At 69.1% G+C, this 194,020-nt stretch carries 175 protein-coding genes, 2 tRNA genes, 3 pseudogenes and 1 riboswitch (1 of these 181 only partly in view); of the genes and pseudogenes, 128 read left to right on the forward strand and 52 right to left on the reverse strand.

The features are described 5' to 3' along the window. Together clpS and AC37TH_RS18985 are read right to left on the reverse strand one after the other, a co-directional pair. On the reverse strand, nt 1–15 hold the 5' end (the start) of the coding sequence (gene clpS / locus AC37TH_RS18980) for an ATP-dependent Clp protease adapter ClpS (protein WP_490765894.1). The gene continues 276 nt to the left of window position 1, outside the view; 15 of the gene's 291 nt are visible here — the first part of the coding sequence; the start codon lies at nt 13–15; its stop codon lies beyond the left edge, outside the window. A 37-nt stretch (nt 16–52) separates the two neighbouring features. After that, nucleotides 53–1,870 carry a glycoside hydrolase family 15 protein gene (locus AC37TH_RS18985; RefSeq protein ID WP_490765895.1) on the reverse strand — a complete coding sequence of 606 codons (1,818 nt, stop codon included), beginning with the start codon at nt 1,868–1,870 and terminating at the stop codon, nt 53–55. 30 nt (nt 1,871–1,900) lie between these two features. Between AC37TH_RS18985 and AC37TH_RS18990 the strand changes: the two genes are divergently transcribed. Continuing rightward, nucleotides 1,901–3,277, forward strand: a complete 1,377-nt coding sequence (locus AC37TH_RS18990) for a glucose-6-phosphate dehydrogenase (RefSeq protein ID WP_490765896.1) — start codon at nt 1,901–1,903, stop codon at nt 3,275–3,277. A gap of 106 nt (nt 3,278–3,383) precedes the next feature. Here the strand turns inward: AC37TH_RS18990 and AC37TH_RS18995 are convergent, their stop codons facing one another. Both AC37TH_RS18995 and AC37TH_RS19000 read right to left on the reverse strand, forming a co-directional pair. Continuing rightward, complete coding sequence (locus AC37TH_RS18995) at nt 3,384–3,809, reverse strand: hypothetical protein (protein WP_490765897.1); 426 nt, start codon at nt 3,807–3,809, stop codon at nt 3,384–3,386. 139 nt (nt 3,810–3,948) lie between these two features. Next, the gene (locus AC37TH_RS19000) at nt 3,949–4,146 is read right to left on the reverse strand and encodes a hypothetical protein (RefSeq protein ID WP_490765898.1); all 198 of its coding nucleotides are present in this window, start codon (nt 4,144–4,146) and stop codon (nt 3,949–3,951) included. A 128-nt stretch (nt 4,147–4,274) separates the two neighbouring features. Between AC37TH_RS19000 and AC37TH_RS19005 the strand changes: the two genes are divergently transcribed. Next, nucleotides 4,275–5,429: an SLC13 family permease gene (locus AC37TH_RS19005; RefSeq protein WP_490765899.1), complete on the forward strand. Its 1,155-nt coding sequence runs from the start codon at nt 4,275–4,277 to the stop codon at nt 5,427–5,429. Nucleotides 5,430–5,441: 12 nt separating this feature from the next. Here AC37TH_RS19005 and AC37TH_RS19010 read toward each other — a convergent pair whose 3' ends face one another. Beyond that, nucleotides 5,442–7,334: a YhgE/Pip family protein gene (locus AC37TH_RS19010; RefSeq protein ID WP_490765900.1), complete on the reverse strand. Its 1,893-nt coding sequence runs from the start codon at nt 7,332–7,334 to the stop codon at nt 5,442–5,444. Further along, nucleotides 7,331–10,243: an MMPL family transporter gene (locus AC37TH_RS19015; RefSeq protein WP_490765901.1), complete on the reverse strand. Its 2,913-nt coding sequence runs from the start codon at nt 10,241–10,243 to the stop codon at nt 7,331–7,333. The genes AC37TH_RS19010 and AC37TH_RS19015 overlap by 4 nt, the downstream gene beginning before the upstream one ends. Nucleotides 10,244–10,362: 119 nt before the next feature. On the opposite strand from AC37TH_RS19015, the gene AC37TH_RS19020 reads away from it, so the two are divergent. Together AC37TH_RS19020 and AC37TH_RS19025 are read left to right on the forward strand one after the other, a co-directional pair. Continuing rightward, complete coding sequence (locus AC37TH_RS19020) at nt 10,363–11,022, forward strand: TetR/AcrR family transcriptional regulator (RefSeq protein WP_490765902.1); 660 nt, start codon at nt 10,363–10,365, stop codon at nt 11,020–11,022. 85 nt (nt 11,023–11,107) lie between these two features. After that, entirely contained in the window at nt 11,108–11,992 is an 885-nt protein-coding gene (locus AC37TH_RS19025; RefSeq protein WP_490765903.1) for an SGNH/GDSL hydrolase family protein, read from the forward strand. On the opposite strand, the gene AC37TH_RS19030 is transcribed toward AC37TH_RS19025, so the two are convergent. Beyond that, a complete protein-coding gene (locus tag AC37TH_RS19030) occupies nt 11,967–12,782 on the reverse strand; it encodes a sugar phosphate isomerase/epimerase family protein (RefSeq protein WP_490765904.1) in 816 nt (271 codons plus the stop codon). The two genes, AC37TH_RS19025 and AC37TH_RS19030, sit on opposite strands and share 26 nt — an antisense overlap. Nucleotides 12,783–12,980: 198 nt before the next feature. Between AC37TH_RS19030 and otsA the strand changes: the two genes are divergently transcribed. Both otsA and otsB read left to right on the forward strand, forming a co-directional pair. Further along, nucleotides 12,981–14,459, forward strand: a complete 1,479-nt coding sequence (gene otsA / locus AC37TH_RS19035) for an alpha,alpha-trehalose-phosphate synthase (UDP-forming) (protein ID WP_490765905.1) — start codon at nt 12,981–12,983, stop codon at nt 14,457–14,459. Between the two features lie 79 nt (nt 14,460–14,538). Continuing rightward, nucleotides 14,539–15,363 (forward strand): trehalose-phosphatase, encoded by an 825-nt coding sequence (gene otsB / locus AC37TH_RS19040; protein WP_490765906.1) that lies wholly within the window; start codon nt 14,539–14,541, stop codon nt 15,361–15,363. A gap of 17 nt (nt 15,364–15,380) precedes the next feature. Here the strand turns inward: otsB and AC37TH_RS19045 are convergent, their stop codons facing one another. The 4 genes from AC37TH_RS19045 to AC37TH_RS19060 all read right to left on the reverse strand — a co-directional run bounded on the left by AC37TH_RS19045 (nt 15,381) and on the right by AC37TH_RS19060 (nt 18,625). Continuing rightward, complete coding sequence (locus AC37TH_RS19045) at nt 15,381–15,653, reverse strand: hypothetical protein (protein ID WP_490765907.1); 273 nt, start codon at nt 15,651–15,653, stop codon at nt 15,381–15,383. 272 nt (nt 15,654–15,925) lie between these two features. After that, entirely contained in the window at nt 15,926–16,483 is a 558-nt protein-coding gene (locus AC37TH_RS19050; RefSeq protein WP_490765908.1) for a hypothetical protein, read from the reverse strand. After that, nucleotides 16,480–18,354 (reverse strand): alpha/beta hydrolase, encoded by a 1,875-nt coding sequence (locus tag AC37TH_RS19055; RefSeq protein ID WP_490765909.1) that lies wholly within the window; start codon nt 18,352–18,354, stop codon nt 16,480–16,482. Before AC37TH_RS19055 ends, AC37TH_RS19050 begins: the two co-directional genes overlap by 4 nt. 16 nt (nt 18,355–18,370) lie before the next feature. Further along, nucleotides 18,371–18,625 carry a hypothetical protein gene (locus AC37TH_RS19060; RefSeq protein ID WP_490765910.1) on the reverse strand — a complete coding sequence of 85 codons (255 nt, stop codon included), beginning with the start codon at nt 18,623–18,625 and terminating at the stop codon, nt 18,371–18,373. Nucleotides 18,626–18,781: 156 nt separating this feature from the next. On the opposite strand from AC37TH_RS19060, the gene ilvD reads away from it, so the two are divergent. The 5 genes from ilvD to AC37TH_RS19085 all read left to right on the forward strand — a co-directional run bounded on the left by ilvD (nt 18,782) and on the right by AC37TH_RS19085 (nt 24,780). Then, nucleotides 18,782–20,476, forward strand: coding sequence for a dihydroxy-acid dehydratase (ilvD, locus tag AC37TH_RS19065; protein WP_490765911.1), 1,695 nt, complete (start codon nt 18,782–18,784; stop codon nt 20,474–20,476). A gap of 49 nt (nt 20,477–20,525) precedes the next feature. After that, nucleotides 20,526–22,334 carry an acetolactate synthase large subunit gene (locus tag AC37TH_RS19070; RefSeq protein WP_490765912.1) on the forward strand — a complete coding sequence of 603 codons (1,809 nt, stop codon included), beginning with the start codon at nt 20,526–20,528 and terminating at the stop codon, nt 22,332–22,334. 3 nt (nt 22,335–22,337) lie between these two features. Beyond that, on the forward strand, nt 22,338–22,847 hold the full coding sequence (gene ilvN / locus AC37TH_RS19075) for an acetolactate synthase small subunit (protein WP_490765913.1): 510 nt from the start codon (nt 22,338–22,340) through the stop codon (nt 22,845–22,847). 40 nt (nt 22,848–22,887) lie between these two features. Then, nucleotides 22,888–23,916 (forward strand): ketol-acid reductoisomerase, encoded by a 1,029-nt coding sequence (gene ilvC / locus AC37TH_RS19080; RefSeq protein ID WP_490765914.1) that lies wholly within the window; start codon nt 22,888–22,890, stop codon nt 23,914–23,916. Between the two features lie 135 nt (nt 23,917–24,051). Continuing rightward, on the forward strand, nt 24,052–24,780 hold the full coding sequence (locus tag AC37TH_RS19085; RefSeq protein ID WP_490765915.1) for a copper homeostasis protein CutC: 729 nt from the start codon (nt 24,052–24,054) through the stop codon (nt 24,778–24,780). A 20-nt stretch (nt 24,781–24,800) separates the two neighbouring features. Here AC37TH_RS19085 and AC37TH_RS19090 read toward each other — a convergent pair whose 3' ends face one another. Beyond that, a complete protein-coding gene (locus tag AC37TH_RS19090) occupies nt 24,801–25,262 on the reverse strand; it encodes an anthrone oxygenase family protein (RefSeq protein WP_490765916.1) in 462 nt (153 codons plus the stop codon). A 61-nt stretch (nt 25,263–25,323) separates the two neighbouring features. On the opposite strand from AC37TH_RS19090, the gene AC37TH_RS19095 reads away from it, so the two are divergent. After that, nucleotides 25,324–26,031: a TetR family transcriptional regulator gene (locus AC37TH_RS19095; protein WP_490765917.1), complete on the forward strand. Its 708-nt coding sequence runs from the start codon at nt 25,324–25,326 to the stop codon at nt 26,029–26,031. Here the strand turns inward: AC37TH_RS19095 and AC37TH_RS19100 are convergent. Next, entirely contained in the window at nt 26,000–26,389 is a 390-nt protein-coding gene (locus tag AC37TH_RS19100; protein WP_490765918.1) for a DoxX family protein, read from the reverse strand. The two genes, AC37TH_RS19095 and AC37TH_RS19100, sit on opposite strands and share 32 nt — an antisense overlap. A gap of 260 nt (nt 26,390–26,649) precedes the next feature. On the opposite strand from AC37TH_RS19100, the gene serA reads away from it, so the two are divergent. The 3 genes from serA to AC37TH_RS19115 all read left to right on the forward strand — a co-directional run bounded on the left by serA (nt 26,650) and on the right by AC37TH_RS19115 (nt 30,047). Further along, complete coding sequence (serA, locus tag AC37TH_RS19105) at nt 26,650–28,242, forward strand: phosphoglycerate dehydrogenase (RefSeq protein WP_490765919.1); 1,593 nt, start codon at nt 26,650–26,652, stop codon at nt 28,240–28,242. A 136-nt stretch (nt 28,243–28,378) separates the two neighbouring features. After that, the gene (locus tag AC37TH_RS19110; protein ID WP_490765920.1) at nt 28,379–28,744 is read left to right on the forward strand and encodes a YciI family protein; all 366 of its coding nucleotides are present in this window, start codon (nt 28,379–28,381) and stop codon (nt 28,742–28,744) included. Between the two features lie 34 nt (nt 28,745–28,778). Then, a complete protein-coding gene (locus AC37TH_RS19115) occupies nt 28,779–30,047 on the forward strand; it encodes an RNA polymerase sigma factor (RefSeq protein WP_490765921.1) in 1,269 nt (422 codons plus the stop codon). Between the two features lie 74 nt (nt 30,048–30,121). Here the strand turns inward: AC37TH_RS19115 and AC37TH_RS19120 are convergent, their stop codons facing one another. After that, a complete protein-coding gene (locus tag AC37TH_RS19120; RefSeq protein ID WP_490765922.1) occupies nt 30,122–30,673 on the reverse strand; it encodes a TetR/AcrR family transcriptional regulator in 552 nt (183 codons plus the stop codon). 59 nt (nt 30,674–30,732) lie between these two features. Between AC37TH_RS19120 and AC37TH_RS19125 the strand changes: the two genes are divergently transcribed. The 3 genes from AC37TH_RS19125 to AC37TH_RS19135 all read left to right on the forward strand — a co-directional run bounded on the left by AC37TH_RS19125 (nt 30,733) and on the right by AC37TH_RS19135 (nt 34,640). Further along, nucleotides 30,733–32,265 carry an MFS transporter gene (locus AC37TH_RS19125; RefSeq protein ID WP_490765923.1) on the forward strand — a complete coding sequence of 511 codons (1,533 nt, stop codon included), beginning with the start codon at nt 30,733–30,735 and terminating at the stop codon, nt 32,263–32,265. 138 nt (nt 32,266–32,403) lie between these two features. After that, nucleotides 32,404–33,471: a 3-isopropylmalate dehydrogenase gene (locus AC37TH_RS19130; RefSeq protein ID WP_490765924.1), complete on the forward strand. Its 1,068-nt coding sequence runs from the start codon at nt 32,404–32,406 to the stop codon at nt 33,469–33,471. A 38-nt stretch (nt 33,472–33,509) separates the two neighbouring features. After that, on the forward strand, nt 33,510–34,640 hold the full coding sequence (locus tag AC37TH_RS19135) for a branched-chain amino acid aminotransferase (protein WP_490765925.1): 1,131 nt from the start codon (nt 33,510–33,512) through the stop codon (nt 34,638–34,640). A gap of 102 nt (nt 34,641–34,742) precedes the next feature. Here AC37TH_RS19135 and AC37TH_RS19140 read toward each other — a convergent pair whose 3' ends face one another. Further along, complete coding sequence (locus AC37TH_RS19140; protein ID WP_490765926.1) at nt 34,743–35,843, reverse strand: aminotransferase class V-fold PLP-dependent enzyme; 1,101 nt, start codon at nt 35,841–35,843, stop codon at nt 34,743–34,745. Between the two features lie 74 nt (nt 35,844–35,917). On the opposite strand from AC37TH_RS19140, the gene AC37TH_RS19145 reads away from it, so the two are divergent. The 6 genes from AC37TH_RS19145 to AC37TH_RS19170 all read left to right on the forward strand — a co-directional run bounded on the left by AC37TH_RS19145 (nt 35,918) and on the right by AC37TH_RS19170 (nt 41,161). Beyond that, nucleotides 35,918–36,868, forward strand: coding sequence for a LysR family transcriptional regulator (locus AC37TH_RS19145; RefSeq protein ID WP_490766096.1), 951 nt, complete (start codon nt 35,918–35,920; stop codon nt 36,866–36,868). Further along, entirely contained in the window at nt 36,865–37,755 is an 891-nt protein-coding gene (locus tag AC37TH_RS19150) for a ketopantoate reductase family protein (RefSeq protein ID WP_490765927.1), read from the forward strand. Before AC37TH_RS19145 ends, AC37TH_RS19150 begins: the two co-directional genes overlap by 4 nt. A 19-nt stretch (nt 37,756–37,774) precedes the next feature. Continuing rightward, nucleotides 37,775–38,542, forward strand: coding sequence for a fumarylacetoacetate hydrolase family protein (locus tag AC37TH_RS19155; protein WP_490765928.1), 768 nt, complete (start codon nt 37,775–37,777; stop codon nt 38,540–38,542). A 12-nt stretch (nt 38,543–38,554) separates the two neighbouring features. Beyond that, entirely contained in the window at nt 38,555–40,072 is a 1,518-nt protein-coding gene (gene gltX / locus AC37TH_RS19160; protein ID WP_490765929.1) for a glutamate--tRNA ligase, read from the forward strand. Between the two features lie 9 nt (nt 40,073–40,081). After that, nucleotides 40,082–41,032, forward strand: coding sequence for an NAD(P)/FAD-dependent oxidoreductase (locus AC37TH_RS19165; RefSeq protein WP_490765930.1), 951 nt, complete (start codon nt 40,082–40,084; stop codon nt 41,030–41,032). Nucleotides 41,033–41,089: 57 nt separating this feature from the next. Next, nucleotides 41,090–41,161: transfer RNA gene (locus AC37TH_RS19170), tRNA-Gln, on the forward strand. 152 nt (nt 41,162–41,313) lie between these two features. Here the strand turns inward: AC37TH_RS19170 and AC37TH_RS19175 are convergent. From AC37TH_RS19175 to AC37TH_RS19190, 4 genes are all read right to left on the reverse strand, one after another. Next, entirely contained in the window at nt 41,314–42,240 is a 927-nt protein-coding gene (locus tag AC37TH_RS19175; RefSeq protein WP_490765931.1) for a Ppx/GppA family phosphatase, read from the reverse strand. 17 nt (nt 42,241–42,257) lie between these two features. Continuing rightward, nucleotides 42,258–42,455, reverse strand: coding sequence for a hypothetical protein (locus AC37TH_RS19180; protein WP_490765932.1), 198 nt, complete (start codon nt 42,453–42,455; stop codon nt 42,258–42,260). Nucleotides 42,456–42,480: 25 nt separating this feature from the next. Beyond that, entirely contained in the window at nt 42,481–43,005 is a 525-nt protein-coding gene (locus AC37TH_RS19185) for a hypothetical protein (protein ID WP_490765933.1), read from the reverse strand. 104 nt (nt 43,006–43,109) lie between these two features. Next, entirely contained in the window at nt 43,110–44,780 is a 1,671-nt protein-coding gene (locus AC37TH_RS19190; protein WP_490765934.1) for an HAD family acid phosphatase, read from the reverse strand. 124 nt (nt 44,781–44,904) lie between these two features. Here AC37TH_RS19190 and AC37TH_RS19195 point away from each other — a divergent pair, with 124 nt between their 5' ends. The 3 genes from AC37TH_RS19195 (at nt 44,905) to sufU (ending at nt 47,081) form a co-directional block, all read left to right on the forward strand. After that, entirely contained in the window at nt 44,905–45,231 is a 327-nt protein-coding gene (locus AC37TH_RS19195) for a hypothetical protein (RefSeq protein WP_490765935.1), read from the forward strand. 105 nt (nt 45,232–45,336) lie between these two features. After that, entirely contained in the window at nt 45,337–46,614 is a 1,278-nt protein-coding gene (locus AC37TH_RS19200) for a SufS family cysteine desulfurase (protein ID WP_490765936.1), read from the forward strand. Further along, nucleotides 46,611–47,081 (forward strand): Fe-S cluster assembly sulfur transfer protein SufU, encoded by a 471-nt coding sequence (sufU, locus tag AC37TH_RS19205; RefSeq protein ID WP_490765937.1) that lies wholly within the window; start codon nt 46,611–46,613, stop codon nt 47,079–47,081. The genes AC37TH_RS19200 and sufU overlap by 4 nt, the downstream gene beginning before the upstream one ends. A 25-nt stretch (nt 47,082–47,106) precedes the next feature. Here sufU and AC37TH_RS19210 read toward each other — a convergent pair whose 3' ends face one another. From AC37TH_RS19210 to AC37TH_RS19230, 5 genes are all read right to left on the reverse strand, one after another. After that, complete coding sequence (locus AC37TH_RS19210; RefSeq protein WP_490765938.1) at nt 47,107–47,439, reverse strand: hypothetical protein; 333 nt, start codon at nt 47,437–47,439, stop codon at nt 47,107–47,109. 58 nt (nt 47,440–47,497) lie between these two features. Next, nucleotides 47,498–48,271: an amino acid ABC transporter ATP-binding protein gene (locus AC37TH_RS19215; protein WP_490765939.1), complete on the reverse strand. Its 774-nt coding sequence runs from the start codon at nt 48,269–48,271 to the stop codon at nt 47,498–47,500. Then, nucleotides 48,268–49,155: an amino acid ABC transporter permease gene (locus AC37TH_RS19220; RefSeq protein ID WP_490765940.1), complete on the reverse strand. Its 888-nt coding sequence runs from the start codon at nt 49,153–49,155 to the stop codon at nt 48,268–48,270. Before AC37TH_RS19220 ends, AC37TH_RS19215 begins: the two co-directional genes overlap by 4 nt. Before the next feature lie 41 nt (nt 49,156–49,196). Further along, a complete protein-coding gene (locus tag AC37TH_RS19225) occupies nt 49,197–50,039 on the reverse strand; it encodes an ABC transporter substrate-binding protein (protein ID WP_490765941.1) in 843 nt (280 codons plus the stop codon). Between the two features lie 127 nt (nt 50,040–50,166). After that, complete coding sequence (locus AC37TH_RS19230) at nt 50,167–50,682, reverse strand: MarR family winged helix-turn-helix transcriptional regulator (RefSeq protein ID WP_490765942.1); 516 nt, start codon at nt 50,680–50,682, stop codon at nt 50,167–50,169. 99 nt (nt 50,683–50,781) lie between these two features. On the opposite strand from AC37TH_RS19230, the gene AC37TH_RS19235 reads away from it, so the two are divergent. Continuing rightward, nucleotides 50,782–51,759: an EamA family transporter gene (locus AC37TH_RS19235; protein WP_490765943.1), complete on the forward strand. Its 978-nt coding sequence runs from the start codon at nt 50,782–50,784 to the stop codon at nt 51,757–51,759. On the opposite strand, the gene AC37TH_RS19240 is transcribed toward AC37TH_RS19235, so the two are convergent. Next, nucleotides 51,669–52,637, reverse strand: coding sequence for a Dyp-type peroxidase (locus AC37TH_RS19240; protein ID WP_490765944.1), 969 nt, complete (start codon nt 52,635–52,637; stop codon nt 51,669–51,671). The genes AC37TH_RS19235 and AC37TH_RS19240 overlap by 91 nt on opposite strands. Before the next feature lie 454 nt (nt 52,638–53,091). Here AC37TH_RS19240 and AC37TH_RS19245 point away from each other — a divergent pair, with 454 nt between their 5' ends. Genes AC37TH_RS19245 through AC37TH_RS19255 form a run of 3 tightly spaced genes read left to right on the forward strand, consistent with a single transcriptional unit; the run spans nt 53,092 to nt 57,045 of the window. After that, nucleotides 53,092–54,414, forward strand: coding sequence for a quaternary amine ABC transporter ATP-binding protein (locus AC37TH_RS19245; protein WP_490765945.1), 1,323 nt, complete (start codon nt 53,092–53,094; stop codon nt 54,412–54,414). After that, entirely contained in the window at nt 54,414–56,120 is a 1,707-nt protein-coding gene (locus tag AC37TH_RS19250; RefSeq protein ID WP_490765946.1) for an ABC transporter permease/substrate binding protein, read from the forward strand. Before AC37TH_RS19245 ends, AC37TH_RS19250 begins: the two co-directional genes overlap by 1 nt. 22 nt (nt 56,121–56,142) lie before the next feature. Next, nucleotides 56,143–57,045: an alanyl-tRNA editing protein gene (locus AC37TH_RS19255; protein WP_490765947.1), complete on the forward strand. Its 903-nt coding sequence runs from the start codon at nt 56,143–56,145 to the stop codon at nt 57,043–57,045. Here AC37TH_RS19255 and AC37TH_RS19260 read toward each other — a convergent pair. Both AC37TH_RS19260 and AC37TH_RS19265 read right to left on the reverse strand, forming a co-directional pair. Beyond that, nucleotides 57,034–57,828 (reverse strand): nuclease-related domain-containing protein, encoded by a 795-nt coding sequence (locus tag AC37TH_RS19260; RefSeq protein ID WP_490765948.1) that lies wholly within the window; start codon nt 57,826–57,828, stop codon nt 57,034–57,036. The two genes, AC37TH_RS19255 and AC37TH_RS19260, sit on opposite strands and share 12 nt — an antisense overlap. Before the next feature lie 65 nt (nt 57,829–57,893). Continuing rightward, entirely contained in the window at nt 57,894–58,070 is a 177-nt protein-coding gene (locus AC37TH_RS19265; protein WP_490765949.1) for a hypothetical protein, read from the reverse strand. 63 nt (nt 58,071–58,133) lie between these two features. Between AC37TH_RS19265 and AC37TH_RS19270 the strand changes: the two genes are divergently transcribed. After that, a complete protein-coding gene (locus AC37TH_RS19270) occupies nt 58,134–58,397 on the forward strand; it encodes a hypothetical protein (protein WP_490765950.1) in 264 nt (87 codons plus the stop codon). Between the two features lie 27 nt (nt 58,398–58,424). Here AC37TH_RS19270 and AC37TH_RS19275 read toward each other — a convergent pair whose 3' ends face one another. Further along, nucleotides 58,425–59,804, reverse strand: a complete 1,380-nt coding sequence (locus tag AC37TH_RS19275) for a cryptochrome/photolyase family protein (RefSeq protein WP_490765951.1) — start codon at nt 59,802–59,804, stop codon at nt 58,425–58,427. Nucleotides 59,805–59,812: 8 nt separating this feature from the next. Then, nucleotides 59,813–60,450: pseudogene (locus AC37TH_RS19280) on the reverse strand (MBL fold metallo-hydrolase). Between the two features lie 77 nt (nt 60,451–60,527). Here AC37TH_RS19280 and AC37TH_RS19285 point away from each other — a divergent pair. The 20 genes and pseudogenes from AC37TH_RS19285 to AC37TH_RS19380 all read left to right on the forward strand — a co-directional run bounded on the left by AC37TH_RS19285 (nt 60,528) and on the right by AC37TH_RS19380 (nt 88,606). Continuing rightward, nucleotides 60,528–62,642 (forward strand): copper-translocating P-type ATPase, encoded by a 2,115-nt coding sequence (locus AC37TH_RS19285; RefSeq protein WP_490766097.1) that lies wholly within the window; start codon nt 60,528–60,530, stop codon nt 62,640–62,642. A 164-nt stretch (nt 62,643–62,806) separates the two neighbouring features. Then, nucleotides 62,807–63,709, forward strand: coding sequence for a diacylglycerol/lipid kinase family protein (locus tag AC37TH_RS19290; RefSeq protein ID WP_490765952.1), 903 nt, complete (start codon nt 62,807–62,809; stop codon nt 63,707–63,709). An 87-nt stretch (nt 63,710–63,796) separates the two neighbouring features. Next, nucleotides 63,797–63,869: transfer RNA gene (locus AC37TH_RS19295), tRNA-Glu, on the forward strand. A 285-nt stretch (nt 63,870–64,154) separates the two neighbouring features. Beyond that, nucleotides 64,155–65,531 (forward strand): alpha/beta hydrolase, encoded by a 1,377-nt coding sequence (locus tag AC37TH_RS19300; RefSeq protein ID WP_490765953.1) that lies wholly within the window; start codon nt 64,155–64,157, stop codon nt 65,529–65,531. Between the two features lie 347 nt (nt 65,532–65,878). After that, nucleotides 65,879–66,985, forward strand: a complete 1,107-nt coding sequence (locus AC37TH_RS19305) for a TerC/Alx family metal homeostasis membrane protein (RefSeq protein WP_490765954.1) — start codon at nt 65,879–65,881, stop codon at nt 66,983–66,985. Further along, nucleotides 66,982–67,794, forward strand: coding sequence for a PP2C family protein-serine/threonine phosphatase (locus AC37TH_RS19310; protein ID WP_490765955.1), 813 nt, complete (start codon nt 66,982–66,984; stop codon nt 67,792–67,794). The genes AC37TH_RS19305 and AC37TH_RS19310 overlap by 4 nt, the downstream gene beginning before the upstream one ends. Nucleotides 67,795–67,805: 11 nt before the next feature. After that, nucleotides 67,806–69,041 (forward strand): FHA domain-containing protein, encoded by a 1,236-nt coding sequence (locus AC37TH_RS19315; protein ID WP_490765956.1) that lies wholly within the window; start codon nt 67,806–67,808, stop codon nt 69,039–69,041. Then, nucleotides 69,038–70,687: a serine/threonine-protein kinase gene (locus tag AC37TH_RS19320; protein ID WP_490765957.1), complete on the forward strand. Its 1,650-nt coding sequence runs from the start codon at nt 69,038–69,040 to the stop codon at nt 70,685–70,687. The genes AC37TH_RS19315 and AC37TH_RS19320 overlap by 4 nt, the downstream gene beginning before the upstream one ends. Beyond that, nucleotides 70,684–71,436 (forward strand): FHA domain-containing protein, encoded by a 753-nt coding sequence (locus tag AC37TH_RS19325; protein WP_490765958.1) that lies wholly within the window; start codon nt 70,684–70,686, stop codon nt 71,434–71,436. The genes AC37TH_RS19320 and AC37TH_RS19325 overlap by 4 nt, the downstream gene beginning before the upstream one ends. Before the next feature lie 93 nt (nt 71,437–71,529). Beyond that, complete coding sequence (locus AC37TH_RS19330) at nt 71,530–76,809, forward strand: Ig-like domain-containing protein (RefSeq protein ID WP_490765959.1); 5,280 nt, start codon at nt 71,530–71,532, stop codon at nt 76,807–76,809. A 49-nt stretch (nt 76,810–76,858) separates the two neighbouring features. Continuing rightward, the gene (locus tag AC37TH_RS19335; protein ID WP_490765960.1) at nt 76,859–77,827 is read left to right on the forward strand and encodes an AAA family ATPase; all 969 of its coding nucleotides are present in this window, start codon (nt 76,859–76,861) and stop codon (nt 77,825–77,827) included. Between the two features lie 4 nt (nt 77,828–77,831). After that, complete coding sequence (locus AC37TH_RS19340; RefSeq protein ID WP_490765961.1) at nt 77,832–79,160, forward strand: DUF58 domain-containing protein; 1,329 nt, start codon at nt 77,832–77,834, stop codon at nt 79,158–79,160. Next, a complete protein-coding gene (locus AC37TH_RS19345) occupies nt 79,157–81,550 on the forward strand; it encodes a transglutaminaseTgpA domain-containing protein (RefSeq protein WP_490765962.1) in 2,394 nt (797 codons plus the stop codon). Before AC37TH_RS19340 ends, AC37TH_RS19345 begins: the two co-directional genes overlap by 4 nt. A gap of 24 nt (nt 81,551–81,574) precedes the next feature. Beyond that, nucleotides 81,575–82,084, forward strand: coding sequence for an FHA domain-containing protein (locus AC37TH_RS19350; RefSeq protein ID WP_490765963.1), 510 nt, complete (start codon nt 81,575–81,577; stop codon nt 82,082–82,084). 154 nt (nt 82,085–82,238) lie between these two features. Further along, nucleotides 82,239–83,729, forward strand: coding sequence for a 3-isopropylmalate dehydratase large subunit (gene leuC / locus AC37TH_RS19355; protein WP_490765964.1), 1,491 nt, complete (start codon nt 82,239–82,241; stop codon nt 83,727–83,729). Continuing rightward, entirely contained in the window at nt 83,729–84,328 is a 600-nt protein-coding gene (gene leuD / locus AC37TH_RS19360) for a 3-isopropylmalate dehydratase small subunit (protein WP_490765965.1), read from the forward strand. The genes leuC and leuD overlap by 1 nt, the downstream gene beginning before the upstream one ends. After that, nucleotides 84,325–85,695 (forward strand): UDP-N-acetylglucosamine 1-carboxyvinyltransferase, encoded by a 1,371-nt coding sequence (gene murA, locus AC37TH_RS19365; protein ID WP_055892977.1) that lies wholly within the window; start codon nt 84,325–84,327, stop codon nt 85,693–85,695. The genes leuD and murA overlap by 4 nt, the downstream gene beginning before the upstream one ends. Nucleotides 85,696–85,795: 100 nt before the next feature. Further along, nucleotides 85,796–86,471: pseudogene (locus tag AC37TH_RS19370) on the forward strand (lysophospholipid acyltransferase family protein). Next, entirely contained in the window at nt 86,461–87,603 is a 1,143-nt protein-coding gene (locus AC37TH_RS19375) for an NAD(P)H-dependent glycerol-3-phosphate dehydrogenase (protein ID WP_490765966.1), read from the forward strand. Before AC37TH_RS19370 ends, AC37TH_RS19375 begins: the two are co-directional and overlap by 11 nt. Beyond that, complete coding sequence (locus tag AC37TH_RS19380) at nt 87,506–88,606, forward strand: D-alanine--D-alanine ligase family protein (protein ID WP_490765967.1); 1,101 nt, start codon at nt 87,506–87,508, stop codon at nt 88,604–88,606. The genes AC37TH_RS19375 and AC37TH_RS19380 overlap by 98 nt, the downstream gene beginning before the upstream one ends. Before the next feature lie 22 nt (nt 88,607–88,628). Here the strand turns inward: AC37TH_RS19380 and AC37TH_RS19385 are convergent, their stop codons facing one another. Next, nucleotides 88,629–89,153 (reverse strand): DUF3515 family protein, encoded by a 525-nt coding sequence (locus AC37TH_RS19385; RefSeq protein WP_490765968.1) that lies wholly within the window; start codon nt 89,151–89,153, stop codon nt 88,629–88,631. A 24-nt stretch (nt 89,154–89,177) separates the two neighbouring features. Between AC37TH_RS19385 and AC37TH_RS19390 the strand changes: the two genes are divergently transcribed. Further along, nucleotides 89,178–90,179, forward strand: coding sequence for a thiamine-phosphate kinase (locus AC37TH_RS19390; RefSeq protein WP_490765969.1), 1,002 nt, complete (start codon nt 89,178–89,180; stop codon nt 90,177–90,179). 43 nt (nt 90,180–90,222) lie between these two features. On the opposite strand, the gene rsmD is transcribed toward AC37TH_RS19390, so the two are convergent. Next, nucleotides 90,223–90,789: a 16S rRNA (guanine(966)-N(2))-methyltransferase RsmD gene (rsmD, locus tag AC37TH_RS19395; protein ID WP_490765970.1), complete on the reverse strand. Its 567-nt coding sequence runs from the start codon at nt 90,787–90,789 to the stop codon at nt 90,223–90,225. A gap of 66 nt (nt 90,790–90,855) precedes the next feature. Here rsmD and AC37TH_RS19400 point away from each other — a divergent pair, with 66 nt between their 5' ends. The 10 genes from AC37TH_RS19400 to mutM all read left to right on the forward strand — a co-directional run bounded on the left by AC37TH_RS19400 (nt 90,856) and on the right by mutM (nt 101,470). Beyond that, nucleotides 90,856–91,596, forward strand: coding sequence for a hypothetical protein (locus tag AC37TH_RS19400; protein ID WP_490765971.1), 741 nt, complete (start codon nt 90,856–90,858; stop codon nt 91,594–91,596). Then, nucleotides 91,593–93,806, forward strand: a complete 2,214-nt coding sequence (locus AC37TH_RS19405) for an ATP-dependent DNA helicase RecG (protein WP_490765972.1) — start codon at nt 91,593–91,595, stop codon at nt 93,804–93,806. The genes AC37TH_RS19400 and AC37TH_RS19405 overlap by 4 nt, the downstream gene beginning before the upstream one ends. Before the next feature lie 86 nt (nt 93,807–93,892). Beyond that, a complete protein-coding gene (coaD, locus tag AC37TH_RS19410; protein WP_490765973.1) occupies nt 93,893–94,375 on the forward strand; it encodes a pantetheine-phosphate adenylyltransferase in 483 nt (160 codons plus the stop codon). Continuing rightward, on the forward strand, nt 94,372–95,481 hold the full coding sequence (locus AC37TH_RS19415) for an AAA family ATPase (RefSeq protein ID WP_490765974.1): 1,110 nt from the start codon (nt 94,372–94,374) through the stop codon (nt 95,479–95,481). The genes coaD and AC37TH_RS19415 overlap by 4 nt, the downstream gene beginning before the upstream one ends. Before the next feature lie 3 nt (nt 95,482–95,484). Beyond that, nucleotides 95,485–96,798 (forward strand): DUF58 domain-containing protein, encoded by a 1,314-nt coding sequence (locus AC37TH_RS19420; protein ID WP_490765975.1) that lies wholly within the window; start codon nt 95,485–95,487, stop codon nt 96,796–96,798. Beyond that, nucleotides 96,791–99,058: a transglutaminase TgpA family protein gene (locus AC37TH_RS19425; protein WP_490765976.1), complete on the forward strand. Its 2,268-nt coding sequence runs from the start codon at nt 96,791–96,793 to the stop codon at nt 99,056–99,058. Before AC37TH_RS19420 ends, AC37TH_RS19425 begins: the two co-directional genes overlap by 8 nt. An 11-nt stretch (nt 99,059–99,069) precedes the next feature. Continuing rightward, entirely contained in the window at nt 99,070–99,630 is a 561-nt protein-coding gene (locus AC37TH_RS19430; protein WP_490765977.1) for a YceD family protein, read from the forward strand. Between the two features lie 2 nt (nt 99,631–99,632). Next, nucleotides 99,633–99,836, forward strand: coding sequence for a 50S ribosomal protein L32 (rpmF, locus tag AC37TH_RS19435; RefSeq protein WP_055893012.1), 204 nt, complete (start codon nt 99,633–99,635; stop codon nt 99,834–99,836). Between the two features lie 28 nt (nt 99,837–99,864). Continuing rightward, nucleotides 99,865–100,578: a ribonuclease III gene (gene rnc / locus AC37TH_RS19440; protein ID WP_490765978.1), complete on the forward strand. Its 714-nt coding sequence runs from the start codon at nt 99,865–99,867 to the stop codon at nt 100,576–100,578. Further along, nucleotides 100,556–101,470 (forward strand): bifunctional DNA-formamidopyrimidine glycosylase/DNA-(apurinic or apyrimidinic site) lyase, encoded by a 915-nt coding sequence (gene mutM / locus AC37TH_RS19445; RefSeq protein WP_490765979.1) that lies wholly within the window; start codon nt 100,556–100,558, stop codon nt 101,468–101,470. The genes rnc and mutM overlap by 23 nt, the downstream gene beginning before the upstream one ends. 67 nt (nt 101,471–101,537) lie before the next feature. On the opposite strand, the gene AC37TH_RS19450 is transcribed toward mutM, so the two are convergent. Beyond that, a complete protein-coding gene (locus AC37TH_RS19450; protein WP_490765980.1) occupies nt 101,538–102,647 on the reverse strand; it encodes a GNAT family N-acetyltransferase in 1,110 nt (369 codons plus the stop codon). A gap of 207 nt (nt 102,648–102,854) precedes the next feature. Between AC37TH_RS19450 and AC37TH_RS19455 the strand changes: the two genes are divergently transcribed. From AC37TH_RS19455 to smc, 6 genes are all read left to right on the forward strand, one after another. Next, nucleotides 102,855–104,075, forward strand: a complete 1,221-nt coding sequence (locus tag AC37TH_RS19455; RefSeq protein WP_490765981.1) for a branched-chain amino acid ABC transporter substrate-binding protein — start codon at nt 102,855–102,857, stop codon at nt 104,073–104,075. Between the two features lie 123 nt (nt 104,076–104,198). Next, nucleotides 104,199–105,206 (forward strand): branched-chain amino acid ABC transporter permease, encoded by a 1,008-nt coding sequence (locus AC37TH_RS19460; protein ID WP_490765982.1) that lies wholly within the window; start codon nt 104,199–104,201, stop codon nt 105,204–105,206. Further along, the gene (locus tag AC37TH_RS19465; protein WP_490765983.1) at nt 105,203–106,435 is read left to right on the forward strand and encodes a branched-chain amino acid ABC transporter permease; all 1,233 of its coding nucleotides are present in this window, start codon (nt 105,203–105,205) and stop codon (nt 106,433–106,435) included. Before AC37TH_RS19460 ends, AC37TH_RS19465 begins: the two co-directional genes overlap by 4 nt. Then, nucleotides 106,432–107,358, forward strand: coding sequence for an ABC transporter ATP-binding protein (locus tag AC37TH_RS19470; protein WP_490765984.1), 927 nt, complete (start codon nt 106,432–106,434; stop codon nt 107,356–107,358). The genes AC37TH_RS19465 and AC37TH_RS19470 overlap by 4 nt, the downstream gene beginning before the upstream one ends. After that, entirely contained in the window at nt 107,345–108,058 is a 714-nt protein-coding gene (locus tag AC37TH_RS19475; RefSeq protein ID WP_490765986.1) for an ABC transporter ATP-binding protein, read from the forward strand. Before AC37TH_RS19470 ends, AC37TH_RS19475 begins: the two co-directional genes overlap by 14 nt. Nucleotides 108,059–108,215: 157 nt before the next feature. Continuing rightward, the gene (smc, locus tag AC37TH_RS19480; protein WP_490765987.1) at nt 108,216–111,812 is read left to right on the forward strand and encodes a chromosome segregation protein SMC; all 3,597 of its coding nucleotides are present in this window, start codon (nt 108,216–108,218) and stop codon (nt 111,810–111,812) included. A gap of 31 nt (nt 111,813–111,843) precedes the next feature. Here the strand turns inward: smc and AC37TH_RS19485 are convergent, their stop codons facing one another. Continuing rightward, nucleotides 111,844–112,659, reverse strand: coding sequence for a CHAD domain-containing protein (locus AC37TH_RS19485; RefSeq protein WP_490765989.1), 816 nt, complete (start codon nt 112,657–112,659; stop codon nt 111,844–111,846). A gap of 30 nt (nt 112,660–112,689) precedes the next feature. Between AC37TH_RS19485 and ftsY the strand changes: the two genes are divergently transcribed. Genes ftsY through ffh form a run of 3 tightly spaced genes read left to right on the forward strand, consistent with a single transcriptional unit; the run spans nt 112,690 to nt 115,675 of the window. Then, nucleotides 112,690–113,565 carry a signal recognition particle-docking protein FtsY gene (gene ftsY / locus AC37TH_RS19490; protein ID WP_490765990.1) on the forward strand — a complete coding sequence of 292 codons (876 nt, stop codon included), beginning with the start codon at nt 112,690–112,692 and terminating at the stop codon, nt 113,563–113,565. A gap of 10 nt (nt 113,566–113,575) precedes the next feature. Then, nucleotides 113,576–114,076 carry a DUF2004 domain-containing protein gene (locus AC37TH_RS19495; RefSeq protein WP_490765992.1) on the forward strand — a complete coding sequence of 167 codons (501 nt, stop codon included), beginning with the start codon at nt 113,576–113,578 and terminating at the stop codon, nt 114,074–114,076. Between the two features lie 33 nt (nt 114,077–114,109). Then, nucleotides 114,110–115,675, forward strand: a complete 1,566-nt coding sequence (ffh, locus tag AC37TH_RS19500) for a signal recognition particle protein (protein ID WP_490765993.1) — start codon at nt 114,110–114,112, stop codon at nt 115,673–115,675. Here the strand turns inward: ffh and AC37TH_RS19505 are convergent. The 3 genes from AC37TH_RS19505 to AC37TH_RS19515 all read right to left on the reverse strand — a co-directional run bounded on the left by AC37TH_RS19505 (nt 115,672) and on the right by AC37TH_RS19515 (nt 118,420). After that, nucleotides 115,672–116,370 carry an SGNH/GDSL hydrolase family protein gene (locus AC37TH_RS19505; protein ID WP_490765995.1) on the reverse strand — a complete coding sequence of 233 codons (699 nt, stop codon included), beginning with the start codon at nt 116,368–116,370 and terminating at the stop codon, nt 115,672–115,674. The genes ffh and AC37TH_RS19505 overlap by 4 nt on opposite strands. Nucleotides 116,371–116,462: 92 nt before the next feature. Then, nucleotides 116,463–117,197: an SGNH/GDSL hydrolase family protein gene (locus tag AC37TH_RS19510; protein WP_490765996.1), complete on the reverse strand. Its 735-nt coding sequence runs from the start codon at nt 117,195–117,197 to the stop codon at nt 116,463–116,465. 83 nt (nt 117,198–117,280) lie between these two features. Continuing rightward, nucleotides 117,281–118,420 (reverse strand): glutamate--cysteine ligase, encoded by a 1,140-nt coding sequence (locus tag AC37TH_RS19515; protein WP_490766098.1) that lies wholly within the window; start codon nt 118,418–118,420, stop codon nt 117,281–117,283. A 182-nt stretch (nt 118,421–118,602) separates the two neighbouring features. Here AC37TH_RS19515 and rpsP point away from each other — a divergent pair, with 182 nt between their 5' ends. The 3 genes from rpsP to rimM are packed head-to-tail and all read left to right on the forward strand — an operon-like array spanning nt 118,603 to nt 119,999. Then, nucleotides 118,603–119,082 carry a 30S ribosomal protein S16 gene (rpsP, locus tag AC37TH_RS19520; RefSeq protein WP_490765997.1) on the forward strand — a complete coding sequence of 160 codons (480 nt, stop codon included), beginning with the start codon at nt 118,603–118,605 and terminating at the stop codon, nt 119,080–119,082. Between the two features lie 4 nt (nt 119,083–119,086). Further along, nucleotides 119,087–119,317: an RNA-binding protein gene (locus tag AC37TH_RS19525; RefSeq protein ID WP_055893072.1), complete on the forward strand. Its 231-nt coding sequence runs from the start codon at nt 119,087–119,089 to the stop codon at nt 119,315–119,317. A 1-nt stretch (nt 119,318) separates the two neighbouring features. Further along, nucleotides 119,319–119,999, forward strand: coding sequence for a ribosome maturation factor RimM (gene rimM, locus AC37TH_RS19530; protein ID WP_490766099.1), 681 nt, complete (start codon nt 119,319–119,321; stop codon nt 119,997–119,999). A 61-nt stretch (nt 120,000–120,060) separates the two neighbouring features. Here the strand turns inward: rimM and AC37TH_RS19535 are convergent, their stop codons facing one another. Beyond that, complete coding sequence (locus AC37TH_RS19535; RefSeq protein ID WP_490765998.1) at nt 120,061–120,723, reverse strand: GntR family transcriptional regulator; 663 nt, start codon at nt 120,721–120,723, stop codon at nt 120,061–120,063. An 88-nt stretch (nt 120,724–120,811) separates the two neighbouring features. Here AC37TH_RS19535 and AC37TH_RS19540 point away from each other — a divergent pair, with 88 nt between their 5' ends. Next, nucleotides 120,812–121,978: an MFS transporter gene (locus AC37TH_RS19540; RefSeq protein ID WP_490766100.1), complete on the forward strand. Its 1,167-nt coding sequence runs from the start codon at nt 120,812–120,814 to the stop codon at nt 121,976–121,978. Nucleotides 121,979–122,019: 41 nt separating this feature from the next. Then, nucleotides 122,020–122,709 (forward strand): tRNA (guanosine(37)-N1)-methyltransferase TrmD, encoded by a 690-nt coding sequence (gene trmD, locus AC37TH_RS19545; protein WP_490765999.1) that lies wholly within the window; start codon nt 122,020–122,022, stop codon nt 122,707–122,709. Between the two features lie 98 nt (nt 122,710–122,807). On the opposite strand, the gene map is transcribed toward trmD, so the two are convergent. Beyond that, on the reverse strand, nt 122,808–123,575 hold the full coding sequence (gene map / locus AC37TH_RS19550; RefSeq protein WP_490766000.1) for a type I methionyl aminopeptidase: 768 nt from the start codon (nt 123,573–123,575) through the stop codon (nt 122,808–122,810). A 105-nt stretch (nt 123,576–123,680) separates the two neighbouring features. Between map and AC37TH_RS19555 the strand changes: the two genes are divergently transcribed. The 10 genes from AC37TH_RS19555 to AC37TH_RS19600 all read left to right on the forward strand — a co-directional run bounded on the left by AC37TH_RS19555 (nt 123,681) and on the right by AC37TH_RS19600 (nt 131,379). Continuing rightward, nucleotides 123,681–124,175 carry a hypothetical protein gene (locus AC37TH_RS19555; RefSeq protein ID WP_490766002.1) on the forward strand — a complete coding sequence of 165 codons (495 nt, stop codon included), beginning with the start codon at nt 123,681–123,683 and terminating at the stop codon, nt 124,173–124,175. A 196-nt stretch (nt 124,176–124,371) separates the two neighbouring features. Beyond that, nucleotides 124,372–124,719: a 50S ribosomal protein L19 gene (gene rplS / locus AC37TH_RS19560; RefSeq protein WP_490766004.1), complete on the forward strand. Its 348-nt coding sequence runs from the start codon at nt 124,372–124,374 to the stop codon at nt 124,717–124,719. A 102-nt stretch (nt 124,720–124,821) separates the two neighbouring features. After that, on the forward strand, nt 124,822–125,580 hold the full coding sequence (gene lepB / locus AC37TH_RS19565) for a signal peptidase I (protein ID WP_490766006.1): 759 nt from the start codon (nt 124,822–124,824) through the stop codon (nt 125,578–125,580). A gap of 8 nt (nt 125,581–125,588) precedes the next feature. Next, nucleotides 125,589–125,972, forward strand: coding sequence for a ribonuclease H family protein (locus AC37TH_RS19570; RefSeq protein WP_490766007.1), 384 nt, complete (start codon nt 125,589–125,591; stop codon nt 125,970–125,972). Nucleotides 125,973–126,001: 29 nt separating this feature from the next. Continuing rightward, nucleotides 126,002–126,241, forward strand: coding sequence for a ribonuclease H family protein (locus AC37TH_RS19575; RefSeq protein ID WP_490766008.1), 240 nt, complete (start codon nt 126,002–126,004; stop codon nt 126,239–126,241). Between the two features lie 29 nt (nt 126,242–126,270). Continuing rightward, on the forward strand, nt 126,271–126,594 hold the full coding sequence (locus tag AC37TH_RS19580; RefSeq protein ID WP_055893100.1) for a DUF2469 domain-containing protein: 324 nt from the start codon (nt 126,271–126,273) through the stop codon (nt 126,592–126,594). 98 nt (nt 126,595–126,692) lie between these two features. Then, nucleotides 126,693–127,046 (forward strand): YraN family protein, encoded by a 354-nt coding sequence (locus tag AC37TH_RS19585; RefSeq protein WP_490766009.1) that lies wholly within the window; start codon nt 126,693–126,695, stop codon nt 127,044–127,046. Beyond that, nucleotides 127,046–128,707, forward strand: coding sequence for a YifB family Mg chelatase-like AAA ATPase (locus AC37TH_RS19590; protein WP_490766010.1), 1,662 nt, complete (start codon nt 127,046–127,048; stop codon nt 128,705–128,707). The genes AC37TH_RS19585 and AC37TH_RS19590 overlap by 1 nt, the downstream gene beginning before the upstream one ends. Nucleotides 128,708–128,885: 178 nt before the next feature. Continuing rightward, nucleotides 128,886–130,247: a DNA-processing protein DprA gene (dprA, locus tag AC37TH_RS19595; protein ID WP_490766011.1), complete on the forward strand. Its 1,362-nt coding sequence runs from the start codon at nt 128,886–128,888 to the stop codon at nt 130,245–130,247. A 226-nt stretch (nt 130,248–130,473) separates the two neighbouring features. Continuing rightward, a complete protein-coding gene (locus AC37TH_RS19600; RefSeq protein ID WP_490766013.1) occupies nt 130,474–131,379 on the forward strand; it encodes a tyrosine recombinase XerC in 906 nt (301 codons plus the stop codon). A 23-nt stretch (nt 131,380–131,402) separates the two neighbouring features. Here the strand turns inward: AC37TH_RS19600 and AC37TH_RS19605 are convergent, their stop codons facing one another. Further along, a complete protein-coding gene (locus tag AC37TH_RS19605) occupies nt 131,403–131,996 on the reverse strand; it encodes a murein hydrolase activator EnvC family protein (protein WP_490766014.1) in 594 nt (197 codons plus the stop codon). A 329-nt stretch (nt 131,997–132,325) separates the two neighbouring features. On the opposite strand from AC37TH_RS19605, the gene AC37TH_RS19610 reads away from it, so the two are divergent. The 11 genes from AC37TH_RS19610 (at nt 132,326) to AC37TH_RS19660 (ending at nt 142,625) form a co-directional block, all read left to right on the forward strand. Further along, nucleotides 132,326–133,759 (forward strand): sugar porter family MFS transporter, encoded by a 1,434-nt coding sequence (locus AC37TH_RS19610; RefSeq protein ID WP_490766101.1) that lies wholly within the window; start codon nt 132,326–132,328, stop codon nt 133,757–133,759. Between the two features lie 299 nt (nt 133,760–134,058). Next, nucleotides 134,059–135,024, forward strand: a complete 966-nt coding sequence (gene rpsB, locus AC37TH_RS19615; RefSeq protein WP_490766015.1) for a 30S ribosomal protein S2 — start codon at nt 134,059–134,061, stop codon at nt 135,022–135,024. A 49-nt stretch (nt 135,025–135,073) separates the two neighbouring features. Next, nucleotides 135,074–135,901: a translation elongation factor Ts gene (gene tsf, locus AC37TH_RS19620; RefSeq protein ID WP_490766016.1), complete on the forward strand. Its 828-nt coding sequence runs from the start codon at nt 135,074–135,076 to the stop codon at nt 135,899–135,901. A gap of 116 nt (nt 135,902–136,017) precedes the next feature. Continuing rightward, entirely contained in the window at nt 136,018–136,731 is a 714-nt protein-coding gene (gene pyrH / locus AC37TH_RS19625; RefSeq protein WP_490766017.1) for a UMP kinase, read from the forward strand. 60 nt (nt 136,732–136,791) lie between these two features. Beyond that, on the forward strand, nt 136,792–137,346 hold the full coding sequence (gene frr / locus AC37TH_RS19630; protein ID WP_490766018.1) for a ribosome recycling factor: 555 nt from the start codon (nt 136,792–136,794) through the stop codon (nt 137,344–137,346). Nucleotides 137,347–137,352: 6 nt separating this feature from the next. Beyond that, nucleotides 137,353–138,348: a phosphatidate cytidylyltransferase gene (locus tag AC37TH_RS19635; RefSeq protein WP_490766020.1), complete on the forward strand. Its 996-nt coding sequence runs from the start codon at nt 137,353–137,355 to the stop codon at nt 138,346–138,348. A gap of 12 nt (nt 138,349–138,360) precedes the next feature. Continuing rightward, nucleotides 138,361–138,909, forward strand: coding sequence for a DivIVA domain-containing protein (locus tag AC37TH_RS19640; RefSeq protein ID WP_490766021.1), 549 nt, complete (start codon nt 138,361–138,363; stop codon nt 138,907–138,909). A 54-nt stretch (nt 138,910–138,963) separates the two neighbouring features. Further along, nucleotides 138,964–139,680 (forward strand): aggregation-promoting factor C-terminal-like domain-containing protein, encoded by a 717-nt coding sequence (locus tag AC37TH_RS19645; protein ID WP_490766022.1) that lies wholly within the window; start codon nt 138,964–138,966, stop codon nt 139,678–139,680. A gap of 85 nt (nt 139,681–139,765) precedes the next feature. Next, entirely contained in the window at nt 139,766–141,514 is a 1,749-nt protein-coding gene (locus AC37TH_RS19650; protein ID WP_490766023.1) for a cation:proton antiporter, read from the forward strand. A gap of 53 nt (nt 141,515–141,567) precedes the next feature. Continuing rightward, nucleotides 141,568–141,876: an Rv1322 family protein gene (locus tag AC37TH_RS19655; protein ID WP_490766024.1), complete on the forward strand. Its 309-nt coding sequence runs from the start codon at nt 141,568–141,570 to the stop codon at nt 141,874–141,876. A gap of 17 nt (nt 141,877–141,893) precedes the next feature. After that, nucleotides 141,894–142,625 (forward strand): alpha/beta hydrolase, encoded by a 732-nt coding sequence (locus AC37TH_RS19660; protein ID WP_490766025.1) that lies wholly within the window; start codon nt 141,894–141,896, stop codon nt 142,623–142,625. A 7-nt stretch (nt 142,626–142,632) separates the two neighbouring features. Here the strand turns inward: AC37TH_RS19660 and AC37TH_RS19665 are convergent, their stop codons facing one another. Both AC37TH_RS19665 and AC37TH_RS19670 read right to left on the reverse strand, forming a co-directional pair. Next, on the reverse strand, nt 142,633–143,670 hold the full coding sequence (locus AC37TH_RS19665; RefSeq protein WP_490766026.1) for an AI-2E family transporter: 1,038 nt from the start codon (nt 143,668–143,670) through the stop codon (nt 142,633–142,635). 20 nt (nt 143,671–143,690) lie between these two features. Further along, nucleotides 143,691–146,591: a DivIVA domain-containing protein gene (locus tag AC37TH_RS19670; RefSeq protein WP_490766027.1), complete on the reverse strand. Its 2,901-nt coding sequence runs from the start codon at nt 146,589–146,591 to the stop codon at nt 143,691–143,693. A gap of 186 nt (nt 146,592–146,777) precedes the next feature. On the opposite strand from AC37TH_RS19670, the gene AC37TH_RS19675 reads away from it, so the two are divergent. The 3 genes from AC37TH_RS19675 to AC37TH_RS19685 all read left to right on the forward strand — a co-directional run bounded on the left by AC37TH_RS19675 (nt 146,778) and on the right by AC37TH_RS19685 (nt 150,515). Then, entirely contained in the window at nt 146,778–148,670 is a 1,893-nt protein-coding gene (locus AC37TH_RS19675) for a DUF8094 domain-containing protein (RefSeq protein WP_490766028.1), read from the forward strand. Beyond that, on the forward strand, nt 148,667–149,665 hold the full coding sequence (locus AC37TH_RS19680; protein ID WP_490766029.1) for a tetratricopeptide repeat protein: 999 nt from the start codon (nt 148,667–148,669) through the stop codon (nt 149,663–149,665). Before AC37TH_RS19675 ends, AC37TH_RS19680 begins: the two co-directional genes overlap by 4 nt. 67 nt (nt 149,666–149,732) lie before the next feature. Continuing rightward, a complete protein-coding gene (locus AC37TH_RS19685) occupies nt 149,733–150,515 on the forward strand; it encodes an SDR family oxidoreductase (protein WP_490766030.1) in 783 nt (260 codons plus the stop codon). Here the strand turns inward: AC37TH_RS19685 and glgB are convergent. Then, nucleotides 150,496–152,707 (reverse strand): annotated as a pseudogene (glgB, locus tag AC37TH_RS19690) (1,4-alpha-glucan branching protein GlgB). The gene AC37TH_RS19685 and the pseudogene glgB sit on opposite strands and share 20 nt — an antisense overlap. Continuing rightward, nucleotides 152,707–154,785 (reverse strand): alpha-1,4-glucan--maltose-1-phosphate maltosyltransferase, encoded by a 2,079-nt coding sequence (locus AC37TH_RS19695; protein WP_490766031.1) that lies wholly within the window; start codon nt 154,783–154,785, stop codon nt 152,707–152,709. The pseudogene glgB and the gene AC37TH_RS19695 overlap by 1 nt, the downstream one beginning before the upstream one ends. Nucleotides 154,786–154,841: 56 nt before the next feature. On the opposite strand from AC37TH_RS19695, the gene glgP reads away from it, so the two are divergent. Beyond that, nucleotides 154,842–157,415 carry an alpha-glucan family phosphorylase gene (gene glgP, locus AC37TH_RS19700; RefSeq protein ID WP_490766032.1) on the forward strand — a complete coding sequence of 858 codons (2,574 nt, stop codon included), beginning with the start codon at nt 154,842–154,844 and terminating at the stop codon, nt 157,413–157,415. Nucleotides 157,416–157,431: 16 nt separating this feature from the next. On the opposite strand, the gene ybaK is transcribed toward glgP, so the two are convergent. Both ybaK and glgX read right to left on the reverse strand, forming a co-directional pair. Continuing rightward, nucleotides 157,432–157,926 carry a Cys-tRNA(Pro) deacylase gene (ybaK, locus tag AC37TH_RS19705; RefSeq protein ID WP_490766033.1) on the reverse strand — a complete coding sequence of 165 codons (495 nt, stop codon included), beginning with the start codon at nt 157,924–157,926 and terminating at the stop codon, nt 157,432–157,434. 16 nt (nt 157,927–157,942) lie between these two features. Then, nucleotides 157,943–160,051, reverse strand: coding sequence for a glycogen debranching protein GlgX (gene glgX, locus AC37TH_RS19710; RefSeq protein WP_490766034.1), 2,109 nt, complete (start codon nt 160,049–160,051; stop codon nt 157,943–157,945). Between the two features lie 55 nt (nt 160,052–160,106). Between glgX and AC37TH_RS19715 the strand changes: the two genes are divergently transcribed. The 12 genes from AC37TH_RS19715 (at nt 160,107) to AC37TH_RS19770 (ending at nt 175,597) form a co-directional block, all read left to right on the forward strand. Then, on the forward strand, nt 160,107–161,300 hold the full coding sequence (locus tag AC37TH_RS19715) for a cysteine desulfurase family protein (protein WP_490766035.1): 1,194 nt from the start codon (nt 160,107–160,109) through the stop codon (nt 161,298–161,300). A gap of 173 nt (nt 161,301–161,473) precedes the next feature. Further along, nucleotides 161,474–162,595, forward strand: coding sequence for a tRNA 2-thiouridine(34) synthase MnmA (gene mnmA / locus AC37TH_RS19720; protein WP_490766037.1), 1,122 nt, complete (start codon nt 161,474–161,476; stop codon nt 162,593–162,595). Between the two features lie 51 nt (nt 162,596–162,646). Beyond that, nucleotides 162,647–164,983, forward strand: a complete 2,337-nt coding sequence (ligA, locus tag AC37TH_RS19725) for an NAD-dependent DNA ligase LigA (protein WP_490766038.1) — start codon at nt 162,647–162,649, stop codon at nt 164,981–164,983. A 257-nt stretch (nt 164,984–165,240) separates the two neighbouring features. Continuing rightward, a complete protein-coding gene (locus AC37TH_RS19730; RefSeq protein ID WP_490766039.1) occupies nt 165,241–166,452 on the forward strand; it encodes an alpha/beta hydrolase in 1,212 nt (403 codons plus the stop codon). A gap of 39 nt (nt 166,453–166,491) precedes the next feature. Next, nucleotides 166,492–168,267 (forward strand): alkaline phosphatase family protein, encoded by a 1,776-nt coding sequence (locus AC37TH_RS19735; RefSeq protein WP_490766040.1) that lies wholly within the window; start codon nt 166,492–166,494, stop codon nt 168,265–168,267. 37 nt (nt 168,268–168,304) lie between these two features. Then, nucleotides 168,305–168,601 carry an Asp-tRNA(Asn)/Glu-tRNA(Gln) amidotransferase subunit GatC gene (gatC, locus tag AC37TH_RS19740; protein WP_460631677.1) on the forward strand — a complete coding sequence of 99 codons (297 nt, stop codon included), beginning with the start codon at nt 168,305–168,307 and terminating at the stop codon, nt 168,599–168,601. Nucleotides 168,602–168,610: 9 nt separating this feature from the next. Further along, nucleotides 168,611–170,158: an Asp-tRNA(Asn)/Glu-tRNA(Gln) amidotransferase subunit GatA gene (gatA, locus tag AC37TH_RS19745; RefSeq protein ID WP_490766041.1), complete on the forward strand. Its 1,548-nt coding sequence runs from the start codon at nt 168,611–168,613 to the stop codon at nt 170,156–170,158. Then, the gene (gatB, locus tag AC37TH_RS19750; RefSeq protein ID WP_490766042.1) at nt 170,158–171,663 is read left to right on the forward strand and encodes an Asp-tRNA(Asn)/Glu-tRNA(Gln) amidotransferase subunit GatB; all 1,506 of its coding nucleotides are present in this window, start codon (nt 170,158–170,160) and stop codon (nt 171,661–171,663) included. The genes gatA and gatB overlap by 1 nt, the downstream gene beginning before the upstream one ends. Before the next feature lie 122 nt (nt 171,664–171,785). Beyond that, a complete protein-coding gene (locus AC37TH_RS19755; protein WP_490766043.1) occupies nt 171,786–172,334 on the forward strand; it encodes a YbaK/EbsC family protein in 549 nt (182 codons plus the stop codon). Further along, nucleotides 172,331–173,236: an oxygenase MpaB family protein gene (locus tag AC37TH_RS19760; protein WP_490766044.1), complete on the forward strand. Its 906-nt coding sequence runs from the start codon at nt 172,331–172,333 to the stop codon at nt 173,234–173,236. The genes AC37TH_RS19755 and AC37TH_RS19760 overlap by 4 nt, the downstream gene beginning before the upstream one ends. 120 nt (nt 173,237–173,356) lie before the next feature. Continuing rightward, complete coding sequence (locus AC37TH_RS19765; protein ID WP_490766045.1) at nt 173,357–175,105, forward strand: APC family permease; 1,749 nt, start codon at nt 173,357–173,359, stop codon at nt 175,103–175,105. Beyond that, nucleotides 175,106–175,597 (forward strand): PaaI family thioesterase, encoded by a 492-nt coding sequence (locus AC37TH_RS19770; RefSeq protein WP_490766046.1) that lies wholly within the window; start codon nt 175,106–175,108, stop codon nt 175,595–175,597. A 16-nt stretch (nt 175,598–175,613) separates the two neighbouring features. Here AC37TH_RS19770 and AC37TH_RS19775 read toward each other — a convergent pair whose 3' ends face one another. Both AC37TH_RS19775 and AC37TH_RS19780 read right to left on the reverse strand, forming a co-directional pair. Beyond that, a complete protein-coding gene (locus tag AC37TH_RS19775) occupies nt 175,614–177,389 on the reverse strand; it encodes a long-chain-fatty-acid--CoA ligase (protein WP_490766048.1) in 1,776 nt (591 codons plus the stop codon). Between the two features lie 10 nt (nt 177,390–177,399). Then, a complete protein-coding gene (locus AC37TH_RS19780) occupies nt 177,400–178,065 on the reverse strand; it encodes an SDR family oxidoreductase (RefSeq protein WP_490766049.1) in 666 nt (221 codons plus the stop codon). Nucleotides 178,066–178,151: 86 nt separating this feature from the next. On the opposite strand from AC37TH_RS19780, the gene AC37TH_RS19785 reads away from it, so the two are divergent. The 7 genes from AC37TH_RS19785 (at nt 178,152) to AC37TH_RS19815 (ending at nt 183,392) form a co-directional block, all read left to right on the forward strand. After that, on the forward strand, nt 178,152–178,457 hold the full coding sequence (locus AC37TH_RS19785) for a DUF6412 domain-containing protein (protein WP_490766050.1): 306 nt from the start codon (nt 178,152–178,154) through the stop codon (nt 178,455–178,457). A gap of 121 nt (nt 178,458–178,578) precedes the next feature. Next, the gene (locus AC37TH_RS19790) at nt 178,579–179,373 is read left to right on the forward strand and encodes a YidC/Oxa1 family membrane protein insertase (protein ID WP_490766051.1); all 795 of its coding nucleotides are present in this window, start codon (nt 178,579–178,581) and stop codon (nt 179,371–179,373) included. 28 nt (nt 179,374–179,401) lie between these two features. Continuing rightward, entirely contained in the window at nt 179,402–179,695 is a 294-nt protein-coding gene (locus AC37TH_RS19795; RefSeq protein ID WP_490766052.1) for a hypothetical protein, read from the forward strand. Between the two features lie 2 nt (nt 179,696–179,697). Then, nucleotides 179,698–180,234 (forward strand): DUF1697 domain-containing protein, encoded by a 537-nt coding sequence (locus tag AC37TH_RS19800; RefSeq protein ID WP_490766053.1) that lies wholly within the window; start codon nt 179,698–179,700, stop codon nt 180,232–180,234. 73 nt (nt 180,235–180,307) lie between these two features. Beyond that, nucleotides 180,308–180,940 (forward strand): TetR/AcrR family transcriptional regulator, encoded by a 633-nt coding sequence (locus tag AC37TH_RS19805; protein ID WP_490766054.1) that lies wholly within the window; start codon nt 180,308–180,310, stop codon nt 180,938–180,940. Next, the gene (locus AC37TH_RS19810) at nt 180,937–182,622 is read left to right on the forward strand and encodes an MDR family MFS transporter (protein ID WP_490766056.1); all 1,686 of its coding nucleotides are present in this window, start codon (nt 180,937–180,939) and stop codon (nt 182,620–182,622) included. The genes AC37TH_RS19805 and AC37TH_RS19810 overlap by 4 nt, the downstream gene beginning before the upstream one ends. Nucleotides 182,623–182,744: 122 nt before the next feature. Continuing rightward, the gene (locus AC37TH_RS19815; RefSeq protein ID WP_490766057.1) at nt 182,745–183,392 is read left to right on the forward strand and encodes a hypothetical protein; all 648 of its coding nucleotides are present in this window, start codon (nt 182,745–182,747) and stop codon (nt 183,390–183,392) included. 87 nt (nt 183,393–183,479) lie between these two features. Here the strand turns inward: AC37TH_RS19815 and AC37TH_RS19820 are convergent, their stop codons facing one another. Then, entirely contained in the window at nt 183,480–184,484 is a 1,005-nt protein-coding gene (locus AC37TH_RS19820) for an aldo/keto reductase family protein (protein ID WP_490766058.1), read from the reverse strand. A gap of 65 nt (nt 184,485–184,549) precedes the next feature. Here AC37TH_RS19820 and dinB point away from each other — a divergent pair, with 65 nt between their 5' ends. After that, complete coding sequence (gene dinB, locus AC37TH_RS19825; protein WP_490766059.1) at nt 184,550–185,818, forward strand: DNA polymerase IV; 1,269 nt, start codon at nt 184,550–184,552, stop codon at nt 185,816–185,818. A gap of 51 nt (nt 185,819–185,869) precedes the next feature. Here dinB and AC37TH_RS19830 read toward each other — a convergent pair whose 3' ends face one another. Next, nucleotides 185,870–186,781, reverse strand: coding sequence for an endonuclease/exonuclease/phosphatase family protein (locus AC37TH_RS19830; protein WP_490766102.1), 912 nt, complete (start codon nt 186,779–186,781; stop codon nt 185,870–185,872). Between the two features lie 110 nt (nt 186,782–186,891). Between AC37TH_RS19830 and AC37TH_RS19835 the strand changes: the two genes are divergently transcribed. The 6 genes from AC37TH_RS19835 (at nt 186,892) to AC37TH_RS19860 (ending at nt 191,299) form a co-directional block, all read left to right on the forward strand. Next, complete coding sequence (locus AC37TH_RS19835; RefSeq protein WP_490766060.1) at nt 186,892–187,227, forward strand: spore germination protein GerW family protein; 336 nt, start codon at nt 186,892–186,894, stop codon at nt 187,225–187,227. A 25-nt stretch (nt 187,228–187,252) separates the two neighbouring features. After that, nucleotides 187,253–187,353: riboswitch (TPP riboswitch) on the forward strand. Between the two features lie 36 nt (nt 187,354–187,389). Beyond that, a complete protein-coding gene (locus tag AC37TH_RS19840) occupies nt 187,390–188,016 on the forward strand; it encodes an ECF transporter S component (RefSeq protein ID WP_490766061.1) in 627 nt (208 codons plus the stop codon). A 143-nt stretch (nt 188,017–188,159) separates the two neighbouring features. Further along, nucleotides 188,160–189,566, forward strand: coding sequence for an ABC transporter ATP-binding protein (locus tag AC37TH_RS19845; RefSeq protein WP_490766062.1), 1,407 nt, complete (start codon nt 188,160–188,162; stop codon nt 189,564–189,566). Continuing rightward, the gene (locus AC37TH_RS19850) at nt 189,563–190,342 is read left to right on the forward strand and encodes an energy-coupling factor transporter transmembrane component T family protein (RefSeq protein ID WP_490766063.1); all 780 of its coding nucleotides are present in this window, start codon (nt 189,563–189,565) and stop codon (nt 190,340–190,342) included. Before AC37TH_RS19845 ends, AC37TH_RS19850 begins: the two co-directional genes overlap by 4 nt. Next, nucleotides 190,326–191,039, forward strand: a complete 714-nt coding sequence (locus AC37TH_RS19855) for a nucleoside/nucleotide kinase family protein (protein WP_490766064.1) — start codon at nt 190,326–190,328, stop codon at nt 191,037–191,039. Before AC37TH_RS19850 ends, AC37TH_RS19855 begins: the two co-directional genes overlap by 17 nt. Then, entirely contained in the window at nt 191,036–191,299 is a 264-nt protein-coding gene (locus AC37TH_RS19860) for a hypothetical protein (protein ID WP_490766065.1), read from the forward strand. Before AC37TH_RS19855 ends, AC37TH_RS19860 begins: the two co-directional genes overlap by 4 nt. Nucleotides 191,300–191,417: 118 nt before the next feature. On the opposite strand, the gene AC37TH_RS19865 is transcribed toward AC37TH_RS19860, so the two are convergent. From AC37TH_RS19865 to AC37TH_RS19875, 3 genes are read right to left on the reverse strand one after another with little or no spacing between them, the layout of a single operon-like run. After that, complete coding sequence (locus tag AC37TH_RS19865; RefSeq protein WP_490766103.1) at nt 191,418–191,771, reverse strand: metallopeptidase family protein; 354 nt, start codon at nt 191,769–191,771, stop codon at nt 191,418–191,420. Nucleotides 191,772–191,773: 2 nt separating this feature from the next. Beyond that, complete coding sequence (locus tag AC37TH_RS19870; protein WP_490766066.1) at nt 191,774–192,832, reverse strand: uroporphyrinogen decarboxylase/cobalamine-independent methonine synthase family protein; 1,059 nt, start codon at nt 192,830–192,832, stop codon at nt 191,774–191,776. A gap of 45 nt (nt 192,833–192,877) precedes the next feature. After that, nucleotides 192,878–193,630 carry an aggregation-promoting factor C-terminal-like domain-containing protein gene (locus tag AC37TH_RS19875; RefSeq protein WP_490766067.1) on the reverse strand — a complete coding sequence of 251 codons (753 nt, stop codon included), beginning with the start codon at nt 193,628–193,630 and terminating at the stop codon, nt 192,878–192,880. Between the last annotated feature and the right edge of the window lie 390 nt (nt 193,631–194,020).

Genomic DNA, 194,020 nt, shown 5'->3' on the forward strand with positions numbered 1-194,020 from the left:
CGACGCGTCCGTCATGACGCATCCTGTCGCAGGGGGAGCACGGTCACCGAGTCTACCGCCGTCCGCGCCCGCCGTTCCTGGTCGGGCCGTGACCGGCGCCGACGGCGTCGGAGATGGCGTCCGCCGCGCGCACCAGCGTCAGGTGCGTGAGCGCCTGGGGAGTGTTGCCCGCCTGGGACGCGCCGTCGACGTCGTACTCCTCCGACAGCATCCCGACGTCGTTGGCGAGCGCGACCAGCCGGTCCATCAGTGCGGTGGCGTCGTCGATGCGGCCGGACCGCGCATACTGCTCGACCAGCCAGAACGAGCAGGCGAGGAACGGATGTTCGCCAGGCGGCAGCCCGTCCACCCCCTCCTCGGTGCGGTAGCGCAGCAGGAGTCCGTCGCGCATCAGGTCGGTCTCGAGGGCGCGAACGGTGCCGAGCATCCGGGGGTCGTTCCAGTCGCAGTATCCGACCTGGGCGAGCTGCAACAGCGAGGCGTCGACGCCCGGTGCGCCGTAGCACTGCACGTAGGTCCCGCGCTCTGCGTCGTAGCCGTGCGCCTCGATGTCCGCGCGCACCTCGTCGCGGCGCTGCCGCCAGCGCTCCACCGGCCCCTGCAGCCCGTGGTCGTCGACGGCGCGGATCGCGCAGTCGAACGCCGCCCAGACCAGTCCGCGCGAGTGGGTGAAGAACCGGGGCACCCCGCGGATCTCCCAGATCCCGTGATCCGGTTCGTGCCAGTGCTGCTCCAGATAGCCCATCAGCGCCCGCTGCAACGCCCACGACAGCCGCGTCTCCGCGACGCCGTTGCGCCGGCCGTGGTCGAGGGCGAGCATCACCTCGCCGATCACGTCGGCCTGGAACTGCGTGGACGCGTCGTTGCCGATCCGCACGGGGGATGCGCCCTGGTAGCCGGGCAGGCTGGTGATCTCGCGCTCGGCGAGGTCGCGCTCCCCGGACAGCCCGTACATGATCTGCACGTCGCCAGGGTCGCCGGCGACCGCGCGCAACAGCCAGTCGCGCCAGTGGTCGACCGAGTCGTCGTAGCCGTGCGCGAGGAGCGCCGAGATGGTGAGCGACGCATCCCGCAGCCAGACGTAGCGGTAGTCCCAGTTGCGTTCGCCGCCGAAGTTCTCCGGAAGGGACGTGGTCGCCGCGGCGACGATCCCGCCGGTCTGGAGGTGCGTGAGCGCCCGCAGGAGCAGGAGCGAGCGCACCACTTCGTCCCGATACGGTCCGTCGTGCTCGCAGCCCTCCGCCCAGTTCGACCACCAGTCGCGGGTCCTTGCCAGGGCGTCTTCGACATTCGGCGCCGACGGCGGCTCCCGGTGCGACGGGAACCAGGTGAGGCTGAGGTCGATGGTCTCACCGGCCGTGACCGTGAACTCGCCGGAGTGCGAGTGGTCCGTCGCTCGCAGGGCGGAGCCGCGGACGACGATGGCGTCCGGGCCGGCCACGGCGATCAACGACGGTGGATGCTCCGACTCGTCCTTACGCACCCACGGCATCGCGGTGGCGTACCCGAACCGGATGCGCAGATCCTGTCGCATCCGCACGGTGCCGCGCACACCGCGCACCCGGCGCACGAGGTCGGCGCGGCCGTCGCCCATCGGCATCGCGTCTGTCACCTCGATCTCGCCGTCCTCCGTGGTCCAGGTGGTGACGAGGATCATCGTGTCGCCGTCGTAGCGGCGCTCGGAGTGTGCGACGGGGTCGGCGGGCGCGAGCAGCCAGCGGCCGTGGTCCTCGGTCCCGAGCAGGGAGCCGAAGGTGGACTGCGAGTCGTAGCGCGGCAGGCACAGCCAGTCGATGCTGCCGTCCCGTCCGACGAGGGCCCCGGTGTAGCAATCACTGATCAGGGCATAATCCTCGATGGGGAGCGACATGTTCTCAAGTATGGCCGTACTGTGATGGACATGACGCAGCAGGTGACCACTCTCGTGATTCTCGGAGCGAGCGGCGATCTTTCGTCCAGGCTCCTCCTTCCCGCACTCGGCCAGTTGCTGACGGATCACCCTGAGCGGTCGGTGAAACTGGTGGGCTCCGGCGTCGAAGACTGGACGACCGCCCACTGGCGCTCCGTGGTCCGCGCGGCCTTCAAGACGATGAAGTGCTCCGGCCCCGCGGTGGAGGCACTCCTCGCCGGCACCACCTACCTCCCCGCCGACGTGACCGACCCGCACGACCTGCAGCGCATCCTGGATGCGGCCGACGGCGTGCCGGCGCTCTACTTCGCGCTGCCGCCCGCCATCGCGGCCTCCGCCTGCGCAGCGCTCGAAAAGCTGACGCTCCCGGCCGGCACGACACTCGCTCTGGAGAAGCCGTTCGGCACCGACCGCCGCAGCGCCATCGCCCTCAACAAGCAGCTGGCGAAGCTCGTCCCCGAGGACCAGATCCACCGGGTCGACCACTTCCTCGGCCGGTCGACCGTGTTCAACCTGGTGGGCCTGCGGTTCGCGAACCGCATCTTCGAGCCGCTGTGGAACGGCCAGCACATCGACCGCGTCGATGTGATCTACGACGAGACGCTCGGGCTGGAAGGCAGGGCGCGCTACTACGACAAGGCCGGGGCACTGGTCGACATGATCCAGAGCCATCTGCTGCAGGTGCTCGCCGTTCTCGCGATGGAGCCGCCGTCGACCATGGGGGCGCAGGACATCCGGGAGGCGAAGGGCGCCGTGCTCCGGGCGACGCGCGTCTGGGGCGACAGCCCGCTGGAATCGAGCCGCCGAGCCAGATACACCGCGGGGACGGTCGACGGGGAGAAGGTCCCGTCGTACGCGAAGGAGCCGGGCGTCGATCCGGACCGCCAGACCGAGACGCTCGCCGAGGTCACCTTCCAGATCGACACGTGGCGCTGGGCTGGTGTCCCGTTCACGCTGCGCTCGGGCAAGGCGCTGGGGGAGCGGCGGCGCGAGATCGTGGTCACGTTCAAGCCGGCCCCGCACATCCCGACCGGATTGAAGGGTGTGAAGGAGCCGACGCAGCTGCGCATCATGCTCGCGCCGGACGAGATGTCACTCGACCTGAACGTCAACGGCCCAGGCGACCCGACCGAGATCGAGCGGGCCTCGCTGTCTGTCGACTTCGGTCCGGGCCAGCTGCTGGCATACGGCGAAGTCCTGGAGGGCATCCTCGACGGAGACCCGTCGCTCTCGGTGCGCGGCGACACCGCCGTCGAGTGCTGGCGCATCGTCGCCCCCGTCATCACCGAATGGTCCAAGAACGAGGTCCCCCTCACCTCCTACCGCGCAGGCTCCCGCGGTCCAGCCGCCTGGCACCCCCTGGGCTGACCCTGCGCCTCGTCCCGGCTTCCACGCAGTCGAGCCCAGCCTTTCTCCTGCTATTCGGCGCGAACAGCGGGAGAAAGCCTGGGCTCGATGGAGGCGTTGGTGGGGCTTAGGCGGCGGAACGCTCGGTAAGAGCGGGGATCTCGCCGGTGACGGGCTTGCGCAGGTCGGTCCAGACGGTGATCGGGGCCGGCTCCCAGCCGAAGGCGGCGGGCTCAGCGGTGTCGTCGACGGGCTCGGAGGTCACGGACGTCTCGGCGACGACCGGAGCGGTCGTGTCCTTCACCTCGGCGACGGGCGCATCGGCGGCGAGGTGCTGCGGTTCGGCCGTCGCGATGATCTCACCGGCGGCGACGCGCTGACGGGCGTCGATCAGGGTGGTGGTGATGTCGAGGCTCACGGACTGAGCGAGGACCGAGTGGAAGATGCTGTCCGTGTCGTCGGCGGAGCGGCGGGACACGGTCCATTCACCGTTCTCACCGATCAACTCGGCCACTTTGCCGTGGACGAGTTCGAGGATCTGAGCGTCCGTCAATTGTGGAACCGGGGCCGCCGGAACCGCGGCGGCGTGCCGCCTACGACCAAACATGGTCCAACCCCTTCCAGGTTGTTCTCACTGTTGAATACCAGTGTCCTGGAAGAAAACTCAGATTCGGCGCGGACACGCCGTGCGATCAGCGGGATTTCTCGCTGATCTCGGCTTCTTTCGATTCTTCGAGCACGGTGCCGATCGCGATCACGAGCGACAGGGCCGCACTGATCCAGAGCAGCGGGACGCGCCAGTCCCTCGCGCCCGACCTGGTGGTCTGGATGGTGGTCCAGAGTCCGAGCACCGCACTGATGACCGCCCCGTTGAAGATGAACTTGCGCATCCGCATCCTTTCGCTCCCGGCTTACGCTACCGGGTGCGTTCCGTAGCGTACGCTCGCAGGGCCGCGCGGAGAAGAACCGCGCCGAGAAGAACCGGACCGAGAACACGGCGGCGAAGGAGGGAGAACGGATGCGCACCGCGATCGTCGGCGCCGTCCTGCTCCTGCTCGGGATCGTCGCCGTCGCGACCGGCCTGCTCCCGCTCTCCGATGCCGCACAGCTCTGGGACAGGGTATGGCCCATCCTGTTGTTCGTGGTGGCCGTGACCGTCGTGACCGAGCTGGCGGCGGAGGCGGGGCTGTTCACCGCCGTTGCCCAGCAGACGGCGCGCTGGGGGCGTGGGCGCGCGTGGCTGCTCTGGCTGCTGGTCGCGGCCGTCGCAGCGGTCAGCACGATCTTCCTGTCGCTCGACACCACCGCCGTGCTGCTGACGCCGGTCGTCGTCGTGCTCGCGCGGCACGCCGGTCTCGACCCGCTGCCGTTCGCACTGACGACGGTGTGGCTGGCGAACACGGGGTCGCTGCTGCTGCCGGTCTCCAACCTGACCAACCTGCTGGCGCAGCACGCGATGGGCGACCCGAGCCCGCTGGAGTTCGCCGCGCTGACCGCGGCTCCCGCGCTCGTCGCCATCGTGGTCCCTGTCGTCGCGATCTTCCTGATCTACCGGCGCCGGCTGCTGGTGCGCTACGAGACGGGCGACCTCGACCGCATCGACGACCCCGTGCTGTTCTGGTGGAGCGCCGCGGTGATCGTGGCACTCGTCCCGTTGCTGGTGTCCGGGATCCCGGTGTGGCTGCCCGCGTCGGGGACGGCGGTGGTGCTCGGCGTCGTGTTCCTGGTGCGTCGCCGGGGCGTGCTCCGGTTCGGGCTGATCCCGTGGCAGCTGGTCGTGCTGGCGTCCGGGCTGTTCCTGTTCATCGAGGCGCTGCACGTGGTCGGGCTCGGCCAGCTGCTCGCGGTCGTCTCCGGAACGGGGGAGTCCCCGCTCGCCCTGCTGCGCCTGTCGCTGACCGGGATGGTCGGGGCGAACGCGATCGACAACCTCCCTGCCTACCTCGCACTCGAACCGGCGGCGGACACGCCCGTGCGGCTGGTGGCGCTGCTGATCGGCGTGAACGCCGGACCGCTGATCACCCCGTGGGCGTCGCTCGCGACTCTGCTCTGGCACCAGCGCCTCACCGCGTTCGACGTGCAGATCCGCTGGAGCCGCTATCTGCTCCTCGGTCTGATCGTGGCCCCGGTCACGGTCGTCCTCGCCACCCTCGCGCTCGCCGCCACCGTGTAGGGGCGGGCCGGCCTACTCCGCAGGGAGGAGTTGCGCGACGCGGACGACGCGTCGCCGCGCGACCGCGATCAGCGTGAGAGCGAAGCCGAACGCCGCCCACAGGAGCAGGCCGCCGAGGCCGCGCCAGACCCCATCCGACGACTCCACGACGCCGCGGAACGCGGTGATCGCCGCCGAGGTCGGGAACCACTCCGTCAGGCTGGTGAACAGTCCTGGCACCGTCGACACGATCCCGGAGGCGAGGGTCACCACCACGACGAGCATCGACACGAACCTGCCGATGCCGCCGAGCAGAGCGACGAGTCCGTGGTTGACGGCGGCGAAGGCGACGCCGACGGCCATCGCGACCCCGGCGAACCCGAACCAGTGCCCGAGGTCGAGCGACAGTGCGAACTGCATGATCCCCGCCACGAAGACGCCCTGGACGGCGCCGATCGCCGCGGCGGGAAGAAACCCGTCGAGCGCGATCCTGCCGGAGGCGCGCGTGGTCAGGATCGCCCGGCGCGAGACCGCCTGCAGCACGAGGAACGTCGCCAGTGCGCCGAGCCACAGGGCGACCGCCCCGAACAACGGGATGCTCGACTGGCCGAATCCGCTCGTGTCCGTGCTCTTCTGGGTGACCGGCTCCGCGGCGACCGTCGCGAGGTTGGACCGCTCGTCGCTGGAGTAGCTCGGCAGTTTCGAGACGGCCTGGTCGAGTCCGGAGGAGAGCGACGCCGCACCGGCGCTGGACTGGTCGGCCCCCGTCGCGAGCCCGGTCACGCCGGTCGCAAGCTGCTGGGCGCCGCTCGCGAGCGTGGACGCGCCCGACGCCGACTGCGACGCCCCGGAGGCGAGCTGCCCGGCCGCCGACGCGCTCTGCCCGATGCCCGCGGTGAGGGCCGGCATCCCCGCGGCGAGCTGCTGCGTGCCGGACGCGACGGAGCCCGCCGCGTCGACGAGGCTTGGGTTGCCGCCCTGGCCGGTGGTCATCCCCGCGATGGTCTGGTCGATGCCGACGCAGATCGGGTCGGCCGCGCCGTGCATCGCCGCGCATCCCGCTGACAGTTTCTGCAGTCCGGCGACGGTCGCGTTCACCCCCGTGGAGACACCGGCGGTCCCGGTGGCGAGCTGCTGCGTCTGCGCGGGAAGCGCCGCCGTCTGCTGCTGCAGCGTGCTCAACCCGCCGGCGAGCGATGACACGCCGCCGGCGAGCTGGCCGACACCGCTCGACAGGGAGGAGGCGCCGGACGCCAACTGGGTGGAGGCGTCACCCAGCTGGTGCGCACCGGACGCGAGCTGCGACACACCGCCGGAGAGCGCGGTCGCGCCGCTGGCCGCCTTCGCGATCTGGTCGTGCACCGTGTTGAAGCCGACGTACACATTCTCCAGATACGTGGAGGTGAGCTGCTTGTTGAGCACGGAGGTGGCCGTGGTGGTGACGGCCTGGCTGATCGCCGGATCCACCAGCTTCGACTTCGCACTGGTCTGCACGTCGATGGTCGCCTGCTCGGCGTCCGCCGCGGAGCCGGACGGCGAGGTCGCCGCCTTGGAGAAGTCCTTCGGGATGGTGACGACGGAGACGTACGTTCCGTCCGCGAGGCCGGCGTCCGCATCCTTCTGGTCGGTGAGCACCCAGTCGTAGTTGTCGCTCTTGCCATTGAGGAGACCGGCGGAGAGCTGGCGGCCGAGCGGGACGGTCTGGTCGTTGATCTTCACCGGCTGGTCGAGGTTGACGACGGCAGCCTGCACGCGGTCGAGGTGCTCCGTCGGGTTCCATAACGCCCAGACGAGCAGCCCGCCGATGGCCAGCGGAACGAGCAGGAGTCCGGTGATGGTGAGCCAGGTGACGCGCCGGTCGGACCGCATCCGTTCCAAGGAGAACAGTGAGCGCGGGCGGCGGAGGGGAGAGGTCGGTGTGGTCATCGGACGTTCGCCTTCTCGGTGCTGTCTGCGGTGGTGCTGTCTGCGGTGCTGCCGCCTGCGGTGGTGTTGACTGCGGTGTGCGCCGCCGCGTGCTGGCGTGCGGTGTGCTCGCCGTCGCGGTCGAGCGGGTCGGTCACGACGATCGAGGTCGGTTCGACGCTGTCCGGCAGCACGTCGTCCAGGCCCTCGGGGTCGACGCAGCTCACGATGAGCGCGAACGGCCGCTCGTCGATGTGCGCACGGCCGACCGCATCCGACAGCTCATACCGGATGCGCCTCCGCTCGATCGGATCGGTGACCGCGTCGACGGCGTCTATGGCGAGCACCTGCGGATGCCCGGCGAGCGCGCGCCGCACATCCTCGACCGGCGTCTCCGACGTGCCGAGCCGGACGACGGCGGTGCGGGTGCGCACACCGGCCGCGCGGGTCGGCAGCACGAGGCCTGCGACTTTGATCGTTCCCGCATCCGGCTTGGTGCGACCGGTGACGGCCATCAGCAGCGCGAGCGACGCGGTGCGGTCATCGCCGTGCACGACCAGCACCTCGCCGTCGGTCAGGCGGAACGAGACGTCGGAGAACAGGCGCCGCTTGCCCGCACTGATCGCCAGGCCGTCCGCCGCCGCGATGTACCGGCCGCCCGGCTCCGGCCAGTCGGCCAGGTCGAGTTCCTTCTGCAGGCCGTCGCCCTCGACGTCGAACGACGGCAGGATGCGGTCGAGCCAGCGCGGCATCCACCACGCCTTCTCCCCGAGTAGCTGGAGCACGGCAGGCACCAAGGTCATCCGCACGATGAACGCGTCGACGAAGACGCCGACCGCCAGCCCGAGCGCGATCGGTTTGATCGATGTGTCGCCCTGCGGGACGAACGCGGCGAACACCGAGATCATGATGATCGCGGCGGCCGTCACCACCTTCGCCGAGCCGACGAAACCGCTCTCGACCGCGCGCCTGGCGTGGCCGCCGTGCACGTAGTCCTCTCTGATCCTGCTGACCAGGAACACCTCGTAGTCCATCGCGAGCCCGAACAGCACGCCCATCAGGATGATCGGCATGAAGCTGATCACCGGCCCCGTCTTGGCGACGTTGAGCGCGTCGGAGAACCAGCCCCACTCGAACACCACGGTCACGGCCCCGAAGGCGGCTCCGACCGAGAGCAGGTAGCCGAGCGCCGCCTTGATCGGCACGGCGATCGACCGGAACACCATCGTGAGCAGCACGAGCGAGAGCCCGACCACCAGGATGCCGAACGGGAGCAGCGCGCCGCCGAGCCGGTCGGAGACGTCGATCTGCGCCGCGGTGTTGCCCGTGACCTTGAGGTCGACGCCGTAGGTGTCGAGGAAGTGCTGGTGCTTGGCCCGGATGTCGGAGACGAGCTGCGCCGTCTTCTCGGAGTCTGGCCCTGTCGTCGGAATCACCTGGACGATGCCGGTGTCCGCCGACTGGTTGGGGGTCGCGAGCGGCACGGCGGCGACGCCGGGCATGGCGGCGAGTTCGTCGCCGATCTTCGTCATCAGACCGACCGGATCCTTGCTCTGGATGATCGATCCTGTGACGATCAGTGGCCCGTTGTATCCGGGGCCGAAGTGCTCGGAGATGAGGTCGTATGCGATGCGGGCCGGGTCGTCCTCGGCGTGCGATCCGGCGTCGGGGAGCGCGAGGCGCAGCTGCGCGGCCGGGATGGCGGCGATGCCGAGCACCGTGACCACGGCGACGATGGTGACGATCGGCCACCGCGTGACGGAGCGGACCCAGCCGCGGAAGAACCCGGGAGGCACGTCGGCCTTCGCGGCGTGCGCGAGGGTCGGGGCCGCGGCGGGCGTTGGAGCGGCGGCAGGCGTTGCGGCGGCGGCAGGCGACGCGGCGGCGGAACGCTTCGCCGCGCGCCTGCCCGGCGTGATCCTGGCTCCGGCGAACCCGAGCAGCGCCGGGGTGAGCGACAGCGAGATCAGCACGGCGATGGCCACGGCCGCGGACGCTGCGATGCCCATCGTCGTGAGGAACGGGATGTTCGCCACCGACAGCCCGACGAGCGCGATGATGACCGTGATCCCGGCGAACAGCACGGCAGAACCCGCCGTCGCGACCGAGCGCGCGGCGGACTCCTCCGGATCGACGCCCGCCTTCAACTGGCTCTGATGCCTAGAGATGATGAACAGCGAGTAGTCGATGCCGACGGCGAGCCCGAGCATGAGGGCGAGCAGCGGCGTCGTCGACGAGATCGGCCCGAACAGCGTGGCGATGAAGATGAGCGCCATCGACAGCCCGACCCCGAGCAGCGCGGTGAGCAGCGGCATGCCCGCCGCGATGAACGATCCGAACGTCAGGATGAGCACGATCAGCGCGATGCCGACGCCGAGGAGTTCCGTGACGCTCAGCGCCGGAAGGCTCTGCGAGAACAGCTGCCCGCCCACGGCGACCTGGGACCCGGCCGGCAGGTCTTTCTGGAGCGTTGTGCCCGCATCCTGCAGTGCAGTCTTGGTCTCGGCGGGCACCGTGGTGATCTGGCCGGCGAGCTGCACCGTCACGATGGCGGCGGACGCGTCGTCGGAGATGGAGCCTTTCACCTGGTCGCCGTACGGGTCGATCACGCCGGAGACGCCGTCGAGTTTCTTGAGGTCGCCGACCGTGCTCTCGACGGACTGCTTCACCGCTGGATCGGTGACCTTCTGGCCGTCCGGCGCGACGACGACGACCTGCGCAGAGGTGCCGCTCACCTGCGGGAAGGTGCGGCTCAGTGTGTCGAGCGCTTCCTGCGACTCGGTGCCTGGGATGCTGAAGGAGTTGTCGGTGCCCTGGTTGAACAGCACGGCGCCACCGCCGAGGGCGACGAGGAGGACGATCCAGATGGCGACGACGAGTTTGCGGGCGCGGAACGCCCAGCGGCCGATCGAATACAGAACCGAGGACACACGTTCTCCTAGATGATCGGGTAAGGCTCAGGCACGGGTTTCGATACACCGTCGTATCCGATACCCGAATGTATCGGATACACTCGTGTATCTGGAACTCGATTCAGGAAGGTTTCAGCTTGGAAACGACAGCTCTCAGAGACGAGGCGCCGGCCGAGTCCGCGCGCCGCCAGAAGACGCGCTCGCGTCTGCTCGACGCAGCGTTCGACATCTTCGCCGAGCACGGCGTCCACGCCGCGAGTGTCGAGATGATCACGGAGGCCGCCGGGTTCACCCGCGGAGCCTTCTACTCCAACTTCTCCACCAAAGAGGAGTTGTTCTTCGCGCTGATGGAGCGCGAGAAGACCATGCGCATCGAACAGCTGAACGCCGGTGTCGCCCAGTACCTCGCTCCCAAAGTCGAGGACGGCGCGACCCTCGGAGACGACGTCGTCATCGAGATCGTCACGAAGGTGCTCGAACTCCAGTCCGACGACCGCCGCTGGTGGCTCGTCCAGTCCGAATTCCTCCTCCTGGCGATGCGCGACCAGACGATCGCGGCCGACTTCCTGCGCTATCAGGACGGCTTCTTCGCCGAGCTCACCGAGATCGTCGTCGACGCGCTGGACACGGCGCACCGCCGCTTCACCATCGACCCGGAGGAAGCGGTGAGGGTGATCGCGGAGCTGTGCGCGAACGCCGAGGCCCGCGCGCTGCTCACCGGCGACGAACGCAAGTTCTCCGAACGGCTCTCCGCGAGCGTCCCCGCCGTGCTGCTGGCGCTGACCGAACGGGTGTGACGCACGGCGGGGGCGGAGCAAGCGCCGAGCCGCTGCACACCCGGCGTCGAGCGGGCATCAAGGATGCACCGCTAACGTTGATCGGATGCGACGCAGAGCCATCGTCATCCCGATCATCGCGGTCGTCGCTGTCGGCGCGCTCGCCGGCGGTGCGGCGCTCGCCTGGTCGGCCTCCTCGGACCACCGCGGAACCACCGACGCCGTCGCCCCGGCGCGGTCCACCCCGACGCCGACTCCAACTGTCGACCCGTTCCCGAAGGAGCCGCTGACCGCGCAGACGCGCTACGTCGCACTCGGCGACTCGTTCGCCGCGGGGATGGGCGCGGGAGGCGAGACGGGCAAGTGCGTCAGCAGCCCGAAGAGCTATCCCGACATCTTCGCCGAGGCCTCCGGCGTCGACCTGATCGCCAACGCGTCCTGCAGCGGCGCCACCACCTCCGACCTGCTGAAGCGGCAGCTCATCGCCCTCGACGACCGCACCGACCTGGTCACGCTCAGCATCGGAGGCAACGACCTCGGCGTCGCCGACATCGCTTCGGACTGCGCGGCGGGCAAGGCCATCCCGTGCCGCAACGAACTGTCCAGCGCCCTGTCGCTGCTCAACGTGCTGCCCGACCGGCTGTCCGCGGTGTACTCCGCCGTCGCGCAGGCGGCGCCGAACGCCCGCATCGTGGTCACCGGCTATGCGCTGCTGTACGACGCGACCGACCCGAACGCGCCCGACTTCGGTCTGGCGGCGGCCATCAACGCAGCGACCGTCGGCCTCAACGAGGTGATCCGCACGGCGGTCGACGCGCAGCGGGCCAAAGGCGTGCCGATGAAGTACGTCGGCGTCGACTTCGACGGGCACGGCATCGGCACCACGGCTCCCTGGATCAACACGAAAGGGTTCGCCGCGTTCCACCCGACGGCTGCCGGCTACCGCGAGTACGCGCGCGAACTGGTCAGGACGCTGGGGACGGCGCGGTAGCCGACCCGGTGTGCTCGCGGGCGAACGCGACGGTCTCCTGGAGCATCGCCAGCCGTTCGTCGTCGGTGCGCGCCTTGCGGGTGTTGACCTCGGCGACGATGCTTCCCGTCCAGCGCCGGGCGGCGAGCAGCTGGAGCACCTCGGCGACGGGCTCACCGCCGTGCCCGGGCAGCAGGTGCTCGTCGAACACCCGGTTCTCGTCGAGCGGGCCGGAGCCGTCGCAGAGGTGGACGTGGCGGAGCCGGTCGCCCAGCTCTGTGGCCAGCCCGAGGGAGTCGACGCCGCTGAGCGCGGCGTGCGAGAAGTCGAGGGTGACGGCATCGCAGTCCATCGGCGCCGGGTTCCAGCCGGGGGAGTATGCCGCGAGCGCGCGGCCGGCGAGCTTCCACGGGAACATGTTCTCGACGGCGATCTGCACGCCGCTCGACTCCGCCGTCTGCCGGACGATGGAGAGGAAGTCCTCCGCATAGCCCGCCTGCCAGCGGAACGGTGGATGCACGACAACGGTGTCCGCGCCGACCGCTGCGGCTAGTTCCGCCGACCTCTCCAGCTTCACCCGCGGGTCGCGGCCCCAGACGAAGTGCGTCAGCAGCAGCACCGGGGCGTGGATGGACAGGATCGGCATGCTGTAGCGCTCGGAGAGGGCGAGCAGCGCATCCGTGGTCTGGGTGGTCTCGTCGCGGGTGACCATCACCTCCACGCCGTCGTAGCCGGCCTCCGCAGCCAGGCGGAAACCGTGCTCGATCGTCAGCGGGTAGACGCACGACGTGCTCATGCCGATTCGCATCACGGGCGCCACTGTACTCACGAGGCCTGAACGCAGCATGACCGCCCGGAGAACGACCCACGGACCGGGCTAGAACACGCTGGTACCCTGGCATATAGTGCGCAATGACCGCGACATCGACGGATTGGACACACCATCTCCCCTCACCAAGCACCTTCCACGAGCACCGGATCCAGCACGGACGGCGACACGTACGACCTCGTGATCGTCTCCAACAGGCTCCCCGTCGACCGGGTCACCGACGACGATGGAACCGCGAGCTGGCGGCCGTCTCCTGGAGGGCTTGTCGCAGCGCTGGAGCCCGTTATGCGCGCGGAGGAAGGGGTCTGGATCGGCTGGGCCGGCGTCGCGGACGAGGATGTCGAGCCGTTCGAGGCCGACGGGATCAACATCCACCCGGTGCGGCTCAGCGAGCAGGACCTGCAGGAGTACTACGAGGGCTTCTCCAACGACACCCTGTGGCCGCTCTACCACGACGTGATCGCGCAGCCGAGCTTCCACCGCGAGTGGTGGGACACCTACGTGAAGGTCAACCAGCGGTTCGCGGATGCGGCCGCCGCCTCATCGGCGAGGGGCGCCGTGGTCTGGGTGCACGACTACCAGCTGCAGCTCGTCCCCGCGATGCTCCGGGCGCAGCGGCCGGACCTTGTGATCGGCTTCTTCAACCACATCCCGTTCCCTCCCTATGGCATCTACTCCCAGCTGCCGTGGCGCCGCCAGATCATCGACGGCCTGCTCGGCGCCGACGTGATCGGATTCCAGCGGGTCGCGGACGCGGGCAACTTCTCCCGCGCGGTCCGTCGCTTGAAGGGCTACGAGACGCGCGGCCCCATCATCGAGGTGCCGATCGACTCCGACGATCCGGATGCCGGGTCCCACCGCCACGTGACCACCAACAAGCACGGCGGCCTGGCGCGCACGGTCCTCGCCAGGCAGTTCCCGATCTCCATCGACGCCGACCGCTACCAGGAGATGGCCAGGCGCCCGGAGATCCAGGAGCGCGCCAGGCAGATCAGGGAAGAGCTCGGCAACCCGGAGAAGATCCTGCTCGGCGTCGACAGGCTCGACTACACGAAAGGCATCGGGCACCGCCTCAAGGCGTTCGGCGAGCTCCTCGCCGAGGGCACGCTCGACTCCGAGCACGTCACCCTCGTGCAGGTCGCCAGCCCGAGCCGCGAGCGCGTCGAGACGTACATGCAGCTCCGCGACGAGATCGAGCTGACGGTCGGCCGCATCAACGGCGACTACTCGACCCTCGGCCACACCGCCATCGCCTACCTGCACCACGGCTACCCGCGCGAGGAGATGGTCGCCCTCTACCTCGCCGCCGACGTGATGCTCGTCACCGCCCTCCGCGACGGGATGAACCTGGTCGCCAAGGAGTACGTCGCCACCAGGGTCGACGACGACGGCGTCCTCGTGCTCAGCGAGTTCGCCGGGGCCTCTGACGAACTGCGCCAGGCGCTCCTGATCAACCCGCACGACATCGAGGGGCTGAAGGAGACCATCCAGCAGGCCGTCGCCATGCCGCGTCGGGAGCGGACCAGGCGGATGCGCGCCCTGCGCAAGCGCGTCCTCACCAACGACGTGGCCAAGTGGTCCGCATCGTTCCTGGACGCACTGACCAGCAGCGCGCACGGCGACCACCCGCTGCAGAACCCGCCGGTCAACCGGCGCTGAGCCGCCCCGCGCCGATCCCGCGTGCGCCGTCCGGCGCCTCCTGCACCAGCACCACACCGGCACGACCAGAGAAAGCAGCATGACAGAGACAGCCCCAGCAACACCGTCCGCCTCCGCCGTCGCCCTCGTCGACGCCCTCCGCGCCTTCTCCTCGACCGAGCGGATGCTCCTCGCGCTCGACTTCGACGGCACCCTCGCGCCGTTCGTCGACCGGCCGAAGGCGGCCAGGATGCTCCCGCAGGCCAAGGAGGCGCTCGACCGTCTGGAGGCCATGCCGAACACCTGGGTGGCCTACATCTCGGGGCGCCCCCTGTCGAGCCTGGAGATCGTGACCGAAGCCGATCCGGATGCACTCCTCATCGGTTCACACGGCGTCGAGATCCGGTTCGGCCGCGACGGCGTCTCGCTCGACCTCAGCGTGCAGGAGCAGGAGACGCTGCAGAAGCTCGGTGAAGCGCTCGGTGCGCTCGTGGAGTCGACGGAGGGGACGCGCCTGGAGACGAAGCCGGTCGGGTACGGCGTGCACTACCGGCTGCTCGACGAGTCGGAGGGTCCGAAGGTGGTCGAGGCCGCGTACGCGGCGGCCGCCTCGGTCAGCGATGACCTCACCATCCGCGACGGCAAGGACATCATCGAGTTCTCCGTGCGCGGTGCGAACAAGGGCGACGGGATCGAGCGCCTGCGGGAGTACACGAAGGCCACGGCCGTGCTGTTCGCCGGTGACGACGTGACGGACGAGGACGGCTTCCACGTGCTCCGCCCGGGAGCCGGCGACGTCGGCATCAAGGTGGGCGAGGGCGACACAGCCGCGCAGTTCCGCCTCGCCGACGAGAAGGCCGTCGCGACGATGCTGGGCCTGCTGGCTGACGCGCGCCAGGCGTATGGGGAGACTCCGCAAAGCTGACACGGGGACCGCCGGGTTCATCGGTCTATTGCGGTGCACTCGCTTTGGACAGAGATTCCGAGCACTTCGGTGCTCGCGAAGAAGGAGAGCCCTGCGTTGTTGGCGAAGTCCACGATGATGGAGTGCCCGTGGGTGATGTCCTGTTCGGGTGGTCCGATTTGGCGAATGGTGTAGCCGAGGCTTTCCCAATGGGCGCGCACTTTCGCGACATGGGCGAACGGGTCGAGTTCGGTGCTGGGCGGTGGGTCCTGCCTGAGGTCGATGGAGTATTGTTCGGCGGTGCCGGTCATGTCGCAGGGGTCCGGGTGACTCCACGGGGACAGGTTGGTGGGGTCGAAGACGCCAGGAGGGGATCCCAGGTCGAGCCATGCGCCTCCGACGAGTTGCACGAGCTCGCTGGTTTGCTTCACGGTTGCGTGGAGCAGTTCGGCGTGGGGTTTGGTCGACAGTCCTTCGGGTGGGGACAGGGGGTCGCCGCTCGGACCTCCCACTGGGACGCAGCCGGTCATCGCGGTGAGGACGGCGGCTGTGGCCACAATGAACCGGACAACTCGATGTGGTGTCATTTGGGTACTGCGGTGCACTCGCTTCGAACGGAGATCGCGAGCACCTCGGTGCTCGCGAAGAAGGAGAGCCCTCCGTTGTTGGGGAGGTCGACGATGATGGAGTGCCCGTGGGTGGTGTCTTGTTCGGGTGGTCCGATTTGTCGGATGGTGTAGTCGAGGCTTTTCCAGTGGGCGCGCACTTTCGCGACATGGGCGAACGGGTCGAGTTCTGTGCCGGGGGGTGGGTCCTGCCAGAGGTCGATGGAGTATTGCTCGGCGGTGCCGGTCATGTCGCAAGGGTCAGGGTGGCGCCACGGGGACAGGTTGGTGGGGTCGAAGACGCCCGGTGGGGATCCGGCGTCGAGCCATTCGCCTCCGACGAGTTGCACGAGCTCGCTGGTCTGCTTCACGGTTTCATCGAGCAGTTCGGCGTGGGGTTTGGTAGACAGGCCGTCGGGTGGGGAGAGGGCGTCGTCGTTGGGGTTGGTCAAGTTTCCTCCTGGATAGGCGCAGCCGGTCAGCAGCAGCGCGATTGTAAGGGTGACGGTGGCGCTGATTCCGGTGCGGTGTTTCATCGCTTTTTCCCTGTTTCGTGGTCGGTGGTGCCGCCGTTGATCTTGCCGTCGAGGCCGAGGGATGATGCGGCAGTGTTGTGGAGTGCTTCGGTGTCTGGGTTGAGGTAGCCGTGTCCTTTGCTGGCGTGTTGGGAGTACCAGGGGCCGTTGTCGGTTCCGTATCCGATGGTGTCGTGTCCGTCGGTGGCGCGGAGGTCGTGTGCTGGGTCGCCTTCGGAGGAGAACTCCCGGGCGCCAAAGGCGCTGTCTCTGGGGTCGCTTCGCCCGGAACCGATCCGGCCCGCTCCTGCGACGTTGTCGCGTGATGCTTCGCTGGCGTAGACGTGGTTGCCGCCCCCGTCGACGTGCAGATCGTCGACGCTATGGATGCTCCCTTCCACTCCGGCCGAGGCCAGCAGCACGACCGATTGCACGTTGTGGGCGACGTCGCTGACGGCGTTGGTGACCACGGTGGTGCCGTAGGAGTGTCTGACGACGGCGGTGTGGGGTTCTTTGTTGCCGCCCAGGATGGTGTCTGCCGCCCACTGTCCGTCCAGTTCGTGGGAGAGGCGGGCGGCACCGTCCCGCGCCCGGTCTCCGTGGAGGACCGAGCCCAGATCGGGGGAGTCGTAGCCGATCCACGCCACCACCATGTGACTAATTCCGCGCTCCAAGGACTTCTGCTTCTTGTAGATGTTGAGTGCTGCGCCAGTCCACCCGGTGAGGCGGTCGGGTTCGCCGAGTGCGCTGTCCATACCGGGGACCGCCCAGGTGACCTTCCCGGACTTCTCTGCGCTGGTCTCGCCGATCGCGATAGCCGCGAGTGGTGGCTCGTGACGGATGTTGTACGACAACAAGCCGCGTGGTGGTGTCAGCTCCTTCGCGAGCTTCTCGAAGTCCAGCAACGGGCCGGAGAATTCGTTCACTCGGAGGGCTTTGAGGATGTCCTGCATCACGATCGCCTGCGGCGAGTCCGCCGCGATTGTTCCGTCGTAGAGGTCGCGTTGGAGCTGGATCATGTTGGCGTGGATGCGGGTGTCGGCGTCGAGGCCGGGGAGGTTGCCGATGATCGACGGCACGGCCTGGCACCACTGTTCCCGCTCCTCGGGGCTGAGCTGCTTCCACCAGGCCGCGACCTTCTCCGGAGGAGGCGGGGAATCCCACAGCGTTTGCGCCAGGTCTGGACGCGCGGCGAGCAGTTTCCGGACCTGGTCAGGGCCTTGGGAGGTGAACAGGTCCATCGCACCGGCGGGGTGCGTGACCGCCGTCAGCATGATGGTGACCTCGGCGAAGTCCTCCAGTTCAGGCCGGGTCGCAGCGGGGAGCGCGCCGTCCAGGGTGGCGTCCAGCTGGCGCACGAAGACCTGTTCTGCGGCGTCGTACTGGTCCTTGGCTCTTCGGGCCTGAGCGCGGGCATCGTCCAGACGCAGTTGCGCGTCGTTGAGCCGGAAGCGCGCGTCGATCAGTTCGATGTCCGCTGTCGGGAGGGTGGTGTGGTCGGCCATCGACAGTCCGACGGCGGCCTCCGCCAGCGCGAGGTCCGCTTGCGCTTCCTCGGCGGCCCGCAACGCGCGGTCGGCGGCTTCCTGGGTCTCCCAGAGGGCGCCCGCCCAGGAGCGCGCGGCATCAGCGCCGTCGCGGTGCCGGGCGGCAGCGACCCGGAAGCCGTCCGTCACGGTCAGCAGCCGCTCGGCGAAGACCTCCGCCGCCACCCCCGACCACTGCGGTGCCACAAGCGAGACGTGCACCCGGCCCACCGCCTCCGACTGGTGCCACAGCCGCTCTGCGGTCGCCCGCAACTCGACAGCGAGCGACTCGACGACCTCGACTGTGCCCGGCGTCGGATCCTCCTCGAAACCGACGGGAGACCAGTCCCACGCGCTAGATCGCACGAACGGCTCCGTCGAACTACTTCGCGCTGTCGGCGTCACGCCTCTCGTACGCGTCCGCCGACGAGCGAAGGATGTGCTCGAAGGCGTCCAGGCTGCTCGCCAGCGCCGAACGGCCCTGCTGCCAGTAGTCCCCGAATCGCTCCAACGCGCCCGTCGACTGCCACGAACCCAGGTCGTGCGCGTCGATGACCGCATCGTGGCGGTCGTCCTTCACCTCGGCCATCGTCCGCGCGCTCGCCCGCAAGTGGTCGGTGTCGACCGCGACTGTCATCCCCATACTTCCCCCAAAATCACTTTGATAAGAAATATAACATCGAACACGAGAGCATAAAATATAGAACGTGCCACAAGTCTCGCCGGGAGGTGGGTCGCGCGCCCCCAGCTTCATATGACCGGACCGGCATCGAAACGGTCCTAGAGTTGATCCATGCCAGACATCGATTGGAAACCGCGTTCGCGCGTCGTCACCGACGGAATCGAAGCAACCACGAGCCGCGGGATGCTTCGGGCTGTCGGAATGGGCGACGCCGACTGGGAGAAGCCGCAGATCGGAATCGCGAGCTCCTGGAACGAGATCACCCCGTGCAACCTGTCGCTCGACCGCCTCGCGCAGGGCGCCAAAGAGGGCGTCCACTCCGGCGGGGGATACCCGCTGCAGTTCGGCACGATCTCGGTTTCCGACGGCATCTCGATGGGCCACGAGGGGATGCACTTCTCTCTCGTCTCCCGTGAGGTCATCGCCGACTCCGTCGAGACCGTCATGATGGCCGAGCGCCTCGACGGCACGGTGCTGCTCGCGGGCTGCGACAAGTCGCTGCCGGGCATGCTGATGGCGGCCGCCCGCCTCGACCTCTCCGCCGTCTTCCTCTACGCGGGCTCCATCGCCCCCGGCTGGGTCAAGCTCTCCGACGGCACGGAGAAGGACGTCACGATCATCGATTCCTTCGAGGCCGTCGGCGCCTGCAAGGCGGGCAAGATGAGCGAAGAAGACCTCAAGCGCATCGAGTGCGCCATCGCTCCCGGTGAGGGCGCCTGTGGCGGCATGTACACCGCCAACACCATGGCCTCCGTCGCCGAGGCGCTCGGCATGAGCCTCCCGGGCTCGGCCGCTCCGCCCTCGGCCGACCGCCGCCGCGACTACTTCGCCCACCGCTCCGGCGAGGCCGTCGTCAACCTGCTCAAGCTCGGCATCACCGCGCGCGACATCCTCACCAAGAAGGCGTTCGAGAACGCCATCGCGGTGGCGATGGCGTTCGGCGGCTCGACCAATGTCGTGCTCCACCTCCTGGCCATCGCCCGCGAGGCCGACGTCGATCTCACGATCGACGACTTCAACCGCATCGGAGACAAGGTCCCGCACATCGGAGACCTCAAGCCGTTCGGCAAGTACGTCATGAACGACGTCGACCGCCACGGCGGCGTGCCCGTCGTCATGAAGGCGCTGCTCGACGCCGGGCTCCTGCACGGCGACTGCCTCACCGTCACCGGCAAGACCGTCGCGGAGAACCTCGCGGAGATCAACCCGCCCGCTCCGGACGGCGAGGTCATGCGCTCGCTCGACAACCCCATCCACGCCACCGGCGGCATCACGATCCTCAAGGGATCGCTCGCTCCGGAGGGCGCCGTCGTCAAGACCGCCGGCTTCGACGCCGAGATTTTCGAGGGTCCTGCCCGCGTCTTCGAGCGCGAGCGCGGGGCGATGGATGCGCTGACCGAGGGCAAGATCAACGCCGGCGACGTCGTCATCATCCGCTACGAGGGCCCCAAGGGCGGACCGGGCATGCGCGAGATGCTCGCCATCACCGCAGCCATCAAGGGCGCGGGGCTCGGCAAGGATGTACTACTATTAACAGACGGACGATTCTCAGGCGGCACAACCGGCCTCTGCATCGGCCACATAGCACCCGAAGCGGTGGACGCAGGTCCTATCGCCTTCGTGCGCGATGGTGATCTGATACGGGTCGATATCGCGGCTCGCTCCCTCGACCTACTTGTCGACGAGTCAGAGCTGACCGCCCGCCGTGAAGGCTGGGCGCCTCTTCCCCCGCGCTATACCCGTGGCGTTCTCGCGAAGTACTCCAAGCTCGTGCACTCCGCCGCGGAGGGCGCGGTCACGGGGTAGCTCCGCTTCCTCGCATCATCCGTTTCGTACGTAAGGGACTCGCCCACACATGTCCTCGGAACCCAGTTCTCCTAGCACCGTGTTGCCATCCGCGACGCCTGGTAAGGCATCGCCCGAATCGCTGACGGGCTCGCAGTCCGTCGTCCGCACCCTGGAACTCCTCGGCGTCACCGACGTCTTCGGGCTCCCAGGGGGCGCCATCCTCCCCATCTACGACGCGATCATGGACTCGTCCAAGATCCGTCACATCCTGGTCAGGCACGAGCAGGGCGCCGGTCACGCGGCCGAAGGCTACGCGTCGGCCGCCAACAAGGTCGGCGTGGCCATGGCCACCTCCGGCCCTGGCGCGACCAACCTGGTCACGGCCATCATGGATGCCCACATGGACTCGGTCCCCGTGGTGTTCATCACCGGCCAGGTCTTCTCCACCCTGATGGGGACGGACGCCTTCCAGGAGGCCGACATCGTGGGGATCACGATGCCGATCACCAAGCACTCCTTCCTGGTGAAGAACGCGGAGGACATCCCGTCCACCATCGCCGCGGCCTACCACATCGCGGGAACGGGCCGTCCTGGCCCGGTGCTCGTCGACATCACGAAGGACGCCCAGCAGAACTCGGTGCCGTTCGTGTGGCCGCCCAAGGTCGACCTGCCTGGTTACCGGCCGATCACCAAGGCGCACGGCAAGCAGATCCTCGCGGCGGCCCAGCTGCTCGCCGAGGCCAAGAAGCCGATCCTGTACGTGGGCGGCGGCGTGATCCGCTCCCGCGCATCCCAGGAACTGCTCGAGCTCGCCGAGGTCACCGGAGCACCCGTCACCACCACGCTCATGGCGCGCGGCGCGTTCCCCGACTCGCACAAGCAGCACCTCGGCATGCCCGGGATGCACGGCACCGTTCCGGCGGTGCTGGCGTTGCAGGAGTCGGACCTCATCGTGTCGCTCGGTGCGCGGTTCGATGACCGTGTCACCGGTAACACCTCGCTGTTCGCTCCGAACGCGAAAGTCGTCCACGTCGATGTCGACCCGGCTGAGATCTCCAAGATCCGGATCGCCGACGTGCCCATCGTCGGCGATGCCAAGGATGTCATCGTCGATCTGACCGCCGCGTTCACGGACGCGATCAAGGATCACGAGCCGGACACTGTCGAGTGGTGGACGTACCTGAACGGGCTCCGCGAAGAGTTCCCGCTCGGGTTCGCCCCCACGACGGACGGCCTGCTCGTCCCGCAGCACGTCATCCAGCGGATCGGCGAACTGACCGGACCGGAGGGCGTCTACGTCGCCGGTGTCGGCCAGCACCAGATGTGGGCGGCGCAGTTCATCAAGTACGAGCGGCCCAACTCGTGGCTCAACTCGGGTGGCGCCGGCACGATGGGATACTCGGTGCCAGCAGCCATGGGCGCCAAGGTCTCTCAGCCCGACCGCGTGGTGTGGTCCATCGACGGCGACGGCTGCTTCCAGATGACCAATCAGGAACTCGCCACCTGCACGATCAACAAGATCCCGATCAAGGTCGCGATCATCAACAACTCGTCGCTCGGCATGGTGCGGCAATGGCAGACCCTGTTCTACGACGGCCGGTACTCCAACACCGACCTGAACACCGGTCACGACACCGTCCGCGTCCCCGACTTCGTGAAGCTGGCCGAGGCGTACGGCGCCCTCGGCATCCGCGTCACGAAAGAAGAAGAGGTGGATGCGGCGATCAAGCTCGCGCTGGAGACCAACGACCGCCCCGTGGTCATCGACTTCGTCGTGAGCGCGGACGCGATGGTCTGGCCGATGGTTCCCCAGGGAGTCAGCAACAGCTACGTCCAGTACGCCCGCGACCACAGCCCCGCCTTCGGAGAGGAGTAACCCATGAGCACGCACGTTCTGAGCCTCCTCGTCGAGGACAAGCCTGGTCTGCTGACCCGCGTCGCCGGTCTGTTCGCCCGCCGCGGCTTCAACATCGAATCCCTGGCGGTGGGTGCGAGCGAGGTCGACGGCCTCTCCCGCATCACGGTCGTCGTCGATGTCGAAGAGCTTCCGCTCGAGCAGGTCACCAAGCAGCTCAACAAGCTGATCAACGTCATCAAGATCGTGGAGCTCGACCCTGCGCAGTCCGTGCAGCGCGAGCACCTGCTGATCAAGGTGCGCGTCGACAACACCACCCGCTCGCAGGTGCTCGAGGCCGTCAACCTCTTCCGCGCCCGCGTCGTGGATGTCGCGACGGACGCACTGGTCATCGAGGTCACAGGTGACAGCGGCAAGACCCAGGCGCTCCTCAAGGTGCTCGAACCGTACGGGATCAAAGAGATGGCGCAGTCGGGCCTCCTCGCGATCGGCCGTGGCTCGAAATCCATCACCGAGCGCGTCTTCAAGAACTAACCGTTTACTGCAGCACCACACGAACAAGGAGAATCCACCAGTGGCTGAGATCTACTACGACAACGACGCTGACCTGTCGATCATCCAGGGCAAGAAGGTTGCCGTCATCGGCTACGGCTCGCAGGGTCACGCGCACGCGCAGAACCTCCGCGACTCGGGCGTCGAGGTCGTCATCGGCCTCAAGGAAGGCTCGAAGTCCAAGCCGAAGGCCGAAGAGGCCGGCTTCCAGGTCCTGAGCGCCGCCGAGGCGGCCAAGTGGGCCGACGTCATCGTCGTCCTCGCTCCGGACCAGGTGCAGCGTCACCTCTACGCCGACGACATCCAGCCGAACCTCGAAGAGGGCAACGCGCTCGTCTTCGGCCACGGCTTCAACATCCGCTTCGGCTACATCGAGGCCCCGGAGGGCGTCGACGTCATCATGGTCGCCCCCAAGGGCCCTGGCCACACCGTGCGCCGCGAGTACGAGGCCGGCCGTGGCGTCCCCGTGATCGTGGCCGTCGAGAAGGACGCCACCGGCAACGCGTGGCCGCTCGTCCTCAGCTACGCCAAGGGCATCGGCGGTCTTCGCGCCGGTGGCATCAAGACCACCTTCACCGAAGAGACCGAGACCGACCTGTTCGGTGAGCAGGCCGTGCTCTGCGGCGGTGTCTCGCAGCTCGTCCAGTACGGCTTCGAGACGCTGACCGAGGCCGGCTACCAGCCGCAGGTCGCCTACTTCGAGGTGCTGCACGAGCTCAAGCTCATCGTCGACCTGATGTGGGAGGGCGGAATCGCCAAGCAGCGCTGGAGCGTCTCCGACACCGCTGAGTACGGCGACTACGTCTCTGGCCCGCGCGTCATCGACCCGCACGTCAAGGAGAACATGCAGGCCGTTCTCGCCGACATCCAGTCCGGTGCGTTCGCCGAGCGTTTCATCGCCGACCAGGATGCGGGTGCTCCGGAGTTCCTTGCGCTGCGCGCCAAGGGCGAGCAGCACCCGATCGAGGCCACCGGCCGCGAGCTGCGCAAGCTGTTCGCCTGGAACGCCTCGAACGACGACGACTACGTGGACGGCGAGGTCGCCCGCTGATCGCTTCCTGAGCGATCGGCAGGCGTGCACGCCTGGCTAGTCTGAAGAGGTGCCGTCTCCGCCCAGGGCGGGGGTCGGCACCTCTTCGCTTTTCTGTTCCTGTTGTGACCCAGCTGTGATCCATCGGAGGTTCCCGTGTCCCGTCGTCTCGCCGTCGAGATCGCCGTGCAGGACAGGGCGGGCGTTCGCGTCGCCCTCGACGGCGGCGCCGACCGCATCGAACTGTGCTCAGCGCTCGGGGTCGGTGGCCTCACCCCGTCTGCCGGGCTGATCGACGCCGCCGTGGCCGAGGCGGGCCGCGCGAGCGCGGATGCGTTCGTGCACGTCCTCATCCGGCCTCGCGCCGGCGGGTTCGTCTACGACAGCGACGAGGTGGACCTCGCGGTGGCCGACATCCGTTTCGCCAGGCAGGCCGGCGCATCCGGTGTCGTCGTCGGCGCGCTGGACGCCGTCGGAGCCGTCGACACGGACGCGGTCGCGCGCTTCGTCGAGGCGGCCGGCGACCTCGACGTGACCTTCCACCGGGCGATCGACATCGTGCCGGACCCGCTCGGTGCGCTCGATGCGCTGGCGGCGCTGGGGGTCCGCCGTATCTTGACCTCGGGTGGAGCATCGCGGAGCGTCGACGGCGTCGGGATGCTCACCGCCCTCAGCGCGGCTTCGGCCGGGCGGGTGCAGATCATGGCGGGCGGGGGAGTGGGCGTCGCCGACATCGCGGCCATCGCGGTGACAGGGGTGGATGCGGTGCACCTGTCGGCGCGCACGACCGTCACCGGATCGCCGTCCGGGCCGGGCGGCGGGGACGCGTCGTACGACGTCACCGACGCCGCGGTGGTGCGGGAGGCCATCGCCGCCGCGTCCTGAGCGCGCTGAGGCCGCGCGCGTCAGCGCGGGTACGTCAGAGCGGCCGTCGCGAGCATGGCGAGCGCCACGACGCCCGGGATCACCCGCAGCAGGTGGAACGACACCCAGCGGTCGCGACGTTCGCGCCAGTCGGATGGGAGGGTGTCGACGGTCCAGGATTCGATGGTCTTGACGATCGGCACCTCGACCGCCATCGTCACCACCAGCGTGATCGCGAGCAGCACGAACGCGACGACGCTCAGGATGAGGGTGACCGGGTGGCCGAACGCGGCGACCACAGCAACGGCCGCCACCGAGAGCAGCGTGAGCGGCATCAGCACCGTCATCACCGGTGCGAGGTTCGCGCTCAGCCGGGCCACGAGCGGGAGGAGCACGGCGGGCTCGAACGACGCGATGGTGCGGGTGAGCGCGATCCACGGTCCCCAGTACACGCCGACGACCAACCCGGCGAGCACGATGCTGACGACCAGGAGAGTGGACACGCGAACCCCTTTCAAAAAGTTACAGTGACAGTATAAATAGAGTTGCTGTAAAATCAACGGCGTGAGTGAGCAGGCGGTGGTCTGGGACCAGGACGAGGCGGGGGAGCAGCTGGGCCTCCGCGAGCAGAAGAAGCGCAGGATGCGCCGCCTGCTGTCCGACACGGCCACCGAGCTGTTCGTCGAGCGCGGGTTCGCCGCCGTCCAGGTCGCCGAGATCGCGCGCGTCTGCGGCGTCTCCGAGAAGACGGTGTTCAACTACTTCCCGAGCAAGGAGGCGCTGCTGCTCGACCGCGGCGACGCCACCAGCGCCGGTCTGCGGCGCGCCCTGGCCGACCAGGGCACCTCACCGGCCGCGGCCGTCGCGACGATGCTCGACGACGAGCTCGGCAACCTGACCGACTGGATCGCCGCCCGACCGGATGCGCGCGAGGCGTACCGCAGGACCGCCAGGTTCGGCGCCCTCATCGCCGAGACCCCGTCGCTGCGGGCCCACCAGCACGAGCAGCAGGATGCGCTCGTCGCGCTGGCCGCCGAGCTGCTCGCCGCCCGTTACAGCTTCGACGCCGACGACCCGGAGCCGCGGATCGTGGCCACCGCGCTCGTCGGGCTGGCCGACATCCAGGGCGTCGCCCTGCGCAGGGAGCTCGCGGCCAGCACTCCGGTCACGCTCCTGCGCGCCGCAGTCCGGGCGGACGTGACCCGCGCATCCATGGTGGTCGCTGCGATGGAGGCCGGTCTCAGAGCGCGCAGAACACGCACAGCGCGATGAGCAGCAGCTGAAGCAGCAGGCGCGGGAGGAGCGGGGTCCCGAAGACGCCGAACCGGTCGGGGTGCCGCGCGGCGTACGCGTTCGCGGGGAACACAGCGACCAGGAACACCGCGAGACAGATCGCGGCGGCCACGCGGGTCGCCGGCAGCAGCAGGCCGATTCCGCCCGCCAGCTCGCACACGCCGGTGACGGCGACCAGGACGCGCGCGCCCGCATCGCCGCCCCACCGCATCCGGGGCGGGATCATGTGCGCCATGCCTCGCGCCGGTCCTGGCACGAAGTGCAGGACACCCATTCCCACGAAGACGCACGCGAGCGCGATTCGCACCACCAGTTGAACGACCTCGAACGCACTCACGCCCCCAGTCTGCCGTGCCGCGCCCGCAGGCACGGCGCACGAGTCGTGCCAAACGTGCGGTTTCGGGCGCTCGAACCGCACTTTTCGCACGAGTCGTGCGTGCCGCCGGGGCGCGGAGCGCGGGTGCGTTGAGAGGGTGCGCAGCCCGGCGTAACGCGGCGAAAAGCACCCGTTCCCAGCCGGTAGAGTTGATGCGATCCGCGCCCCAATGGCCTGTGGCGCTTACTCCCAAGTCTGCTCCGACACTAAGGAACTGCCACGTGACAAAGCCGGTCGTGCTGATCGCCGAAGAACTTTCGCCCGCCACCGTCGACGCCCTCGGGCCGGACTTCGACGTCCGCGATGTCGATGGCACCGACCGTGCCGCACTGCTCTCCGCCGTGGCCGATGCGGACGCCATCCTGGTGCGGTCCGCGACGAAGGTCGACGCCGAGGTCATCGCGGCGGCGCCCAAGCTGCGCGTCGTCGCCCGCGCGGGCGTCGGGCTCGACAACGTGGACATCAAGTCGGCCACCAACGCCGGCGTCATGGTCGTGAACGCCCCGACCTCCAACATCATCTCGGCCGCCGAACTCACCGTCGGCCACATCCTGAGCCTCGCCCGCCACATCCCGGCCGCGCACAACGCGCTCGCTCAGGGACAGTGGAAGCGCTCGAAGTACACCGGCACCGAGGTGTACGAGAAGACGGTCGGCATCATCGGCCTCGGCCGCATCGGCGCCCTCATCACCGCCCGCCTGCAGGCGTTCGGCACCAAGGTGATCGCGTTCGACCCCTACGTCACGTCCGCACGCGCCCAGCAGCTCGGCGTCCAGCTGGTCACACTCGACGAACTGCTCGCCGAGGCGGACTTCATCACCATCCACATGCCGAAGACGCCGGAGACCACCGGCATGATCAGCGACGACCAGCTCGCGCTGATGAAGCCGACCGCGTTCATCGTCAACGTCGCCCGCGGCGGCCTGATCGACGAGGACGCGCTCTACCGTGCCCTGTCGACCAAGAGCATCGCCGGCGCGGGCCTCGACGTGTTCGTCACTGAGCCGCCCACCGAGTCGCCGCTGCTGGCGCTCGAGAACGTGGTCGTCACCCCGCACCTCGGCGCCTCCACAGACGAAGCGCAGGAGAAGGCGGGCGTCTCAGTCGCCAAGTCGGTGCGGCTCGCGCTGTCCGGCGAGCTGGTCCCGGATGCGGTCAACGTCGCCGGCGGCGTGATCGACCCGTACGTGCGCCCCGGCATCCCGCTCGTCGAGAAGCTCGGCCAGGTGTTCTCCGGCCTCGCGCACAGCCCGCTCACCAGCGTGGACGTCGAGGTGCGCGGCGAACTGGTCGACTACGACGTCAGCGTGCTGAAGCTCGCGGCGCTCAAGGGCATCTTCACCAACGTCGTGAGCGAGACCGTCTCGTACGTGAACGCTCCGCTGCTCGCCGACCAGCGCGGCATCGAGGTGCGCCTCATCACCGACTCGGTCAGCGAGGAGTACCGCAACCTGATCACCCTGCGCGGCGCGCTCAGCGACGGCTCGCAGGTGTCGGTGTCCGGCACGCTCACCGGTACGAAGCAGATCGAGAAGGTCGTCGAGATCAACGGCTACGACGTCGAGGTCCCGATCGCCGAACACCTCATCGTCATGGTCTACGACGACCGTCCAGGCATCGTCGCCGTCTACGGCCAGGAGTTCGGCGAGGCCGAGATCAACATCGCCGGGATGCAGATCGCCCGGACCTCCGCCGGGGGCAAGGCGCTCAGTGTGCTCACGGTCGACTCGCGCATCCCGGACGGGTTGCTGGAGAAGGTCAAGGTCGCGATCGACGCCGACCTGATGCAGGAGATCGACATCACCGAGTCCTGACCGGACGCGGACCGCTCCGCACGCTTCACGACAGCCCGCAGAATCTTTTTCTGCGGGCTGTCGATTTTCGTTGTTGACTGACGTCGTAGTGGTGTTCACATCCACTGCGCGCGAGCGCGATATCCAAGGAGACATCATGTCGGAGGAATACGTTCTGCTCATCAAGGAACCCAACTGGGACCCCACGGCGATGACCGAGGAGGAGTGGGCGGCCGGGATGGCCGGACACCGGGCCTTCCAGGATGCGGTCGCCGCCGCCGGCGAGAAGATCACCGGGATGAACGCGCTGCAGCCGGCGACCGCCGCCACCAAGATCACCCCGCGCGATGGAGGAACGCCGCTGATCACTGACGGCCCGTTCGGCGAGACCCGCGAGGTCGTGACCGGGTTCTACGGCTTCACCGCCTCCAGCCCGGACCAGGCGAAAGAACTCGCCGCGCTGGTGCCGACCGGCGGCTGGATCGAGCTGTACCCGGTGCTGGTGCTCGACACGGTCAACTGATTGTGCCGGTGGTCACGGCTTGCTTGAATGGGCTGTGACCACCGCCATCGAGAGCGCGTTCCGCACGGACGCCCCGCGCATCCTGGGTGCTGTCGCCCGGACGGCCGGCGACCTGCTGATCGCGGAGGACGCGGTGCAGGAGGCGTTCGCGCGTGCCGTCGCGGAGGCGGCGGCCGGGCGGGAGCCCGCGAACCCCGCCGCGTGGATCACGACGGTCGCCAAGCGCATCGCCGTCGACATGCTGCGCAGGCAGAACACGGCAGCGCGGGCCGTGCCGATGCTGGCTGCTGAGGCGGCGCGCGCTGCCGACCGCGCTGCCGACAGTCAGGCGGAGGCCGACATGCACGCGGACGAGGTGTTCACCGGGGACGAGCGACTGGAGCTCATCCTGCTGGTGTGCCACCCGGAGGTGGCGGAGGAGACGCGCGTCGCCCTCGCGCTGCGCTTCGTCTGCGACGTGCAGACGGCGCAGATCGCGGAGGTCTTCCTGGTGCAGGAGGCCACGATGGCCGCGAGGCTCACCAGGGCGAAGAAGCGCATCCACGATTCCCGGCTGCGCTTCACCGCGGGAGACGACGCCGACCTGACCGCCCGGCTACCGGACGCGCTCACCACCGTCTACCTGTTATACACGATCGGTCACGCCCGCGCCGACGGACGACTGCGCACCGACGCCATCGAGCTCGCCAGGGATGCGCTGCGCCTCCGCCAGCAGGACGACGAGGCGGCCGGGCTGCTCGCCCTGCTGCTGCTCACCGAGGCCAGGCAGACGACCAGACTCTCGGACGCCGACGAGTTCGTCACGCTCGCCGAGGCCGACCGGTCGCAGTGGGACGCCGCGATGCTGGCAGAGGGGGAGCGGCTCGCGACGGCTGCGCTGACCGCCGACGCCCCGGGTGGTCCAGGCCGATTCGCGCTGCAGGCGGGGATCGCGGGGCTGCACGGGATCGCACCGACCTGGGAGGCGACGGACTGGCCGGCCATCGCGCGGCTCTACGACGGCCTGGTGCTGCGCTGGCCGTCGGCGGCGGCACAGCTCGGCCGTGCCGTGGCGCGCGGGTACAGCGCCGACGTCGGGCCGGAGGCGGCGCTGGCGGAGCTGGATGCGCATCCGGAGCTGTTCGACGGGGTGGTGGCGGCGCAGGCGCTCGCGGTCCGCGCGGATCTGTTGCGGCTGGAGGGGGATGGTCGCGCAGCGGAGGCGTACCGGCGTGCGGCGGAGGCAGCCCAGGATGCGCGGGTGCGGCGGTTCCTGCACCGGCGGCTCGCTGAGGTGGCCGAGGAGGGCGGGCTCGGAGCATAGGGCGAGCCCGGCGGATCGGCTCGCGGCGTCATCGCGCCACCGCGGCGTCACCGCGGCGCCACGGCGGCCCCGCGCTACTCGGTGGGGGAGTCGGCCAGCCGCTGCACCAGCTCGACCACCCTGTCGAGGTCGGTCTCGCTGCGGATCACGGCGTTCGTGGCGGGGAGCAGGGCGGTGTTGTAGTACATCCCGTCGCCGATCAGCATGATGACGCGGGCGACCAGGGGGTCGGCGACGGCGGACTCCAGGATGTCGAGCCACGCCCGCTGCATCGCGGAGAGCGCATCCCTGGCCCTGCTGTCGGCGCTCTGGGCGAGGCGGGCGACGGCGACGATGGAGCGTTCGAGGTCGTTGTCGGTGGGGATGGACGTGCGGATGAAGTAGGCGACGGGGCCGTCCGGGGCGGTGCGCATCCGGTCGAGGTCGGCGTCGACGTTGGCACGGAGGCGAGAGAGGACGCCGTCGACCATCGCGTCTTTGGAGGCGAAGTGGTAGAGGAGTCCGCCTTTGGAGACGCCGGCGCGGGCGGCGACGGCGTCGAGCGTCGCTGCGCGTTCGCTCTGCTCGCCGAGCAGCTCCTCGAAGGCGTCGAGGATGCGGTCGCGGGCGGAGGGGGTGTCGGCCATGACGCCATGGTAGCCGGTTTGACTTGATTACTGTACCGTCCAGACGGTACAGTAGAGGTATGTCTACTCCGAGCACCACACTGTCCACGCCAGCCGTCGCCCCGCGCGCCGGTGCGCGTGAATGGGTCGCGCTCGCGGTCCTCATGCTGCCGGTGCTGCTCGTCTCGATCGACAACACCGTGCTCAGCTTCGCGCTGCCCTCCATCTCGAAGGCGCTCGAACCGAGCGGCACGGGGATGCTCTGGATCATCGACGCATACCCGCTGGTGCTCGCCGGCCTCCTGGTCTCGATGGGCAGCCTCGGCGACCGCATCGGCCGCCGCAAACTGCTGCTGATCGGTGCGACCGGCTTCGCGCTCGTCTCCGTCGGGGCGGCGTTCGCGCCGACCACGGAACTCCTCATCGCCGCGCGCGCCAGCCTCGGCTTCTTCGGCGCGATGCTGATGCCGTCCACCCTGTCACTGCTGCGCAGCGTCTTCGTCGACCGCGAGCAGCGCCGGCTGGCCATCGCGGTCTGGGCGTCCGGTTTCGCGGCGGGCTCCGCCCTCGGGCCGATCGTCGGCGGCGTGCTGATCGAGCACTTCTGGTGGGGCTCCGTGTTCCTCCTCGCCGTGCCGGTGCTCATCCCGCTGCTGATCCTCACACCGCTGCTGGTGCGCGAGTCCCGCGACCCCAACCCCGGGCCGATCGACGTGCCGAGCATCTTCCTGTCTCTGCTGACGATGGCTCCCATCGTCTACGGCATCAAGACGCTCGCCTCCGACGGATTCTCGGTGAGCGGCGTGCTCGCGATCCTGGTGGGTGTCGTCTCCGGCTGGCTGTTCGTTCGGCGGCAGCTGCGCCGGCCCATCCCGATGCTCGACATGCGGCTGTTCCGTCGCGCGTCGTTCAGCGGTGCGGTGCTGATCAACCTGCTGAGCGTGGTGTCGCTCGTCGGCTACCTGTTCTTCGTGTCGCAGCACCTGCAGCTCGTGCTCGGGCTGAGCCCGATCGACGCTGGGCTGGTGCTCATCCCCGGCCTTGCGACGATGATCGTCGCCGGGCTGGTGATCGTGCCGATCGCACGGAGGGTGCGGCCGGCGATCGTCGTGCCGATCGCGCTGCTGATCTCGGCCGGCGGGTATCTCGTGGTCGCGTTGACCGGAGGGGATGCGCAGTCCGGTGTCCTGATCCTGTCGTTCGTGATGCTGGGGCTGGGCATCGGCGCCGCGGAGACGGTGTCGAACGAGCTGATCCTGTCGAGCGCCCCCGCCGAGAAGGCGGGTGCTGCGTCGGCGGTGTCGGAGACCGCGTACGAGCTGGGCGCTGTGCTCGGCACGGCGACGCTCGGCACCATCCTGACGGCGTCGTACCGCTCTGCCGTGGTGCTGCCGGACGGCCTGACCTCCGCGCAGGCGCATGCCGCCGGCGAGACGCTCGGCGGCGCGACCACGGTCGCGAGCCAGCTGCCGACCGGGCTCGGCGAGCAACTGCTCGCGTCGGCGCGCGCGGCGTTCGACTCCGGCGTCGCGCTCACCGCGGGCATCGGCGTCGGCCTGATGGTCGCCGCCGCGATCCTCGCCGTGATCTCGCTCCGCCGCGTCCGCCACTGACGCGCCGCGCCGCGCGCCGCCCCTCCGTGCGTCGAGTGGTCCCGAATTGCCGTAGGCGCCGGATGCACGCGGCGATTCGGGACCACTCGATGGCCGGTAATGTGGGGGAGTCCGCCCGCAACGAATCGCTGGAGTGCCATGTCCGAGTCCGTCCCGTCCGCTGTCAAACTCGCCGTCATCCCCGGTGACGGAATCGGGCCGGAGGTCGTCGCGGAGGCGGTCAAGGTTCTGGACGCCGTCACGGCGTCGAGCGACCTGACGTTCACGAAGACGCCGTTCTCGCTCGGAGCGCAGCGCTACCTCGACACCGGCGACGTCCTCACCGACGCCGACCTGGAGGCGATCAAGGCGCACGACGCGATCCTGCTCGGCGCGGTCGGCGGCGTGCCGGGCGACCCCCGCCTGGCCGGGGCGAACATCGAGCGCGGCCTGCTGCTGAAGCTCCGCTTCACGCTCGACCACTACGTCAACCTGCGCCCGACCACCCTTTTCCCCGGCATCGCGAGCCCGCTGGCGAACCCGGGCGACGTCGACTTCGTCGTCGTCCGCGAGGGCACGGAGGGGCCGTACGTCGGCAACGGCGGCTCGCTGCGCACCGGCACGCCGCAGGAGATCGCGACAGAAGTGTCGATCAACACCGCCTACGGCGTCGAGCGCGTCGTCCGCTACGCCTTCGAGCAGGCGGAGCTGCGCCGCAAGAAGCTGACGCTCGTGCACAAGACGAACGTGCTCACCTTCGCAGGCTCCCTGTGGAAGCGGATTGTGGACGCGGTCGCCGCCGAGCATCCGGAGGTTGCCGTCGACTACCTGCACGTGGATGCGGCGACCATCTTCCTCGTCACGAATCCTGCTAGATTCGATGTGATCGTCACAGACAACCTCTTCGGCGACATCCTCACCGATCTCGCGGCCGCAATCAGCGGCGGCATCGGACTGGCGGCCTCGGGCAACATCAACCCTGCAGGCGAATTCCCCAGCATGTTCGAACCGGTTCACGGATCGGCACCGGACATCGCAGGCCAGCAGAAGGCCGACCCCACCGCTGCGATCCTCTCCGTGGCACTCCTGCTCCGACACCTCGGACGGCTGGAGCTCGCGGAGCGTGTCGAGCAGGCGGTGACAGCCGACCTCGCAGGCCGCGGCACGGCATCCCGCACCACCGCCGAAATCGGCGACGCGATCGCCGCCGCCGTGGCGCAGAATTAGTTCATCCGCTTCGAACGAGCGCAGCGCAAAGGATTCTCATGACATCTCCGACCAGCATCACCCTCACCGACGGACCGACCCCGAGCGGACTCGCGTTCGCCGTCACGCGGAACGAGGAGGCGCGCAGCGCCGCCGAACGTGAGGAGATCCTGTCCGACCCTGGCTTCGGCAAGTTCTTCACCGACCACATGGTCGACCTGTGCTGGTCGACCAAGGGCGGCTGGCACCGTCCGCGGGTCTCGCCGTACGGTCCCATCCAGCTGGAGCCCTCCGCCGCCGTCCTGCACTACGCGCAGGAGATCTTCGAGGGTCTGAAGGCGTACCGGCACGCGGACGGCTCGATCTGGACCTTCCGCCCGGAGGCGAACGCGGCCAGGATGCAGCGTTCGGCCTACCGTCTCGCCCTGCCGGAACTGCCGGTCGAGTACTTCCTCGAGTCGCTGAAGCAGCTGGTCGCCGTGGACGGCGACTGGGTGCCGAACCAGCCGGAGACGAGCCTCTACTTCCGGCCGTTCATGTTCGCGAAGGAGGCGTTCCTCGGTGTCCGCGCCGCGAACAAGGTGGCGTACTACCTGATCGCCAGCCCCGCGGGCGCGTACTTCACCGGCGGTGTCAACCCGGTGTCGATCTGGTTGTCCGACCACTGGTCCCGCGCGGGCAAGGGCGGGACGGGCGCTGCGAAGACCGGCGGCAACTACGCCTCCAGCCTGCTGCCCCAGGCCGAGGCGGCCGAGCACGGCTGCGCCCAGGTGCTCTTCCTCGACTCGGTCGAAGGGAAGTACATCGAGGAGCTCGGCGGGATGAACGTGGTGCTGGTCTACAAGGACGGCACGCTGGTCACCCCCGAGTCCGACAGCATCCTGGAGGGCATCACCCTCGAGTCGGTGCTGCAGCTGGCACGCGACCGCGGACACAAGGTGGAGCAGCGCAAGGTGACGATCGACGAGTGGCGCGTCGGCGTGGAGTCCGGCGATATCGTCGAGGTGTTCGCGTGCGGCACGGCCGCCGTGATCACCCCGATCGGCGAACTCAAGTCCGACACGTTCACGGTCGGCGACATCACTGCCCCTCCCGGCGAGCTGACGATGTCGCTGCGCCAGGAGCTCACCGACATCCAGTACGGGCGGGTGCGCGACCGCCACAACTGGATGGTGCGCCTGGACGGATGAGCTCCGCGCGTCCCTTGGTCTTCGGCCCCGATTCTGCTCGACAGGATCGGGACCGATATGGAGGCCCGGCGGCGATCTCGGCGAAGACCCAGAAGTTCCGCGTCAGCGGCGGCCAGCTGGTCGTTGCGTAGCGAGCGCATCGCACACCCGGGAGACGTCGTCGCGGGTGTTCCAGACGTGGAAAGCCACTCTGGCACGCCCTGCGCGTCCGGATGCGCGCATCCCTGCCGCTGTGATGGCGGCGAGGTCGGAACCGTCCGCATCCGGCCAGGTGACGATCGACTGGCCGGATGCGGGGAGGCCGAGTCCCGCGCACAGCGCGTCGCCGAGCGCCGCCGTGTGGGCGTGCACCGCGCCGATGTCGAGGTCGGCGAAGAACGAGAGCGCGGCGGCCGTTCCCGGCCACACCGGCCACGCCGGGGAGACGTCGAAGCGCCGGGCGTCTCCGGCCAACAGCATCGACGGGCCGTAGCAGGACGCCCAGGGGTCGTCCCCGGCGAACCAGCCGGCCTGGGCGGGGTGGAGTTCGTCGAGCATCCGGTCGCCGACGGTGAGGAAGGCCGAGCCGCGCGGCGCGCACAGCCACTTGTATGCGTGACACGCGGTGACGTCGAAGCGTGCGGCGTCGACGGGCAGCCAGCCGGCCGCCTGGGTGAGGTCGGCGAAGGTGCGGGCGCCGTGCCGGGCTGCGGCGTCGAGGACGGCGTCGGTGTCGGCGACCGCGCCGGTCGCGGACTGCACCAGGGAGAATGCGACCAGCCAGGTGCGGGAGCCGATGGCCTCGGCGAGACGGTCGAGCTGCGCGTGCACGACGGTGACGCCGCGATGCGCTTGGGCGAGGAACGGGAAGACCATCGAGCTGAAGTCGCCGTCGACGCAGACGACCTCAGCGCCGTCAGGAACGGACGCCGCGACGAGGGCGGCGAGCACCGAGACCTGCGAACCGATCGCCACCTGCGCCGCGGGAACCCCGACGATCCTGCCGAACGCCGCACGCGCCGCCTCGACGGACTCGCCGTAAGCGGCGGGCGTCGCCTCGCCGCGCTCCCAGGCGTCCAGTTCGGCACGGGAAGCGCGCAGCGTCGCGAGCAGCGGGAGCCCCTGCGTGCATGCGGCCAGGTAGCCGTCGCCGCCGGCGAACTGCGCCCGCGCGGCGGCGAGCGGCAGTGGGCGGGCGACGGGTGCTGGTGCAAGTGCGGACATGAGTCCAGGCTGACGTGTCCGCATTCATTCGAGAAGAGCAGGTGTTGAATCGCATCCATCACCTGTGGTTATGTATCCGTGTGTCCCTCGACGATCTCGACTCCCACAGCCTGCGCGTGGTCCGCGCCATCGCCGACCACGGCTCGATCACCCGCGCGGCCGACGCGCTCGGCTACAGCCAGCCAGCGATCAGCCAGCACCTCAAACGTCTCGAAGCCCGGCTCGGGATGCCGGTGGTCACCCGCGCGGGCCGCGGTGTGCGGCTGACGGAGGCCGGCCGCGTGCTCGCCAGGCACGCGACCACGGTGACCACGGCACTGGATGCGGCGGCCGGCGAGCTCGCCGACCTGCACGGGCTGCGCTCCGGCCGGGTGCGGCTCGCCGCGTTCCCGTCCGCGTCGTCGACCATCGTGCCCCGGCTGCTGCGCACGATGGGGGCCGCGCATCCCGGGGTGCGGATCACGTACACCGAGGCGGAGCCGCCGGAGGCCGTCGCCGCCGTGCGTGCCCAGACCGCCGATCTCGCGATCACGTTCAGCTATCCGGGCGACCGCGTCGACCCGCACCGGGAGAGCGCACGCGGCCTCGCCGTCGTCCCGGTGTGGCGCGACGAGATGCTGCTTGTGCTGCCCGCCGGGCACCCGCTGGCCGAGCAGGAGGAGATCGACCTCGCCGACCTCGCAGCCGAGTCCTGGATCGCCGGCTGCCCGCGTTGCCGTGGCCACCTGCTCGAACTGACGGACGCGCGCGACTTCGTGCCGCGGATCGCCTACGAGACCGACAACTACGTCGCGGTGGTGAGCATGGTGGCGGAGGGGGTCGGTGTGGCGCTCATCCCATCCCTCGCGGTCGGCTCGGCAGGCCGCACCGACGGCGTCGTGGTGCGCCCGACGATCAACCACGACCACCGCACCGTCAACCTCGTCGGTGCGGCGGGGGCGGATGCGGTCCCCGCCATCGCGAGCACAGCGACCGCTCTGCTGGCCATCGACGGCGCCGCGTGGTCGCTAGCATCGGTGTCATGAGCACCGAGCAGCGCCCCGTCATCGCCGTCGTCGGACCGGGAGCGGTCGGCGGACTCATCGCCTGGCTGCTGCACCGGGCCGGCCACGACGTGGTCGCGGTGGGGCGCGAGGCCACCGTCGCAGCAATCGCGGCGAACGGGATCGAACTGCGCGGGGAGGCCGCCGCCGAGAAGTTCGGCACCGGCGTCGAGCGAGTGCCCGCGAACGTCGACGTTCCGGAGGGCGCGAGCGTGATCGTCGCCACCAAGGCATACGGACTCGACGACGTGCTGCCCGGCATCGTCGCAGCACGGCCGGTCGAGGTGCTGTCGCTGCTGAACGGCGTCGAGCACATGGCAACGATCCGGGATGCGCTGCCCGACGTCCCCGTCGCGGGAGCGTCCGTCGCGGTGTCGGCGCTCCGTGCCTCCACGTCGGTGATCGACCTGCGGAGCCCGTGGGTGCGCATCGAAGCGCCGGAGCAGGCGGTGGGGTTCGCGTCCGTGACCGCGCTGGACGGCGCAGGACCGGCGGTCCGGGTGCGCGGGACGGAGGGCGAGGTGCTGTGGGGCAAGTTCCGGATGCTCGCGTCGATCGCGCTGCTCACCTCGTATTGGCGGCAGCCGGTCGGCGCCGCCCTCAGTGAAGATCCGGAACTGACCGAGGAGCTGTTGTCCGAGGTCGTCGCGTGCTCGACCGCCTCCGGTGTTCCGGCTTCCCTCTTGCAGCTGATGGAGATCCTGCAGGGGGTTCCCGGCGGGATGCGCACCTCGCTGCAGGAGGATCTCGCGGCGGGTACCCCCAGCGAACTCGACGCCATCGGGGGCGCCCTGCTGCGGATCGGCGCGGCGCACGGCATCCCGACCCCGGCCGTCGAGCGGATCGTGAGCGCGCTGAGCGTGGCGTGACCGCAGTAGGCTCGGGAGCGTGAAAATCGCACGCTTCAGCCATGAGGGCACCATCGACTACGGAATCGTCGACGAGGACGCCCTCGTCGTCCTGGCCGGCGACCCGATGTTCGCCGGGTTCGACACCACCGGGGAGCGCGTGCCGCTCAGCAAGGTCGGCGCGCTGCTCGCGCCGGTCATCCCGCGCTCGAAGGTCGTCGCCGTCGGCAAGAACTACCGCGACCACGCCGCCGAGATGGGCGGGGACGCCCCGGAGGAGCCGCTGCTGTTCCTCAAGCCGAACACCGCCGTGATCGGGCTGGGCGACGCCATCGTGCTGCCGCAGCAGTCGAAGCAGGTCGACTTCGAGGGCGAGCTCGCCGTCGTGATCGGCAAGATCGCGCGCAACGTGTCCGCGGCGGACGCGCACGAGTACATCTTCGGATACACCGTCGCCAACGACGTCACCGCCCGCGACCTGCAGAAGAGCGACGGCCAGTGGACGCGCGCCAAGGGCTTCGACACCTTCTGCCCGCTCGGCCCGGTGATCGAGACCGAGCTGAAGCCGGACGCCTACCTGCGCACGCGGGTGAACGGCGAGCTCAAGCAGGACGCGACCATCGCCGACATGGTGCACGACATCCCGTCGATCGTCGAGTACGCGTCGAGCGTGTTCACTCTGCTGCCCGGCGACGTGATTCTCACCGGGACCCCGGCCGGGATCGGCCCGATCGTCGCGGGCGACACCGTCGAGGTCGAGATCGAGGGCGTCGGTTCGCTCGTGAATCCGGTGCGTGCCGCCAAGTAGGATTGGGGGAGTATGTCTGACTCCAACTCGCACCCGTTCTCCACGGCCACCGGCGCCGACGTCCGCGTCCGCTTCTGCCCGTCGCCCACCGGCACGCCGCACGTCGGCCTGATCCGCACCGCCCTGTTCAACTGGGCGTATGCGCGGCACACGGGAGGCAAGCTCGTCTTCCGCATCGAAGACACCGACGCCGCCCGCGACAGCGAGGAGAGCTTCGACCAGATCATCGAGGGGCTCACCTGGCTCAAGCTCGACTGGGACGAGGGAGTGAACGTCGGAGGGCCGCACGCGCCGTACCGGCAGTCGGAGCGCTACGACATCTACCGCGACGTGATCGAGACACTCAAGGCGTCCGGCCACATCTACGAGAGCTTCGCCACCGGCGAGGAGATCGAGGCGCGCAACGTCTCGCTCGGCCGCGACCCGAAGCTCGGCTACGACAACTTCGAGCGCGACCTCACCGACGAGCAGAAAGACGCATACCGCGCGGAGGGCCGTCAGCCCGCGCTGCGCCTGCGCGTGCCGGACACCGACCTCAGCTTCGACGACCTGGTGCGCGGCGAGATCACGTTCCCGGCCGGATCGTTCAGCGACTTCGTGGTCGTGCGCCCCAACGGGCACCCGCTCTATCCGTTCGTGAACCCGGTGGACGACGCGCTGATGGGCGTCACCCACGTGCTCCGCGGTGAGGACCTGCTGTCGTCGACCCCGCGCCAGATCGCGCTCTACCACGCGCTGATCGACGCCGGGATCACCACGTTCGTGCCGCGCTTCGGCCACCTGCCGTATGTGATGGGGGAGGGCAACAAGAAGCTCTCCAAGCGCGACCCTGAGTCGAACCTGTTCCACCACCGCGACCGCGGGTTCATCCCGGAGGGGCTCGTCAACTACCTGGCGCTTCTCGGCTGGTCGCTCACCCACGACCGCGACGTCTTCTCGATCGACGAGATGGTCGCCGCGTTCGACGTGGTGAACGTCAACCCCAACCCGGCCAGGTTCGACCTGAAGAAGGCCGAGTCGATCAACGGCGACCACATCCGGTTGCTGGAGGTCTCCGACTTCGCCGAGCGGACCGTCCCGTATCTGGAGGCCGCCGGCATCCTGAGTGCGCCGCTCAGCGACGCCCAGCGCGCCATCCTGGCCGAGGCCGCGCCGCTCGTGCAGGAGCGCGTGCAGCTGCTCGGCGAGACACCGGGGATGCTCGGCTTCCTGTTCACCGACACTGCGTCGCTCACGATCGAGGACGACGCGCGCGCCTCGCTGCCCGCGAACGCCGGAGAGGTGCTCGCCGCCTCCCTGGGTGCGCTCGAACTGGTGCCGGTCGCCGAGTGGACGCACGAGAACATCGAGTCCGCACTCCGGGATGCGCTGATCGAGGCGCTCGGGCTGAAGCCCCGCGTCGCGTTCGGCCCGCTGCGCGTCGCGGTCTCCGGCCGCCGCATCTCGCCTCCGCTGTTCGAGTCGATGGAGATCCTCGGCAAGGCCGAGTCCATCGCCAGGCTCGACAAGCTCTCCGCGTCACTCGGCTAGGCGTCCGGCGTGCCCCGCGAGTCCCACGAGGTCGTCGTCATCGGCGGAGGCCCTGCCGGGTTGTCCACCGCCCTCAACCTGGTGCGTGCGCGCCGGGACGTGCTGGTGGTCGACAGCAACCGGCCACGGCACGCGGCCACGCTGGTCGCGCGCGGCTACCTGACTCGCGACGGCATCGCCCCGCTCGAACTGCGCCGCATCGGCCGCGAAGAGGTCGAGGCGTACGACGACGGCGAGGTGGCGTTCGCGCTGGCGAAGAGCGTCGAGGTCTCGGACGCCGGGTTCCGCGTGCGCGCTACCGGCGTGCGCGGCGCTGCCGACATCGACGTGGTCGCGCAGACCGTCGTGCTCGCCACCGGGCTGCAGGAGACGCTTCCGGCCGTCCCGAACATCCGGGCGTACTACGGAACACAGCTGCACAGCTGCGTCGAGTGCGACGGCTACGAGAAGCGGGATGCGCCGCTCGCCCTGATCGGCGAGACGAACGACCTCGCCGAACGCGCGCTGCTGCTCACCCAGTGGACGGACGACCTGATCGTCTTCACGAACGGCATCGGCGTTGTGGGCGACGACGACGAACGCGCGCTCGCCCGGCTCGGCGTGCGCGTCGAGCGTCGCGCGATCGACGACGTGGTGGGGGAGCGCGGCACGATGACCGGCGTTCGTCTCGTCGACGGCACGGTCATCGACCGCTCCGGCGGCTTCGTCCGCCCGCTGTGGACGCCGTCGCTCGCGTTCGCCGCCGGGCTGGACCTCGAGACGGACGACGACGGCTACCTCCGCACAGACGCGCACGGACGCGCCTCCGTGCCCGGCGTGTACGCCGTCGGGGAGACGACGCCTCCCGGCCCGCAGCAGCTCATCGTCGCCGCCGGTTCCGGCGCGGTCGCGGCCGCCGCGATCAACCGGGATCTCATCGGACTGACGATCGACGCCACGCCCGGGACGCCCGTTTTGTAATTGGGGCTCGGCGTAGGATAAAGTTGTCTCTTGTGCCCGGGCTTCGGTTCAGGACAGTGGGGTATGGTGTAATTGGCAACACGGCGGTTTCTGGTACCGTTGTTCTTGGTTCGAGTCCAGGTACCCCAGCAGTAGAGATCGAAGAGAAAAAGCCCGGTTATCCGGGCTTTTTTGTTGCCCCGGCACGGGTGCCGGAGTCGGGCGCCCGCGAGATACCAGTAACTGTCGCGAAACGCCCGGGATGCGGTGCAGTTACTGGTATCTCGGTGGTTGCGGGCCGGTCAGCCGAGGTGGTCGAGGTAGCGCAGGATGATGCCCTCGCGCAGCGCCCACGGGCACACCTCGAGCTCCTCCACCCCGAACGCGCGCATGGTCTCGCGGAGGACGACGCCACCCGCCACGATCTGGAACGTGCGGTCGGCCGTGATGCCCGGCAGTGCAGTGCGCGCGTCGGCGGGAAGCTGCGCGAGGCGCGGCACCCAGTCGGAGAGCTCCGACCGCTTCAGCAGGCTGCGCTCCGTGCCGCCAGGACCCGCGGCGGTCGAACCGGCGAGCCTGGCGAGGGAGCGGATGGTCTTGGAGGTGCCGACCACGTGGCCGCCGGACGGGCGGTCGCCGAAACGCGCGACCGCATCCTGCAGGACGGAGCGGGCGTGCATCCGGAGGGCGTCGACCTGGCTGTCGGTGGGCGGGTCGTCGTGCAGGAAGCCGATGGTGCTGCGGCCCGCGCCGAGCGGCACGGAGACGGCCAGGTCGGGGTACTCGTCGCCGCCCGCCGCGATCTCCAGCGAGCCGCCGCCGATGTCGAACAGCAGGATGCCGCCGGCAGACCAGCCGGACCAGCGGCGCACCGCCAGGAAGGTCAGCTTGGCCTCGTCTTCACCCGACAGCACCTGCAGGTCCACGCCGGTCTCCGCCAGGATGCGCGCGAGCAGGGCCGGACCGTTGCTGGCCTCGCGGATCGCGGAGGTGGCGAACGGGAGTAACTCCTCGATGCCCTCCTGCTCGGCCACGCGCATCGCCGACGCGATGGCGTCGAGGATCGCCTGGCAGCCCTCATCGCTGATCGCACCGTCCTCGGTGATGTAGCGCATCAGGCGCAGCACCGACTTGTGCGTGGCGGCCGGGATGGGGCGCGCTCCGGGGTGTGCATCGACGACGAGAAGGTGGATGGTGTTCGAACCGACGTCGAGTACTCCGAGGCGCATAGTCGAACAGTACTGGCTCAGCGACCCTGCCTATGACGCACCCAGAACCCGATCAGGATGCCGCCGCCGACCGCGATCAGGACGCCGACACCGCGCACGATCCACTGCGTCTGGCCGGTCGCCGCGTCGATGAGCAGGGGCACCCCGAGCCCGACCGCCACGAGCACGATCCCGCCCACCAAGTACCACGGAGACCCGTTCGTGCGCTCGACCATCCTTCGAGAATACCGGGGGCGGCCCTCAGCGAGTGCGCGGCCGGTCGCTCTCGTCGTAGCTCGCGGCGAGGCCGGGCGGGGCGGTGGGGTGCTTCGGTGCTGGGCCCTCTAGGCGGCGCAGCCGTCGCCCGGAGGTGACGTAGAAGATGGCGAGCGTGGCGCACATGAGTACGGACATGTTCGCGGAGAAGACATCGAGCGGCGTCACCGGTGGCCTGCCGGGTGCGCGCGGAAAGAGTAGGCCCAGAGCACCGAACGTCATGAGGCCGGACATGACGATGAAGAGGATGCCCAGCCGACGGCTCAGCTTTGCACCGGCGGTCATCCGCCACCATGGCCGGGGCGGATCGCGCAGCTCATTTGAGCCTCGAAACAGTCTGGCACCCACCAGGAACAGCGAGACGGCCAGGACCGTCGCGATGATCTCCGAGGTCACCGACTGTCCGTCGACGGAAGCGATGACGCGGTTGATTGCGACGGTGACGAGCCACCCTGCCACCACGTATGTCAGCTTGCCCTGCCACGTCGTGATCCTGAACGGCTTCCGCATCCGCGCCTCCCTGCTGTCGTCAGCGTAGCGGGCGGCGCACGGCTCGTGCGAAAAGTGCGGTCACGCGAGGCGCGACCGCACTTTTCGCACGAGCCGAGGCGCGGCTACGGCAGGTAGTACGTCGGGTTGGGGAGCTTCACGGCGCGGTCGGCGGAGCCGCCGATCAGGTCGCTGTACTGGTCGCCGTAGTTGGCGACGATGTCGTACTTGCCGCCCGCCGCCGATTCGACGTGCGCCCTGGTCTGCGACTTGTACTCGATGGTTGTGCACTTGGCGGTGGCGCAGGTGATGTACGACGGCTGCTGGGAGGCTCCGACGCCGGTCCACTTGGTGTAGTAGTTCGGTGCGGTGAAGCCGGTGTACCCGACTTTCGCGAGGTTGCCGAGGGTGGCGGCCTTCTGGTCGTCGTTGCGTCCGGTGAGGCCGATCAGCGTGCATCCGGATTTTTGGGCGACGGCGGCGAGGGTGGTCATCGACGGGGTGGCGGGGAAGCGCTGGTCCTGCACCCAGACGTTCTGCTCGGCCGGGTTGAAGGTGAAGTGCATGTCTGCCACTTCCATGTCGTACGTCCACAGCGTGGTGTCGTCGGCGTCGAGCACGATGGCCGGGTTCTTGTGCAGCTTCTTCTCTACGAAGCAGGTCGCGGCCAGCTGGGGGAGCTGGCGCAGGACCAGGCTGCGCAGCTCCCGGATGTACGGGGAGTCCGTCTTGTTCGCGATGCCAGTGCCGGGGTCGCCGTAGTACGTGGCGATCGTCGACTTCACCGAGTCGATGTTCGGGATGCCCTCGCCGCCCTGCGTCGCGCCGCTGGAGCCGTCCGGCGCCATCGTGAAGTGCGTGCGCGGCGTCAGCGCCGGCTCGTTCACGCCGGGCAGGTCCGGGGACGGGAGGTAGTAGGTGGGGTTCGGCAGCTTGAGCGCCCGCTGGGCGTACCCGCCCTGCAGGTCGGACCACTGGTCGCCGACGTTGAGGTCGATCGTGTACCCGAGATCCTGGATGTGCTTCCTGGTGAGCGCCTTGTACTCGACGGTGGTGCACTTGGCGGTGGCGCAGGTGATGTACGACGGCTGCTGGGAGGCGCCGACGCCCGTCCACTTGGTGTAGAAGTTCGCCGCGGTGAACGGGGTGTAGCCGACTTTGGAGAGGTTGCCGAGGGTGGCGGCCTTCTGGTCGTCGTTGCGGCCGGTGAGCCCGAACACGGTGAAGCCGATGGAGGCGGCCGTGTTGACGAACGCGACCATCGCCGGAGTGGCGGGGAAGCGCTGATCCTGCACCCAGACGTTCTGCTCGGCCGGGTTGAAGGTGAAGTGCATGTCCGCCACCTCCATGTCGTACGTCCACAGCGTGGTGTCGTCGGCGTCGAAGACAATCGCGGGCTTCTCGCCCTTGGCTTTCGCCGCGGCGTATTCGGCCTGCAGCTTCGCCGTCTCCCCGGCGACGATGGCGGACAGCTCGCTGATGTACGGCGACGCCGTCTTGTTCGCGATGCCGGTGCCGGGGTCGCCGTAGTAGGTGGCGATGGTCTTCTTCACCGAGTCGATGTTTGGAATTCCTTCGCCGCCTTGCGTTGCGCCGCTCGACCCGTCCGCCGCCATCGTGAATGAGGTGCGCGGCGCGAGCTGCTGGTGCTGGCTGCCGTGTCCCGGCCCAGGATCCCAGGCCGACGCGGCCGACGCGTCGACGACTCCCAAGCCGACGACGAGCGCGAGAACGCCGGCGGCGCCCGCCGCCAGGCGGCCGTGCCGGGAACGTGTGGAGGACGAGCGGAGCACCATTGCAACACCAATCGGTCGGAGGGGTTCCACCCCCGAACGGGGGCCTGCGAGCACAGTATCCGGATGCGGTGCGACGCGCCAGGCCCCACTCGATTCTGAGGAGGGGGTGCGCTAGGGTCGCGACATGACCGACGCATCACCGAACGTGGCCTTCGACCTGCTCGCCACGCGCCTCCTGGAGGACCCGGACGACGCCGTGGTCGCCACCGAGAAGGGACTGCACGTTCACGGACGGCTGTTCGCCTTACTCGACGGCGATGCGCTCGTGGTCGACCTGCCTGCCGCCAGGGCGCTCGATCTTGTGGGCAGAGGTGTCGCCACTGCCGCCTCCGGAGGGGTAGTGGATGCGCGGGGCGCGTGGGTCGGCATCGCCGACCTCGCCGACTGGCCGGAGCTCGCTGCTGAGGCCCACCAGTTCGTCGGAGAGCCGCCGGTCGGCCGCGAATCCTGACGCGCGCGATCGCGGAGACCCGTGTGACGACGAGTGTCGTCACGCGTCCGGGAATGCCGTAACCCTCGCCTGCCTTGCAGTCAGAGGAAGTAAGGTTTTCATCGCATGCACACCGACACCATCGACATCACCCGCGTCCGCGCGGATTTCCCGATCCTCGCCCGCGAGGTGAACGGTCACCCGTTCGTCTACCTCGATTCGGGCGCCACTTCGCAGAAGCCTCGCCAGGTCCTGGACGCCGAACGCTCGTTCGTCGAGCAGTACACCTCGGCGGTGCACCGCGGGGCGCACACCGTGGCCGGCGAGGCCACCGAGCTGTTCGAGGACGCCCGCGCGCGCGTCGCCCGGTTCGTGGGCGTCGACGCGGACGAACTGGTCTGGACCTCCAACGCGACCGAGGGCATCAACCTGCTCGCGTACAGCATCTCGAATGCGTCGCTCGGGCGTGGAGGAGACGCGGCCGCACGGTTCCGGATCGGCGAGGGCGACGAGATCGTCGTCACCGAGTCGGAGCACCACGCCAACCTCGTGCCCTGGCAGGAGCTCGCGGCGCGCACCGGCGCGACCCTCCGGGTGATCGGACTGCACGACGACGGTCAGCTCCGGCTCGACGAGGCGGCGCGCGTCATCACGCCGCGCACCAAGATCGTCGCGTTCACGCACGTCTCCAACGTGCTCGGCGCGATCAACCCGGTCGAGACGCTCGTCGCGCTCGCGCACGAGGCGGGGGCGCTCACCGTCCTCGACGCCTGCCAGTCCGCGCCGCACCTCGCGCTCGACCTGCACGCCCTCGACGTGGACTTCGCCGTGTTCTCCGGCCACAAGATGCTCGGGCCGACCGGCGTCGGCGCCCTCTACGGCCGGCGCGCGCTGCTGAACGCGCTCCCGCCATTCCTCACCGGCGGCTCGATGATCACCACGGTCACCCTCGACGGCGCCGAATACCTCCCGGCCCCTCAGCGGTTCGAGGCCGGGACGCAGCGCGTCTCGCAGGCCGTCGCCCTCGCCGCGGCCGTCGACTACCTCGACGGCGTCGGGATGCGCGCGATCGAAGCCCACGAGGAGCAGCTGGGGGCGCGCATCCTGGACGGGCTGGCGGAGATCCCCGGCGTCCGGGTGCTGGGGCCGGGACGCGGGGTGCCCCGCGTCGGCCTGGCGAGCTTCGTCGTCGACGGCATCCACTCGCACGACGTGGGCCAGTTCCTCGACGACCGCGGCATCGCCGTGCGCGTCGGCCACCACTGCGCGCAGCCTGTCCACCGCCGCTTCGGCGCCACGGCGAGCACGCGCATCAGCACCTACCTGTACAACACAGCGGACGAGGTGGATGCGGCCGTCGCCGCCGTCGCCGACGCCCGCTCCTTCTTCGGAGTCGACCGATGAGCTCGTCCGATCTTCAGAACCTCTACCAGCAGGTCATCCTCGACCATGCCAAGCAGAAGCACGGCTACGGTCTGCGCCCGGAGGCGGTGGGCAGCTCGCACCAGCTGAACCCGACGTGCGGCGACGAGGTCACGCTGAACGTGCATCCATCGGCCGACGGCGGCGTCGCCTCGATCAGCTGGGAGGGGCACGGCTGCTCGATCTCGACGGCGTCGGCGTCGCTGCTCAGCGACATCGTGCACGATGTGTCGCGCGACGAGGTCACCGAGGCGGTCGCCGCGTTCCGCGAACTGATGCAGTCGAAGGGAACCATCGACGGCGACGAGGAGCTGCTCGGCGACGCGGTGGCGCTGGCCGGGGTGTCGAAGTACGTGACGCGCATCAAGTGCGCGATGCTGCCGTGGGTGGCCCTGGAGGACGCCCTGGCGACCTCAGGCGCCGCCGAGGCGTCCGCGCCCTCGGCGTAAGGGAATGGCGGCCTAGGGGAGTGGACTAGGGGACGGGCGCCAGGTCGACCTCCTCGGCGATCGCCCCGAGTGCCGACGGCAGCGTCGGGAACGTCGTCCCGAAAATCAGCCCGGATGGGCCGCTCGCCGTCCACGTCTCGTGCCCCTTCTCGACGCGTCCGACCAGGTACCTGCGGTGCCCGTCGAGCACCTGACGCTGCGCGATGGCGAGCGTCAGCGGGAACGCGTAGACGTCGCCGTCCGGGCTGACGACCAGCTCCCAGCGGGCCTTGCCCGGGTTGAATCTGCTTGTGAAGATGCGCGACATGATCACCCTGTTGTATCCGGGGCTGCGCCTCCGGAGCGACGAAGATGACACCCTGTTTCGTTTGTTGCACGAGCCGCGTAACACGGGAGCCGCCGACTTGACGTGACGCTTATGCGACCCATCCGGAGAAGCGTGCGAGGAAGGCGCGGGTGCGCGGTTCCTGCGGCGCCCCGAACAGCTGCGCCGGCGCCCCCTGTTCGGCGATCACACCGGCGTCGAGGAACACCACACGATCGGCGACGTCGCGCGCGAAGGCCATCTCGTGCGTGGCCATCACGATGGTGGTGCCCGACGATTTCAGGTCGCGGACGAGTTCGAGCACCTCGCCGACGAGTTCCGGGTCGAGGGCGCTGGTGACCTCGTCGAGCAACAGAAGCTCCGGATCGGTGGCGATGGCGCGCACGATCGCCGCGCGCTGCTGCTGGCCGCCGGAGAGCCGGTCGGGGAACTCCTTCGCCTTGTCGCCGAGGCCGATCGCGCCGAGCAGCTCCAGCGCTTTCGCCTCCGCTGCCTTGCGCGGGATGCGGTGCACCCGGCGGCCGGCGAGGGTCACATTGTCGAGCACGGATAGGTGCGGGAACAGGTTGTAGTGCTGGAAGACGACGCCGATGCGGCCGCGGACCGCGTCCATCCTGGTGCGGGGGTCGCTGATGTCGTCGTCGCCGAGGAAGATCTGGCCGTCGTCGATGCGTTCCAGCAGGTTGATCGTGCGCAGCAGCGTCGACTTGCCCGACCCGCTCGCGCCGATCAGGGCGACGACTTCATGTCGCTGCACGTCGAGGTCGATGCCGCGCAGCACCTCGGTCTCGCCGAAGCGCTTCCTGACCCCGGAGAGGCGGAGCACCGGCTGCGCAACGTCCCGCGCGGTGCTCTCCCCGCTCATACGACGCTCCCGATCTGCTCGCGCTTGCGCACTCTGGCCGAGTACCAGTCGGTGAGCCGGATCATCGGCAGCGCAAGGACGACGAACAGGAGCCCGGCGAGCACGTACGGGGTGAAGTTGTACGCGGCGGCGGTCTCGATCTGGGCGGCGCGGACCGCATCCACTGCTCCCAGGATGGAGATCAGGCCGACGTCTTTCTGCATCGCGACGAAGTCGTTCATCAGGGCCGGCGTGACCTTGCGGACGGCCTGGGGGAGGATCACCAGCCGCAGGGTCTGGTAGTGGCTGAGACCGAGTCCACGGGCGGCCAGACGCTGCGACGGGTGCACGGCCTCGATACCGGCGCGGAACACCTCCGAGACATAGGCCGAATACACCAGCACCAGGGCGATCGTCCCCCAGAACTCGGGCGGCATCCGCGGGAAGACGCCCAGCCCTGGGAGCCCGAAGCCGACCAGGTACAGCACGATGATCAGGGGCATCCCGCGGAACAGGTCCGTGTATCCGGCGGCCAGCGCGCGGAGCGGGAAGAAGATCGGGCCGCGGAGCGTGCGCGTCGTCGCGATCAAGATGCTCACGATCAGCACGCCGACCGCCGACACGATCAGCACCCGGATGTTCAGCAACAGTCCGTCGAACACCCGCGGCCAGGCCTTCACGGCCACGGCGGGGTCGAAGAAGGTCTGCTGCACCGACGCCCAGCCCGGCGTGTTGATGACGAAGATCCAGGCGAGCACGGCAACGACGATGGTGCTGGCCAGGCTGATCAGCACGGAGCGCGTCGTCTGGCGACGGCGGAAGGTGCGTCGTCCGAGTTCGACGGCGCTGGGTTGTGCTGCGCCGCCGGAGGGCGGAGCGGCGCCCGGCTGCTGGGTGGTGCTCACCAGTGAACGCTAGCGGCTCGACAGTGGTTTCGGCGACGGTGCTACTTGAGCACCGGTGCGTTGCCGTCGGTGGCGAGCCAGGTCTCGGCGAGCTTGTCGAGCGTCCCGTCCTTTCGGAGAGCGTCGACGGCGGCCGTGACCTTGGGGGTCAGCGCGCTGCCCTTGGCGAGGACGAGGCCGAACTGGTCGCCGGACTGACCGGAGGTCTTCGGCAGCTGGCCGACGATCTTCCCGTCTTTCAGTTCGGCGTCGCGCAGGTAGAAGGCAGTGGGAAGGTCGACCACGATCGCGTCCACCTGCTTGTTCTCCAGTGCGAGCTTGGCGTCGTCGTTCGAGTTGAACGCCTGCACGCCGCCGGTCGGTGCGATCTCCTTCTCGGCCGCCGTGAACGAGGTCGTCGCGCTCTGCGCGCCGATGGCCAGCTTCTTGAGGTCGGCCAGCGAGGTGGCCTTCGCTGCGGGCGACGAGCCGGTGGTGACGACGACCTGGGTGGTCTCGTAGTAGGGGGAGGAGAAATCGACGGCCTTCTTGCGCTCGTCGGTGATCGAGAACTGCTGCAGGTTGAAGTCGAAGGTCTTCGGCCCAGGCGCGATGGCCTGGTCGAAGGTGGTGCGCACCCAGACCACGTCGCTCTTCGCGAAGCCGAGCTTGTCGGCGACGGCGTACGCGACGGCGGACTCGAAGCCCTTGCCGGACTCCGGCTTGTCGTCGGCCACCCAAGGAGAGTACGCGGGCTCTGCGGTGCCGATGGTGAGTTTGCCGGGGGTGAGGTAGGCGTCCGCCGTGCTGCTGGGCGAGGATCCGGAGCCGGACGCGCATCCGGTGAGGGCGATGGCCGTCGCGGCGACGATGGCGGCGACAGAGAGGATACGGCGGCGGGACATGCGGACTCCGGGGCTGTTAAAGTGCTGCGGCTGTGGGGTTTTCAGCATGGCGCATCGGTTGATGGACCGCCAGCGTGCGGTCACACTGTTACGGACCGGCGGGCGGCGGTGTGGTCCGGCGGTGTGGTCACTCGAAGCGCGCGAGCCACCGGGTGAGCGCACCCTCCAGGGCGGCCGCGTCGCGCGCATCCAGCTGGTCGAGCAGGCGGCGCTCGTTGGCCATGTGGTCGGTGAAGGCGGCGTCGATGGTGGTTCTGCCGAGGTCGGTGAGGGCGACGACTCTGCTGCGGCCGTCGTGCGTGCCCGTGCGTCTGGTGACGAGCCCGGCTGCTTCGAGGCGGTCGATGCGCTTGGTCATGCCGCCTGTGGTGACCATGGTGTGCGCGGCGAGGTCGCCCGGTGTGCGCTCGAACGGCGCCCCGGCGCGGCGCAGGGCGGCGAGCACGTCGAAGTCACCTTCTGTGAGGCCGTGCTTCGCGTAGACGGCGGTGAGCTCGGCGGTGAGGTGCGCCGCGATCCTGTGCAGGCGGCCGATCACGGCCTGCGGCGACACATCGAGGTCTGGGCGCTCGCGCGCCCACTCCTGCTGGATGCGCGCGATGCGGTCGGGGGCCGGGGTGGCGGCGTGCTCGTGGGTGCTCACGGAGGCAGCCTAGCTTCCGGGGAAGAAAAATAGCTTCCGGGGAAGAAAAATAGCTTCCGGGGAAGAAAAATAGCTTCCCGGTAAGCTAAAATGGCTTCCATGGAAGCTAAATGGGTCTGGATCGCGATCACCGCCATCGCGCCAATTGCGTGGGGGTCCACGTACGTCGTCACTGGGGCGGTGCTGCCGCCGGGCGAACCGCTCTGGGGAGCCGTCATCCGGGCCCTCCCGGCCGGAATCCTGCTGCTGCTCGTCCGCCGCCGCCTCCCGCGCGGATCCTGGTGGTGGCGCTCCGCGGTGCTCGGCGTGCTCAACATGGGCGGGTTCTTCGCACTCGTCTACGCGGCCGCCCAGCTCCTGCCGGCCGGGATCGCCTCAACGGTCATGGCGACGTCTCCGCTGGCGATGATGGGGTTCGGCTGGCTGTTCCTCGGCCAACGACCCAGGATGCTCGCCGTGGCGGGTGCGCTCGTCGGCGTGGGAGGGGTGTGCGTGATGCTGCTCGGCGGGGCGGCGGGCGTGCATCCACTGGGCGTCGTGGCGTCGCTGGCCGCGATGCTGCTGTCGTCGGTCGGGTATGTGCTGGCCACGCGGTGGAGCGACGGGATCGACGTGTTCTCGTCCACCTCATGGCAGCTGCTCGCCGGGGGAGTGCTCGTCATCCCGTTCGCGCTGCTGGTGGAGGGCCCGCCTCCCGCGCTCGACGGGGCTGCGGTGGCCGGGTTCGCATACATCTCCGTGGTGGCGACGGCGCTGGCGTTCCTGGTCTGGTTCACCGGGCTGAGGAAACTGGGGGCGGCGACGGTCGGGCTCATCGGGCTGCTGAACCCGGTGGCGGGGGTGCTGCTGGGTGCCGCGGTGGCGGGGGAGACGCTGACCGGACGGCAGTGGGTGGGGCTCGCGGTGGTGCTCGCGGGCATCCTGGTCGGACAGCTGGCCAGGGCGCGCGGCGCCGCGCGCAGCACTGCGCACAGCCCCGCGGCGGATCAGTCGCCGAGCGCGTCGAGGATCGCGCGCGACGGCGCGAAGAACGTCGTGCCGGTCGCGGCGGTGGAGAAGTCGAGGATGCGGTCGTAGCTGCCCTCCGGGTCCCCGACGAACATGCGCTGCAGCATCCGCTCGATCACCCAGAGCGCCCGGGAGTATCCGATGAAGTACGTGCCGAACTCGCCGTGACCGGCCCGGCCGAACGGCATGTTGTCGCGCAGGATGTCGTGCTCCACACCGGACTCGTCGGTGATGGTGGTGAGGGTCTTGTGCGACTTCTGGCCGTACTCGGCATCGTCCAGCTCCACGTTGTCGGCCTTGGTCCTGCCGATCACACCCTCCTGGGCCTGCGTCGGCAGGGAGCCCCACCGGCCGAGGTCGTGCAGATACTTCTGCACCACCACGTAGCTGCCGCCTGCGAACTCCGGGTCCTCTGAGCCCACCAGGGTGGCGGCGGCCATCTCGTCGCCGGTCGGGTTGGCCGTGCCGTCGACGAAACCGAGCAGGTCGCGTGCGTCGAAGTAGCGGAAGCCGGTCACCTCGTCGACCAGCTCCACGGCGTCTCCGAGCGCCGACAGTAGCAGGCGCTCGAACTCGAAGGTGAAGTCGCCGCGCTCCGCCCTGATATGGAACAGCAGGTCGCCCGGCGTCGAGACGGCGGTGTGCACCGGGCCGCGGATCTCCGGGAACGGGTGCAGTTCGCGGGGGAGGCCGCGGCCGGTGAGCCTCGTCCAGACCGCCGCGCCGATGGCGACGTTGCAGGAGAGGTGCGCGTTCAGGTCGCGGAAGCCGACCGTTTTCACGAGCCCGGAGAGGTCGGAGAGCACGTCCTTGACGATGGCGAACGCTTCGTCGTTGTCCGCGATCGAGACCACGAGGAAGATCGCGGAGCGGGAGAGTGGGGCATCCACGCTCTGGGCGTCGATCGGGACGCGCTGCCAGGCGTGATCGCCGCTGTCGGAACTCATGCAGAGAGTCTGCCGCACATCCCCAGCAGCGGGAAGAGGCGGTCGGAGGCTGGGTACTCAGGTAACAGAAAGGTAACGATGCCAGTGCCCGACGGATGCCTGTGCTGGCGCGGATGTCGTCGCATTCCCCGAACGGCATGCATTGCGAAATACGGAATCTCGATTGGCTTTAGCCTTGTACAGGTTGATAGCGTCGACGTGCCTCGTCCGCCCATCCTGGCCGATGCGGGGCCGCAATAACCCAGCCCGCGCTCCGGGCGGTCGGGCCGACGTGTACACCGGTCCTGCGCTTTGGAACGTACGGTCGGGCGGTGTGGGCGTGCCCCGATGGCACGTCGGCAGCCCGCGATTCGCGTGTCATTCCGACCCGCTTGAGTCGCCAGCTGTTCACGCTGCCCACCCGGGCGCAACCACCGGCACGCAGAGGCAGTACGTCGCGTGCCACGGAGAACAAGTGAGCGAATCTGCTGCCGTCGAAGCGCGGAATCTGTACAAGGTGTTCGGACGCAAACCCGGCGAGGTCGTGCGCCGGCTGAAAGGCGGGGCGACCCGCGACGACGTTTCGGCTGCCGGGACCGCAGCGGTGATCGACACGAGCTTCTCGGTGAAGACAGGGGAGATCTTCGTGGTGATGGGGCTGTCCGGCTCCGGCAAGTCCACCCTCATCCGCCTGCTGAACGGGCTGCTCGAGCCGACAGCCGGTGAAGTGGACGTGATGGGGACGACGATCACCGGTCTCGCGCCCGCGAAGCTCCGGGATGTGCGTCAGAAGCACATCTCGATGGTGTTCCAGCACTTCGCCCTCCTCCCGCACCGCACGGTGCTCGACAACCTCGCATACGGCCTCGAAGTGCAGGGCGTCCCCGTCGCCGAGCGCCGGGCCAAGGCGGAGACCGTCCTCGACCTGGTCGGACTCTCCGGCTGGGGCGACAAGCTGCCAGGCGAACTCTCCGGCGGAATGCAGCAGCGCGTCGGCCTCGGCAGGGCGCTCGCGGCCGACACCGACGTGCTCCTGATGGATGAGGCGTTCTCCGCGCTCGACCCGCTCATCCGGCGCGAGATGCAGGAACAGCTGATCGAACTGCAGGCTCAGCTCGGCAAGACCATCGTGTTCATCACGCACGATCTCAACGAGGCCATGTTCCTCGGCGACAGGATCGCCGTGATGCGCGACGGCCGCGTCGTGCAGATCGGGACGCCGGAGGAGATCCTCACCGACCCGGCGAACGACTACGTCGAGAGCTTCGTGCAGGACGTCGACCGCGCCCGCGTGCTCACCGCCGCGAGCGTGATGGAGCCCGTCCGTGCGCTCGTCACGGTCTCGGCGGGACCACGCGCCGCCGTGCGCACGATGCGCGACCTGCAGACCTCTGCCGCGTTCGTCGTCGGCCAGGGCCGCCGTCTGCTCGGCGCCGTGCGCGACAGGGACGTGATGCGTCAGGTCCGCGACGGGCAGTCCGACCTGTCGGCCGTGATCGACGACGGCATCGCGTCCGTCTCGCGCGACGAGGTGCTGAGCGACCTCGTCGAGCTGTCGGTCGGCAGCGACCTGCCCCTCGCGGTGGTCGACGACAATCACCGGCTCCTCGGCGTCATCCCGCGGGTGACCCTCCTCGCCGCGCTCGGCAACGTCACGAGCGAGACCACCGAGATCCCGATCGTCGTCGAACCGCCGGCGACCATCTCGGTGGATGTGGTGAACCAGACGCTGCTCGACACGGCCCAGGGGGCAGCCGCCCGAGAAGGCGGAGCCTCCGAGCTCGAGGAGGTGCGCTGATGGATCTGCGACTTCCTCTCGGCGACTGGGCGTCCAGCGTCGTCGACTTCGTCACCCAGGTCTTCGGCCCGGTCTTCGACGTCATCCGCACCGTGTTCACCGGGCTGTACGACGGCATGGACTGGGTGCTGCAGACGCCGCCGTTCTGGGGCATCATCCTGATCTTCGCGGTGCTGGCCGTCTGGCTCCGGGGCTGGGTGTTCGGCGCAGGCACCGTGGTCGGTCTGCTCGTCATCGCGAGCATCGACCAGTGGTCGAACGCGATGGACACCCTGGCGCTCGTGATCGTCGCCGCGGCCATCGCGGTGGCGCTGAGCGTGCCGCTCGGCATCCTGGCTGCACGCTCGAAGACGGCGTCGGCGATCATCCGGCCCGTGCTCGACTTCATGCAGACCATGCCGGCGTTCGTGTACCTGATCCCGGCGCTCATCCTGTTCCGCGTGGGCGTGGTGCCCGGCATCGTCGCGACGATCATCTTCGCGATGGCGCCCGGCGTCCGACTCACCGAACTCGGCATCCGCGGGGTCGACAGCGAGATCGTCGAGGCAGGCCGCGCGTTCGGTTCGTCGCCCCGGCGCATCCTGCGTCAGATCCAGCTGCCGCTCGCCATGCCCTCGATCCTCGCCGGGGTGAACCAGGTGATCATGCTGTCGCTCTCGATGGTCGTCATCGCGGGCATGGTCGGCGCCGGCGGTCTCGGCCGTGACATCGTCCAGGCGCTGAGCAGGGTGGATGTGGGACTCGGCTTCGAGGCCGGGCTCTCCGTGGTGATCATCGCGATCATCCTGGACAGGCTCACCGCCTCGGTCGGCGCTGCACGCACACGGATGCCGAAGCGTGCGCTCGCGGTGCTCGGCGCCGCGGCGCTCGTGGTGGTCGGCGGCACCAGCATCGCTGCGGTCTCGCAGGCCGACGCGAACAAGGGCGAGATCAAGGTCGCCGTCTTCAACGGCTGGCCGGAAGGCGAAGCGGCGTCGTACCTCTGGAAGCACGTGCTGGAGGAGAAGGGCTACAGCGTGAAGTTCGAGTACGCTGACGCCGGACCGGCCTTCGCGGGCCTCAGCACGGGCGACTACGACGTGGCGTTCGACGGCTGGCTGCCGACAACGCACGAGGCGTACATGAAGAAGTACGGCGACTCGCTGGTCGACCTCGGCGCCTGGAACAACGAGGCGAAGCTGACCATCGCAGTCAATAAGGACGCCCCGATCGACTCGCTCGACGAGCTCGCTGCGCACGCGGGCGAGTTCGGCAACCGCCTGGTCGGCATCGAGCCGGGCGCCGGTCTCACCGAGGCGACGCAGAACAAGGTCATCCCGGAGTACGGCCTCGGCAAGCTCGACTTCATGACGTCGTCCACCCCGGCCATGCTGGCCGAGCTGACGAGCGCGATGAAGAGCAAGGACAACATCGCCGTCACCCTGTGGCGTCCGCACTGGGCATACGACCAGTTCGACCTGAAAGACCTCAAGGACCCGAAGAACACGCTCGGAACGGCGGAGTCCATCCACTCGATCGGCAGCACAGGCTTCGGCAAGAAGTTCCCGGAGGTCGCCGGTTGGGTCAAGGGCTTCAAGCTGGACTCGAAGCTGCTGTACTCGCTCGAGAACGAGATGTTCAACGGCAAGAAGACCGACGACTACGACCCGATCGTCACGAAGTGGATGGCGAAGCACCAGCAGTACGTCGACACGCTCACGAAGTGACCGCGTCTCGTACGCTGGGGGGATGAGCTTCCCTCTCGCACACCCGTTCGCCACCGACGGGGCGGACACCATCGTGACCTATCCGGACGGCGACGTCACCTCGACCGGCACCGTGCTCATCGCACAGCCGGTCGAGGGTGGACGCACGGCGATCGTCCTCGACAGGACGGCGTTCCACGCCGTCGACCCGGTGTGGCCGGACCAGCCGGCCGACGAGGGGACGCTGTCGGCGGACGGGGCCGTGCATCCGGTGGTCGGTGCGGTGGTCGGGGCGGTCGACGGGGAGAACCTGTTCGTCGGCGACGCCCCGGTGCGCACGGGCACGGAGGGCTGGGCGTTCGTCGTCTGCCACCTCGTGGAGGACGCCGCCGGGCTCGTGCCTGGCACGCCGGTCACGGTGACGGTGGACCCGACAGTGCGCCGGGCGCTGTCGGCCGGGCACACCGGCTGCCACCTTGCCGCGCTCGCGCTCAACGCGGCGCTCGCCGGGCTGTGGAGCAAGGAGGTGGCGGTCGACGGGCGCGGCAACCCGAATTTCGACCAGCTCGCGATCACCGAGTCGCGCATCCTGCCGGACGGGTCGCTCGACACATACCGCATCGGCAAGAGCCTTCGGAAGAAGGGCTTCCAGGCCGCCGAGTTGGCCGGAGCGCTCTCCGGCGTCGAGGCGGCGGCGAACGCGCTGCTGGCTGGCTGGCTGGCCAGCGGGGCCGCGGTGTCGATCGGGCGGGACGGCGACGGGCTCGGGGAGCGCCGCACCTGGCGCTGTCGGCTGCCGGACGGCACGGTCGAGATCCCCTGCGGCGGGACGCACCTGCGGTCGCTGTCCGAGCTCGACTCGGTGACGGTGGCGTTCGAGCTGGACGAGGCGGACGGCGCCGTCGAGCTCAGGATGCGCACGACGGCGACGCTGTCAGTTCGCTAGGACGCCGCCCGGCAGGAGTGGCAGCGCCACCGCGAGCGCGCCGAGGGCGACCGCGAGCAGCCAGCCGAGACGCACGGCGCGTGCTGTGCGGTCTTCGCGGGCGATCGCGTCGAACCGCTCGACGGTGTCCGGACTCGCAGACGCGGCGCCGGTAGGCGATGCGCGCCAGGTGGTCGGGTCGTCGACAACGTGCACGATCGCCTCCACGGTCGGCCTGTCGATGGCGGCCGGACGCCGCGTGAGCCAGCGGTTCAGACCCTCGGCGCCGAGCACGGCGACCCGGGCCGGCTGCTGGCGCACGGTCAGCTTCTTGGCGCCGATCACCGCGACAACCGCATTCACCGGGGCGACGATTCCCGCCGTTGCGAGCACCTTCCGGATGCGCGACGCCTCGAACTCGGAGTTGCGCAGATACGGCTGCTTCGAGCCGTTCACCAGCACGGCGCGCTCGCCCACCCAGATCTCCGCGCCCTGATGGCTCTTGGTGTTGACGACGAACACGCCACCTGGGCCGACCACGAGATGGTCGATGTCCGCCTCCCCGGAACCGACCGGCAGAGCGTGGAACGACGTCCAGCCGTCCGGGAGCTTGTCGAGCAGTGCGCCCACCTCGCGCTCCCCGAGCGCTCCGGCGAACCACGGCCGCGCGTCGGCGCTGAGCGGCCGCTTGCCGAAGGCGCGGGCGACGGCGGAGCGGGGAGGGACGTCGCTGTGCAACCGCACGACCTGCTCCATCACCGCATATCCGGCGACCCTGTCGCGCATCCGTTCGCTGTTGTCCACCGCGCAACCGTACCGAGCGGATGCGGGCCGGGACAGGCCCCCAACCAGGGCGCGGGGCGGGCGGCCTACCCCTTGGTGAGGGGCAGTTCGTCGTCGCCGGGCAGGCGTTCCTCCAGGGAGTCGTTGTGCTCCGCCACGGCGTCGAGGCGTTCGTCGTCGTCGGCCCCGAGGTCGGCGACGGCGTCGGTGAGCGCGTCGGCGTCGCGCGGCGGGTGCGGCTTGGGTCTGTTCTGATCGCTCATGAGGCGCACACTACTCTCCTGCCGGTCGCCGTCCCGTCGGATGCCAGGACTACACTCCAGCCCATGAGCCGAATCGAGACCGGAATCGTGTCGTACACACTGTCCGGCGACTACTACGCCACCGTCGGAGCCGACTTCGACACCGAGGCGGTGGACGACGCGATCCTCGCCGAACTGAACAGGATGCTGCCGTCCGGCATCGTCGTGGAGCGCAGCGGCAAGGTCTTCGCCGAGGAGAACCTGGCCGACGAGGCGCGCGCCATCGACTGGAGCGCGCTGCTCAAGCGCATCGACGTCGACCAGATCCTCGCAGAGCACGGCCGCTGACGCGCCCCGCCCTCCACTGGATGCACGCTAGCGGCGCTTGACGGCGTCGTAGGCGGCGAGGGCCGCCCTGCGCGTCTCGGCGAGGTCGACGATCGGGTCCGCATACGCGTCCGTCTGCCACTCGGGCACCCAGCGGCGCACGTAGTCGCCGTGCGGGTCGAACTTCGTGCGCTGCAGTTCGGGGTTGAAGACGCGGAAATACGGGGCGGCGTCGGCCCCGCTTCCGGCGACCCATTGCCAGTTGAACGGGTTGCTGGCCGGGTCGGCGTCGACCAGCGTGTCCCAGAACCACTGCTCGCCGAGCCGCCAATCGATCAGCAGGTTCTTGATCAGGAACGACGCCACGACCATCCGCACCCTGTTGTGCATCGTCCCGGTCTGCCAGAGTTCTCGCATCCCGGCATCGACCAGCGGAATGCCGGTGCGGCCCTGTTGCCACGCCGCGAGCGCGCTTTCGTCGAGCGGCGGCCACGGCATCGCGTCGAACTCGCTGCGGATGTTCTCGGTCGCCAGATCGGGGCGCTGGAAGAGCGTGTGGTTGGCGAACTCGCGCCAGCCGACCTCCGACAGGAACGTCGCCGCACCCTCAGCGGTGGTCCGGTTCCTGGCGGCGGCGGTGGCGTGCCAGACCTGGTACGGGCTCAGCTCGCCCCAGCGCAGGCGGGGGGAGAGGCGAGAGGTGGCGTCGATGCCCGGGGTGTCCCTGTCGGCCTTGTACGCCGCGACGTCGTCGGCGAGGAAACGGTGGAGGGCGTCGTGCGCCGCATCCTCTCCCGGATCCCAGGCGTCACGCAGTCCGCCCGCCCAGTCCGGATGCGCGGGGAGCAGCCCGAGGTCGGTGACAGCGAGGCCGTCGGGCGCGCGAGCCGGCGCGGTGATGCCGGGCGGCGCATCCAGGGGTTTGCGTGGTTCGGGGGAGGAGAGGCAGGCGCGCCAGAACGGCGTGTACACCGAGAACGGGGTGCCGGAGCCGGTGCGGATCGTCCACGGCTCGAACAGCAAGTTCGCCCCGAAGCTGGACGCCTCCCTGCCGTCGGCTCTCGCCGCGGTCTTGATCGCCACGTCGATCGTGCGCTCCGCCCCGCCGTACCGCCTGTTCCAGAACACGGCCGCGGCATCCGTCTCGCGCAGCAGGTCGCCGATCACGCGCTCGGCGGGGCCGCGACGGATGGTTAACGAGCCGCCCAGCGCTTCCAGCCGGGCAGACAGTGCGGTGAGACTGTGGTGCAGCCACCACCGGGAGGCGCCGCCCAGCGCGCGGACGCCAGCCGACTCCTCGTCGTGCACGTAGACGCAGACGACGGGCAGCCCGCTGCCGGCCGCCGCCGTGAGCGCCGGGTTGTCCGCGACGCGCAGGTCGTCACGGAACCAGACGACGGCGGGGCGAACCGCGGGCTGCCCGCTCATCCCGCCGCTCAGATGTCGAGCGTGTCGTTGGGCTCCAGCGGGAAGAACTCGCCGCCGTTCTGCTCCGTCGCCCACTGGATGCGCCCGTTGGACATGTCCTTGCCTCCGCGCGACAGCACCATCTCGTGCGTGGGGAAGCTGCGCTTCGGCTTCACGGCGAGGACGAAGTCGATGGTCTCGCCGATCTTCAGCCACGGGGCGCCGGCCGGGGTGGCGAGCACGTCGACGTCCACACCCTCCGGGACGGTGAACGAGTCGCCCGGGTAGTAGAGCTCGTCGTTGATGAGCACGCCCAGGTTGTCGACCACCGGGATGCTCTCGTGGATGACCGCGTGACGGCCGCCGAAGAAGCGGAGGGTGAACGGCCCGGCCTCCACGGTGTCTCCAGCGTGGACGACGGTGACCGCGAAATCGTTCGCGGCGGCGGCGACGCCCTCCGGAGCGTAGATCGGAACATCCGGGTTGAGGTCGAGGACGCGGTTCAGCTGCTCAGGGGTCCAGTGGTCGGCGTGCTCATGGGTGATGACGACGGCGACGGTGTTGGCGGTGTCGGTGAGGGGGGAGGTCATGCTTCCGGGTCGACGAACAGCTTCTTTCCCGATTCTTCGAGGAGCAGGGCGGCGTGTTCGAACTTCGTCAGTCTCATGGCTCCAGGAAATACCCAAAAGACGGTCGGTGCAACTTGAGGAATATACCCCCTGGGGGTACCGTTGTGCTGTGGAGATGAACGAGACGACGAAAAATCAGACGCACCAGCCCCACGACCACGGCGCGGATGCGCACGCCGGGCATGACGGACACGCCGGGCAGGACGCGCACGGGGCTCACGACCACGGTGCTCACGACCACAGTGCCCACGCCGGGCACGACCCGGCGATCTTCCGCCGCAAGTTCTGGCTCACGCTGGTCCTGACCATCCCGACCCTCGTGTTCTCGCACGGCTTGCAGGAGATCCTCGGCCTCGGCGGACCCCGATTCCCCGGCAGCCAGTACATTCCGGCGGTGTTCGGCATCGCCATCTTCTTCTACGGCGGCCTGGTGTTCCTCCGCGGGGCGGTCGACGAGTTGCGGAACCGGCAGCCGGGGATGATGACGCTCATCTCGCTCGCGATCGTCGTCGCGTTCGGGTATAGCCTCGCTGTCACGTTCGGTCTGCCCGGCATGGACTTCTGGTGGGAGCTTGCCACCCTCATCCTGATCATGCTGCTGGGGCACTGGATCGAGATGTCCGCCGTCATGGGCGCTCAGGATGCGCTGGGTCAGCTCGCCAAACTGCTCCCGGACGAAGCGGAGCTGGTCGGCGGCGCAACGCAGGGAGACGCGTCCGCCTCCGCCAGTGAGCTGGTGCCCGTCACCGAACTCGCGGTCGGCGACCTCGTGCGGGTCAGGCCCGGCGCTGCCGTCCCTGTCGACGGCGAGATCGTCGACGGACGATCCGACCTGGACAAGTCGCTGCTCACCGGCGAGTCGAAGCCGGTCACTCGCGGGCAGGGCGAGCAGGTCGTCGCCGGCTCCATCTCCGGCAGCGGATCCCTCGTCGTCCGGGTGACGAAGACCGGAGGGGACACCGCGCTCGCCGGCATCATGCGACTCGTCTCGGACGCGCAGGCCAGCAAGTCCGGCACGCAGATCCTCGCCGACCGTGCGGCAGCGCTCCTCTTCTACGTCGCGCTCGCCGCGGCCGCCCTCACGCTCGTGGCCTGGGCGATCCTGCGTCCCGGTGACCCGTCGTTCGTGCTCGAACGCGTTGTGACCGTGCTCATCATCGCCTGTCCGCACGCCCTCGGTCTCGCCATCCCGCTGGTCGCCCAGATCTCGACGGCCATCGGAGCGAAGAACGGACTGCTGATCCGCGACAGGCACGCGATGGAGGACGCCAGATTGATCGACATCGTCCTGTTCGACAAGACCGGAACGCTCACCGAGGGACGCCAAGGCGTCTCGGCCGTTCAGGTCACCGACGACGACGTGGATGCGCTGCTCGCGCTCGCTGCGTCCGTCGAGTCCCCAGCGGAGCACCCCATCGCCAGGGCCATCGTCGCGGAAGCCGCGGACAGGGGGCTCGCGCTCTCGCACTTCGACGGCTTCGAGGCGCTCGGCGGACGCGGGGCGACCGCGACGGTTGATGGCGTCGCGGTCACAGTCGGAGCGCCGCGGCTGCTCACCGAGCGTGGGCTGGCGCCGTCCGCGCCGGTCGCCGCCGCCGCTCGCGCCGCCGAGGCGGATGGGCAGACCGTCGTGTACGTGCTGCGCGGCGACACGGTCGCCGGGATGATCGCGCTCGCCGACGTTGTGCGGCCGGAGTCGGAGGAAGCGGTGCGCATCCTGCATTCGCGTGGAGTCCGGGTGGCGATGCTGACGGGCGACTCGCGGGCGGTCGGCGAGGCCGTCGCGGCGCGTCTCGGCATCGACGAGGTGTTCGCGGAGGTGCTGCCCGGCGACAAGGCAGGAACCGTCCAGAAGCTGCAGCAGGGCGGGGCGAAGGTCGCGATGGTCGGCGACGGCGTGAACGACGCCCCTGCGCTCGCGCAGGCCGACGTCGGGATCGCGATCGGAGCAGGCACCGATGTGGCCATCGAGTCCGCTGGCATCGTGCTCGCCTCCAGCGACCCGCGCGGCGTCGCGAAGGTGATCGCGCTGTCCAAGGCGACATACCGCAAGATGCTGCAGAACCTGGCGTGGGCAGCCGGATACAACGTGGTCGCGCTGCCGCTCGCAGCGGGCGTGGCCATCGGCATCGGCATCGTGGTCTCCCCGGCCTTCGGCGCCGTCCTGATGTCGGTGTCGACGATCGTGGTCGCGCTGAACGCGCAGCTCCTGCGTCGCGTGCGCCTCTAGCGCGCGGTGGCCGCGCATCCCCGCAGCCCGCATCTCGCTGATCGAGTGGTCCCGAATTGCCGTGCCGACATCCGGCGCACGGCAATTCGGGACCACTCGATGGGGCGCTGGCTGCGGCGGAGGTGGCGCGGGGCGCCGGGCGGGTTCGGCCATAATCGTGCACTATGGCTGTTTTCCCCCGTACCGTCGTCGTCGCGGTCAATCCCATGGCGTCGTTCGGTAAGAGAAGGGACGTCGGCCCGCGCGTGATCCAGCGGCTCCGCCTGGCCGGGCACACGGTCGTCGCGCTGGAGGAGGCGAACGGCGAGCTGCTGCGCCGAGAGGCGGGGCGCGCGCTCGAATCCGGTCCGGACGCGCTCATCGTGGTCGGCGGGGACGGCATGGTGAACCTCGGCGTCAACCTCGTCGCGCAGACGGACATCGCGCTCGGCATCGTTCCGAGCGGAACCGGAAACGACCTGGCGGACGGCCTGGGCATCCCGACCGCGGACACCGACGCGGCCATCGCGCGCGTCCTCGCAGCCCTGCAGGCCGAGCCGAGGCGGATCGACGCCGGCATCGTCCGGCACGGCGAACTGAGCACCTGGTTCGGCGGTGTGCTCTCCGCCGGCTTCGACGCGACCGTCAACGAGCGCGCCAACCTGATGACCAGGCCACGCGGCCGCAGTCGGTACGTCATCGCGCTGCTCCGCGAACTCGCGACGCTCCGCCCCATTCCGTACACGGTCGTCGCCGACGGCGTTCCCATCCAGCGGGATGCGCTGCTCATCGCCGTCGCCAACAACCGGTCCATCGGGGGAGGGATGCGCGTCGTCCCGCACGCGAGCCTCGACGACGGAATGCTCGACCTCTTCATCGTCAAAGACATGCCGCGCAGGCGCTTCCTGCGGATGTTCCCGAAAGTATTCTCCGGAACGCATACGGGCCTGGCCGAGGTGTCGTTCGAGCCGGTCCGCACCGTGACGATCGACGCGCCGGGCGTCGTGGCGTACGCCGACGGCGAGCGCATCGGCCCGCTGCCCGTGGAGGTCTCGGTCGTCCCGGGGGCGCTTCTTGTGCTCGCGTGAGCCTGCGGCCTCCCGCCACGCCCGGGATGCACTTCCCGTTTTGGAACACCGGCGAAGGGTGTGGCATACTCATTGAGTTGCAAAAACGGCCCCATCGTTTAGCGGCCTAGGACGTCGCCCTCTCACGGCGGTAACGCGGGTTCAAATCCCGCTGGGGTCACAATCGCCCGGATGTCAGTGTTTCACTGACATCCGGGCTTTTTTGCGTCGTCTTCTCGAACGACTCGTGCCAAAGGTGCGGTCATGGCGTCGCGGACCGCACTATTCGCACGAGGCGTCAGTTCCGGACCCCGTTGTCGGGTGCGTGCGTCGTGCCCGGACAAGTGCGTATGGCTGACCGAGGGCGTGTGGCCGATCGAGGGCGCATGGCCGACCGAGGGCGTACGGCCGACCGAGGGCGTATGGTCGGTGGCGACTGTCATCGGGCGTGGTGCGGAGACCGTTAATGCGCACGGATGTTGATTCGCGGCGCACGGTCGCGAGACGTGTTCTCACGATCGTGGCGTGCGTCCTGGTCGCGGCGGGGGCGCTGGTGGTCGCCCCGGTCGGCGCACCGCAGTCGAGTGCGCGCTTTCTGCAGGTGCTGGAGCGACTGAACGATCAGGAGTCGTCCGCATTTCTCGATGCCCATCCCGGGCGGGGCCTCGACCTGCTCAACGCGCTTCCGGAACAGGCCGCACGGGAGTGGCCGCTGATTCCCGCTGCGGGCAGGCGCGAACTGGAGCGGTCCCTCCCCGCGCTCGTCGGGAACCTCGACGGGATCCCGTATGCGGTCAGGGACGCAGCCAATCGCCGCACGCTGGCGCGCGAACTGCGTTCGGCCGAACACGCCGCTCGCACGCGGAAGAACGACCAGGCGGCGCAGACACGACTGACCGCGTACGCCGCGATTCGCGCTGCTCTCTTCGCGAAGGCCTCGCCCCCACGACAGCTGATCGAGTTGGTGCCGGGGGCGCAGCCGACGGCGGCGATCTCGATCGGTGCACTCGACACCGCGCAGATGGTCACCTGGACGGTGCCGGGGATGGGCACGTACACGACCGACATGCAGTTGTGGACGTTGGCCGCTCAGAACATGTGGCAAGCGCAATACGCCGCCGCCGCGCCATCCGGGCATGCCGTGGTCGCGTGGATCGGATACGCCACGCCTCCGGTCGGGTTGGATGCGGCGCTCGGAGATTACGCCGCCAACGGCGCCCCGAAACTTACGGACGCGATCCGCGGGCTGACAGCGCTCCGCCACGACGACCCGCCGATCGTGAATGTGGTCGCGCACTCCTACGGCACCACCATGGCCGCGGACGCGCTGGCCGACACGAATCTGGGAATCGCGGCGTTCGTCATGCTCGGTTCCGCGGGGGTAGAAGACCGCATCGCGTCCGCCGCCGACCTGCACGCGCACGACGTGTATGCGGGCGAAGCGGTCGCCGACACGGAGGCCGTTCTCGGGAGGACGAGCCGCACCGATCCGAGGTCTCCCGCATTCGGTGCGCAGCTCCTGCCCGTCGACGGCGATCCGGATGCTCACCTGCTGCCGGTCACGCAACACGCCCCCATCCTGCACTCCGCCTACAACGACGACATCACCTCCGGCGCGTGGAAGGGCGTCCCGGCGGCGACCCGTGCTGCGGCCTTGCGCGCACACCTGAGCCAGCACGGCTACCTCGATGTGGGAACGCAATCGCTCCGGGAGGTGGGCGTCGCCACCGCGACCGCGCAACCGCCCGCCGTCGAACCTCGCAGAAGTCCGGCGGCCGACGGTCCCCTCGGTTCCGGAATCGTGACCCTGCGCCTGCAGCCCCCGGGCGTTCCTGGCGACTGAGCGCTGCGCTCGTCGCTCGACTCGTGCGAAACGTGCGCTCAGCAGAGCGCGCACCGCACCTTTTGCACGAGGCGCGGCTCGCGCCGTCCACGGCCTCGTGCGAAACGTGCGGTCCACTAGACGCGCACCGCACTTTTCGCACGACTGGTGCCGGACGACCGAGCCGTCGGCGCGCATCCGGTAGACTGCTGGGAGCGAAGGGGAGTATCCCGGACGACCCACGACGGGTCGGCGCTGTGGACGTCATCACGGTTCGAGTCTTCGAGCCCGGGCACAGCGGCACCTGAATTCTGGGTGCAGGAGAGACTTTCGGCCCGTTTCTGGTGCCCTTCGAAAGGTTTTCCCCCGTGGAGCTTGCTCTTCCCGCCTGGTTCGAAATCGGATCAATGGTCGTCCTGCTGCTGATCCTGGCGTTCGACCTGCTGATCGTGTTCAAACGACCGCACATCCCCAGCCCCAAGGAGTCGACGCTGTGGGTGACCTTCTACGTGGCGCTCGCATTGCTGTTCGCGCTGGCGATGCTCCTGATCGGGGACGCTGAGCACGCTGGCCAGTTCCTGGCGGGCTGGCTGACCGAGTACAGCCTCAGCATCGACAACCTGTTCGTCTTCGTGATCATCATGGCGAGGTTCGCCGTGCCGAGGAAGTACCAGCAGGAAGTGCTGATGGTGGGCATCATCATCGCCCTGGTGCTTCGCGGCGTCTTCATCATCCTCGGCGCATCGCTGATCGCGACGTTCAGCTGGATCTTCTACATCTTCGGCGCGTTCCTGCTCTGGACGGCCATCCACCAGGCGCTCAGCAAGCACGACGACACCGAGGGCGCGGAGGACGGCTGGTTCGTGCGCTTCACCCGCAAGCGCTTGAAGGTCTCCGACCAGTACGAGGGCAACAAGCTGCGCACCACCGTGAACGGCACCAGGATGTTCACCCCGCTGATCATCGTGTTCCTCGCGCTCGGCACCACCGACCTGCTGTTCGCGCTCGACTCCATCCCGGCGATCTTCGGCATCACCCAGAGCCCGTTCATCGTGTTCGCCGCCAATGTGTTCGCCTTGATGGGGCTGCGGCAGCTCTACTTCCTGCTCGGGCACCTGCTCGACAAGCTCGAATACCTCAAGTACGGGATCGCATTCATCCTGGCGTTCATCGGCGTCAAACTGGTGTTCCACGCGATGCACGAGAACGAGCTTCCGTTCATCAACGGCGGTCAGCACATCGAGTGGGCGCCCGATATCAGCACCATGATGTCCCTCGGCGTGATCGTCGGAGCCATGGCAGTCGCTACGATTGCAAGTCTGGTGAAGCTGAAACTCAGTGGAACCACCGTCGCCGATGCCATCCACGGCGACGACCAAGACGACGCGGACGACACAGTCGACGCGGCCGGGACCATCGAGACCGGACGCGCGAAGGCCGAGACCGCGAAGACGCAGGAGGAAACCGGTACATGACGTCAATCGTCGGCGTGAGCGTTCGCAGCGATGTCGGAGCTGTGCGGCACGTCAACGAGGACAGCATGATCGCGGTCGACCCCGTCTACGCGGTCGCCGACGGAATGGGCGGACACGCCCGCGGAGACGCGGCCAGCCAGACGGCGGTCGAGTCGCTCGCGCGCACCCTCCCGGCCGGCACCAGGCCGACACCGGATGAGGTGATCGCGGCGATCGACGAGGCCAACGCCGCCGTGCGCGCGCTGTCCGGCGCCGACGAGTCCGGCGTCGCCGTCGCAGGCACGACGCTCACCGGCGTCGTGCGCGTGCGCGTGCCGGAACTCGCCACCGAGCAGTGGATGATCGTCAACATCGGCGACTCCCGGGTCTACCTCTGGGACGGCAGGGCGCTCAGCCGCCTGAGCGTCGACCACTCGGCCGTGCAGGAGCTCGTGGATGCCGGGCTGATCACCGAGGCGCAGGCGGCCGTGCATCCGGAGCGCAACGTGATCACGCGCGCCCTGGGGGCGGAGGACTTCGTGGACACCGACTCCCTGCTGCTGCCGGAGACGGACAGGCAGACGTTCCTGATCTGCTCCGACGGGCTCACCAAGGAACTCGACGACGTGACCATCGCGCGCATCCTCGCCGATGGGGGAGCGGACATCGCCGACCGGCTGGTGGATGCGGCCATCGCGGCGGGCGGCCGCGACAACGTCACCGTGGTCGTGGTTGAATCGACGGCGGGGGATGCGGAACCGGCTTCCGACATCACGGAGGACAGGCCGGAGGAGAACCGCTCTCTCGAAGACACGCAGCCGAGAGGGTAGGTTTCACCGACGTGTTCGACGTTCAGCAGACGACAACCGGGGAGTGGGCGGTGGTCGCGGCGGGAACGCGCGCGCTCCTCGTCGAGGCGCAGGACAAGACGGCGCTCCGCCGGCTGGCGCAGGCGGTGGCCTCCGGGTTCGCCGAGACGCTGGAGACCCTGGCCGCGGACGGGTTCGCGCGAACTCCGTCGTTCGGTCTGGTCGAGGGCGGAGCCGGGCGCGCGATGATCGCGGTCCGCGGACCCGTCACCGCGACCGTGCAGACGGCGACAGGGGAGCGCGGCATCGACGCGGACGGGGTCTCCACCTGGCTGGAGCAGCAGGTGACGGAGGCGACGGCTGTCGCGCTCGCCGTGACCGGGGTGGAGGCGGTGCGTCCGGCGCTGCCGCTCGCCGACGGGATCGTGTGGGCCGCCGCCGTGCGCTGGTCAGGCGGCACGGGCGCTCAGGCGTCTCCGGCGGCGCCGGTCGTCGCTGCCGCACCGAAACGCGCGCCGATCACGGAGCCGGTGGAGGCTGTCGCAGAGGCGACGATCGCCGAGCCAGCAGTCGCCGAGCCAGCAGTCGCCGAGCCAGCAGTCGCCGAGCCAGCAGTCGCCGAGGCGACCATTGCCGGGCCTGCCGAGGCGACCATCGCCGAGCCCGCTGAGGCGACCGGCTACGACCATCTGTTCGGCGCGACCATGATCCGCAGCGTCGAGGACGCGGCCGTGCGCCCGGCCGACGAGCCGGAGCCCGCCCGCATCGACCTCCCGCGCTTCATCACCGACTCCGCGCCTGCCCGGCCGAGCGCCGAGGCGGGCGACCACGACGGCCTCACGATCATGTCCGGCAGCCTCGACGGCCTGCTCGGCCGCGACGCCGCGCACCAGGAGCAGCCGCACGCCCAGGAGGCGGCGCCGTCCCCGCGGTTCTTCGTGGATCTCGCCGACGGCCGGCGCGAATACCTGGACCCGCCGATCGTCGTCGGGCGCGCCCCTGTCGCCTCCACCACGTCGCGCGGCCCTGTGCCGCGGCCGGTGACCGTCGACAGCGCGGAGCGCGACATCTCCCGGTCGCACACGATCGTCGCCGTGGAGGGCGACACGGTCGTCGTCACCGACCTGCACTCGCGCAACGGCACCATGATCGTGCTTCCGGGCAAGCAGCCGCAGAAGCTCCGCAGCGGGGAGCCGACGGCGGTCATCTCGGGCACGGTCGTCGACATGGGCAGCGGCGTGACGCTCACCGTCGGGGACGACGCATGAGGCGCCTCGCCTCCCAGCCGCCCGTCCTGCCGGGCTTCCAGTTCATCCGGCTGCTCGGCTCCGGCGGGTTCTCCGACGTGTTCCTCTACGAGCAGGCACTGCCGAAGCGCAGCGTCGCGGTGAAGGTGCTGCTGACCGACAGTGTCGACGACGCCGCTCGCGCCCGGTTCGTGGCGGAGGCGAACGTGATGGCGCAGCTGTCCGCGCATCCGTACATCGTCACGATCTATCACGCGGACGTCTCGGCCGACGACCGGCCGTACCTGGTCATGGAGTACTGCTCAGGGCCGTCCCTCGGCGACCGGTTCAAGCGGGAGCGGTTCACGGTCGAGGACGCCCTGCGCACCGGGGTGCGGCTGTCGAGCGCCGTGGCGACGGCCCACAGCGTGGGCATCCTGCACAGGGACATCAAACCGGCCAACGTGCTCACCACCGACTTCGGCTGGCCGGCGCTCACCGACTTCGGCATCGCGTCCGCGCTGGAGGAACTGCCGGTGCACACCGCGTCGCTCGGTTCGCTGCGCGGCGGGGAGGCGGATACCGGCACCAGCGGCAGCCGCTCCGTCGGGCTCAGCGTGCCGTGGTCGCCCGCCGAGATGTTCGACGACGACCCGGAACCGGATGTGCGCAGCGACGTGTTCTCGCTGGCCGCGACCATCCACACGATTCTGGCGGGGCGCACGCCATTCGAGGTGCCTGGCAGGGCCAACGGCACGCTCGACCTGATCGGCCGGATCGAGCGCGGGATGATCACCCCGATCGACAGGGACGACCTGCCGCCGTCGCTGGTGGCCGTGCTGCGGAAGGGCATGGCGACCAAGCGCGATGATCGCTTCGCGACGGCGGTCGACTTCGCCCGCGCGCTGCAGCGCGTCGAACTGGAACTCGGCTTCGCGCCGACGAGCATCGACGTCCCGAACCTGCGAGTGCCGAATCTGCGGATGGGCGGCGAGAGCCCGCTGTCGTCCGGCGACGACGAGACGCGCGCCCGGTCGGTGCAGTCCGTGGATGCGCAGGGGCTGCTGGAGGTGCCGACCGAGGTGATCGCAGGGCCGACGGTCGTGCGCGCGGTGCAGGCCGTGCATCCGAAGCCGCAGCAGCAAGCGGCTGTCGTCGAGAACACGATGCTGCGTCCGCGGGCCGAATCGAAGGAACCGGACGCCGATGTCGAGCAGGAGCAGGAGCAGGAGCAGGAGCAGGAGCAGGGCGGGGAGCAGCGCCCAAGCTCCGCCCGCCCGCGCCGCTGGCTGGTGCCGGTGATCGCCGCGGCCGCCGTGCTCGTCGTGGCCGGCGGCGTGCTCGCCGCCGTCCTTGCGCCGTCGCTCGCGCCGTCGGCGTCGTCGACGCAGCGCCCCGGCAGTGCAGAGGACGGCACGATCGCCGTCACCGTCGTGCCGCCGCCCACCCTGGTCTCCGCCACGCGCGACACCACAGGAACGAGCGCGACGATCGTCTGGAAGACGGCGAAGCCCGAGAAGGGCGACCAGTATCAGTGGGTCAGGGAGGGCACGACCGATCCGCCCACCGTGACGGCCGCTCCGAAGGCGCACCTGACCGGGTTGACCGCGGGCGTCCCCGTCTGCATCGACGTGACAACGGTGCGCTCCGGCCGCACCTCCGAACCGTTGAAGGCGTGCGCGAAATGAAGCCCCTGACCATCGAATACTGCGGCGAGCTGTACACGGTCGCGGACGGCAGCGAGTTCGGCATCGGCCGCGAGGCCGACCTCAGCATCGACGACAACCCGTACCTGCACCGCCGGTTCCTCGCCATCACCAGCGACTTCGGGATGTGGTGGCTCTCCAACGTCGGAACCCTCCTGACCGCCACCGTCAGCGACTCCACCGGCACGGTGCAGGCGTGGCTCGCACCGGGCGCCAAGCTGCCGATCGTGTTCCAGACCATGCACGTCATGTTCAGCGCGGGCGCGACGACGTACGATTTCACGATCAGCAGCGAGGACGACTTCTTCAACACGGCGGTGACCGTGAACGACTCCGGCGGTTCGACGACGATCCTGCCGGTGACCCTCACCACAACGCAGCGGCAGCTGATCGTCGCGCTCTCCGAGGGCGTGCTCACCCAGGCGGTGCCAGGGCGCGGCACCATCCCCACCTCGGCGGAGGCGGCTGCCAGGCTCGGCTGGAGCATGACGACGTTCAACCGCAAGCTCGACAACGTCTGCGACAAACTCGACAAGCTCGGCGTCGCAGGGCTCCGCGGCGGCAAGGGCAAGCTCGCGACCAACCGCCGGGCGCGGCTGGTCGAGTACGCCGTCACGACCCGGCTGGTCGGGCTCGACGACCTGCCGATGCTCGATGACCCGGCCGCCGCGGCTGCTCCCGCCGCTCCCGTTTCCGCGGCGGACATCGACCAGGACGACCAGCCCGCGTGACGCCCGATGGATGGGTAGACCTCCCCATCCACACCCGTCCGGGGGCCGTGTTAGCGTAGTGGTCGTTCTCGTACCCCGGGGGGATTCAGAGTAGTGGCATCGCTGAGCGCATGGATCCGCAAGCGCAAGACGCTCGCATCCGTGACCGCTCTCGCCGTGGTCGCCGGGGTGCCGCTGACCATCGCCGTGCTGCACAAGGGCTTTCCCGTCAACGCCGTCGACCTCGACACGCGGGATGTCTGGGTCACCAACGGCGAGAAGCTGATGGGCGGCCGCCTCAATCACCAGATCAACGAGCTGGATGCGGCGGTCACCGGCGCGAGCTCCGACCTGGACGTGCTCCAGGACGGTTCAGCGTACTTCCTCACCGACGCCCCGCACGGCACCGTCGACAAGATCGACCCGGCGTTCGTTTCGCTCGGCGGGCGCATCCAGGTGCCGGAGAAGTCGCAGCTCGCCTACGGAGCGAACACGCTGTCCATCCTGTCGCCGGCCGGGCAGCTGTGGGTGCTCGACGCGAGCGGACGCCTCGACTTCGACAAGGCGAAGACCGTGCCGACGGCGAAGGTCGGCCAGGATGCGCGGCTCACCGTCACCAAGTCGGGGAAGACGTTCGTCGTGGCCCCGAAGGGCAAGAAGCTGTACACCGTCGATCATCCGGGGGCGCAGCCGTCCACGGCCTCGTTCGCGGTGCCTGGCCGGTTCCAGCTCTCCGCCGTCGGCGACGAACCCGTCGTGCTCGACACCCAGGGCAACCGGCTGGTCGCCGGGAACGGCACGACCGTCGACCTTCCGGCGAAGGGCCTGCAATTGCAGCAGCCGGGCGCCGCCGCCTCCACCGCGCTGGTGGCGACCGCGTCCAGCCTGCTCAGCGTCCCGCTCGGCGGAGGAGCGGTGGTCGCGCATCCGGCCGGGGCGACAGCGGACGGCGGAGCGGCCGCCGTGTCAGCCCCCGTGCGTCTCGGCGACTGCTCGTACGGTGCATGGTCCGGTTCCGGGCGCTACCTCTACTCCTGCGACGGGAAGAAGGACATCGGCGTCGACATCGACCAGCCGGTGAAGGGCGACGACCTCGAGTTCCGCGTCAACCACGGTGTGATCGCGCTCAACAATCTGCGTGACGGCAACGCCTGGGTGGTCTCGTCGAACATGCGCCTCGTGCAGAACTGGGCGCAGCTGAAGCCCAACGAGACCACCGTGCAGGGCGACACCGGCGAGGAGAAGCCCGTCCTGCAGTCGTTCTCGGACACGCTGGCGCAGCGCACGAAGGTGAACAGGCCGCCGACCGCGGTCAACGATGCGTTCGGCGTCCGTCCTGGCCGGTCGACCGTGCTGCCCGTCCTCGCCAACGACACGGACCCGGACGGCGACGTGCTCACCATCTCCGATGTCACGCCCATCCCCGCCTCACAGGGCACGGTCGAGTTGGTCGAGGGAGGCCGCGCCATCCAGTTCACCCCGGCGGATGGGTTGAGCGGCACTATCTCGTTCCGGTATGCGGTCGACGACGGCCGGGGTGGGACGTCCACCGCCCAGGTGGATGCGACGCTGCACCAGCCGGCGCAGAACGCGGCCCCGGCCTCCACCCGCGCGAGCACCGCGCAGACCGAGGTGGGCCAGTCGGTGCACTACGACGTGCTGAACGACTGGCTGGACCCGGATGGCGACGACCTCTCGCTGGTGTCTGCGGCCGCCACCACCGAGGACGATGTGCAGTTCAAGCCGAACGGCGAGGTGACCTTCACCAGCAAGACCGGCCAGACCGGCTCCAAGGAGGTCAAGGTCACCGTCTCCGACGGCAAGAAGTCCACGACGGGCAGCCTGCTGGTCACCGTGAAGGCCGCCGGGACGCTCGACCCCGTCGCCGTTCCCGATTTCGGTGCAGGGTTCACAGGCAAGCCGGTGGTGGTGCATCCCCTGGACAACGACCAGTCGCCGTCCGGGCAGCCGCTCAGCCTGGTCGGGGCGTCGATCGACGGTCAGGCGACGGCGGACGTGACGACCGACGCGGCGCGCGGCACCGTCACCGTGCTCAGCAACGCGCCAGGCGAGTACTACGTCACGTACACGCTCGGCGCTGGCCCCAAGTCGACCACCGGCCTCCTCCGCGTGGATGTGGCCTCGGACGGCGGCTCGGACGCCCCGCCGATCGCCGTGACCGACACCGCGTATGTGCGGCCGGGGGAGCCGACCTCGGTGAGCGTGCTCGACAACGATGTGTCGCCGTCCGGCCGCGTGCTCGTCGTGCGCTCCGTCACCGCAGCGGCGGGCGCAAGCGACCTCAACGTGGAGGTGCTCGACAACGCCGTGGTCAAGGTGACGGCCCCGACCGTGCTCGCCGAGCAGGTGCAGCTCGTTTACACGGTCTCCGACGGCATCCACGAGGCGAAGGCGGGGATCACGGTCGTGCCGGTTCCCCCGCTCGTCACGCATCAGCCGCCGATCGCCGTCGACGACACCGCGACCGTGCGCGCCGGCGACATCGTGACCGTGCCGGTGATGGACAACGACTACTCGCCGGACAACGCGCCGTTCTCGCTCGATCCCGCCCTGCGCGACGACGCGGCGGCAGGCAAGGGGGCCACCGCCTTCGTCAGCGGGAAGACCGTGCGATACCAGGCTCCGTCGGCGCCCGGACAGTACAGCGTCGTCTACGGCATCACCGACAAGCTCGGGCAAAAAGCGCAGGCGACCGTGAGCTTCGTCGTGACCGCGCCGGACAAGGGCGGTGACAAGGCCCCGCGCCCGCAGCCGCTCACCATCCGGGCGTTCGCGGGATCCACGGTGCCTGTCGACGTTCCGCTCGACGGGATCGACCCGGACGGCGACTCTGTCACCCTTGCGGGGCTCGGCAGCCAGCCGACCCTCGGGCGCATCTCCGACAGCTCCAGCACGTCGTTCACCTACGAGGCGTATCCGGACTCCGCGGGGACGGACACCTTCACATACAAGGTGAAAGACACCTACGGCAAGACGGCCACCGGCACGGTCAGTATCGGCGTCATCCCGCGCCCGACCGCCGTGCAGCCGCCGATCGCCGGAAACGATCCTGTGCAGGTCAAGCCGGGGAGGACCGTCTCCGTCCCCGTGCTCGACAATGACTCCGACCCCAACGGCTTCACCATCGCCGTGCAGAAGAAGCTGCTCCAGGTGGATGAGGGCCTGAAGGCCTCTGTGCACGGCAAGGTGGTCCTCGTCACGGCGCCGAAGACCGAGGGCGCGTACATCGTGCGATACCAGATCAGCAACGGCCAGGGCGGCGTGGCCAGCGCGTTCATCCAGGTGACCGTCACGCCGAACGCCAAGGAGCAGTACCCCTCGGCCATCGACCACCTGATCGAGCCGGACGCCGTCGCCAATAAGGACAGCGTCAAAGTGGATGCGCTGGCCGGCGCGACCAACCCGTCCGGCCTGGTCGAAGACCTCACAGTGGCGGTCACCGGCCCGAACGCGGGGGCGGCCCAGGTGGGCTCCGGCGGCAGCATCACCGTCCATCCGGGGGCCAAGCGGCTCGCCATCGCCTACCAGGTGACCGATCCGGTCACAGGCCTCACCGGGGACGCGTTCATCGTCGTGCCGCCGAAGGGCGACGCGACGGCGCCCCCGACCATCGCCAAGTCGCTCCCGCAGCAGATCGTGGAGATGGGCGGCAGCAAGACCTGGAAGCTGTCCGACATCCTCGACGTACCCTCCGGCCGCCCGGTGAAGCTGACCGGCGCGAGCGGCGTCAGCGCGACCAACAGCACGGGCGCGTCGTCGTACGGCGACGCGCAGACGTTGCGGTTCACCGCGGCGAAGGGCTACCGCGGCCCGGCCGCCATCACGTTCTCGGTGAACGACGGCCGCGACGCCGGGCAGACCGGCGACCGCATCACGACGCTCGTGCTGCCGATCACGGTCGGCAGCCCCGACCAGTCGGATGTGGCGCCCACGTTCACCTCGCCGAGCGAGAAGATCGAGCCGGGGGAGGCTCCGCTCACGGTCGATTTGCGGGCGTCGAGCTTCCACCCCAACCCGGACATCCTCGCCAAGCTCACGTACTCGAACCCGCAGTGGGCGAACAAGCAGGTCCAGGTCGGGCTGGCCGGTTCGTCGCTGACGCTGTCCGCTCCGCTCGGCGTGCAGCCAGGGCAGTCGACGACGGTGACTGTGACGATCAGCTCGGGAACGCACACCATCACCGGCACGGTGAACGTGCAGGTCGTGAGCTCCAACAGGCCGGTCGCGAGCCAGAAGAACCCGCCGCAGACGCAGGAGCTTCAGCGCGGGAAGTCGGTCACCCTGACCGGGGCGGCGAGCGACGCGGCCTGGGTGAATCCGTTCCCCGGGCATCCATTGACCATCACCGACGCGAAGGCCGACAGTGCGCCAGCGGGCGTGACGGTGACGTACACCGGCTCCTCGATCACGGTCAGCGCCGCCTCCGGTGCTGCCATCGGCGCCGTCAACGTGGTCTACCACGTGCAGGATGCGACCAAGGATCCGAAGCGCACCGCCTCCGCGGTCGGCCAGTATCGCGTGACCGTTCACGACGTGCCGGAGAAGCCGGCGGCGCCCGCGAACGCGAAGGCGTCGGACGGCAGCGCCACCGTGGACATCGCGGCTCCCGCGAACAACGGCAAGCCGATCGACCAGTACGAGGTGCGCGGCGGGCCGAAGGTGGTGACGACGACGTCGATCGGCCAGGTGACCATCGGCGGTCTCACGAACGGCACCGCGTACACGTTCACCGTGCGCGCCCACAACGCGGACGGCTGGAGCGAGTTGTCGTCGCCGAGCGCGTCCGTCACCCCGTACGGCACGCCGCAGGCGGTCGGCGGCGCGACGATCAGCGCGGACCAGTACGCGCAGAGCACGCTCCGGCTCAGCTGGAACGCGCTCTCCGATCCGGCGGGCACCGGAGGCGGGTCGGTGACCTACCAGTGGAGGTTGAACGGCGGAGGCTGGAACAGCACGTCCGGCACGACCGCGACCGTCGGGAACCAGGGCGTCGGGAACTACTCCTTCCAGGTCCGCGCGGTCAACGACCACAGCGGCAAGACCGGCGGCGCGGACACCTCGAACACCGTCACCGTGTCCAAGAAGCCCGACCCCCAGCCGTCGATCGACCTCGCGCAGGGCGACCTCGAGCCGGGATACGCCCACAGCTTCACCTACGACGTGACGCTGAACCACTTCGGCGCCAACAAGCAGTACACGATGAACTTCTACTGCGATGGCAGCAAGCTCACCAGTGAGGGGATCACCACCGACGGCAACGGCTACGCGCACTACCGAGGCGCACCGAATCGCCTGCACGCGTACTGCGGGTTCACGGGTGCATACGTGACCGCCGGCGGCGTGCAGAGCAGCGTGCAGGACTGGTCGCCGTGATCGCCGGCCTCATGACCGTTACGACCAGCAGAGAAATGGATGGAACACCGTGGCAGTAACCCAGGAACAGGCCGACTGGTTCGCAGGAGCCTTCTCGCAACTGGTCGGGAACGTCGACAAGGCGATCCTCGGCAAGGAGCACAGCATCCGGCTGGTCATCACGGCCATGCTCTCCGGCGGTCACGTGCTGCTGGAGGACGTGCCTGGCACGGGCAAGACGGTGCTGGCGAAGGCGCTCGCCAACACCATCGAGGGCACGCAGTCGCGCATCCAGTTCACCCCCGACCTGCTGCCGTCGGACGTGACAGGCGTGACCATCTACGACCAGAGCAACGGCCGGTTCGAGTTCCACCCTGGCCCGATCTTCGCCTCGGTCGTGCTCGCCGACGAGATCAACCGCGCCAGCCCGAAGACCCAGTCCGCGCTGCTCGAGGTGATGGAGGAGGGCGTCGTCACGGTCGACGGCGTCGGCCATCCTGTCGGGTCGCCGTTCGTGGTGATCGCCACGCAGAACCCGGTCGAGCAGGCGGGGACGTACTCGCTGCCGGAGGCGCAGCTCGACCGCTTCCTGATCAAGACCTCGCTCGGCTACCCCGACCACGAGACCACGGTGAGCCTGTTGCTCGATGCCTCCAACCGGTCGAGGGCGGCCGGGGTCAGGCCGATCATCGCCTCCGACTCGGTGACGGCGCTCTCCCAGCTCGCCTCCGATGTGCACACCGACGCCGCCGTGATGGGCTACCTCAGCGAGATCGTCTCCGCGACCCGCGCGGACAAAGACGCGGCCCTCGGCGTGAGCATCCGCGGCGCCCTGTCGCTGGCGCGCGCCGCGAAGACCTGGGCCATAGCCGCCGGACGCACTTTCGTCACGCCGGACGACATCCGGGAGCTCGCCATTCCTGTGCTCGCGCACCGCGTGATCGTCGACCCGGAGTCCGAATTCGCAGGGGTGACAGCCGAGGACATCGTCGCGAGGGCCGTCGCGGAGGCGACGCCGCCGGCATACCGCGCCGCGTGAGACCATGACCACCGCTTCCGACACCCCAGCCTCCGGCACCGGCCGTCGCCGCAGCGCGCGCCCGTTGTCGCAGACCCGCATCGCGCTCCGGCAACTGCTGGAGGCTCTGCGCGGGATGCTCGGAGCGCTCCTGCAGCGCATCCACCCGGCCTGGCGTGCTGTCACCGGATGGCTCTCACCGGTGCTCGGGGTGGTGAGCACGTTCGGCTGGATCGTGCTCGGGGGAGCGGTGGCGTCGTTCGCCGTGCTCGGCGTGTTCGGCTGGGCGGAGTTCGGCTATCTGGGAGCGACGCTGTGCGCGGCCTTCCTGATCGCCGTCGGCTTCGTGTTCGGCCGCTCCACCTACGACGTCGCCATCGAGCTGAATCCGCGCAGGGTGGTCGCGGGCACCCGCGCGCTCGGGCGGATGGCGGTGCGGAACTCGGGGAGCAAGCCCGTGCTGCCGACCAGGATGGAGCTGCCCGTCGGCAGCGGCGTCGCCGAGTTCATGGTGCCGAGGCTCGCCGCTGGTGAGGAGAGCGAGGAGCTGTTCGCCGTTCCCACCGCCCGCCGGGCACTGATCCTGGCCGGACCTGCCATCTCCGTGCGCGGCGACCAGCTCGGACTGCTGCGCCGAACGACCGCGTGGACGGAACAGGTGGAGCTGTTCGTGCATCCGAAGACCACTCGGCTGGCGGCCACCGCCCGCGGACTGGTCCGCGACCTGGAAGGCCAGACCACCAAGGTCATCACCGACAGCGACCTGGCGTTCCACGCGTTGCGCACCTACGAGCCGGGCGACGACATCCGCAACGTGCACTGGCGCACCTCGGCGCGTACCGGCCAGCTGATGGTGCGGCAATACCAGGAGACGCGCCGCTCGCAGCTGCTGCTCGCGTTCGACGCCGAGCGGTCGCACTTCGCCGACGACGACGAGTTCGAGCTCGGCGTCTCCGTGCTCGCCTCCATCGGCTGCCACGTGATCCGCGAGGAGACGGAGCTCGACGCGGTCTGGCAGCGGAAGACGATGCGCGTCGAGACGCCCACGGCGATGCTCGACGACTCCTGCCGCATCCAGCCTGTCGACGGGATGCACGCGAGCCTGCGTGACTTCGTCCGACGGTCGACGCTGCGCCTGGCCTCGCCGAGCCTCGTTGTGATGGTGGTCGGCTCGCAGCTCGACGCGGCCGAGATCCGCGCGGCGGCCAGCTTGTACGGCACGGACACCGAGACCATCGGCGTGCGCGTCGACGTGAACGGCGAGCCGCGGCTGAGCCGCCTCGGCGGGATGATGCTCGCGACCGTCTCGACGCTGGGGGAGCTCCCCGCCCTGTTGAAGAGGGCCGCACGATGAGCGGGGCCACGACCGAGCGCCCGCGGCGCCCGGCCGAGCAGCCGCCGCGGCGCACCGCGCAGACCGCGCGGGGCGCATCCGGAGCGTTCGACAGGCTCTCGACGACGACCTGGATCGACGTCGCGGTGATCGTCGTGCTCACCGTCATCGCCGTTCTCGGTTTCGAGCCGGCTTTCTGGCGCTTCTCGTTCCTGGCCGCTGGGATCGGCGGCGTGCTCGTCGGCACGGCCGCCGCGGTGCTCTGCCGCCTCGCCAGGCTGTCCGTGCCGCTCACGGTCGCTGTCGCGATCGCCGCGTACTTCGTCTTCGGCACGCCGCTGGCGATGCCTGGCTCGGCCACCCTGGTCGTGCTGCCGTCGCTCGACAGCCTCGCCGGGCTGGTGATCGGCGCGGTGTTCGGCTGGAGCGACGCCGTCACCCTGCAGGCGCCCTTGGAAGCGCCGCCGTACGTCGCCGTCGTGCCGTACGTCGCCGGCTGGCTGGTGACGCTCGTCTCCGTCTCGCTCGCCGTGCGCTGGCTTCCGCGCGCCGGAGGGCGGGGCGCCGGACGGCCCGCCGTGCTGCTCGCCGGGCCGCTCGTGCTGTTCGTCGCCGGCATCCTGATGGGCACGGCGGATGCGTATTTCGCCGCGGTCCGCGGCGTCGTCTTCGCCGCCGTCGCGCTGCTCTGGCTCGCCTGGCGCCGCACCCGCAGCGCTGCGGTCGAGGTGGTCGCAGATCCCGGGCTTGTACGGCGAAGGATCGTCGGCGTCGGCTCTGTGGTGCTCGGCGCCGTGGTCGTCGGCGCGCTGGCGGGTTCTGTGCTCACCCCGCCGCCCGCCTCCCGGTTCGTGCTGCGGCAGGAGGTCACCCCGCCGTTCGACCCGCTCGACTACCCGAGCCCGCTCGCCGGGTTCCGCCACTACACCAAAGACTTGCAGAAGACCGACCTCTTCACTGTCGACGGACTCAGCAGCGGCCAAGTGATCCGGCTCGCGACGATGGACAGCTATGACGGCGTCGTCTGGACGCTGACCGACCCGAAGGACACGAGTGACGCCTCGGGCAGCTTCGAGCTGCTCGGGAGCACGATCCCCGCTCCACCGCTGTTCACAGCGGGAGGGACGAGCAGGGCGAGCATCGACATCCAGCAGTACTCGGACGTCTGGCTGCCGACCATCGGGTACACGACGACCCTCGGGTTCGACGCGCACACGGGCACGGATCCTGCGACCACCGTGCGCGTCAACACCGCAACGGGCACGACGGCGGTGACGAGCGGCGTCTCGGACGGCCTCCGCTATTCGGTATCGGCGACCGCCCAGAAGGTCCCGAGCGACAAGGCGCTCGCGAAGGTGGCGCCCGCCAGACTCGAATTGCCGCCGGTCAGCAACGTGCCGGACATCGTCTCGGCGAAGGCGGAGGAGTACGCGGGGTCGGCCACCACGGCCATCCAGAAGCTGCGCAACCTGGAGCGGTCGCTCAAGACGTTCGGCTACCTGAGCCACGGGCGCGCCTCCGATCCCGTGCCGTCGCGGGCCGGCGAGGGTGCAGACAGGATGACCGACCTGTTCGCCAAGGCGCCGATGGTCGGCGACCAGGAGCAGTACGCGAGCGCGTTCGCTCTGATGGCCAGACGCCTCGGCTACCCGACCAGGGTCGTGATGGGCTTCGCCCCGAAGGTCGTCGACGGCCGGCCGACGACAGTGACCGGCAACGACGTCACGGCGTGGGACGAGGTCGCGTTCGACGGCGTCGGCTGGGTGCCGTTCTTCCCGACACCGACCAAGACGGACGCGCCGAAGAATCAGACCACCAAGCCCAAGCTCGAACCGCAGCCGCAGGTGCGTCAGCCCCCGCCGGCCGACCCGAAGGCGCAAGACCTGCTCACGCCGGTCAAGACCAAGGACAACGAGCGCAAGAAGGCGCAGAACGGCTTCGCGATCCCGGCCTGGGCGTGGGTGGTCGGCGGCATCGTGGTCATCCCGCTGGTGCTGTATTTCGTGCCGCTGCTCGTCATCGCAGCGCTGAAGCGGCGCAGACGCCGCCGCAGGCTCACCACAGGGCCGCCCGACCGGCGAGCGGCGGGGGCGTGGGACGAGCTCGCGGACGGCTACGACGAACTCGGGCTGGCCGTTCCCGTCAACGCCACCCGGCTGCAGGCGGCGGCGGCGCTGGAGTCGCAGAGCGCCGCGCAGAACCTGCGGGTGCCGGACGGCGGCCTCGGGACACTCGCGCGCGACGTGGACGCCGCCGTGTTCGACGGCTCCGACGTCAGCGCCGACAGAGTGGATGCGGTCTGGCGCGCCTCCGACGCGGCCGTCGCCGACGCGCGCTCGTCGGCGGGCGGGCTGCGCGGGAGGCTGGCCGCGTTCCGCTACCGCCGCCGCAGGAAGCGGGCGGGCGGGTAGCCTGCCTGCCCGTATAGTGGCTGCGTGGAATCGCCCGACTTCATCGTGCCGCCGCCGCACCTCATCCCTCCGCGTCACGACACGGGGACCGAGACGGCGAAGGTCCCGTCGCGCGAGCGCTCGCTTCCGGTGTTCGCGCCTCCGGCCGGGCCGTCGATCGCGTCGCCGTCGTCGCAGGCCGCCGCGCCTGTGCAGGCTCCCGTCCCGCAGTGGCGTCTCCTGCTGCCGGGAGGACGCACCGTCCCGGTGGCCGGAACGGTGCTCGTCGGACGGAACCCCGTCACCTTCGGAGAATGGATGGACGCGGAGCTGATCGCCGTCGACGATCCGGCGTCGAGCGTGTCGAAGACCCACGCCGCCTTCCAGACGGACGGCGACACCCTCTCCGTGACGGACGCGCACTCGACCAACGGCGTCGTGGTCGTGGCGGGCGGAGCGCCGGAGCGCGAGCTCACGCCGGGGGAGCCGTCTCCGGTCTCCAGCGGCGACGTGGTGCACCTCGGACGCTTCGCCGTGCGGGTCGAGCTGAGCTGACAGGTTCACCCCCGAACCGGTGATAACCTGACAACGTGTTTCACGGTCTGCTCCTCCTTAGCTGCCGCGACGAGTCCTAGATCCTTCAGGCCTCCCTCGTCGCGGAGTTCGTCGTCGGCTGATCCGGAAGCAAGCTAAGGAGTTCTTGAGCATCATGAGTACCGATTCCGAACGTGGGCTGACCCTCGCAGAGAAGGTCTGGCGCGACCACCTGGTCGTCAAGGGCGAAGACGGTTCGCCCGACCTCATCTACATCGACCTGCACCTCGTGCACGAGGTCACCAGCCCGCAGGCCTTCGACGGGCTGCGGATGGCAGGACGGCCCGTGCGCCGTCCAGACCTCACCATCGCCACCGAGGACCACAACACCCCGACCATCGGCATCGACAAGCCGATCGCCGACCTCACCAGCCGCACGCAGATCGAGACGCTGCGCAGGAACGCCGAGGAGTTCGGCGTCCGTCTGCACTCCCTCGGCGACATCGAGCAGGGCATCGTGCACGTCGTCGGCCCGCAGCTGGGCCTCACCATGCCGGGCATCACCGTCGTCTGCGGCGACTCGCACACCTCCACTCACGGCGCGTTCGGCGCCATGGCGTTCGGCATCGGCACCAGCGAGGTCGAGCACGTCATGGCCACGCAGACGCTGCCGCTGAAGGCGTTCAAGACGATGGCGATCACCGTCGAGGGCGAGCTGCGCCCGGGCGTGACGGCCAAAGACATCATCCTGGCCGTCATCGCCAAGATCGGCACGGGCGGCGGGCAGGGCTACGTGCTCGAATATCGCGGCAGCGCCATCCGCGCGCTCTCCATGGAGGGCCGCATGACGATCTGCAACATGTCGATCGAGGCGGGTGCCCGCGCCGGTATGGTCGCGCCGGACGAGACCACATACGCCTACCTCAAGGGCCGTCCGCACGCGCCTGCCGGGCAGGACTGGGACGACGCCGTCGCATACTGGGACACGCTGGGAACGGACGACGACGCAGTCTTCGACGCCGAGGTCTACCTCGACGCGGCCGAGATCGAGCCGTTCGTCACCTGGGGCACCAACCCGGGCCAGGGCGTCTCGCTCAGCCAGACCGTTCCCGACCCCAGCAGCATCGCCGACGCCAACCAGCGCGCGGCGGCCGAGCGGGCCCTGGAGTACATGGATCTGGCGGCAGGCACGCCGATGAAGAGCATCCACGTGGATGCGGTCTTCATGGGCTCGTGCACCAACAGCCGCATCGAAGACCTCCGCGCTTTCGCCTCCGTCATCAAGGGGCAGAAGAAGGCAGAGGGTGTGCGGGTCATGGTCGTGCCGGGCAGCGCCCGCGTGCGCATCGAGGCCGAGGCGGAGGGCATCGACAAGATCGTCGAGGAGTTCGGGGCGGAGTGGCGGTTCGCCGGCTGCTCGATGTGCCTCGGGATGAACCCGGACCAGCTCGCGCCGGGCGAGCGCTGCGCTTCCACCTCCAACCGCAACTTCGAGGGCAGGCAGGGCAAGGGCGGACGCACGCACCTGGTGTCCCCGCTGGTGGCCGCGGCGACCGCGATCCGCGGCACGCTGTCGAGCCCGTGGGACCTGGAGGGCGACGAAGGCGGCGACACGCCGGGCCGTGACGGCTCGGATACGCGCACAGGAGAGAAGGTGGGCGCCTGATGGAAAAGATCTCCACGATCGAGGGCGTCGCCGTCCCGTTCCGCCGCTCCAACGTCGACACCGACCAGATCATCCCCGCGGTGTTCCTCAAGCGCGTCACCAAGACCGGATTCGACGACGCGCTGTTCCACGCGTGGCGTCAGGATCCTGAGTTCATTCTCAACCAGGAGCCGTATCAGGGCGCCCGCGTGCTCATCGCCGGCGCCGATTTCGGAACGGGCTCGTCGCGCGAGCACGCCGTCTGGGCGCTCAGGGACTACGGTTTCGACGCCGTCCTCAGCCCCCGCTTCGCCGACATCTTCCGTGGCAACGCCGGCAAGCAGGGACTGCTCGCCGGGCAGATCACGGAGGAGGACGCCGAGCGTCTCTGGCAGGCCATCGAGGCCCAGCCGGGAATAGCGGCGACGGTAGATCTGGTTGCCAAGACTGCGAGCGTCGGTGGGGTCCAGGTGTCTTTCGACATCGACGATTACACTAGGTGGCGTTTGCTCGAAGGGTTGGACGACATTGCTCTGACCCTGCGCGACGAGGCGCGAATTTCAGAATACGAAGCCCGCCGCGAGAGCTGGCGGCCTAAAACGTTACCGGTGAAACTTTGAACTCACTTCTTCAGGACGCCCAGGCAGCAGGAGCGCGTGTCGGCCTCAAAGGCGACCGCATCACGATCAACGGCGGAATCCCGCTCCGCGGCCGGATCGAACTGAAGGGCGCGAAGAACCTCGTCACCAAAGCGATGGTCGCCGCCCTCCTGGGCGAAGGCCCGAGTGTGCTGCGCGACGTCCCGGACATCAGCGATGTCCGGGTCGTCCGCGGCCTGCTCGAGATCCACGGCGTCAAGGTCACCGACGGAACGGACGAGGGCGAGCTGCTGCTCGACCCGAGCGCCGTCGAGTCCGCCCACATGGCCGACATCGACGCGCACGCCGGCTCCAGCCGCATCCCGATCCTGTTCTGCGGGCCGCTGCTGCACCGTCTCGGCGAGGCGTTCATCCCGGACCTCGGTGGCTGCCGCATCGGCGACCGCCCGATCGACTACCACCTCGAAGTGCTGCGCAAGTTCGGTGCCATCGTCGACAAGCTGCCAACCGGCATCCGGATGACGGCCCCGAACGGTCTGCACGGCGCGAAGCTCGACCTGCCGTACCCGAGCGTCGGCGCCACCGAGCAGGTCCTGCTCACGGCCGTCCGCGCCGAGGGCATCACCGAGCTCAAGGGTGCGGCCATCGAGCCGGAGATCATGGATCTCATCAACATCCTGCAGAAGATGGGCGCGATCATCACGGTCGACACCGACCGCGTCATTCGCATCGAGGGCGTCAAGAAGCTCGTCGGGTACAGCCACACCGCGCTGTTCGACCGCAACGAGGCAGCCAGCTGGGCGGCAGCGGCACTCGCGACCGGCGGAGACATCTACGTCGGCGGCGCCCGTCAGCCCGAGATGCTCACCTTCCTCAACGTCTTCCGCAAGGTCGGAGGCGCGTTCGAGATCCACGACGACGGCATCCGGTTCTTCCACCCGGGCGGCGAGCTCAAGCCGGTCGTCATCGAGACCGACGTGCACCCCGGCTTCATGACCGACTGGCAGCAGCCGCTCGTGATCGCCCTCACCAAGGCGAAGGGCGTCTCCATCGTCCACGAGACCGTGTACGAGCAGCGCTTCGGCTTCGTCGACGCGCTCATCGACATGGGCGCCAAGATCCAGATCCACAAGGAGTGCCTCGGCGGACACCCGTGCCGCTTCGGTCAGCGCAACTTCAACCACTCGGCGGTCATCATGGGCCCGACCGATCTGAAGGGCGCCGACATCGAGGTTCCGGACCTGCGTGGAGGCTTCAGCCACCTGATCGCCGCGCTCACGGCCGAGGGACGCTCGACCGTCAGCAACGTGGGCATCATCAGCCGCGGCTACGAGAACTTCATCACCAAGCTGCAGCTTCTGGGAGCCGACTTCGTTCTCGAAGGATAATAGAGGGGTGACCCGACCCTCTTCAGAGCAGAAGCTCCCGCGCAAGGAAACCAGCAGACCGTCGATCTTCTGGGTGCTCGCCGGCCTCGTCATCCCGATCATGAGCATCGCGGCGCGTTTCCGCATCCAGGACGGCGACAAGCTGCCCAGACGCGGGAGCGTACGTCGTCGCACCCAACCACTACAGCGAGATCGACCCGGTGATGATCGGGATGGTCTCCTGGAAGCTCGGGAGGATGCCCCGGTTCCTCGCCAAAGGCAGCCTGTTCCGCATCCCGGTCGTCGGCTGGTTCCTGCGCAAGTCCGGCCAGGTGCCGGTCGAGCGCACCGGAACGCGCGGCTCCGCGCCGCTCACGGCGGCCAAGGAGATCGTCAGGGACGGCCGCATCGTGATCATCTACCCGGAGGGGTCGCTGACGCGCGACCCGGACATGTGGCCGATGCGCGGCAAGACCGGCGCAGCCCGCATGGCGCTCGAGAACGACCTGCCGGTGATCCCCGTCGCCCACTGGGGCACCCAGCAGGTGATGGCGCGCTACGGCAAGAAGATCAGCTTCTTCCCGCGCAAGACCATCGACGTGAAGATCGGCGACCCCGTCGACCTGTCCGCTTTCCGGGGCCGCAACCTCGACTCGGCGACGCTGAACGAAGCGACCGCCGTCATCATGGACGCCATCACCGCGCTGCTGGAAGACCTCCGCGGCGAGAAGGCTCCGGAGACCCGGTGGAACCCCGCCGAGCACGACCAGAAGGAGACCGGCCGCTTTGAAGGCTAGTTCTGGCAGACGCCCCGTCGTCGCCCCCCGCAAGATCGCCGTCCTCGGTGCGGGAAGCTGGGGGACGACGTTCGCCAAGATCCTCGCAGACGGTGGGGCGGATGTGACCCTCTGGGCGCGCAGGCCGGAGCTGGCGCGCGAGATCAACGAGGTCAAGCGCAACAGCGACTACCTGGAGGGCATCAACCTCCCGCGCACGCTCAAGGCCACCTCGCGGCTGGCTGACGCGATGCGGGACGCCGAACTGGTCTTCGTCTCCATCCCGAGCCAGACGCTGCGCTCCAACCTGGAGGCCATCGCGCCGTTCCTCGGGCCGTCGACCATCGTCGTCAGTCTGATGAAAGGCGTGGAGAAAGGCACCGGCCTCCGGATGAGCGAGGTGATCGCCCAGGGGCTTCCGATCGACCTGGAGCGCATCGCCGTCGCGTCAGGGCCCAACCTGGCGCTGGAGATCGCGCGGGAGCAGCCGACGGCCGCCGTCGTGTCCTCGGTGAGCCTGGAGACCGCGCAGGCGGTCGCGATGGCCGCCACCAACCGCTACTTCCGCAGCTTCGTGAACACCGACGTGATCGGCACGGAGTTCGGCGGGGTGCTCAAGAACCTCATCGCTGTGGCCATCGGCATCGTCGACGGCGTCGGCTACGGCGAGAACACCAAGGCGTCGATCATCACGCGCGGCCTGGTAGAGATGACCGACTTCGCCGTCGCATACGGCGCAGAGGCCGTCACGCTCTCCGGGCTGGCCGGTCTCGGCGACCTCATCGCCACCTGCGAGTCGTCGCTCAGCCGCAACAACACGGCGGGACGCCTGCTCGGCCAGGGCTACAGCTTCAACGACGTCGTGAAGCAGATGAACCAGACCGCGGAGGGACTCGCGTCCGTCGCCCCCATCCTGACGCTTGCGGAGGCCCGCGGCGTTGACATGCCCATCGTGCGCCAGGTGAGCCAGGTGCTTGCCGGTACGCTCGATCCGAAAGACATCGCGCCGCATCTCACCACCGATTCGGACGAACCTCAGGGTGAAAGGACAACGGATGACGGACAGACTCGCGGTCGTGCTTCTCTTCGGGGGGCGTTCAAGCGAGCATTCGATCAGCTGCGCAACGGCGGCGGGGGTCCTGGGCGCGATTGACCGCTCCCGGTACGACGTCATCCCCGTAGGGATCACCCGCGACGGTGCCTTCACCCTGCAGCCGGACGACGCGGCGCTGTTCGCGCTGAACGCCGAGAAGCTGCCGACCGTCGAGGACAACGGCACGCGCATCCACTGGCCGGAGTCGGCTGTGACGCGCGAGCTCACCGTCACCGAAAACGGTGTGACCCGCTCGCTCGGCGACGTGGATCTGGTGTTCCCGATCCTGCACGGTCCATGGGGCGAAGACGGCACCATCCAGGGGATGCTCGAACTGGTCGACCTGCCCTATGTCGGCAGCGGCGTGCTCGCCAGCTCGCTCGGCATGGACAAGCACTTCACCAAGACCGTGCTGCAGCAGGCGGGCATCCCGGTTGCGCCGTGGCGCACGGTGACCGCGTACGAGTGGCGCACGGCTCCGGAAGCGGTGCGCGCCACCGCCACGGAGCTCGGTCTCCCCGCGTTCGTGAAGCCCGCGCGCGCGGGCTCCAGCGTCGGCGTGAGCAAGGTCACCGACTGGGCGCAGCTCGACGCCGCGATCGACACGGCGTTCGCCGAAGACGACCGCGTACTGATTGAATCGGGGCTGATCGGCCGTGAGGTCGAGATCGCCGTGCTCGGCGGCCGCCCTGGGGAGGCGACCCGCGCCTCCGTTGCCGGGGAGATCGTGATCACCGGCCGTGACTTCTACGACTTCGAGGCCAAATACCTGGATGCGCCCGGCATCGACCTGGTCTGCCCGGCCGATCTGACCGCCGACGAGCTCGCCACGATGCAGGTGCTCGGCGCGACGGCGTTCGACGCGATCGGGGGAGAGGGCCTCGCGCGTGTCGACTTCTTCCTCACCGCCGACGGCTTCGTGATCAACGAGATCAACACCATGCCCGGTTTCACGCCGATCTCGATGTTCCCCCGCTGCTGGCAGGAGTCCGGCCTCTCCTACCCGGCTCTCATCACCGAACTCATCGAGGTCGCCCTCACCCGCGCCCCCGCCCGCGTCTGAGCCCTCCCGCAATCGAGCTTCGCTAGGGGGTGGGGCTCGGCGTCGGCGTGGGGGTGAGCGAGGTGTCGAGGGTGGAGAGACACTTGCTCGTCTGCTTGATGGTCTGGATGGCGCTGGCGAACTCGGGGAGGACAGCCGCGTCGGAGACGCCGGAGACGTGGTCGATGACGACCTCGGTCGCCGGGGTGCGGCCGAACGTCTGGTAGACGATCGACTTGGCGGTCGGGTCGGTCATCAGCACCCAGTCGACGCCGTTCACCGACACGCACGGCTTGGTGGTCGGGCCGATCGGCGGAACGCCGCAGCGCAGCAGCACAGAGGTCGGGTCGCCCCACGCGCCGGTCGCCTGCGCGTCGGTCTGGCGCTGGTCCTTACCGGCGACGGTGTCCGGCAGGCGCACGCTGATCTCGGCGCATCCCGGGTCGTTGGCGTCGGCCGCCGGCTGCAGGGAGACGATGGGCGCGCATCCGGAGAGGGCGATGCCCGCTGCGACGGCGATCATGAGGACGGCTGAGGTGCGACGCTGGGCGCGGTGACGGGTGGACATCCGTTTCAGGCTACCGTTTGATGCATGACGATGTCTGGGAGCGGGACCGCAGGAGCGACCATCGGGGAGGCGTCGGAGGTCGAGGCTCTGAAGCGGATCTTCCCCCGCCTGCCGGAGTCGTCCGCCACCATCGTCGGGCCGGGAGACGACGCCGCCGTGCTGGCGGCGCCGGACGGACGCTACGTGGTCACGACCGACATGATGGTGCACGGCCCCGACTTCCGGCTGGCCTGGTCGGCGCCGTACGACCTCGGCTGGAAGGCCGCAGCGACGAACCTCTCCGACGTGGCGGCGATGGGAGCGGTGCCCACCGCGCTCGTGGTCGCCATCGCGGCCCCGGCGAGCACGCCGGTCGCCGACCTTGAGCGCATCGCCGACGGGCTCCGCGACGCCTGCGAGGCTCTCGCCCCCGGATGCGGCGTGGTCGGGGGAGACCTGTCGGCGTCTGACACCCTCACCATCGCCGTCACCGCGTTCGGCGACCTGGAGGGCCGCGCCCCCGTGCTGCGCAGCGGTGCGCGCGCCGGAGACGTCGTCGCCGTGTCCGGCGACCTCGGCCGGGCGGGCGCCGGGCTGCGCCTGCTGTTCGAGCGCGCGGTCGACGAAGCAGGCGAGCCTGATCGCTCGCGGTTCGAGGCGGTGCTGCGCGAGCATCCGGAGGCGGTGACCGCTCAGCTGCGCCCGGAGCCGCCCATCCAGGATGGTCCACTCGCCGCGATCGCCGGGGCGACGGCCATGCTCGACCTGAGCGACGGGCTCGCGCTCGACGCGCGCAGGGTCGCGACGGCCAGCGGCGTCGCCATCGACCTCGACCCCGCCGCGCTCGGCGATGACGCGCAGGCGGCTCTCACCGGCGGGGAGGACCACGGGCTGTTCGCCACGTTCCCGGCGGGGACGGCGCTGCCAGGCGGTTTCCGCGCGATCGGGTCGGTCATGACCGGGGCCGGTGTCCTCGTCGCGGGTCGTCCGTTCGACGGGCGCGGCGGCTGGGACCCGTACGACGGGTGGGACGGCAACGCCGGCTGACTCTCAGTCCGGCCGGCTGACGGTCAGTCACGCCGGCTGACTCTCAGTCCGGCTCGACCCAGTACAGCGCCGTGTCTCCGTAGTCTTTGCGGCGCTCGATGACGAGCCCGGCGGGCATCGTCGGCTCCGGCGTCCTGGTGCTGCGCTCGACGCACACCGTCGCGTGCGGGGCGAGCCGGGGTGTCAACGCGGTGAGCACCGCGAGCAACTCGGCGTCGTCCACTTCGTATGGAGGGTCGATGAACACCAGGTCGTAGGTGGACCCCGCACCGGCTAGATAGCTCTGCACGGCGGCCCCGCGCACCTCGATGACCGGCATGGCGTAGCGAGGGGCGGCTTTCGCCACGGCCTGCGCGTTCCTCCGGCAGACCTGAGCGGCGTCCGCGTTCTTCTCCACCAGTGTCACGTGCGACGCGCCGCGGCTCGCCGCTTCGAGACCGAGCGCACCCGAGCCGGCGAACAGGTCGAGCACGCGCGCTCCATGCACGGCGTCGCGTGCGTCGAGCGCCGAGAAGATCGCCTCCCTGACCCTGTCGCTGGTCGGGCGGGTTCCGCTCTTCGGCACCTGCAGGCTGAGCGAGCCGGCGAAGCCGGAAACGATACGTGTCATGGCGTTTCGAGCCTAGCGTCCGCGCCGCCCTAGCGTCCGTACCTCCCTGACGGCCAAGATGGGGGAATGGACGCCCGCCTGGACCAGTCCGAACTCGACGCCACCTGGAACTTCGACGATCCTGTGGCGTCTGCGGAGCGCTTCGCCGCGGCCGCAGCCGAGCCGCACCGTCCCGAACTGGTCAGGGCGGAGCTGGAGACACAGCGGGCGAGGGCGCTCGGCCTGCTGCGCCGTTTCGACGAAGCGGACGCGCTGCTCGACCTGCTCAGCCCCGCGACCGACACCCTCGGCGTGCGGGTCACGCTGGAGCGCGGACGGCTCCGCAACTCGGCAGGACGCACCGTGGAGGCCACCGCCCTGTTCGAGGACGCGCACGCCGCCGCCCGCCGCCAGGGCGAGACGTTCCTCGCCGTCGACGCCGCCCACATGCTCGCCATCTCAGACCCGGAGCGTTCGGAGCACTGGACGACGGAGGCCTTCTCCGATCTCGCCTCCACCAGCGACCCACGCACACTGCGGTGGGCGGTCGCTCTGCACAACAACCGGGGCTGGCGGCTGTTCGACGAGGGCACGCCGGTCTCCGCGCTGGCCGAGTTCGAGGCGGCGCTCGACTCCGCGCGCGCCTACGGGACGGACGAGCAGCGCTTCACCGCCGCGTGGACCGTCGCGCGCTGTCTGCGTGAGCTGGGGCGGGTCTCCGAGGCCGTGGCGATCCAGCGCAGCCTGGCCACAGAACAGCCGGAGAACGAGTCGGTCGTCGCCGAACTCGCCGCACTGACGGATGCGGCGCATACGATCGAACCATGAGTTCCGTTTCCGCGCCTGCCGTCGACGGTGCGATCAGTCTCGACTCCCGGCTGAGCGGGATCCTCGGCGGCCGTACCTCCTCCGCCTTCGAGAAGGCCTTCGGGATGCGCACGGTCGCCGACCTGTTGAGCCACTATCCCCGCCGCTACGCCAAGCGCGGAGAGCTCACCGCGCTCGCGAACCTGCCGCTGGACGAGAACGTGACGATCGTCGCCGAGGTGATCCGGGTGCAGGAGCGGCCGATGCGCGCCCGCCGCGGCTCCATCCTGGAGGTGAAGATCAGCGACGGGGAGGGCATCCTCACCCTCACCTTCTTCAACCAGGCCTGGCGTTCCAAGGAGCTCGTGCCTGGCGTCCGCGGCATCTTCGCCGGCAAGGTGTCCGACTACCGGGGTGCGTTGCAGCTCGCGCACCCGGACTACGAGCTGTTCGAGCCGGATGCGGAGAACGCGGTCGTGCCCGGCAGTGCGGCGGCGAAGAACTGGGCGCAGACGCCCATCCCGATCTATCCCGCCACGGGAACGGTGGCCAGCTGGCAGGTGCAGAAGGCTGTCGAACTGGCACTGGATGCGTTGACCGACGTCCCGGATCCTGTGCCGAAGCGCATCGTGGCCGAGCGCGGTCTGCTCGGCCTGCGCACGGCGTTCGAGTACCTGCACCGGCCGGAGAAGGATGCGCAGTGGCAGCGGGCGCGCGACACGCTGCGCTTCCACGAGGCGTTCGTCCTCCAGGCGGCCCTGCTGCAGCAGCGTGCGGCCTCCCGGGCGACCGCCGCGACGCCGCGCACGGCGAAGGAGGGCGGTTTTCTCGACCGGCTGGATGCGACCCTCCCGTTCGAGCTGACCTCCGACCAGGCCACGGTCGGCGCCGAGATCGCCCGCGACCTGGCGGACACCGCACCGATGAACCGGCTGGTGCAGGGCGAGGTCGGCTCCGGCAAGACCCTCGTGGCGCTCCGGGCGATGCTCGCCGTCGCCGACTCCGGCGGGCAGGCAGCGCTGCTCGCGCCGACCGAGGTGCTCGCCGGTCAGCACCTGCGCTCGATCGTGAAGATGCTCGGCCCCGACCTCGCCGCCACGCTGATGCCGACGCTGCTCACCGGGCAGCTGTCGACGGCGGAGCGCAAGAAGGCGCTGCTGCGCACGGTGTCCGGGCAGTCCCGCATCGTCGTCGGGACGCACGCCCTCCTCGGTGACGCCGTGACGTTCTTCGACCTCGGACTGGTGGTCGTGGACGAGCAGCACCGGTTCGGCGTCGAGCAGCGCGAGGCGCTGCGGGCGAAGGGAGGGACGCCGCCGCACGTGCTCGTTCTCACGGCGACGCCCATCCCGCGCACGGTGGCGATGACGGTGTTCGGCGACCTCGACGTGTCGACCATCGCGCAGCTTCCGGCGGGCCGCCAGGGCATCGAGAGCTTCGTCGTGCCCCTGGCGGATCGTCCGGGCTGGGAGCGGCGCATCTGGGAGCGGGCGGCGGAGGAGATCGCCAAGGGCAGGCAGGTGTTCGTGGTCTGCCCGGCGATCACCGCCAAAGACAGGGAGGACGAGGCGGGCGACGAGCCGGTGGATCAGGACGAGGACGGCGCGCCCGTCCGTCCTGTCGCGACCGTCGAGGCGGTGACGGCGCAGGTTCGCGCCGACCCGCTGTTCGCCGAGGCGCGCATCGGGATGTTGCACGGCAAACTGACCAGCGAAGCCAAAGACGAGATCATGCGGGCGTTCGCGGGCGGCACCCTCGACCTGATCGTCGCGACCACGGTGATCGAGGTCGGCGTCGACGTACCGAACGCGTCCGCCATGGTCATCCTGGACGCCGACCGGTTCGGCGTTTCGCAGCTGCACCAGCTGCGCGGTCGTGTCGGCCGCGGCGGCGTGCCGGGGATCTGCCTCCTCGTCACCTCCGCCGAGCAGGAGACGCTCGCCAGGGAGCGCGTCGAGGCCGTCGCCGCGACGCTCGACGGCTTCGAGCTGGCGAACATCGACCTGGAGCTGCGCCGCGAGGGCGACGTGCTCGGCAGCCGTCAGTCCGGGGGCCGTTCGTCGCTGCGCCTGCTGCGCGTCGTCTCCGACGGGGAGCTGATCGCCGAGGCCAGGGTGGCGGCGCAGGAGACGATCGACGACGAGGGAGGGCTCGCTGCGCATCCCGCGCTGGCTGCCGCCCTCGCCCGGAGCCTGGACGAGAGCGAACGGGCCTTTCTCGCCAAGTCGTGACCCCCGGAAGGGGGGACTGTTTCGGACACATTTCGGTAACGGATTCACAACGAAATGCCGGGTACAGCGGGATAGTCTGAAGGTCTATGAACAGGATCGCCGTTGTCCCTGGATCGTTCGACCCGGTCACCCTCGGGCACCTCGACGTCATCGAACGTGCCGCAGGCCTGTTCGACGAGGTCCACGTGCTCGTGGTGCACAACCCGGACAAGAGCGCCCTCCTGCCCATCGCCCAGCGCGTCGCCCTGATCGAGCGATCGATCGAGGATGCCGGGATCGAGGGGAACATCGTCGTCGCCTCCTGGAGTGTCGGCCTCCTGGTCGACTACTGCACGGATGTGGGTGCGCACGTGCTCGTGAAGGGCATCCGCTCCCAGGTGGATGTGGCATACGAGACGCCCATGGCGATCGTCAACCGCCACCTCGCCGCCGTCGAGACGGTCTTCCTGCTTCCGAACCCCGCCAACGCCCACGTCTCCAGCTCTCTCGTGCGCCAGGTCTCCGCGCTCGGGGGAGACGTGAGTCCATACGTCCCCACCGCCGTCTACGAGTACTTGCAGGAGACATGAACAGTTACGCGACGCGCCAGCCGACCGAATCGTCGGTCGCCCCCGATGAGACGGACCACGCCACCGGGATGGACCTCGATGAGCTGAGGCGCGCCGCGGCTCAGATCACCGCCAATGTCGAGTCGGTCATCGACGGCAAGCACGACGCCGTGCAGACCGCACTCACCGTGCTCCTCGCCGAAGGGCACCTGCTGATCGAGGACGTGCCTGGCGTCGGCAAGACGATGCTGGCCAAGTCGCTCGCGAAGTCGGTCGACTGCACGGTCAGCCGCATCCAGTTCACTCCGGACCTGCTGCCGAGCGACGTCACCGGCGTCTCGGTCTACAACCAGGCGGAGCGCCGGTTCGAGTTCAAGCCGGGCGCGGTGTTCGCGAACATCGTGATCGGCGACGAGATCAACAGGGCGAGCCCGAAGACCCAGTCGGCGCTGCTCGAGTGCATGGAGGAGCGGCAGGTCACCGTCGACGGGTCGACCTATCCGCTCGGCGCCCCGTTCATCGTCGTCGCCACCCAGAACCCGGTCGAGATGGAGGGCACGTACGCGCTCCCGGAGGCGCAGCGCGACCGGTTCATGGCGCGCATCGCCATGGGATACCCGGACGACGCCTCCGAGCTCGCGATGCTCACCACCAGGGACACCTCCAGCCCGCTCTCCCGGATCGGCCCTGTCGTCACCTCGGACGAGCTCCGGGCGATGATGACGACCGCTCGCAGCGTGTTCGCCTCCACCCCGGTCAAGCAGTACGCCGTCGACATCGTGCGGGCCACCCGCGAAGACAGGGACCTCCGCCTCGGCGGCAGTCCACGGGCCACCCTGCAGCTGGTGCGGGCGGCCAAGGCGATGGCGGCGCTCGACGGGCGCGACTTCGTCCTGCCGGACGACATCGACACCCTCGCCGTCCCTGTGCTCGGTCACCGGCTGCTGCCGACGAGCCGCGCGCTCGGCCACCACCACGAGAGCGCTCCGGTGATCGCCGACATCGTCCGCAGGATCGTCGCGGCGACGCCGGTGCCCGTCGGCTCCGGCGCGATCGGCGCGGGAAGCGGAGCGGCCAGGCCCGGAGCGGCCAGGTCGGGCGGAGCCAGGTCCGGACAGGCCGGCTGACCCATGCCGGGGCGCGCCCGATCCTCGTCGCCGGTCAGGAAGCCCCGACCGACAGCACGAGGCTGGTCGCTGTTCTGCGTCGGGGTGGTCGCGCTCGTCGCCTCCGTGGCGCTCGGGCGCACGGACGTGCTGTTCGTCGGACTGTTCCTGACGGTGCTGCCGCTCGCCGCGATGATCTCCGTCACGATCGACCGGCCACGGCTGACCGTGACGCGCAGTTTCCACCCGGACATCGTCGCGGCCGGGGAGACGGCGACCGTCGTGACGACCGCCCGCAACGAGTCGCCCCGGCCGAGCCCCGCCGCGAACTGGCGGGAGTACGCCCCACCCGCCGTCGGCGTCCAGGCCCAGGCGCCCTTCCCCCGGCTCGGGGCGCACCAGCAGAACACCAGCCACGGCCGCGACACCATCGTGCTGCGACAGGATGTGCGCGCAAAGCACCGGGGGTCGCATCCGGTCGGCCCGCTCATCGTCAGCCGCACCGATCCGTTCGGGCTGGCGTACGCCGAGTACGCCCTCGGGCAGCCGAAGCAGTTCGTCGTCACCCCGCGTGTGACAGCGCTGCCGGGCGGCGACCTCGACGTGGCCCGCAGTGAGGGCACGGAGCACGAGCTGCTCCGCCACAGCATCCCGAGCGCCGACGAGCTGATCGCCCGCGAGTACCGGCCGGGCGACCCCCTGCGCCGCGTGCACTGGCGGGCGACGGCCAGGCACGACAAGCTCATGGTGCGCCAGGAGGAGCGGCGCAGCAACCCGGAGGCGTGGCTCATCGCCGACACCCGCGCCCTCGAAGCCCCGGATGCGGAGTTCGAGACCCTGGTGGAGCTGGTCGCGTCGATCGGCGTCCACCTGCTCGACGAGGGCTTCGTCGTCAGCGTGGTCGAGACCGGGCCGAGGCAGCTCTCCGGGCGCAGCGGGGCAGGCAGGACGGGAACACTGGGAGCAGCGACCCCGACCTACGACGTCGGCAGCGCCGACCGCCTGCTGCTGGCCGACCTCGCCGCTCTCGAACCGAGCGACGTGCCCCGCGACGACGCGGTCGCCGAGCTCGCCGCCGGCCTCCGCCGCTCCGGACGCGCCGTCCCGGTGTTCGCCGTGCTCATCGGCGGCTCGCTGAACGAGCTGGGAGCGCTCGCCGCCGTCCGCTCGATGTGCGACCCGGCCGTCGCCTTCATCGGGGAGTCCGCGCCGATCGAGGTGGAGGAGGTCCTCACGGACGCAGGCTGGCTCTGCGTCCCGTTCGCCGGGGGAGACGACCCCGCCGACAGCTGGCAGCGCGCCCTCGGGCGGCGCAGGGCCGAGGTGAACCGTGGCTAGCGAGCAGGCGTTCGCCGGGGCTGTCCCCGTCATCCGGATGCGCCGGTTCGGCTACTGGCGCCTGACGACCGCCCTGCTCCTCCAGGTGGTCGCCGTCAGCTTCGCACTGAACGGTCTCATCCAGGGCGCGGGATGGTGGTTCGCGCTGGTCTTCTCCGCGGCCCTGCTGCTGGTCACCGGTGCCGCGCTCCGCAACCTGGGCGTCCACAGGCGCCTCGTGCCCGTGCTGCTCATCGTCGAGGGCGCCATGCTCATGACGGCCGCGTTCGGCAGAGGCACAGGACTGCTCGGCCTCATCCCGACCCCGCGCACGTTCGCGGTGTGGGGCGAGTACATCAACCAGGCCATGCTCTCGATCTACCAGCAGGGCACCCCGGCCGACAGCCTCCCCGAGTTCATGTTCCTGGTGGTCGGCGGCGGCTGCATCCTCGCCATCATCCTCGACACCCTCGCCATCGCCTTCCGCGCTCCGGCGTTCACCGCCATCGGCGTCGGGATCGTGCTCGTCGTCCCAGGAGCCCTGCTCGGAGACGGACTCGACCCGTTCGCGCTCGCCGCGTCAGCCGCCGCGTTCCTCTGGCTGCTGCGCTGCGACGTGCGCACCAGGAGGCCCGGGACGCCGAGACCGACGGCCGCGCTCTCGATCTCGGCCGCCGCCGTGGTGGTCGCCCTCATCCTGGGCGGGACGGCTCCGGGGTTCGACAGGGGAGGCGCGACGTCGTTCACCGCAGGCGGCATCTCCATCGGCGGCACAGTGACCCCGCTGATCGACCTCGGCAAAGACCTGCGGAGGCCGGCGGCGGTGCGTGCGCTCACGTACACGACCACGGCGCCGACCGGCCAATACCTCAAGCTCGCCTCGCTCGACCAGTTCACCGGCTCCGTCTGGAAGCACAGGGAACGCGACACCAAGCGCCTTCCGAGCGGGAACACGATCGGCCCGGTGTTCGGGCTGTCAGACACCGTCGCCACCACGAAGATCTCGACCAAAGTCGAGATCGACAACATGCAGAGCCGCTGGCTGCCCGTGCCGTACCCGGTGCAGGGCGTCACCGGCCTGAACGGAACCTGGTCGTGGGACCCGGACGACCTCACCGTCGGCGCGATCAACACCACCACCCAAGGCCAGAAGTACACCGCGACCAGCCTCATCCTGCAGCCGACAGCCGACCAGCTGCAGTCGGCCGGCGGGTTCGTGCCGGCCTCCGTCGAGCGCGACCTGTTCCTGCCGCCCGACCTGCCGGCGATCATCGCCTCCACCGCCGTCGCCGCCACGAAGGGCGCGGTCTCCGAGTACGACAAGGCCGTCGCCCTGCAGGACTACTTCCGCGACAACGGCTTCACGTACTCGACGCAGACCCCGCTCAAGCAGGGCTACGACGGAGACGGCGGGCGCGTGATCGCCAAGTTCCTGCAGGTCAAGAGCGGATACTGCGTGCACTTCGCGTCGGCCATGGCGCTGATGGCCCGCGCGCTCGGCATCCCGTCGAGGGTCGCGGAGGGTTACCTCCCCGGCGCGACGAGCGGGGGAGCGGCGAACAACCCCGGACTGTACACGGTGACGAGCGACGACCTGCACGCCTGGCCGGAGCTGTACTTCGCCGGTGTCGGCTGGGTGGCGTTCGAGCCGACGGTCGGCCGGGGGACCATCCCGAGCTACACCCGTCCGAACAGCGCCCCGACCACGACGGCCCCCGGCTCGACGTCGACCGCGACCTCCGGAGCGAAGGCGCTCGTCCCGACCGATCCGGCCAACCTGGGCGGCCCGACCGGCGCGACAGCCCCCTCCACGCTGCAGCCGGTCATCTCGGGCGTCGGCGTCGCTCTCCTCATCGTGGCGATCCTGCTCACCCCCGCCGTGCTCCGCAGGGTGAGACGGAGGAACAGGCTCAGACGGCTGAGCGAGGAGTGGGGTGGTGCCTCCGTCGCCTGGGACGAGCTGCGCGACACGGCACGGGATCTCGGCTGGAGCGTTCCGGCAACGGAGACGCCCAGGGTGTTCGCCGGGCGGATCGCCGCCGCGGTGGCAGGAACCCCCGGCGAGGACGCCGTCGCACGCCTGCTCTCCATCAGGGAACGGGATGCGTACGGGCCGCCGACCAGAGCGACAGCCGTCGGTCTCGGCGACGATCTCGAACGGGTTCTGACGGCTCTCGAGGCGCAAGCGGGAGCCGCGCTGCGGCTGAAAGCGGCGCTCATTCCTGTGTCTCTCATCCCAGCCGGGTGGTCTGCGGCCCCGAACCAGGGAAGACCCGCGTAAAATAGTCGCTCGTGACCAAGTTCAGAACCACGCCGTACACCGTCAATGTGTACGACATCATCCACCGCCCCGGCGAGATGCGCGAGCAGCGCATCCAGTTGCCGGTCGGCGAGAAGCTGGGCGAAGGGCTGGTGAGCATCCCGGCCGGCGCGACCATCGACCTCGACCTCCGGCTCGAGTCGATGCACGAGGGCATTCTGGTGACGGCGGAAGCCGATTTCACCGCCGTCGGGGTCTGCGGACGATGCCTCATCGACATCGCTCAGCCTGTCAAAGTCGATATCCAGGAACTTTTCGCGTATTCTTCTGACGAAGCTTTTGATTTTGAGGTTCACGACGACCACGTGGATCTTGAACCTCTGATCAGGGACGCGGTAGTGCTGTCACTGCCGTTTCAGCCGGTGTGCCGGCCAGACTGCCCAGGACTCGACCCCGAGTCAGGACAGCGGCTGGCGGATGTGCCGGACCGCGAAGCCACCACGATCGTCGATCCTCGATGGTCAGCGCTCGCGGCCTTCCAGGCTTCCGACACCACTGAATCCACCAGCAGCAGTAACAGAGAAGAGAGATAACCATGGCTGTTCCGAAGCGGAAGAAGTCACGCGCCAACACGCACGCCCGTCGTTCGCAGTGGAAGGCCGAGGTCCCCACGCTCGTCAAGACCGTCGAGGGCGGCAAGGTCACGTACAGCCTGCCGCACCGCGCCAAGGTCGTCGAGGACTCCGCAGGCACCGCCCTGTTCATGGAGTACAAGGGCCGCAAGGTCGCCGACGTCTGATCGTCCACGTGACGAACGGAGTCGTGCGATGACCGACCAGTCGGTCGCGCGCACAGAACTCATCGAGAAGCTCGGAGTCGATATCGGCCCCGAGCTTCTCGAGCTTGCGCTGACACACCGCTCATACGCGTACGAGCACGGCGGCATCCCGAACAACGAGCGCCTCGAATTCCTCGGCGACTCGATCCTCGGGCAGGCGGTGACCGTCAAGCTGTTCGTGGAGAACCCGCAGCTCGACGAGGGCGACCTCGCCAAGAGGCGCGCCAGCCTCGTCAGCTCCGTCGCGCTGGCGGAGGTGGCCCGCAGCATCGGCCTCGGCGAATATCTGCTGCTCGGCCGCGGCGAGAACCAGAGCGGCGGTCGCGAGAAGGCGTCCATCCTCGCCGACACGGTCGAGGCGATCATCGGCGCCGCGTATCTGCACGCCGGCGGCGAAGCAGCGACGGCGCTCGTGCTGCGCCTGGTCGAGCCGCTGCTCGACGACCCTGAGCGGTTCGGCGCGGCGATGGACCCCAAGACCAGCTTGCAAGAGGCGGCAGCCCACCGCGGAGCAGGCGCCCCGGTCTACACGGTCACCAACAGCGGGCCGGACCACTCCAAGACCTTCCACGCCACGGTCGCCGTCGGCTCCCTTGTCACTGCGACGGGGGACGGCACGAGCAAGAAGCAGGCGGAGATGGCGGCAGCGCTCAGCGCCTGGACCACCCTCACGCAGCGACGTGCCAGAGCTTCCCGAGGTTGAGGTCGTCCGCGCCGGGCTGGCGCCCGCCGTCACCGGCGCGACCATCCTCGGCGTCGAGGTCTTCGAACCCCGCAGCCTGAAACGCCACGACCCGGTGTCCGGAGCATTCGACGCCCTCCTCACCGGACGGACGTTGGAGACGCCTGCGCGGCGAGGGAAGTTCCTCTGGATCCCGCTGGCCCCGGCGGTGGCCGGCGCCACCGAACGGCGGTCGGCGATCGTCGCCCACCTGGGCATGAGCGGGCAGATCCTGCTGCGCGAGCCGGGCGCGGTGGAGAACGGGCTGCTGCGCATCCGGTTGCACATCGAGCAGCCGGACTACGGCGAGTTGTGGGTGCACTTCGTCGACCAGCGCATCTTCGGCTCGATGGCCGTGGATACCCTCGTGCCGACCGCCGACGGTGCGCCGGGCGGCCTCGGCACCGACGAACCGCTCGTGCCGTCGCAGGTCGCCCACATCGCCCGCGACCCGCTCGATCCGGCTTTCGACGACGCCGCGTTCTCCGCGGCCCTGTCCCGCAAGAACACCGGCATCAAGCGGGCGTTACTCGACCAGACCCTGATCAGCGGCATCGGCAACATCTACGCCGACGAAGCCCTGTGGGCGGCCAAGCTGCACTACGCACAACCGGCGTCGTCCCTGACGCGTCCGCGCATCCGGAGCCTGCTGGCCGAGGTGCGCCTGGTGCTGCAGAAGGCGCTCGCGGAGGGCGGCACCAGCTTCGACGCCCAGTACGTCAACGTGAACGGCGCGTCGGGCTACTTCTCGCACAGCCTCAACGCCTACGGGCAGCAAGGCAAACCGTGCCCGCGCTGCGGCACGCCGATCGTGCGCGAGCAGTTCATGAACCGGTCGTCCCACTTCTGCCCGCGGTGCCAGAAGCTGCGCTGACGGCCGAGCCGACTGCTTCAATCGACGTACGAGTCGACGTACATTGAGCCCAGTGTCAGAATCCGCCCTACCCCAGCTTCTTCTGCCAGTTCCCGGTCAGTGAGTGCGGGCGGAACCCGAAGGCGTCGTTCACCGCGAGCATCGGTGCGTTCTCGTCGGCGTTCCAGGTCAGCAGCCGGTGGATGCGCGGCGCCAGCGCCGCGAGCCTGCGCAGGTTCTCCAGTTTGACCAGCGTGCCGAGCCTCCGCCCGCGGTGGGTGGCGACCACCAGGGTGTCGTACTGCTCCGCCTTGTCGCCGTCGTCCGGGACCGCGATCTCCGTGTACGCCGCCAGCTCGCCGCTCGGGATGTGCTGGGCGACCGTCACCAGGAGCGGCTCGCCGCGCGCGATGAGCTCGTCCTCGTGCTGCCGAACGCGCTCCGCCGTCCAGGCCTCGTCGTCGAGGGCGATGCCGGCCTGGGGGACGTCGACGGTCATCCGTTCTTTGAGGGCGGCGAACGCGTCTGCGAACTCCGCGGGCGTGTGCTGCCACCAGCCGATGGTGCGGTAGTCGGGGGAGTGGGCGACCGCATCCACTCGGAGGGCGTCCGCTCGGTCGGCGGCCAGTGGGACGGCGAGTTCGCTGGACCGCTCGATCTGGCCGAGGCGGTAGCCGTTGGCGAGCGCGAAGCGCACGTCGGGGGAGTCGGCCGGCAAGCCGGTCGGCCCGGCAGCGGCACGGACGACTGCACCGACGACCGCGCCAGCACCGCCACCGCCCAATGTCGCCACCGGATGCTCGGTGTACGCCGACACCGACGTCCGGCCGCCGTCCGCCGCCAGCTCCTCGCCCTTTGCCAGCAGCGCCGAACCGATGCCGCGGCCGCGGACCGCGGGCGCCACATCCACCAGCAGGGTCGCCGTCACCGCGTCCTCCTCCAGCGGGAAGTCGGCGACCACCCGCCCTACAACGGCGCCGTCGAGCACGGCGGCGAACAGGAGCTTCTCGTGGAACTCCTGCGCACGGAACGACGCGAGCTCCGCCTCCGCTGTGTAGACGAAGTCGTCGTTGCCCCAGAGTTCGTAGGCGATGCCGTTCATCACGGAGACGAGTTCCTCGAACGCGGCGGACTCCGGAGTGCCGAGACGGTCCGGCAACGGGATCTCCACGATCGAGATGTGCCCGTCGTCCCGCATCCGTGGCCTCCTCGCCGACATCGTTTTCGAGCCTAGCCCGAGACCGATGATGTGACCAGGGTGCGCCGGTTTGGTTTCAATCGTGTAAATCTGCGTCAAAAAGTGCGTTGCGATTAGTTGCAATGCATGTACTCTCGACACACATATTCGTGGTGCGAAGTGGCAACCACGCCGCTTCGTTACGAATTTCACGTCGAGAGGCAAGAGATGCTACGAAAGAAAGTCATCATCGGTGCGGCTGTTGCAGCGTCAGCCGCGCTGTTCCTCGCGGGATGCGCCAATCAGGGGTCCACCGGGGATTCGACGAATACGAACTCGAAGATCAACATCCCGGCGATCACCTCGGTGGACACGCCGAAGGACGCGGTCCTCCCCGCGGGAGACGGGAAAGCGACCTGCCCGGCAGGCCTGACCATCGGCTACGTCGGCGCCGAGACGGGCGCGAACGCTCAGCTCGGTATCAACATCTACAACGGCATCCAGCTGGCCATCAACCAGCACAACGAGGCCAACAAGGGATGCCAGGTCGGTTTCAAGAAGTTCGACACGGAAGGCGACCCGAACAAGGCGACCGGCCCGGTGACCCAGGCAGTCAACGAAGCCGACATCGTCGGCGTCGTGGGCCTCCCGTTCTCGGGCGAGTCGAAGGCGACCGGCAACATCTTCGAGCAGCAGGGTCTGGTGCACATCACCCCGTCGGCGACCAACCCCGACCTGACGAAGAACGGCTGGACGACGTTCTTCCGCGGCCTCGGCAATGACGCCGTGCAGGGTCCTGCGGCGGCGAAGTTCCTCACCGGGAAGCTCGAAGCCAAGAAGGTCTACCTGGTCCAGGACGACTCCGACTACGGAATCGGCCTCGCCACGACCACCTCGAAGGCACTCGGCGACGCACTCGTCGGCACCGACAAGGTGACCACCGGCCAGAAGGACTTCTCTGCGGTGGTCTCCAAGATCATCAACGCGAAGCCGGACGCTGTCTACTACTCGGGCTACTACGCCGAGGGCGCCCCTTTCGACCAGCAGCTGGTCGCGAAGGGCTTCACCGGAACGTTCGTCGGGCCTGACGGTGTGAAGGACGACCAGTTCATCAAGCTGGCCGGCGATGCGTCGAGCAATGCGTACTTCACCTGCCCCTGCATCCCCGGCGAGCTGATCCCGGACTTCGAGAAGGCGTACAAGACACTGTCGGGCTCTGAACCCGGCACGTACTCCATCGAGGGTTACGACGCCACGACCGTTCTCCTCTCAGGTATCGACCAGGGCAAGACGACCCGTGCCGACCTGAAGGCCTTCGTGAAGGCCTACGACAAGGACGGCCTGAGCAAGCACTACAAGTGGGACTCCACGGGTGAGCTCCAGGCGCCGACCGTCTACGGGTACAAGGTCGAGGGCGGCAAGATCGTCCCGATCGGAACCATCGGATAGCGCGACACCGAGAAGGGGTGCGGCGGGCGGTCTCCGCGCCGCCCGCCGCATCCCTGCCGTTCCACCTGTCCCGCTTCCGATCGGATCACTGACGATCCCATCCCGATGGATCTGGATGCCTGAATGCTCGAACTGCTTGTCCTCCACCCGGTCATCGACAACTCCTGGATCAACTTCGATGTCCCCTCCCTCATACAGAACTTCTGGGGCGCGACCTTCGACGGACTCACCTTCGGGGCCATCTACGGCCTGATCGCCGTCGGATACACGCTCGTCTACGGTGTGCTGAACCTGATCAACTTCGCCCACTCCGAGGTGTTCATCGTCGGCGCGTACGGCGTCGTCATCACTCTCACCTCGCTGGGCTTCGGCCCGTCCATCCCGAACCTGTCGTTCGCCGCGATCGTCGGAGACCTCTTACTCGCGCTGCTCGTCGGCATGGTCGCGTCCGCGGTCACGGCGTTTCTGCTCGAACGCATCGCCTACCGGCCGCTGCGAAAACGGAACGCGCCACGATTGGCGTTCCTGATCACAGCCATCGGTGCGTCCTTCGCGATCCAGTCGCTGATCTTCGTGATCCGCGGCGCCAACGCGGAGCCGGCCGTCACGATGTTCAGGCCGATCCCGGTCTTCGACGTGTTCGGCACGATCATCAACAGCCAGTCGCTCATCATCGTGGTGGCGGCGGTCGTGCTGATGATCCTCACCGACATGCTGATCCGGCGCACCCGCACCGGCCGCGGCATCCGCGCCGTCGCGCAGGATCCGGACACCGCGACACTGATGGGCGTGAACAAGGAGCGGATCATCGTGATCACGTTCGTGCTCGGCGGCATCCTCGCCGGGGCGGCCGCCCTGTTCTACGTGATGCTGGTGCCCTCCGGCGTGATCTACACGGGAGGCTTCGTCCTCGGCATTAAGGCGTTCGCCGCCGCGGTGCTCGGCGGCATCGGCAACGTGCGCGGTGCCCTCCTGGGTGGACTTCTGCTCGGATTGATCGGAAACTACGGACAGATCCTGTTGGGCGACTCCCAGTGGACCGACGTCATCGCCTTCGTGGTGCTGGTGCTCGTGCTCCTGGTCAAGCCGACAGGCATCCTCGGTACCTCACTGGGGAGGAGCAGAGCATGAGCACGACAGACGGACCCAAGGTGCTGCCGGACGCGCGCAGCGAACAGGCGGAGGACGCCGCGGAGGCCAGACGCCGCAGGGGAGGGCCGTTTCAGGCCTTCCGCGACAGGTGGAACGGGCTCCCGCGCCAGATCCAGTGGCTCTGGATGCTCATCGTGGTGGCGCTCGCCTTCGCGCTGCCGTATCTGAACTTCTTCCCGCTGACGACCGAGCCGGGCAACGACTGGCCGCTAGCCTGCTTCGCGATGGCGGTCTACGCGCTGATCGCGGTCGGCCTGAACGTGGTGGTCGGCTACGCCGGCCTCCTCGACCTCGGCTACGTCGCCTTCTTCGCGGTCGGGTCGTACACGGCGGCCATGCTGACAAGCCCCGACTCGCCATTCATCAAGATCCCGTACCTGTGGACGGTGCCGGTCGCGATGGCGGTGGCGATGATCTTCGGTGTGATCCTCGGTGTGCCGACCCTGCGGCTGCGCGGCGACTACCTCGCCATCGTGACGCTCGGTTTCGGTGAGATCGTGCGCATTCTGGCCACGATCATCCCGGCGCTGAAGGGGCAGGTCGGCTTCCAGAACGTTGGCCACCCTCCGGGGGAGACCGCGAAAGGCATACCGATCTTCTCCAACTCGAACGGCATCCCGTGGTACTGGCTGACGCTGGTGATCATCATCATCATCCTGCTGCTGGTCGGCAACCTGGAGCGCAGCAGGGTCGGCCGTGCCTGGATCGCGATCAGGGAGGACGAGGACGCCGCGGAGATCATGGGCGTTCCGACCTTCAAGTACAAGGTGTGGGCGTTCGCGATCGGTGCTGCGGTCGGCGGTCTCTCCGGAGCGCTGTTCGCCGGGCAGGTCGGCTTCGTCAACAACCAGAAGTTCGACGTGCAGACCTCGATCCTGTTCCTCGCTGCCGTGGTGCTCGGCGGCACGGGCAACAAGGTGGGCGCCCTGCTCGGTGGCGCGATCGTGGCGTACATCCCGCTGCGGTTCACCGCCATCGCCGACTACAAATACCTGATCTTCGGCGTCGCGCTCGTGGTGCTGATGATCTTCCGCGCGAAGGGCCTCGTGCCCGCGAAGCAGAGACTGCTCGCCTACGGGAGGAACGCGTACCGCTATCTCGTGAGCAAACCGGCGCCGCCCGGCACGGGGAGCACGCCGAGCGTGGGGAGCCCCCCGACGCCGCCGCCCGCGCAGACGCCGACTCCGGAGGGAGGTGCATCCTCATGACGGATGCCAACGCCAATCAGCCCAACGCCGACGTGCCTGGCGCAGACCTGCCAGACGGCGCCAACCCGGAAGAGCTGGCCGACCTCGATGTCGACCTCGACGTCGCGGCCGCTGCTGCCCCAGACCGTGAGATCGCGGTCGAGGTCGGCGACAAGCTCGTCGAGGTGAAGAATCTCACGGTCAAGTTCGGCGGACTGCTCGCCCTCGACGACGTGAGCTTCGACATCAAGCGCGGCGAGATCCTCGGGCTGATCGGCCCGAACGGCGCGGGGAAGACCACCTGCTTCAACGCCATGACCGGCGTGTACAAGCCGACGAGCGGCGATGTCCTCCTGGAGGGCGTGTCGATCAAGGGCCGGAAGCAGCATCAGATCACTCGGCTGGGCCTCGCCAGGACGTTCCAGAACATCCGGTTGTTCGGTGAGATGAGTGCCCTGGAGAACGTGGTTGTCGGCCTCGACGCCCGGCACCGCACGAGCGTGCCCGGCGCGCTGGTGCGCTCACCCAGGCACATCCGGGAGGAGAAGTCGGCGATCGAGCGCGGGATGGCGCTGCTGGAGTTCGTGGGTATCGCGGACCTGGCGAGCACCGCCTCCCGGCAGTTGCCGTACGGCTATCAGCGACGGTTGGAGATCGCCCGTGCGCTCGCCACCGACCCGAAAGTGCTCTGCTTGGACGAGCCGGCCGCCGGTTTCAACCCCGCGGAGAAAGAGGACCTGATGGACCTCATCCGCACGATCAGGGCCGATGGGTACACGGTGCTGCTGATCGAGCACGACATGCGGCTGGTGATGGGAGTCACCGACCGGATCGTGGTGCTCGAGTTCGGCAGGAAGCTCGCCGACGACGTTCCGACCGTGATCCGCAACGACCAGCGTGTGATCGCCGCCTACCTGGGGGAGCCCGAAGATGACGTTGCTTGAACTGAAGAACGTGAGCGTCTCCTACGGGCGCATCGAGGCCATCCACGACATGTCGTTCTCCGTGGAGGAGGGCGAGATCGTCAGCCTCATCGGGGCGAACGGCGCGGGCAAGTCGACGACGATGAAGACGATCTCGGGCATCTTGAACCCTTCGCAGGGCAGCATCATGTTCGACGGCGACGACATCACCAAGATGAAGGCGCACATCCGGGTGGTCAAGGGGATCTCGCAGGCGCCGGAGGGTCGGGGGATCTTCCCGGGCATGACGGTGCTGGAGAACCTCGACATGGGGGCGTTCGGCCGCAAGGACAAGAGCGGGATGGACGCCGACTTCGAGCGCGTCTTCTCCTTGTTCCCGCGGCTCGCCGAGCGCAAGACGCAGGTCGGAGGCACCATGTCCGGCGGCGAGCAGCAGATGCTCGCCATCGGCAGGGCGCTGATGAGCGCGCCGCGCCTGCTGCTGCTCGACGAGCCGTCGATGGGGCTCGCCCCGCAGTTCATCAAGCAGATCTTCTCGATCATCTCGGAGATCAACAAGCAGGGCACCACCATCCTGCTGGTCGAGCAGAACGCCAACCAGGCCCTCGCCAGAGCCCACCGCGGCTTCGTCCTGGAAACCGGCACCATCACCCACTCCGGCACCGGCCGAGAGCTCCTCGCCAACCCCGCCATCAAGGAGGCCTACCTCGGCGTCGGCTGACCTCCCCAGATAATCGAGTCCGGACTTATGCACGCGACACGCCGAGTGCAGGCGTGCATAAGTCCCGACTCGATGCTTTCGGTGGCGGGATGCGGGGGTGTGGTCGGGTAAATTTGGGGCGACAGCGCGGCAAACGGACGAGAGAGCGGGGCGGCGGGTGTATCTGAAGAGCCTGACGCTCAAGGGGTTCAAGTCGTTCGCCCAGCCGACGACGTTCGCGTTCGAGCAGGGCGTCACCTGCGTGGTCGGGCCGAACGGCTCCGGCAAGTCCAACGTGGTGGATGCACTCGCCTGGGTGATGGGGGAGCAGGGCGCCAAGACGCTCCGCGGCGGCAAGATGGAGGACGTCATCTTCGCCGGGACCTCCACCCGCGGCCCGCTCGGTCGCGCAGAGGTCACTCTCACTATCGACAACTCGGACGGCGCGCTGCCGATCGAGTACTCCGAGGTCACCATCTCGCGCACGCTCTTCCGCAACGGAGGAAGCGAGTACGCGATCAACGGCTCGGCCTGCCGCCTCCTCGACGTGCAGGAGCTCCTCAGCGACTCCGGCCTCGGCCGCGAGATGCACGTGATCGTCGGCCAGGGCCAGCTGGATGCGGTCCTGCGCGCGAGCCCGGAGGACCGCCGCGGCTTCATCGAAGAAGCCGCCGGGATCCTGAAGCACCGTCGTCGCAAGGAGAAGACGCTCCGCAAGCTGGAGGCGATGCAGACCAACCTCACCCGGCTGAGCGACCTGGCCGGGGAGATCCGCCGCCAGCTCAAGCCGCTCGGCCACCAGGCCGAGATCGCGCGGGAGGCGCAGTCGATCGCCGCGGTCGTTCGCGACGCCCGTGCGCGCATCCTGGCCGACGACGTCGTCGCCCTGCGTACAGCACTCGACGACCACGGCCGCACGGAGTCGGAGCGCCACAGCGAGCGCATCGTGCTGCAGGAGCAACTGGAGCAGAAGCAGTTGCGCGTCGCCCGGCTGGAGCAGGCGCAGGTCGGCGACGAGGTCGATGTCGCCCGGCGCACGGCGTTCAGCCTGGAGTCGGTGCAGGAGCGCCTCCGCAACCTCTACACGATGGCCAACCAGCGGCTCGCCTTGCTCGGCAGCCAGGCCGACGCTCCGGATGCCGGCCCGAGCGTGAGCACTCAGATGGTCCAGGATGCGCGTGACGAGGTCGACAGGCTGCGCACCGTGGTCACTGACGCCGAGGCCGCGTGGACCGCCGCACAGGCGGCGACCCGCTCGGCCCGCGGGAGGCTCGACGCCGTCGACGATGAGATCGCCGCCCAGAGCGCCCTGGTCTCCCGCCACGACCTGGAGCTGTCCAAGCTGACAGGTCAGGCCGACGCCGCGGCCCAGCGTCTCGCCGCCGTGCGCGGCGAAGTGCTCCGCCAGCAGAACGCGATGGATGCGGCGACCGACCGCCGCGAGAAGGCGCGCGCAGAGTTCGCCGCCCGTGAGGCGGAGGCGGCGACCGCCGACGTCGGCGAGGGCAACCTCGACGAGGCGTATGAGCTGGCCCAGGCCGACGTGTTCGAGGCGGAGGGCGAGATCGAGCGACTCCGTGAGGAGCTGCACACCCTGGAGCGCGAGCGAGACGCCCTCGCCGCCCGCACCAGTGCGCTCTCGATGGCGCTCGACCAGAAGGACGGCTCCGCCGCTCTCGTCGCGGCGAGGCTGCCGGGGGTCCGGGGGCTTGTTGCGGAGCACATCCGCGTGCATCCGGGGTTCGAGGCGTCGATCGCCGCAGCTCTCGGTTCGCTCGCCGACGCTGTTCTCGCCGAGGACAGGTCGAGTGCGTTCGACGCGGTCGCGCAGGCGTCGTCCGACGACCTCGGCAGGGTCGAGGTGATCATCGCGGACGCCGCGTCGTCCGAGGTCGACCTCGGCGGGGTGGCGGGGGTGGTCGCGGCGCGTTCGGTGGTCGAGGCGCCGGACGGCGTGCTCGGCATCCTGGCGTTCACGGCCATCGCGGACGACCTCGAGGCCGCGCGCGCCGCATCCACGGCGTTCTCGGCACGGAAGCTCGGCGGCCCGGTGACCATCATCACCAAAGCGGGCGACGTGCTCACCGACTACGTGCTCCGCGGCGGCTCAGGCGCGAAGCAGAGCCGGATCGAGCTGATCGCCGACCGGGATGCCGCCGACGAGCGTCTGGGCGAGGTCACCTCCCTGATCGACCGCGCCAAGTTCGCCCTCGCCGAGCAGCGCGGCGTGCTGCAGGTGGCGAAGGAGCAGTCGCAGGCGGCGCTCGCCTCGCTCCGCGAGTTCGACGCGAGGCTGGCGGCGCAGACCGAACAGCTCAACAGGCTCAAGGTGCAGCTGGAGGCCTCGCAGGCCGAGTTCGACCGGCTGAGCACGGCGCTCACCCTTGCTGCTGACCGGGTCGCCGAGGCGGAGGCCGCCGCCGACAAGGCGAAGTCGGAGCTGGAGACCGCCCGGTCCCGTCCCCGCCCCATCCTCGACGTCAGTGCCAGGGATGCACTCTCCACCGAGCTCGAAGCTGCCAGAGAGGCCGAGGTGGAGTCCCGCCTCGCCGTCGAGACCGCCAAGGAACGCGTGCGCGCCGAGCAGGCCAGGGGAGAGGCGCTCGCCCGGCAGCTCGACGCCGAGCGCGCCGCTGCCGAGGAGGCCGCCCGGCGTGCCGTCATCCGCCGCCGCCAGGTCGACGCGGCCACGGGAGTGATCGAAGCCCTCCCCGCCGTCCTCGACTCCGTCGACAGGTCGGTCGCGCAGGCGCGGCTGGAACTCGCCGCCGCCGAGGCGAAGCGCTCCAGCCAGAACGAGGAGCTCGCCACTCTGCGCCGCGAGGAGAACGTGGTCCGCGAACGCCTGCAGGTCATCACCGAGAGCGTGCACGGCCTGGAACTGCAGATCTACGAGAAGAAGCTGCACCTGTCGAGCCTGCTCGAACGGGCGGGCAGCGAGCTCGGTCTCGTGGAGGACGTGCTGGTCGCCGAATACGGTCCGGATGTCCCCATCCCGGTCGATGGGCCGGCACAGGATGCGGGTGCGTCCGGCGACGAGACCGGCGAGACCGACGACGAGGGGCCCGGGGCCGCCGCGACGGCGGAGACCGAGCGCGAGACCGTCCCGTTCAACCGCGAGCAGCAGCAGAAGCGCCTCGCCTCCGCCGAGCGCAAGCTGGCCCAGCTCGGCCGCGTCAACCCGCTCGCGCTGGAGGAGTTCGCCGCACTCGAACAGCGCCACAAGTTCCTGACGGAGCAGCTCACCGACCTCACCAAGACCCGCACCGACCTGCTGACGATCATCGAGGACATCGACGAGAAGATGCAGACCATTTTCGAGTCCGCCTTCGAGGACACCAAGGAGGCGTTCGGCTACGTCTTCCCGATCCTGTTCCCCGGCGGCACAGGCAGCATCTCGCTGACCGACCCGGAGAACCTGCTCACCACCGGCATCGAGGTGTCGGTGAAACCGGCAGGCAAGAAGATCGAGCGGCTGTCGCTGCTGTCCGGTGGAGAGCGCTCACTGGCGGCTGTCGCCCTGCTGATCGCGATCTTCAAGGCGCGCCCCAGCCCGTTCTACATCATGGATGAGGTGGAGGCGGCGCTCGACGACGCCAACCTCGGCCGTCTGCTGACAATCTTCGAAGACCTGCGCGAGTCCAGCCAGCTCATCGTGATCACCCACCAGAAGCGCACGATGGAGATCGCCGACGCCCTCTACGGCGTCTCCATGCGCCAGGACGGCGTCTCCGCCGTGGTCGGCCAGCGCGTCGCGCAGGAGCAGGCCTCCTAGCCTGCGGGCCGGCATCCCGCTGCAGAGTCGGTCAGAGTGCGGCGGACAGTGCGTCGAACCGCTCCTGCAGGCCGGAGAGTCGCTCCGCTGCGCGCTCGTCGGTCGCGGCCGCGAGGCGCTCGACGCCCGCAGCAGCCGCTCCGGTGAGACCGGACCCCTCCGCCTTCTGCCGCAGGTGCGACGACAGCAGCACCAGGTCGCGGTTCTCGCCGAGCGCGTTCTGCAGCGCCTCGGCGGCGACAGCGACCCGCACAGCGTCGCGGCCGAACGTGTCTGCGACCGCCTCCGCCGCGTAGCGCAGCCTCCGCGCCGCCTTCCGGATCGCGTGCCGGTCGTCGAGGCTGTCGCCCTCGGTGGCGAGGACGGCGGCTCCCGCCTTCGCGAGGGCTTTCCTCGCCGTCCGCGTCGGATGGTCCGCCCCGCGCGTGCTGAGCGGGGGATCGGCGGCGAACTCGACCACGTCGGCGAGCAACTGCCGGTGCGCGCGGCTGTGCAGGTGGTCGACGAGCGTCGTGGTGGCCGCCGCGTGCGCGGCGCGGGCGTCGGCGGCGAACCCGGCGACCGCATCCATCGTGGGCGCGTCGTGCCCCGGATCGTCTGTCAGCGTATCCAGGGCCGACGCACGCACCTCGAGGTCGCGCACGGTGCCGAGCCTGGTCCCGAGGGCGGACAGCCGGCGTCGCAGGCGCCTCGCCTCGTCCTTCTCGAACGCGCGGCGGTACACCCCCAGGATGCTGCGCAGCCTTCGCACCCGGATGCGCGCCTGGTGCACGGCGTCGTCCCCGCCCGTTTCGATCGCCACCAGCTGCTCGGCGAGCTCCGCCGACACCGCCACGAGAGAGAACATGGTCACACGCTAACAACTAGTCTGAGAGCTATGGCAGAACGCACCCCCTGGTCTTTGTCCGGCGCGCTCCGCGGCATGTTCGCGAAGAAGACGATCGACGACACCACCTGGGACGACTTGGAGACGGCACTCATCACCGCCGACTTCGGCCCGGATGTGACCGAGGCGATCGTGGACGACCTCCGCGCCAAGGTCGACCGCTACCACACCACAGACCCTGCCGACCTGCAGCGGATGCTCCGGGAGAGCCTCGAAGAGCGCCTGTCGAAGCTCGACACCACGCTCAAGCTGAGCGACCGCCCCGCCGTCGTGCTCGTCGTCGGCGTCAACGGCGTGGGCAAGACCACGACCATCGGCAAGTTCGCCAAGTTCTTGCGCACGTACGACCGCACGGTCGTCGTCGGCGCCGCGGACACCTTCCGTGCCGCAGCGGTCGAGCAGCTCGCCACCTGGGCGGAGCGTGCGGGAGTCGAGATCGTGCGTCCGCAGCAGCAGGGTCAAGACCCAGCGTCCGTCGCATTCCAGACGGTCGAGAAGGCGAAGACGGACGGCACCGAGATCGTGATCATCGACACCGCCGGCCGCCTGCAGACCAAGGGCGGCCTGATGGACGAGCTCTCCAAGATCAAGAGGGTGGTGGAGAAGCAGGCGCCCATCGCCGAGGTGCTGCTCGTCCTCGACGCGACCACCGGCCAGAACGGTCTCGCCCAGGCCGAGGCGTTCATCGAGCACGCCGGGGTCACCGGTCTCGTCCTCACCAAGCTCGACGGCTCCGCCAAGGGAGGCTTCGTGCTCGCCGTGCAGGAGAAGACGGGCATCCCGATCAAGCTCGTCGGCCAGGGTGAGGGCATCAACGACCTCACCGGCTTCACGGCCCACGTCTTCGCCCAGCAGCTGGTCGGCTAGGGTCGCGTACATGGCCATCGAACACGACTACTTCGGCGTCATCGACGAGACCGCATCCGGAGGCCTGGCCTGGAACGACACGGCCGAGCTCTCCGAGCAGGTGGTCGAGATCGACCTGCTGGCCGATGTCGAGTCTGCCGTCACCGAGTTCGCCCTCGACGCGGCGGCGGCCATGATCCAGGCCATCGACGGGTTCGACGCCCGGGCACGGGATGCGCTGATCGCCGAGCTGAGTTCGCGCCAGTCGGCGACAGTCAGCTACATCGACGAGCACGTCGAGAAGCTGGGGGACATCCTGCTCGACCTGCTCGTCTACAACTCGGGCGACATCCCGATCGACGTGCTGCGCTCCCTGCAGCTTCTGCGCATCCTGTTGCAGCCGGACCACTCGGACGAGGAGGAGGTCTTCGCCACGTTCGACTACTCGATCAGCCCGGACGAGACGGATGCACTGCTCACCGTTTCGTTCGACATCCGCGGCGACGTGGTCGCGGTCGACACGCAATCCTGACGCTCAGCATCCGCCCGGTAAACTGGAACGATCATGGCTACTTTCGGATCGCTGTCTGACCGCCTGGCAGATACCTTCAAGAACCTTCGCACCAAGGGCAAGCTCTCACCGGCCGACGTCGACGGCACTGTGCGCGAGATCCGTCGCGCCCTGCTCGACGCCGACGTCGCGCTCCCCGTCGTCAAGGAGTTCACCGGCAAGGTGCGCGAGCGCGCGCTGAGCGACGAGGTCAACAAGGCCCTCAACCCGGCTCAGCAGGTCGTGCAGATCGTCAACGAGGAGCTCGTCGAAATCCTGGGCGGCCAGCAGCGCCGCCTGCAGTTCGCGAAGAAGCCACCGACGGTCATCATGCTCGCCGGCCTCCAGGGTGCCGGTAAGACGACGCTCGCTGGCAAGCTGGCGAAGTGGCTCGTCAAAGACGGCCACACGCCCGTCCTCGTCGCCGCCGACCTCCAGCGTCCGAACGCCGTCACGCAGCTCCAGATCGTCGGAGAGCAGGCCGGTGTCCCCGTCTACGCCCCCGAGCCAGGCAACGGTGTGGGCAACCCCGTGCGCGTCGCCAAAGACGCCTTGAAGTTCGCAGAGACCAAGCAGTACGACACGGTCATCGTCGACACGGCCGGTCGCCTCGGCGTCGACGCCGAGCTGATGAAGCAGGCGTCCGACATCCGCAAGGCCGTCGATCCCGACGAAGTGCTGTTCGTGATCGACGCCATGATCGGTCAAGACGCAGTGGCGACCGCCAAGGCGTTCCAGGACGGCGTCGACTTCACCGGCGTCGTGCTCTCCAAGCTCGACGGCGACGCCCGCGGTGGTGCCGCCCTCTCCGTCGCGTCGGTCACCGGCCGCCCGATCATCTTCGCCTCCACCGGTGAAGGGCTGGACGACTTCGAGCCGTTCCACCCCGACCGCATGGCCAGCCGCATCCTCGACCTCGGTGACATCCTCACCCTCATCGAGCAGGCGCAGGACGCGTTCGACGAAGACGAGGCGCGCAAGGTCGCGGAGAAGTTCGCGACGGACAGCTTCACACTCGACGACTTCCTCAAGCAGATGCAGCAGCTGCGCAACATGGGCTCCATCAAGAAGATGATGGGGATGCTGCCCGGCGCCGGCGCCATGAAGCAGCAGCTCGACAACTTCGATGAGCGCGAGATCGTGCGCACCGAGGCGATCATCCAGTCGATGACCAAGGCCGAGCGCACCACGCCCAAGCTCCTGAACGGCTCACGCCGCCTGCGTATCGCGAAGGGATCCGGCAGCACGGTCACCGAGGTCAACGCCCTCGTCAACCGCTTCGAGCAGGCCGCGAAGATGATGAAGACCGTCGCCAAGGGCGGCGTCCCGAACGTTCCAGGCATGGGTCCGATCCCCGGCGCCAGCTACGGCGGCAAGGGCAAGCAGCAGCCCAAGAAGAAGGGCTCGCGCTCCGGCAACCCGGCCAAGCGTGCCGCGGAGAACGCGGCCATCGCCTCCGGCGCCCCCGCGTCGCCGGGCGCGCCGGGCGGCTCTGGCTTCGGCCTCGGCGGCGGCGCAGGCAAGCCGGGCGGCCCTTCCGAGGAGGAGCTGGCCTCGCTGCAGAAGTTCCTCGGCCGCTAGAGCGCGAGGGCGTTCGGCGCAAGCTTGGCCTCGATCGTCTTGGCGACGATCTCCTGGCCGGCCGGGGTGGGGTGGATGCCGTCCGGCTGCAGCCACTCGGGATGCCCGACGAGCGGGAAGCCAATGTCGACGAAGGTGCCGTCCACCGCCTCGATGGCCGACTGGAAGGCATCGTCGACCATCGTGATGGTCGCAGGTGGCTGGTCCGAGCCCCAGATGGCTGTCACGCCGATGATGTGCGCGTGCGGGAACGTCGTGCGGAGCGTGCCGACGAGCTCCGTGCTCTTCTGAGCAAGGGCGGTGGGGTCTTCCAGCCGGTCGTTCCTGGTCGCGGCGATCAGGATGTACTCCGGCTTCAGCTTCACGGCCTGGTCGACCTGCTGCTGGAAGGTCGTCCCGTTCCAGCCGGGGTGCAGGAAGCCGGACCCGGAGACGGCCAGGTCGGCGAGGCGCCAGTCGTGCACTTTCGCCACCAGCGACGGCCACGCCTGGTCCTGCCGGATGCCCTTACCGAACGCGATCGAATCGCCGATCGCGACCGCGACGGGGCGCTCGGAGACAGGGGCGGCCGCGGCGGAGCGCTGCCCGGCGACGGGCGCCTGCGGTGCGGTCGCGGAGCATCCGGTGAGGACGACGACGGCAGCCGTGGCGGCGGCGAGAAGGGCCACTCGGAGGCCACGGGTAGACAAGCGCACGGAGCGAGGGTAAGGGCAGAAAGCTGCGTGGAAGCTGAGTGTTCTGGAAGATTCCGATAGTGAATGCCCTGGCCGGGCATCCACAGGGCGGGTCAGCGCGACGCGGCGGTTGGGGAGATCGTCGTGATGCCCGCTGCGGAGACCTTGTCCGCGATCAGCCCGGCCAGCAGATGCTGCCCGTCGGCGGTGGGATGCACGTTGTCCTTCTGCACCAGGTCCAAACGGTTCTGGAACGGCTGGCCCACGTCGATCCAGGTGCCCTTCACGGCGAGCACGGCGGCGCGGACGATGCTGCCGACCACCGGGGTCTGCGGCGTCGGCGTTCCGGCTCCCCAGATCGGTCCGACGCCGATGATCACGGCATCGGGGAGCGCGGTGCGGAGCCGCTGCAACTGCTTCGTCGCCGTGGTCTTCAGCAGAGTGGTCGAGCCGAGCGTGTCATTGCGCGTCGCGGCGATGATGACCACCTGCGGGTGTAGCGCGATAGCTTGGCTGACCTGGGCTTCGTATGTGTGCGTGTTGAGCCCGGGCGCGATGAAGCCGGAGGCGCTGTCGGCGAAGTCGTTGAGGGTCCAGCCGAACTGGTCCGCGACCAGGAACGGCCAGGCGTCGTCGTACGGGACGCCGTTGCCGATGGCGATCGAGTCGCCGATGGCGGCGGCGCGGACGGGCGCGTCGGAGGTCGCCAGGGGAGTCGGAGTCGGCGTAGCCTCGGGCGCTCCTGTGAAGGTCGTTCCTCCTGTGAGGGCGGAGCAACCTGCAGTCACAGCGATGACGATGGAGGCGAGGGCGACGGCGGCGATTCGGGTTATCGGTCGGGGCAGCACAGCAGAAAGCATACGTTGCCGCTTCGCCGGGCTCCCTGAGATCGCCGTGCGGCACTCCGGCCGCGGCGCTCCAGGCAGGGCGGTCAGCTTCTGTCCAGTCCGTCGCGCAGCTCGTGCGTGAGCGAGCTGACGACGGCCTGCAGGCTGCCGCCGTTCGCCTCGGCGACGCGGAGCTGCCTCTGGTAGCTCGCGCCCTTCGAGAGGATCACATCCACTGTCTCCAGCTCGGCCAGGCAGCCGAGGCGCTCCGCGGTCGGGGACAGGTCGACGATCAGGTCGCGCAGTGCGTCGGAGACCAGCCGCTCGCTGCCGTCCGGTGCGGTGATGATCTCGGCGTCGAGCCCGTAGCGTGCAGCCCGCCACTTGTTCTCCCGCACGAACCACGGCTGCAGGGTGACAGGCTCCTCGCCGTCGTCGAGCTGGCCGGACATCCGGTCGGTGAGGCAGTGGATGACGGCGGCCACCGCGCCGACCTCGTCGGCGGTCGAGAGGCCGTCGCAGGCGCGCATCTCGACGGTTCCCCACTTCGGCGACGGCCGGATGTCCCAGCGCACCTCGCTGTGGTCGGTGACGACGCCGGTGGTCACCAGATCCTGCACGTACTCCTCGTAGTTGGCCCAGCTGCCGAACTGCCAGGGCAGTCCTGCGGTCGGCAACTGCTGGAACATCAGCGCCCTGTTCGAGGCGTACCCGGTGTTCGCACCCGCCCAGAACGGACTGGACGCGCTGAGCGCCTGCAGGTGCGGGTAATACGTGAGCAGCCCGTTGACGATCGGCAGGGCTTTGTCCCTGTCGTCGACGCCGACGTGCACGTGGATGCCCCAGATCATCATCTGCCTGCCCCACCACTGGGTGCGGTCGAGCAGCCGGTCGTAGCGCTCGTTCGGCGTGACCTTCTGGTCGAACCACTGCGCGAACGGGTGCGTCCCAGCGCACATCAGCTCGACGCCGAGCGGGTCGATGACCTCGCGGACGAGGCCGATCAGCCCCTGGAGGTCCTCGATCGCATCCGGGACAGAGCGGTGCACCTTGCTGACGAGCTCGACGGTGTTCAGCAGCAGCTCGTGGGTGATCTGCGGATGCTCGTTGCCGTCGGGCGTGGAGAGCTCCTGCAGCACCTCCTGGGCGATCTGGACGAGGTCGCCCGTCGACGCGTCCACCAGCGCCAATTCCCACTCGATCCCGACGGTGGAGCGCTCGGATTCCGAGAATTCGATCTGCATAGTGGTCGTCCCGTTCATCCGATTGTTCATAGGGCGGCGTTATCTGACACAATAGCTAGTTGAGTTCCCTCGTACCCGACCCTCTAATCAGGTGCGGTGGAACACCATAGACCTCCTGCCGAGTGTGCCCCCACGCTCACGGCAGACAGTTCGTCACGTCACCCATACACACAGGAGAATTTGTGTCTGTCAAGATCCGTCTGAAGCGCCTCGGCAAGATCCGCGCACCGTACTACCGCATCGTCGTCGCCGACTCGCGCACCAAGCGCGACGGCCGCGTGATCGAGGAGATCGGTCTGTACCACCCGACCGAGGAGCCCTCGGTCATCCAGGTCGACTCCGAGCGTGCGCAGTACTGGCTCAGCGTCGGCGCCCAGCCGACCGAGCAGGTCCTCGCGCTCCTCAAGCTCACGGGCGACTGGGGCCAGTTCAAGGGCGACAAGAACGCCAAGAGCACCGTCAAGGTCAAGGAAGCCAAGGTCGAGTTCCAGGCCGACGAGAAGAAGAAGCCGGTCCTGAAGCCCAAGGCTGAGAAGCCGGTCGTCGCCGAGGCTGAGGCTGTCGTCGAGGCAGAGGTCGAGGCCGAGGAGGCCGCTGAGGCTGAGGTCGTCGCTGAGGCCGAGGTCATCACCGAGGCTGCCGCCGACGGCGAGAAGGCGTAACACCTTGCTCGCACCCGCACTCGCGCACCTCGTCAAGGGGATCGTGGATCACCCGGACGACGTGCACGTCGTTGCAAAGAGTTCGCCCCGTGGCGAGGTCCTCGAGGTTCGTGTGAACCCCGAGGACCTCGGCAGGGTCATCGGCCGCTCGGGTCGCACCGCCAAGGCGCTGCGCACCCTGGTCGGTGCGCTGGCCGACGGCCGACGCGTCCGCGTCGACGTCGTCGACGACTGAGGTGGCCGACCACAAGCTGCCCCGCAAGGACGCCGCTCCGCGACCGGATGAGACCCAGCTGCGCGTCGGCAGGCTCACCAAGGCGCACGGACTGAAGGGCGCGATCAAGGTCGAGCTCTACACGGACGAGCCGGAGAAGCGGTTCGTCCCTGGAGCGATCTTCACGCTGCAGGTCCCGACCGCATCCAAGTGGCACGGCAAGTCGCTCGAACTCATCGAACTGCGCTGGTACAACGCTCACGCTGTGGCGTTCTTCGCCGGCATCGACGATCGTTCCGAGGCCGAGACGCTCATCAAGGCGATCCTCTGGGTCAGCCAGGATGTGAAAGAGCTGCCGGACGAGGACGACGCCTGGTACGACCATCAGCTGGTCGGCCTGGACGCCATCCGCGACGGCGTGAAGGTCGGAACCGTCGCACGGGTGGACCACCTGCCCGCGCAGGATCTGCTCGCGATCAAGACGGCGAACGGCGAAGTGCTCGTCCCGTTCGTCAAGGCGATCGTTCCGGAGGTCGACGTGACGACCGGGACGGTGACGCTCACGCCACCGGCCGGGTTGTTCGAAGAACTGCCGGACGATGACGAGCCGGACGCCGGCGACGAGCCGGAGCCCGATGATGAGCCGGAGCCCGGCGACGCGGACGAGGCGCCCGCCGAACAGGGCGAGACGCCCGCCGAATAGACAGAGGAAGAGCCCCAGCGTTCGCGTCGGGGCTCTTCTCCTTTTCAGCGCACGATCCTTTTCAGTGCACGATCGCGAGGCCGCGGGCGCGCAGCGAGCGGGTGTCCGCATCCAGTGCGGCCATCAGCCGCTCGTGCGTGCCGATGATGTGCCGGTGGATGCGGTCCGCCGCCGCATCCGCCTCCCGTGCGGCCACCAGTGCCAGGATGTCGCGGTGCTCCTCCCAGGCCGCCCGTCTGGCGTCCTCCGTGCGCACTTCGAGCCAGCGGGTGCGGGCGAGCCTGGTCATGGCCGCGTCGACGCTGTCGGCGAAGAAGTGGTTGCCGGACAGGCTCGCCAGTTCGACGTGGAAGTGGGTGCCTGCGCGCATCGCGTCGTCGCTCGGGCGGTGGGTGTCGAAGGCGCCGAGCCTGGCGGTGAGGGAGGCGATGGCGTCGTCGGTGGCGCGGGCGCAGCTGTGGCGCACGGCGGCGGACTCGACCGCATCCCGCAGCTCGCTGAGCCTGGCGATCTCGCCGAGGTCGATGGGGGTGATCTGCCAGGCGCGTCCGTCGCGTTCGACGAGGCCGTCGGTCTCCAGTCGCATGAGCGCGGCGCGCAGGGGGGTGCGGGAGGCGCCGAGGTCGGTTTCGAGCCCGCGCTCGGTGAGGCGGGCGCCCGGCATCCGCTCCAGGTCGAGGATCTGCGCGCGCAGCCGGTCGTAGACGGTCGTTTGCTCTGGCACGCGGTCGCTCCCTTGGTATACCGGAGTGGTATACCGCTAGGGTATACCCGTGATCTCCACCGTACAACGCACCCCGCGGCCGTGGCTCATGCTGTCCTTCGGCGTCATCGCCCAGGCGAGCTCCACGGTGTTCGTCTCCACGCCCGCGTTCCTCATCCCGCTGCTGCACACCGAGCGCGGCCTCAGCCTCGCTCAGGCCGGGCTGCTCGCCTCCGCGCCGACCCTCGGGCTGGTCATCACCCTCATCGGCTGGGGAGCGCTCAGCGACAGGATCGGCGAACGCTGGGTCATCGCCTCCGGGCTCGCGATCACCGCCGCGGTCGCGTTCGCTGCGATGTTCGCGACGGACTACGTGACCCTCGGCGCGCTGTTCCTGATCGGCGGCATGGCGTCAGCGAGCCCCAACGCCGCCAGTGGGCGCGTCGTGATCGGCTGGTTCCCGAAGGAGCGCCGCGGACTCGCGATGGGCATCAGGCAGATGTGTCAGCCGCTCGGCGTCGCCGTGGCCGCGCTCACCATCCCGCAACTGGCAGCGGCGGGAGGCATCGGGCTGGCGCTGGCCGTACCCGCGGCGCTGTGCGCCGTCTCCGCCGTGCTGTGCGCCGTCGGCATCGTCGACCCTCCGCGGCCGGCGAAGACGACAGGAGCGGATGCGCATCCCCAGGCCGTGTGGAAGCCGTACCGCGAGACCTCGCTGCTGTGGCGCATCCACGGGGTGTCGATGCTGCTGGTGGTGCCGCAGTTCACGGTGTCGACGTTCGGGCTTGTCTGGCTGGTGACCCAGCTGCACTACACCGCCCTCGCGGCGGGCATCGTGATCGGGGTGAGCCAGTTCGCCGGGGCCATCGGCCGCATCGGGATCGGCGTCCTGAGCGACAGGGTCGGCAGCCACCTGGTCCCGCTGCGCTGGGTGTCCGTCGTCGCCGCCGCCGTGATGCTGCTGATGGCCGGAGCGTCGGCGCTCGGGGCGGCCTGGGCTGCCGTGATCCTGATCGTCGCGGCGATCGTGACCGTGGCCGACAACGGGCTCGCGTACACGTCGGTGGCAGAGATCGCCGGGCCGTTCTGGTCGGGCAGGGCGCTCGGCACGCAGAACACCGGCCAGTTCCTCGCGGCCTCGGTGGTGGGGCCTGCGGTCGGCGGGCTGATCACCGTGCTCGGCTACCCGCTCGCGTTCGCGGCCGTGGCCCTCTGCCCGGTGATCGCGGCTCCGCTCGTGCCGCGCGACAGGGAGCTCGCCGTCGTGCCGCAGTAGCTCGTCGTTCTGCGGCAGCGGCCCTCGAATAGGCTGGGGGGATGCGCATCGACATCGTCACGATCTTCCCCGAGTTCTTCGATGTGCTCGACATCTCCCTGCTCGGCAAGGCCCGTCAGAGCGGCATCATCGACCTCGGCGTGCACAACCTGCGCGATCACGCCCACGACCGGCACCGCACGGTCGACGACACGCCATACGGCGGGGGAGCCGGCATGGTGATGAAGCCGGAGCCGTGGGGTGAAGCGCTCGACGGCATCCTGGAGTCGACCCCCGGCGACCCGCTGGTGATCTTCCCTTCCCCGGCCGGCGACGTGTTCACGCAGTCGATCGCGCGCGAGCTGGCGGAAGAGAAACACCTGGTCTTCGGATGCGGGCGATACGAGGGCATCGACCAGCGCGTCTTCGACGAGACGGCCTCCCGGGCGCGGGTGCGCCTGATGAGCATCGGCGACTACGTGCTGAACGGGGGAGAGGTGGCGACGATGGCGATGATCGAGGCGATCGGCCGCCTGATCCCCGGCGTGGTCGGCAACCCGGAGAGCCTGGTCCAGGAGTCGCACGAAGACGGCCTGCTCGAGTACCCCAGCTACACCAAGCCCGCCTCCTGGCGCGGCCACGACGTCCCGCCCATCCTGCTCTCCGGCAACCACGGAGCCATCGCCGCCTGGCGCCACGAGCAGCAGCTCGCCCGCACCCGCGCCGTCCGCCCCGACCTCCTCCCCGAATAATCACGCCCGAAACAATCGAGTCGGGACTTATGTACGCGACACGCCGGGGCGGTGCGTACATAAGTCCCGACTCGATTATTCGGGGAGCCGGGGAGGCGCTAGTCGCGGGCGGTGAGGACGAGGGGGCCGGACTCGGTGATCGCGACGGTGTGCTCGGAGTGGGCGCCGCGGGAGCCGTCGGCGCTGCGGAGGGTCCAGCCGTCTCGGTCGGTGTAGATCTCGTCGGTCGACTCCAGGAACCATGGCTCGATCGCGATGACGAGGCCAGGGCGCAGCGGGTAGCCGCGGCCGGGGCGGCCGTCGTTCGCGATGTGCGGGTCGCCGTGCATCGTCCGGCCGACGCCGTGGCCGCCGAACTCGAGGTTCACGGTGTACCCCTCCGCGTGGGCGACGGCGCCGATGGCGGCGGAGATGTCGCCGACGCGGCCGCCGGGCTGCGCGGCGGCGATCCCGGCCGCGAGCGCGCGGCGGGTGGTGTCGATGAGGTGGAGGTCCGCATCCCGCGGCTGCCCCACCACCACGCTGATCGCCGAGTCGGCGACCCAGCCGTCGACGGATGCGGCGAAATCGAGGGTCAGCAGGTCGCCGTCCTCCAGGCGGTAGTCGTGCGGCAGTCCGTGCAGCACGGCATCGTTCACCGAGGTGCAGAGCACCTTGCCGAACGGGCTCGCACCGAACGACGGGTGGTAGTCGATGTAGCAGGACTCGGCGCCCGCCTTCCGGATGAGGTCGTGCGCGATCCTGTCGAGCTCCAGCAGGTTCACCCCCACCTTCGCAGCGGCGGCCGTCTGCTGCAGTACGTCGGCCACGAACCGGCCGGCCGGCCGCATCTGCTCGATATCTGCGGGCGTCCTCAACTCGATCATGCGTTCTCCTTCAGTTCCACCCGCCTAGTTTTCCATGCGCGACGCCGATTCGGCCCACGGCGAACCCGCAGCCGCTGCACAGGCGGCCACGGATACGCTGGTCCCGTGATCCTCCGCAAGGCGTTCTACTGGTGGTTGTTCCCCTCCGCCGTGATCCTGCCTGTCTGGCTGCTCATCGGCTGGGCGATCTTCGGCTCCGGCGGGTGGAGCTTCATCGGGCTGCTCATCCTGTGCCCGATCCTGTTCATCGCGATGCTCGCCATCGGCGGCATCATCATGGCGCGCAAGACCGTCCGGGACTCCAAAGCCGTCTCCTGGCGGGATGTGGGCCTGATCGGTCTGTGGCACGCCTCCATCGTCGTGTTCGGCTGTTTCCTCCCCGGGGTGAACAGCTGGCTGGCCGTCGTCGGCATCCTGCTCGGGCTCGCCGTGTTCTGGGTGTCGCTCTGGGAACTGGTCACGGAGGCCAGGCTGCGCGTGCAGCAGACCTTCGAGGCGTACGAGCGTGCTGCCCAGCCGCAGCAGGTGCGCCAACCGGATGCGCTGTTCGAGGAGGGCTCCGAGGTCATCGTGATCGAGGAGCGCCGCGACGAGCGCTGAGGTCGCTTTGGCAAACACCTCCTGTTCATGGCAGAATTGATCTTTGTGTCGCGGCCAGGCTCTGCCACAGGGGAGCCAGCACTTCTCGCGCACACCCCATACCGTTGATTCCCGGTCGTCCGCCTTGCGCTCCGCGCACAGGGGGAAGGCCCCAAGTCCGTCCTCGACCTGTGGCGGGTACAGAGAGCGAACACACATGCACATCCTCGACTCCGTCGATGCCGCTTCCCTGAAGCAGGACATCCCCGCGTTCCGCGCCGGCGACACCGTCAAGGTTCACGTCAACATCATCGAGGGCAGCCGCTCCCGTATCCAGGTCTTCCAGGGCGTCGTCATCGGCCGCTCCAACGAGGGCGTGCGCGAGACCTTCACGGTCCGCAAGGTCAGCTTCCAGGTCGGCGTCGAGCGCACCTTCCCGGTGCACTCCCCGGTCATCGACCGCATCGAGGTCGTCACCCGTGGTGACGTCCGTCGCGCCAAGCTCTACTACCTGCGCGAACTGCGCGGCAAGAAGGCGAAGATCAAAGAGAAGCGCGACAACTAGGCTTCACGGCCTGGGGCTTCACCGCCCCGACGCGCGGCATCCGCCAACGCTGTTCCTGAGCTCCCTGTCCCATACACTTGGGCAGGGAGCTCAGGCGGTTAAATGACGGATGAAGCAGTGCCCACCCGGTCGGACCGCGTGGCAAGAGAGCGGCGCGGAACGCGCAGGCGCGGTCGGCGAAGCATCAGGCTGTTCCTCCGCGATCTGCTGGTCATCGTGGTCGTCGCCATCCTGGTCTCGTTCCTGGTCAAGACGTTCATCGTGCGGTCGTTCTACATCCCGTCGGCGTCGATGGAGAACACGCTGCAGATCAACGACAGGATCATCGTCAACGAACTGGAGCCCGGCCTCTTCCCGATCAGCCATGGCGATGTCGTCGTGTTCCGCGATCCTGGCGGCTGGCTTCCCCCGCAGCCCCCGACGCGGGAGACCCCGGTCGCGTCGGCGATCGACTCCGCGCTGACGTTCATCGGCCTTTCCGCGTCCGACAGCGACGACCACCTGGTCAAGCGGGTGATCGGACTCCCCGGCGACCATGTCGCCTGCTGCAATGCCGACGGGAGGATCACGGTGAACGGCGTTCCCTTGAAGGAGCCGTACGTGCTCATCCCTCCCGGCCAGACCAACGCCGCGACACTCGCCTTCAACGTCACCGTTCCGAAGGGCGAACTGTGGGTGATGGGGGATAATCGGTATAACTCCCAGGACTCGTCCCGCAACCAGAGCCTCCCCGGTCACGGTTTCGTCCCGATCGATCATGTGGTCGGCCGCGCTTTCGTGATCAGCTGGCCGGTGAGCAGATGGACCTGGCTCGACAACTATCCGGAAGTGTTCCGTGGCGTGGAGGAGGACCAGCGATGATGGCGCCGGTGACACCCACCCTCCGCTTCGAGAAGTCGCTTTATCGTTCGGGCGTGACGTCGATCGTGGCCGTCGACGAGGTGGGCCGCGGTGCCCTCGCAGGCCCGGTCGCGGTCGGGATGGTCGTCATCGACACCACGGTGAAGCGCATCCCGGTCGGGCTGCGCGACTCCAAACTGCTTCCGGAACCCGCGCGCGAGGCGCTGGAGCCGCTCTGCCGCAAATGGGTGCTGCACCACGCGGTCGGCATGGCGTCCGCCGCCGAGGTCGATTCGCTCGGCATCATGCGCTGCCTGGGGCTCGCAGGAGCGCGGCGCTCGCGCTCCTGGAGGAGCGCGGCGCCGAGATCCGGGAGAGCACGGTCATCCTCGACGGCAACTACGACTACCTGAATCCGGCTCTGATTCGGCCGGCGAACGTCGTGACCAGGATCAAGGCGGACAGGGATTGCGCCTCGGTCTCCGCCGCGAGCGTCATCGCCAAGGTCACCAGAGACAGGCTGATGATCCAGCACGATGTCGACTATCCCGAGTACCGCTGGGCGTCCAACAAGGGGTATTCGAGCCGTGAGCACATGGATGCGATCGCCGAGCTGGGGCCGAGCGCCCTGCACCGGCTGACCTGGCTGCGTGATGCGTCGACGCTGCCCATGCCGACATGACGCTCAGTCCGGCATAGACTTGTCGAACAATGGATGAAGACGAGTTCGACGACTACGACCGCGAGGTCGAGTTGGCTTTGTACCGCGAATACCGGGACGTCGTCTCGCAGTTCAAGTACGTGATCGAGACCGAGCGCCGGTTCTACCTCGCGAACGAGGTGGAGTTCGTACGCCGTGACACCGAGCACGACTTCTACTTCGAGCTGACGATGAACGATGTGTGGGTGTGGGATGTCTACCGCTCCGACCGCTTCGTGAAGTCGGTTCGGGTGCTCACGTTCAAGGATGTGAACATCGAGGAGCTCTCCAGCAAGGAGTTCGAGCTCCCGAAGGAACTCGCACTCGACGAGTAGTTCTCCCCAGCCAGTCGCATCGCGGCTGTTCTCCACAGATCTTCTCCCGCTGTTTCCCCGGCGACGCCCCCACGCGAGGCTGTCCTCAGGAGGCAGCAATGGCAGCGAAAGACGAGTTGGGGCGCCGCGGAGAGTGCGTGGCGGCGGAGTGGTTCGAACGACGGGGTTTCGTCGTGCTCGAACGGAATTGGCGATGCGCGTCGGGTGAGCTCGACCTGATCCTACGCGGCGACGGAGTGACGGTCTTCGCCGAGGTGAAGACCAGGACATCGGTGGCGTACGGCCATCCTTTCGAGGCGATCACCGCGGCGAAGGCCGCACGATTGCGACGGTTGGCCGCGGAGTGGTGTCGCGCGCACGGCCCGGTGGGCCATATCCGGATCGACGCGGTCGCGGTGATCGACGCGTGGAGCGCCGAGCCCTCGATCGAACATCTTGAGGGCGTGGTCTGATGCCGCTCGCGCGCACATACGCCGTCGCCTTGAACGGCGTCGACGGCGATGTCGTCGAGGTGGAGGCGGACATCGCGGCCGGGTTGCCCGCGTTCTCGCTGATCGGCCTGCCGGATGCGGCGCTCGGCGAGTCCCGAACGCGCGTGACCGCTGCGGCGACCAACGCCGGGTGCCCGCTGACACCGCGCAAGCTCACGGTCAACCTGTCGCCGGCGTCGCTCCGCAAGCAGGGCTCCGCGTTCGATCTCGCCATCGCGGTCGCAGCCCTCGCCGCTGCGGGCGATCTGCGTCCGGAGTCGGCGGCCGCGGCGGTCCATCTGGGCGAGCTGGGGCTCGACGGACGACTGCGGCCGGTCCCCGGCATCCTGCCCTCGGTCATCGCGGCAAGGGCCGCCGGGTTCGTCCGGGTGCTCGTGCCGACGGCCAACGCCGACGAGGCGGCCATGGTCGACGGCGTGGAGGTGGTACCGATCGCCAGTCTGCGCCACGCCGCGATTCATCACGGCAGCACGCTCGAGCCTGTCGACGTCGACCACGTCACAGTCGGCACCACATCCGCGGCAGCGGCCGTCCCCGCACGTCCGGAGCCCGACCTGTCCGACGTGGCAGGCAACGAGGAAGCCGTCGAGGCCCTCGTCGTCGCTGCAGCGGGCGGGCACCACCTCTCGATGGTCGGACCACCCGGCGCGGGCAAGACGATGCTCGCCACCCGGCTGCCCGGCCTGCTTCCCGATCTGACGGACGACCAGGCACTGGAGGTCATGTGCATCCGGTCGGTGGCCGGAGCGGGCGGAGGACTGGTCAGGCGTCCGCCCTTCGAGGCTCCGCATCACACGGCCTCGGCGGTCGCGATGGTGGGAGGGGGCACCCGCCGCATCGTCCCCGGGGCGATCGTGCGGGCGACGAACGGCGTCCTCTTCCTCGACGAGGCCGCGGAGTTCCCTGCCGTTGTGCTCGACGCCCTCCGGCAGCCTCTCGAATCCGGCACCATCACCATCCACCGAGCCAGCGGCACCGCGCAATTCCCCGCCCGCTTCCAGCTCGTCCTCGCCTCCAACCCGTGTCCGTGCGGCCACCACGGTTCGCCGGACGAAGAGTGTGTCTGCACTCCGATCGCCCGGCGACGCTACCTGGCGCGCATGTCGGGGCCGCTCCTCGACCGCGTCGACATCCGCCTCTCCGTGCGCCGGCTGGGGCTCGCCGCACTCCGGATGCACGGGGACGGCCTGGCGCGCGGACGTGCCGTGCCCGGAGTCGGTGCGCCCACGTCGGGCAGGCCAACGTCCGGCCCTGCAGAGCCTCCGGGGAGCGCGGGGCTTGCCAGGTCTGCCGGGCCGCTGGCGCCGGCGGTCGGCACTCAGACCGCTGTACAGCGGCAGCGGGTGATCGCCGCGCGCGCCGTCGCCGCAGAACGGCTCTCCGAGACGACCTGGGCACGCAACGCCGACGTCGCTGGGAGCTGGTTGCGCACCGGATCCCTCCGCCTGCCCAGGGCAACGGTCGGGGCGCTCGATCGTGCCCTCGACCGCGGCTCCCTCACGATGCGCGGCTACGACCGCACCTTGCGCATCGCCTGGACGCTCGCCGACCTCGACGGCGGTGTCACCCCCACCGGCCACCACATCGGAGCGGCCCTCTATCTGAGACGGGGCGGCGCATGACGCCCGAGCACGCACGCTCCGGTCCCGCGTTCCGGCTGCAGAGTGCCCACTCGCCCGCATCGTGTGCACCGTGCCCGCTTCACACCTACGCTGCGCGCGGACGCCCGCCGATCACTGAGGCTGGCCGCGAAATCTCCACCACAGGGAACTCGCCCTCACCCGCTCAGGAGAGGCACCGATGACGACCAGCGACTACCTCGGGCTCTCTCACGCGCACCTCGCGGCGCTTCTCGGCCCGGTCTCCCCATCCGATACAAGAACGGGCGATGCAGCCGAGCAGCGATCAGGGCTCGACCGTGACGCCACCGAGACGCGATTCGCCTGGGCGGCGCTCTCCACGGTGGTTGAACCGGGCGACACGGATGTGCGGCTGCTCACCGACGTGCTCGGCGCCACTCTGACTCTTCGGTTCATCGTCGATGGCGCTTCCAAAGCCACGATCGTCGACCGGATCCGCGACCGCGACGCGTCCGCCGCCGACGCGATCGGCGCGCGGCTCGCCGCCGCCCTCGAACGCTGGAAGCCTCGGCTGACACTTGGGGCGTCCACGAGGGCTTTGTCGTCAGCGGCGAACCTCCGCGCCACGCTGCTGACGCCGGCCGACCACAATTGGCCGGCGTCCCTGGATGCGCTCGGCGCGGGCGCTCCTCTCGCGCTGTGGGTGCGCGGAGACCCGGCGAGACTCAGCGACCTGAACAGGTCTGTCGCCCTCGTCGGCGCACGAGCGGCGACCGGATACGGCGAGCACGTGGCGATGGAGAGCGCAGCCGGTCTGAGCGACCGCGGCTTCGCCATCGTCTCCGGCGGCGCGTACGGGATCGACGGTGCAGCCCATCGAGCGGCGCTCGCTAGCGACCAGACCACGGTGGCGTTCCTCGCGGGAGGCGTCGACCGCCTCTACCCGACGGGCCACAGCAGGCTCCTCCAGCGCATCGCCGATCGGGGTCTGCTGATCGGCGAGCTGCCGTGCGGTTCCCCGCCGACCCGCTGGCGCTTCCTCCAGCGGAACAGGCTGATCGCTGCCGTCGCCACCGCGACGGTCGTGGTCGAGGCCGGCCGTCGTTCCGGCTCCCTGAACACGGCGGCCCACGCGGCGACGATGGGCCGGCCGCTCGGCGCGGTCCCCGGTCCGATCACGTCGCCCGCCTCGTCCGGCTGCCACCGCCTCATCCGCGAGTTCGATGCCGTCTGCGTCACCTCCGCAGACGAGATGGCCGAGCTGGCGGGGGATTCGCTCTCCGGCAACAGCGAATCGCCACACCGAACCGACGGTTCCGATCGTTCCGCACCGGCGGCGCACCGATCCGATCGCTCCGCACGGGCAGGGACGCCGACGGGATCTGGCAGCCACGTTGGAGCCGCCGAGATCGACGGAGTGGAGACCCGCCTCCGCGACGCGCTCAGTGCCCGACGCCCCCGCTCAGTCACCGACATCGCGTCTCGCTCCGGTCTCGCTCCAACAGACGTGACCGCAGCTCTCGGGCGCCTGGAACTGGAAGGGCAGGTGAAAGAGGGAGTTGGCGGGTGGTTGAGGACATAGTGGGATTCCGTCGACCAGTTGGGTGAGCAACGGTGGTACACGCGGGTGTGCCGTCGGCGGCGTCGGCCGTCGGCATCGTCGGCCGCCGACGTGAGTCGTTCGTGGAGTCCTCGCCGTGTTCGAATGGGTCAGTCGTGGAGGGAGTGAGTCGTGCGCGACGGGGCGGAGTCTCGCCCTGCGGGGCGTCGCGGCGACTCTTCGTGCGGTCGTGGGGGAGGCTTGGGGTGTGGAACTCGCTCGCGCCATCGACGACTTCGCCGTGCATCTCACGGTGGAGCGCGGATACTCGCCGCAGACGGTGCGTGCGTACAGGTCCGACCTGACCGGGCTGGCCGAGTTCGCGAAGGCGCGGCAGGTCGCCGACACTGCCGGTCTGACGCTCGACGTGTTGCGTGACTGGCTCTGGGACTCGTCACAGCGCGGACTGTCGAAGGCGACGCTGGCCCGCCGGTCGGCATCGGCCAAAGGGTTCAGCGCGTGGGCGGCACGGCAGGCGGGAGCCGTCACGGATCCAGCTGTCAGGCTCCGGGCACCGAAACCCGACAAGACGCTTCCGCGTGTGGTCAACCGCACCCAGATCGACGCGCTCCTCGAACGACTCGCGGCGCTCGCCGCGGACGGCGAACCCAACAGGGTCCGCGACCTCGCCGTCATCGAGCTCCTCTACGCCACCGGCATCCGCGTCTCCGAACTGACCGGACTCGACGTCGACGACGTCGACCTCGATCGCCTGACCGTCCGGGTGCTCGGAAAAGGGTCGAAGGAACGGGTGGTCCCGTTCGGCGTCCCCGCCAAAACCGCCATAGTCGGCTACCTCCAACGCGCACGCTCCGCCCTCGCGGCCGAGCGGTCGGGGGCGGCGCTGCTGCTCGGACCGCGCGGCGCCCGACTCGGAACGCGCGCCGTTTACGGACTGGTCGCGGGGCTGCTCGCGGACATCCCCGGCGGCGGACCGGCCGGCCCGCACGCGCTCCGCCACACCGCAGCCACCCACCTGCTCGACGGGGGCGCCGACCTGCGCGCCGTGCAGGAACTCCTCGGACACGCCAGCCTCGGCACCACCCAGATCTACACGCACGTCTCCACGGAACGACTCAAAGAGAGTTACCGCATCGCACACCCCCGCGCCTGATCACCCGGTGCCTTCACGTGCCGTCACGCCGCCCGGTCGCTCTGCAGCGGGAGCAGCACCGCGCGCGGCACCCTGTCGAAGAACAGCAGCGGCGACACGTACGCGCCGTCGACGCGCACACCGATGTGGAGACAGCCGGAGGCGCAGTGTCCACCCTCGGCCACTCGCCCGAGCGGCTGGCCGGTGGAGACGGAAGCGCCCACCGGGAGGTCGGAGACCAGAGGCTCGTAGCTGGAGAGAATGCCGCCTCCGTGATCGAGAGTGAGCACGGGGCGGTCCACCACCAACCCGGAGAACCGCACCGTGGCGCCGGCGGGGGCGGTGACGACAGCGGAGAGCGAGACGGCGAGGTCGATTCCGCGATGGCCTGCGGCGTACGGCGTCGGGGGAGGGGCATACGCCTTCGCGACAACGACCGGGCTCACCGGCCACGCCCAGCGCGGTTGGCCGGAGGCAATGGTCGAGGACGGGGACGGGGGATCGCCAGCGTCTGCCTGCGGCGCCGCGGTGGCGCTCGCCACCGCTGTGGCGCTCACCGGGACCGTGATCGTCCCCGATGTCGCCGCCACTGCGCACATCAGCGCGGCGCGCACCACTCGAATCGTCGTCCGTGTCATTTCCAGCCCAGTCGTTCTTCATCCCGTTGCCGTCTCCCACCCTCCGCCATCGACCAGTCCGGCGCTCCCGATACCTGATACCCGTGGACAACTCCCGCACGGCACCCCCTGTGCAGGGAATCACCCGCCCGCGCCCCGCCCACACTCACCCTCCTCTTGCCCGTTTCCGGCTTCGGAGTATCGTGTGGGTCGCCGGTCCGGCGCTGTCAGCCACGCTGCCTCGCCCACAATCGAAAAGGTCTTCCATGTCTGATCAGCAGAACGTGCCATCGTCGTCGTCGTCTCAGTCCGGGGCATCCGATGCGAACGTGCCGACGCCGACGGGGGCCATGCGCCGCAAGGTGATCGGGCTCGCCATCGCCGCGGCCGTCGGCGGCTTCCTGTTCGGTTTCGACTCGTCGGTCGTCAATGGCGCCGTCAACTCGATCCAGAAGCAGTTCGCCCTGAATGCGTTCGTGACCGGGTTCATCGTCGCCATCGCCCTGCTCGGCTGCGCGGCGGGCGCGTACATCGCCGGAAGGCTCGCCGACCGGTGGGGCCGGCTGAAGGTGATGTTGCTGGGCGCTGTCCTGTTCTTCGTCAGCTCGATCGGGGCCGGGCTCGCGTTCTCGGCCTGGGATCTGGGGCTCTGGCGCATCGTCGGCGGTCTCGGAATCGGAATCGCGTCCGTCGTCGCCCCTGCTTACATCGCCGAGATCGCGCCGAAGCAGTCGCGCGGCAGCCTGGCGTCGCTGCAGCAGCTCGCCATCACCATCGGTATCTTCGTCGCCCTGCTCTCGGATGCACTGCTCGCCGGGGTCGCTGGGTCCGCCTCCAACCAGCTGTGGCTGGGACTGGAGGCCTGGCGGTGGATGTTCCTGGTCGGCGTCATCCCGTCGGTCGTCTACGGTGTCCTCGCCCTCACCCTGCCGGAGTCTCCGCGGTTCCTGCTGGCCACCGGCCGTCACGACGAGGCGCGCGCGATCTTCGCGACGCTGGTGCCCGAGTCGGACGTGGACCGTCAGATCTCGGACATCGAACATGCCATCTCCGAGGACAAGGAGGGCAAGAAGGCGACCCTGCGCGGCAACCGGTTCGGGCTGAAGCCGATCGTCTGGATCGGCATCATCCTGTCGGTTTTCCAGCAGTTCGTCGGCATCAACGTGATCTTCTACTACTCCACGACGCTGTGGAGGGCGGTCGGGTTCACGGAGAGCAACTCGCTGCTCATCACGGTGATCACCTCGGTGACGAACGTCGCCGTGACCGTTGTCGCCATCCTGCTCGTTGACAGGGTCGGGCGCCGCCCCATCCTCCTCACCGGGTCGATCGGCATGGCGCTGTCGCTCGGCGTCATGGCGCTCGCGTTCGCGTTCTCGCAGAAGGTCGACGGGGTCGTCAGCCTGCCCGGGGCGTGGGGCGGGGTCGCCCTGGTGGCGGCCAACCTGTTCGTGGTCTGCTTCGGCGCATCGTGGGGCCCGCTGGTGTGGGTGCTGCTCGGCGAGATCTTCCCGAGCAGGATCCGTGGCAAGGCGCTCGGCCTTGCTGCGGCCGCGCAGTGGATCGCCAACTTCCTCGTGACCATCAGCTTCCCGCCGCTGTCCGATTTCTCGCTGCCGTTCACCTACGGGATGTACGCGATCTTCGCCCTGCTCTCGTTCTTTTTCGTGTTCTTCAAGATCCCGGAGACGAACGGCATGGCGCTCGAGCACGCCGAGACCCTGTTCACGAACGCCGGCAAGAAGCGTGGAGTGCAGGTGCGTTCGACGGGCGACAGCGTCTGAGCAGAGCCCGCGCCAGTCGTCGGCGGCCGGTGCGCTCACCGACCCGTCGTTCCTGATAAGCTGTTCGGAGCACTCCGCCTGTCGGAGTGACTACGCGTGCCCAGAAGGCCCTCACGGGCTGGCGCGACATCCATCGGTCTTCCCTTTCCGAGCGGTCATCCGCGCGGCGAAGCGAAGCGGATGCGTGCGCAGGGCACCAGGAGCGGCGGCCACTCGGCCGCCACTGACAAACCGCAACGCGCATCCGCCTGCCAGGCAGAGACCCCGGCTCCGGATGCCCAGAAAAGGAGAACGGCATCATGGCCGTTGTAACCATGCGCCAGCTGCTCGACAGCGGCGTCCACTTCGGACACCAGACCCGTCGCTGGAACCCGAAGATGAAGCGCTTCATCCTGACCGAGCGCTCGGGCAGCTACATCATCGACCTGCAGCAGTCGCTCGCATACATCGACAAGACGTACGAGTTCGTCCGCGAGACGGTCGCCCACGGCGGCACCATCCTCTTCGTCGGCACGAAGAAGCAGGCCCAGAACGCCATCGCCGAGCAGGCGACCCGCGTCGGCCAGCCCTACGTCAACCAGCGCTGGCTGGGTGGTCTGCTGACCAACTTCCAGACGGTGTCCAAGCGCCTCGCACGCATGAAGGAGCTCGAGGAGCTCGACTTCGAGGGCACCACGAGCGGCTTCACCAAGAAGGAACTGCTCATCAAGAAGCGCGAGCTCGACAAGCTGCACAAGTCGCTCGGCGGAATCCGCAACCTGACGAAGACCCCGAGCGCGCTCTGGGTCGTCGACACCAAGAAGGAGCACCTCGCGATCGACGAGGCCAAGAAGCTGGGCATCCCGGTCATCGGCATCCTCGACACGAACTGCGACCCGGACGAGGTCCAGTACCCGATCCCGGGTAACGACGACGCCATCCGCTCCGTCGGTCTCCTCACCCGCATCGTCGCCGACGCCGCGGCTGAGGGCCTCATCCAGCGTCACCAGAAGCCGGAAGAGGGCACCGAGCCCACCGAGCCGCTGGCCGAGTGGGAGCAGGAGCTCCTGACGTCCTCCGGTGAAGAGGTCCAGGCGAGCGCCGAGACCGAGAAGGCGGCTGACGCCGACCTCGCCGAGGCCAAGGCGGACTCCGCCGAGGTCGTCGCAGAGGGCGAAGCCGTCGCAGAGGCCGTTGCCGAGACCGAGGCTGCCGACGAGGCCGCCGCCGTCGCGACCGACGACGCCACCGAGGCGGTCGTCGAGGCCGAGACCGAAGCCAAGTAGTCCGCTTCTTCTCCAACCAGTTTCAGATAGACAAGGGTTCTCAACGAACATGGCAAACATCAGCATCGCTGACATCAAGGCCCTGCGCGAGCAGCTCGGCACGGGCATGGTCGACACCAAGAAGGCGCTCGAGGAGGCCGATGGAGACATCGACAAGGCCACCGAGATCCTGCGCCTGAAGGGTGCGAAGGGCAACGCGAAGCGCGCGGACCGCTCCACGAGCGAAGGCCTCGTCGCGGCCAAGGAGAACGGCACCTCCGCCACGATGATCGAGCTCGCCTGCGAGACCGACTTCGTCGCGAAGGGCGAGAAGTTCGTCGCCCTCTCCGAGAAGGTTCTCGACGCGGTCACCGCTGCGGGCGCCACCACGGTCGAGGAGGGCCTCGCGGCCCCCGCCGGCAGCCAGACCGTCGCCGAGCTCATCGGTGACGAGGCCGCCATCCTCGGCGAGAAGGTGGAGCTGCGTCGCGTGGCCGTCGTCACCGGCGAGCACTTCGCGATCTACCTGCACAAGACCTCGAAAGACCTGCCTCCGCAGGTCGGTGTCGTGCTCGGCTACGCCGGAGACGACGCGGAGACCGCTCGCAGCATCGCGCAGCACATCTCGTTCGCCAACCCGGAATACCTCACCCGTGAGGACGTCCCGGCGGAGGCCGTCGAGAACGAGCGTCGCATCGTCGAGGAGATCTCGCGTAACGAAGGCAAGCCGGAGGCAGCACTGCCGAAGATCATCGAGGGTCGTCTCGGTGCGTACTTCAAGCAGGTCGCGCTCCTCGAGCAGGACTACGCCAAGGACAACAAGCTGAGCATCAGCCAGGTGGTCAAGGATGCGGGTATCACCGTGTCCGGCTTCGCCCGGTTCAAGGTCGGCGCCTAAGCAGGTCATGAAGGAGTCCGGATCGTCTCGTACGATCCGGACTCCTTTTCTGTGCGCATCCACTGCGCGCAACCAGTAACTTTTAACGAGATCGCTCACGGAAGGACGCATAACGCATGTCGGAATCCAACAAGAGGCGCAGGGTCCTTCTCAAACTCTCCGGTGAGGCGTTCGGCGCAGGACAGCTCGGCGTCAACCCGGACATCGTGAGCGGCATCGCCCGCGAGATCGCGCAGGCGGCGCAGGACGTCGAGATCGCGATCGTCGTCGGCGGAGGCAACTTCTTCCGCGGCGCAGAGCTCTCGCAGCGCGGCATGGACCGCGGCCGCGCCGACTACATGGGGATGCTCGGCACCGTCATGAACGCGCTCGCCCTGCAGGACTTCCTCGAGCAGGCCGGCGCCGAGACGCGCGTGCAGTCGGCGATCGCCATGACCCAGGTGGCCGAACCGTACATCCCGCGTCGTGCGGAGCGTCACCTGGAAAAGGGCCGCGTCGTCATCTTCGGCGCGGGGGCCGGTCTCCCGTACTTCTCGACAGACACCGTCGCCGCACAGCGCGCGCTGGAGATCGAGGCCGACGTGGTGCTCGTGGCGAAGAACGGCGTCGACGGCATGTACGACGACGACCCCCGCACCAACCCGGATGCGCGCAAGATCGACCAGATCAGCCACCAGCAGGCCCTGCAGCAGAACCTGAAGGCCGTCGACTCGACCGCTCTCAGCCTCTGCATGGACAACGGCATGCCGATGCGCATCTTCGGCATCGAGCCTGCCGGAAACGTGACTGCTGCCCTGCTCGGCGCCGAGATCGGCACCCTGCTCGGCTGACGGGCTGCCGCCGTCCTGGGCTCTAGACTAGAAACCGATTCACCGACTGAAGGAGAGACCGTGATCGCGGATGTGATTTCCGACGCCACCCAGCGCATGAGCAAGACCGTGGAGGCGGCGAAGGACGACTTCAGCACGGTGAGCGCTGGGCGCGCGAACCCGGCTCTCTTCCTCAAGGTGCTCGTCGACTACTACGGTTCGCCGACGCCACTCGCGCAGCTCGCCGGTCTCCAGAACCCCGAGGCCCGTGTGCTCCTGGTCACGCCGTACGACAAGTCGGCGCTGAAGGAGATCGAGAAGGCCATCGTCACGATGCCGAACCTGTCCGCGAACGTGGGCAACGACGGCGACATCGTGCGCGTCACCCTCCCGGAGCTGACGGAGGACCGCCGCAAGGAGTTCGTCAAGATCGTCCGCACCAAGGGTGAGGACGCCAAGGTCGCGATCCGCAACATCCGCCGCAAGGCGAAGGACGAGCTCGACGCCCTCAAGAGCGAGGTCGGAGACGACGACGTCGCGCGCGGTGAGAAGGAGCTCGAGTCCGTCACCCGCTCGCACGTCGACGCCGTCGACGAGGCGTTGAAGCGCAAGGAAGCCGAGCTTCTCGAGGTCTAGGCGCTGATGACTGACGGCACACAGGGCGATCCAGAGAAACCGGTCATTCCCAAGCGGGGCCGGTCGGTGTCGAAGGCCGAGTTCCGGGCTCAGGTGCAGGCCACCAGAGCCGACTTCGAGCGTCAGGTCCTCGCCCGCAAGGCGCAACTGGATGCGACGAACGAGCGCATCGCGGAGCGTACCGGCCGCAACCTGGTTCTGGCGATCCTGATCGGCGTCGGTGTCGGCGCTCTTCTGCTGTTCAGCTTGATCTTCATCAAGGAGATCTTCCTGGTCTTCGGGATGGCGATGGTCGGGTTCGCCGCCTTCGAACTCACGCAGGCGTTCCGCGGCCAGGGCCATCGTGTCCCGCGCACGCCGACCCTGATCGCCGCTCTGGCGATCGTCCCCGCAGCGTTCTTGTTCCACGCGGGCGGTCAGCTCGTGTCGCTGTCGGCCGGCATCGTGTTCGTCGTGGTCTGGCGGTTGATCGAGGAGGCCGCCAAACCGGATGCGCGGCGCGGGGGAGCGGCGCTGGTCAGGGACCTGACCTGGTCCGTGCTCGTGCAGCTCTACGTCGTGCTGCTCGGCAGCTTCGCGATTCTGCTGCTCGCCGAGAACGGCGGGGAGTGGTGGGTGCTGGCGTTCATCATCCTGGTGGTGGCCGTCGACACCGGCGCGTATGTGAGCGGTCTGTCATTCGGCAAGCACCCGATGGCTCCGACGATCAGCCCGAAGAAGACCTGGGAGGGCTTCGCGGGCGCGGGCGTCACGAGCGTGATCGCCGGTGTCCTGCTGTCGGTGTTCATGCTGCACATGAGCTGGTGGTTCGGCGTGGTCTTCGGGATCGCCCTGCTGCTGACGGCGACGCTCGGCGACCTCGCGGAGTCGCTGATCAAGCGCGATCTCGGCATCAAGGACATGAGTTCCTGGCTGCCTGGTCACGGCGGTTTCCTCGACAGGCTCGACTCGATCCTGCCGTCGGCGGCGGTCACCTACGCGCTGTTCCTGATCTTCGGATGACACAATAGGCGAGTGAGCACCTTTCCCCGCACCGAGAAATCGGCTCTCGGCTACGACACCGAGCAGGTCGACGAGTTCCTGCTGACCGCGCGCAGGGCCTACGACGGAAACACGGACGACGCACCGGCGCTGAACGCGGCGGACATCCGGCACACCGCCTTCGCGATGAAGAAGGGCGGATACTCGACGTCGCACGTCGATGCGGCCCTCGAACGCCTCGAAGACGCCTTCGCCGCGCGCGAGCGCGAGACGGCGCGGGCCGCCATGGGCGACACGGAATGGTTCGAGCAGGCGCGCACGACGGCCCAGGTCATCCTGAATCGTCTGGAGCGTCCGGCCGGCGAACGATTCCAGCGCGCAAGCTTCCTCACCTACGGATACAACAAGGGCGATGTCGACCGTTTCGCCACCCGGCTGTCCCGGTATTTCCAGGACGGACGGCCGATGAGCGTGGAGGAAGTGCGCACCGTGACCTTCCGTCCGCAGCGCGGCGGATACCGCGAAGTGCAGGTCGATCTGCTGCTCGACGGCGTGACGGATGTGATGCTGGCTGTTCGCTGAGTATGGGAGGGCTGCCTTGGCAGTTCACGGATTCTTCGTTATGGTTCTGTGATCGTGGGTAGACGAGAAGCAGAGATCATGCCGCTGTCTCCGGCCAACCCGGTCGGCGTTGCGTTCAAGAGACCCCGGCGTCCGCACATCCGGTCGCGTGCAGCCCTCTACGGTTTCGCCTTCGCGGCGACAGTGGGCTTCGCGCTGGTGAACGTGGTCGATCCGTATTCGGGGTCGGCGGCGACGCCCGCATACGCGGACACGGTGCAGACCACCAGCCGGTTCGGCGACGCCCCCGTGCAGTCGCTCACCGCGCCGGGCTCGTACACCGCGACCGTCACCCGTGAGGCGATGACGGTCAAGCCGAAGCCGAAGCCCGTCATCACGGCGCCGCCGAAGCCGGCGGCCACGTCCAGCGGTTCCAGCGACTCCAGCAGTTCGTCGTCCGGCGGCGCCCCGGCGGCCGGCACGCCCGACCCGGGATCCGCGCAGGCGATCGCCTATCAGATGCTGCAGGCGCGCGGCTGGGGAGACGACCAGTACAACTGCCTCGTCTCGCTCTGGAACCGCGAATCCGGCTGGAACGTCTACGCGTACAACGCGGGGAGCGGTGCATACGGTATCCCGCAGGCGCTGCCGGGAAGCAAGATGGCTTCCGCCGGTCCGGACTGGCAGAACAGCGCCGCGACCCAGATCACCTGGGGCCTCGGCTACATCTCCGGACGCTATTCGACGCCGTGCGGCGCCTGGAGCCACTCGGAGAGCTCCGGCTGGTACTGATCCCGCTCAGGGCATCCTGAGTCGTCAGGCGGGCTCTCAGCGCTGCAGGACTGGTGCAGTGCCGTCAGAGGGATAGCGTTGGACCATGGAGTTCGCGCTGATCGGCGTCATCGGGGTGATCGTCCTCGTCGTCGTCTCCAAGTTCTCGAAGCAGCTCGGGGTCGCCGCGCCGCTCATCCTGGTGGTCGTCGGGGTGGCGAGTTCGTACATCCCCGGGCTGCCGTCGCCGATCGAGGTCCCTCCGTGGGTGATCCTCTCGGCTGTGCTGCCGCCGCTCCTCTACGCGGCCGCGATCCAGGTGCCGCTGATGGACTTCCGTCGCAACATCGGCACCATCTCCGCCCTCTCCGTCGGACTCGTGATCGTGACCGCCGTCGTGGTCGGCTTCGTGCTCCAGGCCCTGCTGCCCGGGCTCTCGCTCGCGGAGTGCATCGCCCTCGGCGCTGTTGTGAGCCCGACGGATGCGGTGGCCGCGACCGCGGTCGCCAAACGACTCGGCCTCCCAGCGCGGCTCGTGACGGTGCTGGAGGGGGAGAGCCTCGTCAACGACGCGTCCTCCCTCGTGCTGCTCAAATCGGCGCTGGCGGCGACGGCCGCGACGGTGAGCATCGGCTCCGTGGCGTGGAACTTCGCCTTCTCCGTGGTCGTCGCCATCGTGATCGGGCTGATCGTGGGCGTGGCGACCGTCTACTTCCGGTCCCGGCTGAACGACTCGGTGCTGGAGACGGCGATGTCATTCGCAGTGCCGTTCATCGCGTACATCCCGACCGAGGAACTCGGCGCCTCGGGAATCCTCGCCGTGGTGGTAGCCGGGCTGTACACCGGCCACAACGCCGCACGGAGGTTCAGCGCGCAGGCGCGGATCGCCGAGCGGCTCAACTGGCGCACGGTGCAGTTCGTGCTGGAGAACGGCGTCTTCCTGCTGATGGGCGTGCAACTGCACACCATCATCAAGAGTGTCGAGCACGACCAGGAGACGGTCGCCGTTGTCACGGCGATCGGCATCGGGCTGCTCCTCTGCGTCCTGCTGCTTCTGGTGCGCGCCGCGTTCATGGCGCCTGTCGTGCTCTCACTGCGCGCCGCCCAGCGCAAGGCGGAGCAGATCAGCGACAGGGTGAACGACGGCCTCGACCGAGTGCGCAACCGGGAAGAGCCGGCCACGGAGCGAGACAGCCGCCGCTGGCGGAGGCTCACCCGCTACCTCGAACGCCGCTCGGCCGACATCACCGAACTGCAGGAGTCGCCGATCGGCTGGCGCGGGGGAGCGGTGCTCACCTGGGCGGGGATGCGCGGGGTGGTCACCTTGGCGGCTGCGCAGTCCCTGCCGGCCGACGGCAGCATCCACTATCGGGCGGAACTGATCCTGATCGCGTTCACCGTCGCGCTCGTCACCCTGCTCGTGCAGGGAGGCACTCTTCCGCTGCTGATCAGGCTGCTGCGGGTGTCCGGCACGGATGCGGCAGCGGACCGGCGCGAGCTGGCCGGGCTGCTGGAGGAGCTCAGCGAGGCGGGCATCGCGGCGCTGGAACGGCCGGAGATCCCGTTGGCGGAGGGTCAGGAGCTGGACGACGGCGTCGTCGAACGCGTGCGGCAGGACACGCTGCTGCGTGTCGAGGCGGAGTGGGAGCGCGTCGAACGCGCCGAGGCGAGCGAGGAGACGGTCGGCCCGCATCAGCAGTACCGCGCCCTCCGGGCCGCTGTCCTGGATGCCGAACGCGCCGCCCTGCTCGAGGCGCGCAGCAGGGGCAACTACTCGTCGCGCATCCTGAGCAGGGCGCAGACGATGCTCGACTTCGACGAGTCCAGGATGGCGCAGCGCGACGACCGGCCGTAGCGCGCAAGCCGGGGTGCGCCAGCCGCAGCGCACAGGGTGTTTAGACTGGATGGATGCCGCGCAGCAACCGTCCCCGAGGTCGTCAGGGCGCCCCGTTTCCGGGCGACGACGACGAGGAGAACGGCCTCGGCCGTCTGCTTGCCGGATGGCGGCAGACCGAGACGCGCCGCGGCATCGTGTGGAACGTGCAGCCCGTGTCCGCGGCGCAGGCGCAGAAGAGCTACGTCTGCCCCGGCTGCGGTCAGGATGTCGCACCCGGCGTCGCGCACCTGGTGACCTGGCGCGCGGACGGTGTGATGGGGGACGCCGCCGATCTCGCAGCCCGGCGGCACTGGCACGTCCACTGCTGGAAGATCAGCTGACGAGAGAGGTCACCGACGTGACGACCACCCCCACCGAGATCCGCGGCGCCATCGAGCTGCCCGCCAGGCGCGAAGACATCGAGCTGCACACCCGCGACGGGCTGACGCTGGTCGGCGAGCTCGCGAGCCCGCTCGACCGGCCGCCGGTCGCGACGCTCGTGACCTTGCACCCGCTGCCGACCGGGGGCGGGTTCATGGACTCGCACATCCTGCGCAAGGCCGCGGGGCGGCTGCCGGCTCTCGCCGACATCGCGGTGCTGCGATTCAACCTGCGCGGCACGACCTCACCGCGGGGAACGAGCCAGGGCGCCTTCGGGCACGGCGTCGACGAGCGCTACGACGTGGAGGCGGCGATGGACTTCGTCGCCGAGCGCAGACTCCCGAACCCGTGGCTGGTCGGCTGGTCGTTCGGGACCGAGCTCGCGCTGATGTACGGGCGCCAGTATCCGGTGGCGGGCGTCATCCTGCTGTCGCCGCCGCTGCACAGGGCCAAGCAGGAAGACCTGGCGGCGTGGGCGGGGGACACCCGCCCGATTATCGCGCTCATCCCTGAGCACGACGACTACCTGAAGCCGGACGCCGCTGCCGAGCGTTTCGCGCCTCTGCCGCAGATCGAACTGGTCGATGTCGAGGGCGGCAAGCACCTCTGGGTCGGCGAGACCCAGACCCGCCGCGTGCTCGACGAGATCGTCGCCCGCGTGAACCCCGCCGCGCTGCCGCTCCCCACCACCTACACGCCCGCCTCCTAGGGGAGGGCTAGAGCTCGTTCTGGCGGGGGATGACGACCTGCTTGATGATGAGCAGGATCGCGGCGGCGAACGGGATCGCGACCAGTGCGCCCAGGATGCCGAGGAGCGTGCCACCGGCGAGGGCGGCGACCACGACGAGGGCGCCGGGCACCGCGACCGCGCGGTTCATGATGCGTGGGCTGAGCACGTATGCCTCGACCTGCATGTAGATGATGTAGTAGATCGCCGCTGCGATGGCGGTGGGCGGCCCGGCCAGCAGGCAGACCAGCGTGATGATGATCGAGCCGGTGATCGTGCCCACCAGCGGGATCAGCGAGAAGAAGAACGCGACGGACGCCAGCAGGATCGGGAACCGGGCGCCGATGATCGTCAGGAAGATCGCGCTCAGCACGCCGTTGACGAGGGCGAGGGCGACCTGCCCCATCACGTACTTGCCGACGGAGTCGGTGATCTGGTCGCCGAGGTCGGCGAACCGCGACCGCTTGGAGGCGGGCACCAGCTGGTAGGTGGCGCGCTTGATGCTCGGCAGCGAGGCGGTGAAGTAGATGGTCAGGATGAAGATGATGATCCCGCCGAAGACGCCGCTGACGATCCCGATGCCGGTCTGCAGCACCTGCGAGGTGATGTTCGGCAGGTTCTGCTGCAGCCACTTGGTGACGGCGTCGATGTTGTCCTGGTTGACGACGCTCGGGAACTGATGCTGCAGCCCCTCGAACCACTTCTGCGCATCCCCGTGGTTGACCCAGGTGACGATGCCCTGGATCAGTTGCGAGAGCTGATCGATCGCCACAGGCACGATCGCCCAGATGAGCAGGGCGACCAGTCCGAAGATGACGACCAGCGTGATCGTGAGCGCGGCCCACCGGGGGAACTTGCGGCGCTCCAGGAACGAGATCAGCGGTTCGATGCCGAGCGCGATGAACAGCGCGGCCCCGATGTACGTGATGATCGTCGCGAGGTTGACGATCGACGTCAGGAGCAGGAAACCGAGCCCGACCCCGAGGGTTCCGATCAATCCGACACGGAACGGATTCAGGATCTTCACGCGGCCCCCAAGGTTCTTGGTCAGTCTCTGTCGGTTGTCACCTTCTCGGCCTGCTGCAGAACGCCACGCAGGTTTTCGAAGTAGCCGGCAACGGCTTCGCGCTCAATCCTAATCTGGGCCAACCGCTCCTCGGCGTCCGCCACCAGGCGGCGTGTCCGTTCTTCGGCGTCCTCGACCAGCGCAGCTGCACGTTCCTCGGCGTCGGCGACGATGGTACGCCCAGTTTCGTCCGCTTCGGACTTCGACGACTTAATCGTTGCGCGGGCCTCGTTCTCGGCCTTCTCGGCCTCTGCCCTCGCCTGGGCTGTGCGCTTGACGGCGTCGGCGAGCTGGGTGTTGGCCTCGTCGAGGTACTTCTGCGTCTGGGCTACGGCTTCCTGGTGGCGGAGCAGGTAGTCCTTCTCCGCCTCGTCGCGCCTGGCCTTGAGCTCGACGTCGAGGTCGATGCGGGCCTGCTCGATCTCGCGGGTGCGCGCATCCACTGTTTCGAGCACGTCGGTGCGCATGGTGGTGAGTTCGGTGTCGAGGGCCGTCCTGGCCTGCACCGACTCCTGCTCGAACGCGCTCCGGAGGGAGGCGAGCTCGGCGTCGAGCGCCGTGCGCGCCTCCGCGACCTCGGCGGCGAGGGTCGCGCGGGCCTCCGCGGTCTCGCGTTCGAGGTCGACTCTGGCCTGCTCGGTCTCCGCGGCGAGTTCGACGCGGGTCTGCTCCGACTCCCTCTGCAGTGTGAGTCGCTGCTGCTCGCGGTCGTTCTCCAGCTCGTTGGCCGTGGCCTCGCGCTGATCGGCGAGGTCGACGCCGGTGCGGCGGGTGTCCTCCGCGAGCGTGCTCTGGATGCGCTGGACCTCCTCGTCGAGGCTGGATTTGGTCTGCTCGACCTCGGCGGCGAGGGCTGATTTGGTCTGCTCGACCTCGGCGGCGAGCGCCGACTTCGTGGTGGTGACCTCGGTCTCCAGAGCGGACTTGGTCTGCTCGACCTCGGCGGCGAGTGCCGACTTCGTCTGCTCGACCTCGGCGGCAAGGGACGACCTCGTCTGCTCGACGTCGGCGGCCAGCGTCGACGTGGTGGTGGCGACCTCGGCGGCGAGGGCAGCCTGCGTCTGCTCGACCTCGGCAGCCAGCTCTGTCTGCTTCTGCTCGACCTCCGCCGCGAGGGCGGCCTTCGTGGTGGTGACCTCGGTCTCCAGGGCCGACTTCGTCTGTTCGACCTCTGCGGCCAGCGCCGACGTCGTGGAGGTGACCTCGGCCGCCAGCTCGGAGCGGGTGTTCGCTGCCTCGGCGGCCAGCGCGCTGCGCTCCCTGGCGAGCTCGTCGGCGAGGGTGCTGCGGGCCTCGTCGACCTCGGCGGCGAGGGAGGCGCGGAGCTCGGTGGCCTCCGCGTCCAGTTCACGGCGCTGGCGGTCGGCGTCGGCGGCGAGGGCCGCTCTGGTCTGCTCGACCTCGGTGGCGAGCGACGTGGCCGTCTGCTCGCGGTCGGCCGCGAGGGACGCGGCGGTGGTCGCCCGGTCGGCTTCGAGCCAGGCGCGTGTCTCTGTCGCCTCGGTCTCCAGGGCCGTCCTGGTCTGCAGGACCTCGTCGGCGAGCTGCTTCCTGGTGCGCTCGACCTCCTCGGCCAGCGCGCTCCTGGTGGTGGCGGCTTCGGTCTCCAGCGCGCTCTTCGTGGCGCTCACCTCGGTGGCGAGGGCGCTCTGGGTGGTGCTCACCTCGATGGCGAGTGCACTCTGCGTGGTGGTGACCTCGTCGGCGAGGGCGCTCTTGGTGGTGGTGACCTCGTCGGCGAGAGCGCTCTTCGTGCGGGTGACCTCGTCGGCCAGCTCCTGCTTCGTGCGGGTGACCTCGTCGGCCAGCGCGCTCTTGGTGGTTGTGACCTCGTCGGTGAGCGCCGACCTGGTCTGCTCGACCTCTGCATCCAGAGCGGATTTCGTCTGCTGGACCTCGACGGCGAGCGCCTTCTTGGTCTGCTCGACCTCGGTCTGAAGCGCGAGGCGGGTGCTGGTCGCCTCGTTGTCGAGGTCGGCCTTCGTCTCTGCGGTCTCCGCCGCGATGGCTGCGCGCTGCTGCTCGACCTCGGCGGCGAGGTCGGCCCTCGCCTGGGCGGCCTCTGCGGCGAGCGCGTTGCGGGTGGCGGTCTGCTCGGCGACGAGCCTGTCGGTCGTCTCGGCGACCTGACGGGCGAGGTCGAGCCTGGTCTGCTCCGACTCGCGCTCGAACTCCGCCCTGTCTTCCGCGAACGCGTTCGCGAGGTCGGTGCGCCTGGTCTCGATCTCCCTGTCCAGCTGGGCGGCCTCGGCGCGCGCTGCCTCTGCCTCTCGGGTGGCGACCGCCTTGAGCTCCGCCGCCTCACGGTCGGCCTCCGCCCGGACGGCTGCCGCCTCCCGCTTGCTCGTCGACCTGACCTCTGCCGCCTCGGTGGCGACAGCGCCGCGGATCGCGGCTGCCTCGCGCATGGCGTCGGTGAGGAGGGTTTCCTTGTCGGCCCTGGTCTTCTCCAGCAGCTCGGTCGACTCGATCTGCGCGTCTTCGATGGCGGTCGTCGCGCGGGCGCGGGCGTCTGCCAGGATGCGCTCTGCCTGCTGGGCGGCCGTGGTCTTGATCTTCTCGACCTCGGCCGAGACGCCCGCCCGCAGCTTCTCCGCGTCGATATCGGCCTGAGCGATCAGCCTGGTGGACTGCTCCTCTGCGACGCGCAGAGTGTTCTCGAGTTTCGTGCCGAGCCCGGAGAAGGTGGGGCTGCCGACCTCTTCGATCTCGGCGTTCAGCTCCTCCATGCGCGCCTGCAGGCGCTTGATCTCTTTGGTGGCGTCGGCGGACTGCGTGTTCGACTTGATCAGGTCGCGGCGCAGCTCCTGCATGGCCTTGTCGACTTCGTCCTTGTCGTATCCGCGGAAGACCTGGGTGAAGTTCGATTCGTCGGTGGCCACTTCTTACTCCTGAAAGCTCGGGGGGTGCGGCGCCTGGCGTGCACCCCGACGATCCTACATTTCGCAGGATGGGTGCGCACCGGTGGACTGCGCATCCGTTGAGGCAACAGTTAGACGCCTCCCAGGGTGACCCAGTATCTTTGTGTAACTGTGCCTCCCGACGTCTCCGGCACAGAAGGAGCTTGCTTGCGTTTCGTATTCGCCATCGTCGCGTTCGTCGTGGCGGCCGTCATGATCGTCGCGGGGATCGCCCAGCGCACTGTTTTCGCGCCCCCGTCGCAGATTTCCGCGGCCACGACGGTGAAAGGCGACCCTCGATACATCGTGATCGACGGCGCTGTGCTGAACGCGAATCCCGGCCAGCAGACCCTCGCCGTGAGCGGTGGGGACACCAAGTCGCAGGTCGTCGCTTACGGCAGGACGGCCGATGTGAAGTCCTGGCTCGGCTCTGAGAAGTATGTGAGTCTCGGGCTGGACAAGACCACCGGCGACATCACGATGAAGTCGGTCACCACCAAAACGACCGACAACTCGACGGGTACGCCGACCCCTGGTCCGACGACGACCCCTGCGGCTCCGGCCGACCCGGCGACCACCACCCCGGCCGAAGGCGCGACGACTCCGGAGGCGCAATCCACCCCGAACCCCAACCCGGCAGGCTCCGACCTCTGGCTCGAAGAGTTCGACGGCGCAGACGCGCAGGTCACCAGGATGAACGTCCCGGACAGCATCAGCGTGATCGTGGCGAGCGACGGAACGAAGGCGGCGCCGAACCAGATCCGTGTCACCTGGCCCGTCGACTCCAGTACACCGTTCGCCTTCCCCCTGATCATCGGCGGTCTGGTGCTCCTCGTCGTCGGCATCGGGCTCTACCTGTGGGGGCTGTACGCCATCCGCAAGCAGCGTGGACCGCGCAGGAAGGGCGGGCCCAAGATGCCGAAGCTGCCCAAGGCCCCCAAGTACAAGCCCTCCAAGTCGGTCGAGGCGACCCCGAAGGGCCGCAGGTCTACCAGGCGCGCGATGATCGCCGTGCCGATCACTCTCGTGGGCGCCCTGGCACTCAGTGGATGCTCGATCGGCTCCGTGCAGTCGTCCTCCGTCCCCGTGCGCACGGCGAGCCCGATCACCACCGAGCTGCCCAAGGCCAAGGACCAGCTGCCTCCCGCCGTGACCGTCCCGCAGCTCGAACGCATCGTGAAGCGCATCTCCGCGACGGCGACGACCGCCGACGCGAAGGCCGACCCCGCGATCGCGAAGGAACGCTTCACCGGTCCTGCCCTGCAGCTGCGCGAGGCCAACTACGCGATCCGCGCCAAGAAGGCGGACGAGCCTGCCCTTCCTGCGATCCCCGCGAGCCCGATCGCGCTGTCGCTGCCGCAGGCGACGGACACCTGGCCGCGCACGGTCACCGCCGTGGTGGAGACCCCGAAAGACGCCAACGGCGCAGCGCAGGCTCCGCTCTCGCTGACGCTGGTGCAGGAGACGCCGCGCGACAACTACCTGGTCTCGTACGCCGTGTCGCTCGAACCGAAGGCGAAGGTCCCGAACCTCGCTCCGGCGAGTATCGGCTCCGCGGTCGTGCCCCCCGACTCGAAGCTGCTGCTGCTTCCGCCGAACAAGCTCGCCGCCGCATACGGCGACGTGCTGATGAACGGCGACGCGAGCAAGTCGGCGCCCCTGTTCAGCGCGGAGGGCGACACCCTGCGCACCCAGGTCGGCTCGGACTGGAAGGCGCAGCAGAAGGCCGAGCTGCAGCAGAAGTTCGGCGCCACGTCGTCGCTCGACTTCACGAGCGCCGTCGGCGCCGGTCCCGACATCGCGATGGCGACCAACGACTCCGGTGCGATCGTCTGGGTCAACCTCGAGGAGACTCAGACGCTGCGCGTCGTCGAGGCGGGAGCAGAAGTGGACGCCGGTCCGACCTCGGCCGCGCTTTCCGGAGTAGCGTCGTCCAAGACGGGCATCGCATCCACCTTCGGATATCAGCTGGCGTTCTACGTGCCGCCGGCTGGCTCGTCCGCCAAGATCACCCTCCTGGGCTTCGCCCAGGGCCTCGTCTCAGCCAAGGAAGTCCAATGAGCCAGATCCCGCCGAGCCCGACGAACCTGCGCGGAGCCGTCGACCTCACGTCGCTCGTCAACCGGGCCATGACGGCCGGGCAGCCCGCGGCGGCCGGTGCCGATTCTGCGCCAGCGGGGGAGCAGGGCGGCGAGGTCGCCCTTCCCAGTCTCTTCTTCGAGGGCACGGACGCCAACTTCAACGACTTCCTCGACCTGTCGATGAACATCCCCGTCGTCGTCGACCTGTGGGCGGAGTGGTGCGAGCCGTGCAAGCAGCTCTCGCCGATCCTCGACAGGCTCGTCGCGGAATACGCGGGCAGGCTCGTGCTGGTGAAGGTCGACGTGGATGCGAACCCGCAGCTCACGCAGGCGTTCCAGGCCCAGTCGATCCCGGCCGTCGCCGCCGTCATCGGCGGACGACCCGTCCAGCTGTTCTCCGGGGCGATCCCGGAGGCGCAGGTGCGCGACGTGTTCGAGCAGCTGTTGCAGCTCGCCGAGCAGAACGGCGTGACGGGACGCGCAGCGGTCGAGGGTCTCGATGCCTCGGCTGCCGACGCGGGCGTCGACGACGCGGAGCAGGCGGAGCCCGCCCCCGAGCCGCTGCCGCCGCACCACGCGGAGGCATACGAGGCGATCGAGCGCGGAGACTTCGAGACGGCGATCGCCGAATACAAGACCGCCATCGCCCAGGACCCGCGCGACGCCATGGCCGTCGCCGGTCTGGCACAGGTGAGCCTGCTCGCCCGGCTCGCAGGGAAGTCTCTCGACGAGATCCGCACGGCGGGTGCCTCCGCCCCGGACGACGCGGCCGCGCAGTTGCTCGTCGCCGACCTCGACATCTCCGGTGGACACGTCGACGACGCGTTCGACCGGCTGCTGACCCTGTTCCCGAAGCTCGACGCCGACGGCAAGAACGCCGTGCGCACGCGCATCCTGGACTATTTCGAGATCGTCGGTGTGGATGACCCGCGGGTCGCGAAGGCGCGGGCTAGGCTGGCGTCGCTGCTGTACTGAGCCGACTCACCGGCCGCTGCGGCTTTCGCTCCTTTCCGCATCGCACTGTTCAGCCGGGAGGCCTTGCATGACCCGCGTTCTCGTCGTCGGTGGCACCGGTCTGGCCGGACGCGCCGTCACCTCGGAAGCCATCGGACGCGGGCACGAGGTGATCGTCGCCTCACGCCGGGTGCCGGACGATGACAGCGAGCAGTATGTGCGCGGCGCCGTCTACGAGACGGCCGATGTCGTCTCGGGCGACGGCCTGGAGGCCGTGCTCGAGGGCGTCGACGTGCTCATCGATACCACAAACGGCGCCGGTCGCGCCGCCGGACACGTCTTCGCGCACGGCTCGCAGAACCTTCTGCACACGGCCGCGCGGTTCGGCGTGCACCACGCGGTGCTGCTGTCCATCGTGAACGTCGACCGTTCCGCGTACGCGTACTACCGTGCCAAGGCCGCACAGGAGCGGGTCTACCGCGAGTCGCCGCTGAACACGCGCATCCTGCGGACGACGCAATTCCACGACTTCGTCTCCGGGATCTTCGCGCGCGGCACGGGCTTCATCCCCGCGCCGACCAAGACCAGCTTCCAGCCGATCGCCATCGCCGACGTCGCTCGGCTGCTCGTCGACGCGGCCGAAGGTCAGGGCGAAGAGGACTCGACGCTCACCGTCGGAGGCCCGAAGGTCGAGACGACCAGAGCCCTTGCCGAGCAGTGGAAGGCGGCGACCGGCGCGCGCGGCGCGATCGTTCCCATCCGGCTGGGCGGTGCGCTCGGCACGTTCCTCCGGGCGGGCGAGAACCTGGTTCCGGAAGCGGCGCAGCCCGGGATCGACTACGCCACCTGGCTCAGCTCGACCGCGGCTTGAGCCACAGGCCGCCAAGCGGCGGCAGCGTGACCACGGCCGACGCAGGTCGCCCCGCCCACGGCTCGTCCACGGCGGTGACCGACCCGAGGTTTCCGACCCCGGAGCCGCCGAACGCCTCGGCGTCGGTGTTGAGCAGTTCCTCCCACTCGCCGGCGAACGGCAGGCCGAGCCGGTAGTCGCCGTGCGGGTTGCCGGAGAAGTTCATCACGACGGCGATGGGGGAGCCGTCGGCGTCTTTGCGGAGGAATGCGACGACGTTGCCCGCGGCGTCCGAGCCGTCGATCCACTCGAATCCGGCCGGATCGTTGTCGAGCGCCCAGAGCGCCGGAGTCGCCTTGTAAACGGCGTTCAGCTGGGCCACGAGATCCCAGAGCCCGCGGTGCGACGGCTGGTCGAGGATCCACCAGTCGAGGCCGCGCTCCTCGCTCCACTCGGACGGCTGGCCGAACTCCTGGCCCATGAACAGCAGCTGCTTGCCCGGATGCGCCCACATGAACGCCAGGAACGCGCGGACGTTCGCGAGCTGCTGCCAGTGGTCGCCCGGCATCTTGCCGAGCAGCGAGCCTTTGCCGTGCACGACCTCGTCGTGGCTGATCGGCAGGAGGAAGTTCTTCGCTGAACGCGTAGACGAACGAGAAGGTGATCTCGCTGTGGTGGTAGCTGCGGTACATCGGGTCCTCTTCGATGTACTGCAGGGCGTCGTGCATCCAGCCCATGTTCCACTTGAAGCCGAAGCCGAGGCCGCCAGAAGAGGTGGGTGCCGTGACGCCGGACCAGCTGGTCGACTCCTCGGCGATCATGACCGTGCCCGGATTGCGCTTGTACGAGGTGGCGGTGACCTCCTGCAGGAAGCTGATCGCCTCCAGGTTCTCCCGCCCGCCGTGGATGTTCGGCAGCCACTCGCCGTCCGCCCGCGAATAGTCGAGGTACAGCATCGAGGCGACGGCGTCGACCCGCAGGCCGTCGACGTGGAACTCTTCCAGCCAGTACAACGCGTTGGCGACGAGGAAGTTGCGCACCTGCGAGTTGCCGAAGTCGAAAACGTACGTTCCCCAGTCCAACTGCTCGCCGCGACGGGGGTCGGAGTGCTCGTAAAGGGCCTGGCCGTCGAAGCGGGCGAGCGCCCAGTCGTCCTTCGGGAAGTGGCCCGGCACCCAGTCCATGATCACGCCGAAGCCTGCCTGGTGCAGCCGGTCGATCAGGTAGCGCAGGTCGTCGGGGGAGCCGAAGCGGCTCGTCGGCGCGTAGTACCCGGTGACCTGGTAGCCCCATGAGCCGCCGAAGGGATGCTCGGACAGCGGCAGGAACTCCACGTGCGTGTATCCGAGGGCTCCGACGTAGTCGATCAGCTGATCGGCCGCCTCGCGGTAGCCGAGGCCGGGCCGCCAGCTGCCGAAGTGCAGTTCGTAGATGCTCATCGGCCCGTCGTGTGCGTCGTGCGCCGCGCGGTCGCGCATCCACTGGTCGTCGCCCCAGGCGTGCTCGGACGCGGTGACGACGGAGGCGGTGGCCGGCGGCGTCTCGGCCGCGCGCGCCATCGGGTCGGCTTTCCTCACCCACGCGCCGTTCTGGCCGAGCAGGTCGAACTTGTAGATGGCGCCTGCTCCGATGCCGGGGAGGAAGATCTCCCAGACGCCCGAGGAGCCCATGCTGCGCAGGGAGTGGCGTTCGCCGTCCCAGTCGTTGAAGTCGCCGACCACGCGCACGGCGCGGGCGTGCGGCGCCCAGACGGTGAACGCGGTCCCGCTGACGCCGTCGACCTCGCGGAGGTGTGCGCCGAGCGCCGTCCAGAGCTGCTCGTGGCGGCCTTCGGCGATGAGGTGGATGTCGAGCTCGCCGATGGTGGGGGAGAACCGGTACGGGTCCTCCGCCGTCCAGACGCTGCCGTCGGGATAGTGCGCCTCGATCGTGTACGTGTCCGCTCCGACGATGTCGATGCCCTGCCAGACGCCGTGGGCGACGTGCGCGAGCTCGATGTGTGCGCCGGTCGAGAGCACGGCGGCGACCTCGCTGGCGAGCGGGCGGAGCGTGCGGATGACCGTGATCGGATCCGCGATGCCCGGAGCGCTGACCGCGTGCTGGCCGAGGATCGCGTGCGGGTCGTGGTAGCTGCCGGTGGCGACGGCCGCGAGCAGGCCGGTGTCGACGGGCGGCAGAGCGACCGCTGCTGCGCCTTCGGGGATGGGGCTCATCAGGAACCTGCCTTCACGGAGAGGATGTGCACGGGTTCGGTGAACGCGTCGAGGCGGACATAGTCATCGGCGCCCCAGGTCCATTTGGCGCCGGAGACGATGTCCTTGACCTCGAACAGCGCGCCGGGTTCGATGCCGAACGCGGTGACGTCGAGGTGCACCATCGTCTCGCGCACCGAGTGCGGGTCGACGTTCGCGACGACGATGATCGCATCCGGTTTGCCGCTGCGCGTGAATTCGCCTGCGAGGTATTTGGAGTAGACGAGGATCGAGTCGTCGTCGCTGCCGTGCACCCGGAGGTTGCGCAGCTGGCGGAGCGCCGGGTGCTCGCTGCGGGCCCGGTTGAGCATCGTGAGGTACGGCGCGAGCGACTGGCCGAGCGTCTGCGCCCTGGCGTAGTCGCGCGGACGGTACTCGTACTTCTCGTTGTCGATGTATTCCTCGGCCCCGGCGCGCGCCACGTTCTCGTACAGCTCGAAGCCGGAGTAGACACCCCACGTCGGTGCGGCCGTCGCCGCGATGGCCGCGCGCACCTTGAACGCGGCCGGGCCACCGAACTGCAAGTACTCGGTGAGGATGTCCGGGGTGTTCACGAACAGGTTCGGGCGGAGGAAGTCGGCGGTCTCTGTGGCGAGTCCGGTGAGGAACTCTTCCAGCTCCTCCTTCGTGTTCCGCCAGGTGAAGTAGGTGTACGACTGCTGGAACCCGGCCTTGGCGAGCGTCTGCATCACCGCCGGCCTGGTGAACGCCTCGGCCAGGAACACGACGTCCGGGTCGGTGGCGTTGACCGTGCGGATCAGCCACTCCCAGAACGCGAGCGGCTTGGTGTGCGGGTTGTCGACCCGGAAGATGCGGACGCCGAGCGACATCCAGTAGCGCACGATGCGCAGGATCTCCGCGCGCAGGCCCTCCGGGTCGTTGTCGAAGTTGATCGGGAAGATGTCCTGATACTTCTTCGGCGGGTTCTCCGCATACGCGATCGTGCCGTCCGGCAGGGTCGTGAACCACTCCGGATGCTCGGCCACCCACGGGTGGTCCGGCGCGGCTTGCAGGGCCAGGTCGAGGGCGACCTCGAGTCCTGCCTGCTTGGCTTTGCCGACGAAGTAGACGAAGTCCTTCTCGGTGCCGAGGTCGGGGTGGATGGCGTCGTGCCCGCCCTCCGCCGCCCCGATGGCCCAGGGCGAACCGGGGTCGTTGGGCCCCGCATCCAGAGTGTTGTTCGGCCCCTTGCGGAACGCACGGCCGATCGGGTGGATGGGCGGGAGGTAGACGACGTCGAAGCCCATCGCTGCCACTTCGGGCAGGCGCTTCGCCGCCGAGCGGAAGGTGCCGGAGCGCCAGGTGCCGTCCTGCAGCTTCTTCGCACCTTCGGAGCGCGGGAAGAACTCGTACCAGCTGCCGACACCCGCGCGGGTCCGCTCGACCTGCACGCCGCGGGTGGCGGACAGCGTCGGGAGGTCGACGACGGGGCGGACGGTGAGAATGTTCGCGACGCGCGGCTCGACGGCGGCGGCGAACCGTTCCTCGACGGACTTCGTGGTGTCGGCAACGAGCTTCGCCGTCTCGGTCAGGTGGCGGCGCTCCGCGGTGCTGCGGCGCTTGTCCGTTGCAGCACGGGTCAGCAGTTCGTGGCCGATGGTGAGCATGAGGTCGGTGTCGATGCCGGCCGGGATCTTCACCTCGGCGTTGTGCCGCCAGGTCGCGTACTCGTCGGCGTACGCCTGCACGCGGTAGCGCCAGAGGCCCTCCGTCTCCAGCTGGACCAGGACCTCCCAGCGGTCGGTGCCAGGGTCGACCGGGTGCATCCTGTGCTCGGTCTGAACGCCGTCCGGGTCGAGCAGGAGCAGGTCGACGCCGATCTGGTCGTGCCCCTCCCTGAAGGCCGTGGCACGAAACGGGATCACCTCACCGCTGAACGCCGCGGCGGGCCAGAGGCCGTCGTCGACCTGGGGGGAGAGCCCCAGGATGGGGATGCGCCCCAGCAGGGGAACGTAGTCGGTCTGCTCGGAATCGCCGCCGTCCGCAGGGGATGCAGGCTGTCCGGCCGATGCTGTCTTGGTCGCTGCACTCTTTGCCACACCCCGACCGTACACGCGTTAACCTCCCCGTCATCAGGCTCCCCTAGAGTGGCAGCGTGAAGGCAATCCGAAGGTTTACCGTCCGCGCTGTCCTGCCAGAGAATCTCTCTGCCCTCGAAGAGATTGCAGGTAATCTGCGCTGGTCGTGGCACGAGCCGACGCGACAACTCTTCGCGCGCATCGCGCCGGAGCTCTGGCAGCAGGTCGGCCACGACCCCATCGCGCTGCTCGGCGCCGTCGAGCCGTCCAGGCTTGCCGAGCTCGCCGCCGACCAGGGCTACGTCGACTGGGCGAACCACATCAGGGACGACCTGCGCGCCTACCTGAGCGAGCCGCGCTGGTACCAGTCGCTCGACGACTCCGCGCCGAAGGCCATTGCATACTTCTCCCCGGAATTCGGGATCGCCGCCGCCCTGCCGCAATACTCGGGCGGACTCGGCATCCTGGCCGGGGATCACCTCAAGGCGGCCAGCGACCTGGGCGTGCCGCTCGTCGGCGTCGGCCTGTTCTACCGCTCCGGATACTTCGCCCAGGCGATCACGCCGGACGGCTGGCAGCTGGAGAGCTACCCGGTGCTCGACCCGGACGGCCTCCCCCTGTCCGTGCTCCGCAACCCGGACGGCACGCCCGTTCAGATCACGCTCGCCCTCCCGGACGGCGTGCTGCACGCCCGCGTCTGGCAGGCCGCCGTCGGCCGCGTCCGGCTGCTCCTGCTCGACACCGACATCCCGGACAACGAGGAGCGGCTGCGTTCCGTCACGGACCGGCTGTACGGAGGCGGGGGAGAGCACCGCCTGCTGCAGGAGCTGCTGCTCGGCATCGGCGGCGTGCGCGCCGTGAAAGCGTGGACCGAGCTTGCCGGAGCCCCGGAGGCCGAGGTGTTCCACACCAACGAGGGCCACGCCGGGTTCCTCGGCCTCGAACGCATCTCCGATCTGATCGGCGAAGGCCTCACCTTCGACGAAGGCCTCCAGGTGGTGCGTGCAGGCACCGTCTTCACCACCCACACGCCCGTCCCCGCCGGCATCGACCGGTTCGACGCACCGCTGATCGAGCGGTACTTCTCCACCGACCTGCTGCCCGGCGTCGACCCGCACCAGGTGCTCGCACTCGGAGCGGAGGACTACCCGGGCGGCTCGCCCGACGTGTTCAACATGGCGGTGATGGGCCTCCGTCTCGGCCAGCACGCCAACGGCGTCTCCCGCCTGCACGGCGAGGTCAGCCGCCAGATGTTCAACGGGCTCTACCCGGGGTTCGACACGCAGGAGGTGCCGATCGACTCGGTCACCAACGGCGTGCACGCCCCCACCTGGACCGACCCGATGCTGCGCGCGCTCGCCGAGGAACGGCTCGGCACCGACGACACCACCGTGGCGGACTGGGCCAACAGCGGAGCGGTCAGCGACCTCGACCTGTGGTCGGTGCGCACCAGGATGCGCGAACAGCTCGTCGGCGACGCCCGGCGACGGCTGCAGGCGGCCTGGGAGTCGCAGAACCCCGGAGGCATCGCCCCGGCCTGGATGGACGAACTGCTCGACCCGTCCGTGCTCACCATCGGCTTCGCCCGGCGCGTCCCGACCTACAAGCGGCTCACGCTGATGCTGCACAACCCCGAGCGGTTGCGCGCCATCCTGCTGCACGCGGACCGTCCGGTGCAGATCGTGATCGCGGGCAAGTCCCACCCGGCCGACGACGAGGGCAAGCGCCTCATCCAGAAGCTGGTGCAGTTCGCCTCCGAGCCGGAGATCCGCACCCGGATGGTGTTCCTGCCCGACTACGACATCGGGATGGCGCAGCTGCTCTATCCAGGAACGGACATCTGGCTGAACAACCCGCTGCGCCCGCTGGAGGCGTGCGGCACCTCTGGGATGAAGGCGGCGCTGAACGGCGCACTCAACCTGTCCATCCTGGACGGCTGGTGGAACGAGTTCTACGACGGTGAGAACGGCTGGGCGATCCCGTCCGCCGACGCCGCCGGAGACGGCGCGGAGCGCGACGCCCTGGAGGCGGAAGCGCTCTACGACCTGATCGAGCACCAGATCGCCCCGCGGTTCTACGAGCGGAACGTCGACGGCGTCCCGGCGGCGTGGGTCGGTCAGATCCGGCACACGCTCTCCACGCTGTCGCCCGAGCTGAGCGCCGGACGGATGGTGCGCGAGTACGTCACGCGCCTCTACGTTCCCGCCGCGGCGTCCGAGCGCAGGCTCACCGCAGACGGCTTCGCCGACGCCCGCAGCCTTGCCGCGTGGAAGACGCGGGTGCGCGCAGCGTGGCCGGGCGTCAACGTGGCCCACGTGGACGCGGGCGGGGTGGATGCGGTGCCGCAGGTCGGCGACCAGCTGCACGTCCGCGCGCTCGTCCACCTGAACGGCCTGACGCCGGACGACGTGGAGGTGCAGGTCGTCTACGGCCGCAGCCACGAGGGCGACGACCTCACCGACGTGCGCCACGACGCCCTGGAACTCGACCACGCGGAGCCCGGCACCGACGACCCGTCCGTCGCTCGCGAGTACCGCGGCACCGTCACGCTCGCCCACGCGGGCGGCTTCGGGTACACCGTGCGCATCGTCCCGAAGAACGCGCTCCTCATCTCCGACGCCGAGCTCGGCCTGGTGGCCGTCGCCTCGTAGCCGGGGGGCCGGGAGGCTAAGCGGCGATCGCGGCGAACGTGCCAGCTGTGGCGGCGAGCAGGTCGGCGGGAGCGAGCTCCACGTCGACGCCGCGCTTGCCGCCGGAGACGTAGACGGTGTCCCAGAGCTGCGCCGTCTCGTCGACGACGGTGACATGTGCGGTCTTCTGGCCGATCGGGCTGATGCCGCCGACCACGTAGCCCGTCTTCCGCTCGGCGACGGCCGGGTCGGCCATCGTCGCACGCTTGGCGCCGACCGCCGCGGCGAGTGCCTTGAGGTCGAGCATCCCTGTGACGGGGACGACGCCGACCACGAGGCCGAGCTCGGTGTCGGCGAGGAGCGTCTTGAACACGCGATCCGGTTCGACCCCGAGTGCCGCAGCCGCCTCCAGGCCGTACGATGCGGCAGCCGGGTCGTGCTCGTAGGCGTGCACGGCGAACGGGATGCCGGCCGCCGACAGGGCGACCGTGGCTTGCGTTCCCGCGGACGCCGCCGACTTCGCTCTCGCCACTACCTCGCGCCCGCCACTACTCCGCCACCTCAGCCGGGTGTTGCTCCACCGCGGTCTCCGACGGCTCCAGCCGCGGCCCGATCGCCAGGAACAGCTGCATCGACGCTCCGCCGACCAGCCGCGTGGCTCCCGGAGCGAGCGTGCCGTGCTGTTCGTCGATCGGCACCTCCGTCGCGCTGTCCCAGAGCAGCCGGTACGCGTCGACGCCCGGTGCGACGGGCAGGCTCACCTCCACGTCGTCCTCAACGCCGTGCACGATCAGCAGGATGCGGTTGAACTCCTCCTTGTCCGGAGTGGAGGCCGCCAGGTATTGCAGCGTGCGGTTCTCCGGCGAGTTCCAGTCCTCGTCGTCCATCAGCGCACCGGAGGCGTCGAACCAGTCCATGTGGCTGGCGTTCTTCGTCGACTCCCCGAACACCGCGTACTTGCTCGGACGGAGGGCAGGGTTGACCCGGCGCAACTCCAGCAGACGCTTGGTGGTGTCGTACATCTCGCGCTGATCGCGGGTGCGCAGCCAGCTCATCCAGGTGAGCTCGCTGTCCTGGCAGTACGCGTTGTTGTTGCCGCGCTGACTGCGCCCGAACTCGTCGCCCGCGGTGATCATCGGGACACCGGCGGACAGCAGCAGCGTGCCCATCAGGTTCCTGATCGCCTTGTGCCGGTCGAGCAGGATCGACTCGTCCGTCGTCGCCCCCTCGACGCCGTGGTTGAACGACCGGTTGTTGTCTGTGCCGTCGCGGTTGTTCTCGCCGTTCCCGAGGTTGTGCTTGACGTCGTACGCGGTCAGGTCCGCCATCGTGAAGCCGTCGTGGGCTGTCACGAAGTTCACAGACGCGAGCGGTCCGCGCTCCGGCGAGAACGTGTTCGACGACCCGGCGAGCCTCGTCGCGAACCCACCGATGCCGACCGGCGCCTGACCGTTCCTGCGGGCGTCGGAGATGTCGGCCAGCCAGAAGTTCCGCACCCTGTCGCGGTAGCGGTCGTTCCACTCCGACCAGCCCTCCGGGAAGTTCCCGGTCTGCCACCCGCCCATGCCGACATCCCACGGCTCGGCGATCATCTTCACGTCCGCGAGCGCCGGATCGGTGAGCACACTCTGCAACAGTGGATGCTCGGGGCTGTACTGCACATCGGCCCCGCGCCCGAGTGTCGCCGCCAGGTCGAACCGGAAGCCGTCGATCTGCACTTCGTTCGCCCAGTAGCGCAAAGAGTCCTGCACCAGCCGGATCGGGACGGGGTGACCGAAGTTCAGCGTATTCCCGCATCCGGTGACGTCGATGTACGCGCCGTGGTCGTCCTGCCGGTAGTAGTTCGCATTGTCGATGCCGCGGAAACTCGTGCGCGGGCCGCCGAGCCCTTCCTCCGCCGTGTGGTTGTACACGACGTCGAGGATGACCTCGATCCCGGCCAGGTGCAGCAGCTTCACCATGCCCTTGAACTCGTCGAGCACCGCATCCGGACCCGCCGCCTGCGCCGAGCGCGAGGCATACGGAACATGAGGGGAGAAGAAGTTGAGGGTGTTGTACCCCCAATAGTTGGTGAGACCCTGCTGCAACAGCCGCTGCTCGGACACGAACGCGTGCACGGGAAGCAGCTCGACAGCGGTGACGCCCAGATCCTTCAGGTAGCCGATGGTCGACTCGTGCGCGAGACCGGCATACGTGCCGCGCAACTCCTCCGGCACATCCGGGTTCAGCTTGCTGATGCCCTTGACGTGCGCCTCGTAGACGACCGTGTGGTCGAGTGGCGTGTTCGGCTTGCGCGCCTCCCCCCAGTCGAACCCGTCCGCGATCACCGTGCCGCGCCAGCCGTCCGACCCCACCCGTACCAGCCCGCGCGCATACGGGTCGAGCAGCAGCGTCTCCGGATTGAAAACATTGGTGGGCGACGACGGACCGGAGACCCGGATGGCGTACCGGCTGCCCACCGTGAGCGAACGCGACCGGCCCAGCCACACGTTGTTCGCATCCTTGGTCATGGTGACGGTCTTCACCAGCCAGTTCGGATCCTTCGCGTCGAACAGGCACAACTCCATCCCGTCGGCGTGCTCCGACCACACACGCAGCTCACCGCCGTGTGTGCCGACGCGGACGCCCAGATTACGCAGAGGATCAGCGGAGGTCATGCGATCTACAGTAGTGACTAGAGACAAACACCCGGATCGGAAGCGAGGACGACAGGTGCCGGTCTACCTCGACCACGCGGCCACCACGCCGATGCGACCAGACGCCATCGCCGCATACGCGGAAGCGATGGGCGTCGTCGGCAACCCTTCGTCCATCCACAGCCAGGGCCAGCAGGCCAAGCGGATGCTCGAAGAAGCCCGCGAAACCGTCGCGAGCACCCTCGGCTGCGACCCGATCGAGGTCGTCTTCACGTCGGGAGGAACCGAGGCGATCAACCTCGCGATCAAAGGGCTGTACTGGCAGCGCAACACCGGAGCGACAAGGCCGCGCATCCTCGCGCCAGGGGGAGAGCACCACGCGACGGTCGACACGATCGACTGGCTGCAACGCGCGGAGGGCGCGCAGCCGTCGTGGCTTCCGCTCGACCCGGAGGGGCGCATCCTGGTCGACGCCGCAGCGACGGCACTCGCCGAGAACGCGGACGAGACCGCCATACTCACCTTCCTCTCCGTGAACAACGAGGTCGGCACCATCCAGCCCGTGCGGCGACTGGCGGCGCTCGCCGCGGACGCCAGGGTTCCGGTGCACGTGGACGCCGTCGCCGAGTACGGGCACCGGCCGATCGACTTCTCGTCCATCGGCGTCTCGGCGCTGAGTGTGTCCGCCCACAAGATCGGCGGGCCGGTCGGCATCGGGGCGCTCGTGCTCTCGCGCACGGCGAGCGTCGTTCCGCTCGTGCATGGCGGAGGCCAGCAGCGGCAGGTGCGTAGCGGAACGCAGGATGTCGCGGCGGCGGTCTCGTTCGCGGTGGCGGCCAGAGCGGCAGTGGACGAACTGGACGTCGAGCGCGCGCGGCTCACGGCGCTGCGCGACCGCCTCATCCACGGGGTGCTCGCAACGATCCCGGATGCGCGGCTGAGCGGCCCCGACCCCGCCGGTCCTGAGCGGGTGGCGTCCAACGCGCACTTCACGTTCCCCGGCGCGCAGGGCGACTCCCTGCTGTTCCTGCTCGACCTCGCCGGGGTCTCCGTCTCGACGGGCTCCGCGTGCCAGGCCGGCATTCCCGAGCCGTCGCACGTGCTGCTCGCGATGGGCCGCACCGAGGACGCCGCCCGCAGCGCCCTCCGCTTCACGCTCGGCCGCACCACCACCGACGCCGACGTGGATGCGCTGCTCGCCGCCCTCCCCGCGGCGTACGCCAACGCCTCCCGCGCCGGCCTCGCCACCCGCGCCACCCGCCTCGCCTGACGCGAGGCGCGCCCTCGCGCCCCGTCGCTTCGCGCCGCCGCGCGTCCCGTCTCTTCGCGCCACTCGTGCGAAAAGTGCGGTGTCGCGCCGTGTGACCGCACTTTTCGCACGAGGCGCGGGCGGCGCGGGCGGGCGCGGAGCGGGCGGTCAGCGACGCGGCGTACAATCGCCGGGTGAAAGTTTTGGCGGCGATGAGCGGGGGAGTCGACTCGGCAGTGGCGGCGGCGCGAGCCGTCGAGGCCGGGCACGAGGTGGTCGGCGTGCACCTGGCGCTCAGCAGGATGCCGGGGACGCTGCGCACAGGCAGCCGCGGCTGCTGCACGATCGAGGACTCGATGGATGCGCAACGTGCCGCGAACATCATTGGCATCCCGTACTACGTGTGGGATTTCTCCGAGCGGTTCAAGCTCGACGTCGTCGACGATTTCATCGCCGAGTACACGGCGGGCCGCACCCCCAACCCGTGCATGCGCTGCAACGAGAAGATCAAGTTCGCCGCCCTGCTGGAGAAGGCGATCGACCTCGGCTTCGACGCGGTCTGCACCGGTCACTACGCCGCCATCGTCACCGATGAGAACGGCGACCGTGAACTGCACAGGGCGAGCGCCTGGGCGAAAGACCAGTCCTATGTGCTCGGCGTGCTCACCTCGGAGCAGCTCGCGCACGCGATGTTCCCGCTGGGTGCCACGCCGTCGAAGGCCGAGGTGCGGGCCGAGGCGGCCGAGCGCGGTTTCAGCGTCGCCAACAAGCCGGACTCGCACGACATCTGCTTCATCCCGGATGGGGACACCCGCGGCTGGCTCGCCGAGCGCGTCGGCGCCGAAACAGGCGACATCCTCGACCGTGACGGCAATAGGCTCGGCAGCCACGAAGGCGCGCACGCGTTCACCGTCGGCCAGCGCAAGGGCCTCAACATCGGTTACCCGTCGGACGACGGCAAGCCGCGTTTCGTGCTCGAAGTGCGGCCGAAGGACAACACCGTCGTCGTCGGCCCGAAAGAGGCGCTCGACATCGCCGAGATCGCCGGCTCCCGCTACACCTGGGCGGGCCGCGAGCCGGACAACCTGGGCGACGAGTTCGCCTGCGACGTGCAGATCCGCGCCCACGCCGATCCCGTGCCCGCCATCGCCGTCGTCCGCGACGGCGAGCTCGTCATCCGTCCGGACGTCCCTCTGAACGGTGTCGCGCCCGGCCAGACCGCCGTCGTCTACCTCGGAACCCGCGTCCTCGGCCAGACGACCATCGACCGCACCGTCTCCGCCGCCCCCCTCCCCGCCGCAGCCCCCGTCTCCTGACTGCGCGAGCCGCAGGGCTCAGCGTCGGTGGGGGTGAATAAGCTGGAGCACGTGGCAGATGAGACGAGCGCGGCAGGCACGAGCGCGGCAGACACCAGCACCGCAGACAACGGCAGCGCAGCCAGCGACGTGAGCGCGCGTGCGGAGGCGGCCGAGCTGACCACCCGCATCCTGGAGTTGCGCGACGCGTATTACGAGCGGGACACCGTGCTCGTCAGCGACCTGGAATACGACCACATGATCCAGCGGCTCGAAGAGCTGGAGCGGCTGCATCCGGAGTTGCAGAGCCAGGACAGCCCGACGCAGACGGTCGGCGGCCGGGCCCAGACCACCCTGTTCGCGCCGGTCGAGCACGCCGAGCGGATGCTCAGTCTCGACAACGTGTTCTCCATCGAGGAGTTCGAGGCCTGGGCCGCCAAGGTTGAGCGCGACGCCGGACGTTCGGTGCACTATCTGAGCGAGCTCAAAATCGACGGCCTCGCCATCAACCTGCGTTACGAGTACGGCACGCTGGTCACAGCCGCCACCCGCGGCGACGGCGTGGTCGGGGAGGACGTCACCGAGAACATCCGGTACATCCCGGCCATCCCCACCACGCTGGCCGGCACCGGTCATCCTCCGCTGGTGGAGGTGCGCGGCGAGGTGTTCTTCCCCGTCGCCGAGTTCGAGGCGCTGAACGCCGCCCAGCTGGAGCAGGGCGAGAAGGTGTTCGCGAACGCGCGCAACGCTGCCAGCGGCTCGCTCCGGCAGAAGGCCGAGAACAAGAACAAGGCGCAGCTGGCGCTCATGCGCAATCGACTCGTCCGCCTGCACATGCTGGTGCACGGCATCGGCGCGTGGGCCGAGCCTCCGGTGGCGAGCCAGTCCCAGGTGTACGACCTGCTCAAGGAGTGGGGTCTTCCCACCTCCACCCACTACCGCGTGTTCGACGCCGCCTCCACGGTGGCCGAGTTCATCGAGTATTTCGGCGAGCACCGGGCGAGCGTCGAGCACGAGATCGACGGCATCGTGGTCAAGGTGGACGAGCTCGCGCTGCACGACGAGCTGGGCGCCACGAGCCGCGCGCCGCGCTGGGCGATCGCATATAAATACCCGCCGGAGCAGGTCAACACCAAGCTCCTCGATATCGTCGTCAGCGTCGGCCGCACCGGCCGCGCCACCCCGTTCGCCGTGATGGAGAAGGTCAAGGTCGCCGGTTCTGAGGTGCGTCAGGCCACGCTGCACAACCAGGATGTGGTCAAAGCCAAGGGCGTACTGATCGGCGACACCGTCGTGTTGCGGAAGGCGGGTGACGTCATCCCCGAGGTCCTCGGCCCGGTGGTCGAGCTGCGCGACGGCACGGAGCGCGAGTTCGTCATGCCGGAGAACTGCCCGGCCTGCGGCACGAAGCTGGCCCCGGCCAAGGAGGGCGACATCGACCTCCGCTGCCCCAACTCCGAGTTCTGCCCTGCGCAGGTGAGTGGGCGCGTCGAGCACATCGGTTCGCGTGGCGCGCTCGACATCGAGGCGCTCGGCGAGGTGGCGGCCGCCGCCCTCACCCGGCCGCTGCATCCCTCGACGCCGCCGCTGCCGACCGAGGCCGGACTGTTCGGCCTGCAGATGGCGGACATCTTCCCGGTCGAGGTGGTCGTGCGCGATTCGGAGACCGGGCTGCCCAAGCTCACCGACTCCGGTGCGGAGAAGACGGACACGCCGTTCCGCCGTCGCCGCCAGAAGAAGGACGGCGTCCACGATCCGGGGGCAGCCGTGTTCGACGGCGACGCCGACTTCGTGCCGTCGAAGAACGCCACCGAGCTGTTGGCCAACCTGGCTGCTGCGCGGGTCAAGCCGCTGTGGCGCATCCTGGTCGCCCTGAACATCCGGCACGTCGGGCCGGTCGCCGCCCGAGCGCTCGCCACCCATTTCGGGTCGCTGGAGGCGATCCGCTCCGCCACGAGGGACGACCTCGCGGCGGTCGACGGCGTCGGCGGGATCATCGCCGACGCGGTGCTCGCCTGGTTCGAGGTCGACTGGCACCGCGAGATCGTCGAGACCTGGGCGACGGACGGCGTGCAGTTCGCGACGCCGGGCCACCCCGGCCCAGGCGCTGCGGCGGAGGCCGGTGGAGTGCTCGCCGGGCTCACCGTCGTGGCCACTGGCTCGCTCGACGGGTACACCAGGGAGGGCGCCCAGGAGGCGATCATCTCCGCGGGAGGCAAGGCAGCCTCCAGTGTGTCGAAGAACACCGACTTCGTCGCCGCAGGCCCGGGCGCAGGATCGAAGCTCGCGAAGGCGGAGACGCTCGGACTGCGCATCCTGAACGCCGATCAGTTCCGCGTGCTCGTCGAGCAGGGGCCAGCTGCTCTGGACGTTTCGGACGATTCCGAGGCCGAAGGGGAGCAATCCTGAGCTGAGACCGGCGTTTCTACTCCTGAACAGGGGGTAGAATGACCGCCCTGTGGCGTTTGTGCTACCGATAGCATCGAAGAGTGCGCTCGCCCGGGGCGCACTGCAAGGGCTTAGCTCGTCGCTCTCGGAGGGACCCGGACGGAGTGCTGGTCGGCTTTGCAGCTGTTATAGCCATGACCTCGGTCGCCACAGGGCTGACTGGGGTCTCAGTCGCGCCCGCAGAAATCGTTCCCCAAACCCCGTATTCGGTCCACTCGGTGGTCGCGGACGCACCCTCCGGCAGCGGAACGGCGGCCGTCGCACCCGGCTCCCTGCTCGGCTCGATCGCCGGACTCAGCGAGGCCGCCGTCCCCGGTTTCGTGGACGCGCACAAAGCGGACCTCGACCGGATGCTCGTCACCCCACCGCGGGCGGGCGACGTCTCCACAGTCTGGCGCCTGCTTGACCCGGTCAAGCAGGCCGCGCTGGTCAACGAGGCCCCGCACGTGATCGGCAACCTGGAGGGCGTCCCGTACTCCGTCAGGGGCAAGGCCAACGCGCTCGACCTCAGCCGCACCATCGCCACGACGAAGAAGCAGCTCACCACGGAGAACGGCAAGGCGGTGCGGCTCGAACTGGAGCGCAGGCTCAGCACCCTCGACAACGTGAAGAAGGCGCTCGCCAGCAAAGACGGCGTCTCGCGCACCCTGGTCAACCTGGACACCGCGGACGACGCCAGGGCGTCGATCGTCGTCGGCGACCTCTCGACGGCGAAGTACGTGAGCGTGCTCGTGCCCGGCATGTACATGTCGGTCGGCGAGCAGATCGTCGACTGGGCGAAGGTCGCACAGAACCTGCACGAGCAGGAGACCTCGTTCCTGCACAGGCTCCTCGGCCCTCGATCGTCGGGTGGGACGCCCGGTGTCGCCGTGGTCGCCTGGATCGGCTATCAGACGCCCGTGCTCACCAACATCGGCGGGATGCAGCTCGCGACGGACGGCGCGGACAGCCTGGAGCGCACGCTGGTCGGCATCCAGGAGCTGCGGGCGGACAACCCGCCGTACCTCAGCGTGTTCGCGCACTCCTACGGCTCCACGGCGGCCCTGCTGGCCCTCGAACGCCACACGGTGACAGTGGATGCGCTGGCCCTGATGGGTTCGCCGGGCAGCGACGCGCAGTCGGTGTCGCAGCTGAGCGTCCGCGGCGGCAACGTGTTCGTCGGTCAGGCCGACCTCGACCCCGTCGTGCACAGCGCGTTCTTCGGCAGCGATCCGGGTTCGGCGTCGTACGGCGCGCAGCGGATGGATGTCGGCGGCGCCGTGGACCCTGTCACCGGCAGGACGCTCGCCGGGTCGTCCGGTCACAACGAGTACTTCACGGCCGGCACGGAGTGCATGCGCAATCTCGCCATGATCGGCATCGACAAGGGCAGCCTCGTCATCAGCGGATCTTCGTCCTCCGGCAGCGTGCGGTCGGCGGCGGCGCGCTGACCCTGGACAGCGTGCGAGGTTCGCGCATAATGGAGGGCGATGCAGCCCGATGACGAAGGACCTGGCCCGGCCGAGCAGGCAGGCGACCAGGAACGCGCCACCCCGCACTCGCGGCGCGCTTTCCTCAAGACGGCAGGGATCGCCGCGGCGGGGGTCGCCGTCGGAGGCGTCGCGGGCGGGGTGATCGGCGCATCCATCGCCTCCCGCGACGATGACGGTGTCGAGCACGAGACGGGCGAGGAGTTTCCGCCGCTGCCCGCGCCGTCCACGCCCGGCTTCGAGCACCTGATCGTGCTGATGTACGAGAACAGGTCGTTCGACAACCTGCTCGGCTACCTCTACGACGAGAAGAACCTGCCCAAAGGCAAACGGTTCGACGGTCTCGCGTTCGGCGAGTACAGCAATCCGGATCCGGCGGGCGGCGCGATCCCCGTGCATCCGTATGAGGGCACAACCGATTTCGTGATGCGTCAGCCGTCTCCGGACCCCGGCGAGGCGTATCCGCACGTCAACACGCAGCTCTTCGACACGGTCGACCCCGCCTCGAACGCCACGGCGCGCGAGCGGGACATGCTCCCGCCGTTCAACGCCCCGGCCGCGGGCGCCGCGCCGCGCATGAAGGGCTTCGTGCAGGACTATGTCGGCGAGCTGCGCAAAGACCTGAAGCGCGACCCCGTTCCGGACGAATACCGCCGCATCATGGGATCGTTCACACCGGAGATGCTCCCGGTGTTCTCGACCCTCGCCAGGCAGTTCGCCGTCTACGACGATTGGCACTGCGCGGTGCCGTCGCAGACGTTCTGCAACCGCTCGTTCTTCCACGCCTCCACCTCGCACGGCTACGTCACCAACGGAGGGGTGGGCGGCCTGAAGAAGTGGTTCGACCCCGCCAACACGTCGCCGACGGTCTTCAACCGGCTGGAGGAGGCGGGGATCAGCTGGCGCGTCTACTTCGACGACCGGCAGATCATCTCGCTCACCGGGTTCATCCACGCCCCGGCGCTCGAACCGTATTGGCACAGCAACTTCCGCACGATGACCGATTTTTACCGGGATGTGGCAGAGGGCACCCTTCCCGCGTACGCGTTCGTGGAGCCGCGGCTGCTCTACGACCACAACGACATGCATCCACCCGGCGGTCCGATGACCGAGGTGGATGTGGACGGCCAGGTCATCGTCGGGGGCGCCATCTCCGACGTGCGCGCCGGAGACCTGCTGCTGCACGAGGTGTACACGGCCGTGCGCTCGGCCCGCAGCGCGAAGGGCTCGAACGCGCTCAACACGATGCTGCTGGTCACCTTCGACGAGCACGGCGGGACCTACGACCATGTCGCCCCCGGCCCTGCAACGCCACCGGATGCGCAGGCTCAGCCGGGCGAGATGGGCTTCACGTTCGACAGGCTCGGCGTCCGCGTGCCCGCCATCGCGATCTCCGCGTACACCGAGCGCAACACGATCATCAACGAGGAGATGCACCACGCGGCCGTGGTGAGCACCCTGGCGAAGAAGCACGGCCTGAAGCACCTCACCGACCGCGACAGGGGAGCGCGGACCATTGACAACGCCGTCAACAGGCGCACGCCCAGGCAGCCGGGCACCTGGCCGGACACCCACCCGCAGTACCTCCCGGCCAATCCGGAGCAGCAGGCGCCGGGCGGCGACGACGACGACCGGCCGCTGAGCCCGCCCGGCATCGGCCTGGTGGGACTGCTGCAGGCGAGGTACGGGTTGCCGGACGATCAGACGCCGCGCACATACCGCGAGGCGTACGAGGCCGTCACGCGGCTGGGTACGGGACTCTTCGGCTCGCCCTAGAATTGAGGAGTCCACCCTCGAGTCACCACGGAGACGTATGTCCGAAATCAGTGCAGAGCAGGTCGCGCACCTGGCGAACCTTGCCAGGATCGACCTCAGCCAGGAAGAGATCGCGAGCCTGACCAGCGAGCTCGGCCAGATCGTCGAAGCGGTCGCCAAGGTCACAGAGGTCGCTGGGCCGGATGTGCCGGCCACCAGCCACCCGCTGCCGCTCACCAACGTGTTCCGCGACGACGAGGTCGTCCCGTCGCTCACGGTCGAGCAGGCGCTCTCCGGAGCACCCGACCGCGACGGCGACAAGTTCAAGGTCGCCGCCATCCTGGATGAGGAGTAGGACGCACGCATGACTGACCTGACCAGGCTCTCCGCCGCCGCCCTCTCCGGCCTGCTGTCCGCGGGCGACGTGTCCAGCGTCGACGCGACCCGCGCCCACCTCGACCGCATCGAGGCCGTGGATGCGGACGTCCACGCGTTCCTGCACGTCGCGGGGGAGAAGGCACTCGCCACCGCCGCCGCGATCGATGCGCGCCGCGCCTCCGGCGAGAGGCTGTCGCCGCTCGCCGGTGTGCCCATCGCCATCAAGGATGTGCTGGCCACCAACGACATGCCGTCCACCTCCGGATCGAAGATCCTCGAGGGCTGGCTGCCGCCGTACGACGCGACCGTCGTGCGCAAGCTGCGCGAGGCCGACCTCGTGCCGCTCGGCAAGACCAACATGGATGAGTTCGCGATGGGCTCCTCCACCGAGCACTCCGCATACGGCCCGACCCGCAACCCGTGGGATCTGGAGCGTATCCCCGGCGGCTCCGGCGGTGGCTCCGCCGCGGCCGTCGCCGCTTTTGAGGCTCCGCTCGCCCTCGGCTCAGACACCGGCGGCTCGATCCGTCAGCCCGCGGCCGTCACCGGCTCGGTCGGCGTCAAGCCGACCTACGGCGGCGTGAGCCGGTACGGCGCGATCGCGCTGGCCAGCTCGCTCGACCAGGTGGGCCCCGTGTCGCGCTCCGTGCTCGACGCCGGTCTCCTGCACGACGTGATCGCCGGGCACGACCCGCTCGACTCCACGTCGCTCAGCGACACCTGGCCGTCGATGGCCGACGCCGCACGCGCCGGTCTCGTCGACGGCGCCCTGAAGGGCGTCCGCGTCGGCGTCATCAAGGAACTCTCCGGCGACGGCTTCCAGGCGGGCGTCAAGACGCGCTTCGACGAGGCGCTCGCGCTCCTCGAAGGAGCAGGCGCCGAGATCGTCGAGGTCAGCGCACCGAGCTTCGAGTACGCGGTCGCCGCGTACTACTTGATCCTGCCGGCAGAGGCGTCCAGCAACCTGGCACGATTCGACTCCGTGCGGTTCGGCCTGCGGGCCAACCCGGAAGACGGCCCCGTCACGGTCGAGCGCGTCATGGCCGCCACCCGCGACGCCGGGTTCGGCCCGGAGGTCAAGCGCCGCATCATCCTCGGCACATACGCCCTGAGCGCCGGATACTACGACGCATACTATGGCAGCGCCCAGAAGGTGCGCACGCTCATCCAGCGCGACTTCTCCGCCGCCTTCGAGAAGGTGGATGTGCTGGTCAGCCCGAGCGCGCCGACCACAGCGTTCAAGTTCGGCGAGAAGCTCGCCGACCCGATGGCGATGTACCTCAACGACATCACCACCATCCCGGCCAACCTCGCCGGCGTTCCCGGCATGGGGCTGCCGATCGGCCTCGCGCCGGAGGACGGCCTGCCGGTCGGCCTGCAGCTGATGACGCCCGCCAGGGCGGACGCCAGGCTGTACACGATCGGCGCGGCGCTCGAGCAGCTCCTGGAGCAGAAGTGGGGCCACACCCTGCTGAGCCAGGCGCCCGACCTGAGCGCCACCGAGATGTTCGCGAGCGAAGAGGGAGCCGTCTGATGGCCAAAGCGGAACTGATGGACTACGACAAGGCTCTCGAACTGTTCGAGCCGGTGCTCGGCTTCGAGGTGCACGTCGAGCTGAACACCCGCACGAAGATGTTCTGCGGGTGCGCCAACGAGTTCGGCTCCGGCGCCAACACGAACACGTGCCCCACCTGCCTCGGGCTCCCCGGCGGCCTGCCGCAGGTGAACAAGAAGGCCATCGAGTCGAGCATCCGGCTCGGGCTCGCCCTCGGCTGCGAGATCGCAGAGTCGAGCAGGTTCGCACGCAAGAACTACTTCTACCCTGACACGGCGAAGAACTTCCAGACCTCGCAGTACGACGAGCCGATCGCCTTCGAGGGCGCCGTCACCATCGAGCTGGAGTCCGGACGCACGATCACGGTCGACATCGAGCGCGCGCACATGGAGGAGGACGCCGGAAAGCTGACGCACGTCGGCGGGGCGACCGGCCGCATCCAGGGTGCCGACTACTCGCTGGTCGACTACAACCGCGGCGGCGTTCCGCTGGTAGAGATCGTCACCAAGATGATCGAGGGCGCAGAGCACGACGCCCCGGAGATCGGCCGTGTCTACGTGCACGCGATCCGCGACATCGTGAAGGCGCTCGGCGTCTCCAACGCCCGGATGGAGGAGGGCAACGTCCGCTGCGACGCGAACGTCTCCCTGCGTCCCCGCGGCTCCGGAAAGCTCGGCACCCGCACCGAGACGAAGAACGTCAACTCGCTGCGCTCGGTCGAGCGGGCTGTGCGCTACGAGATCCAGCGTCAGGCCGCGATCCTCGCGGCGGGCGGAACGATTACGCAGGAGACCAGGCACTGGCACGAGGACACCGGCACCACGAGCGCCGGGCGCCCGAAGTCCGACGCCGACGACTACCGCTACTTCCCTGAGCCCGACCTCGTTCCGGTCGCCCCGGCGCGCGAGTGGGTCGAAGAGCTCCGCGGAACGCTTCCGGAGCAGCCGTCGCTGCGCCGCAAGCGCCTCATCGCGGCGTGGGGCTTCACCGCCCTGGAGTTCCAGGACATCGCCAACGCCGACCTGCTCGACGAGGTCGAGGCGACCATCGCCGCCGGTGCCACCCCCGCGGCCGCCCGTAAGTGGTGGTCCGGCGAGATCGCCCGTCTGGCGAACGCCCAGGGCGTCCCGGCCGGAACGCTGGTGAGCCCGGCGCACGTGGCAGAGCTGGCAACGCTGGTCGACGCGGGAACGCTCACCGACCGGCTCGCCCGCCAGGTGCTCGAAGGCGTCATCGCCGGTGAGGGCGGCCCGCAGCAGGTGGTAGACGCACGCGGCCTCGCCGTCGTCTCGGACGATGGCGCACTCATCGCGGCCATCGACGAAGCCCTCGCGGCGCAGCCGGACGTGCTGGCGAAGATCCGCGACGGCAAGGTGCAGGCGGCCGGTGCCGTGATCGGCGCCGTGATGAAGGCGATGAAGGGCCAGGCAGACGCCGCGCGCGTCCGCGAACTGGTGCTGGAGCGGGCAGGAAGCGCCGAGTAGCAGCACGCACACGCGACACAGGATGGGCGCGGTGGCAGAGGCCGCCGCGCCCATCCTGTGCGTCCGGCCGGGTTTCGTCCGTCCGGCTGGCTTTCGCGCCGCCGATGTTGCAGATTAGGGGCATGGGCGTCTTCACTCTCGGCGGTCTCACGACCGCACCGGCCTCGACGGCAACGGAACTGCTCGCACCGACCACGGCCGGGGCGCTCACCGCCGCCGGCTGGCTCGACGACGTCGGCGTCGTCGAGATCGATCCAGACGTCTCCGACACCGCTGCCACCCGCGAGAGGTTCGGGCTGGACGCGGCGACGCTCGCGAACTGCGTCGTGGTGGCGGGTAAACGCGAAGGCGTCGAGCGGATCGCAGCCTGCGTGGTGCTCGCGACGACGCGCGCCGACGTCAACAACACCGTCAAGCGCCTCCTGGATGTGCGCAAAGCGTCGTTCCTGTCGATGGACCGCGCCGTCGAGCTGACCGGCATGGAGTACGGCGGCATCACGCCCATCGGTCTGCCGGCGGAGTGGCCGGTGTTCGTCGACAGCAGGGTGGCCGAGACCGAGGTCGTCATCATCGGGTCGGGGGTGCGCAGGTCGAAGATCCTGCTGCCTGGCCGGATGCTCGGCGAGCTGCCAGGTGCGACCGTGATCGACGGGCTCGGCCTCTCGGCATGACCGGCATCCTGGAACCCGTCCGCTCGCGGCTCATCGAGACGCTGGCCGGGCGCTCCGACGAGATCCCGCGCTGGGTGCTGGGGCTCGAAGACGGTGACGATGCCGGCTTCTTCGCACCGGGCAGCGCGCCCTGGGTGGTGCATGGAGGCATGCCGACCCTGGTTGCCGGGGTGCGCGCGCTCCTGCTGCAGGCGCTTCATCCCGGCGCCCTCGCCGGTGTCCGCGACTTCTCCCGGTTCCGCGAGGATCCGCTCGGGCGGCTGGCGGGGACGATCCAGTGGATCCACACGGTCACCTTCGGCAGCACGGGCCAGGCCGTCGCGAGCTCGCAGATGGTGAAGGCGATGCACAAGCGCGTCACCGGAACGTTCGTCGACGGGCACGGCGTCACCCGGCCGTACGCGGCCAACGACCCCGAGCTTGCCGCGTGGGTGCACATCGCGTTCACCGACGCGTTCCTCACCGCCCACGAGCGCTGGGGGAGTCCCATCCCCGGCGGCGCGGACGCATACGTGTCGCAGTGGGCGACCGCCGGTGAGCTGATGGGCGTCGCCGAACCGCCGCGGAGCGCCGCGGACCTGCGGGCGCAGATCGATGCGTACACCGACGACGGTGAACTCCGCGGCGGGCCGGAGGTGGAGGAGATCGTCCGCTTCATCCGCCGGCCACCGCTGCGCAGGATGCTGCGGCCGTCGTACCGGGTGGTGTTCCGAGCGGCGGTGTCGAGTCTCGAACCGCGCCACCGGGCCATGCTCGGCTTCCGCGAGGCCCCGCTCTCCCGGGTGTTCCCCGTCCACGGCGCGACGGCGACCGTGCTGAAAGGCGCCGGGGTCCTGCTCGGGCCGCAGACGCAGGCGGAGCTCGCCGCCCGCCGCCGGCTCGCGCGTCTCGCCGCCGGCTGAGCAGACTCGCAGAAACGGCGACGGTGACGTCGCCGGCGCTTTCCGGCCGGTTTGGGATTACCCTGAGTCCAGCCGGCCCGCTCAGTGGAGAGCGGACCCGAGTCGGTGGGAGCAGCAGAGATGACAGCGACCGTCCCCTCCAAACCGGAGGATGTGGAATCCAAGGGGCTGAAAGGCGGAGCCCTCGGCCTCACCTCCAGCGTCGTCGTCGGAGTGGCCTCGACCGCTCCCGCGTACAGCCTGGCCGCGAGCCTCGGCTTCATCGTCGTCGGCGGCACCGTCGTCGCCGGTGTGAAGGCGCCCGGCATCGTGCTGCTGGCGTTCGTCCCGATGTATCTGATCGCCGTGGCGTACCAGGAGCTCAACAAGGCGGAGCCGGACTGCGGCACGACGTTCACCTGGGCGACGCGGGCGTTCGGCCCGATCACCGGGTGGATGGGCGGCTGGGGCATCATCGTCGCCGACGTGATCGTGATGTCGAACCTCGCACAGATAGCCGGGTCGTATTCGTTCACGTTCGTAGGCAGTTTCGGCCTGCCGGGGGTTGCCGCCCTCGCCACCAACACGCTCGCGACGACGATCGCCGGTCTGTTGTGGATCGCGATCATGACCTGGATCTGTTATCGCGGCATCGAGATCTCAGCCAGGCTGCAATACGTCCTGCTGTCGTTCGAGGTCGTCATCCTGATCTTCTTCGCCGTGTTCGCCCTCGTGAAGGTCTACACCGGGAACGCCGAGTCGTACTCGCTCATCCCGCAGTGGGATTGGTTCAACCCGTTCACCCTCGACTTCAGCAAGACGATCGCCCCGGCCATGCTGACCGCGATCTTCATCTACTGGGGCTGGGACACGGCCGTCTCGGTCAACGAGGAGACCAAGGACCCCGGCAAGACGCCGGGCCGCGCAGCGGTCATCAGTACCCTGCTCCTCCTCGCGACCTACGCGGTGGTCACGGTCGCGACCGTCGCCTTCGCCGGTGTCGGCGACAAGGGGATCGGGCTGGCGAATCCGGCCAACTCCGGTGACGTGTTCTCCGCGATCGGGCCGACCCTCTTCGGCAGCGGACCGGTCGGCACGATCCTGATGGCGCTCCTCGGATTCAGCATCCTGACCTCGGCGTCCGCCTCGACCCAGACCACCATCCTCCCGACGGCGCGCACGGCACTGTCGATGGCGGCGTACAAGGCGATCCCCGAGCAGTTCGCGCGCATCCACCCCCGGTTCCTCACCCCCACCTGGGCGACGATCGGGATGGGGATCGTCTCAGCGGTCTTCTACCTCATCTTCACCTTCATCAGCCCGGCGCTTCTGTCGGCGCTGATCGGCTCGATCGGCCTGATGATCGCGTTCTACTACGGCCTCACCGGGTTCGCGTGCGTCTGGTACTACCGCAAGACGCTGTTCCGTAGCTTCCGCAACATCGTGATGCGTGGCGTCTTCCCGCTGGTGGGCGGCTTGATGCTCACGTTCGTGTTCATCTACGGGCTGGTCAACTTCGCCGCCGTGGACTGGCTGGTAGACGCCGACGGGAAGAACGTGACGATCTTCGGCATCGGCGCCGAGGCCGTCGTCGGCGTCGGCGGACTGCTGATCGGCCTCGTGCTGATGGCGATCTGGTGGTGGCGCCGGCCGGACTACTTCCGGGGCCGCACGCTGCCGACCCGGTCGGACGACCTGGTGCTGTCGAGAGAGGGCGTCGTCCCCGCGTTCGGTCTGCCGGACTCCGGCATCCCGCCGACCATCATCGCGCCCGACCTCTCCAATCTTCCCCCTGGACAGACGGCCATCAACGCCGAGACACTGGAGCCGGTGCGCAAGCCCTCAGACCTGCCGCCGGAGGACACCGAACTGCCAAGGAAGGAAGTCTGAGTGAGCGAACGCCGACGAGTCGTCGAGTGGGAGGACCCTGCACCCGGGGTCGCGGTGATGCCGAGCGTGAGCGGTCTCGACTACCTCCGGTCGATGCTCGCCGGCGAGCTTCCGCCTCCGCCGATCACCAGCCTGATGAGCATGGCACTGACCGAGGTGGGGCCGGGAACGGCGACGTTCGTCTGCACGCCGGACGAGTCGCACTACAACCCGATCGGCACCGTTCACGGCGGTCTGGTGTGCACTCTTCTCGACTCGGCCCTGGGATGCGCGGTGCAGACCACTCTGCCGCAGGGGCAGGGATACACATCCATCGAGATCAAGGTCAACTACCTGCGCCCCGTGCTCGCAGGGTCCGGGCCGTTGACCTGCGTGGCACACGTGACCAAACCGGGGAACAGGGTCGCCTTCGCCGACGGCGTGGTGACGGACGCCTCCGGCAAGGTGGTCGCGACCGCGACAGGGTCGCTGCTGGTGTTCCCGATCGTCTGAGAGCGCTGACCGCGGGCTAGCCCTTCGCGGCGAGCAGCTGGTCGCGCACCTTGCGGCGGATGACCTTGCCGACGATCGAGCGCGGGAGGTCGTCGACCTGCGTCACGTGCCTCGGCACCTTGTACGGCGTGAGGGACTCGCGGGCGAACGCACGGATCGCCGCCTCGTCGAACGACGCACCCGGCTTCATCACGACCGCCGCGACGACGTCCTCCCCACCGTGCGCCTGCGGCACGCCGACCACGGCCACGTCGGCGACGCCCTCGAACGCGCGCAGCGCGTCTTCGACCTCCGTCGGCGACACGTTGAATCCGCCGGTGACGATGAGCTCCTTGATCCGGTCGACGATGCGCACGAAGCCGTCCTCGTCCATCGTGACGATGTCGCCGGTGCGGAACCAGCCGTCGTCGGTGAAGACCTTCGCCGTCTCGTCCGTCCTGCGCCAGTAGCCGGAGAACACCTGCGGCCCCTTCGCCAGCAGCTCGCCCTCCTCGCCGAACGCGCGGACGATCGACGGGTCCTCCTGGTCGACGACGCGCAGCTGCGTGCTCGGGAGCGCGAGGCCGACCGTGCCGTCCCTACGGGTCGTCCCGACCGGGTTCGCCATCAGCACGGGGGAGCACTCCGAGAGCCCGTAGCCCTCGACCAGATAACCGCCGGTCTTGCTCTCCCAGAGCTTCACGATGCTGTCCGGCAGGCTCATCGCCCCGGAGATGGCGATCTCGATGCCGGACAGCGACACCTTCCGCTTCTCCGCGGCCGCCACCAGGCGCTCGTAGATCGGCGGGACCGCCGGCAGGAAGGTCGCAGGGTGCTTCTTGACCACATCCAGCACAAGGTCCGGATCGAACTTGGGGAACAGCACCAGGCGTGAGCCCATGCTCATCGCGAAGGTGAGGCAGAGCGTCAGCCCGTACGCGTGGAACAGCGGCAGCACGGCGTAGACCACGGAGGTGCCGCGCTCGATCGTCGGGACCCAGGCGCGCGCCTGCGCGGCGTTCACCCCGAGGTTGAGGTGCGTGAGCATCACGCCCTTGGGCTGGCCGGTGGTGCCGCTGGTGTACTGGATGAGGGCCAGATCGTCACGCTCCGGTCGCGGGTACGTGGCCTTCAGCTTGCGCCCAGCGGTGAGCGTCTCCCAGGTGATCGTGCCGCTGACCTTGGCGGTGAGCTGCTCCCTGGCCTGGCGGGCGGCGGGGACGGGCAGGCGCAGCGCGATCCGTTTGGATGCGGGCATCGCCCTGGTGATGTCGATGGAGATGACCGTGGTCACTCCGAGATCGGCAGGGAGATCCTGGACGGTCTTCGCGACCTTGTCCCAGACGATGGCGACGGTTGCGCCGTGATCCTCGAACTGATGGCGCAGCTCCCTCGGCGTGTAGAGAGGGTTGTGCTCGATCACGACTGCGCCGAGCCGCAGCGCCGCATAGAACGCGACGACGTGCTGCGGGCAGTTCGGCAGCACGAGCGCGACGCGGTCGCCCTTGCGCACGCCGCGCTTGCGCAGCCCCTCGGCCGCGCGGGAGATCTGCTCGCCGAGCTCCGCATACGTCGTGGTCGCACCGAAGAACTCCAGGGCGACGTTGCGCGGATACTGCGCAACCGACTCGTCCATGAGGTGGGCAAGCGACCCGGCGGGCAGCTCGACGTCGTCCGGGACGTCGGGCGCATAGCTGGCCAGCCACGGCCGGGAGGCGTAATCGCCCGGCGTGCTGGAGGCGGCGGGAGCGGGCTCTGTGCTGTCGGCGGCGGGCGCGTTGTCGGCGGCGGCGTTGTCGGCGTTCTGACTCACGCGCGTCAGCCTACGCGGAGGCGACCAGTGAGCGCACGGCGTCGTCGATCGGCGTCGACCCGGAGACGGCCTCCCAGACATGGCCGATCGTCGCGGGCTCGTCGATGCAGGCGCTGATCAGCCGGGCGACGTCCTCGCGGGGGATGCTGCCCCGATCGACGCTGTCGCCGAGTGTGACGAGCCCGGTGCCCTCGTCGAAGGTGAGTGCCCCCGGCCGCAGGATGGTCCAGTCGAGACCGGACTCGCGGAGCACCGCGTCCGCATCCCGCTTGGCCTCGACGTAGGCACGCCAGCTGGGTTCGGTGTCCTCCGGCAGCGGGTTGTCGACACCCCAGGCCGACACCTGCACGAAGCGGCGGATGCCTGCGAGCACGGCGGCCTGCATCGACTTCACCGAACCCTCGTAGTCGACCGTCCGCTTGCGCTCGATGCCGGATCCTCCACCGGCGCCCGCCGTGAAGACGACCGCCTCCGATTCCGCGAACGCTCCGGCGAGCTGTTCCGGCGTCGCCGTCTCGATGTCGAGCAGCACGCCTTCGCCGCCGAGACGGTAGACGTCGTCCGCGTGCTCGTCCACGCGGACGATGCCGACGAAATCGTCGCCGTTGTCGTAGAGGACGCGCATCAACTGCTGAGCGACTTTTCCGTGGGCACCGACGATCACAACACGAGTCATGCTTCCATCATGGACCCGTCCGGCCTGGATGCGCTTACGGCGAACACCTCCAGCGAATCGGCTGAGAATTTGTTACCGTCGTCACCATGCTGGCGTTCATCGAACTCGTGGGGCGTTTCTTCGTCGCACCGTTCGAGAGCGTTCACGCCGCCTCCACTCCGGCGGGCATTATCGCCGTCGCCGGTCTGGCCGGCGCCATCGGCCTGGTCGCGGTCGTCGCGGCGGCCGGAGTCACCTCGGTTGCCGCCCTGGCGGCGTCCCTGCGCGTCCGCGCGCGCCTCGAACGGCCGATCGAACCGGCGGACAAGGGCGAACTGCTCAGCCAGTCCGATCCGGATGCGGCGGGCCGCCCGCGCCCGCGAGCGCCCGGCTTCTCCCTGCAGACCGCGTAGCAGGCTCTCCAACCGCATCCGGCACAGCCCGGACCGGCACAGCCCTGCCGGGCAGCTTCACGCTGCCCACCGCGGTCAGACGGAACCCACCCCATCCGTTCGACAGCAGGGAAGAACTCTCGTGGACATTTTCTCCTTCGGCCCCATCGCGGCCGTCCTCGACGCGACGTACGGTCTCGTCACCGGTCTCTCCGGCGCACTGGCGCCTGTGGCCGGAACCCTCAGCGGCCTGCTGGCCGTCGTGGCCCTCACCGTGCTCGTGCGCGCCCTCCTCATCCCGGTCGGGATGAGCCAGGTGCGCGCCGAGTACAGCAGACGCCGCCTCGCACCGCACCTCGCGGAGCTGCAACGTAAACACGGCAAGGATCGCGAACTGCTCGCGAGAAAGACCATGGAGCTCTACCAGAGAGAGAAGGTCTCGCCGTTCGCGGGGATGCTTCCCCTGCTGGCGCAGCTTCCGGTGATCTCGCTCGTCTACGCCGTCTTCACCCACCCGATGATCTCCGGTCACGCCAACGCGCTCCTCAGCGAGCACGTCTTCGGAGCGCCGCTCGGCACGAGCTTCGTCGGCCTGACCAGTGCGGGCGCTGCGGTCTGGCCTGCCATGCTCGTCTACCTCGTCGTGCTCGCGCTGATCGCGATCGTGACGACGGTGTCCCGCCGGGTGCTCACGCTCCCGCAGCAGCAGGGCGCGGCGGGCGCAGCGACGCCCGGCGGACTGATCAAGGCCCTCTCTTTCCTGCCGTACGTCACCGTGGTCTTCGCGGCGTTCGTGCCGCTCGCGGCGGCGGTGTACATCCTGACCTCGACGGCGTGGACGGTGGTCGAGCGGTTCACGCTGCGCCGTCTGCTCGACCCGGAGCGCCACACTCCGGATGGACGGATCGAGCCGATCGAGCCGTCGGCCGCACAGTGAACGCCCGCGCCGGTGGGATGCTTGGTCCATGAAGAACCGTAAGACCGCCGTCGAGACCGCACCGGGCTTCGGCGTCGGCGTCCAGGTGTACGTGCGCGAGCCGCAGGAGCAGAGCGGCGAGGACTGGGTGGGGGAGCCGACCGGCGTCATCATCGCTCCGGGCACCGCGAGCCTCCGCAGCGTGAACCTGCCGGCCGGCGACGTGACGTCGTGGCTGGTCGCGTTCAGCGAGCCGCAGCACCGGCGCGACGGCCGAGGGCCGTACGAGCAGGCCAGCATCGCGCAGGGGCTGCTGATCGCCGCCGACCCGATCGACGGCTGAGCGTGCACGCCATCGGACTGGTGCGCGGCATCAACGTGGGCGCCTCCACCCGGGTGGCGAAGGGTGACCTCGCCGCGGCGTTCTCGGACGCGGGCTTCGCGAACGTGTCGACGTTCCTGCAGAGCGGGAACGTCGTGTTCGACGCGTCGAGCGCACCGACCGCCGCCGACGCCGCGACCGTCGAGGCGGGGATCGAGAAGCGGAGCGGGGTCGCCGCGCGGGTGATCCTGCTGACGGAGGCCGAGTTCCGCGCGGTCGCCGCCGCGAACCCGCTGCTCGGCGACGGCGACGACCACTCGAAGCTGATGGTCACGTTCACCGATCACGCCGTGCCGGAGTCTCTCGCGGTGCCCGCCGCCGCCGACATCGCGCCGGAGCTCGTCCGGATCGGGGAGCGTGCCGTGTATCAGTGGTGCCCGCTCGGCGTCTCGAACTCGAAGCTGAAGCCCGCGTTCTGGCGGGAAGTCGGCCCGGTGGCGACCGGCCGGAACTGGCGCACCGTCCTCCGCGTGATCGAGGAGCTGGAGGCGCGAAGCTGAGCATTCTCCGCGAATAGTGCAGAACTGAATTCTTTCAGTTCCGAAACGTTGCAGTTGATGCAACAATAGTTGAGTGATATCGGAAACCCTCGGACTGCGCGAGCGCAAACGCCTGGAGACACGGGCGCAGCTCGAACGCGCCACCGTGCTCCTCGTCGAGGAAGTCGGCCTGGAGAACGCAACAGTGGACGCCATCTGCGCTCGCGTCAACGTCTCCTCCCGCACCTTCTTCAACTACTTCGAGAGCAAAGAAGACGCCATCCTCGGGATGCGCGACCTCCCCGTCGACGACGTGTTCCTCGACCAGTACCGTGCGGACACCGCAGGGCAGCCGGTCGTCGAACAGGTCGTCGGACTGCTGCTCCACGTGCTCGGCCCCGCCATCGGCGACACCGAGTTGCACCAGGCCCGCATGGCCATCGTCAAGCAGCACCCCGAACTGCTGCGCAGGCAGTTCGCCCAGATGACCCGGATGGGGGAGAAGCTCGTCTCAGGCGTCTCCTCCCTCCTCTCGCACGACCAAGCGTTCTCCGCTCTCGAAGCGGCAGAACGCGACTCGCTCGCCGAGCTGATCCTCCCGCTCTGCGGCGGCGCCGTCCGCGCCGCCGTCAAAGAGTGGGTGGCCGACGGCACGGAGCGCGACACAGAAGAACTTCGGAGGCGGGCCGTCGAGCTCGCCGGAAAGGTGATCACGGCACTCGCATGAGCCAGACAGCAACACACCAGGGCACCGCGGACGCATCGTCCGACGGGGCCCCCAAGAAGAAGGCGATCCTCCTCGTCTTCGCCGGCCTGATGGTCACGATGCTCCTCGCATCGCTCGACCAGACGATCTTCTCCACCGCACTCCCGACCATCGTCGGTGAGCTCCACGGAGTCGAGCACATGCTGTGGGTGACCACGGCGTACATCTTGGCGTCCACGATCATGATGCCGGTCTACGGCAAGCTCGGCGACCTGATCGGCCGCAAGGGCCTGTTCATCATCGCCATCGCGCTGTTCATGGCCGGGTCCGTCATCGGCGGCCTCGCCGGAGACATGGGCTGGCTCATCGTCGGCCGTGCCGTGCAGGGTCTCGGCGGCGGCGGTTTGATGATCCTGTCGAACGCGATCATCGCCGACGTCGTCCCCGCCCGTGAGCGCGGCAAGTACATGGGCATCATGGGTGGCGTCTTCGCCCTGTCGTCCGTCGCGGGCCCGCTGCTCGGCGGCTGGTTCACCGAGAGCATCGGCTGGCGCTGGGCGTTCTGGATGAACATCCCGCTCGGCATCCTCGCCATCGCGTCCGCCGTCGCCTTCCTTCGCCTGCCGAAGAACACGAACAGCAAGCCGCGCATCGACGTGGCCGGCATGGGCCTCCTGGCGATCGCATCCACCTGCCTGGTGCTGCTGACCACCTGGGGTGGCACGACCTACGACTGGAACTCGCCGATCATCATCGGCCTCATCGTCGGCACCATCGTCACCGGCGTCGCCTTCGTGCTGGTCGAGAAGGCAGCGGCCGAGCCGATCATGCCGCTCAAGCTGTTCAAGGACCGCAACTTCAACCTGACCACGATCGCCGGTCTGATCATCGGCATCGCGATGTTCGGAGCGCTGGCCTACCTGCCCACCTACCTGCAGATGGTCACCGGAGCGAACGCGACAGAGGCGGGCTTCCTGATGATCCCGATGATGGCCGCGCTGCTCATCACCTCGATCATCTCGGGCCAGTTGGTCAGCAAGACCGGGCGGTACAAGTGGCTGCCGATCGCCGGAACGGTGATCGTGGGCGTGGCCCTGGTGCTGCTGTCGACCATGACCCCGACCCTCCCGATCTGGGTGCTGTGCAGCTTCCTCGCGGTGATGGGCATCGGGCTCGGCATGAGCATGCAGATCCTGATCCTCATCGTCCAGAACTCGTTCCCGGTGTCGCAGGTCGGCACGGCGACGGCGTCGAACAACTACTTCCGTCAGATCGGCGCCTCGCTCGGCTCCGCCATCGTCGGAAGCCTGTTCGCCACCCGGCTCACCCAGCTCCTCACCGAGCGGATGCCGGCCGGAGCCCAGTCGGCAGGGGGCGGGACCAACTCGCTCACCCCCGCGATCGTCAAGGGCCTGCCCGCGCCGATCCGCGACGTGATCGTCGGCTCGTACAACGACGCGCTCACCCCGGTGTTCCTCTACATGGTGCCGCTGCTGATCATCGCCGTCGTGCTGCTCTGCTTCGTGAAGGAGAAGCCGCTGGCGACCACCATCGAGCGCGACGTCGTCGCGACCTCCCTCGAGACCGACGGTGCAACGCACACGTCGCTGGAGGCCGAGGCCGCCGCCCTGACCGAGACTGTGCCCGACACGGCGCAGCTCGCCGAGGACGACGAGAGAGACGGCACCCTCATCCGGAGCTGACCTCCTCGTCGACCGCACGGCCCGCCCTCCCCGGCTTCGGGAGGGCGGGCCGTTCTCGTGTGCGGACACCCGCGTATCCACGTGTACTGGTGGCCTGCGGCTGACGCTCATACAATGACGGCATGTTCGTCGAAGGCACCCTTCGATGGCAGGTCACAGAGGACTGTCCCTGGGACCTGCTGATGGCGCTCGCCCTCCGCGACCTCGGACACCTCGACGGCATCGGCGATCCGGTCATCCCGCGCCTGTCCCCAGCGGTTGCGCCGGTGCTGCATCCGGCGACCGGAGCGCTGCCGGTGCTCCCCGTTCGCCGTTCGCCCGTGCATCCTGGAGGGGCGCGGAGCACGCTCGCCGAGCAGTGGCTGGCCTGGTTCGCGGTGGCTTCCGACCGGGAGCGACGGGCGTCCGGATCGCTGTTGCAGCCGCCGCATTTCACCGCGTTCGACCGGGCGATCGAGCTGCAGGACCTCATCCTGGAGCATTTCGACGAGGCGCTGCTCTGGGCGACGGAGCGGCACGACGAGTACGCCCGCGCGAGCATCGAGACGCACGCGAGACGCGCGGCGGACATCGTCGACGTCGTGCGCGACCGCGAGCACGAGCTGCGCCGTCAGGCGGGCTACTTCCGCCTCGACCTCGCCGTCCTGCCGCTTTCCGAGCGCGGAGCCTGGATCGTGGGCCCCCACTCCGTCGTCCTCAGCACCACCCTCCGAGACGACTCCCAGGCTTTCCGCGCCTGGTTCGCTCCCGTCGTCGCCGCCCTCGTCTAGCCCCCTGACAATCGAGTCGGGACTTATGCACGCGACACGCCGTGGTCAGGCGTGCATAAGTCCCGACTCGATTGTGGGGGGACCGGGTCAGGCGGGGCGGTGTGCGGGGGAGACGGTCTGGGCGGGGTCGGTGACGGCCACGTCGCCGACGGCCTCGTCGATGCGGGCGAGCACGTCGCCGGAGAGGCGGATGCCGGCGGCGGCCGCGTTCGAGGCGACCTGCTCCGGCCTGGATGCTCCGACGATGGCGCCGGCGACGTTCGGGTTCTGGAGGACCCACGCCACAGCGAGCTGCGCCATCGTGATCCCGAGTTCGTCTGCGATCGGGCGGAGCCGCTGCACGGCGGTGAGCACGTCGTCGTTCATGAACGACTTGATCGCGTTCGCCCCGCCCTTCTCGTCGGCGGCGCGGCTGCCCTCGGGAGCCTCAGCGCCCGGCAGGTACTTGCCGGTGAGTACGCCCTGCGCGACCGGCGACCAGACGATCTGCGAGAGGCCGAGCTCTGCCGAGGTCGGCACGACCTTCTCCTCGATGACCCTCCACAGCATCGAATACTGCGGCTGGTTGGAGATGAGCTGCACGTTCAGCTCCTTGGCCAGCGCCGCGCCGGCGCGCAGCTGCTCCGCATTCCACTCCGAGACGCCGATGTACAGCGCCTTTCCGGCGCGCACGACGTCGGCGAACGCCTGCATCGTCTCCTCGAGCGGCGTCTCCGAGTCGTAGCGGTGCGCCTGGTACAGGTCGACGTAGTCGGTGCCGAGGCGTTCCAGCGAGCCGTCGATCGACTCGAAGATGTGCTTGCGGGAGAGGCCGACGTCGTTGTGCCCCTTCGGCCCGGTGGGCCAGTACACCTTGGTGAAGATCTCCAGGGAGGCGCGCCGCTCGCCCTTGAGGGCGTCGCCGAGCACGCGCTCCGCCGCCGTGTTGGCGTATGCATCAGCCGTGTCGAACGTGGTGATGCCCGCATCCAGTGCTGCCCGGACGCTCTGTGTCGCGATGTCGTTCTCCACCTGGGAGCCGTGGGTGAGCCAGTTGCCGTAGATGATCTCGGAGATCTTGAGTCCGCTGTTGCCGAGGTACCTGAATTCCATGCTGTTCACGCTACCCGAAACCGTTTTCCAGCGCCCGTGTCGGTGGTGCGTGGCAAGCTGGAGTCGTGGGACGAGCGGACGGCAGCGACAGACGGGTGACCACCGAGCCGATCGATGACTCGTCCGCCACCATCCTGCACGTCGACATGGATGCGTTCTTCGCCTCCGTCGAACTGCTCGACCGGCCGGATGCGCGCGGCAAGCCCGCCATCGTCGGTCACCCGGGCCCGCGCTCGGTCGTCACCAGCGCCACCTATGAGGCCCGCAAGTTCGGCGTGCGGTCCGCGATGCCGATGTCGCAGGCGATCCGGCTCTGCCCGCAGGCGATCATCCTGCCGCCGCACATGCACAAGTACAAGGAGTACTCGGAGCAGGTCATGGCGATCTTCTCCGAGGTCACCCCGATGGTCGAGGCGCTCAGCATCGACGAGGCGTTCCTCGATGTCGCAGGAGCCCGGCGGCTGCTCGGCTCGCCGCGGCGCATCGCCGAGCTCGTCAGGGCGCGCGTGTTCGAGCAGACCGGGCTCACCTGCTCTGTGGGAGCGGCCCCGACCAAGTTCATGGCCAAGCTCGCCTCCGGCCGGGCCAAGCCCGACGGCGTGCTCGTCATCCCGGAGACCGCGATCGTCTCCTACCTGCGCCCGCTGCCGGTCGGTGCGCTCTGGGGCGTCGGCGCGAGCACCCAGCAGGCGCTCGAACGACTCGGAATGCGCACGGTCGCCGACCTCGCGGACGCCCCGGTGCACGTACTGGTGAAGGCGGTCGGCGAGGCGTCAGGGCGCAAGCTGCACGAACTCGCCAACGGACGGGACCCGCGCTCGGTCGTGACGGAGTCGCGCGAGAAGAGCGTCGGGCACGAGATGACGTTCGAGACGGACGTCTCCGACCAGGACCGGCTGCGCCGCGAACTGCTGCGCCTGTCCAACCAGGTGGGGGAGCGGCTGCGCAAGAACGGTCTGGTGGGGAGGACGGTCGCGCTCAAACTGCGGTTCTCCGACTTCCGCACGGTCACCCGGTCGCGCACGCTCGGCGAGGCCACGAACGTCGGCCGGCGCATCTTCGAGGAGGTGTGGCAGATCTACGAGGGCCTCGACCTCGGGCGCACCCCGATCCGGCTGATCGGTGTGCGGGCGGAACAACTCCTCGAAGCGGGCGGCGACACGCTCGCGCTCTGGGACCCCGACGACGAATGGCGGGAGACCGAGCGGACCCTCGACGCGGTCAGCGCGCGATTCGGACGGGGGATGATCGGGCCGGCCTCGCTCGTGAAACGCCAGCGCGACGCGGAGGCGGCGGCGGACGACGGCCGCAACCCGCGGTGGCTCAGCGACTGAGCCCGGTCGGCGCATCCGAGGTCGGCGCATCCGGAATCGGCGTATCCGGGATCAGCGCAGGCCGACGATGATGCCGCGGTGGTCGCTGCCGTTGTCGGGCAGCACGTCGCTGGTCACGTTGGTCAGCCCGCGCACCAGCGCGTGGTCGAGGCGGGTGACCGGGAACTCGGCCGGCCAGGTGAAGCCGAAGCCGAGCGTGCTGTCCGGCGCCTCGGTCAAGGTCGACAGCAGCGGCTGGAACTTCCTGTCCGTGCTCGCCGTGTTGAAGTCGCCGACGACGATCAGCTTGGTGGCGTCGTCCGCCTTCACGGTCTGCGCCAGCTGGGCGAGCATCGTGTCGCGCGACTGGTAGGCGCCGGGCCGCACGGACGCGAGGTGCACGGCGTAGACGCGCGTCGGGGTGCCGGGGGTGGCGAGGTCGACGCGGAGCGCCCTGTCCCAGCCGAGGCCGAGGTCGAGGCGCTGCTCATCGCTGATCGGATACTTGCTCCACAGGCCGACCGTTCCGACGATCGAGCTGTGCGGGTAACCGGGGGCGAGCACAGCGGCGACCGTCTCCCGGGAGGTGGCGTCGAGTTCCTGGAGGGCGATCACGTCCGGTGCGCGGGCCGCGAGGTCTTTCGCGATGCTGCCCGCCGCGCTGTTCTGGGCGTGGATGTTCTCGCTCGCGACGGTCAGCGACGGCGCTCCGGCGTGCATCGACGGCAGCAGCGCCGGGACGAACGTGCTGCCCCACACGGCGGCGGCTGCGGCGACGCACAGAGCGCCGAACAGCGACAGCCGCAGCAGCGACGCGATGCCGAGCAGCAGGATGAGGGCGCCGAGCCAGGGCAGGAACGTCTCGATCATCGACGCCGAGCCGGCGATGTTCGGCAACAGGTCATGCCAGAGCAGCACGGCACCCACCACCAGGGCGAGCAGGCCGACGACGATGCCGCGGGGGCCACGGCGGGAACGGATCATCGACACTCGCACGATTATTCACGGTGGACTGCTGAGAACCCGCCGCAAACGCTGGATGCGGGCTGAGCAGTGCCCTGGTGAGCCTGGGAGCGGAAGGGTACGGTGGCTGCATGACGAACATCTCCTTGAAGCTCGCGGAAACGATCAGCTCGAACGGCATCAAGTCCGTCTACGGGGAGCCGGTGGAGATCGACGGGACCACCATCGTCCCCGTCGCCGCCGTGCAGTACGGCTTCGGCGCAGGATCCGCCGGTGAGGGCGAGGACGCGGACGCCCCGGGCGGCGCGGGCGGCGGTGGGGTGAGCATCCCGTTCGGTGCATACATCAACGACGAGACGGGCGTGCACTTCCGCCCGAACATCATCACGCTGCTCGTCGTCGCCATCCCGTTCGTGTGGGTGGCCGGTCACGCGTGGGCCCGTGTCATCAAAGCCCTGAAGAAGTGACGAACGCACTAGACTGACTCACGAACACGGGAGTCCGGTGAGCCGGGCTGAGAGGAAACTTCTCAAGTTTCGACCGTTGAACCTGATCTGGATCATGCCAGCGCAGGGAGACATTCTCATTCATCCCGTGCCCTCTTTTCCTTGAGCGAAAGGGCACGAACAGTGCACGCAACAATCTCTCCGAGCACCACCTCCGGTCGTGGAACGCGCGTCCTGCGCTGGCGGGTCGTCGACATCGTCGTGGCCAGCGTCGTCGCGGTCGCCGCCGGCGTCATCTTCTGGGCGTGGGGCCAGATCGACAACCCGATCTCCGCACCGGTGAGCGCCGTGCTCCCGGGCTTCCAGGGCATCCTGAACGGCCCGTGGCTGTTCGCGGGCGTGCTGGGTGCGCTCATCATCCGCAAGCCGGGCGCCGCGATCTACACCGAGCTGGTCGCCGCCATCGTGTCCGCCCTGATCGGCACGCAGTGGGGCTTCGCGACGCTGCTCTCCGGCGTCGTGCAGGGCCTCGGCGCCGAGCTCGTCTTCGCGGCGTTCCTCTACGCCAACTGGCGGCTTCCCGTCGCACTGCTGGCCGGTGCCGGGGCGGGCATCGCCGAGTCGATCCTCGATCTCCTCTACTGGTACCCGGGCTCCAAGCCGCTCTTCATCGTCACGTACACGATCACCACGACCATCTCCGGGATCCTCGTGGCCGGGCTGCTGTCCTGGCTGCTCGTCCGCGCTCTGGCGAAGACGGGGGCGCTCAGCAGGTTCGCGTCGGGCCGCGAGGCGACAGGCAGGGTCTGATCATCGGGAGCGGAGACGACGCTCGGCAGCGCGGGGCGTCGGCTCCGGCTGCCGTCGAGCTCGACGACTGGGGCTGGCGATACTCCGGACGGCACGCTTGGGCCGTCCGGGGTCTCAGCCTGAGCATCCGGCCGGGCGAGCGCGTGCTGCTGCTCGGCGCTTCCGGAGCGGGTAAGAGCACGGTGCTGGCAGGCCTCGCCGGAGTGCTCGGCGGTGACGACGACGGAGAGTCGACGGGGTCGATCGCGGTCGGCGGGCGGCGTCCGGCCGAAGCGCGCGGCGCCAGCGGTCTGCTGCTGCAGGACCCGGACGCGCAGGTGATTCTCGCTCGCGTCGGCGACGACGTCGCCTTCGCCTGCGAGAACCTCGGCGTGCCGCGGGAACAGATCTGGCCGCGGGTGCGGCAGGCACTGGATGCGGTCAACCTGCGGGTGCCGCTCGACCATCCCACCGCGCAGCTGTCCGGCGGGCAGAAGCAACGCCTCGCCCTCGCCGGACTGCTGGCGATGCGACCGGGGCTCCTGCTGCTCGACGAGCCGACGGCGAATCTCGATCCGGAGGGGGTCGTCGAGGTGCGCGAAGCCGTCGCCTCGGTGCTCGCCGACTCCGGCTCGACGTTGATCGTGGTCGAACACCGCGTCTCGATCTGGCGTGGCCTGGTAGACCGGGTGATCGTCCTCTCGGCCGAGGGCGGCGTGCTCGCCGACGGGCATCCGGATGCGGTCCTCTCCGACACCTCGAACGAACTGCGGCGCGCAGGTGTCTGGCTGCCGGACGAGCCGGTCCCCGCTGCGGCGGCGGTGACCGCCGGCGCGCCGCTGCTGACCGCGGACGCGCTGGCGTTCGGGCGCGGCCCGGCCATCGCCCACCGCGCGAAGCGGAGGAGCGGAGCCGCGAAGCGACCAGCGACCGCGCACGCGAGCGTGCTGCCGGACCGAGTGGATGCGCGCATCGCCGCAGGCTCGGCGCTTGCGCTCGTCGGCAGGAACGGCGCGGGCAAGTCGACCCTGGCGCTGACCATCGGCGGCCTACTCCCTCCGCTCGGCGGAGTCCTCCGCGCCGAGCGCGCGCTCGCGGGCGACGCGGACGCCGAGCCGTCCGCCTGGCGTTCGCGCGACCTGCTCACCCGCATCGGCAGCGTGTTCCAGAATCCGGAGCACCAGTTCGTCGCCTCCACGGTGCGGGAGGAGCTCGCGGTCGGACTGCGCGCCATGCGCGAACCGGACGGCACGGTGACGGCGCGTGTCGACGAACTGCTCGCCAGGCTCGCTCTCGCCCCGTTCGCCGACGCGAACCCGTTCACGCTCTCCGGCGGCCAGAAGCGCCGCCTCTCCGTCGCGACGGCGCTGGCGACCAGGCCGACCCTGCTCGTGCTCGACGAGCCGACGTTCGGCCAGGATGCGAACACCTGGGCCGGACTGGTCGAGATGATCGCCGAGCTCCGCGCGGACGGCCACGCCATCGTCGCCGCCACCCACGACGACGAGTTCGTCACCGCCATCGGAGCGGACCGGTTGCGCCTCGGAGCCTCATCGGAGGTGGCCGCGTGAGCATCATCGCCCCGGTCCGCTCCGGACCGCTCGCCGCCCTCAACCCGGTGGCCAAGCTCGGTGCGGCGTTCATCGTCACGGTGGTGCTGCTGCTGTCCATCGACATCGTCTCGGCCGCGGTCGCCCTCGGCATCGAACTGGTGCTGATGTGCTTCGCGCGCATCCCGTTCCGGGTGCTCGCGGTGCGGACGGCGCCGGTCTGGATCGCGGCGCCGCTCGCGGGTATCACGACGCTGCTCTACGGGCGCACCAGCGGCATGGTCTACGTGCAGTGGATGTTCGTGGAGATCAGCGACGGCTCGATCCAGCTGGCCGTCGCGACGACTCTCCGCATCCTGGCCATCGGGCTGCCCGCCGTGCTGCTGTTCATCACCATCGACCCGACCGACCTCGCCGACGGGCTGGCGCAGGTGCTGCGCCTGCCCGCCCGGTTCGTGCTCGGCGGTCTCGCGGGGCTGCGACTGGTCGGGCTGTTCGCAGACGACTGGCGCGCCCTCACGCTCGCCCGCCGCGCGCGCGGCCTCTCCGAGAGCGGTGCGGTGCGCCGGTGGCTCGGCCAAGCGTTCGCGCTGTTCGTGCTGTCCATCCGCCGCGGCACGAAGCTCGCGACAGCGATGGAGGCGCGCGGCTTCGGCGCGAGCAGTGCGCGCACCTGGGCGCGGCCGAGCGTGTTCCGCGGCAGGGACTGGGTGGCGTTGGCGGTGGCGCTTGGGGTCGCCGTCACGGCGGCGTCGGCCGCCATCGCGGCAGGGACGTGGCATGTCTTCGGGGCGTGAGGTGGAGCAGCGGCCGGGAGAGACCGTGCGGGCGGGAGAGACCGGGCGGCCGCGAGAGAGCTTTCGTCCGGGAGACCCGGTGCAGCGGCTCCGGGAGGCCGTGCAGCGGGCGATCGCGGCGGCGGCGGCACAGGATGCTGCCCCCGTCGTCCTGATCGACGGCCCGAGCGGGGCGGGCAAGAGCTCGCTCGCCGACCTGCTCGTGAGCGACTGGCCGGGCGACGTGACGCCACGGCTGGTGCGGATGGACGACCTGTACCCGGGCTGGGGCGGGCTGGACGCCGCGAGCGACGCGGTCGGGACGGACCTGCTCGCGCCGCTCCGCGCATCCGGAGCCGGATGGTGGCGGCAGTGGGACTGGGCGGCGGACCGGCCGGGGGAGCGGCACACGGTCACCGGCATCGCGCCCCTGATCGTGGAGGGCTGCGGAACGCTCGCCCGCGCGAACACCGCACTGGCCGACCTGGCGCTCTGGCTCGACGCCGACGACACGCTCCGCAAGGAACGCGCGCTCGCCCGCGACGGGCTCTCCTTCGCCACCCACTGGGACCAGTGGCAGCACGACTTCGAGCGCTATGTGGCGCGCGAGCATCCCAGGGACAACGCCTCGCTGGTGCTCGACGTGACCGGGTGGCCGCTGGCCGCCGCGCGTCTGAACGCCCCGGGCGGCTCAGTCGGGGCTAACGTTGTCTCATGAGCGCTGATCAGACTGAGACCGAGTACATCGTCGAGTACGTCGACGGACCCCTTGCCGGCACGACCGAGCGCCGCCTCCTGATCGGCGGCAAGGTCGACGAGCGGATCGGCGCCGTCGCCGCGATCGAGGGTCTCGAGTCGCTGTTCTGGTACGTGGCGGGAGCCGAGCGCACCGTCGGCGGCGAGAAGTACGTCTCGTACTCGTTCGACGCCCCGGACAGCGACCCCGTCGAGACCGAGAAAGAGGAAGAGTCCCTCTAACCCGTCGATCGATTCGTGCGAAAGGTGCGGTGCGGCTCGTCCGCACCGCACCTTTCGCACGAGCGGAGCGCGCGCGAGTCGCGCGCGAGCGGGACGCGACGCGCGGGCGGAGTGCGATTCAGGCCCAGCCGAGCTCGTGCAGCCGGTCGTCGTCGATGCCGTAGTAGTGCGCGATCTCGTGCACGAGGGTCACGTGGACCTCGTCGCGGAGTTCGTCGAGGTTCGCGCAGATGGAGAGCAGCGGCTCGCGGTAGAGGATGATCCGGTCGGGCATCTCGCCGAACCCGTAGCTGTCGCGTTCGGTGAGCGCGACGCCGTCGTAGAGCCCGAGCAGGTCGAGCGAGCCGTCCTCCGGCCTGTCCTCGACCACGAACACCACGTTGTCGAGGCCGTCGATCATCTCGTCCGGCAGGTCGTCCAGCTCGTCGGTGACCAGCTGCTCGAACGCGTCCGCATCCAGCTGGAGGGGCACGGTCACCAGGCCTGGGCGGTGGCGGCGTGCAGGTCGAGCAGGGCGACGGTCCGCTCGCTGGGGCCTCGGCCGAAGCCGCACTCCGTCGCGACCCCGAATCGTGGCTGCGCGGTGGTCGCCGCGGCGATCCGGCGCTCGGCGCCCTCGACGCCGTCCTCGTGGTGCAGCAGCCCGAGATACAGTTCGGTCTCCTCCGGCACCTCCACGGCGGCGAGCGGCGCGAAGTATGCGGCGTCGTCGCGCTCGATCGGCACGGGCAGGTGGAACCAGGCGATGGGGCGGGCGGTCGCGGCGAGGACGCCGGAGACGACGTCGGCCAGGTGACCCGCATCCGTCGGCTGCACGAAGTGCGACTCCTCGACATCGCCGTAACAGAGGTGGTAGCCGACCTCGACATCGGCAGGGACGGCGGCGGCCTGACGAACGGCACGCTCGATCACGCCGCCGAGCACGTCGTCGAACCACGGCACGATGGCGTGGTGCGACCGGATGTTCGCCGACTCCAGCAGCGCGAACTCGACCGCGGTGTCCCACTGGATGGCGAGACTGTCGTGCGGGATCGCGTCGACGATGCGCTGGAGCTCGCCGAACAGCGCACGCTCGTACGCGCGCTCGAACGCCGCACGGTGGTCGGCGACGACGAACGCACCCGCGATGGCGGCCGGGGTGGGCAGCGACACCTGGAACCGGGTGCCGTCCGCGATCTCACCGGCCGCGCGCAGCCGGTCGAAGGTCGCGTACGACTCGATGGCCGCGTCGGCGTATCCGAGGTTCGGGAAGACGAGGTCGTCGGCGGAGACCCCCTCGTCGATGACGAAGGGGCGCCCGTCGAAGATCTCGCGGATGTAGAACGGCTCGATGGGGAGGCGGGAGAGGCCTTCCATCGTGTCGAACCGCTTGGTCTGGAACTGGATCCAGTAGAAGCGTTCTCCGACCTCGCCGTCCGGGATGCGGCGCATCCGGTCGCCGAGGTGGGTGCTGACGGTACGGAAGACGCTCTCCGCGTCCGGCAGGTTGACGCTGCCGACGAGGTGGGCTCCCTGGATCGCGTGGGTGTTCACCCGCGCGAGTCTACCGGGGCCGTCGCTCCGCTGCGGATCAGCGGATCAGTACCAGTTGACCGACTGCGAGTGCGACCAGGCGCTGCAGGGGGTGCCGTACGACCGCGAGATGTAGTCGAGGCCCCACTTGATCTGCGTGCCGGCGTTGGTCTGCCAGTCGGTGCCGAACGAGGCCATCTTGCTGCCGGGGAGCGCCTGCGGGATGCCTGTCGCCCCACTGCCGGCGTTGAACGCCTGGTAGTTCCAGCCGGACTCCTTCTGCCACAGGTTGTTGAGGCAGCTGAACTGGTCGTCTCCCCAGCCGTGCGTGGCCAGGAGCGAGCGGGCGACGGACTTGGCGCCGTCCGGGGTGTTGGCGTTGGCGAGGGCGGCGGCTGCGGCGGCCGCGGCCTGGCGGTCGGCCTCTGCTGCGGCGGCGGCGAGGGCGTCAGAGGCCGCCTTGGCGCTGTCGATGGTGGTGCGGAGCTTCGAGTCGTCGAGCTTGTGGTAGCTGTCGAGACCGGCGATGGCGGTCTTCGCGGCGGTCGGGTCGGCCTTCGTCTGGTATGCGGCGACCGTGCGGCTGGCGCCCACGATCGTGGTCTTCGCTTCGTTCTCGAGTCGGTCGCGCACGATGCTCTCGTAGACGCCGAGCTGCTCGTGGTGCATCCCGGTGGACTCGGAGAGCTCGCGGGTCTGCTTCTCGCTCTGCTGCTGCGCGATCGTCGGCGCGAAGAGCGACGCCGTCATGAGGGCGGCGGTCACACCGGTGACGATGTGCTTGAGGGAGATGGGAGTGTTGTTGAAAGTGAGGGGCATGTGGTTCCTGTGTTCGGGCTTCCCCGCCTGCCGTCCAGGCGCAGCGGGGCGCAGGGAAGGCACGGGCCGCGTTTCGAAGAACCGCGGTCCGGCGGGCTGACGACCGCGCAGGCACAGGGGTGAGCCACCGATGACCTGGGCGGTCCGATGGCGTGCAGCGTGCAGCGCGGGTGTGCCGCGCGAAACGAAGGCGGGCATCCGGAAAGTCGGGGGATGGATGCGGGCAGGTGCACGGCACGACGGCGTACAGTGCCGTCGACCCGATTACGTTAGACGGTCAGTCTGGACGGTTCAGGCACAGAGCCTGGCAAAGTCGTGTGTGCGGTGGTGCTGATCAGAGGCCCTTTTGCTCAGCGGCGAGGGTTGCGAGGTGCTCCTGCTCCGCCGCAG

This window comes from Leifsonia sp. McL0627 (genome assembly GCF_058244615.1).

What these genes read in the sequence shown, in the direction of transcription:
- AC37TH_RS18985 (WP_490765895.1), bottom strand. Translation starts at nt 1,870, where the DNA reads ATGTCGCTCCCCATCGAGGATTATGCCCTGATCAGTGATTGCTACACC.
- AC37TH_RS18990 (WP_490765896.1), top strand. Translation starts at nt 1,901, where the DNA reads ATGACGCAGCAGGTGACCACTCTCGTGATTCTCGGAGCGAGCGGCGAT.
- AC37TH_RS19000 (WP_490765898.1), bottom strand. Translation starts at nt 4,146, where the DNA reads ATGCGCAAGTTCATCTTCAACGGGGCGGTCATCAGTGCGGTGCTCGGA.
- AC37TH_RS19005 (WP_490765899.1), top strand. Translation starts at nt 4,275, where the DNA reads ATGCGCACCGCGATCGTCGGCGCCGTCCTGCTCCTGCTCGGGATCGTC.
- AC37TH_RS19010 (WP_490765900.1), bottom strand. Translation starts at nt 7,334, where the DNA reads ATGACCACACCGACCTCTCCCCTCCGCCGCCCGCGCTCACTGTTCTCC.
- AC37TH_RS19025 (WP_490765903.1), top strand. Translation starts at nt 11,108, where the DNA reads ATGCGACGCAGAGCCATCGTCATCCCGATCATCGCGGTCGTCGCTGTC.
- otsB (WP_490765906.1), top strand. Translation starts at nt 14,539, where the DNA reads ATGACAGAGACAGCCCCAGCAACACCGTCCGCCTCCGCCGTCGCCCTC.
- AC37TH_RS19045 (WP_490765907.1), bottom strand. Translation starts at nt 15,653, where the DNA reads ATGACCGGCACCGCCGAACAATACTCCATCGACCTCAGGCAGGACCCA.
- AC37TH_RS19050 (WP_490765908.1), bottom strand. Translation starts at nt 16,483, where the DNA reads ATGAAACACCGCACCGGAATCAGCGCCACCGTCACCCTTACAATCGCG.
- AC37TH_RS19060 (WP_490765910.1), bottom strand. Translation starts at nt 18,625, where the DNA reads ATGACAGTCGCGGTCGACACCGACCACTTGCGGGCGAGCGCGCGGACG.
- ilvD (WP_490765911.1), top strand. Translation starts at nt 18,782, where the DNA reads ATGCCAGACATCGATTGGAAACCGCGTTCGCGCGTCGTCACCGACGGA.
- AC37TH_RS19070 (WP_490765912.1), top strand. Translation starts at nt 20,526, where the DNA reads ATGTCCTCGGAACCCAGTTCTCCTAGCACCGTGTTGCCATCCGCGACG.
- ilvN (WP_490765913.1), top strand. Translation starts at nt 22,338, where the DNA reads ATGAGCACGCACGTTCTGAGCCTCCTCGTCGAGGACAAGCCTGGTCTG.
- AC37TH_RS19110 (WP_490765920.1), top strand. Translation starts at nt 28,379, where the DNA reads ATGTCGGAGGAATACGTTCTGCTCATCAAGGAACCCAACTGGGACCCC.
- AC37TH_RS19120 (WP_490765922.1), bottom strand. Translation starts at nt 30,673, where the DNA reads ATGGCCGACACCCCCTCCGCCCGCGACCGCATCCTCGACGCCTTCGAG.
- AC37TH_RS19125 (WP_490765923.1), top strand. Translation starts at nt 30,733, where the DNA reads ATGTCTACTCCGAGCACCACACTGTCCACGCCAGCCGTCGCCCCGCGC.
- AC37TH_RS19130 (WP_490765924.1), top strand. Translation starts at nt 32,404, where the DNA reads ATGTCCGAGTCCGTCCCGTCCGCTGTCAAACTCGCCGTCATCCCCGGT.
- AC37TH_RS19135 (WP_490765925.1), top strand. Translation starts at nt 33,510, where the DNA reads ATGACATCTCCGACCAGCATCACCCTCACCGACGGACCGACCCCGAGC.
- AC37TH_RS19140 (WP_490765926.1), bottom strand. Translation starts at nt 35,843, where the DNA reads ATGTCCGCACTTGCACCAGCACCCGTCGCCCGCCCACTGCCGCTCGCC.
- AC37TH_RS19150 (WP_490765927.1), top strand. Translation starts at nt 36,865, where the DNA reads ATGAGCACCGAGCAGCGCCCCGTCATCGCCGTCGTCGGACCGGGAGCG.
- gltX (WP_490765929.1), top strand. Translation starts at nt 38,555, where the DNA reads ATGTCTGACTCCAACTCGCACCCGTTCTCCACGGCCACCGGCGCCGAC.
- AC37TH_RS19175 (WP_490765931.1), bottom strand. Translation starts at nt 42,240, where the DNA reads ATGCGCCTCGGAGTACTCGACGTCGGTTCGAACACCATCCACCTTCTC.
- AC37TH_RS19180 (WP_490765932.1), bottom strand. Translation starts at nt 42,455, where the DNA reads ATGGTCGAGCGCACGAACGGGTCTCCGTGGTACTTGGTGGGCGGGATC.
- AC37TH_RS19185 (WP_490765933.1), bottom strand. Translation starts at nt 43,005, where the DNA reads ATGCGGAAGCCGTTCAGGATCACGACGTGGCAGGGCAAGCTGACATAC.
- AC37TH_RS19190 (WP_490765934.1), bottom strand. Translation starts at nt 44,780, where the DNA reads ATGGTGCTCCGCTCGTCCTCCACACGTTCCCGGCACGGCCGCCTGGCG.
- AC37TH_RS19195 (WP_490765935.1), top strand. Translation starts at nt 44,905, where the DNA reads ATGACCGACGCATCACCGAACGTGGCCTTCGACCTGCTCGCCACGCGC.
- AC37TH_RS19200 (WP_490765936.1), top strand. Translation starts at nt 45,337, where the DNA reads ATGCACACCGACACCATCGACATCACCCGCGTCCGCGCGGATTTCCCG.
- sufU (WP_490765937.1), top strand. Translation starts at nt 46,611, where the DNA reads ATGAGCTCGTCCGATCTTCAGAACCTCTACCAGCAGGTCATCCTCGAC.
- AC37TH_RS19215 (WP_490765939.1), bottom strand. Translation starts at nt 48,271, where the DNA reads ATGAGCGGGGAGAGCACCGCGCGGGACGTTGCGCAGCCGGTGCTCCGC.
- AC37TH_RS19225 (WP_490765941.1), bottom strand. Translation starts at nt 50,039, where the DNA reads ATGTCCCGCCGCCGTATCCTCTCTGTCGCCGCCATCGTCGCCGCGACG.
- AC37TH_RS19235 (WP_490765943.1), top strand. Translation starts at nt 50,782, where the DNA reads ATGGAAGCTAAATGGGTCTGGATCGCGATCACCGCCATCGCGCCAATT.
- AC37TH_RS19240 (WP_490765944.1), bottom strand. Translation starts at nt 52,637, where the DNA reads ATGAGTTCCGACAGCGGCGATCACGCCTGGCAGCGCGTCCCGATCGAC.
- AC37TH_RS19250 (WP_490765946.1), top strand. Translation starts at nt 54,414, where the DNA reads ATGGATCTGCGACTTCCTCTCGGCGACTGGGCGTCCAGCGTCGTCGAC.
- AC37TH_RS19255 (WP_490765947.1), top strand. Translation starts at nt 56,143, where the DNA reads ATGAGCTTCCCTCTCGCACACCCGTTCGCCACCGACGGGGCGGACACC.
- AC37TH_RS19265 (WP_490765949.1), bottom strand. Translation starts at nt 58,070, where the DNA reads ATGAGCGATCAGAACAGACCCAAGCCGCACCCGCCGCGCGACGCCGAC.
- AC37TH_RS19270 (WP_490765950.1), top strand. Translation starts at nt 58,134, where the DNA reads ATGAGCCGAATCGAGACCGGAATCGTGTCGTACACACTGTCCGGCGAC.
- AC37TH_RS19275 (WP_490765951.1), bottom strand. Translation starts at nt 59,804, where the DNA reads ATGAGCGGGCAGCCCGCGGTTCGCCCCGCCGTCGTCTGGTTCCGTGAC.
- AC37TH_RS19285 (WP_490766097.1), top strand. Translation starts at nt 60,528, where the DNA reads ATGAACGAGACGACGAAAAATCAGACGCACCAGCCCCACGACCACGGC.
- AC37TH_RS19290 (WP_490765952.1), top strand. Translation starts at nt 62,807, where the DNA reads ATGGCTGTTTTCCCCCGTACCGTCGTCGTCGCGGTCAATCCCATGGCG.
- AC37TH_RS19300 (WP_490765953.1), top strand. Translation starts at nt 64,155, where the DNA reads ATGCGCACGGATGTTGATTCGCGGCGCACGGTCGCGAGACGTGTTCTC.
- AC37TH_RS19310 (WP_490765955.1), top strand. Translation starts at nt 66,982, where the DNA reads ATGACGTCAATCGTCGGCGTGAGCGTTCGCAGCGATGTCGGAGCTGTG.
- AC37TH_RS19320 (WP_490765957.1), top strand. Translation starts at nt 69,038, where the DNA reads ATGAGGCGCCTCGCCTCCCAGCCGCCCGTCCTGCCGGGCTTCCAGTTC.
- AC37TH_RS19325 (WP_490765958.1), top strand. Translation starts at nt 70,684, where the DNA reads ATGAAGCCCCTGACCATCGAATACTGCGGCGAGCTGTACACGGTCGCG.
- AC37TH_RS19340 (WP_490765961.1), top strand. Translation starts at nt 77,832, where the DNA reads ATGACCACCGCTTCCGACACCCCAGCCTCCGGCACCGGCCGTCGCCGC.
- AC37TH_RS19345 (WP_490765962.1), top strand. Translation starts at nt 79,157, where the DNA reads ATGAGCGGGGCCACGACCGAGCGCCCGCGGCGCCCGGCCGAGCAGCCG.
- leuC (WP_490765964.1), top strand. Translation starts at nt 82,239, where the DNA reads ATGAGTACCGATTCCGAACGTGGGCTGACCCTCGCAGAGAAGGTCTGG.
- leuD (WP_490765965.1), top strand. Translation starts at nt 83,729, where the DNA reads ATGGAAAAGATCTCCACGATCGAGGGCGTCGCCGTCCCGTTCCGCCGC.
- AC37TH_RS19380 (WP_490765967.1), top strand. Translation starts at nt 87,506, where the DNA reads ATGACGGACAGACTCGCGGTCGTGCTTCTCTTCGGGGGGCGTTCAAGC.
- AC37TH_RS19385 (WP_490765968.1), bottom strand. Translation starts at nt 89,153, where the DNA reads ATGTCCACCCGTCACCGCGCCCAGCGTCGCACCTCAGCCGTCCTCATG.
- AC37TH_RS19390 (WP_490765969.1), top strand. Translation starts at nt 89,178, where the DNA reads ATGACGATGTCTGGGAGCGGGACCGCAGGAGCGACCATCGGGGAGGCG.
- rsmD (WP_490765970.1), bottom strand. Translation starts at nt 90,789, where the DNA reads ATGACACGTATCGTTTCCGGCTTCGCCGGCTCGCTCAGCCTGCAGGTG.
- AC37TH_RS19400 (WP_490765971.1), top strand. Translation starts at nt 90,856, where the DNA reads ATGGACGCCCGCCTGGACCAGTCCGAACTCGACGCCACCTGGAACTTC.
- AC37TH_RS19405 (WP_490765972.1), top strand. Translation starts at nt 91,593, where the DNA reads ATGAGTTCCGTTTCCGCGCCTGCCGTCGACGGTGCGATCAGTCTCGAC.
- coaD (WP_490765973.1), top strand. Translation starts at nt 93,893, where the DNA reads ATGAACAGGATCGCCGTTGTCCCTGGATCGTTCGACCCGGTCACCCTC.
- AC37TH_RS19415 (WP_490765974.1), top strand. Translation starts at nt 94,372, where the DNA reads ATGAACAGTTACGCGACGCGCCAGCCGACCGAATCGTCGGTCGCCCCC.
- AC37TH_RS19420 (WP_490765975.1), top strand. Translation starts at nt 95,485, where the DNA reads ATGCCGGGGCGCGCCCGATCCTCGTCGCCGGTCAGGAAGCCCCGACCG.
- rpmF (WP_055893012.1), top strand. Translation starts at nt 99,633, where the DNA reads ATGGCTGTTCCGAAGCGGAAGAAGTCACGCGCCAACACGCACGCCCGT.
- rnc (WP_490765978.1), top strand. Translation starts at nt 99,865, where the DNA reads ATGACCGACCAGTCGGTCGCGCGCACAGAACTCATCGAGAAGCTCGGA.
- AC37TH_RS19450 (WP_490765980.1), bottom strand. Translation starts at nt 102,647, where the DNA reads ATGCGGGACGACGGGCACATCTCGATCGTGGAGATCCCGTTGCCGGAC.
- AC37TH_RS19455 (WP_490765981.1), top strand. Translation starts at nt 102,855, where the DNA reads ATGCTACGAAAGAAAGTCATCATCGGTGCGGCTGTTGCAGCGTCAGCC.
- AC37TH_RS19460 (WP_490765982.1), top strand. Translation starts at nt 104,199, where the DNA reads ATGCTCGAACTGCTTGTCCTCCACCCGGTCATCGACAACTCCTGGATC.
- AC37TH_RS19465 (WP_490765983.1), top strand. Translation starts at nt 105,203, where the DNA reads ATGAGCACGACAGACGGACCCAAGGTGCTGCCGGACGCGCGCAGCGAA.
- AC37TH_RS19470 (WP_490765984.1), top strand. Translation starts at nt 106,432, where the DNA reads ATGACGGATGCCAACGCCAATCAGCCCAACGCCGACGTGCCTGGCGCA.
- AC37TH_RS19475 (WP_490765986.1), top strand. Translation starts at nt 107,345, where the DNA reads ATGACGTTGCTTGAACTGAAGAACGTGAGCGTCTCCTACGGGCGCATC.
- AC37TH_RS19485 (WP_490765989.1), bottom strand. Translation starts at nt 112,659, where the DNA reads ATGTTCTCTCTCGTGGCGGTGTCGGCGGAGCTCGCCGAGCAGCTGGTG.
- ftsY (WP_490765990.1), top strand. Translation starts at nt 112,690, where the DNA reads ATGGCAGAACGCACCCCCTGGTCTTTGTCCGGCGCGCTCCGCGGCATG.
- AC37TH_RS19495 (WP_490765992.1), top strand. Translation starts at nt 113,576, where the DNA reads ATGGCCATCGAACACGACTACTTCGGCGTCATCGACGAGACCGCATCC.
- ffh (WP_490765993.1), top strand. Translation starts at nt 114,110, where the DNA reads ATGGCTACTTTCGGATCGCTGTCTGACCGCCTGGCAGATACCTTCAAG.
- AC37TH_RS19515 (WP_490766098.1), bottom strand. Translation starts at nt 118,420, where the DNA reads ATGCAGATCGAATTCTCGGAATCCGAGCGCTCCACCGTCGGGATCGAG.
- AC37TH_RS19540 (WP_490766100.1), top strand. Translation starts at nt 120,812, where the DNA reads ATGCTGTCCTTCGGCGTCATCGCCCAGGCGAGCTCCACGGTGTTCGTC.
- trmD (WP_490765999.1), top strand. Translation starts at nt 122,020, where the DNA reads ATGCGCATCGACATCGTCACGATCTTCCCCGAGTTCTTCGATGTGCTC.
- map (WP_490766000.1), bottom strand. Translation starts at nt 123,575, where the DNA reads ATGATCGAGTTGAGGACGCCCGCAGATATCGAGCAGATGCGGCCGGCC.
- rplS (WP_490766004.1), top strand. Translation starts at nt 124,372, where the DNA reads ATGCACATCCTCGACTCCGTCGATGCCGCTTCCCTGAAGCAGGACATC.
- lepB (WP_490766006.1), top strand. Translation starts at nt 124,822, where the DNA reads ATGACGGATGAAGCAGTGCCCACCCGGTCGGACCGCGTGGCAAGAGAG.
- AC37TH_RS19580 (WP_055893100.1), top strand. Translation starts at nt 126,271, where the DNA reads ATGGATGAAGACGAGTTCGACGACTACGACCGCGAGGTCGAGTTGGCT.
- AC37TH_RS19585 (WP_490766009.1), top strand. Translation starts at nt 126,693, where the DNA reads ATGGCAGCGAAAGACGAGTTGGGGCGCCGCGGAGAGTGCGTGGCGGCG.
- AC37TH_RS19590 (WP_490766010.1), top strand. Translation starts at nt 127,046, where the DNA reads ATGCCGCTCGCGCGCACATACGCCGTCGCCTTGAACGGCGTCGACGGC.
- dprA (WP_490766011.1), top strand. Translation starts at nt 128,886, where the DNA reads ATGACGACCAGCGACTACCTCGGGCTCTCTCACGCGCACCTCGCGGCG.
- AC37TH_RS19605 (WP_490766014.1), bottom strand. Translation starts at nt 131,996, where the DNA reads ATGACACGGACGACGATTCGAGTGGTGCGCGCCGCGCTGATGTGCGCA.
- AC37TH_RS19610 (WP_490766101.1), top strand. Translation starts at nt 132,326, where the DNA reads ATGCGCCGCAAGGTGATCGGGCTCGCCATCGCCGCGGCCGTCGGCGGC.
- rpsB (WP_490766015.1), top strand. Translation starts at nt 134,059, where the DNA reads ATGGCCGTTGTAACCATGCGCCAGCTGCTCGACAGCGGCGTCCACTTC.
- tsf (WP_490766016.1), top strand. Translation starts at nt 135,074, where the DNA reads ATGGCAAACATCAGCATCGCTGACATCAAGGCCCTGCGCGAGCAGCTC.
- pyrH (WP_490766017.1), top strand. Translation starts at nt 136,018, where the DNA reads ATGTCGGAATCCAACAAGAGGCGCAGGGTCCTTCTCAAACTCTCCGGT.
- AC37TH_RS19635 (WP_490766020.1), top strand. Translation starts at nt 137,353, where the DNA reads ATGACTGACGGCACACAGGGCGATCCAGAGAAACCGGTCATTCCCAAG.
- AC37TH_RS19650 (WP_490766023.1), top strand. Translation starts at nt 139,766, where the DNA reads ATGGAGTTCGCGCTGATCGGCGTCATCGGGGTGATCGTCCTCGTCGTC.
- AC37TH_RS19655 (WP_490766024.1), top strand. Translation starts at nt 141,568, where the DNA reads ATGCCGCGCAGCAACCGTCCCCGAGGTCGTCAGGGCGCCCCGTTTCCG.
- AC37TH_RS19680 (WP_490766029.1), top strand. Translation starts at nt 148,667, where the DNA reads ATGAGCCAGATCCCGCCGAGCCCGACGAACCTGCGCGGAGCCGTCGAC.
- AC37TH_RS19685 (WP_490766030.1), top strand. Translation starts at nt 149,733, where the DNA reads ATGACCCGCGTTCTCGTCGTCGGTGGCACCGGTCTGGCCGGACGCGCC.
- glgX (WP_490766034.1), bottom strand. Translation starts at nt 160,051, where the DNA reads ATGACCTCCGCTGATCCTCTGCGTAATCTGGGCGTCCGCGTCGGCACA.
- AC37TH_RS19735 (WP_490766040.1), top strand. Translation starts at nt 166,492, where the DNA reads ATGCAGCCCGATGACGAAGGACCTGGCCCGGCCGAGCAGGCAGGCGAC.
- gatC (WP_460631677.1), top strand. Translation starts at nt 168,305, where the DNA reads ATGTCCGAAATCAGTGCAGAGCAGGTCGCGCACCTGGCGAACCTTGCC.
- gatA (WP_490766041.1), top strand. Translation starts at nt 168,611, where the DNA reads ATGACTGACCTGACCAGGCTCTCCGCCGCCGCCCTCTCCGGCCTGCTG.
- gatB (WP_490766042.1), top strand. Translation starts at nt 170,158, where the DNA reads ATGGCCAAAGCGGAACTGATGGACTACGACAAGGCTCTCGAACTGTTC.
- AC37TH_RS19755 (WP_490766043.1), top strand. Translation starts at nt 171,786, where the DNA reads ATGGGCGTCTTCACTCTCGGCGGTCTCACGACCGCACCGGCCTCGACG.
- AC37TH_RS19760 (WP_490766044.1), top strand. Translation starts at nt 172,331, where the DNA reads ATGACCGGCATCCTGGAACCCGTCCGCTCGCGGCTCATCGAGACGCTG.
- AC37TH_RS19765 (WP_490766045.1), top strand. Translation starts at nt 173,357, where the DNA reads ATGACAGCGACCGTCCCCTCCAAACCGGAGGATGTGGAATCCAAGGGG.
- AC37TH_RS19780 (WP_490766049.1), bottom strand. Translation starts at nt 178,065, where the DNA reads ATGACTCGTGTTGTGATCGTCGGTGCCCACGGAAAAGTCGCTCAGCAG.
- AC37TH_RS19785 (WP_490766050.1), top strand. Translation starts at nt 178,152, where the DNA reads ATGCTGGCGTTCATCGAACTCGTGGGGCGTTTCTTCGTCGCACCGTTC.
- AC37TH_RS19795 (WP_490766052.1), top strand. Translation starts at nt 179,402, where the DNA reads ATGAAGAACCGTAAGACCGCCGTCGAGACCGCACCGGGCTTCGGCGTC.
- AC37TH_RS19810 (WP_490766056.1), top strand. Translation starts at nt 180,937, where the DNA reads ATGAGCCAGACAGCAACACACCAGGGCACCGCGGACGCATCGTCCGAC.
- AC37TH_RS19815 (WP_490766057.1), top strand. Translation starts at nt 182,745, where the DNA reads ATGTTCGTCGAAGGCACCCTTCGATGGCAGGTCACAGAGGACTGTCCC.
- AC37TH_RS19820 (WP_490766058.1), bottom strand. Translation starts at nt 184,484, where the DNA reads ATGGAATTCAGGTACCTCGGCAACAGCGGACTCAAGATCTCCGAGATC.
- AC37TH_RS19830 (WP_490766102.1), bottom strand. Translation starts at nt 186,781, where the DNA reads ATGATCCGTTCCCGCCGTGGCCCCCGCGGCATCGTCGTCGGCCTGCTC.
- AC37TH_RS19835 (WP_490766060.1), top strand. Translation starts at nt 186,892, where the DNA reads ATGACGAACATCTCCTTGAAGCTCGCGGAAACGATCAGCTCGAACGGC.
- AC37TH_RS19855 (WP_490766064.1), top strand. Translation starts at nt 190,326, where the DNA reads ATGTCTTCGGGGCGTGAGGTGGAGCAGCGGCCGGGAGAGACCGTGCGG.
- AC37TH_RS19860 (WP_490766065.1), top strand. Translation starts at nt 191,036, where the DNA reads ATGAGCGCTGATCAGACTGAGACCGAGTACATCGTCGAGTACGTCGAC.
- AC37TH_RS19875 (WP_490766067.1), bottom strand. Translation starts at nt 193,630, where the DNA reads ATGCCCCTCACTTTCAACAACACTCCCATCTCCCTCAAGCACATCGTC.